Annotated in this window: 197 protein-coding genes, 7 tRNA genes, 1 pseudogene and 1 riboswitch (1 of these 206 cut by a window edge); of the genes and pseudogenes, 87 read left to right on the forward strand and 118 right to left on the reverse strand. The window is 46.8% G+C overall.

Features of this window, described 5'->3' with window-relative positions; all coding sequences use genetic code 11:
- Positions 1-377 (forward strand): hypothetical protein (locus Q1B11_RS04250; protein ID WP_299728102.1); only part of this gene is annotated, 377 nt, incomplete at its 5' end.
- 49 nt (positions 378-426) lie between these two features.
- On the opposite strand, the gene Q1B11_RS04255 is transcribed toward Q1B11_RS04250, so the two are convergent.
- Both Q1B11_RS04255 and lgt read right to left on the reverse strand, forming a co-directional pair.
- Complete coding sequence (locus Q1B11_RS04255; protein WP_299728105.1) at positions 427-1278, reverse strand: thymidylate synthase; 852 nt, start codon at positions 1276-1278, stop codon at positions 427-429.
- The gene (gene lgt / locus Q1B11_RS04260; RefSeq protein WP_299728108.1) at positions 1275-2132 is read right to left on the reverse strand and encodes a prolipoprotein diacylglyceryl transferase; all 858 of its coding nucleotides are present in this window, start codon (positions 2130-2132) and stop codon (positions 1275-1277) included. Before lgt ends, Q1B11_RS04255 begins: the two co-directional genes overlap by 4 nt.
- Before the next feature lie 219 nt (positions 2133-2351).
- Here lgt and Q1B11_RS04265 point away from each other — a divergent pair, with 219 nt between their 5' ends.
- Positions 2352-3722, forward strand: a complete 1371-nt coding sequence (locus Q1B11_RS04265; RefSeq protein WP_299728111.1) for a L,D-transpeptidase family protein — start codon at positions 2352-2354, stop codon at positions 3720-3722.
- A gap of 11 nt (positions 3723-3733) precedes the next feature.
- On the opposite strand, the gene Q1B11_RS04270 is transcribed toward Q1B11_RS04265, so the two are convergent.
- The gene (locus Q1B11_RS04270) at positions 3734-4516 is read right to left on the reverse strand and encodes a sulfite exporter TauE/SafE family protein (RefSeq protein ID WP_299728114.1); all 783 of its coding nucleotides are present in this window, start codon (positions 4514-4516) and stop codon (positions 3734-3736) included.
- Between the two features lie 152 nt (positions 4517-4668).
- Between Q1B11_RS04270 and Q1B11_RS04275 the strand changes: the two genes are divergently transcribed.
- From Q1B11_RS04275 to Q1B11_RS04290, 4 genes are all read left to right on the forward strand, one after another.
- A complete protein-coding gene (locus Q1B11_RS04275) occupies positions 4669-4950 on the forward strand; it encodes a hypothetical protein (protein WP_299728119.1) in 282 nt (93 codons plus the stop codon).
- Positions 4951-5152: 202 nt separating this feature from the next.
- Complete coding sequence (locus Q1B11_RS04280) at positions 5153-7075, forward strand: PrkA family serine protein kinase (protein ID WP_299728122.1); 1923 nt, start codon at positions 5153-5155, stop codon at positions 7073-7075.
- Positions 7076-7264: 189 nt separating this feature from the next.
- Complete coding sequence (locus tag Q1B11_RS04285) at positions 7265-8554, forward strand: YeaH/YhbH family protein (protein ID WP_299728125.1); 1290 nt, start codon at positions 7265-7267, stop codon at positions 8552-8554.
- Positions 8541-10082, forward strand: a complete 1542-nt coding sequence (locus Q1B11_RS04290) for a SpoVR family protein (RefSeq protein ID WP_299728128.1) — start codon at positions 8541-8543, stop codon at positions 10080-10082. The genes Q1B11_RS04285 and Q1B11_RS04290 overlap by 14 nt, the downstream gene beginning before the upstream one ends.
- A 25-nt stretch (positions 10083-10107) precedes the next feature.
- On the opposite strand, the gene Q1B11_RS04295 is transcribed toward Q1B11_RS04290, so the two are convergent.
- Entirely contained in the window at positions 10108-10974 is an 867-nt protein-coding gene (locus Q1B11_RS04295) for a cation diffusion facilitator family transporter (RefSeq protein ID WP_299728131.1), read from the reverse strand.
- A 359-nt stretch (positions 10975-11333) separates the two neighbouring features.
- Between Q1B11_RS04295 and Q1B11_RS04300 the strand changes: the two genes are divergently transcribed.
- Positions 11334-11639, forward strand: a complete 306-nt coding sequence (locus Q1B11_RS04300; RefSeq protein ID WP_299728134.1) for a cold shock domain-containing protein — start codon at positions 11334-11336, stop codon at positions 11637-11639.
- Positions 11640-11933: 294 nt separating this feature from the next.
- The gene (locus Q1B11_RS04305; RefSeq protein ID WP_299728137.1) at positions 11934-12611 is read left to right on the forward strand and encodes a DUF2726 domain-containing protein; all 678 of its coding nucleotides are present in this window, start codon (positions 11934-11936) and stop codon (positions 12609-12611) included.
- Between the two features lie 91 nt (positions 12612-12702).
- Here the strand turns inward: Q1B11_RS04305 and pgm are convergent, their stop codons facing one another.
- The gene (gene pgm, locus Q1B11_RS04310; RefSeq protein ID WP_299728140.1) at positions 12703-14358 is read right to left on the reverse strand and encodes a phosphoglucomutase (alpha-D-glucose-1,6-bisphosphate-dependent); all 1656 of its coding nucleotides are present in this window, start codon (positions 14356-14358) and stop codon (positions 12703-12705) included.
- Positions 14359-15126: 768 nt separating this feature from the next.
- Here pgm and lamB point away from each other — a divergent pair.
- Positions 15127-16665 (forward strand): maltoporin LamB, encoded by a 1539-nt coding sequence (lamB, locus tag Q1B11_RS04315; RefSeq protein ID WP_299728143.1) that lies wholly within the window; start codon positions 15127-15129, stop codon positions 16663-16665.
- Positions 16666-16835: 170 nt separating this feature from the next.
- Here the strand turns inward: lamB and Q1B11_RS04320 are convergent, their stop codons facing one another.
- Entirely contained in the window at positions 16836-17270 is a 435-nt protein-coding gene (locus Q1B11_RS04320; protein ID WP_299728146.1) for a YkgJ family cysteine cluster protein, read from the reverse strand.
- Between the two features lie 121 nt (positions 17271-17391).
- Positions 17392-18498, reverse strand: a complete 1107-nt coding sequence (gene amrS / locus Q1B11_RS04325) for an AmmeMemoRadiSam system radical SAM enzyme (protein WP_299728149.1) — start codon at positions 18496-18498, stop codon at positions 17392-17394.
- A 267-nt stretch (positions 18499-18765) separates the two neighbouring features.
- On the opposite strand from amrS, the gene amrB reads away from it, so the two are divergent.
- Both amrB and amrA read left to right on the forward strand, forming a co-directional pair.
- Positions 18766-19557 (forward strand): AmmeMemoRadiSam system protein B, encoded by a 792-nt coding sequence (gene amrB / locus Q1B11_RS04330; protein ID WP_299728152.1) that lies wholly within the window; start codon positions 18766-18768, stop codon positions 19555-19557.
- An 80-nt stretch (positions 19558-19637) separates the two neighbouring features.
- The gene (gene amrA / locus Q1B11_RS04335) at positions 19638-20210 is read left to right on the forward strand and encodes an AmmeMemoRadiSam system protein A (RefSeq protein WP_299728155.1); all 573 of its coding nucleotides are present in this window, start codon (positions 19638-19640) and stop codon (positions 20208-20210) included.
- A gap of 55 nt (positions 20211-20265) precedes the next feature.
- Here amrA and Q1B11_RS04340 read toward each other — a convergent pair whose 3' ends face one another.
- Positions 20266-20415, reverse strand: a complete 150-nt coding sequence (locus Q1B11_RS04340) for a hypothetical protein (RefSeq protein ID WP_299728158.1) — start codon at positions 20413-20415, stop codon at positions 20266-20268.
- A 117-nt stretch (positions 20416-20532) separates the two neighbouring features.
- Here Q1B11_RS04340 and Q1B11_RS04345 point away from each other — a divergent pair, with 117 nt between their 5' ends.
- The gene (locus tag Q1B11_RS04345) at positions 20533-20814 is read left to right on the forward strand and encodes a hypothetical protein (RefSeq protein WP_299728161.1); all 282 of its coding nucleotides are present in this window, start codon (positions 20533-20535) and stop codon (positions 20812-20814) included.
- Between the two features lie 71 nt (positions 20815-20885).
- Here Q1B11_RS04345 and tyrS read toward each other — a convergent pair whose 3' ends face one another.
- Positions 20886-22193 (reverse strand): tyrosine--tRNA ligase, encoded by a 1308-nt coding sequence (gene tyrS / locus Q1B11_RS04350; protein WP_299728165.1) that lies wholly within the window; start codon positions 22191-22193, stop codon positions 20886-20888.
- A 470-nt stretch (positions 22194-22663) separates the two neighbouring features.
- Between tyrS and Q1B11_RS04355 the strand changes: the two genes are divergently transcribed.
- The 3 genes from Q1B11_RS04355 to Q1B11_RS04365 all read left to right on the forward strand — a co-directional run bounded on the left by Q1B11_RS04355 (position 22664) and on the right by Q1B11_RS04365 (position 26194).
- Positions 22664-24076, forward strand: a complete 1413-nt coding sequence (locus tag Q1B11_RS04355) for a peptidoglycan DD-metalloendopeptidase family protein (RefSeq protein ID WP_299728169.1) — start codon at positions 22664-22666, stop codon at positions 24074-24076.
- A gap of 8 nt (positions 24077-24084) precedes the next feature.
- Complete coding sequence (locus tag Q1B11_RS04360) at positions 24085-25182, forward strand: anhydro-N-acetylmuramic acid kinase (protein ID WP_299728172.1); 1098 nt, start codon at positions 24085-24087, stop codon at positions 25180-25182.
- Positions 25183-25255: 73 nt separating this feature from the next.
- On the forward strand, positions 25256-26194 hold the full coding sequence (locus tag Q1B11_RS04365; protein ID WP_299728175.1) for an L-lactate dehydrogenase: 939 nt from the start codon (positions 25256-25258) through the stop codon (positions 26192-26194).
- A gap of 59 nt (positions 26195-26253) precedes the next feature.
- On the opposite strand, the gene erpA is transcribed toward Q1B11_RS04365, so the two are convergent.
- From erpA to Q1B11_RS04380, 3 genes are all read right to left on the reverse strand, one after another.
- Positions 26254-26607, reverse strand: a complete 354-nt coding sequence (erpA, locus tag Q1B11_RS04370) for an iron-sulfur cluster insertion protein ErpA (RefSeq protein ID WP_095211465.1) — start codon at positions 26605-26607, stop codon at positions 26254-26256.
- Positions 26608-26885: 278 nt separating this feature from the next.
- On the reverse strand, positions 26886-27329 hold the full coding sequence (locus Q1B11_RS04375; protein ID WP_299728182.1) for a polymer-forming cytoskeletal protein: 444 nt from the start codon (positions 27327-27329) through the stop codon (positions 26886-26888).
- Positions 27301-28071 carry a DUF6776 family protein gene (locus Q1B11_RS04380; protein ID WP_299728185.1) on the reverse strand — a complete coding sequence of 257 codons (771 nt, stop codon included), beginning with the start codon at positions 28069-28071 and terminating at the stop codon, positions 27301-27303. Before Q1B11_RS04380 ends, Q1B11_RS04375 begins: the two co-directional genes overlap by 29 nt.
- Before the next feature lie 213 nt (positions 28072-28284).
- Here Q1B11_RS04380 and Q1B11_RS04385 point away from each other — a divergent pair, with 213 nt between their 5' ends.
- Both Q1B11_RS04385 and Q1B11_RS04390 read left to right on the forward strand, forming a co-directional pair.
- Positions 28285-28905: a CDP-alcohol phosphatidyltransferase family protein gene (locus Q1B11_RS04385; RefSeq protein WP_299728188.1), complete on the forward strand. Its 621-nt coding sequence runs from the start codon at positions 28285-28287 to the stop codon at positions 28903-28905.
- Between the two features lie 117 nt (positions 28906-29022).
- On the forward strand, positions 29023-29979 hold the full coding sequence (locus Q1B11_RS04390) for a GNAT family acetyltransferase (RefSeq protein WP_299728191.1): 957 nt from the start codon (positions 29023-29025) through the stop codon (positions 29977-29979).
- A 79-nt stretch (positions 29980-30058) separates the two neighbouring features.
- Here the strand turns inward: Q1B11_RS04390 and Q1B11_RS04395 are convergent, their stop codons facing one another.
- Positions 30059-31432 carry a bZIP transcription factor gene (locus Q1B11_RS04395; RefSeq protein ID WP_299728194.1) on the reverse strand — a complete coding sequence of 458 codons (1374 nt, stop codon included), beginning with the start codon at positions 31430-31432 and terminating at the stop codon, positions 30059-30061.
- Positions 31433-31648: 216 nt separating this feature from the next.
- Here Q1B11_RS04395 and Q1B11_RS04400 point away from each other — a divergent pair, with 216 nt between their 5' ends.
- The 4 genes from Q1B11_RS04400 (at position 31649) to Q1B11_RS04415 (ending at position 34890) form a co-directional block, all read left to right on the forward strand.
- A complete protein-coding gene (locus tag Q1B11_RS04400; RefSeq protein ID WP_299728197.1) occupies positions 31649-32410 on the forward strand; it encodes a tyrosine-protein phosphatase in 762 nt (253 codons plus the stop codon).
- A gap of 235 nt (positions 32411-32645) precedes the next feature.
- A complete protein-coding gene (gene ylqF / locus Q1B11_RS04405; protein ID WP_299728200.1) occupies positions 32646-33533 on the forward strand; it encodes a ribosome biogenesis GTPase YlqF in 888 nt (295 codons plus the stop codon).
- 83 nt (positions 33534-33616) lie between these two features.
- Positions 33617-34255, forward strand: coding sequence for a thioredoxin domain-containing protein (locus Q1B11_RS04410; protein ID WP_299728203.1), 639 nt, complete (start codon positions 33617-33619; stop codon positions 34253-34255).
- A gap of 50 nt (positions 34256-34305) precedes the next feature.
- The gene (locus Q1B11_RS04415; protein WP_299728206.1) at positions 34306-34890 is read left to right on the forward strand and encodes a disulfide bond formation protein B; all 585 of its coding nucleotides are present in this window, start codon (positions 34306-34308) and stop codon (positions 34888-34890) included.
- Between the two features lie 133 nt (positions 34891-35023).
- Here the strand turns inward: Q1B11_RS04415 and Q1B11_RS04420 are convergent, their stop codons facing one another.
- The 9 genes from Q1B11_RS04420 to Q1B11_RS04460 form a co-directional block, all read right to left on the reverse strand.
- Complete coding sequence (locus tag Q1B11_RS04420; protein ID WP_299728209.1) at positions 35024-35416, reverse strand: type IV pilin protein; 393 nt, start codon at positions 35414-35416, stop codon at positions 35024-35026.
- Between the two features lie 54 nt (positions 35417-35470).
- Positions 35471-39382 carry a PilC/PilY family type IV pilus protein gene (locus Q1B11_RS04425; RefSeq protein ID WP_299728212.1) on the reverse strand — a complete coding sequence of 1304 codons (3912 nt, stop codon included), beginning with the start codon at positions 39380-39382 and terminating at the stop codon, positions 35471-35473.
- Entirely contained in the window at positions 39321-39872 is a 552-nt protein-coding gene (locus Q1B11_RS04430; RefSeq protein ID WP_299728215.1) for a hypothetical protein, read from the reverse strand. Before Q1B11_RS04430 ends, Q1B11_RS04425 begins: the two co-directional genes overlap by 62 nt.
- Positions 39869-40867 (reverse strand): PilW family protein, encoded by a 999-nt coding sequence (locus tag Q1B11_RS04435; protein WP_299728218.1) that lies wholly within the window; start codon positions 40865-40867, stop codon positions 39869-39871. The genes Q1B11_RS04430 and Q1B11_RS04435 overlap by 4 nt, the downstream gene beginning before the upstream one ends.
- Before the next feature lie 12 nt (positions 40868-40879).
- Positions 40880-41443: a type IV pilus modification protein PilV gene (gene pilV, locus Q1B11_RS04440; protein WP_299728221.1), complete on the reverse strand. Its 564-nt coding sequence runs from the start codon at positions 41441-41443 to the stop codon at positions 40880-40882.
- A gap of 33 nt (positions 41444-41476) precedes the next feature.
- Positions 41477-41956, reverse strand: coding sequence for a GspH/FimT family pseudopilin (locus Q1B11_RS04445; protein WP_299728224.1), 480 nt, complete (start codon positions 41954-41956; stop codon positions 41477-41479).
- Between the two features lie 242 nt (positions 41957-42198).
- Positions 42199-42762: a hypothetical protein gene (locus tag Q1B11_RS04450; protein ID WP_299728227.1), complete on the reverse strand. Its 564-nt coding sequence runs from the start codon at positions 42760-42762 to the stop codon at positions 42199-42201.
- Between the two features lie 134 nt (positions 42763-42896).
- Complete coding sequence (locus Q1B11_RS04455) at positions 42897-44684, reverse strand: sodium:solute symporter family protein (RefSeq protein ID WP_299728230.1); 1788 nt, start codon at positions 44682-44684, stop codon at positions 42897-42899.
- A 1-nt stretch (position 44685) separates the two neighbouring features.
- The gene (locus tag Q1B11_RS04460; protein WP_299728233.1) at positions 44686-44952 is read right to left on the reverse strand and encodes a DUF4212 domain-containing protein; all 267 of its coding nucleotides are present in this window, start codon (positions 44950-44952) and stop codon (positions 44686-44688) included.
- A gap of 315 nt (positions 44953-45267) precedes the next feature.
- Between Q1B11_RS04460 and Q1B11_RS04465 the strand changes: the two genes are divergently transcribed.
- On the forward strand, positions 45268-45861 hold the full coding sequence (locus tag Q1B11_RS04465; protein ID WP_299728237.1) for a molecular chaperone TorD family protein: 594 nt from the start codon (positions 45268-45270) through the stop codon (positions 45859-45861).
- Between the two features lie 272 nt (positions 45862-46133).
- The gene (locus tag Q1B11_RS04470) at positions 46134-47291 is read left to right on the forward strand and encodes a hypothetical protein (RefSeq protein WP_299728240.1); all 1158 of its coding nucleotides are present in this window, start codon (positions 46134-46136) and stop codon (positions 47289-47291) included.
- Positions 47292-47312: 21 nt separating this feature from the next.
- Here the strand turns inward: Q1B11_RS04470 and Q1B11_RS04475 are convergent, their stop codons facing one another.
- Positions 47313-50366, reverse strand: a complete 3054-nt coding sequence (locus Q1B11_RS04475; RefSeq protein ID WP_299728243.1) for an FAD-binding and (Fe-S)-binding domain-containing protein — start codon at positions 50364-50366, stop codon at positions 47313-47315.
- A 398-nt stretch (positions 50367-50764) separates the two neighbouring features.
- On the opposite strand from Q1B11_RS04475, the gene Q1B11_RS04480 reads away from it, so the two are divergent.
- Positions 50765-51091 (forward strand): DOPA 4,5-dioxygenase family protein, encoded by a 327-nt coding sequence (locus tag Q1B11_RS04480; protein ID WP_299728246.1) that lies wholly within the window; start codon positions 50765-50767, stop codon positions 51089-51091.
- A 15-nt stretch (positions 51092-51106) separates the two neighbouring features.
- On the opposite strand, the gene Q1B11_RS04485 is transcribed toward Q1B11_RS04480, so the two are convergent.
- Both Q1B11_RS04485 and Q1B11_RS04490 read right to left on the reverse strand, forming a co-directional pair.
- The gene (locus tag Q1B11_RS04485; protein WP_299728249.1) at positions 51107-52255 is read right to left on the reverse strand and encodes an ABC transporter substrate-binding protein; all 1149 of its coding nucleotides are present in this window, start codon (positions 52253-52255) and stop codon (positions 51107-51109) included.
- 53 nt (positions 52256-52308) lie between these two features.
- Positions 52309-52409, reverse strand: a riboswitch (guanidine-I (ykkC/yxkD leader).
- 353 nt (positions 52410-52762) lie between these two features.
- A complete protein-coding gene (locus Q1B11_RS04490) occupies positions 52763-53335 on the reverse strand; it encodes a DUF4202 domain-containing protein (RefSeq protein WP_299728252.1) in 573 nt (190 codons plus the stop codon).
- Between the two features lie 102 nt (positions 53336-53437).
- On the opposite strand from Q1B11_RS04490, the gene Q1B11_RS04495 reads away from it, so the two are divergent.
- Positions 53438-54112 carry a hypothetical protein gene (locus Q1B11_RS04495; protein ID WP_299728256.1) on the forward strand — a complete coding sequence of 225 codons (675 nt, stop codon included), beginning with the start codon at positions 53438-53440 and terminating at the stop codon, positions 54110-54112.
- Positions 54113-54162: 50 nt separating this feature from the next.
- On the opposite strand, the gene ettA is transcribed toward Q1B11_RS04495, so the two are convergent.
- A complete protein-coding gene (gene ettA / locus Q1B11_RS04500; protein WP_299728259.1) occupies positions 54163-55830 on the reverse strand; it encodes an energy-dependent translational throttle protein EttA in 1668 nt (555 codons plus the stop codon).
- Positions 55831-56190: 360 nt separating this feature from the next.
- Between ettA and glyA the strand changes: the two genes are divergently transcribed.
- On the forward strand, positions 56191-57456 hold the full coding sequence (glyA, locus tag Q1B11_RS04505) for a serine hydroxymethyltransferase (protein ID WP_299728262.1): 1266 nt from the start codon (positions 56191-56193) through the stop codon (positions 57454-57456).
- A 128-nt stretch (positions 57457-57584) separates the two neighbouring features.
- Entirely contained in the window at positions 57585-58958 is a 1374-nt protein-coding gene (gene radA / locus Q1B11_RS04510; RefSeq protein WP_299728265.1) for a DNA repair protein RadA, read from the forward strand.
- A 68-nt stretch (positions 58959-59026) separates the two neighbouring features.
- On the opposite strand, the gene Q1B11_RS04515 is transcribed toward radA, so the two are convergent.
- Genes Q1B11_RS04515 through aguB form a run of 3 tightly spaced genes read right to left on the reverse strand, consistent with a single transcriptional unit; the run spans position 59027 to position 62455 of the window.
- A complete protein-coding gene (locus Q1B11_RS04515) occupies positions 59027-60454 on the reverse strand; it encodes an NAD-dependent succinate-semialdehyde dehydrogenase (RefSeq protein WP_299728268.1) in 1428 nt (475 codons plus the stop codon).
- 24 nt (positions 60455-60478) lie between these two features.
- The gene (gene aguA, locus Q1B11_RS04520) at positions 60479-61567 is read right to left on the reverse strand and encodes an agmatine deiminase (RefSeq protein WP_299728271.1); all 1089 of its coding nucleotides are present in this window, start codon (positions 61565-61567) and stop codon (positions 60479-60481) included.
- A gap of 18 nt (positions 61568-61585) precedes the next feature.
- Positions 61586-62455, reverse strand: coding sequence for an N-carbamoylputrescine amidase (gene aguB, locus Q1B11_RS04525; RefSeq protein WP_299728274.1), 870 nt, complete (start codon positions 62453-62455; stop codon positions 61586-61588).
- Between the two features lie 765 nt (positions 62456-63220).
- Here aguB and Q1B11_RS04530 point away from each other — a divergent pair.
- The 7 genes from Q1B11_RS04530 (at position 63221) to Q1B11_RS04560 (ending at position 70095) form a co-directional block, all read left to right on the forward strand.
- On the forward strand, positions 63221-64279 hold the full coding sequence (locus tag Q1B11_RS04530; RefSeq protein ID WP_299728277.1) for an alcohol dehydrogenase family protein: 1059 nt from the start codon (positions 63221-63223) through the stop codon (positions 64277-64279).
- A gap of 185 nt (positions 64280-64464) precedes the next feature.
- The gene (locus tag Q1B11_RS04535) at positions 64465-64950 is read left to right on the forward strand and encodes a GNAT family N-acetyltransferase (RefSeq protein ID WP_299728280.1); all 486 of its coding nucleotides are present in this window, start codon (positions 64465-64467) and stop codon (positions 64948-64950) included.
- A 49-nt stretch (positions 64951-64999) separates the two neighbouring features.
- A complete protein-coding gene (locus tag Q1B11_RS04540) occupies positions 65000-65599 on the forward strand; it encodes a LysE/ArgO family amino acid transporter (RefSeq protein WP_299728283.1) in 600 nt (199 codons plus the stop codon).
- A 473-nt stretch (positions 65600-66072) separates the two neighbouring features.
- Positions 66073-67362 carry a dicarboxylate/amino acid:cation symporter gene (locus Q1B11_RS04545; protein ID WP_299728286.1) on the forward strand — a complete coding sequence of 430 codons (1290 nt, stop codon included), beginning with the start codon at positions 66073-66075 and terminating at the stop codon, positions 67360-67362.
- A 57-nt stretch (positions 67363-67419) separates the two neighbouring features.
- Positions 67420-68055: a thiamine phosphate synthase gene (gene thiE / locus Q1B11_RS04550; RefSeq protein WP_067519428.1), complete on the forward strand. Its 636-nt coding sequence runs from the start codon at positions 67420-67422 to the stop codon at positions 68053-68055.
- A gap of 33 nt (positions 68056-68088) precedes the next feature.
- A complete protein-coding gene (hemL, locus tag Q1B11_RS04555; RefSeq protein WP_299728292.1) occupies positions 68089-69372 on the forward strand; it encodes a glutamate-1-semialdehyde 2,1-aminomutase in 1284 nt (427 codons plus the stop codon).
- A gap of 87 nt (positions 69373-69459) precedes the next feature.
- Positions 69460-70095, forward strand: coding sequence for a hypothetical protein (locus tag Q1B11_RS04560; RefSeq protein WP_299728295.1), 636 nt, complete (start codon positions 69460-69462; stop codon positions 70093-70095).
- 27 nt (positions 70096-70122) lie between these two features.
- On the opposite strand, the gene Q1B11_RS04565 is transcribed toward Q1B11_RS04560, so the two are convergent.
- Entirely contained in the window at positions 70123-70449 is a 327-nt protein-coding gene (locus Q1B11_RS04565; protein ID WP_299728298.1) for a DUF1820 family protein, read from the reverse strand.
- 117 nt (positions 70450-70566) lie between these two features.
- Positions 70567-70737, reverse strand: coding sequence for a hypothetical protein (locus Q1B11_RS04570; protein ID WP_299728301.1), 171 nt, complete (start codon positions 70735-70737; stop codon positions 70567-70569).
- Positions 70738-71485: 748 nt separating this feature from the next.
- On the opposite strand from Q1B11_RS04570, the gene Q1B11_RS04575 reads away from it, so the two are divergent.
- Both Q1B11_RS04575 and miaB read left to right on the forward strand, forming a co-directional pair.
- The gene (locus Q1B11_RS04575) at positions 71486-73111 is read left to right on the forward strand and encodes an NEL-type E3 ubiquitin ligase domain-containing protein (protein WP_299728304.1); all 1626 of its coding nucleotides are present in this window, start codon (positions 71486-71488) and stop codon (positions 73109-73111) included.
- 175 nt (positions 73112-73286) lie between these two features.
- A complete protein-coding gene (gene miaB / locus Q1B11_RS04580) occupies positions 73287-74636 on the forward strand; it encodes a tRNA (N6-isopentenyl adenosine(37)-C2)-methylthiotransferase MiaB (protein WP_299728307.1) in 1350 nt (449 codons plus the stop codon).
- A gap of 88 nt (positions 74637-74724) precedes the next feature.
- Here miaB and Q1B11_RS04585 read toward each other — a convergent pair whose 3' ends face one another.
- Entirely contained in the window at positions 74725-77085 is a 2361-nt protein-coding gene (locus tag Q1B11_RS04585; protein ID WP_299728310.1) for a hypothetical protein, read from the reverse strand.
- Between the two features lie 72 nt (positions 77086-77157).
- On the opposite strand from Q1B11_RS04585, the gene Q1B11_RS04590 reads away from it, so the two are divergent.
- The 4 genes from Q1B11_RS04590 to lnt are packed head-to-tail and all read left to right on the forward strand — an operon-like array spanning position 77158 to position 81097.
- Entirely contained in the window at positions 77158-78195 is a 1038-nt protein-coding gene (locus Q1B11_RS04590) for a PhoH family protein (protein WP_299728313.1), read from the forward strand.
- The gene (ybeY, locus tag Q1B11_RS04595; RefSeq protein WP_299728316.1) at positions 78192-78665 is read left to right on the forward strand and encodes an rRNA maturation RNase YbeY; all 474 of its coding nucleotides are present in this window, start codon (positions 78192-78194) and stop codon (positions 78663-78665) included. Before Q1B11_RS04590 ends, ybeY begins: the two co-directional genes overlap by 4 nt.
- Before the next feature lie 48 nt (positions 78666-78713).
- On the forward strand, positions 78714-79556 hold the full coding sequence (locus tag Q1B11_RS04600; protein WP_299728319.1) for a transporter associated domain-containing protein: 843 nt from the start codon (positions 78714-78716) through the stop codon (positions 79554-79556).
- Entirely contained in the window at positions 79556-81097 is a 1542-nt protein-coding gene (gene lnt / locus Q1B11_RS04605) for an apolipoprotein N-acyltransferase (RefSeq protein WP_299728322.1), read from the forward strand. The genes Q1B11_RS04600 and lnt overlap by 1 nt, the downstream gene beginning before the upstream one ends.
- Positions 81098-81127: 30 nt before the next feature.
- Here lnt and Q1B11_RS04610 read toward each other — a convergent pair whose 3' ends face one another.
- From Q1B11_RS04610 to ppc, 11 genes are all read right to left on the reverse strand, one after another.
- Positions 81128-82093: a hypothetical protein gene (locus Q1B11_RS04610; RefSeq protein WP_299728325.1), complete on the reverse strand. Its 966-nt coding sequence runs from the start codon at positions 82091-82093 to the stop codon at positions 81128-81130.
- Positions 82094-82232: 139 nt separating this feature from the next.
- Complete coding sequence (locus tag Q1B11_RS04615; protein WP_299728328.1) at positions 82233-83036, reverse strand: undecaprenyl-diphosphate phosphatase; 804 nt, start codon at positions 83034-83036, stop codon at positions 82233-82235.
- A gap of 16 nt (positions 83037-83052) precedes the next feature.
- On the reverse strand, positions 83053-83724 hold the full coding sequence (gene tsaB / locus Q1B11_RS04620) for a tRNA (adenosine(37)-N6)-threonylcarbamoyltransferase complex dimerization subunit type 1 TsaB (protein ID WP_299728331.1): 672 nt from the start codon (positions 83722-83724) through the stop codon (positions 83053-83055).
- Between the two features lie 255 nt (positions 83725-83979).
- A complete protein-coding gene (gene adk, locus Q1B11_RS04625) occupies positions 83980-84630 on the reverse strand; it encodes an adenylate kinase (RefSeq protein WP_299728334.1) in 651 nt (216 codons plus the stop codon).
- A 161-nt stretch (positions 84631-84791) separates the two neighbouring features.
- Positions 84792-85919, reverse strand: a complete 1128-nt coding sequence (locus tag Q1B11_RS04630; protein ID WP_299728337.1) for a beta-ketoacyl-ACP synthase III — start codon at positions 85917-85919, stop codon at positions 84792-84794.
- A 124-nt stretch (positions 85920-86043) separates the two neighbouring features.
- On the reverse strand, positions 86044-86235 hold the full coding sequence (locus Q1B11_RS04635) for a hypothetical protein (RefSeq protein ID WP_299728340.1): 192 nt from the start codon (positions 86233-86235) through the stop codon (positions 86044-86046).
- Positions 86236-86936: 701 nt separating this feature from the next.
- Positions 86937-87176 carry a tautomerase family protein gene (locus Q1B11_RS04640; RefSeq protein ID WP_299728343.1) on the reverse strand — a complete coding sequence of 80 codons (240 nt, stop codon included), beginning with the start codon at positions 87174-87176 and terminating at the stop codon, positions 86937-86939.
- A gap of 264 nt (positions 87177-87440) precedes the next feature.
- Positions 87441-88895, reverse strand: coding sequence for an oligopeptide:H+ symporter (locus Q1B11_RS04645; RefSeq protein WP_299728346.1), 1455 nt, complete (start codon positions 88893-88895; stop codon positions 87441-87443).
- A 192-nt stretch (positions 88896-89087) separates the two neighbouring features.
- A complete protein-coding gene (locus Q1B11_RS04650; protein ID WP_299728348.1) occupies positions 89088-89366 on the reverse strand; it encodes a hypothetical protein in 279 nt (92 codons plus the stop codon).
- Positions 89367-89455: 89 nt separating this feature from the next.
- A complete protein-coding gene (locus tag Q1B11_RS04655; protein WP_299728351.1) occupies positions 89456-89929 on the reverse strand; it encodes a hypothetical protein in 474 nt (157 codons plus the stop codon).
- A 106-nt stretch (positions 89930-90035) separates the two neighbouring features.
- On the reverse strand, positions 90036-92711 hold the full coding sequence (ppc, locus tag Q1B11_RS04660; RefSeq protein ID WP_299728354.1) for a phosphoenolpyruvate carboxylase: 2676 nt from the start codon (positions 92709-92711) through the stop codon (positions 90036-90038).
- A 331-nt stretch (positions 92712-93042) separates the two neighbouring features.
- Here ppc and Q1B11_RS04665 point away from each other — a divergent pair, with 331 nt between their 5' ends.
- From Q1B11_RS04665 to Q1B11_RS04680, 4 genes are all read left to right on the forward strand, one after another.
- Positions 93043-93738, forward strand: coding sequence for a nucleoside recognition domain-containing protein (locus tag Q1B11_RS04665; RefSeq protein ID WP_299728357.1), 696 nt, complete (start codon positions 93043-93045; stop codon positions 93736-93738).
- A 2-nt stretch (positions 93739-93740) separates the two neighbouring features.
- Positions 93741-94208 carry a YjiG family protein gene (locus Q1B11_RS04670; protein WP_067519466.1) on the forward strand — a complete coding sequence of 156 codons (468 nt, stop codon included), beginning with the start codon at positions 93741-93743 and terminating at the stop codon, positions 94206-94208.
- An 81-nt stretch (positions 94209-94289) separates the two neighbouring features.
- Positions 94290-94565, forward strand: coding sequence for a DUF406 family protein (locus tag Q1B11_RS04675; RefSeq protein ID WP_067587751.1), 276 nt, complete (start codon positions 94290-94292; stop codon positions 94563-94565).
- A 59-nt stretch (positions 94566-94624) separates the two neighbouring features.
- Entirely contained in the window at positions 94625-95251 is a 627-nt protein-coding gene (locus tag Q1B11_RS04680; RefSeq protein ID WP_299728371.1) for a tRNA-uridine aminocarboxypropyltransferase, read from the forward strand.
- Positions 95252-95356: 105 nt separating this feature from the next.
- Here the strand turns inward: Q1B11_RS04680 and Q1B11_RS04685 are convergent, their stop codons facing one another.
- Positions 95357-95899, reverse strand: coding sequence for a thioredoxin family protein (locus Q1B11_RS04685; RefSeq protein WP_299728374.1), 543 nt, complete (start codon positions 95897-95899; stop codon positions 95357-95359).
- A 115-nt stretch (positions 95900-96014) separates the two neighbouring features.
- On the opposite strand from Q1B11_RS04685, the gene Q1B11_RS04690 reads away from it, so the two are divergent.
- The 4 genes from Q1B11_RS04690 to Q1B11_RS04705 all read left to right on the forward strand — a co-directional run bounded on the left by Q1B11_RS04690 (position 96015) and on the right by Q1B11_RS04705 (position 99625).
- Positions 96015-96614, forward strand: coding sequence for a TetR/AcrR family transcriptional regulator (locus Q1B11_RS04690; protein ID WP_299728377.1), 600 nt, complete (start codon positions 96015-96017; stop codon positions 96612-96614).
- Entirely contained in the window at positions 96614-97537 is a 924-nt protein-coding gene (locus Q1B11_RS04695; RefSeq protein ID WP_299728380.1) for a phosphatase PAP2 family protein, read from the forward strand. The genes Q1B11_RS04690 and Q1B11_RS04695 overlap by 1 nt, the downstream gene beginning before the upstream one ends.
- A 69-nt stretch (positions 97538-97606) precedes the next feature.
- Entirely contained in the window at positions 97607-98629 is a 1023-nt protein-coding gene (locus Q1B11_RS04700) for a nucleoid-associated protein (RefSeq protein WP_299728383.1), read from the forward strand.
- Between the two features lie 225 nt (positions 98630-98854).
- Positions 98855-99625 carry a hypothetical protein gene (locus tag Q1B11_RS04705; RefSeq protein ID WP_299728386.1) on the forward strand — a complete coding sequence of 257 codons (771 nt, stop codon included), beginning with the start codon at positions 98855-98857 and terminating at the stop codon, positions 99623-99625.
- Between the two features lie 10 nt (positions 99626-99635).
- Here Q1B11_RS04705 and Q1B11_RS04710 read toward each other — a convergent pair whose 3' ends face one another.
- Complete coding sequence (locus Q1B11_RS04710) at positions 99636-101183, reverse strand: hypothetical protein (protein WP_299728389.1); 1548 nt, start codon at positions 101181-101183, stop codon at positions 99636-99638.
- 74 nt (positions 101184-101257) lie between these two features.
- A complete protein-coding gene (locus tag Q1B11_RS04715) occupies positions 101258-101935 on the reverse strand; it encodes a hypothetical protein (RefSeq protein ID WP_299728392.1) in 678 nt (225 codons plus the stop codon).
- A gap of 106 nt (positions 101936-102041) precedes the next feature.
- On the opposite strand from Q1B11_RS04715, the gene Q1B11_RS04720 reads away from it, so the two are divergent.
- Both Q1B11_RS04720 and Q1B11_RS04725 read left to right on the forward strand, forming a co-directional pair.
- Positions 102042-102257, forward strand: a complete 216-nt coding sequence (locus tag Q1B11_RS04720; protein WP_299728395.1) for a DUF3094 family protein — start codon at positions 102042-102044, stop codon at positions 102255-102257.
- Between the two features lie 45 nt (positions 102258-102302).
- The gene (locus tag Q1B11_RS04725; protein ID WP_299728398.1) at positions 102303-103616 is read left to right on the forward strand and encodes an NAD(P)/FAD-dependent oxidoreductase; all 1314 of its coding nucleotides are present in this window, start codon (positions 102303-102305) and stop codon (positions 103614-103616) included.
- 65 nt (positions 103617-103681) lie between these two features.
- Here Q1B11_RS04725 and Q1B11_RS04730 read toward each other — a convergent pair whose 3' ends face one another.
- From Q1B11_RS04730 to grxD, 11 genes are all read right to left on the reverse strand, one after another.
- Positions 103682-103867, reverse strand: coding sequence for a hypothetical protein (locus tag Q1B11_RS04730; protein WP_299728401.1), 186 nt, complete (start codon positions 103865-103867; stop codon positions 103682-103684).
- A 141-nt stretch (positions 103868-104008) separates the two neighbouring features.
- Positions 104009-104084: transfer RNA gene (locus Q1B11_RS04735), tRNA-Lys, on the reverse strand.
- Positions 104085-104122: 38 nt separating this feature from the next.
- A tRNA-Asn gene (locus tag Q1B11_RS04740) sits at positions 104123-104198 on the reverse strand.
- A gap of 53 nt (positions 104199-104251) precedes the next feature.
- Positions 104252-104327 (reverse strand) — tRNA-Lys (locus tag Q1B11_RS04745).
- Between the two features lie 38 nt (positions 104328-104365).
- Positions 104366-104441 (reverse strand) — tRNA-Asn (locus Q1B11_RS04750).
- A 53-nt stretch (positions 104442-104494) separates the two neighbouring features.
- A tRNA-Lys gene (locus Q1B11_RS04755) sits at positions 104495-104570 on the reverse strand.
- A 174-nt stretch (positions 104571-104744) separates the two neighbouring features.
- Positions 104745-104820 (reverse strand) — tRNA-Lys (locus Q1B11_RS04760).
- 38 nt (positions 104821-104858) lie between these two features.
- Positions 104859-104934: transfer RNA gene (locus Q1B11_RS04765), tRNA-Asn, on the reverse strand.
- 142 nt (positions 104935-105076) lie between these two features.
- Positions 105077-105679 (reverse strand): peroxiredoxin, encoded by a 603-nt coding sequence (locus Q1B11_RS04770; RefSeq protein WP_299728404.1) that lies wholly within the window; start codon positions 105677-105679, stop codon positions 105077-105079.
- A gap of 193 nt (positions 105680-105872) precedes the next feature.
- Entirely contained in the window at positions 105873-106247 is a 375-nt protein-coding gene (locus Q1B11_RS04775) for a hypothetical protein (protein WP_299728407.1), read from the reverse strand.
- Positions 106248-106517: 270 nt separating this feature from the next.
- On the reverse strand, positions 106518-106859 hold the full coding sequence (gene grxD / locus Q1B11_RS04780; RefSeq protein WP_299728410.1) for a Grx4 family monothiol glutaredoxin: 342 nt from the start codon (positions 106857-106859) through the stop codon (positions 106518-106520).
- 259 nt (positions 106860-107118) lie between these two features.
- Here grxD and Q1B11_RS04785 point away from each other — a divergent pair, with 259 nt between their 5' ends.
- The 3 genes from Q1B11_RS04785 (at position 107119) to Q1B11_RS04795 (ending at position 109964) form a co-directional block, all read left to right on the forward strand.
- Positions 107119-107670 (forward strand): carboxymuconolactone decarboxylase family protein, encoded by a 552-nt coding sequence (locus Q1B11_RS04785; RefSeq protein ID WP_299728413.1) that lies wholly within the window; start codon positions 107119-107121, stop codon positions 107668-107670.
- 107 nt (positions 107671-107777) lie between these two features.
- Positions 107778-109142 (forward strand): rhodanese-like domain-containing protein, encoded by a 1365-nt coding sequence (locus tag Q1B11_RS04790; protein ID WP_299728416.1) that lies wholly within the window; start codon positions 107778-107780, stop codon positions 109140-109142.
- 186 nt (positions 109143-109328) lie between these two features.
- Positions 109329-109964: a hypothetical protein gene (locus Q1B11_RS04795; RefSeq protein WP_299728419.1), complete on the forward strand. Its 636-nt coding sequence runs from the start codon at positions 109329-109331 to the stop codon at positions 109962-109964.
- 252 nt (positions 109965-110216) lie between these two features.
- Here Q1B11_RS04795 and Q1B11_RS04800 read toward each other — a convergent pair whose 3' ends face one another.
- The 5 genes from Q1B11_RS04800 to Q1B11_RS04820 all read right to left on the reverse strand — a co-directional run bounded on the left by Q1B11_RS04800 (position 110217) and on the right by Q1B11_RS04820 (position 117634).
- Positions 110217-111038, reverse strand: a complete 822-nt coding sequence (locus tag Q1B11_RS04800; RefSeq protein WP_299728422.1) for a M48 family metallopeptidase — start codon at positions 111036-111038, stop codon at positions 110217-110219.
- A gap of 42 nt (positions 111039-111080) precedes the next feature.
- Entirely contained in the window at positions 111081-112340 is a 1260-nt protein-coding gene (locus Q1B11_RS04805; RefSeq protein WP_299728425.1) for a pyridoxal phosphate-dependent aminotransferase, read from the reverse strand.
- 354 nt (positions 112341-112694) lie between these two features.
- Entirely contained in the window at positions 112695-113261 is a 567-nt protein-coding gene (locus Q1B11_RS04810) for a hypothetical protein (protein ID WP_299728428.1), read from the reverse strand.
- Between the two features lie 240 nt (positions 113262-113501).
- Positions 113502-116558 (reverse strand): efflux RND transporter permease subunit, encoded by a 3057-nt coding sequence (locus Q1B11_RS04815; RefSeq protein ID WP_299728431.1) that lies wholly within the window; start codon positions 116556-116558, stop codon positions 113502-113504.
- Complete coding sequence (locus Q1B11_RS04820) at positions 116555-117634, reverse strand: efflux RND transporter periplasmic adaptor subunit (RefSeq protein WP_299728434.1); 1080 nt, start codon at positions 117632-117634, stop codon at positions 116555-116557. The genes Q1B11_RS04815 and Q1B11_RS04820 overlap by 4 nt, the downstream gene beginning before the upstream one ends.
- A gap of 120 nt (positions 117635-117754) precedes the next feature.
- Here Q1B11_RS04820 and Q1B11_RS20425 point away from each other — a divergent pair, with 120 nt between their 5' ends.
- The 5 genes from Q1B11_RS20425 to Q1B11_RS04840 all read left to right on the forward strand — a co-directional run bounded on the left by Q1B11_RS20425 (position 117755) and on the right by Q1B11_RS04840 (position 121094).
- Entirely contained in the window at positions 117755-117976 is a 222-nt protein-coding gene (locus tag Q1B11_RS20425; RefSeq protein ID WP_366139434.1) for a cysteine-rich CWC family protein, read from the forward strand.
- A gap of 90 nt (positions 117977-118066) precedes the next feature.
- Positions 118067-118822 (forward strand): enoyl-CoA hydratase-related protein, encoded by a 756-nt coding sequence (locus tag Q1B11_RS04825; protein WP_299728437.1) that lies wholly within the window; start codon positions 118067-118069, stop codon positions 118820-118822.
- A gap of 97 nt (positions 118823-118919) precedes the next feature.
- Entirely contained in the window at positions 118920-119696 is a 777-nt protein-coding gene (locus Q1B11_RS04830) for a hypothetical protein (RefSeq protein ID WP_299728440.1), read from the forward strand.
- A 55-nt stretch (positions 119697-119751) separates the two neighbouring features.
- Positions 119752-120060, forward strand: coding sequence for a hypothetical protein (locus Q1B11_RS04835; RefSeq protein WP_067519648.1), 309 nt, complete (start codon positions 119752-119754; stop codon positions 120058-120060).
- A gap of 176 nt (positions 120061-120236) precedes the next feature.
- The gene (locus Q1B11_RS04840) at positions 120237-121094 is read left to right on the forward strand and encodes a hypothetical protein (RefSeq protein WP_299728446.1); all 858 of its coding nucleotides are present in this window, start codon (positions 120237-120239) and stop codon (positions 121092-121094) included.
- On the opposite strand, the gene Q1B11_RS04845 is transcribed toward Q1B11_RS04840, so the two are convergent.
- Both Q1B11_RS04845 and mpl read right to left on the reverse strand, forming a co-directional pair.
- Positions 121036-121668, reverse strand: a complete 633-nt coding sequence (locus Q1B11_RS04845) for a flavin prenyltransferase UbiX (RefSeq protein WP_299728449.1) — start codon at positions 121666-121668, stop codon at positions 121036-121038. The two genes, Q1B11_RS04840 and Q1B11_RS04845, sit on opposite strands and share 59 nt — an antisense overlap.
- The gene (gene mpl / locus Q1B11_RS04850) at positions 121649-123046 is read right to left on the reverse strand and encodes a UDP-N-acetylmuramate:L-alanyl-gamma-D-glutamyl-meso-diaminopimelate ligase (protein WP_299728453.1); all 1398 of its coding nucleotides are present in this window, start codon (positions 123044-123046) and stop codon (positions 121649-121651) included. The genes Q1B11_RS04845 and mpl overlap by 20 nt, the downstream gene beginning before the upstream one ends.
- A gap of 202 nt (positions 123047-123248) precedes the next feature.
- On the opposite strand from mpl, the gene Q1B11_RS04855 reads away from it, so the two are divergent.
- Entirely contained in the window at positions 123249-124526 is a 1278-nt protein-coding gene (locus Q1B11_RS04855) for a 6-phosphofructokinase (protein ID WP_299728456.1), read from the forward strand.
- A gap of 1 nt (position 124527) precedes the next feature.
- Here the strand turns inward: Q1B11_RS04855 and Q1B11_RS04860 are convergent, their stop codons facing one another.
- From Q1B11_RS04860 to Q1B11_RS04905, 10 genes are all read right to left on the reverse strand, one after another.
- Positions 124528-125232: a ParA family protein gene (locus Q1B11_RS04860; RefSeq protein ID WP_299728459.1), complete on the reverse strand. Its 705-nt coding sequence runs from the start codon at positions 125230-125232 to the stop codon at positions 124528-124530.
- 41 nt (positions 125233-125273) lie between these two features.
- Positions 125274-126608 carry a diguanylate cyclase gene (locus Q1B11_RS04865; RefSeq protein ID WP_299728462.1) on the reverse strand — a complete coding sequence of 445 codons (1335 nt, stop codon included), beginning with the start codon at positions 126606-126608 and terminating at the stop codon, positions 125274-125276.
- Positions 126609-126640: 32 nt separating this feature from the next.
- A complete protein-coding gene (locus Q1B11_RS04870; protein WP_299728464.1) occupies positions 126641-127219 on the reverse strand; it encodes a chemotaxis protein CheB in 579 nt (192 codons plus the stop codon).
- On the reverse strand, positions 127216-128055 hold the full coding sequence (locus tag Q1B11_RS04875; RefSeq protein ID WP_299728467.1) for a protein-glutamate O-methyltransferase CheR: 840 nt from the start codon (positions 128053-128055) through the stop codon (positions 127216-127218). Before Q1B11_RS04875 ends, Q1B11_RS04870 begins: the two co-directional genes overlap by 4 nt.
- A complete protein-coding gene (locus tag Q1B11_RS04880) occupies positions 128052-132242 on the reverse strand; it encodes a response regulator (protein ID WP_299728470.1) in 4191 nt (1396 codons plus the stop codon). Before Q1B11_RS04880 ends, Q1B11_RS04875 begins: the two co-directional genes overlap by 4 nt.
- Positions 132243-132591: 349 nt before the next feature.
- The gene (gene lipA, locus Q1B11_RS04885) at positions 132592-133605 is read right to left on the reverse strand and encodes a lipoyl synthase (RefSeq protein WP_299728473.1); all 1014 of its coding nucleotides are present in this window, start codon (positions 133603-133605) and stop codon (positions 132592-132594) included.
- Positions 133602-134171: a lipoyl(octanoyl) transferase LipB gene (gene lipB / locus Q1B11_RS04890; protein ID WP_299728788.1), complete on the reverse strand. Its 570-nt coding sequence runs from the start codon at positions 134169-134171 to the stop codon at positions 133602-133604. The genes lipA and lipB overlap by 4 nt, the downstream gene beginning before the upstream one ends.
- 132 nt (positions 134172-134303) lie before the next feature.
- On the reverse strand, positions 134304-134570 hold the full coding sequence (locus Q1B11_RS04895) for a DUF493 domain-containing protein (protein WP_067517339.1): 267 nt from the start codon (positions 134568-134570) through the stop codon (positions 134304-134306).
- Between the two features lie 23 nt (positions 134571-134593).
- Positions 134594-135799: a D-alanyl-D-alanine carboxypeptidase family protein gene (locus tag Q1B11_RS04900; protein ID WP_299728479.1), complete on the reverse strand. Its 1206-nt coding sequence runs from the start codon at positions 135797-135799 to the stop codon at positions 134594-134596.
- 440 nt (positions 135800-136239) lie between these two features.
- Positions 136240-136512: a hypothetical protein gene (locus tag Q1B11_RS04905; protein ID WP_299728482.1), complete on the reverse strand. Its 273-nt coding sequence runs from the start codon at positions 136510-136512 to the stop codon at positions 136240-136242.
- 260 nt (positions 136513-136772) lie between these two features.
- Between Q1B11_RS04905 and Q1B11_RS04910 the strand changes: the two genes are divergently transcribed.
- Complete coding sequence (locus tag Q1B11_RS04910) at positions 136773-137180, forward strand: hypothetical protein (protein ID WP_067517175.1); 408 nt, start codon at positions 136773-136775, stop codon at positions 137178-137180.
- Positions 137181-137196: 16 nt separating this feature from the next.
- Here Q1B11_RS04910 and Q1B11_RS04915 read toward each other — a convergent pair whose 3' ends face one another.
- The 8 genes from Q1B11_RS04915 to Q1B11_RS04950 all read right to left on the reverse strand — a co-directional run bounded on the left by Q1B11_RS04915 (position 137197) and on the right by Q1B11_RS04950 (position 147030).
- A complete protein-coding gene (locus Q1B11_RS04915; protein WP_299728487.1) occupies positions 137197-138153 on the reverse strand; it encodes a septal ring lytic transglycosylase RlpA family protein in 957 nt (318 codons plus the stop codon).
- A gap of 62 nt (positions 138154-138215) precedes the next feature.
- The gene (mltB, locus tag Q1B11_RS04920) at positions 138216-139271 is read right to left on the reverse strand and encodes a lytic murein transglycosylase B (protein WP_299728490.1); all 1056 of its coding nucleotides are present in this window, start codon (positions 139269-139271) and stop codon (positions 138216-138218) included.
- Positions 139272-139476: 205 nt separating this feature from the next.
- A complete protein-coding gene (rodA, locus tag Q1B11_RS04925) occupies positions 139477-140622 on the reverse strand; it encodes a rod shape-determining protein RodA (RefSeq protein WP_299728493.1) in 1146 nt (381 codons plus the stop codon).
- The gene (gene mrdA, locus Q1B11_RS04930) at positions 140622-142481 is read right to left on the reverse strand and encodes a penicillin-binding protein 2 (protein ID WP_299728496.1); all 1860 of its coding nucleotides are present in this window, start codon (positions 142479-142481) and stop codon (positions 140622-140624) included. Before mrdA ends, rodA begins: the two co-directional genes overlap by 1 nt.
- A gap of 316 nt (positions 142482-142797) precedes the next feature.
- On the reverse strand, positions 142798-143265 hold the full coding sequence (gene rlmH, locus Q1B11_RS04935) for a 23S rRNA (pseudouridine(1915)-N(3))-methyltransferase RlmH (protein WP_299728499.1): 468 nt from the start codon (positions 143263-143265) through the stop codon (positions 142798-142800).
- On the reverse strand, positions 143265-143627 hold the full coding sequence (gene rsfS, locus Q1B11_RS04940; RefSeq protein WP_067517187.1) for a ribosome silencing factor: 363 nt from the start codon (positions 143625-143627) through the stop codon (positions 143265-143267). The genes rlmH and rsfS overlap by 1 nt, the downstream gene beginning before the upstream one ends.
- Before the next feature lie 287 nt (positions 143628-143914).
- A complete protein-coding gene (locus tag Q1B11_RS04945) occupies positions 143915-145153 on the reverse strand; it encodes a glutamate-5-semialdehyde dehydrogenase (RefSeq protein WP_299728795.1) in 1239 nt (412 codons plus the stop codon).
- Between the two features lie 74 nt (positions 145154-145227).
- Positions 145228-147030, reverse strand: a complete 1803-nt coding sequence (locus Q1B11_RS04950) for a response regulator (RefSeq protein ID WP_299728502.1) — start codon at positions 147028-147030, stop codon at positions 145228-145230.
- Here Q1B11_RS04950 and Q1B11_RS04955 point away from each other — a divergent pair.
- Positions 146980-147858: a sugar nucleotide-binding protein gene (locus tag Q1B11_RS04955; protein WP_299728505.1), complete on the forward strand. Its 879-nt coding sequence runs from the start codon at positions 146980-146982 to the stop codon at positions 147856-147858. The two genes, Q1B11_RS04950 and Q1B11_RS04955, sit on opposite strands and share 51 nt — an antisense overlap.
- 32 nt (positions 147859-147890) lie before the next feature.
- A complete protein-coding gene (locus Q1B11_RS04960; RefSeq protein ID WP_299728509.1) occupies positions 147891-148625 on the forward strand; it encodes an FAD-binding oxidoreductase in 735 nt (244 codons plus the stop codon).
- An 8-nt stretch (positions 148626-148633) separates the two neighbouring features.
- Here the strand turns inward: Q1B11_RS04960 and Q1B11_RS04965 are convergent, their stop codons facing one another.
- The 4 genes from Q1B11_RS04965 to Q1B11_RS04980 form a co-directional block, all read right to left on the reverse strand.
- Positions 148634-150286 carry a ShET2/EspL2 family type III secretion system effector toxin gene (locus tag Q1B11_RS04965; protein ID WP_299728512.1) on the reverse strand — a complete coding sequence of 551 codons (1653 nt, stop codon included), beginning with the start codon at positions 150284-150286 and terminating at the stop codon, positions 148634-148636.
- A gap of 271 nt (positions 150287-150557) precedes the next feature.
- A complete protein-coding gene (locus tag Q1B11_RS04970) occupies positions 150558-153812 on the reverse strand; it encodes a ShET2/EspL2 family type III secretion system effector toxin (protein WP_299728515.1) in 3255 nt (1084 codons plus the stop codon).
- A gap of 242 nt (positions 153813-154054) precedes the next feature.
- The gene (locus tag Q1B11_RS04975; RefSeq protein WP_299728518.1) at positions 154055-157957 is read right to left on the reverse strand and encodes a ShET2/EspL2 family type III secretion system effector toxin; all 3903 of its coding nucleotides are present in this window, start codon (positions 157955-157957) and stop codon (positions 154055-154057) included.
- A gap of 121 nt (positions 157958-158078) precedes the next feature.
- Positions 158079-159296 carry a VTT domain-containing protein gene (locus tag Q1B11_RS04980; RefSeq protein WP_299728521.1) on the reverse strand — a complete coding sequence of 406 codons (1218 nt, stop codon included), beginning with the start codon at positions 159294-159296 and terminating at the stop codon, positions 158079-158081.
- A gap of 108 nt (positions 159297-159404) precedes the next feature.
- On the opposite strand from Q1B11_RS04980, the gene trmH reads away from it, so the two are divergent.
- The 5 genes from trmH (at position 159405) to Q1B11_RS05005 (ending at position 163674) form a co-directional block, all read left to right on the forward strand.
- Positions 159405-160091, forward strand: a complete 687-nt coding sequence (gene trmH, locus Q1B11_RS04985; protein ID WP_299728524.1) for a tRNA (guanosine(18)-2'-O)-methyltransferase TrmH — start codon at positions 159405-159407, stop codon at positions 160089-160091.
- Positions 160092-160118: 27 nt separating this feature from the next.
- Complete coding sequence (gene tesB, locus Q1B11_RS04990) at positions 160119-161000, forward strand: acyl-CoA thioesterase II (protein ID WP_299728527.1); 882 nt, start codon at positions 160119-160121, stop codon at positions 160998-161000.
- 323 nt (positions 161001-161323) lie between these two features.
- Positions 161324-162346 carry a polysaccharide deacetylase family protein gene (locus Q1B11_RS04995; protein ID WP_299728530.1) on the forward strand — a complete coding sequence of 341 codons (1023 nt, stop codon included), beginning with the start codon at positions 161324-161326 and terminating at the stop codon, positions 162344-162346.
- Positions 162347-162820: 474 nt separating this feature from the next.
- Entirely contained in the window at positions 162821-163084 is a 264-nt protein-coding gene (locus Q1B11_RS05000; RefSeq protein WP_299728533.1) for a c-type cytochrome, read from the forward strand.
- A gap of 56 nt (positions 163085-163140) precedes the next feature.
- Positions 163141-163674, forward strand: coding sequence for a DUF2878 domain-containing protein (locus tag Q1B11_RS05005; RefSeq protein WP_299728536.1), 534 nt, complete (start codon positions 163141-163143; stop codon positions 163672-163674).
- Positions 163675-163685: 11 nt separating this feature from the next.
- On the opposite strand, the gene Q1B11_RS05010 is transcribed toward Q1B11_RS05005, so the two are convergent.
- Positions 163686-164171, reverse strand: coding sequence for a hypothetical protein (locus Q1B11_RS05010; protein ID WP_299728539.1), 486 nt, complete (start codon positions 164169-164171; stop codon positions 163686-163688).
- Between the two features lie 179 nt (positions 164172-164350).
- On the opposite strand from Q1B11_RS05010, the gene selD reads away from it, so the two are divergent.
- On the forward strand, positions 164351-165385 hold the full coding sequence (gene selD, locus Q1B11_RS05015; RefSeq protein ID WP_299728542.1) for a selenide, water dikinase SelD: 1035 nt from the start codon (positions 164351-164353) through the stop codon (positions 165383-165385).
- A gap of 338 nt (positions 165386-165723) precedes the next feature.
- On the opposite strand, the gene Q1B11_RS05020 is transcribed toward selD, so the two are convergent.
- Positions 165724-165969, reverse strand: coding sequence for a hypothetical protein (locus Q1B11_RS05020; RefSeq protein ID WP_216636469.1), 246 nt, complete (start codon positions 165967-165969; stop codon positions 165724-165726).
- 186 nt (positions 165970-166155) lie between these two features.
- Positions 166156-166545: pseudogene (locus tag Q1B11_RS05025) on the reverse strand (secondary thiamine-phosphate synthase enzyme YjbQ); the annotation flags it as partial.
- Between the two features lie 313 nt (positions 166546-166858).
- Between Q1B11_RS05025 and Q1B11_RS05030 the strand changes: the two are divergent.
- Positions 166859-167323, forward strand: coding sequence for a hypothetical protein (locus tag Q1B11_RS05030; RefSeq protein WP_299728546.1), 465 nt, complete (start codon positions 166859-166861; stop codon positions 167321-167323).
- Between the two features lie 99 nt (positions 167324-167422).
- Positions 167423-167893: a DUF1097 domain-containing protein gene (locus Q1B11_RS05035; RefSeq protein ID WP_299728550.1), complete on the forward strand. Its 471-nt coding sequence runs from the start codon at positions 167423-167425 to the stop codon at positions 167891-167893.
- A 258-nt stretch (positions 167894-168151) separates the two neighbouring features.
- Here the strand turns inward: Q1B11_RS05035 and Q1B11_RS05040 are convergent, their stop codons facing one another.
- Positions 168152-168682 (reverse strand): hypothetical protein, encoded by a 531-nt coding sequence (locus tag Q1B11_RS05040; RefSeq protein ID WP_299728553.1) that lies wholly within the window; start codon positions 168680-168682, stop codon positions 168152-168154.
- Positions 168683-168893: 211 nt separating this feature from the next.
- Between Q1B11_RS05040 and Q1B11_RS05045 the strand changes: the two genes are divergently transcribed.
- Complete coding sequence (locus Q1B11_RS05045; protein ID WP_299728556.1) at positions 168894-169973, forward strand: OmpA family protein; 1080 nt, start codon at positions 168894-168896, stop codon at positions 169971-169973.
- Between the two features lie 244 nt (positions 169974-170217).
- Here Q1B11_RS05045 and Q1B11_RS05050 read toward each other — a convergent pair whose 3' ends face one another.
- The 6 genes from Q1B11_RS05050 to Q1B11_RS05075 form a co-directional block, all read right to left on the reverse strand.
- Positions 170218-171192 carry a glutathione S-transferase family protein gene (locus Q1B11_RS05050; RefSeq protein ID WP_299728559.1) on the reverse strand — a complete coding sequence of 325 codons (975 nt, stop codon included), beginning with the start codon at positions 171190-171192 and terminating at the stop codon, positions 170218-170220.
- A gap of 298 nt (positions 171193-171490) precedes the next feature.
- A complete protein-coding gene (locus Q1B11_RS05055) occupies positions 171491-172270 on the reverse strand; it encodes a siderophore-interacting protein (protein WP_299728562.1) in 780 nt (259 codons plus the stop codon).
- A 16-nt stretch (positions 172271-172286) separates the two neighbouring features.
- Positions 172287-173048 carry an ATP-binding cassette domain-containing protein gene (locus Q1B11_RS05060; protein WP_299728565.1) on the reverse strand — a complete coding sequence of 254 codons (762 nt, stop codon included), beginning with the start codon at positions 173046-173048 and terminating at the stop codon, positions 172287-172289.
- 10 nt (positions 173049-173058) lie between these two features.
- Positions 173059-174009 carry an iron chelate uptake ABC transporter family permease subunit gene (locus tag Q1B11_RS05065; protein ID WP_299728568.1) on the reverse strand — a complete coding sequence of 317 codons (951 nt, stop codon included), beginning with the start codon at positions 174007-174009 and terminating at the stop codon, positions 173059-173061.
- The gene (locus Q1B11_RS05070) at positions 174002-174961 is read right to left on the reverse strand and encodes an iron chelate uptake ABC transporter family permease subunit (protein ID WP_299728571.1); all 960 of its coding nucleotides are present in this window, start codon (positions 174959-174961) and stop codon (positions 174002-174004) included. Before Q1B11_RS05070 ends, Q1B11_RS05065 begins: the two co-directional genes overlap by 8 nt.
- 185 nt (positions 174962-175146) lie before the next feature.
- Positions 175147-176082 (reverse strand): ABC transporter substrate-binding protein, encoded by a 936-nt coding sequence (locus tag Q1B11_RS05075; protein WP_299728574.1) that lies wholly within the window; start codon positions 176080-176082, stop codon positions 175147-175149.
- A 432-nt stretch (positions 176083-176514) separates the two neighbouring features.
- Between Q1B11_RS05075 and Q1B11_RS05080 the strand changes: the two genes are divergently transcribed.
- Genes Q1B11_RS05080 through hsdR form a run of 3 tightly spaced genes read left to right on the forward strand, consistent with a single transcriptional unit; the run spans position 176515 to position 181672 of the window.
- Positions 176515-177981: an N-6 DNA methylase gene (locus Q1B11_RS05080; RefSeq protein ID WP_299728577.1), complete on the forward strand. Its 1467-nt coding sequence runs from the start codon at positions 176515-176517 to the stop codon at positions 177979-177981.
- Entirely contained in the window at positions 177981-179171 is a 1191-nt protein-coding gene (locus Q1B11_RS05085; protein WP_299728580.1) for a restriction endonuclease subunit S, read from the forward strand. Before Q1B11_RS05080 ends, Q1B11_RS05085 begins: the two co-directional genes overlap by 1 nt.
- Positions 179171-181672 (forward strand): EcoAI/FtnUII family type I restriction enzme subunit R, encoded by a 2502-nt coding sequence (hsdR, locus tag Q1B11_RS05090; protein WP_299728583.1) that lies wholly within the window; start codon positions 179171-179173, stop codon positions 181670-181672. Before Q1B11_RS05085 ends, hsdR begins: the two co-directional genes overlap by 1 nt.
- Before the next feature lie 326 nt (positions 181673-181998).
- Here hsdR and Q1B11_RS05095 read toward each other — a convergent pair whose 3' ends face one another.
- A complete protein-coding gene (locus Q1B11_RS05095) occupies positions 181999-183240 on the reverse strand; it encodes an ammonium transporter (protein ID WP_299728586.1) in 1242 nt (413 codons plus the stop codon).
- A gap of 77 nt (positions 183241-183317) precedes the next feature.
- Complete coding sequence (gene glnK, locus Q1B11_RS05100; RefSeq protein ID WP_067517104.1) at positions 183318-183656, reverse strand: P-II family nitrogen regulator; 339 nt, start codon at positions 183654-183656, stop codon at positions 183318-183320.
- A gap of 905 nt (positions 183657-184561) precedes the next feature.
- Here glnK and Q1B11_RS05105 point away from each other — a divergent pair.
- The gene (locus Q1B11_RS05105; protein ID WP_299728593.1) at positions 184562-186172 is read left to right on the forward strand and encodes an alkaline phosphatase; all 1611 of its coding nucleotides are present in this window, start codon (positions 184562-184564) and stop codon (positions 186170-186172) included.
- A 109-nt stretch (positions 186173-186281) separates the two neighbouring features.
- A complete protein-coding gene (locus tag Q1B11_RS05110) occupies positions 186282-186560 on the forward strand; it encodes an accessory factor UbiK family protein (RefSeq protein ID WP_299728596.1) in 279 nt (92 codons plus the stop codon).
- A 246-nt stretch (positions 186561-186806) separates the two neighbouring features.
- On the opposite strand, the gene Q1B11_RS05115 is transcribed toward Q1B11_RS05110, so the two are convergent.
- Positions 186807-189896 (reverse strand): hypothetical protein, encoded by a 3090-nt coding sequence (locus Q1B11_RS05115; RefSeq protein WP_299728600.1) that lies wholly within the window; start codon positions 189894-189896, stop codon positions 186807-186809.
- A gap of 208 nt (positions 189897-190104) precedes the next feature.
- On the opposite strand from Q1B11_RS05115, the gene Q1B11_RS05120 reads away from it, so the two are divergent.
- Entirely contained in the window at positions 190105-191634 is a 1530-nt protein-coding gene (locus Q1B11_RS05120; RefSeq protein WP_299728603.1) for a YifB family Mg chelatase-like AAA ATPase, read from the forward strand.
- Between the two features lie 16 nt (positions 191635-191650).
- Here Q1B11_RS05120 and Q1B11_RS05125 read toward each other — a convergent pair whose 3' ends face one another.
- The 3 genes from Q1B11_RS05125 to Q1B11_RS05135 form a co-directional block, all read right to left on the reverse strand.
- Positions 191651-191995 (reverse strand): hypothetical protein, encoded by a 345-nt coding sequence (locus tag Q1B11_RS05125; RefSeq protein WP_299728608.1) that lies wholly within the window; start codon positions 191993-191995, stop codon positions 191651-191653.
- Between the two features lie 145 nt (positions 191996-192140).
- A complete protein-coding gene (gene ptsG, locus Q1B11_RS05130; protein ID WP_299728611.1) occupies positions 192141-193604 on the reverse strand; it encodes a PTS glucose transporter subunit IIBC in 1464 nt (487 codons plus the stop codon).
- Positions 193605-194159: 555 nt separating this feature from the next.
- Positions 194160-195101: a hypothetical protein gene (locus tag Q1B11_RS05135; protein ID WP_299728614.1), complete on the reverse strand. Its 942-nt coding sequence runs from the start codon at positions 195099-195101 to the stop codon at positions 194160-194162.
- Between the two features lie 503 nt (positions 195102-195604).
- Between Q1B11_RS05135 and Q1B11_RS05140 the strand changes: the two genes are divergently transcribed.
- Positions 195605-196474, forward strand: a complete 870-nt coding sequence (locus Q1B11_RS05140) for a hypothetical protein (RefSeq protein WP_299728617.1) — start codon at positions 195605-195607, stop codon at positions 196472-196474.
- 89 nt (positions 196475-196563) lie between these two features.
- Here the strand turns inward: Q1B11_RS05140 and Q1B11_RS05145 are convergent, their stop codons facing one another.
- From Q1B11_RS05145 to Q1B11_RS05155, 3 genes are all read right to left on the reverse strand, one after another.
- A complete protein-coding gene (locus Q1B11_RS05145) occupies positions 196564-197130 on the reverse strand; it encodes a 5-formyltetrahydrofolate cyclo-ligase (RefSeq protein ID WP_299728620.1) in 567 nt (188 codons plus the stop codon).
- A gap of 106 nt (positions 197131-197236) precedes the next feature.
- Positions 197237-197800 carry a single-stranded DNA-binding protein gene (gene ssb, locus Q1B11_RS05150; RefSeq protein ID WP_299728623.1) on the reverse strand — a complete coding sequence of 188 codons (564 nt, stop codon included), beginning with the start codon at positions 197798-197800 and terminating at the stop codon, positions 197237-197239.
- A 139-nt stretch (positions 197801-197939) separates the two neighbouring features.
- Positions 197940-199283 (reverse strand): MFS transporter, encoded by a 1344-nt coding sequence (locus tag Q1B11_RS05155; RefSeq protein ID WP_299728626.1) that lies wholly within the window; start codon positions 199281-199283, stop codon positions 197940-197942.
- Between the two features lie 201 nt (positions 199284-199484).
- Between Q1B11_RS05155 and Q1B11_RS05160 the strand changes: the two genes are divergently transcribed.
- The 3 genes from Q1B11_RS05160 (at position 199485) to uvrA (ending at position 204617) form a co-directional block, all read left to right on the forward strand.
- Positions 199485-200180, forward strand: coding sequence for a hypothetical protein (locus Q1B11_RS05160; RefSeq protein ID WP_299728629.1), 696 nt, complete (start codon positions 199485-199487; stop codon positions 200178-200180).
- 819 nt (positions 200181-200999) lie between these two features.
- The gene (locus Q1B11_RS05165) at positions 201000-201704 is read left to right on the forward strand and encodes a hypothetical protein (protein ID WP_299728632.1); all 705 of its coding nucleotides are present in this window, start codon (positions 201000-201002) and stop codon (positions 201702-201704) included.
- Between the two features lie 75 nt (positions 201705-201779).
- On the forward strand, positions 201780-204617 hold the full coding sequence (gene uvrA / locus Q1B11_RS05170; RefSeq protein ID WP_299728635.1) for an excinuclease ABC subunit UvrA: 2838 nt from the start codon (positions 201780-201782) through the stop codon (positions 204615-204617).
- Positions 204618-204740: 123 nt separating this feature from the next.
- On the opposite strand, the gene Q1B11_RS05175 is transcribed toward uvrA, so the two are convergent.
- From Q1B11_RS05175 to Q1B11_RS05205, 7 genes are all read right to left on the reverse strand, one after another.
- Entirely contained in the window at positions 204741-205910 is a 1170-nt protein-coding gene (locus tag Q1B11_RS05175) for a hypothetical protein (protein WP_299728638.1), read from the reverse strand.
- 15 nt (positions 205911-205925) lie between these two features.
- Positions 205926-207077 (reverse strand): hypothetical protein, encoded by a 1152-nt coding sequence (locus tag Q1B11_RS05180; protein ID WP_299728641.1) that lies wholly within the window; start codon positions 207075-207077, stop codon positions 205926-205928.
- Positions 207078-207198: 121 nt separating this feature from the next.
- Positions 207199-207675, reverse strand: coding sequence for a transcription elongation factor GreA (greA, locus tag Q1B11_RS05185; protein ID WP_299728644.1), 477 nt, complete (start codon positions 207673-207675; stop codon positions 207199-207201).
- On the reverse strand, positions 207672-210917 hold the full coding sequence (gene carB, locus Q1B11_RS05190) for a carbamoyl-phosphate synthase large subunit (RefSeq protein WP_299728647.1): 3246 nt from the start codon (positions 210915-210917) through the stop codon (positions 207672-207674). Before carB ends, greA begins: the two co-directional genes overlap by 4 nt.
- A gap of 31 nt (positions 210918-210948) precedes the next feature.
- Positions 210949-212079 carry a glutamine-hydrolyzing carbamoyl-phosphate synthase small subunit gene (gene carA, locus Q1B11_RS05195; RefSeq protein WP_299728650.1) on the reverse strand — a complete coding sequence of 377 codons (1131 nt, stop codon included), beginning with the start codon at positions 212077-212079 and terminating at the stop codon, positions 210949-210951.
- 387 nt (positions 212080-212466) lie between these two features.
- The gene (gene dapB / locus Q1B11_RS05200; RefSeq protein ID WP_299728653.1) at positions 212467-213279 is read right to left on the reverse strand and encodes a 4-hydroxy-tetrahydrodipicolinate reductase; all 813 of its coding nucleotides are present in this window, start codon (positions 213277-213279) and stop codon (positions 212467-212469) included.
- 522 nt (positions 213280-213801) lie between these two features.
- Entirely contained in the window at positions 213802-214047 is a 246-nt protein-coding gene (locus Q1B11_RS05205) for a hypothetical protein (RefSeq protein WP_299728656.1), read from the reverse strand.
- A 686-nt stretch (positions 214048-214733) separates the two neighbouring features.
- Between Q1B11_RS05205 and Q1B11_RS05210 the strand changes: the two genes are divergently transcribed.
- Positions 214734-217310, forward strand: a complete 2577-nt coding sequence (locus tag Q1B11_RS05210) for a hypothetical protein (protein WP_299728659.1) — start codon at positions 214734-214736, stop codon at positions 217308-217310.
- 169 nt (positions 217311-217479) lie between these two features.
- Here Q1B11_RS05210 and Q1B11_RS05215 read toward each other — a convergent pair whose 3' ends face one another.
- The 6 genes from Q1B11_RS05215 to Q1B11_RS05240 form a co-directional block, all read right to left on the reverse strand.
- The gene (locus Q1B11_RS05215; protein ID WP_299728661.1) at positions 217480-218196 is read right to left on the reverse strand and encodes a GMP synthase; all 717 of its coding nucleotides are present in this window, start codon (positions 218194-218196) and stop codon (positions 217480-217482) included.
- Positions 218193-219362 (reverse strand): iron-containing alcohol dehydrogenase, encoded by a 1170-nt coding sequence (locus Q1B11_RS05220; RefSeq protein WP_299728663.1) that lies wholly within the window; start codon positions 219360-219362, stop codon positions 218193-218195. The genes Q1B11_RS05215 and Q1B11_RS05220 overlap by 4 nt, the downstream gene beginning before the upstream one ends.
- A 32-nt stretch (positions 219363-219394) precedes the next feature.
- A complete protein-coding gene (locus Q1B11_RS05225) occupies positions 219395-220783 on the reverse strand; it encodes an aldehyde dehydrogenase family protein (protein ID WP_299728665.1) in 1389 nt (462 codons plus the stop codon).
- Positions 220784-220792: 9 nt separating this feature from the next.
- Positions 220793-222166 (reverse strand): glutamine synthetase, encoded by a 1374-nt coding sequence (locus Q1B11_RS05230; RefSeq protein ID WP_299728667.1) that lies wholly within the window; start codon positions 222164-222166, stop codon positions 220793-220795.
- Positions 222167-222394: 228 nt separating this feature from the next.
- Entirely contained in the window at positions 222395-223843 is a 1449-nt protein-coding gene (gene eat / locus Q1B11_RS05235; protein ID WP_299728669.1) for an ethanolamine permease, read from the reverse strand.
- 152 nt (positions 223844-223995) lie between these two features.
- Complete coding sequence (locus tag Q1B11_RS05240; RefSeq protein ID WP_299728671.1) at positions 223996-224958, reverse strand: LysR family transcriptional regulator; 963 nt, start codon at positions 224956-224958, stop codon at positions 223996-223998.
- A 168-nt stretch (positions 224959-225126) separates the two neighbouring features.
- Between Q1B11_RS05240 and Q1B11_RS05245 the strand changes: the two genes are divergently transcribed.
- The 5 genes from Q1B11_RS05245 to sstT form a co-directional block, all read left to right on the forward strand.
- Positions 225127-226197, forward strand: coding sequence for an extracellular solute-binding protein (locus Q1B11_RS05245; protein ID WP_299728673.1), 1071 nt, complete (start codon positions 225127-225129; stop codon positions 226195-226197).
- 80 nt (positions 226198-226277) lie between these two features.
- Positions 226278-227381: an ABC transporter ATP-binding protein gene (locus Q1B11_RS05250; RefSeq protein ID WP_299728675.1), complete on the forward strand. Its 1104-nt coding sequence runs from the start codon at positions 226278-226280 to the stop codon at positions 227379-227381.
- Positions 227382-227383: 2 nt separating this feature from the next.
- A complete protein-coding gene (locus Q1B11_RS05255; RefSeq protein WP_299728677.1) occupies positions 227384-228247 on the forward strand; it encodes an ABC transporter permease in 864 nt (287 codons plus the stop codon).
- Between the two features lie 10 nt (positions 228248-228257).
- Positions 228258-229106: an ABC transporter permease gene (locus Q1B11_RS05260; RefSeq protein ID WP_067514890.1), complete on the forward strand. Its 849-nt coding sequence runs from the start codon at positions 228258-228260 to the stop codon at positions 229104-229106.
- Between the two features lie 474 nt (positions 229107-229580).
- Positions 229581-230686: the 5' portion of a serine/threonine transporter SstT gene (gene sstT / locus Q1B11_RS05265; protein ID WP_299728680.1), read on the forward strand. It continues 154 nt past the right edge of the window; only the first 1106 of its 1260 coding nucleotides appear in the window; it begins with the start codon at positions 229581-229583; its stop codon lies beyond the right edge, outside the window.

Below are 230686 nucleotides of genomic sequence, written 5' to 3' on the forward strand. Positions count from 1 at the left end.
TATCAGAAATTGATCGCTGGTGCTTTTTTTCATTAAATCAGTTCATTTTTTACCCACAGATATCCCTGAAGAGCCAACTTTTAAACACGTTGAAAATCGATATGTTCGATGGCTGTAAAAGCAATAAAGACCGGACATCAATTTTTGAAGTAATGATGCAGACCATGTTAATTCAGGATCATGCCAGCAAAAATGGCTACAACCTTAAACAGAACGAACTGGTCCCAGAAAATTTTATGGTGCAGGCAGGTCACATAAAAATTCAGGAATTAAATACTGCCATACCAGGGTACAGAATTGACAAAACAACAGGAGAATCAATGGACAAAAACATCTATAAAGCATTGATTCGCAATAGTTTAAGCATTGGCTGGTAGCCTCCCATCAAAACAACAAGGAGGCCAAAATAAAGAGGCGATTGATTAACTATACCGAAAATGGATAGGCAATCGGCTCATGATGCTGATAACCTTTAACCTCAAAATCATCCACTGTCACCCAGCTCTCTATGTCTTCCAGAGACTTTATATCAGGATTTATACTGAATTGAGGCGATGGATAAGGCTCCCTTTTCAACTGAACTTCTTTCATTAACATCAGCTGATCTTCATAAATATGCGCATTCACGATTTTATGGTACGCCTTACCAGGCTGGTGCCCGGTAATTTGCGCCATGATGGCAAGTAACGCATACACTTGAACCTGATTAAAGTTCAGCCCTAGAGGCACATCACAGGAGCGCTGATAAGACGTCAAATACAGTGTATCACCCAAAAGAGAGAAGGTATGGGTGTGCATACATGGGCGCAAACACCCAAGGTCAAACTCGCCAGGATTGTAAAACGTCAATATCTCACCACGGTCGTCTATACCCTGACTCAGGTTATTGACGATTTTACGTAACTGATCAACATGACCACCTTCCGGTTTTTGCCAGGCTCTCGCCTGTACTCCGTAAACACGCCCCATATCATCTTCACCTTTACGGTTCGGGTTCGCCAGCCAGCTGTCGTTTTCATTGGCATTAGCATTCCAGGTATTGCAACCGATAGCCCGGAATTGTTCAGCGCTGTCATAGCCCCGTAAATAGCCCAGAAGTTCTGCAATGGCTGCTTTCCAGAAGCTTTTCCTGGTTGTGATCAGAGGAAACTGATTGCCAGCCACATCGTATTCGAGGTCTGCATTCACTACTGTGAGGCAACGCTTACCCGTTCTTTTATTTTCAATCCAGACACCGTCATCCACAATGCGCTGGCATAATTCCAGATACTGTTTCATTTTTTCTTCGATCCAGCCTTTGTCTGTTTTTTCAACCAGAGCGCATCATCGCTGTTCATACCATCCACCAGCGGATATTGTCGAGCGCCCCACACCATAAAGAAAATGCCCAATGCCACCATCGGCAAAGACAACAACTGTCCCATAGTCAGCCAATCAAACGCGATAAAGCCTAACTGCGTATCCGGCTCGCGAACAAATTCAACAAGAATCCGAGCCAATCCATAAATGAGCAGGAAGAGCCCTGAAACAGACATTCTTGGCCTTGGTTTTGCTGAAAACCACCAAAGGATAGAAAAAAGAACAATGCCTTCCAGGAAAAATTGATAAAGCTGAGATGGATGCCTGGCCAACTGAGTCGGATCTGAAGGAAAAACCATAGCCCAGGAAACATCCGTCGCCCTTCCCCACAGCTCACCACCAATAAAGTTCCCAATGCGTCCTAAACCCAAGCCGAGGGGAACCAATGGCGCGATAAAGTCCGTCACCTGAAAGAAAGACTTCCCCTGTGAACGGCCATAAAGCCACATAGCCACTAAAACACCTAAGAGGCCGCCATGGAAAGACATTCCCCCATCCCAGACCTTTAACAGCCAGAGTGGGTCCCTGAGAAAATAATCAAAGTTATAAAACAGCACATAACCAGCGCGCCCACCGAGGACGACACCCACGGCACCATAAAATACCAGGTCACTCACCTGCTCAGGCTTCCACAAGCCATTGGAGGTTTTCGCTCGGTAGCTCCCCAGCCACAAGGCCATGGAAAACCCTGCCAGGTACATCAGACCATACCAGTGAACGCTCAGTGGCCCCAGACTAAAGGCAACAGGATCTATTTCGGGATAGGCAATCACAAACCGGTTCCAGCAATCATTTGAGTAGTGCTCCAGTGTAACAAGGTATCCGCCCGAGGAGCCAGTAAACAGGTGGCACCCTGAATTCAACAGCTGGCACCTGGCCATTTGCCGGAACCGGAATCAACGGCTTAATTGGTGAGGACACAGGAAATAAACCATTAAAAAATAAGCTGTTATTTTGACGTTTATCGGTATTTTGCAGTTACAGAGGATGTTATGCGTCGATTATTTATCGCCTTTATCGCAGTGGTGTATTCACTGCTCAGCCAGGCCAGTCAGGAATCCGAAAGGAAAGAAGCTCTTCAATGGTTATCTGAGCTTCCGGAGCACGGCATTGATGTTCAGCCAAAGCATTGGCAACTGATTGGTAACACCCCTACCAAAGACCAAATTCGTGAAGTGGTGAATCTTTACACTTGGTATATGGATGCCGGTATTCTTAACCGGCATTACTATCAGCCGGGATGGACCATCAAAGACGTGGCTACCACCCCAACATATTCAGGCCTTACTCCACCTCTGGATCGTATCAGCCCGGATATCCCTGAATACAAACATCTGATCAAAGCGCTTAAACAATTACGCAACTGGAAAAGAAACGCCTACAGCCTATTTCCTAACGACTTCATACTGTTCGATGGCGACAGTCACTCAAGCATCAAGTTGCTTAATCAATGGCTGGAAAATCTGGATCTCGCGGATGATTTGCCAGACGACGTTTACACTCAGGTTCATAAAGATGTACTCACGGAAGTTCAGCTAAGGTTCAAATTGGTTCCCGATGGACGTCTGGGCAATATGACCCGGCAGGCACTGTTATCTATTACTAATGAACGCATCAGAACGGTAAAAGCCAATATGGAACGTTTACGCTGGCTACCCAGAACGCTTCCATACCCAAGAGTCTGGGTTGATATTGCCGGCTACACAACCCGCTATCAACGCAACCCTAAAGACAGCACCACTCACAAAATCATTATTGGTGTCCCCCACAAGCAAAGTCCCATTTTGCAAAGTGAGATTGAAAAGATAACCATCAACCCAACCTGGAAAGTCCCTCACAGCATCGCCAAGAGCCTACTTAAGAAAGAAAAGCAAAATCCGGGTTTTTTTCTAAGGGAAAAATTCAAGGTATACAAAAGCTGGGATGACAACAGTCCGGAAATTGCTCCAGACTCAGTAAACTGGAAAGCGGTAACCCCCAAATCTTTCACTTATCGACTTGAGCAACAACCGGGTGAACTTAACCGCCTAGGGCAGTTTAAGCTGGGCTTTAAAAACAGCTTTGGTGTTTATTTACACGACACTGACAAGCCTGAATTATTTGAAAAAGAGCGAAGAGCATTTAGCTCAGGGTGTATCAGAGTTCATCATGTCAAGGCTCTGGTTGAAACCATTGCTAAAGAACAAGGGCTCGCCAGTGAATTGAAGGCAGCCTTAAACGGTAACTATTCCGATACGCTTGAGCTCAAGAAAAAAATACCGGTCTACACCGTGTACTTTACCGCCTGGCCCGATAAGAATGGCCGCGTGCGCTTCCGGGACGATATCTATCAACTGGATAACGCCTTGATCAGCGAATTTTAGCTGGCTATTTTTTAGATAACCAACTGTACTCCAACAACCACCAAAAGAATGGCAAACAGTTTCTGCAGTTTTTCTGCGGGTAAATTATGAGCCAATCGAGCACCTAATCTCGCAAGAAATACACTGGTGACTACAATACCGATAAAAGCTGGCCAATAAACGTACCCTGTCGTCATGTCAGGCAGTTGTTGATTTCCCATTCCCAATATCATGTTTGATGCAGAGCCCATCACGGCAATCGGAAGCCCGCAAGCAGCTGATGTTGCAACGGCTTTTTGCATGGTCAGACCAATCCGACGCAAAAACGGTACGGACAATGTCCCTCCGCCAATTCCGAACATACTGGAAATACCGCCAATCACAACACCTGCAATCACGAGAAGTGGCTTACCGGGAAACCTGCCACCTTCACGAACCTTAAAGCCGAACCACATTTTTGCAGACACACCGATCGCAAAAATACCAAACAGTGTTTGGAGAAAGTGCCCGCTCAGATTTACCGCCGTATAAGCACCTAAAAAAGCACCCATTAAAATACCAACACTGACTATTGAGAATAGCTTCCACTGCACCGCATGTTCTTCCTGATGCGCTTTAATTGAACTCAGTGACGTCACAATCATTGCGGCCAAAGAAGTACCAACCGCCATATGAGTCAGCACTTCGGGTGCAAACCCCTGCAGTTTGAAACTATAAATCAGAGCAGGCACGATAATCAGACCACCACCGACTCCAAACAATCCAGCAGTTAACCCTGCGCTGGCACCCAGCAGGAGATAAAGAAGAATAAGCATGCAAGTGAACCTATCAATAACAATAATTTGTCGTTTTTTTAACCTGTACTATTATGGATGAATAGTATTAATCAACTGAAAAGAAATCACTGGTCATTATTTTAGATAATCTAACCACCAAAGTGCTGTTCTAGCTTTTTTAAGGTGTCGTGATGCAATCAAAGACTCTAGATACAGAAGAGTTAGCAATATACTTCTCCAAATACATCGAGTCCCATATTTCACAAAAAATTCTGGAAGAAGCTACTTATTTGAATATCGACTTGGAGCACATACTTGAAGAGTGCCTAGCCAAGCAAATTAATGAGACAGAAGTGGTTCAGAAAATAACCAACGCCTGTGAGTTGAAGAGACAAATAATTTATAACAACCTGATTGATAACTATCAAATAATACCAGTAGGAATCAGAGACTGCTACAAGAAAAGCATGTAAATTTTGGAAAATAAAATCAATCCAATCCGCCACTTTTCACACCTACATCTTTATCTCTTTTTGTCTATAGACTTTTGCTATCAAAGTGTTCTATAAGTATTTTAAGCATGCATATTTATAGACCGACCGTCGTTCAATAATTCCGCCCTTCAAGGGTGATGTGTATGCCAACTCCGATTTACCGGCTAGGTGGGAGATAAACATGTCAATATTTGCACAATATCAGAAGAGATATGAAGCCGTTCAACAAGAAGAGATGAGCCTCAAGGAGTACCTGGAACTCTGCAAAACCGATCCCGGGGCCTATGCCAATGCCGCAGAACGGATGCTGCAGGCCATCGGTGAACCGGAAGTCGTTGATACAGCGCGCGATCCACGATTAAGTCGGATCTTTTCTAACAAATTGATTAAACAATACCCGACGTTTAAAGACTTCTACGGCATGGAAGAAGCCATCGAACAGATAGTTTCTTATTTTAAACACGCAGCCCAAGGGCTGGAAGAAAAGAAACAGATTCTCTATCTGTTAGGCCCTGTGGGTGGTGGTAAATCTTCACTGGCTGAAAAATTAAAACAATTGATGGAGCGTGTGCCTTTTTATGCCATTAAAGGTTCGCCCGTTTTTGAATCACCCCTTGGGTTATTCAACCCCGATGAAGATGCAGGCATTCTGAAAGAAGAATACGGGATTCCAAGTCGCTATCTGAAATACATCATGTCGCCCTGGGCGGTTAAACGACTCAATGAGTTTGGTGGTGATATTTCGCAATTCCGCGTGGTCAAACTTTACCCTAGCCAATTGAATCAAGTGGCTGTCGCCAAAACAGAACCTGGCGATGAAAACAACCAGGATATTTCCAGTCTGGTAGGTAAAGTCGATATCCGTCAGTTGGAAGAATATTCTCAGGACGACCCAGATGCTTACAGCTTCTCTGGTGCACTCTGTCGTGCAAACCAGGGCATTATGGAATTTGTTGAGATGTTCAAGGCACCTGTAAAAGTGCTGCATCCATTACTGACCGCAACCCAGGAAGGCAACTACAACAGCACCGAAGGCCTGGGCGCAATTCCCTTTGAAGGTGTTCTGCTGGCACACTCTAACGAATCCGAGTGGCAAACCTTCCGTAACAACAAGACCAACGAAGCCTTTATTGACCGGGTAAACATCGTCAAGGTGCCTTACTGCGTTCGTGTCAGTGAAGAGGTGCATATCTATGAGAAGTTGCTGGAACACAGCTCTCTGAAAGATGCGCCTTGTGCACCGGACACGCTGAAGATGCTGGCTCAATTTACGACACTGTCTCGTATCAAAGACCCGGACAATTCTTCCGTCTACTCCAAGATGCGTGTGTACAACGGTGAAAACCTGAAGGACACCGATCCAAACGCTAAGCCTTTGCAGGAATACAGAGACATGGCGGGTGTTGATGAAGGCATGAACGGTCTTTCTACCCGTTTTGCCTTCAAGATTCTGTCCAAGGTCTTCAACTTCGATCCGACCGAAGTGGCTGCCAACCCGGTTCACCTACTTTATGTTTTGGAACAGCAGATTGAACAGCATCAGTTCCCGGAAGAGATCAACGATAGGTATCTGTCGTTTATTAAAGAATACCTGACGCCCAAGTACATTGAGTTCCTGGGCAAAGAGATTCAGACCGCTTATCTGGAGTCTTACTCTGAATACGGCCAGAACATCTTTGACCGTTACATCACCTATGCGGATTTCTGGATTCAGGATCAGGAATACCGTGATCCGGATACCGGCCACATTCTGGATCGTTCTGCACTCAGCGAAGAACTTGAGAAGATTGAGAAGCCTGCGGGCATTGCCAATCCTAAGGACTTCCGAAATGAAGTGGTGAATTTTGTCCTCAGAGCAAGAGCCAACCACGACGGTATGAACCCAAGCTGGCTCAGCTACGAGAAGATGCGTTCTGTCATTGAGAAGAAGATGTTCTCCAATACAGAAGATCTGCTGCCCGTTATCTCCTTCAATGCGAAGGGCTCGCAGGATGACCAGCGCAAACATGCGGACTTTGTCTCCCGAATGGTTGCCCACGGTTATACCGAAAAACAGGTTCGCCTGTTGTCAGAGTGGTATATCCGGGTTCGCAAATCCCAGTAACTATTGATCCCGCCCATTGATTTGGGCGGTGCGATCCATACCCAAAGAGTTTGGAGTTGCTACGCGGCAGCAAACGAACGAAGCCCGGGAGCTTAGATCAACTAAGTGACCGGGGTGAGAGAGAGCAGCTAACAAAGTAGCAGCTTCAAAGACGACGGGTATAAACAATAATTATCGGGAGAGCGTCTTATGAGCATCATAATCGACCGACGCCTCAACGGAAAAAAGAAGAGCACTGTCAACCGACAGCGTTTTCTGAGGCGATATCGCGGTCTGGTAAAAGAAGCAGTACAGGATGCTGTGGATCAGCGCTCCATTACCGACGTTGATAGTGGCAGCAACATTACCATTCCCAAGAAAGACCTTAGTGAGCCTTTCTTCCATCATGGTCAGGGTGGTCACCACGGCCATGTGCATCCGGGAAATAAAGAGTTTAATTCCGGTGATCGTATTCAGCGCCCACCCGGTGGCGGTGGTCAGGGCACCGGTGATGGCGACGCCAGCAACAGCGGCGAAGGTGCCGATGATTTTGCCTTCCAGATCAATCGGGATGAATTCCTTGAATACCTGTTTGATGACCTGGAACTGCCAAACCTGGTTCGTAAAGAGCTGAAAGACAGCACAGATTACAAACTAAAAAGAGCGGGTTTCACTACTGCCGGCTCTCCAGATCGGCTCAATGTTATCCGTTCATTGAAAGCGGCTCATGCTCGCCGTATTGCGCTTTCAGGCAAAGATCGAAAAATCGTACGACAACTGAAGCGTGAACTGCGGGAAATGGAAGTCAATCCTGAGGAACTGGACCAGCAACGGGCCAGAGTGATTCGGGAAGAGATTACGGTTCTCAACAAAAAGTTGAAGCGCACACCTTTTATTGATGATTTCGATCTGCGTTTCAACAACATGGCGAAAGTGCCACAACCTTCCAGTAAAGCCGTGATGTTTTGCGTCATGGATGTTTCCGGCTCCATGACCCGGGACATCAAAGACATGGCCAAGCGCTTCTTTTTGCTGCTTTACCTGTTTCTGGAAAGAAACTACGAAGCCGTGGAAGTGGTGTTTATACGACACCACAGTGAAGCCCGTGAATGCGATGAGCAGGACTTTTTCTACGCCCGGGAAACCGGCGGCACCGTGGTATCTACCGCACTGAAACTGACCGATGAAATCATCCGTGAACGCTTCCCCACCAATGAGTGGAACATCTATATCGCCCAGGCTTCTGATGGCGATAACTGGGAAGCCGACTCCAGCAAATGTCGCGACATTATTCTGGAAAAACTGTTGCCGGTTTGTCAGTACTATTCCTATGTGGAGATCACAGACCGTCACCACCAGAATCTCTGGTATGAGTATAAAGATATAGAGCAGGCAAATTCGGGCCATTTTGCCATGCAGCAGATTCGGGGATACTCGGATATTTACCCAACCTTCCGCCGTCTATTTGAGAAAAAGGAGGGAAGCCATGCTGGAAGCTAAAGCGCCTGAACAAGAAACCAGAAAACGAAAAGAGCCGTTGTCTGTCGGCTCGGATTGGACTTTCGAACTGCTGGAAACCTATGACCGGGAGTTTGCGCGCCTGGCAGACAAGTTCCGACTGGATACTTACCCCAACCAGATTGAAGTCATCAGTTCTGAACAAATGCTGGATGCCTACTCTTCTGTGGGTATGCCATTAATGTACAGTCACTGGAGCTATGGCAAAACATTCCTGAGTAATCAGCAGAATTATCAACAAGGTCGCATGGGGCTTGCCTACGAAATTGTGATCAATTCGGACCCCTGCATTGCCTACCTGATGGAAGAGAACACTATGCCCATGCAGGCATTGGTCATTGCCCACGCTTGTTATGGTCACAATTCTTTCTTCAAAGGCAACTACCTTTTCCGACAGTGGACGGATGCCAGCGCCATTATTGATTACCTGCTGTTCGCCAAAAAATACATCTCTCAATGTGAAGAGAAGCATGGCATCAGCGCGGTAGAAGATATTCTGGATGCCTGTCATGCGCTGATGAATCAGGGTGTAAACCGTTATCAGCGGGCAACACCCATGTCTGCAGAGCAAGAAAAAGCACAGGCAGAGGAACGGGCAGAATACATACAACGGAACCTGAATGATCTCTGGCGAACCATTCCTGTTCGTGAAAGCGAGATTGAAAGGCAGGAGAAGCGTTTCCCAAAAGATCCGGAAGAAAACATTCTCTATTTTATTGAGAAGAATGCACCGTTACTGGAAACCTGGCAGCGGGAAATCATCCGAATTGTTCGCAAGGTAGCTCAGTACTTTTATCCACAGCGCCAGACACAGGTGATGAACGAGGGCTGGGCCAGCTTCTGGCACTACAACCTGATGCATGAGATGTACGATGAAGGGCTGATTACCGAAGGCTTCATTATGGAATTTCTGCATTCTCACTCCAGTGTCGTTTTCCAGCCAGAGTTTGATGACCCACGTTACAGTGGTATCAATCCATACACTCTGGGCTTCAATATCTTCCGGGATATTCGCAGAATCTGTGAAGAGCCGACAGATGAAGACCGTGAATGGTTCCCGGATCTTGCCGGAACCGACTGGTTGGACGCTGTGCATTTCGCCATGCGCAATTTTAAAGATGAAGGGTTTATTCTGCAGTACCTGTCGCCTAAGGTCATGCGGGATATGCGTCTGTTCAGCATTGATGATGACGAGATCAACCCTTACCTGGAGATTGATGCCATCCATGATGACAGCGGCTATCGCCAGCTGAGAGAAAATCTGGCAGCTCAATACAACCTCGGAAACAGGGAACCCAACCTTCAGGTGTACAACGTTGATGTGAGAGGCGATCGCTCACTAAAACTTCGACACTATATGCACCAAGGACGACCGCTGGAGGAGAAAAGCACGAACGAGATCATGAAGCACATACATCGTCTTTGGGGCTTTGATGTGAAGCTTGAGTCTGTGGACACTCAGGATCTTGTGCAATACGAGTTCAGTCTTCCAGACCCTTCTCAATCGTAACGCTCAGCTGCAGGACTGACCGTATTCAGTCCTGCAGAAATCTAGTTTCCAATACCGTATTTTTGATCCCATAACGCTGGCTTAGTAATGCTCTGACATTCTCTTTAATCAATTCCTGATCCTTAGCCCTTAACAGGATTTGGGCATCCAGATAGACATGCCTGTCGTCAAGCTGCCAGATATGCAGCTGCTCTACCTGCTCAATGCCATCTAACGCTCCAATCTTTGATTTGACTCGATCAATATTGATACCTTTTGGAACCCCCTGCATCAGAATACTAATGCAACGCCTGAACAATTTTGTGCCATTGAACAGCACATATATTGAAATGCCCAGCGTCGCAATCACATCAAAAATATGCAGCTGATAATTAATCATTAACACCGCGGCAATAATAACCACGAGAGAAGCTACAGAATCAGAGGCACTGTGAATAAAAACCGCATTAATATTGATACTGCCTCGAGCACCGGTCAGATACGTCAGGACGGCCGTTGCCGTATTGACCAGCAAAGCGACACCGGCAATCCAGAGCACAACCCAGCCATCAACATCCGCAGGAGAAAAGTATTTCTCAGCCGCTTCAACGATCAGATAGACGCCCACTGCCAACAAAATCAAACTGTTTGCCAGACCACCAAGAATATCTGCACGACAATAGCCAAATGTCATGTGTGAATTCGGAGCTTTACGCCCAACCTTTCTGGCGATCAAAGCCAGCAAGATAGAGCCGGAATCACCAAGATTGTGCAACGCATCGGCTATCAAACAAAGACTGCCCGACAAACTGCCACCAAGCATCTGAACGACGCTTAACGCCAATTTTATGATAATAGCGACGCACAATTTGCTGTCATTATCCCCAGCACAATGATGAACGTGTTCTGTCATCAATACTTTCTCTTGGTGAAAGGAGCTAGTAATTCTAGTTCGCCAGTAAAATTTGACACTCGAGATGCAGCAAAAAACCACATAAATAATTAGCGTTCAATCGATTGCTTGGCTTTTTATGAGAAATCAGAACATAAAGCCATACCAACACTGTTAAAAAGGCAATTTATGATGTTATATTGTAAATTCCCTTCGCATGTAGACTGATAGATCAACCCCGACTCAGTCAGAAATGGAGGGATAAAGTGACACGGAAGACACTTTTGAAAAATAACAATGAATAACCAAAAAAAACAACAACAAGGGTTGCAGTTTCTCAGCAGTTCCTTCAATGTAATATTTGAAGGTAAATAAGCTGTATGGAAGCGACCAAGAAGGAAATGGAAGCTATGCTGGTAGGTACAGTCAAATGGTTCAACAACCCAAAGGGTTATGGCTTTATTCAGGCCATGGAAGAGACAGAGAATCAGGATGTTCTGATCCATTATTCTGTCATTGATATGGAAGGCTTCAAGACTCTGAAAGCTGGCCAGGTTGTCAACTTCGAGATTGGACACGGCCCCAAAGGGCTTATTGCTACAAAGGTTGTGCCGGATGGCAGTAGCAACACTGATGAAGCATCTTCAGGCTCACCAGCCACTCAGGAAGAGTCCGTTTCTGCCTGACAGCATAAAAGTGCTCAGACAGTAACTGAAAGGGTATTTCTCCACAATGATCATCCTTAATGAATAGTCATTGTGGAAATATCCCTATTATGAAAAGAGAATAATAGTGACTATTATGTCCTGTCAGATATGCAACAACTGGCAAACCTGACAACAAATAGCCATCAATCGATTTTCTTTTGGCGATTTTCTTTTGGCCATTGTCTCACCGTTTCAGCCTTGCATGTCTTCATACCCGCTTACGCTTTAAAATAAGTGGATTATTGATTCATAAATCCAAAACAAGGTAGTACAGTGCAGCTGGACAACGTATCACTTGCTCTTTCGGGCGTTTTTTTTCTATCCTTTCTTACTGCGCTCTTCTGGCTCTACTCAAGATCCATCACAGCCACCGTTCGCCAACAACTTTTTGATAACGAAAAACGTGCTTTTCTGGGTCAACTGGATATAGCTGTCCATCGTCATCTTTTGATTCTGCCATCCCTTCCTGTGATCGATGTTCTTGAAACCAGCTGGCTAGACAAGTTGTCTCTTACCCTCCGTGCTCAAAGGTATCAGCGCTTTGATTTTACGCTCTACCATCGTAAGAACATGGAAATTGGTTGTGTTATAAACCTGATACCTTACCGTCAAAAGCAAACCGCCAAAAAATACCGGGTCTTGCGCCAACTGTGTAAGTCCGCCGATTTGCCACTACTGGAATATGAAGCAAAACCCTGGAGAGACATAACAGAACTTAGCCGAACTGTTCTTTCCAGTTGTGGCCTTGAAGACAATGATAGTCTCAACTTTGAAATCACCGCCCCCAGAGAAAAAGTGAGAGAAGTAAAAGCAATTATCGATCCAAACTGCCCGAAGTGCAAAAAGTCCATGAAGCTGAAAACGCTGACCTCTGGACCAAAAGCCGGCTTAGAATGCTGGATATGCACCAACTACCCAACCTGCACGGGGGCGAGAAAAGTGCATAGCTAAAGCAACAACGAACAAAGGCCAGTAAGCATTACTGGCCGTAGAGCACCTGTTCAACAGCACCTATTCAAAAACGACCATTCCCGCCCTAAAACTACACGCCGCTGGCCTTAAATACTTCTGCCACCATTGCTTTTGCTTCTTCCTGAAGGCTTGCCAAATGTGCCTCCCCATCAAAGCTCTCGGTATAAATTTTATAAACCGACTCAGTACCTGAAGGCCGAGCTGCAAACCAACCTCTGTCAGTCACCACCTTCAAACCGCCGATGGCTTCCCCATTGCCTGACGCATGGGTCAATCTTGCTGTTATTGGGTCGCCCGCCAACGTGCCCGCCTTAACCTGATCCGGGTGCAATGCAGAGAGCACCGCTTTCTGCTCACTGTTTGCCGGTGCTTCCAATCGCTGATACACCGGCGCACCGTATTTTTGTGTAAGCGCATGATAATGCTCGCCGGGATCGCTTCCGGTCACTGCGGTGATTTCTGCTGCCAGTAGTGCCATGATGAAGCCGTCTTTATCAGTACACCAAGTACCACCATCCTTTCGAAGAAAACTTGCGCCGGCACTTTCCTCGCCACCAAAGGCCATTGAGCCTGTTGATAGCCCGTCCACAAACCACTTAAAACCAACAGGCACTTCAATTACTTGCCTACCCAACCCAGCAGCCACCCGATCGATCATCGCACTGGAAACCAGTGTCTTGCCAATGGCTGCATCAGACGACCATAACGGACGATGTGAGTATAAATATTGAATGGCGACAGACAGATAATGATTCGGGTTTAATAATCCATGGCTGCGGGTGACGATACCGTGACGATCAAAGTCCGGATCATTTCCGAAGGCAATATCAAAGTTATCCTTCAGCTTAATCAAACCGGCCATTGCACATTCAGATGAGCAGTCCATCCGGATCTTGCCGTCTTTATCCAGATGCATAAATGAAAAGGTGGGATCTACCTTTTTACTGACCATGGTCAGATTCAATCCATAACGCTCAGCAATCGGTTCCCAGTAATAAAGCCCTGAACCTCCCAATGGATCAACACCGATGTTCAACCCGGAACCTGCAATGGCTTCCATATCCAACACATTCTCAAGATCCGCAACGTAGGGCGTTACATAATCGTATTGGTGCACTTTTCCACTTTGCAGCGCCTGATTGAACGTCACCCGCTTAATACCGGCCAGCTTATCAGCTATCAAATCGTTGGCACGATGTTCAATCCATTTTGTCGCTTCCGTGCCCGCTGGCCCACCGTGGGGTGGATTGTATTTAAAGCCACCGTCTTCCGGCGGGTTATGGGACGGCGTAATAACGACACCATCCGCCAGTGCTGAATGCTCGCGGTTATAGCAGACAATGGCATGAGAAATAACGGGCGTGGGCGTGTAGCCACGATCTTTATCGATCATGATCTCCAACCCATTGGCGGCAAACACTTCCACCGAACTGATTAACGCCGGCTCAGAAAGCGCATGGGTATCCATGCCCACAAAGATGGGGCCTTCAATCCCTTGAAGGCGTCGGTATTCACAAATAGCCTGGCTAATGGCAAGAATATGAGCTTCATTAAACGAGCCATTAGCTGCGGTGCCCCGATGGCCAGAAGTACCAAAGGCCACTTTCTGCTGACTGATGCCCAGATCCGGAGTGTTCAAGGGAATAACAGTGTAATAGTCACTGATTAACCGTGGAATATTGACCAACTGATCGTCGCTTGCGGGTTGACCGGCAAGTGGATGCATAACCGTTCCTCAATCCATTAAATCAGCCTGCCCACTGCACACAAACACCTGCAAACACACAGGATCGGAGCAGGCTCTTCTTTACTACAAATAAAAGTTACAAAATCAGAGTTACAAAGCAGGTACAAAATAAGCAAACATCATACCCATCCGCGGATACCGCGTCATATGCGACAATTGCTGACTTATTTTTATTTTCCTTGAATGTGATAATTTGCGGTTTTCCCGCTAACCACCACTGACTAAAAAACAGACACCCCAGCTCACAATATACGAAATACCTGGACGCTCTGAGCCGTCTACCTTACAAAGTGCGACGCACAAAAAACATCACCATTTTTTTGCCCTATTCTAGACCCTGAACTAAATTCTTAGGAGTCTCCGCAATTGTACGGAGCATTATAAACAGGATTACCTACAAACTTTCGTCGAAGCTGGTTCAATTATTTCAGTCAGCATTTTTTGTACGACGTTATACCAATGGCGCTTTTAAATTTTGGAGCGAGCAAGTTATTTTGGGCGACTGGGCAAGGCGAAGCGACGAGTCATAGCCTTAGCTATGGCGAGGAACTTCAACGCAGATCCATTCGATCAAAATGGCTGCACAGCCCATAATTTAAAAGCAGAATTGGTATTATATTACTACTTACTGCACGGATGGCAGGCCGCACTTTTACACATTCACACTTGGCTCTCTTTTTTATGTAGCCTTACTCTTTCAACCAGAAGGCGTAAGAGAGAGCCGGAGAACGAAAAGGTAGGCTAAACATGCTCTCCAGGCATTTATCCGAACGCCCTGACAGTACTGAACCACAGTTAAACCCTTTATCCGCTATTGTTTCTTCACTGACTCGGCTGACCTGCCAATGCTGTGGGGTGGTTGCGCTGGCTTCTGCTTCTGCGGGGGCGATGGCTTCCTATAGTGGTGATGATATCGATTTTTCGGCCTATGCACGCTCCGGGATTGGTAGCACTAATAAAGGTGGCGAGCAGCTGTGTTTTAAAGCGGCCGGAGCTCCTTCAAAGTATCGTCTGGGGAATGAGTGTGAAACCTATGCAGAGCTGAAATTTGGTGCCAACCTTTACGACCAGAACGGTATAAAGTTCTATCTGGATACTAATGTCTCCTATGTGACCGCTGGGCAAGCAGATGAAGGGGATACAGATACCACACTCCGTGAGATGAATATTCAAGCGACCAATGTTTTTGGAGATGCATTACCTGGTGCAATGCTTTGGGCTGGTAAACGGTTTTATCAGCGCCATGATGTACATATGATCGATTTTTATTATTGGGATATGTCAGGACCGGGTGCTGGTATTCAGAATATTGATATTGGGATGGGTAATTTGGATGTTGCCTGGGTTAGGAATGATACGCAGTTTGAGGCAACAACATTTTATGAATACACCCCATCGACTGGAGTGATAGATTCTGCGAATCCACTTTATCTTACAACTCAAAAGTCCAAACCAAACAAAAGTGTAACAACGAATATTATTGATATCCGATGGAATGATATCCGCCTGACCGACGCACTCTCTCTCGAACTGGGCTTAGATTATGGTAAAGGCAGCCCTGAAAAAAAATGGGAGGATTCACAAACAGAAAAATATAACAAAGACGGCTGGATGTTTACTGGTGAGCTTACGATGAATATATTGGGCGGAAGCAACAAGCTTGTTGCACAATATGCTAATGATGCGATGACCGCTGCAGGTATAGGTGCATCTGGTTCAGGTTTAGAAACCAACAAAAACTTAGATGGCGATAAATTCTGGCGCATCTTAGATCACGGTGCGATCTCTCTAATGCCAAAGCTTGATGTAATGTATGTCGCTGGCTATACAGAAGTAAAAAATGATAAGTACAATGACCAGCTAGGTGCTGCTCAAAATCAAGATAAAGTAAAGTGGACTACTGCAGGTATACGCCCTTCCTGGAACTGGAATGATGTAACGAGTACGGCTATAGAACTTGGCTATGACCAAGTAAAAACATCTTATTTGACAGTACCAACAACAAATAAGAAAGCTAGCAGTGATACAAAAAGTAAACTTACGAAAGTGACCATTGCCCAGCAGTTCCACCCATCGTTTGGCAATATGGTTAGACCACAGATTCGTGCTTTTGCCACATATGCGAAGTGGGATAAGTTATGCCCAAGCGGTGTTACAGATAAAACAACATGTAGCGTTAAAGGGTTGGAATATGGTGGTTATACCACCGAAAATGAAATCAAGAACACCTTTGGCAGCACTTCAGATGGATGGACATACGGTGCTCAAATGGAGATCTGGTTCTAACATCTAACTACCGAGCCGTAGGTCGGTAACCCAAAGGGTTGCCGACAATCAGCACCTACAAGCCTGCGAGATGTCGGCAATTCCTTCAGAATTACCGAACTACAGGTTTTGCGGCAACCTCGGAGCATGAGAGCTCATACATGGTTGCTTCCAAGAGCATCAAACACAACCTACCAAACCCCCAACCTCACCTGCTCCACTTCAAACTTAGCTTGTCGCTTATCCCAATGCTTGAAACGTTTACGACAATAATCGTCCAACTCATCAAAGGTCTGAAAATACAGTTCACAACCTTCGTCGATGGGGGAATCAAACTCACAGGCTTCATGGCTGTGTTCCCGGCAAATAATAGGCCGGCGTTCATAAATACCACAGCGATTATCCGGCAATAAAAACTGACAACGGGTCTGGCACAGTAGAAACCAGCCATTACTATCTTTAAAAACATGAACACCCTGATGAGCCACTTGCCAAAGCAGCGTATCAAAAGAATAAATCGATCGAGGGGTGTCGATTTCCTGAGTGATATAAGAACAACAAAGGGCAGTGCACTGCTCACATTTGTTGGCTTCGATCACGTCCTTGATGGGGATTCGATTAGCCATAATGGGATTTTTTTTGAGTTCATCCTGAAATCATTATTTTTATAATACGTTTCAGAGTGAATTAAGCAAACCAATCTATGAATGAAGCAGCGTAGACATCAACGCGAGCTGATAGTTCCAATCAGGAAACCATTTTGACCGGAACACGTCGACTGCCCCATGTGCCAGGCTGTGATTCAAACACCCCGGCAACCGCTGCACCACAGTTCTGGCAAGCTCCCTTGCCTTCTGATGCATCAATCCCCCACGCACCCAACACATACCAATCCCGCTCAAGCAGCACGCTGTTGCATTGGTGGCAGTGCGTGCTGCCGCCTTTACTGTCGTGAACATTGCCCGTATAGGCGTATCGTATGCCGCTATTCAGGGCAATCTGCCGTGCTCTGGTGAGCGTAGAAGCCGGTGTTCTGGCATGGTTCATCATCTTCCAGTCCGGATGAAACGCGGTGAAGTGAATGGGTACATCCACACCCAGATTTTCAACAATCCACTGGCACATGGCGTGTAATTCCTGGTCGGAGTCGTTTTCTCCGGGAATTAATAGCGTCGTTAATTCAAACCACACCGAGGTTTCGTGCTTTAAATAGAGCAGGGTTTCTAACGTCGCCTGCAATGATGCGCCGCAGATTTTTTGATAAAAACGTTCCGTGAAGGCTTTTAAATCCACATTGGCGGCATCCATGTATCGAAAGAACGCTTCTCGCGGTTTGTCACACATATAACCCGCCGTTACGGCGACGGATTTCAGATTCCTTTCCGCCGCGGCCTGGGCAACATCAATGGCGTACTCCATAAAGATCACCGGATCGTTATAGGTAAACGCCAATGATCGACAGCCGGTTTTTGCCGCAACGGCTGCCAGTTGTTCCGGTGAAGCTTGATCTGCCAAGGTGTCCATTTGGCGGGATTTACTCATATCCCAGTTCTGACAAAATTTACAGGCAAGGTTGCAGCCAGCAGTTCCAAAGGAAAGCACTGGAGTACCCGGCAGAAAATGGTTCAGTGGTTTCTTTTCAATGGGATCAATACAAAAGCCGCTGGAGCGACCATAACTGGTTAACACAATCTGGTCATCTTCACAGGCTCGAACAAAACAGAGCCCTTGTTGCCCTTCTCTCAGCTTGCACGCTCTTGGGCAAACATCACACTGGATTCTGCCATCATCCAATTTATGCCAGTAGTTAGTGATTACATTACCGGCAGGTGTTGTCTCTCTCTGGGCGATCATTGCCTTTGATCCTCAATCCATAAGACTATGATTATAGGTACTGCTATCGACCGCCGTTATTAGAAGCTGTTTATGATCTTTTGTGAATAGCGAAAACGAGGAGAAAATGTTCCTGTTTTTCAGTTTTTTGAGGCGCATAGTGGCGCTACGCAACGAAGAAAACTGAAAAACAGGGGCGTTTTATCATCGTTTGCAGCTCGCAGAAAGATTGTGAACAGCTTCTTAGAGGATGCACGTTTAATTCTTCCAAAACCGGGGAGTTACATCATGAACATTCGCCAACCCGCCGTTGCCGGGACCTTTTACCCCGGCTCGCCAGATACTCTTCAGGAAATGGTCACCACCTTACTGGCAGAAGCGCAACCGCGAGACCTTTCACCGAAGGTGATGATTGTTCCCCATGCGGGTTTCATCTATTCCGGTCCGGTGGCCGCCAGCGCCTATCGCTTGCTGGAATCTATGAGAGACACAATCTCCAGAGTGGTTTTACTTGGTCCTGCCCATCGGGTTGCGGTTCGAGGAATGGCGGCGCCTTCGGTGGAGGCTTTTGCGACGCCACTGGGCAATATTTCATTAGATACGGAAGCCATTAAAACATTGAGCGCCAATAGCCACGTGCACATGATGGACAAAGCCCATCAGTTTGAGCACAGCCTGGAAGTGCAGTGCCCCTTTCTACAACAATGCCTGAATGATTTTAAATTAATCCCCATCGTGGTCGGTGATGCCTCGCCCCTGGCGGTGGCAGAAGTGATTGATCAACTGTGGGGTGGCGATGAAACTCTGATTCTGATCAGCTCCGATCTCAGCCATTTTCATCATTACGAAGAAGCCTGCATTCGTGATAGCAAAACGGTAAAAGCCATCGAGCAATTAAGCGCCAATCTAACGGGTGGGCAGGCCTGTGGCTGCTATCCTGTGAACGGCATGCTGACGGTTGCTCAGCGCCGGGGAATGGAAGTGATTACGCTGGATGTGCGCAATTCTTATGATACCGCGGGAGACACTGTTGCGGATAAAAATAGGGTAGTGGGATATGGCGCTTTTGTTATTCAGTAGCAACGCCTGATGAACCATCCAGTAAGCAATGGATTTGACGATAAAAAGCACAATCGGCTACCAATACCAGGACTTCCATTTTGCAGATCACACCATCGGAACACGACAAACAAGAATTACTGAGAATTGCCCGCAAAACCATCAGTAAAGGGTGTTCAGGCTTGCCCCCGGAGCTGGAATCACAGGATGATCATCTATCCGATCTGTTTAAAGAGCAGGCTGCCTGTTTTGTCACACTGCAAAAACAGGGAAACCTGCGAGGTTGCATCGGTTCAACTCAAGCCCACAGAGCCTTGTTGGATGATGTGGTTCATAATGCCTTTGCCAGTGCGTTTAGAGACCCAAGATTTCCACCCGTCACAGAAAGTGAGCTGAGCGAGATTTCTGTAGAAATATCCATTCTGACTCCCCAGGAAAAGATGGACGTCAGCGATGAGCAGGATCTGCTGAAGCAGATACGCCCAGGGAAAGATGGCTTGCTCATTCGAAACCCTCAGTATTCAGCCACCTTTCTGCCTCAAGTCTGGCAACAGCTTCCCAACCCGAGACAGTTTCTTGCACACCTGAAAAACAAAGCCGGCATGGCGCCAGGTATCTGGCCCCAGGATATGGAATGCTTCCGCTATCAATGTTTAAAGCTAGAAGAAAACTAACAAGACAAAAGAGCCATTTTTTGAACTTTCCACGTCAAAACCTATCTACTGTCACTTACTCAAGATAATCGCAGTGAACAGGCAGTAGATCACTTTCTCTACATTGTTTTATCAAATATTGAGTTAAAGCCTGAAGCAACGCGCTGATCACCACTTTGAATAGTGTGCGATCGTTGTGTTTGCCATGGTTGGCAAAACGAAGCATCAACAGCCCCTGGCAGATCTTTCATATAAGGACAAAATCTACATGACTAGTGACCACGCTCTTCAATGCTGCCCCCCTTTGCCTCCTTTCCCGCCCCGAAAAGAGGTACTGGAATATATGTTATTGGGGGGAGCTGTCAACGCACTGGGAAATGCCGGGTTATATACCGTTACCACCAACGCCTTTGGTGGTCAGTTTTCAGTGGGGCATCTGGCTAAACCCATGATCGAAGGATTCCTGACAGGTGCAACGTTAACCAACCTTGCCGTGACGTACCCAAAGAGTATTTACTACGCTTATTGCCTTGCAGAAAGTGCAGTTAGAATCATTCCAAGTGAGGAGTGTGGTGGTTATATGATCTATTCGAGCCGTAATACTGCTTCTACGACACCGGTCTGATAACATACTATTGAAATACAAAGGTCACCATTCCCATGGAGAACCATGAGAATGGAGGACAAGTGGAGCAATCAGATTACTTCAAATAGAAAGTGATTTTTCTTACCCAGCTTCACCAGGAAGAAGCGGCCGTACATGGCTTTTTCTGCAGCAAAGCATTCTGGCAGATTCATGTTATCTGCCGCGCCGCGAGCCTGACCATTGAAGAATACTGCATTGTTACCAAGGGCATCCTTCACCTGTTTGCCTGATTTCACCATGCCAACATCGGCGAACAGTTGCGTCATGGCTTTTTCTGCCAAACCTTCTCGCTCGATGGTAGCGCTTGGCAGACCATCCTGCTTCAGCTGTTCCATATCCGCCTCAGACAAGCTAGAGATATCTCCGGAGAATAGCGCTTCGGTTATACGAATTGCGGCTTGTAAACCGTCCTCACCGTGCACCAGACGTGTGGCTTCACGGGCAAGAATCTGCTGGGCTTCAGGGCGTCCCTGACGTTCAGCATCGGCTTTCTCGATCGCATCAATCTCTTCCATGGACAGGAAGGTAAAGAACTTCAGGAAGCGATACACATCGGCATCTGCCGTGTTCATCCAGAACTGGTAGAACGCATATTGGGAAGTTTTGCTCGGATCCAGCCAGATCGCACCACCTTCGGTTTTACCAAACTTGGTGCCATCGGATTTGGTGATCAGCGGTACCGTTAAACCAAAGGTTCGAGCTTTGTTCTGACGACGGGCCAGATCAATACCACCAACAATATTGCCCCACTGATCGCTACCACCGACCTGGAGGGTACAATCGTGACGACGATTCAACTCGGCAAAGTCCATTCCCTGCAGCAACGCGTAGGAGAATTCGGTGAAAGAAATACCGGCACCTTCACGGTTCAGACGCTGCTGAACGGATTCTTTGTTGATCATGGCGTTGACCGAGAAGTGCTTGCCAATGTCCCGGAGGAAATCGAGGACATTCAGTTCTGCCGTCCAATCCAGATTGTTGGCGACAATGGCAGAGTTATCACCACAGTCAAAATCGATAAACTGGCTGACTTGGCCTTTGATTTTCTCGACCCAGCTAGAAACCACGTCTGGCGTATTCAACTGACGCTCAGCGGCTTTAAAACTCGGATCACCAATCAAACCAGTAGCACCACCCACCAGCGCGATAGGCTTGTGACCAGCTTCCTGAAAACGTTTAAGTACCAACAAAGGCACCAGATGACCAAGATGAAGGCTGTCTGCAGTGGGGTCAAAGCCACAATAAAGCACCCGTGGCTGTTCACTGAGATGTGCATCCAGTTCTTCAACCGCAGTGGTCTGCGCGATCAACTGGCGGGCTTGCAAATCATTAAGCAACGGGTTCTGACTATCGGACATGAGCTTTTCCTGCACACAATCAATGGTTCAACGTTCAACCTTTAGCTATCGCTGAACACTTAAAATCAAGCCGCTCAAAATACAACAAAACGCCTCAAGAACAAATGCCTGCTCAGCAATATTGGAAAAGAAGTAAGAAAAAGAAAAGGGAAAGAAGACCCTTTTTGGCAGATAATTCGTGATAAGGCCAGAGTAAACCCAGAGTAAACATAGTGTAATGGTCGTCATCCGTGTTCTCAGATACTTTTATGATGTGACCCACGATGTGAAATTGATCACACCTTCTGGCACTAGATGAAGGAGAATCAGTAACTTTTCAGACATTTAGATCAAAAAATGATCTGGATCAGCATTTAACGAAGCTATTCTGACAGATCTTTATGTATATATGACTTCTGAGTTTTTTTATCGTTATAATTTGAATATGTACCATTAGATTTTGCATATTAAACACAGCGTTAACACCTTTAATGAATAAAGCCATCCTTAGAGGCGCTACTCGAACGAACAAGCGCCTGAAACAGTTTCCCAAGCGACACTTGCTACTGGCAAGTTCCGTCGCAATTGGGGTCATGGGAATGATGGCTCTGCTGCCTTCTTCAGATGTTGAAGCGAAGCGTTCCGAAATTCCGATGACCATCGACGGTGTCGAGCCCTCTGCTGACACTAACCTGCTCACCCCTGGTGATCCATCAAACACCCCGTTCCTGACCAGCAAAGAAGACAACAAGGCTCAGGAAGAAGCGAAAGCGCTGGCACAAGCAGCCTACGATCTGGAAAAACAACTGGGTCAATGGCACAACGTCACGATCAAAAGTGGCGATAGCGTGGCTGCCCTTTTCTCTAAGCAAGGTCTAAGCCCCACTGTTGTTTATCAGGTGGCGAGCACACCAGAATACGGTGACCTGCTGGCACGAATCCGCCCGGGGCAAAGCCTGGACTTTCGTATCAACGATCAGGGCATACTGACCCAACTGAGATATGTGCAATCCAAACTGGACAGCATCTTCTTCACAAAAGGTGATGAGGGTTATCAGGCCGAGTTGGTATCGCTGTCTCCTGAAGTTCGCCCAACTTACGCCAGCGGAACTATCGAAAGCTCTCTATTTATTGCCAGTCAGAAAGCCGGTTTATCCGACAATCTGACCATGGAACTGGCCGGTATTTTTGGCTGGGATATCGATTTTGTACTCGACATCCGCAGTGGCGATTCTTTTAACCTGATTTACGAAGAGAAGTATCTGGATGGAGACAAACTGGGCGACGGTAACATTCTAGTTGCCAGCTTCACTAATCAGGGCACCACCTACACCGCCATTCGCTATACCGACAGCAACGGCGACTCGGGTTACTACACCCCGGATGGCAATAGTATGAGAAAAGCCTTCCTGCGAACGCCGGTTGATTTCACCCGCATCAGTTCCCGGTTCAACCCAAACCGGCTGCACCCGGTCTTCAAAACCAAGAGGCCTCATCGCGGTGTTGATTATGCAGCACCAACCAATACCCCAATCAAAGCTGCAGGCGATGGACGGGTAAAATTCTCCGGCCGTCAGAATGGTTATGGCAACGTCGTCTTTCTGGAACACCCCAACAATATTGTCACAGTCTATGCCCATGCGAATAAGCTGGCGGGATTGAAAAAAGGGCAAAAAGTGCGTCAGGGCCAAATCGTTGCTTATGTCGGTCAAACTGGCTGGGCAACCGGGCCTCACTTACATTATGAGTTCCGGGTCAATGGCGTCCATCGTAACCCCATGACTGTTAAGCTGCCTGATGCAGCGCCGATTGACAGTAAAGAGATGGCCAGCTTCAAGAAAGTGTCTGAGCGCATGGTTGCGCGGCTTGATAAGCAAACCGAAACACTGGTGGCTACCCAATAAGGAAAACCATGCCAGATATTTATGTAGGTCTTATGTCGGGTACCAGCCTCGATGCCATGGATGCCGTTGCTGTTGAATTCGATAAAGACCACCCCAGAGTTCTGGCAACTCACTCCTTGCCATGGCCAACAGAGCTGCGGGCTAAAATCCAACAGCTTTGTCAACCTGGTGATGATGAAATACGCTTGATGGCAGAAGTTGACCCGGCCATTGCCCGGGTCGCTGCTGATGCCGTCAACGCTCTCCTCAATAAAGCCTCGTTAAAACCTGATCAAATCCAAGCCATTGGCAGCCATGGGCAAACCATCCGGCACATGCCAGAACTCGGTTACACCCTGCAAATTGGCGATCCGAACCTGTTAGCAGAACTGACAAACATCACGGTAGTTGGTGATTTTCGTCGTCGAGATATGGCCGCTGGCGGTCAGGGTGCACCTTTAGTGCCCGCTTTTCACCATGCTATTTTCACCAGCGACAGCGATCGGGTGGTGGTTAATATAGGCGGCATCAGTAATGTATCCATTCTTCCTGCCGGCAGCCGTCAGGTAAGCGGTTTTGATACTGGCCCCGGAAATCTGCTAATGGATTATTGGTGCCAAAAGCATTGGCAAACACCTTTTGACGAGGGTGGTCGACATGCAGCAAAAGCAATGTTTAACCCGGAGCTCTTGGCAGCGTTACTGAGCGACCCTTTTTTCCATCAGGCTCCACCTAAAAGCACTGGGCGTGAGCTGTTTAATCCGAACTGGCTTGAATCCCGATTAAACGACTTTAGTCATTTATCCCCGGAAGTGATTCAGGCCACTCTGTGCAGCCTGACAGCAAGCTGCATCGCAGACGCCATTAAACAATACGCGCCAGACACCACAGAACTCTTCACCTGCGGTGGCGGAGCCTTCAACCTTACATTGATGGCTATGCTTCAGGAGCTGCTTCCAAACGTAGTCATAAACTCCACCAATGCCCTGGGCGTTGATCCACAATGGGTTGAAGCCATTGCCTTTGCATGGCTGGCAAAGCAGCGTATTCTTAACTTGCCAGGCAACCTTCCTGAAGTCACTGGAGCCAACAACCTTCGGGTTCTTGGTGGTGTTTATCCTGCCTGACGCTCCATCCCCATTTAACTATACTGGCAATACACGACACCTTTCTAAAGTTTCAGTCTGCAGGTAACCCTCCATGAACATGAATAAAATCGGCGTTATAGGCACAGGCTTTGTGGGTATGGCCGCCGCCTACTCTCTCTTCCAACAAAAACTGGCCAACGAAATTGTTCTTGTGGATAAAAATGAAGGCCGCGCCCGTGGAGAAGCATTGGATCTGATGCACGGTCAGCCTTTGGTCGGGCGCTGCGAAGTCAGTGCTGGCGATTACTCCAGCCTGAAAGGTGCCGGTATTATTGTGATTTGTGCGGGCGTTGGCCAATCAAGCCCGGATGAAAGTCGCTTGGAGCTACTCCAACGAAACATCAAAGTTTTTGAGAGTATCGCAAAAGAGCTGGACCACCATGCGCCAGAGGCCATGCTGCTGATTGCCAGTAATCCGGTGGATATTCTTACCCACGCGATGCAGGACTTAAGTCAGCGGCCAAATAATCTGGTCATTGGTACGGGTACGTTGTTGGACACTTCTCGCTTTCGCACGCTGCTTTCCTCCCACTACCACGTATCGCCTCAGTCGGTGCATGCCTATATTCTTGGCGAACATGGCGATTCAGAAATTCCGGTCTGGAGTTCTGCCCATGTTGCCGGCCTTGGCATCAGAGGCAACACCATCAACGGAGTAGACTATAACCCGCAGGCTCTGGCTGAGATTGCCTCCCAGGTTAAAACCGCCGCCTACGACATCATTGCCAACAAAGGTTACACCAACTGGGCAATTGGCCTTGTGATCGCCAATATCATCCGCACTGTGCGGAACAATCAACGTGCAGTTCTACCGGTAACGGTTCGCCTGAATGGAGAATACGGTATCGAGGACGTCTGCCTGAGCCTGCCAACGATTATCGGCAGCGATGGCGTGGAAAGCACCATCACACCAACGTTGGACGATGATGAATTGGCGGGTATTCAAGAGTCTGCCAGTACATTGAAAGCATCAATGGCGAAGCTGGTTTAATACCCATAAAAAAAAGGCCTGATGAAAAATCAGACCTTTTACATTATTCGCCCCCAAGGCTAGATCGAAAAAGACGACCCACAACCGCAGGTGGCTTTGGCATTCGGGTTTTTCACCATAAATCGGGAACCTTCCAGCCCTTCTTCATAATCCACCTCAGCGCCCACCAGATACTGATAGCTCAACGAGTCAATCACCACCGGAGCGCCATCTCTGAGAATTAAGGTGTCATCATCCGCCATTTGATTATCAAAGGTAAAACCATACTGAAAACCAGAGCAGCCACCGCCGGTGACGTACACCCGCAGCCGCTGGTTTTCATCAGTTTCATCCGCCAGCAGCTCACAAACCCGCTTGGCCGCAGCGGCTGTAACACTGATTGGATCAGGCATCACTGTTTCTACTACGCTCATTGACCCTCCCGCGCCGCCGCAAATTATACCCACCGCCTTTCAAGTTGCTACATTGTTGTCAGCGTTCGCTCACCCCGATCACCTACTACTTGTAGGCTCACGGGACCCGAGGGCCTAAAGGCTTCGCTCTCTTGTCGCCTAGTAGCAACTTGAAATCCAATGGGTATATTAAGTCCAGCAGCCCGTTAATTCCTCATCTGGCGGACATTATCAAAGTAACCGACTATTTTAGTCAACTACCAATCACTACTCATCAACCTTCAGTCTCACTCTCAACGTCAACTATCTGCTTCAAGAGCGATATCCATTTCATGCTCGGAGCTTTGAGTATTTTCCAGCAACTGAGGCCCTGCAAAACCACCATTCGGGTGATACTCAAGGCTACCGTTCACTTGAGAACCCTTGGTCATTTCAATCACACTGTAGAACACATTACCCGTGATCACAGCGCGGGATGCCAGTTCCAGATGCTCCTCAGCAAATACATTGCCGCGGACATGGCCATCAATCACCACACGCTGGGCACGGATATCACCTTCAATCGCTGCACTGTGAGCGATGGTAAGAATACCGTGCTCCGCAGAGATATTACCTTTCACCCGGCCTTCGATATGTACGGTGCCAGAGAAGTTGATATCACCTGTAATAGCGGTTTCAGCAGATATCAGAGTCGTGCTGCCACTTTTTACATTACTAACCGTTTCTTTGCTCTTGCTGAACATCCGCTACCAGCTCCTTATCCCATTGATAAACTTGCTCAAAACTTTGTTTGATGCCGCTTGTTATTTGTACAACAACCTTTATATCGGAAGGCTCAAACCCTTTCGGAAGCGTGAAATCCAAATAATCCCGATCTGCTGGCAATGCCTGGAAATAACGAAAACCCAATCGAGTAGAGACCTCACTGTCGCCGGCCAACTGCTGCAGGGTTAACGTCTGCTTCTTGCCATCCTTTTGACCTATCACGGTTAAAGACAGCGTACCTTTCAGAAAAGGATTACTTCTAGCCACCTGAGACACCACCAGCCGCATTCTAAAACTGCCTGTTACTTCGCCCTGTTGCAGGCTGAAATCGGCAATCCGAACACCGGTAGAAGAATCTTCTGGCGCCAGAATATTTCTAAAGAAGGAGAGCTCTTTATGCAACTGCTCCTTCTCTTCTTCCAGCTTGCGAACCATCAGCCGGACATTATTCACAGCATCCTTGTCCATTTTTCCGGAACTTTCCAGAATGGTCAGACGCTGCTTTAATTCAACATTTTCTTCCTGAAGTGCCTCAGCCTGAAGCACCAACAGGTCATTCTTCGCTTGAACTGCATCCAGAGTCTGATCGGCATCGCTGCCACCGTACCAGTAGGCAATCCCCCCCAGAACGGTAAACAATACCAGCAGCACCAGACGAATCAGTCGGTCGCGTTTAGGGTCGTGTCGTACAACCTTGAGTTTGCTACTGTCGAAGTGCAAGGAAGTCCACCTTTTCAAGCTATCGAATTCTATCCAGCTATCTCGCTGCATCTATTGTTTAGACGAGCATTATTATGAAAACTTTAACCGTGGCAATATACACAAGCTAAAACGACTTAACAAACAAGCTGATAGCAAATTCAATTCAGCGCATTATTCTAACCACCCGGGTTATGATAATGATCACTAAACCCTTAAAGAAATACACTCACAATGTTTGATAAATGGACGGCGCCACTGGTACAAATACCGCTCAAACAGATTGCTCTGAAAGCGGACACATTTGGCATCACTCCCAATCAGGTCACTGTCGCTGGTTTTTGCATGGGCATGCTGGCCATCCCTTTACTGGCAATGAATGCCTACTCATTGGCACTAATAGCCATTGTTATTAACCGTATTTTGGATGGGCTCGACGGCGCTCTTGCCCGGCTCAACCAGCCAACAGATGCCGGCGGGTTTCTGGATATCACCCTGGATTTTATTTTCTATTCCGGAATCGTTGTAGGTTTTGCTCTGGCCGACCCAACGAATAATGCACTGGCAGCTTCCGTCCTGATTTTTTCATTTATGGGTACAGGTTCCAGCTTTCTGGCGTTTGCTATCATGGCTGAAAAACATCAACTTACCGAACCACATTTTAAGCACAAATCACTTTACTATCTCGGTGGTTTGGCTGAAGGCACTGAAACCATACTCTTGTTTGTGCTTTTCTGCCTGTTCCCACATTACTTTTCCATTTTGGCCTACAGCTTTGCGGCCATTTGCTTTTTAACCACTTTTTTACGAATCATAGGTGGCTACAAAAGCATTTCTCTCGCCGAAAACGAATGATTGCTGGTATTAATTGAGCATGGTTTCCTAATATAATGGCGCCCGATAACAATACTCAAAAAGACAGCTGAAGCCAGAGAAGCTGAAGCTCGCAATAAGAAAAATAGAGACAATGTCATGGAAGTAGTAGTAAGACATGCCGAACAATCGGACCTCAAAGCCATTGGTGAATTATTAAGCCATCCGGAGGTCACCCGCAACACCAGTCAAATCCCTTATCGATCGCAGTCCTACTGGGATAACATGTTCGATATAAACGACAAAAACCACATACAGCTGATTGCTCATTCAGGTAACGAAGTGGTTGGTCACCTTGGGTTAATCATTAACCAGAATCCAAGACGTAAGCACTGCGCCAGTTTCGGCATTACCGTTCGCCACAACGCCCAGGGCAAAGGCGTTGGTAAACAGTTAATGACCACGATGGTAGACCTGGCCGATAACTGGTTGAGCCTGACCCGTATAGAGCTGGATGTATATACTGACAATCATCACGCCATCACACTTTACGAACGCTTTGGCTTCGAAGTAGAAGGCGAAAGCCGCTTTGATACCTTTCAGGATGGTAAGCTGGTGAACAGCTTCCGTATGTCCCGGATATCTCCCGATTATAAATCGGAACTATCCCATCCGCTGCCAAGCAGAATTAAAGATCAACACCTCGCCATTCGAAATTTTGACATCGCCGATACAGAGTCAGTTATCAATCTCTGGCAACAGTGCAATCTCACGGTGCCACAAAATAACCCGAAGAAAGACATTAAACGCAAAGTGGCCATAAACGACGGTTTGTTTCTAGTAGGCCTGATCAACGGTGAGATTGTTGCTTCCGTAATGGGTGGCTACGAAGGTCATAGAGGGTGGGTTAATTATCTGGCTGTTTGCCCACAGTGGCAGAGAAACGGTTTTGGCAGAGAACTGATGGCCGATCTGGAAAAACGCCTTATCGCCATGGACTGTCCAAAAATCAACTTGCAGGTACGAACGTCAAATCAGCAAGTGATCGCATTTTATCATTCTCTAGGTTATAAAACCGATCGGGTAACCAGTCTAGGAAAGCGGCTCATTGATTGAGCCGCACCTCATTGTTAGTAATATACCAGCATGCAAAGATCCTTAGCTGGTATATTGTGCTCAAGACTTACGCATCCCCCTACTTTTTTATCCCCAAAATTAAATGAACCACAGCAGAAAGCTTATCTTTTTCTTTTTTTAATATTTCAAGCTCATACAAAAACCCCTTATTTTCTTCCTCTAATTCATGAATTTTCGCTTCTAGTTCTTTTATGTGTTGTATATTTTTCTGCCGCGAACTTCGGGAAGCGGCATTGTTCTTGATTCGATACAGTTTGTATTTTTCTTCTTTCGTCAAACTTGAAGTGGAAGGCACATCCTCTTTATCAATTGTTAAATCTGTCACTGGCCCTCTGGCTAACAGCTTCATACCCTGGGCAGAATGATCACCGGATGTTTTTTCTGGCATAGAGGTTTCGACACTAAATCGTCGCCTTCCCATCTTACTAGCTCCATTGGCATTATTATATTCTTTCACTTCAATACTGTTATATATATTTTTTCCGCCCTCCCTTTCGACAATGATTGTCCTTCTATATTTCCCAGCCTCATATTCTGTTTGAAATGCATCTGAGTCACTGACAAAAAAATCATTTCCAAATAATCCCGGACATTGGTTACTATCAGCTGTATTTTTAACGCTTATTTTTTGATCACCCGGACCATTATCGAACAATAACGACTCCAGAGAATTTATATCACACAAGGAGGCTGATTCCGAACAGTTCAACTCCCCAGGTTTCAAAGGTGATAGTGAAGATTGCAACAAGGGCGATAAACCCAGCGGAGAGCCTCCCCCCCATTCTCCCAGAGGGAAATTAGATCCAAACAGTTCCATTGGTTTTTCTAAATCTGAATAAGCTTCATTGTTACCACCAAAAAGTGAAAAATTTGCGCTATCAAGTCGTGAATAAACAGGGTTTGGATCATAATGACCTACCTTACCACCACGACCTTGAACATCAACGCCTTCCAGTTCACTCGCCGTTCGCTTTCGGTTCACGTCATGAGTCTGTTCCAAAGCTGGCTGAGCTCCATGCCCTATAGCCTGAGAAAAATGATTATACACACCCAATGAATTTTCACATTCAGCCCCTGGATAAGAATTATTCAGAGTAGTTTGTTCCCCAATAGCTTGATTATACGTAGGAAGAACCGGGGCTTTAGCTACTGGAGGCATATTCAAGCTCAGTGAAGGTGCCGATGAAGTATGTTTTTCAGCTACAGGTACGGAAACAGGAAATTGCTGACCAGCCTCTTTGAATGCTCCCATTCCGACAACGTTATATGAGTTGTGCGCCTCAACAGGAACAATATGAACAGTTGAATCATTCCAACGTCCATCACAATAATCACTTGCTTTTTCCACACCACCATCGGCATTCAATCCACTGCCCGAATCTATTTGATAGCGCTTGTCACGCGTACCATGAAGGCTTGAGAATCCATACATAATCAGCACCTCTTTAAATTTCTTAATTATTGATTAGACCACGTACCCCGAAAATTAAAATCTATCACCAATACGGTACGAGGCCATATATAACAGTCAAAGAGTGAAATTTTTCAAATTTAGTTCCAATTAAAGATGAATTAATTCAATACCACATGAAACTACCCAAAATAAAAAGACTCTAACTTTCAATTAATCAAATGAAAAATGGTGATTATGCGTATATTTCAGAGGCTTTCGTTATATCTATTACTGGCGCTATTATCCATTAACGTCTGTGCAAACACCCCGCCAGCAACCGAAGCTTTGGAAAAAGCCCACTTCCATCAGCATGAAGAACACTTCAGCCCAAGAAAGCTAAGGCTGGTTGACATAAACCATCATCACAGCAATTTCCTCTTTCGAGGCAATATGCCCCTTTCCCATAACCACTTTGCTTATGACGAGCTGATGGATTCCATGTCCCATGAGCTTGAGAAAATCCATGGTGCTGAGCTGCCACCCAATCTTTTAATTCTTGATATTTCACTGCTCAATACTGTGGTCGAATCTTCACTTCTCCGCATAGAAGAACATTACGCCAGAACCCACCCAGACCGCTTACTCCTGATCCATCACCCAGTTTACGGCGCCCTTTCCAGCCCTGACCATCATCACCACGCACTGGCACACCATCTGGCACACATCCCTTTTCTAGAGGGGACATACCGACTGGTAGAATCACTGCACGCGCATATGAGCCGCGACTATGGCAGACCTGTTGCTGTTTTTGTGCACTGTAAGGCTGGAAGCGATCGAACAGGAATGGTTATTGGCGCTTACCAGATGTTGTATCTGGGCATGAGTTATCGTGAGGCTATACAGCGGGCCGAAGAAGTGGCTGGCCGTCCTATCAAATATCTACAGCATAACGGTCTGAAGTGGATGGCTCATTATTACCGGGATGTATTAGGCATTCATACCGTTGGAGAGATCTAGGAGCCTGACCGAGAATAGGTTGCCCTACTGCGGTGGTAGTAAATTGGCCTAAAAAATCTGTTTTGTTCAGCAAATAGCACCACTATTCACTTCACAAAACAGATTTTTTATCCTCAATTTTCTACCATCCTCGCTACGGGCGCTATTCTCGGTCAGGCTCCTAGCTTCTTATTTTGTGTACGCCCCAGACATAGTAGAATGGTGGCCTTTCAATCGACCAAAGACTCACTGAACCATGGCAATCAACTGGTACCCCGGCCACATGCACAAGGCCAAAAAAGAGATCCGGGAAGAGATTCCCAAGATGGATCTGATTATTGAGGTACTGGATGCCCGACTGCCCTTCAGCAGTGAAAACCCCATGGTGCCATCACTGCGTGGCGATACACCGTGCATCAAAATACTCAATAAGAGCGACTTGGCAGACCCGACTATTACCCAACAGTGGGTCGAGCATATCAACAACACCTCCGGCATGAAGGCCATCGCGGTCAATCTGAAACAGCCGGATAAAATCCGAAGTATTCTGGACATGGCGCCCTCCATGGTGCCAGATCGCAATCTGGACGTTAGCCAGTTAAAAGCGTTAATCCTCGGGATTCCCAACGTCGGCAAATCCACCACTATTAATATCCTTGCCAACCGAACCGTAGCTAGAACCGGTAATGAGCCAGCTGTGACCAAACAGCAGCAGCGGATAAAACTGCCCAACAACATTATTCTGCTGGATACCCCCGGCTTCCTATGGCCCAAACTGGAACCGGAAGATTGCGGCCTTCGTTTGGCTATCAGTGGTGCCATCAAAAACACCGTGATTGAGTTTGAAGATGTGGCGATGTATCTGGCAGAGTTTATGCTGGAACATTACCCAGAAAATCTCAGCAAGCGTTACCAGATAAAAGACCTGCCGCAAACGGGCATAGAACTGTTCGATATGATTGGACAGCGTCGTGGCTGCATGCGCCGTGGTGGGATTGCGGATACCCACAAAGTGTCGGAAATCCTGATCAATGAATTTCGTGATGGTCAGCTGGGTCGTATCACCCTCGAAACCCCGGCCATGGTGGAAAAAGAGCAAGCACTGCTGGCTGAAACAAGAGCGCTGAAAGCTGCCAAAAAATGATTTACTTGCCCTTGAAATTCACACTTTGAAATAGTGTTAAGATCAAGGGCTGATTTTTACAGGACTAACGGACAATAGAATCAATGAAGAAGTTTTTTTCTGCCCTTTTCTTCCTACTGCCGATGATGGCATTTGCTCAGGCTGCACAAAGCAGTGCGTCACCATTTCAGGAAGGCACTCATTACACTCTGATTGAAGGCCTTCAGGCCAGTTCACAACCAACAGTTACCGAGCTTTTCTCTGTCTATTGTGGTGGCTGTTATAAATGGGAATATGGCCCACTTAACGAACTAAAGAGTTGGTTAAGCAGCCAGAATATCGGGTTTAGCCAGGCACATATGGACTTTATGGGCGGCTACGCCAAACAAGCCAGCACCGCTCTGGCGATTACCCAAAACACGCCACAGTTTGCAGCAGTAAAAAAAGAACTGTTCAACCGCATTCATGTAGAGCGTAAAGGGGATTGGACGAACGATGCCGAGTTTTTCCAGAGTATGGAAAAAGCGGGCTTAAGCGAAGCGGATTTCAACGCTAAGAAAAACAGTTTACCCGTTGGTATGACACTGATGCAGTGGAACCGTTATGGCGAATTTGTGCATTCAGTTCCAAGTTTTATGGTTAACAACCGTTATCTGATTAACATGGGCAGCCTTAAGTCTTATGATGAGCTGAACGGTTTGATCACCTATTTGTCATCACTTCCAGTGAACAGCAAAAAATAAATCGCCAAGGCCTTCTCTTAATGGAGGCCAACCAACCAAGGATCTGACTTTTGGCAGACACAACTACCTCTACACTGTCCAAAGTGCTGCAGGACATAAAAAAAAGCCCCTTGCAGACCGTTCACAACTGGCAGAATTCCCGTATCACCTGGCTGATCATGCTGGGAACCGCACTTTTCCTTGAGCTCTGCGCTCTTTATTTCCAGTACGTGATGAAACTGGACCCCTGTGAGAAATGCGTTTATCAACGACTAGCCGTGATGATACTGGTTATTGCGCCGGCGCTGATGATGATCTCACCAAAACAAATGTCTCTCAGGCTAGCAGGTTACGGTATTTGGATTGCCGGTGCCGTCTATGGTTTGAAAGAAGCCCTTGGCCAACTGGCCGATTACGGCGAATTCAACCCCTTTACATCCAGCTGCAGTTTAAAACCAACCTTCCCATTTGATCTGCCATTATACGACTGGTGGCCAGGTATGTTTATGCCAACCGGGCTTTGCGGTGCAGATGACTGGCGTTTTCTGAGCCTGAATATGGCGGAATGGATGGTGGTGATTTTTTCGATCTATCTAGCGGCAGCGGCAGTTTGTGTGGTGAGTTGGATTTATTGTGCGTTTTTTAAAGAAGCTTGAGGGTTGGATAAAAATTATCGTAGATCGGTAACCCGAAGGGTTGCCGACAACAACTCGATTGAACCGCTTGAAAGGTGATTCCATTGTCGGCAATCCTTTCATGATTACCGACCCACTGCACTGACCAAAACCATCACCAATGGGTAGAAGGGGTTTTCACACCCAGATGGTTAAAAGCAATATCCCCGTCTCCCGCCTGAGCACCCTGAGCCGTAGCCGTTAAAGTAAAGCCCGTCACACAGTTGCTGGATGGACACGTAGCAGCAATAGAATAAAAACCATTCTCCGTAATAAACGGCGATGCACTCATACCCACATCCGTCAACGTGGTGCTATAGGTTTTATTATCCATATAATACTGCTCCTGCAGAGCAGCGATTTTCATCAGTGCGGTTTGGGCTTCTGTACGACGACCTTTCTTTACATATTCCTGATAAGAGGGCAGAGCGATAGCAGCAAGAACACCGATAATAACCACCACGATCATTAATTCAATGAGCGTAAAGCCTTTTTCCCGAACAACCATAATCTATTCCTAATCAAAGCGGCTCGAGTTAAAGAGCCGCTTTATAGACTTGCCTTATTTTTCCTGTAACCAGCTATAGGTGCCTATGCCAATTTCAGATTCAAGATCAACACCACTCGGGATTGCAACAATTTTGTCGCCTATAGGGGCAAACACCTGCCCACCTGAGACACCCTGCAAGGATGATACAACACGGTCACCTTTGACAAGCGTTCCACCGCCTTTAACCGCTGATGCATCCTGAAGACTGACGAAGTAAGCTCTACTCGCGCCAGCACCAGGAGAGCAGGTATAGGATCCAGCTGGCTCCCAAGTAGTAAAGCTGATAACACCGGAAACAATTTCCGCTTTTGAAAAAGTTTTTTCTCCGTGGTGCATCCCACCCGCTGCTTCTTTAATGTCCATAAACCAACCTTTTCTACTATTAAGTAGACTGATTTCAGCAGCACTCGTTGTATTATCACCAGGCTCTTGGATCAGATTATCAGTGGTGTCATAGAGCATCGAGTCACTGGAATCATGGGTGATTGGTGCTGGTTCACACTGACCTCCATCAGTTGGTGATGTCTGGCTGCCTGCACAGGAGCCAAACTTAGTGTAATTTACATTAACATCCTTCAGCATATAGAACCGGTCAATAACTCCGTGTTTCCATGGTTTCGTACCATCCTCGTGATCTGTACCTTTATATACAGGATTTGCCCGATTACCACTTCCAACCACCACAGCATCAAATAACTGATCGCCATTCTTGGTATTGGCAACCGCCGGCTGATAGAAAAAGCGTCGGTCATTTGGATGATCGACACGACGGTAATTTTCACCATTCTTATCCAGCCCCAGCTTTGCCAGCGTTGAAACTGACCATACGGCACTTTCAGTATTATTACTGCCACCCTCAGAGCCGATATCAATCCGGAAAACATTACCGCCAGTATCTGCAACATAAAGCCGGTCATGTAAACCATCTCCATTGCTGTCCAGTGGTGCAGGAGATGCGGCAACACTCCACTCAAATCGACTATCCTGAATTTTGGCGACACCCTGAACATTACTCAGGGACGCATTGGGAGCCGTTATAGACTTAATCAGCGTGCCTTTACCGGCATCAATGACATAAATGCCTCGCCCCCGACTGGATGTAGATCTAGACCCAGTTCGGACATCGTCCTTACCTTGATCGGAAGATACATCGTCAGAGCCATCGTAACCGGCACCAAATGCAAGGGCGTACTTATACGTCGTGGTATTATTGTTTTCAGAACTAGGATCGGTGCGATGCCCAGGTATGACGACCGGCACCATTTTAGACCAGCTCTGTCCTAACTCTTCAAACCCTGGAGTCGAACTATCAATTCGCCACAGCAACTTTGGTGCAGAGTTCGGGTCCGTCACATCCATGCCATAATAGCTGGTACCCCCTCTTCGCATACCAAAGAACATCAGCATCCGATCACCGTCAGCTTTGATAATATTGCCATCGTTATTGGCATCAATTCGGATGGTAGTTATATGACCATCCAAGCCATAGACCCTATCATCCGTTGCTTCATTCTCGATGAGCCTGGGAATATTGCCTAATGACTCTTTGGCAAAGAACGCCCACTCTTCATTCACCTGGCCTGATGTACTGCTCAAGTCGTCTTTTAAAAAGTGGAGGACACCATGATTGGTTCCGAACACAACCCTGATGTTAGGATTATCGTCGCTATAGGTGTTACCGTCCGGGTCTGTATCCCCATAATTCAGTGTTACGGGCCGACTGTGTTGAATATCCCCTAAAACCCAATCTCGTGTTGCACTACCATTTAACGTTTTACCTTTTATCCAATTGACAATCTGATTCTTTGAATAGGTTGAAGGGCTATATCCAGCCACATTGAAAGCACTACCACCTGTTGTCAAATATCCTGAAAGCATAGCGCCCGAATTCAAAGAAACACTCTTAACACCCCAACCACCACTACCTCCATCCGAGGTTTTAAAGCTCGTATTCACAGTACGATTAAGGTTCTCAATAAACGACAACCTCTCTTGTTCCGTCGTCAGTTCAGACCAACCTGGCGTTGTTTTCGAAAATGACATTTTCCCTAACACTTTCACTTTTACAGAGCCATTGCCATTACCCTGTGTTTTCAGCTTCAGTGTTCGAACAGAGCCTGCATCATTAAATGCCCTGTAAACCCAAAAATCGTCACCAACTGAGTAATTACCCGAAAAATTAACCACACCTTGAGTCGTTGGATAACCATCAGCAATAAATGTATAGCCAAAACGGTTAATCAAGCCAGCACTGCCAATATCAAGATTATCAATACTGCCAAGCGCCTCACCGGTACTTGTTGGAAAATTGGTATAAATCGTTCTGCCACCACTGACAGCACCCTTCAACACATGTCCAAAACCACCTTCATGGATTTCATCATCATCGGTGCCACCCCAGAACGTATCCACCGTTTCTACCATGTTTGTCGAGGTAGTTGACATGGCTGAATTACAAAAGCGATCAACCAATGTTCCCGGTGTGAAGTTTTTGCTGGAGTTACGACAGCTATGGCCGGCTGGGTATGCTTCCCAACCTTTAAAAATACCCAGTTTTTTGAGATTACCTTTCCAGTCTGCATTATTTGATGCTTCAAACATGGCCAGATAGGTATAATCAAGAATCTCAGTTCGGCTGCTGGTGTTGACAGACACAGACGGGCTCACAAAACTGTTGGAACCTTCAAGGATTTTCTCAAGGGCTTTTTGCAACGCCTCACCCAGATTCGTCACGGGTTCACAGTCGACCGTGGAGCTTCCAGATGAGCTGGTTGTAAAACACTGGCCTTTACCCATAGAGGCAGTATCAGCAAGTAACTGAGTCGCTTGCCCAAAACCAATAGTGAATGTACGTGCTTCTTGATAACCAGTCGCTACACGACCATCAAGGCCTGCATTTTGGTCAGGTGGGTTAGCCATATATTTTGCCAGTCTCGGCATGCAGCTCTCTTCCATGTCTCCATCTACATACTCATAATCACCACAGGCAGAGCTATCGCCTGTCAGAGTCTTAATCGTATTATTGATGGAATCACCTTCCTCTTCTGGCTTACCACCGGTGATATATATCACATTGATGTTCTGACACTGCTGACGTATCGGGCTATCATACACTTGCCCCGGAGCCACATAGTTATCTGCATTATATATAATGGGTAATCCTGCAAGGTAACGGTATGTCTCATAATAGGCCGTGCAAATCTTGGCATCACCATTACTCTGGAAATTCAAACCTTCAGTTTGGATATTATTCCACCGGTTTTGCAGATCATTTTGACTATTTAGATTAGGGTGCTCTGCAATATAAATATCAGCTCCCGGAGTATTTAGCCTTGGTAGAATTGGCACTTCAACAACCGTTTGAGGAAAACTGGCTAATCCAAACTCCACAGCACTGTTGGCCGGATCGTTGATAAAGTTCATTATTTCTTCTTTGGCTATTTCCTTTCTTTGCCTTGCGCCCCAACGAAAATAGTTTACTGAACACTCCACCTCACCATTAGTCACTTTGCAGTCGTTATCCCTGTAATCCTTTCCAGTTGGGATTGGTACATATGTTTTCTTAGCATCATCACCTTGAAAGTCATCGTATGGGTCATAATGTCGCTCGTTAACGTTATATATATTCTGCGAGTTATAAGCCTGAGACGCTTGTTGCTCTGTAGGATCAAATTCATAAATAGCCAGAGTTTCCGACTCATCCGTTATGACCATCACCTGCAGTGGTAAACTGGAACCACTACCATCCCCAAAAAACATTTCAGTATCATCAGCAACCGACACTAAAGGAGTCAGAAAACACACTGCGACGCAGCATTTAAAAAATGAACGCATCATGCTCATACCGCCTACCATGATTGAATTAGACTCCGTTAGCATCAGAATCAACGGTGACACCCGTGCCTGATCCTTGTCCTGTATCACCACCCATCCAATAGGCTTTGTACATATCCTGAACCAGAGTGGTTGTTATGCCACTCTGAGTTCTAGATGCTCTTGTCTGAAAATAATCGCTACTGATTGAGTTGGCACCACTGGCGTTTTCATGTCGTTGGGAAGCAACGCCCAGTGCTCGCATTTCTATTTCTGGATATTCGCCATTTGCTGATTGAGCACACTCTCGGGCTGGCGCACCCGTGCCTGTCAGGCGTATATAGAAGGGATCAAAATCATCTTTATTCGGGCAATTATTTGGACGGAACAGAGTAGCACTTTCAATTAATCGAATAGTGGTTAAATCACCCTGAACCAGATTAAACGTCAGCGCTTTAGTTTCAGCATTGACCAGCATACGTGGTGACATTGTCGTTTGATTAACACTCACTGCCACAACGGTTGTTAGTAACAACAAAAAGAACAGTGCAGAAATCAACACAATTCCTTGCTCCCTCTGCCCTGAGTATTGACTGATCATTGCGTCTGCCCGTAGCTAAGATTGTAAAGAAATACGGTTTGAGTCAGTAATTTACGGCGTTTGTTTTTAACACTGTCTGCCGCTTTGTAGTTAACATCGCCTAACTGATAGACATTTTCATCGCTGTAACCTGGCTCTGTCCCAGTACTCACCAGTAGGTTAATTTCCAGGCTTCTCACTCGATTCCAATCGGAAGCACCCCAGCCATCTGTTGCGGCATTCAGACCTGTTAACTGGGTGACACCAGAATCACCATCGGGTGCCGTACCGACTCTTACTCTGAGCGCTTCAACATTGTCAGCTATTACCACAGGCGCCTGCAGGGCTCCATTTTTTAACTGAACCAGTGCTAACTGGTTACTGGTATTGATATAAAAAAGACTAAAGCCGTATTCCCGAATAACGCCTCTTTCAAAACCACTGGGTATCGCCAGACTACTCGAGCCCGTTTTAAAAATTTTACCGCTGACTGTGTTCGCTATAAGAAAGTTTCTGTTTTTGTACACATCCACGTTGTCTGCGTCGATCAGATCTGCACTGTCAATTTCAACACCAATGGCGCCCTTGACCAGTACCCAGTCAGCGGGGGTTTGGTAGGTGCCAGTGTATACTCCGGTTTTAGCATTAGCGGCAATACTGCAGTTGGTAATACTGCCATCATCACCTCGCCCTGCCAGTAAACCAACACTCATATTCAACGCAGAAGACAGGTTTGAGCAATCGTTAGTCACCGTTAGCCCTGTGACGGCCACATCACCAAGCGGCGCGCCATTCGCATACCCGGCAGAAGACAGATCACGAATAAGGAGAGTCATTGCGTTACGGGCATCATGCTCAAGAGCCACACTGCGGCTATCTGTCATTTGAATGGAAAAACTATTTATATAAATCGACGCCAGAACCCCCATTAACAACAATGCGAGGACCATGGAAATCATCAATTCAATCAGAGTCAGGCCTGACTGAAAGCACTTGCTACGCGTCCGGATATACACTTCCACTGCCTATTAACTGCCTATTGTCGTTGTTACTTCCAGAAGCCTGCGCAGATCGTTATCTGCGACCTGCGTGAAGTTTGCATTGTCTTTGCCACAGGTTTTTGCTGCTCTGTCCGTTGTTTCGGTTTGGGCTTGTTTACCTCGCCAGGCAATGGACAGAGTTACAGCATTATTAACCACCGTAATACAGCCAACAGGCGACACCAGACCACCAACGTTGACAGCATCATTACCCGAACCCTTCTTAACACTACTGCCTACCAAACTCTCCGCCCATTCTTGCAGATCGTAAGCAGCCATCTCAGCGGCAGTACAAGTACTGTCTGCTTGGCAATTTTTGCCGGCAAGAGTAATCGCGGTAATAGATGTATTGTGATAGTTAGAGAGCCCCTGCGGGTTCGCTGTCATGCGGCCAATCATGTCATTAACGAGACTCAAGGCAATACTGCGCTGTTGCACCTCATGAATTTGCTTGCGCGACTCAAATAAAAGTTTTGCCATGCCCATAAATGCGACGCCAACCAGCACCAAAGCCACCAGCACTTCAATTAAGGTAAAACCGTTTTTTTTCATTGATTCCACTCCCCCAAACCAGAACCCAATGGGCTACTGACGTGAAATACTGCCTCCGGATGCAACACTGACTGAAGATGTACTTGATGTCTTGCTGTGAGCCACCTGAAGAGTGACAGCACTGGTCACCAGCTGACCACGCTCTGTAAAAGTAATATCCGCACCACTACTGATCACTGTGCCACCCTCAAAGGCGGGTAGGCTTTTAATGGTTACTGTACCAATTTTCACCAACGCCCCGGTTGTCCATGTATTCTGAGGAGATACGGTTACAGAAGCTCCTCTGCTGATAGCTTCAGATCGGGCAAAATTCAGAATATTCACGATATCCTGCCCCTGAGAACGTACCCGGTTTGAAGCAATAGAAGACTGCATAGAAGGAAAAGCAATGGCCAGAAGAATGCCCAACACAACAATGGTGACCATCAGCTCAACAAGAGTAAAACCTTGCTGGCAGGAACCACGCCATGGCATCTTGCCAGCAGCTGGCTGCTTTATTACGGGCTTAATCATAACGTGTATACAACTGTGAGAAATTCGAATTCTTTACACGACGAATACTATGTAGATGAACTAGGAAGTACAACGAGTAACAGATAGAGGGTCATAAGAACGTGATGTTTGTCACGTAAACGATCTTGCTCTTATATCGAAAGATGATAAGTATAAGGATTCTTTGCCAGCAGGTACATAACTACTGACAAAGCATTAAAGAAGGGTTAAGGATCTCTACACAAACGACTACATACCAATAACTAATGGATCTGCATTTCCACAATCGTCCTCAATACTGCCATGACTGATATGGCTGACTCCTTGCCATCGACACCTAATGGCACAAACTGTGGCTGGTAAAGGCAGTTTAACGGCAGATCGAGAACTCGCTTCATATTGCTTTCTGTGACCTGATGGTTTTCAAACGTCAGATACAAGGCTTCCAGCCGTAAACCTCTTGCTGGCCCACCAAGTCGACAAAGTACTGCACTTGGCGTTAATCTCTGGATGCCTCCGGACACACTATCATCACTGAAATTTCGTCTTAGCTGTTGCAATCGCCCAAAGGTTTCCGATGATATTGAATCGACCTCCACTCCGTCTACGGTCACTTTAAATTGGCTATTTGACGCTCTATGATTTGGATTCACCTCTGTGCCATACACATTGATCACATGGTCAACCTGCTCATACTCACTCGCCTCATCATAAACATGGTCGTTGGTGATGTATTTCATACTCAGCAACAATGGCATATTCGTATCAAATGCGGTGGCTTGTTGCACAAACAACAACATCACGAAGGCTTGCAGCAGTTTCTTCATTGGTAGCTCTCTGTTTTCAGGGTTTACTGAACCATAGAGTCACTGCCTACTTAAAAGTTTCATTCTGTCAGTACTTCCGTAATAAAAAAGCCGCTCGAATGAGCGGCTTTAGTGCACTTTTGTACTTTTAAGGTTTATACCCGAGCAGTTTCTCCATTCGCCACAGGGTCTGAAGCCTGCCCGTCCTTCCGAGGAATACGGATGTTATCCACCATATCCTGAACTGCTTGAGGTGGTGCTTCAGTCACATGACAAACCACCATGGACACGGTGAAGTTGATCAGCATACCCAGCGTACCGATACCTTCTGGAGACACGCCAAACCACCACTCATCCGCCGTTCCACCGAGGAACTTAAAGTAGATGATGTAAGAAGCCGTGAATACCAGACCAGTCACCATACCAGCAATGGCACCTTCACGGTTCATCCGCTTGTAGAAGATACCCAGCAGGATCGCAGGGAAGAAGGATGATGCCGCCAAACCGAAGGCGAAGGCCACCACCGACGCCACAAACCCAGGCGGATAAATACCCGCCAGCCCTGCAATACCGATCGCAGCCGCCGCCGCCAATCTTGCAGCTAACAGCTCCTGCTTATCGGTGATACCGGGCATCAGGTTCCGCTTCAGCAAATCGTGGGAAATGGATGTAGAGATGACCAGCAACAAACCTGCTGCCGTGGACAATGCTGCAGCAAGGCCACCAGCTGCAACCAATGCAATCACCCAACCTGGCAGGTTAGCAATTTCAGGGTTGGCCAACACCATGATATCCCGGTCAACATAGAGCTCGTTGTTGTTGTCCGTCTGAGAGTTACTCAACAGACGCTCGCCACTTTGACCACGGGCATCAATAAACGACGGCTTACCATCAATAGGTTTACCAGGATGGTATTGAATCTTGCCATCGTCGTTTTTGTCCACCCAGGCCATCAAGCCGGAGTTCTCCCAGTTAGCAAACCAGTCCGGCAGGTTTTCGTATTCCGCTTCGGACACCGTATTCAATAGGTTAATACGGGCAAAGCTGGCAACCGCAGGTGCAGTGGTATACAGCACAGCGATAAACAACAGCGCATAACCGGCAGATTTACGAGCATCACGAACCGTTGGGGTTGTGAAGAAGCGAACAATAACGTGTGGCAAGCCAGCAGTGCCCACCATCAGCGCCATGGTAATAAAGAACACGTCAATGGTGGATTTTGAGCCATCCGTGTACTGGGCAAACCCGAGCTCCGTTGATAAGCCATTGAGTTTCTCCAGCACCGACATATCCGTGCCTTCCACCGTGCTACCAAAGCCCAGCTGTGGAATCGGGTTACCGGTAATCATCATGGAGATAAAGATGGCGGGCACCAAATAGGCAAAGATCATCACACAGTATTGAGCCACCTGCGTGTAAGTAATCCCTTTCATGCCGCCTAACACCGCATAGATGAAGACGATGCCCATGCCGATCATAACGCCGACATTGATATCCACTTCAAGATAACGGGAGAAGACAATACCCACGCCACGCATCTGCCCCGCCACGTAAGTGAAGGAGATAAAGATCACGCAGATAACCGCCACAACCCGAGCCAGCTGGCTGTAGTAACGTTCTGCCACAAAATCCGGCACGGTAAATTGTCCGAACTTACGCAGGTACGGTGCAAGACACATGGCAAGTAATACATAACCGCCCGTCCAGCCCATGAGATACATGGCGCCGTCACGCCCCATAAAGGAGATGATGCCTGCCATGGAAATAAACGACGCTGCCGACATCCAGTCCGCCGCGGTCGCCATTCCGTTAGCCACAGGGTGAACGCCACCACCGGCGACATAGTATTCTTTGGTGGTGCCCGCGCGGGACCAGATGGCAATGCCTATATAAAGCGCAAAGGATAAGCCCACAAAGAGGAAGATCAGTGTTTGAGTTTCCATATTACTCTTCCTCCTGGACGTTATATTTACGATCCAGCTTATTCATCATTCCGATATACACGAAAATCAGAGCAAGGAAGGTGTAGATGGAACCCTGCTGGGCAAACCAGAAACCAAGAGGGAATCCAAAGAAGGTAAACTGATCCAGATAATCCACAAACAAGATGCTGGCTCCGAAGGAGACAGCAAACCAGATGACCAGTAGAGACAACAGTATTCGTATGTTCTCCCGCCAGTAGGCGGCAGCTGCCCTTTTGTTATCGGACATAGGAGGTGCTCCTGACATTATTATTGTTATTAATGGAAGCCAACTTAAGGCTGTACGCCTTACGTACAATAACAAAAGGTCTGATCGGAGCATCTTAGACTTTAGGCTAATACGGTATTATACCCATCGCCTTTCAAGTTGCTACGTTGTTGCCTGCGTTCGCTCACCCCGATCACCTACTAATTGTAGGCTCACGGGGCTTCGCTCTCTTGTCGCCTAGTAGCAACTTGAAATCCAATGGGTACAGTCCATATACTCAATAGTCTGGGTGATGGCTATATTGTGTAGCAACTCCATATATCAGGAAGTACAAACTTGTCCGCTATCGCACTACTCCCCCGTATTTTGGGCACCCTTTTCTATTATTCACCGACATCTGAAGAAGCCAGCGCCTCGATGGAACAGCTGGATCAACTGCCAGAGCTGCTGGATTGGTCTACCCCTGCCATTATTCTGGAAGCCACAGACCACCTCTGCGGATACAGCCCTGAAGAACTATCAATGCCTTTTTCCATCCTTTTTGAAGGCCAGGGGCCAATGGCTGCGCCGCCTTGGGGATCTATTTATCTGGATAAGGAAAATCTACTGCTGGGTGAAACCACGCTGGCTTACAGGCAGTTCCTGACCACCCATAAAGTGGAGCTGGATACCAAGCTGAATGAACCGGAAGACCAGTTTGGCCTGATGATTCTGGCTATGGCGTACTTTATGGAAGCGGAAAATGATGAGGCCGTTGAAGTATTGCTATCGGATCACCTGATTCCCTGGGCGAGCCGTTATCTGGAACTATTGGCTAATGCCGATGAGAGTGGTTTTTATAGTAGTCTGTCCATTATTGCTGGTGAGTTTCTAAGTGAAGCCACCGAGGCCTATGAGGTTGCACCAAAGGCTCGTGATTTATATCGCTGAGCTATCATCCATAAAGGATTAAGGATGCAGTGAAATCAGCGATATAGCTATTTGGAATCTTCGACACAAGGATGTGACTAATGCCAATTCAGCCAGGAAACCGGCAAATTCAATCTTCAGCAAACAAACCTGTAGAGTCAGTTGGAGCCACCAGTGTCAATCAACATTCTCCACTGCAGAAGTTTTCACGATGGCTTGTTTCCAAAATACCATTCTCGAGTTTTCAAAAACAGCCAGAAGGCCCCGGGAAGGCTAAGCCCACCGAGACTCCATTGATTGATCGCGCCAGTATTCCTTTTGCGAGCGAGAGTGATTCTGAAGCGATTAAAATTCTTTACGATTTTGCCCATGAAACAATGAGCACTTCTCAGCTTGTTGAGTGGTGGCAAGAGGAGTCCACGTCCGCAGGAGGTGAGCTCGTTTTATATAACTCACTCCTGAAAACCATAACCAAACTGGAAAATAAACCTGATAACTTATTCGAAGAAGGATCTCCAAAGGAAGCTGAAACGAAGAATGACATCCAGAACCACCGGAAATCCATTTACGCCATCTTCGCCCCTCTGGATAAGGCAGACCTACCTGACCTTGCAGAGTTTAACCCCGACATAGCTATGGCAAGAGAGAACTATATGAAATCAGTCATCTCTACTGCTAAGGAAGTGGTTACTTATTTTAATCATGCTCAGAGTTCATCCAATCAATTGCGAGATGAATTAAATAGCTTAATAAAAGCGTCTAAAAACAGTTTCAAACAATTTTCTGAAATCGCTGATAACGCCAAATTCAAAGAGCTGCTCAACAACACATTGAATGAGCTGTCCTCCAAAATCAAAAAATCAGGCCGAGAACCCTATGTTTACGATGAGTTATCGCTCATGGTAAAGCGTTACTACACCTGCTCTAACTTCAACTTCAATGAAAGTCATATCCACCTTCTGCAACCGCTAAAAGAAGCTGTTGTCTCTCATTTCCGGTTACATGATCTTGCCGCTTATCTGTCGACGCCATATATCAAAGCCAGCTTAGAGGGTACATCTCAGACCAGCGCTTTCGTCAACAGAAATGAAGCTGCCATAAAAGAAGCTTTCAATGCACGACAAGATTGGGTTTTGGAAATAGAAAATGCAAACCATGAAGAGATTAAGCGCATTATCGGGCGAGCTCAAGCATTAAGAGCTGACCTGAAAGATCTGCAGGTAAATGCAAGTATTATTAAGAGCTACCTTAAAAAACCAGTGGAAAGGCAACAATGGAAAAGCATTCTACAAGATATCAAGAAGCTTGATCGTGATAAAAGCAAAAGAATAGACCATCTTCACGTCAGCTTACTAACGCTATCTGTAAAAGAAAGACTCAGTCGTTTGACGCTGCCTGATGAACCATGGATTAAGAACTGGCCCTCTAAATACACAACGTATTTCAAGTAACCAGCTCCTATCCTGACAGCACTATCTCAAAGCCTGAAGAATCACTTGCACAGGATGCAGAATTTTACCATCACCATAGCGCTTCACCTGACTCCGGCAGGAATAGCCGGTTGCCACAACCTTTCCCTGATTTTCAGGGTTTTGCACCACCGCTTTCCAGCTTAAATCGTACAACTTACGGGACACTTCCTGATTACGGCTTTCATGCCCATAAATACCCGCCATGCCGCAACAGCCGGTTGGCTTGTATGTCAGTTTCATACCCAGATCCGTGAACAACTGCTGCCATTGCGCCGGAGCAGCGGGAACATTACTGATTTCGGTGCAATGCCCCAGCAAGGTAAAGCCCGAATCATCGTCAGTGGCAAGGTTCAGATTCAGCTTGCGCAACGGCTCCGATTGACTGGCAAACCACTCCGGCATCAACAACACGTCAGGTGCCGCTTCACCCATCACTTCTTTGTATTCATCTCGATACGTTAGAGTCACGGCGGCATCAATCCCCATCAAGCTGATGCCACTGTCTGCCAGAGCCTTTAACTCCTCGCCATTGGTTTTGGCCACCTTTTCGAAACGACCAAGAAAACCATAGACGTGTAACACCTTGCCATTGGGCTTGTAGGGGGCAACCAATGGACGATAGCCAAGCCGAATCAGCAGCTCCACAAGATCCGTTAACAGTGGCGTATCAAAAAAGCTGGTAAAGGCATCCTGAATAATCACCACGGTTTTGTCCCGTTCACCAGCAGGTATGGCATCCAACAATGAGCGGCTGGCAATGGACGCACCGGCACGACACATATCACGCTCCGGCGATGTGCTGGTAATGGCTGGAATCTCCTGCAAACCCACAGTTTTCGACGCGACGGCATTAGTGAGCGACCAACCCATGATCAGGTTATAAGCCGGTTTCATTTTGGCCAGTATCGGCAGCATGGGTTCCAATAAACCAGCAACGTGATGCTTCAACGGCCTTGGGTAACGCCCATGATAAAGCTCAAAATAACGGGAACGAAGATCCGGTACATTCACCTGAATGGGGCATTGCCCGGCACAGGATTTACAACTCATGCAGTTATCCAGTGCGCCATAAACATCGTGACTGAAGTCGTCTTCGCCGCGCCATTTATTCACCAGATTGATGAGTTTCTGACCACTGTTGTATAACGCGCCGCCATGACGAATGTTTTGGCTTTCAGCAGAAATATCAGCGCCTGCGGCCGTTTGAAGCCTCAACCATTCCCGCACCAAACCCGAACGCCCTTTAGGCGATTGAGTTCGATCCAAGGTCGCCTTCCAGGTCGGGCACATGGCACTGTTTGGGCTGTAGTTAAAACAAGCACCGTTGCCGTTGCAATAAAGGCCGCTGGTAAAGGCTTCAAAGGCATTTCTGCCAATCTCCCGATCCTGCTGGCCACGGGTAGGCACTTCATCAATTTTCAGTAATTCAACGGGTTCAGGCAATGTGGCTGGCGTTGCAATCTTCCCGGGATTCAACTGGTTATGCGGATCAAAGACGCCTTTAATGTCTTGCAACACGGGATAAAGATCCGCAAAAAACGCCGGCGCATACTCCGAACGAACCCCTTTGCCATGTTCGCCCCACAACACACCACCATGGCTTTTCGCCAGAGCCGCGACATCATCGCTGATTAAACGAACCAGTTTCTCCTGATCCGGATCTTTCATATCAATGGCTGGGCGAACATGAAGCACACCGGCATCCACATGGCCGAACATGCCATAGGTGAGATTGTGTTCATCTAACAGCGCTCTAAAAGCGAGAATAAAGTCTGCAAGGTTTTCCGGCGGAACAGCAACGTCTTCTACAAAAGGTATTGGCCGGGCGTCGCCTTCCATATTGCCCAGCAAGCCAACCGCTTGCTTGCGCATATTCCAGATTTTTTTAACATTGCCAGTGCCCATCACCACCTGGCTGCCAACACGACCCGCCTCGACAGGCTTTGCCAACTCGGCATTCAGACGATCAATGCCCTGCTGCACTTCAGCTTCGCTATCGCCGGTAAATTCAACAAAATTGATACCGTCGATCTCGTCACTTTGCTGTGGAAAGAAATCTTTCACGCTTTCCCAAACGCTGTCGGCGCGAGCCAAACCCAGAACCCGCGAATCAATGGTTTCTATGGAACCCGGCTCAGCCGCCATTAATGACTGAGCATCCCGCAGCGAATCCTGAAAGCTTTTATAGAAAACCAGAACCAACGCTGATTGTTTGGGAATAGGCAACAGATTCACTTTCACTTCACTGACTATGGCCAGCGTGCCTTCAGAGCCACAGAGAATGGCATTCATATCCAGCTGGTTATCTTTGTTGCGGATATTGGCAAGATCGTAGCCGGTGAGATTCCGGTTCAAATGGGGAAAGACTTCAGACACCCGCTCTTTATGTTGTTCATGGGTGTTTTTTAGCGTTCTGTAAACCTCACCGATTCGATCGTCACGTTGGCAAAGCTCATTCAACACATCGTCGTTCACTGGCGCAGAATTCCAGACCGTGCCATCCGCCAGAACAGACGTTAATTCGAGAACATGGTGTCGTGTTTTGCCATAAACCACCGAACCCTGACCACTGGCATCGGTGTTTACCATACCGCCGACGGTCGCCCGGTTACTGGTGGAGAGTTCCGGCGCAAAGAACAAACCTTCCTTTGCCGCCAGCTCGTTCAGGTAATCTTTCACCGCGCCGGATTCAACCCGTGCCCAACGCTCTTCCACATTAATTTCCAGCACCCGGTTCATGTAACGACTGGTGTCCACCATAAAACCGGACGTCAGTGACTGACCATTGGTGCCGGTACCGCCACCACGGGGAGAAACAACCACCTGTTGAAAGTCAGTACGATGGGCGAGGGTGAGAATTTTGCTGATATCTTCGGTACTGCGGGGATACAACACACCTTCTGGCAGCACCTGATAAATGGAGTTATCCGTTGCCAGCACCATCCGCTCGGCATAGCCCAGCTCGATATCACCAGAAAAGCCTGAAGAATCAAGCGCTTCGGCAAAGAGACGGTAGTGATTATTAGTTGTTTTCTGGCTCAGCCTGCTGATCACAGCGCACTCCCCATCAGTGTTGGCCCATCTGTCCCGGCAGGTATTGTACGTAAAGCGCTGCCATCAGGGAACAAAGTCACAAAGGATCTCAGGAAATAACTCTACTGCTGACTTTTTTAGTCCGACCATGACTTATACCAATTCTGTTTTTAAATTACGGGCTGCACAGCCATTTTGGTCGACTGGATCTGCGTTGAAGTTCCTCGCCATAGCTACTGCTATGACTCGTCTCTTCGCCTTTATGCCCTGTGGGTATTGCCCAGTCGGCCAAAATAACTTGCTCACTCCACAATTTAAAAACGCCATTGGTATTATGGACGCCCGAACCAAAATGGAACAATATCCGCAACAATAAGTCCAACAACTAGAAAGCACACCAAATCTGAAAGGAACAGCCCATGCCTGCAATTCACGGTTATCATGCTCACATCTACTTCGATGTTAAGGAGGCTGAAAAAGCAGAAACACTGTGTAAAGCAGCGGGAGAAAAGTTTCCGCTTCGGGTAGGAATAATGCACTTACAACCGGTAGGGCCGCACCCAAGAGGAAGCTGCCAACTGGCTTTTAAAAACTCACTCATGGGCGATATGCTTCCCTGGCTGATTGAGAACAGAAATGGGCTGACTATTCTGCTTCACACACTTACCGGCGATGATTATTTGGATCATACCGATAATGCTTTCTGGCTGGGAACAGCCGAACCCTTAAATCTGGACGGCTTATAGCACTAACCAAATTATTTACTGAGCCAGCGCCATCTCATCGTAGCTCCACTGGGCAGACTGCATGGGATAGTTGCCACCAATCAACCCTAAATCCTGATACGCACTCTGAATACGGGCTGTCAGGTTGGGCAGATTGTGCTGGTAATCCTCACTCTGCAAGAACTGGCGGTTAGCAGCTAGATCGACGAACTCAGCATCCAGAATCAGTTCCTCCATAGGTCCCAGCGCAGTTTTATCATCCAGCAAATATTCAGCTGCTTTGGTCAACAGCTGCACCCGTTGCTTGGTGTTCAACTGATCCATAACGGCTAGCATCTGGCGTTGGCCTTCCATTAATGCAGCGACTAACTTTTTAACCTGCCCGCGGTTACTGTCAAAATAATCACTTCTCACCACATAAACATCAGCAATAATGCGTTTGAAGAACATGGTTGAGGTAATCAATCGAGCCCCTTCCACCGAACCATCACTGCCAGAGCCAATGCTGCGATTCGACGTTAACACCAGCGCATCCGGAAGTACCATAAAGGCCGCATCCACATCGGTGTTGAGAAATGAGGCGGCCGGCGCATTATCACTTAAGGTGAGATCTGGCTGCCAATCGAGAGTCACTTCATCCACGCCGATTTTCTGATCCTGCAGCATGGTAGTGAGAAAATCCACATGAGGGCCATAGGCCTGAAGTGAAATGGTTTTCCCGCGAAGGTATTTGGTATGACCAATACCCTTTTTTGCAACAAGACCGTCGCCGCCTTTTGACCAGGTCATCTGATAAATAACGACAGGTTTCGTACGCTCATCTTTCGACAATAACTCAATAGCCTGATTACACATGCCAACGGTGCAACGGAGGAAAGGCGTTTCACCGGAAAGATATTCTCGTAACTGTTGTTTAAAATCATCCTGACGAACCAGATTGACATCCAACCCCGCCTGATCAAAAAGACTGCCCTTTTGAGTTCTGGTGCTCAAACCATTGGTGAAGATCGTAGCGGTATCACCGCCCCAGGTAATCATGGGCAGCTTAATGGTGCTGGACTCTTTCACCGGGCCAACCGGCGTTGTAATGACCTCACTCAAAGGCTCGAAGGCAGCAAACGCCCGAAAGGAAAATCCAAACAGGATCAGAAGAAACAGAAAGGGTTTGTACAGCTTATTATTCATATTTATAGCCAGTCAGGTTGCACGCTACGGGATGGAGTTTGCACACGCAGTCAATCTCCCGGGCTTTTATCCCTCCGTGTAACCTCGCCAGACAGCCAGGTCGATAACTCTCGGACCTGACGCCAATATGACCGGAACCCTAGTTATCTATTTCTGGTGACTACACCACCGCAGCAAATTGTGTCATCAACACATTACCTTAAGTAGTTGACCAAATGAGATCATATTGTCTGACTAAGTAGACAGTCACTCTGCAGCGTTGCAGCTTCGGTCACATAGCTACGGCTATGCTCCCTACGCTACGCCTTGCATAGCAACTATCCACTCAGCCAGAAATATTCGATTTCATTTGCACAACTACTTAACGCGTTTATCTCCCTCTAAACTCGGCAAATGACTTATATCCTTTTCAGCTCGCCATTATTCACAGGAAAAATGTCGATGTAAAGGCGAGAGTCACTGCCTGCAATCGTCGCCTATACCAATAAAAGAGACCTTTACTGTTTTTTACTCCGCTGAAAGAGCTTCCTGCAGCAGGCTCAACTCATGCTCACTAAAAGGCAGTTCCAATGCCATTGCCTGTGCGGCTTCTGACATTTTTTTCCACGTCTTCTGGACAATGGCAATAATCTTTTCCTTATCATGCTTTGCAGCAAAGCTGGAAAAATCCTGAGTCAAAAATACCAGGCAGGCGCAGTCTTCCAGAGCCTGAACTTCCGGGTTTCGTTTAATGCCCTGCTTGCGAATAATCGTCGATGCTGCTTTACAACTGTCTTCTGAATACCCTTGTGCTGCCATAACCTCGAGGGCTTTTTGTGCATGGTATTTTCCCAGCTCCGTGCGCCATTGCAGATAGCCTGTTCTGCCCAGCGGATAATCCGAACGAGGAATATCCCAACGACATAAATGCTGACTGCGCACCGCTATTTGTAATTCCTCTGATGCGTCCGGCACCAACTTCTGCAGCCATTGTGTCATCTGCTGCGCATAGATCAATTCAGCGGCAGCGCCATCCACCTTTTTTGGGTCTTGGTGATGCAACTGGTCAATAGCGGCCAATGTGTCTGTAATTCGTGCCATATAGCAATTTCCGCATAATATTGTCGTTATGCTGAACGTTTTACTTGATTTACACCGCTATTTCGACTGGTATTTAACATCAATTTTGTTGCCGCAGATCCCATGAAAACAACAACAGCCTCTAAAACAGCCATGGTTATTGGAGCCACCGGAGCCACCGGCCAAGCATTGATGAGTCTTTTACTGAACAGTGATAAGTTTAATAATGTCATCGTCGTACATTATCGACCAACGCCATGGCACAACCACCCACAAGTCAACGAAATAGTTATGGACTTTGATCAGCTAGAGACGATGGAAGCAGGTACTGAAGTTGATACTGTTTTCTGTTGCATCGGTACCACCATCAAAAAGGCGGGTTCAAAAAGCGCATTCGTAAAAGTGGATCACGATTACGTTCTGGCTTTGGGACGCTGGGCGGTTAAACATGGCAACATCGCCTTTCACTTAATTAGCGCACAGGGCGCTAACAAGAAATCCATGGCATTCTATATGAAGGTGAAAGGGGACGTTGAGGATAGCCTCAAAACGCTCAACCTTAATTCACTTTGTATTTATCATCCCTCATTGCTTCACGGTAAACGGGATGAATTTCGCTTAATGGAATCCATCAGCTTTCCTATTCTAGAGCTACTGGGCAAAATTCCATTTTCACTGTTTCGTATGCTACGTCCGACAAGAATAGAAGCTCTTGCGAATCTAATGTACCTGCGATCTCTTAAAGAGCCTTCAGGTACAAACTATTTTTTCCCTGATGATATTGCGACTTGCGAATAAAAAAACGGATGGTAAGAGCATTAAAAACACCATCCGTTATTTATCAGGGATTAAGCATCAATGCGCTTGTACTTGATACGATGAGGGCCCGCCGCATCTTCACCCAGACGAGCAACACGGTCCGCTTCATACTCGGTGTAGTTACCTTCAAAGAAAGTCACTTTGGAATCACCTTCGTAAGCCAGAATGTGTGTTGCCACACGATCCAGGAACCAGCGATCGTGAGAGATCACCATGGCACAGCCCGGGAATGCAAGCATGGCTTCCTCCAGAGCACGCAGTGTTTCTACGTCCAGATCGTTGGAAGGTTCGTCCAACAGAAGTACATTACCGCCGTCTTTTAATGTCGCTGCCAGTTGTAAACGACCACGCTCACCACCCGACAGTTCACCAACACGTTTCTGCTGATCACCGCCTTTAAAGTTAAAGCGGCCAATATAAGCACGGGAAGGGACTTCGTAGTTGTTGATCTTCAACATATCCTGACCATCAGAGATAGCTTCCCAAACGGTTTTCTTGTCGTCCAATTCATCACGCAACTGTTGTACGTTGGAAATCTTAACTGTGTCACCTAACTCAACGGTTCCGGAGTCTGGCTGTTCCTGACCGGTGATCATTTTGAACAGCGTGGATTTACCCGCACCGTTACCACCGATAATGCCGACAATGGCGCCTTTTGGCACACTGAAGCTCAGGTCATCAATCAACAGACGATCACCAAACCCTTTAGACAGGTTATTCACTTCGATAACCTTGTCACCTAAACGTGGGCCAGGTGGGATGTAGATTTCGTTGGTTTCGTTACGGGTCTGGAACTCCTGAGACTGCATCTCTTCAAAGCGAGCCAGACGAGCCTTGGATTTGGACTGACGACCTTTGGCATTGGAACGCGCCCACTCCAGCTCGTGCTCCATGGCTTTACGACGAGCGTCTTGTTGCTTCTGTTCTCTCTGAAGACGTTCTTCTTTCTGTTCCAGCCAGGAGCTGTAATTACCCTGATAAGGAATGCCTTCACCACGGTCCAGTTCCAGAATCCAGCCGGCAGCGTTATCGAGGAAGTAACGGTCGTGGGTAATGGCCACTACGGTGCCAGGATATTCAACGAGGAAGCGTTCCAGCCAGGCAACGGATTCAGCATCCAAGTGGTTGGTGGGTTCGTCCAGCAACAGCATTTCAGGGCTGGAGAGCAACAAACGGCAAAGCGCTACACGGCGACGCTCACCACCGGACAGGTTGGAAATTGTGGCGTCCCAATCTGGCAGACGCAACGCATCGGCAGCGACTTCCAACTTACGCTCAAGGTTGTGCGCATCGGCAGCCTGAATAATGTTTTCTAACCGTGCCTGCTCCGTAGCCAATGCATCAAAATCCGCATCTGGATCAGCATAAGCGGCATAGACTTCATCCAACCGTTGTTGAGCAGCTTTCACTTCGCCAAGGGCTTCTTCCACCACTTCACGAACAGTTTTCTCTGGATCAAGCGCCGGTTCCTGGGGCAGGTAACCCACGTTCAGGTTGGGCTGAGGGCGGGCTTCGCCATCAAACTCCTGATCAACACCTGCCATGATACGCAACAGGGTGGATTTACCCGCACCATTAAGACCCAGAACACCAATCTTGGCGCCCGGGAAAAAGGAGAGGGAGATGTCTTTTAGAATCTGACGTTTCGGGGGAACGATCTTGCTCACCCGATTCATGGTATAGACGTACTGTGCCATGGCTCTGGGTCTCTATAAGGTATTAAGGGTAAACCGCGGAAAGATACTGGATCGCCCTGATCATAGCAACGGCTTATTCAAAGAGCCATATCCAGTCCGGCTGCAGGTTCACAATCAAGTCATATTAGGACTAACAACAGAAGTAATAGTTCCATCCGGGACGATCCCATTAACATTCACCGCTATAAGCAGATAAAGTACCTGTCAGAGAAGTCTTTTCCCGCCAGTGTGGCGGTTTAGCCTGACTCACAATACAGATGAAGCATTTTCACTGCCGATTTGCTCTCAGCTGTATTAGAATTGCGCTTCACCACCAGATACTGGCTTTTAATAACAAGCAACCACCGTCAGAGGTAATCAATGTTCACGAAGGACATGACCATCGCTGAGTTCGACCCGGAGCTTAAAGCAGCCATTGATGCAGAAACCCTGCGCCAAGAAGAACACATTGAGCTGATCGCCTCCGAAAACTACGCAAGCCCACGGGTTATGGAAGCCCAGGGTTCTGCACTCACTAACAAATACGCCGAAGGTTACCCCGGCAAGCGCTACTACGGTGGCTGCGAGCATGTGGATGTGACCGAGCAACTGGCCATCGACCGTGCCAAAGCACTGTTCGGTGCCAAGTTTGCCAACGTTCAGCCGCACTCTGGCTCTCAGGCCAATGCCGCAGTCTTTATGGCGCTGATCAAGCCGGGCGATACCATTCTGGGCATGAGCCTGGCGCACGGTGGTCACCTGACCCACGGCGCTGGCGTTAGTTTCTCCGGCCGTATTTATAATGCGGTTCAGTACGGAATCACTCCGGACACCGGTGAGCTTGATTACGAAGAAATCGAGCGCATGGCCCTTGAGTACAAGCCAAAGATGATTATTGGCGGTTTCTCTGCGTATTCACGTGTGGTTGACTGGCAGCGCTTCCGCGATATCGCCGACAAAGTAGGTGCTTACCTGCTGGTTGATATGGCACACATTGCCGGTTTGGTTGCTGCTGGGGTTTATCCTTCGCCAGTGGGTATTGCCGACGTTGTCACCACCACCACTCATAAAACGTTGGGTGGTCCTCGTGGTGGTTTGATTCTCGCCAACGACAACGAAGAGATTAACAAGAAGCTGAACTTCGCTGTGTTCCCGGAATCTCAGGGCGGCCCACTTTGCCACGTGATTGCGGCTAAAGCGGTGTGCTTTAAAGAAGCCATGGCCGATGAGTTCAAAACCTATCAGGCTCAGGTGGTTGAAAACGCACGCGCCATGACCAAAGTCATGATGGATCGCGGTATCAAGATTGTTTCCGGCGGAACGGACGATCACCTGTTCCTGATGGACCTGATCGGCAAAGAGTATTCCGGTAAAGATGCCGAAGCTGCTCTCGGCCGTGCCAACATCACCGTGAACAAAAACTCTGTACCAAACGATCCACGTTCACCATTTGTCACCAGTGGTCTGCGTATTGGCTCTCCAGCCATTACCCGCCGTGGTTTCAATGAGCAGGACTCTGCCGCTCTGGCTGGCTGGATCTGCGACGTTCTGGATGGCATGGGTGACGGTTCCGGCGATCCAAAGGTAGAAGCAGAGGTGAAAGCGAAAGTGCTGGAAATCTGTGGTCGACTGCCTGTTTATAAGTAAGTCGTTTTATAGTGCTTGATAAAAAACCGCCATCGGCTTTAGCTGACAGCGGTTTTTTATTGCCCTTAATTTGTCACAAACAATACAGTCCAGTTAGACTGACTTTTTAATTACCAGTCTGACCATCTATGGCCAAAGCAAAATCCCGAAAAGCATACGTTTGTACCGAGTGCGGCAGTGAAGCCAGTAAATGGCAGGGGCAATGTGCCGATTGCAAAGCCTGGAACACCTATAAAGAAATCAATCTTGGCCCAGCGTCTTCTCCCTCTATTGCCGCCAGCAACAAGGCCGGTTTTGCGGGCTCCCTTTCCAGCCTGAAAACCCTGAATGAAGTAGACGTTGAAGAAGCACCCCGTTTTTCCAGTGGCATGGTGGAGTTTGATCGGGTGCTCGGTGGTGGTTTTGTTAAAGGCAGCGCCGTGTTGATTGGTGGTCATCCGGGCGCGGGAAAAAGTACCATCCTTTTACAGGTGCTTTGCCATGTCGCCCAATCCATGAATGCGCTTTATGTGTCTGGTGAAGAATCCCTTCAACAAATTGCTTCCCGTGCTCAACGCCTTGGTTTGCCAACAGACCGACTGAAAATGTTAGCGGAAGTATCTGCAGAAAATATTGTCGCCGTGGCAGAGCAGGAAAAACCGGGCATTATCGTGATCGACTCCATTCAGGTTATGTATATGAATGGCGTCGACTCTGCTCCCGGTGGGGTGGCGCAGGTAAAAGAGTCCGCCGCTTTTCTGACCCGTTATGCCAAACAGACTGGCTGTGTTTTGCTGATTGTTGGTCATGTTACTAAAGATAATTCTCTCGCTGGCCCTATGACCCTTTCTCACATCATTGATACCCAGATTATGCTGGGGAACACTGATGATTCCCGATTTCGTATGATGCGCGCCACGAAAAACCGTTTTGGTCAGGTAAATGAGTTAGGTATTTTTGCCATGACGGAAACGGGTTTGAAGGAAGTGAAAAATCCATCAGCGATCTTCCTTTCCCGCACTCAGGAGCCAACCTCGGGCAGTATTATCTCGGTTCTTTGGGAAGGTACACGACCACTGCTGGTTGAAATTCAGGCATTAGTGGTGGATTCACAATTAGGCAACCCTCGTCGTGTCACCGTCGGCGTAGAACAAAATCGCCTTGCCATGCTGCTGGCGATTCTTACTCGACATGGTGGAATTTTCACCAGTGATCAGGATGTTTTTCTTAACGTTGTGGGCGGTGTAAAAATCTCCGAGACCAGTGCCGACCTTGCCAGTTTATTAGCCGTCGTTTCCAGCTTGCGTGATTCGCCTTTACCACAAGATTTAATTGCTTTTGGCGAAGTCGGTCTGGCCGGCGAAATTCGCCCAGTCGCCAATGGGCAGGAACGAATTATTGAGGCGGTGAAACACGGTTTCAGTCGTGCAATTGTGCCGGCGGCCAATAAACCTCGCAAGCCGATTCCGGGTTTGACCTTAATACCCGTGAATAAGTTATCTGAGGCGCTGGAAGCCATTTAGATTTTTTGTTTAACTGAAAACCTCTTAACCTTCGCTTGCCGGAGATAAAGAGGTTTTAGCCTCCTTGATTAAACTCCGCCATAACATAAATATTTGGTATCCAGATACTCTTCAATCCCCTCTTTACCACCTTCACGACCAAAGCCGGATTGTTTGACACCACCAAAAGGCGCCACTTCTGTGGAGATAATCCCTTCGTTAATCCCCACCATGCCGTATTCCAACGCTTCAGACACTTTAACAATACGACCAATATCACGACTGTAGAAATAAGCTGCCAATCCATAAACGGTGTCGTTTGCTTTTTGAATCAATTCTTCATCGGTTCTGAAACGAATCACCGGAGCCACTGGCCCAAAAATCTCTTCCTGAACAATGTCCATGCTTTGCTCAACATCAGTCAAAACCGTTGGTTCAACAAACAAGCCCTCCCGGGGTGAGCCACCATAAGCTAACGTCGCGCCCTGCTCTACCGCTTTTGCAATCAGCTTATTAATGCCTTCTTTGGCATTCTGATCAATGACTGGGCCGATATTTACACCTTCATCCAAGCCATTACCTATTTTCAGCTGACTGACCGCTTCAATAAATTGCCCCATAAACTGATCATAAACGTCATCGTGCACATAAAGCCGATTCGCACAGACACAAGTCTGCCCGGCATTGCGAAATTTGGAGGCAATGGCACCGGCCACAGCAGCATCAATATCCGCATCATCAAACACCACAAACGGCGCGTTTCCGCCCAATTCCATAGAGACACGCTTTACGGTTTTAGCGCATTGGGCGATCAGCTGGCTGCCAACAGCCGTTGACCCCGTAAACGACATTTTTCTAATAGTTGTACTGTTACAGAAGATTTCTCCCACCAGCCTTGAGGAATGATTCACAACCAACCGGAGAAGATCCTTGGGAATGCCCGCCTGATAAGCAAGCTCGACCACAGCATAAGCAGATAAAGGCGTCTGATTTGCAGGTTTACCGATAAAACTGCAACCTGCTGCCAGCGCAGGCGCGGCTTTGCGGGTAATCATGGCAATAGGAAAATTCCAGGGCGTAATGGCTGATGCGACGCCCACAGGTTGCTTGATGGTCATCAATCTGCGGTCACCGGTGTGCGCAGGAATTGTATCGCCGTAAATTCGCTTACCTTCTTCTGCAAACCACTCAACAAAGGAAGCACCGTAGGCAACTTCACCTTTGGCTTCTACCAATGGTTTGCCCTGCTCCAGAGTCATAATACGACCAAGATCGTCCTGGTTCTCCATCAACAGCTGATACCAATTATTAAGAATGGTTGAACGATGTTTCGCCGTGGTATTTTTCCATTCCTTCTGAGCCAGAGCAGAGCGTTCAATAATGGTATTAATTTCTTCTTCTGTTTGCGTTGGAATATGACACAACAACTCGCCACTGGCAGGGTTAGTGACCGCCAGAGTGGTTTCAGAGGGCTCACATATAAATGCCAGCAAGGCGGTATTTTTGATCTCTTTCATACTAAAAACCTTTACGTTAAGTCGTCATAACAAAGCGGGGATTTGCTGGGTAATGCAGTGAATATTCCCGCCGCCCAACAGAATTTCACGGCCCGGAACACCGATAACCTGATAATCCGGTAGCGCATTCTTCAGCACATCCATCGCACGCTGATCGGTTGTTTCATCTAGCAGAGGCATAACCACGGTTTTGTTAATCATCAGGAAGTTACTGTAAGACGCCGACAGTCGTTCACCAGCTTCACGCTTCATACCTTTGGAGGGTTCGATACTTGAAGCTTCTTCCTCAGTCAGAAACAAAGGACCAGGCACTGGTAACTTGTGTACTTTGATACCACGGCCTTTGGCATCTTCTGTACTGTTCAGCACATCAAGCGCAGCTCGTGAGATGTCATATTGCGGGTCTTCTGGATCATCACACCAGCTGAGCACCACCTCAGCCGGAGCAATCACATGCATCAGGTTATCCACATGACCGTTCGTTTCATCGTTATAGAGCCCCTGAGGAATCCAGATGACTTTGCTGATATTAAGATAGTCTGACAAACGCGATTCAATCTGTGCTTTGGTCAAACTTGGATTACGGCCAACATTTAGAAGACACTCTTCCGTTGTATACAAGGTCCCTTCGCCATCCGTATGAATTGCGCCACCTTCCATAACAAAAGGTGCTTCATAGTGATCAATACCCATCAAGCCACTGATTTTTTCCGCTACCTGATCGTCCTTGTCCCAAGGAAAATACAAGCCATTGGTCAATCCACCCCAGGCATTGAATTGCCAGCTGATGGCCCGGGCTTCCTGCTGATCATTGATCAAAACCGTCGGGCCAAAATCTCTCATCCAGGCATCATTAGTACTCAGCTCAACCACACGAACATGGTCCGGTAACACATAACGGGCGTATTCGTATTGCCCTGCATTAACAGCTACCGACACATTGACCGATTGAGCAATCACCTCAATCACATCCCGAAAGGCCTGTTGTGCTGGTTTTGCGCCGAGCCGCCAGTTGTCGGCTCTTTCGGGCCAGGCCAACCAGACATGTTGCTGAGGCTGGAACTCTGCTGGCCAGAAAAAACCATCCTGTTTAGGAATACCGATACATTTCATCCCTGCAATCCTACTGGTTTACTGGCCTGTCAGAGAATGAAGACGACTGTATAGATCTGGCCTGCGATCACGGAACAGCCCCCAGCTATGTCGTGCTTTAGCCGTTGCCTCCAGATCAATCTCTGCATAGATGATTGTTTCTTCGTTCCGGCCAGCTTCAGCGATTTTCTGCCCCGTGTGATCAGTGATAAATGAAGAACCGTAGAATGTCGTTTCTATACCGTCGTCTACTTCGATACCGGTGCGATTAGCGGCGATGACTGGCACTAGGTTGGCGGCAGAGTGTCCCTGCATGGTTCGTTGCCAGTGACCTTGCGAATCCAGACTTGGTTCCTGTGGTTCAGAGCCAATAGCGGTTGGATAAAAAATGGCTTCAGCACCAGCCAGTGCCAAGCTTCGCGCTAATTCGGGAAACCATTGATCCCAGCAAATACCTGCACCAAAGCGACCAAACTGTGTGTTCCAGACTTTAAAACCTGTATCACCGGGGCTGAAGTAGAATTTCTCGCTGTAACCCGGGCCATCGGGAATATGGGATTTACGATAATTATCCAGAACCGTGCCATCTGCATCGATCATGACCAGCGAGTTAAAAAAACAGTTACCCGCTTTTTCAAAATAGCTGACTGGCAGCACCACATTGTGTTTTTTTGCCAACTCACTCATGGTGCTGATCAAACGACTACTGACTTTTTCTTCAGCCAGTTCAAAGTACGAAGCGACCTGTTCTTTACAGAAATAAGGTGTGGCAAACAGCTCCTGAAGCAAAACGACATTAGCACCCTGAGCCGCAGCTTCTGCAACAGCACTGGACGCTTTTCTTATGTTGTCTTCGAGATCCCAGCTGATGGACAACTGAACAGAGGCAAATGTTATTTTTTTAGCCATATCCGGATTCTCCTTTCTTCTTATTTTCATGGTTAGAGTGAAGGCTCAAAAAGGCAGTCTAAGCCTTCATTTATTGGGCTACTGCCTCTTAAGAAGGTGTCACGAACCCCGTAGGTCAGTAATTCTGTAAGAATTGCCGACATCTCGCAGGCTTCTAGGTGCTGATTGTCGGCAACCCTCTGGGTTACCGACCTACGACTGAGCACCACCAAAATGAGGTATAGCGATAACCTGCTGTCGTTTATTCATTTGAATAACCGCAAATTCTTATTAGTTAGATCATAGAGTCTCTATAGGATCGAATAAACACCACTCTGTTCAATTTATAGAACAACAGCAATTCAAGGCAAGGGATTTCAATCAAATACGTCTTATTAACACTTGAAAAACACAGGAGCTGTAATTTATTTCGAACGGACCATTAAGTACCCGATCATATGAAATCGAATATTTCTGGCTTAGTGGTTAGTTACTATGCAAGGCACATCGGAGTGAGCATAGCCATAGCTATGTAATCGCAGATGTAACGCCGTACGACTGCATGGATGCAGGAGATAGAGCAACGCAGGAGCAAGTTGCCGAGAGTGGCTGCCCACTAAGCCAGAAAATATGGTTTCATATGGTTGGGTACTTAAAGACAAAGAAAAGAAATAACGTCTACTGCAAAAGCATCCTGACACGCTAACAGCCATCTAAAACTGGTGTTTTTATAAACCTTTGAGATTACTATCGTTTTCAGAATAATCCATGGGAAGTTAGATTAAGATGTATAAGATCCCCAAAAAAATGTCTGGCATTCTGCTCAATGGTCATGGCGGGTTTGAGAGCCAAGCATTCAACGACAATATTCCTGTACCAACACCCGGTCACCATGAAGTGCTGATTCGTGTTCATGCCGCGGGTGTGAACAACACCGATATCAATACTCGAATCGGCTGGTATTCAAAGTCCGATGGCAGCAGTGAAGATGCCGGCTGGTCTGGAAACGCACTCAAATTCCCGCGTATTCAAGGTGCGGATATCTGTGGCGTTATTGTTGCTGTCGGAGAAGGCGTTGATGAAAGCCGCATCGGCGAGCGAGTACTTGTGGAACCGTGCTTTCGCGAAAAAGAAGGCAAGGCTCTGGATCATTTTTGGTACATAGGCTCAGAGTGTGATGGCGGTTTTGCCGACTACACCGTTGCGCCATCAAATCATACCTATTCAATTAACTCACCACTGTCTGATATTCAACTGGCTTCTTTTCCCTGTTCATACTCCACAGCAGAAAACCTGCTCACCAAACCGAATGTTAAGTCCAGCGACACGGTTCTGATAACCGGTGCTTCTGGCGGTGTGGGCTCCGCTGCCATTCAGCTGGCGAAAGCCAGAGGGGCAAAAGTGATCGCAGTGACCAGCCCGGCAAAATCAGAAGAGCTGATGAAGCTGGGAGCAGACCAAACGGTTTCCCGTTCAGAAAACATGATTGAAGCCTTGGGCAAAGACAGCGTTGATGTCGTTATTGATCTGGTTGCCGGGGAACACTGGGGAGATCTGCTGGAAGTCATGAAACCCGGCGGCCGATATGCGGTGGCGGGCGCTATTGGTGGCCCAATGGTGCAACTGGATATCCGCACACTGTACCTGAAGGATTTGAGCTTTTTCGGTTGCACACAACTGGCGCCAGAGGTTTTTGCCAATCTTGTACACCATATCGAAGCCGGCAATATCAAACCGCTGGTCGCGCATTCATTCCCTTTAAAAGAAATTGATACTGCTCAAACACTGTTTCTTGAGAAAAAGCACACCGGTAAAATCGTACTCTCGGTAAAAGATAGCCATTAGAACAATCACCTCTGCCAGAATCTGGCAGAGGGTTTCTCATACCAGAATGCCAACAACATTCGATAACGGTCAGTTTATGCTGGGATAGCCCCGTGGTTATTCCCTATCAGCAGAGAGTGATACCAACTCTGTACCTATAGACAGGTAAATAGTAGGGTATTTTAAAAATATAACGGGTTAACAACATGCCGTACTTTATTCGCCCTTCGCGCCCAGAAGACACCGAACAACTTTGGTGGATCTATCAAAGCGCCATCCAAACATTGGGCAAACCTTATTACCGGAACGATCAACTTCAAGCCTGGTCTGGCAGCTTTTCCACTCAATCTGATTTTAATGACTGGCTCGCAAAATCCTCAATTTTTGTTGTGGAAAATGCTGGAATTCCTTTTGGCTTTGCTGGATTTGAAGGCGCTAATGAAGAGAATGGCCGAATTTCTTCACTGTTTGTTCACCCTGAGTACGGCAGGAAAGGTATTGCATCCATGTTACTAGAGCATTTGATGAATCAATTGAAAGATACAGGAAAAACGCTTCTCACCACTGCAGCCTCAGAGCTCTCAAAGCCTCTATTTGAGAAATTCGGTTTTACGGTTAGAGAGATAGAAACCAATACCCTTAGCGGTATAGAGATATCCCGTTACGCGATGGAGTGTCGTCTGATAAGATGACCCACAGATATCTCTGAAGAGCCTAAAAACAAAATAATCAGGTTGTACTGTGTCGGCTTATTTATCCGGTTTCTCTCTAGGCCTTTCCCTTATTCTTGCGATCGGATCTCAAAATGCTTTCGTTATAAAGCAGGGGATAAAAAAACACTATGTATTGTTAATCTGCCTGCTGTGTGCGACTTCTGACGCATTATTAATTGCATTGGGCGTTGCTGGCTTTGGCGCAGTTGTGCAGGAATTCCCACAAATCGAAACCTTCGCTCGATACGGTGGTGCTGCTTTTCTGCTGTTTTATGGTTTGCTTAGTTTTCACTCTGCTTTTACCAAATCCCATTCTTTAGAAGACAGCACCGTCTCTGCAGGATCTGTATGGAAGACAGCTGCCGCTTGCTTGGCATTCACTTGGCTAAACCCACATGTTTACTTGGATACTGTCGTATTGCTGGGTTCTATCTCAACCCAATTCGAAGGTGAACAGCTTCAATTTGGTCTGGGTGCTATGACCGCTTCATTCTGCTTTTTCTTCAGTCTTGGGTATGGCGCACGATTACTGTCTCCTTTATTCAAGAAACCAATTGCATGGAAGATATTGGAAGTTTTTGTTGGGCTTACTATGCTCACCATTGCCGCTTCGCTGGCTATATTTTAAGCTTGAATCGACAACAGATTAACTCCTAACTTCTTCCGAGATTATCGCAAAACCCCAAACATCTCGTTCCCATGCTTCGAGGGTGTCGCAAAACTCCAGAAACCTCGTTCCCATGCTTCGCGTGGGAATGCATATCATCAAATATTCAAAGAAATAGATGTATGTGGTTTTGCGACAAACCAGAAGCTTAATCAACATTTCTTGTATTGATGGGCAACATAGGAAAAATAACCAAAGGTCCGGTCTCGCCAAATCGCTGTCTTCCCCACCACCAGCTCAATATCTTATCGTTTCTTCCATATAAGTGATTTCCGAAATCGAACAAATATACCAGAAAATCCCATCTAAAATAGTGCCTTACCATAAAATTACACCAATTATTAATAATTGCTTGGAACTTGTTTCTGAAAAATGTTTCTAAGGAGTAAGGGAACAGGATATGCGAATCGGTTTTAACTGACTTTGGAGAGCGTATGCATCAGAAGAATCTAGCCCCGCAGATAGTAATAGCTCTGACACTGGGAGTTCTGTCAGGCTGTTTCATACAGCTGTTTACCTCTCCAGAAGGGGTAGCACAAACTTATTTAGTCCACGGCCTGTTTCATGCGGTCGGAAGTATGTTCGTGGCCATGATCAAAATGCTGGTTGTGCCTTTGATCTTTATTTCCATTGTTCATGCCGTCTGCAGTTTGAATGACATCGCTCAGGTCGGGAAGCTCGGTGCCAAGACCTTTGGTATTTATATCACCAATACCATACTGGCGATTATTTCAACTATTGTTATTGCCTTGATCATTGCCCCAGGCTCCAGCGCCAATCTCGGTTATATTGCAAACGCCGCACAAACAAGCGACGCCGAGCTACCTTCAATATTAAATATGATCATCAACATTGTACCTGTAAACCCGTTTCAGGCGGTGGTTGAAGGTAATATTCTCCAGATTCTCTTCATCGCCATCATGACTGGTATTGCTATCAAAAAGCTGGAGAATCACGAGACACACAGCGTCAGCAATGCATTTTCACTGGCTAACAGCGTCATGATGAAGCTGATTGGCATGGTCATGAGCCTTGCTCCGATAGGTGTATTCTTCCTCACTGCAAAACTAGCAGCCACTCTTAATGGTGCCAGTATTCTTAGTGTTCTTTCCTATGTGGCAACAGGCATTGCCGTCATGTGTCTTTGGTTGTATGTGATTTATCCAGTAGTGGTTGGTCTGGTTCTGAAAAAATCGCCTACATTCTTTATTCAGAATACCAAAGAACAGGTCATGTTTGCCGTCTCCACTGCCAGCTCTAATGCCTCAATCCCAATCACCTACCAGACACTGACCAACAAATTCAAAATCTCTGAAGCCATTGCCAGCTTCACCGTCCCTCTTGGCGCCACCATCAATATGTCTGGCTCTGCTATTTACATGAGTGTGGCCGCTATTTTTGTTGCCAATGCCTGGAATGTAGATCTGACAATCGTTGAGCTGGTCACTATGGGTTTCACAATACTGCTGCTGGCGATTGCTACCGGCGGTGTTCCTGCCGGTGCCGCTGTGTCTACTGGTGTATTACTGCAGACCATGGGTTTGCCTATGGAAGCCATGGCCATCATTCTCGCCACAGACCGTATTATGGATGCAGGGTGCACCGTGGTGAATGTAGTGGGTAACACGGTAGCAGGCATTTTCTGTTCAATGGGAGAGCCTGAAATCGTGGAAGAAACATCCGGTAACGAAGCCGAAATACAAAGCAGGCCGGATTTTTGCTAAAAAGACACCGGGAAAGCTGGTATATTCTGCCAGTTATTTCGCGATTGGGTATAGACCATGCATAGATTTCACGGCCTGTACGGTGTCACCGACAGTCAGCTTCAGCCCGATGACAGAATTCTGATCGAAACGGTGGAACAGGCCTTAGCCGGCGGAATGAAGGTACTTCAGTACCGCGATAAAAGCCTGGATGCCGGTAAGCGGCTTCGTCAGGCTGGCGCCCTGAAAGTGCTCTGCCACCAGCATCAAGCCCTTCTGATCATTAATGATGATATTGAGCTGGCATTGGACGTTGAAGCAGACGGCGTTCACCTTGGCCAACAAGATGAAAGCATTGCTCTGGCCAGAGAAAAGCTGGGCGACTACGCCATCATAGGTGTCAGCTGCGAGAACTCTCTGGATAAAGCCAGAATCGCTACTGAACAAGGCGCAAGCTATATTGCCTTCGGAAAATTCTTCCCTTCCCGTACCAAGCCTGATGCTAAAAGTGCAGAGCTTTCCATCATTACCGAAGCAAAAACACAGTTTGATATTCCCGTTGTTGCCATTGGTGGAATCACTGTTGACAATGCCCCCCAAGTTATTGCTGCTGGCACAGACATGGTAGCCGTGGTCAATAACCTGTTTGCAGCCCAGAACATCAGAGAACGTTCAGAGCAATTTATCAGACTGTTTAATAAACAACCTGCTTAAGCGATTCCACTAACAGAATAAAGGATGATCCAGATGTCTCGCTCAGAAGACCTGTTTGCAGACGCCCAGACTGTAATTCCCGGAGGTGTAAACTCTCCGGTAAGAGCCTTCAAAGGTGTTGGGGGCAAGCCCATCTTCTTTAAAAAAGCCCGGGGCGCTCATCTCCACGATGTGGATGGCAAAGAGTACATCGACTACATCGGTTCCTGGGGCCCGATGATTCTTGGCCATAACCACCCTGATGTGATTGCCGCCGTCCGTGATCAGGCGTTGGCAGGGCTGAGCTTTGGCGCACCCACTGAGCTGGAAACGCGGCTGGCCAAAATGGTTCGTGACATGGTGCCGTCCATGGAGCTGCTGCGTATGGTCAACTCGGGTACTGAAGCCACCATGAGTGCCATCCGTCTGGCTCGTGGCTTTACTGGCCGGGATCGCATTGTCAAGTTTGAAGGCTGTTATCACGGTCACTCCGACTCCCTGCTGGTGAAAGCCGGTTCTGGCGCACTGACTCTTGGTGTTCCTAACTCACCCGGTGTGCCCGCAGTACTGGCAGAAAAAACCATTACGCTGTCTTATAACGACCTTTCTGAAGTGGAAGACACGTTCCGCCAGATGGGCGACGAGATTGCCTGCATTATCATCGAGCCTGTTGCTGGCAACATGAACTGCATCCCACCAGCCCCAGGGTTTCTGGAAGGCTTGAGAAAAATCTGCGATGAGTACGAAACGGTTCTGATTTTCGATGAAGTGATGACCGGCTTTCGTGTGGCATTAGGTGGCGCTCAAGAGTACTACGGTGTGAAACCCGATTTGACCACTCTGGGTAAAATCATCGGTGGTGGTTTACCCGTTGGCGCGTTTGGCGGCCGTAAAGAGATCATGGAACACTTGGCGCCTCTGGGTCCGGTTTATCAGGCGGGTACGCTTTCCGGTAATCCGCTGGCCATGGCTGCAGGCCTGGCCACGCTTGAAAACCTGTCCACCCACGGCTTCCATGAAACCCTGACTGAAAAAGCCGCCATCCTGCTGGCAGGGCTGAAAGAAAAAGCACAGGCAGCAGGCATTCCATTTACCACATCTCAGGTGGGTGGCATGTTTGGGCTGTTCTTCACAGAGCAGGAAACTGTCGACTGCTTTGCCAAAGTCATGGCTTGCGACGCTGATCGCTACGCCAAATTTTTCCATGCCATGCTGGATAATGGTGTTTACCTTGCGCCTTCTGCTTTCGAAGCCGGGTTTATTTCCATTGCCCATGGTCAGGCAGAGTTAGATGCCACTATCAATGCTGCAGAAAAGGCTTTTGCTAAACTCGCTTGACGCTTGATCATATAAACCCTTCGTCGCATTTTGTATAACATACGACGAAGGTAATTTAACAGTTAATGAACGTGTGGTTGTACCAACTTGCTAACAATGAGTTCTCTGGCGTTATCGGATGCTATTCTGGCTCTGGCCTGCCTGTTTGCCGTTTTTATGATGGCTCAGCAAAAAGCGTTTGCCGACCTTCATAAAGGTTCTGCAACCGCCGCACTGATTGGCTTTATATTAATGGGTCTTGCTTCCATTGTTGGCAGTTTGCGCTATGGTTTTTCCAATATCTGGGCATCACCCCATGAAATGCTGTCCAACGCTGCGATGTACATGGCACCCCCACTTATCGGCATTGCTACCATCTTGGGTGTTTCCACTAAAGCATGGAACAAACCCATCTGGGGAAAGCTGATCATCGGAATTTGTCTGATGTATGAAGTCTCCCGCTGGTATGGCATGGATATCATTTACCGCGACCTTCAGAACACCGTTTTACTGCTGATTATTGTGTATTCGGTGTTCCGCAACGCCATCGATAACAATGCGCGCTGGCTGGTGCTCACTGGTGTATCCAGCTATTTCATTGGTGCTCTGATTATTGGTACGGAAGGCACTCTGGCGGGGTATTTAAGGCTGGATTTATTCCGTTACCTGATCGGCCTTGGCAACTTGTTAATGGGCACAGGGCTTTATTTTGTGTTTAAGGATCGCACTAAACAAACGCTGTAAACCCCGCTAAAATGCGGGGTATTGTCATCAATCCCTTGCCGGCAGATGAGGCATCACAGGAAAAGGTCGAACATTATCGCCCTTTGCTTCAGACACCTTACCGGCGCCCTCTTTCTCCACTTCATCGATCCGAATAATGGTATTCAGTGGAATATAGCTGCGCTTAACGCCTTCAAAAGCAGCCTTCAGTTTTTCTTCGCCCGGATCAACCAACAGCTGGCTGCGCTCACCAAAGACAAACTCTTCTACTTCAATAAAACCCCACAGCTCACTTTGAAAAATCTGCCGTGCATAAATCTCAAACACTTCGCCCTGGTTTTGGAAGATTACTTTGAATATTGGGGTTTTCAACATATATCGCTATTACCAGTCAAGCCCTGCCATAACAGAACAGAAAAAGGGGAATAATAATAACACAAAGGACAAACTCCAGAAGCGAATAAAAAAGTAGGTATTTAATGACCTTTCTACTCAGTAATAACGTGCCTTACTGCTATGCATAGCAGCCCTGCCCATTATGTTAGCTGCACTTACCTGGTTGTTAGCGATTTCTACAACAAATTCCTCTATCTTTTTACCTAAATTCAGCAGTTGGATGCGGTTTTTCTGGAAAATTTCAGCGTTCTTAGCAAGGCGCGTCATGCGACCAATGGCCGTAGTCCTTGGCAAATGACGCAACGCAACGCAGCGGAGGGCGCTGAAATTTTTCAGAAAACCGCAGAGCGTTATCTCAGGTCACCCAAAAGGTGAACAGCCAATTCTGCGTAGAGCTTTTATTCCTGAAGCCTACAGAGAATTTCAAGCGGCCAACTGCTGAATTTAGGTTTAAACAGGCAAAAGAAATAATCACAAACGGCTCTGCTCGCAGCAATAGTGGAAGGCTCGATTTTTACCATTATCCCGAGGTGCGGATAGGCATCTGAGTTATTTCAATGATTTTTCCACTACATTCTGAAACAGTGCCATCAGAAACGCTTACGGAGAAAGGAGAACCCCAATGCATCCCATTAACACATCATCAACAGCGAATGAAACCAATCAGACCAATTTACCAGCCCCCGACCTTCAGGCTAATACAACTCAGGAGAGATATACGCCAGAGCCGGCACCTGGATCAGGTCCGGAGATAAGAAATCTCTCCGATCGGGACGCTGCCGGTTGTACCCGCACCACGCCTTCTAGCTCGGGTGCCCTGGATCAAAGCGTCAAGCTTACAGCTGACGATTTCAAGAAAATGATGCGCGAGAATACCTTTTCTACTGGGGTTATTTATGAGGTAGACGGAAAAATTACTATAGCGTCTGAAAAGGATTCCATTGTATTCCCGGAAAAACTGTCATGTTCCAAACTCAAAGTGAACAGAGCATCAAATGTTCAGAAACTACCAAAAGTGCTCAAAGCCAACTCCCAGCTTGATATCTTGAACTGTCCAACCATTAATTTTACTGGCACAGAAGAACTGTTGAGTAGTGACATTCATATTGCTTGCTGTGAAGCTGTAACGACCCTTCCGGACTCGCTCAACTCCCATAATGTGACGCTGCGCCAATGCAAAAATCTGAAACAATTTCCCAAAAAGCGATTATGCATCTACGACCGTCTCGAGATTTCAGGATGCCATGAAATTAAAAGCTTGCCTTATAACCACTACAAGTATTTACAAGACAATAATGTTCAAAACCCTGAAGGCACGGCCTCGTATAACATGAGGCACAATGAAACACATGAAGGTAATTTTATTTCAGGGGAAATAGAATTGAATAACTGTTCTGGTTTAACACACCTGCCAGATGGTTTTTCTACCCCGGACGATTTAATGATTAAATCTTGCAGAAACCTTGATTCATTGCCGGACGATTTGGATGTGGATGGCCAGCTTTTTCTTTCAGACATTCCCCTTCAAACCTTGCCTCGCCACCTAAAACTCGGAAGGAATCTCATACTTCGTAATGTGCCCAACCTCACAGCCTTACCCAATAATATCTTTGATCTGGGCCCTGGGAAATATGGGGAACGAACCATCAGCCTGGAGAACACCGGGCTTTCAACCGAGATCCTGGAAAATCTGCAAACTATTGATGCGCCGGGTATCCGATTTCAGATTTCCATGCCACACAGCAAACCTGTTGAAACCTTTGATAATCTGCATACCGCCTGGAAATTCTGGGCAGCTCACGCCGATGTAAAGACTGACTGCCCTCTGCTAGAACTCAAGCAAGATGAAATAAAGAGTCTGCGCGACTACCTTAGTCAGCTGACCTCTACCCGGGAATTTACCAACGTAAAAACTAAAAACCCGCTTGCAGTGCGAGTGATCAACCTCATAGAAGCACTGGCCAAGGGTGGCGAAAAGTTTAAAAATGCTGTCATTTATCAAGTCTTTAGTGCTCAGGCTTCATGTACTGACCGGGCGATTCTGGGCATGGATGAAATCGAAACGTTTATACAGGAAACCAAAGCTGAACAAGACGCTCTGAATAATGATAATCCAATCTCACTTCGCACATTTGCGCGCCAGAAGATGCTATTAACTCATGTAAACCAGCTTGCACGGGAGCATATGAAAACGCTGAAGGCCGTCGATGAGGTCGAAGTGGAACTCGCATTTCAAATTGGCCTGCGCGAGAAGCTTGGCCTTCCCGGCAATACCAGTCAGATGAAATACAGGCGTCTTTCGGGTGTATCCGACGAAGATATCGAAAAAGCCTACACCACCGTTACTCAGCATTGTGATGAGAAAGCCTTCGAAGCCTTCCTCAAAACCTACACACCCTGGCAAAAATATCAGCGAATGAAATCAACGCCTGGTTTTTCGTCACTGGTCGCGCTTAAAACTGAAAATATCGGAAGTTGCCAACTGACACATGTTAACAGTGACCAGATGGTGCTTCTCGGTGGAAAACAGCTAAGTTATGAATGCCTTCAAAGTCAGTACATGAATACTGGTCGCAACCCATACACAAACCAGCCTCTGGACTGGACAACAGTGAAACGCCTGGAAAAAACTGTGGAATAGACCGCAGTCTTTTTCCTGTTTCCGAGGGACACTGTGACTATCATACTGTCAGTCTGACGGCTATAATGCTCGGTTTATTAACAGCAGGCTTAACCTCAACGGTAGGTTTGAGCCTGATCGGAGTTCTGCGTCTTAGTTTATTCAGGCTCCCGAGCACAGGCCAGTAAAGTGTGACATGAGCAAAAAACTGTATATCAAAACCCACGGTTGTCAGATGAACGAGTACGATTCAGCCCGTATGGCAGATCTGCTCGGCGAAACCCATACTCTGGAGCTGACAGACAATCCTGAAGAGGCCGATGTACTGCTGGTCAACACCTGCTCTGTGCGGGAAAAAGCCCAGGAGAAACTCTTTCACCAGCTGGGCCGCTGGCGCAAACTGAAAGAAAAGAATCCGGACCTGATCATTGGTGTGGGCGGCTGCGTTGCCAGTCAGGAAGGGGAAGAAATTCGCAAGCGCGCACCCCAGGTAGACGTGGTCTTTGGTCCACAAACCCTGCATCGCCTGCCGGATATGATTGATGCAACACAATCCAATCAAATCCCCGTGGTAGACGTCACCTTCCCGGAAATCGAGAAGTTTGACCGCCTGCCAGAGCCCAGTGTGGACGGCCCAAGCGCCTTCGTATCCATTATGGAAGGCTGCGACAAATACTGCACTTACTGCATCGTTCCCTACACCCGCGGTGCCGAAATCAGCCGCCCTATGGATGATGTCATCGCTGAATGTTTTGGCCTGGCGGAAAAAGGCGTTCGGGAAATCAACCTGCTGGGGCAGAACGTTAATGCCTTCCGTGGTGAAAAGCACGACGGCTCTTTTTGCGATCTGGCGGAACTGATCACCGTCGTTGCTGCCATTGATGGCATCGATCGAATCCGCTTCACCACCTCACACCCTCTTGAGTTCTCCGACAGCCTGGTCAACGTCTATGCCGAAGTCCCTGAACTGGTGAGTCATCTGCACCTGCCAGTGCAAAGTGGTTCTAATCGTATTCTGCAGTTGATGAAGCGGGAACACACTTCTGATGATTACCTGAGAAAAATCCGCCAGCTGCTGACCATTCGTCCAGACTTGCGTATTTCTTCCGACTTTATCGTCGGCTTCCCCGGCGAAACCGATCAGGACTTCGAAGACACCATGAACCTCATTGCCGAAGTGGGCTTCGACGCTTCCTTCAGTTTTATCTACAGCAAGCGTCCGGGCACTCCCGCTTCTGATATGCCTGATGATGTATCTGAACAAACCAAAAAGCAGCGTCTGGCGATTCTGCAGGATCGAATCAATCAGCAGGTAGCTCAGATCAGCCGCCGACTGGTTGGTAGCACCCAGAAGATTCTGGTGACGGGTTACTCTAAAAAAGACCCGGGCCAACTCTCTGGTCGCACAGAGTGCAACCGAGTGGTGAACTTCCAGTGCACCGATCCGCGCCTGATTGGTCGTTTTGCCGATGTGGAAGTTGTTGAAGCACTGCCACACTCCCTGCGTGGAACTTTGATTCGCTCCGAATTGGAAAGTGCTGCGTAACAAAAGCCTAAACAGGTGTTTTTATCGATTTGATATTCGACCAAATCGATAAAAACACCTGACTCAAGCCCTTTCTTCGTGCACTTACCTATTTGGACAAAATTCTATCAAAGACCACCAAATCATTAACCCCGGCAGCTTTACCTTCTCGATTTGGCTTAACGGTAAACCCGAAGCACCTTCTATTTGAACTCAACTTGAACTCCCAAATTTTCCAATTTTTGTGCATAAAGCATTTATAGCCAGTGGCACCGGTTTCATGGGAAGCATATCGTCCTGACTCATGAATTTCTCCTATTTTCTTAATATCCGCATCTGATATTTTACTTTTCCCATTAGCCAAGTTGTTTAGATCACAATAAGCATGGGCCAAAATATGCTTGTTTTTACTATAAATTGGCTTGATACATTGGTGTCCCCAGGGAATCTCTTCATTCCATGGGTAATCTGGAATACTGTTTTTGCTTAACAAAACCTGCTTGGCCTTGTCCAAAAATGAACCTGCTTCAGATGCCTTATTCCCATTCTCCTCTCGCTTTTTTGCTCTTCTTTCATTTTTTGACAACTTCGGATATCGATAATACCTTTTACTAAAGTCATTCTCATTGTGCTCATGCCAACCACTTGGGAAAGTCTGAAAGGAATGATTCTCCTCCGGCAAATCGAATTTTTTATGAGAGAGTCTTGATATTACTGCAGCTTTTTCACACTGTATCATCTGCTCTTTGAGATTGTGTAAAGCCAGCGCTCTCTGCTTTGCGATTTTTTGAATAATCTGCCCGGTGTTAATTTCAACTCTTCGCCTTCGGTAACTCTGATACTTCTTCGGCGTTGTGGCCGCAACGGCTAAAGTCACGCCCAAAGCCGCCAATGCTCCAATATATACAGTTGACGCAGTTTTAAGCGCTTTCATGCCAAATGAATTGCGATTCGCCTCCACCTCTTTCTGACGGGCTTCCACCTGATCTCTGATCACTCTAGCTCGATCTATTTTTTCCTGTTTCTTACAATGCTGCTCAGACTCTTTATTCTGAGCCGCCTCTCGGGCAAGGCAAGCACGCTGCAGGTCGCCAAAATGTTTTTCAAACTCATCCTCAAAAGCTTGCAGCTTCTTCCATTGTTGTTTCAACAGTTTTTTTGGTTCTTTGTGTTTAGATAAATCAACCACCCCGGTAGAGTCCTTGGGTAACACTATCTTTTTATCCCCTTCAATCGGAGCTCCAACGTCGTCTGATTGAATGTTATGATTTAAATCATTATCAAAATTTACGCCAAAGATCTTTCCTGCAACGCGAAGGCGTTCTTTCGCCGTTAGCAAATCCGGATACATCGTGCCTGCAATCGCCCTCAAGGACTCAATGAAACCAGCCTCAGAAGCCTCAAACTGCTTTGCAAACTCATCATAGTTTCCCGTAGTTTTTTGATATACCAATATCGACTTTAGAGCGCCCCACTGCGCTTCTGCTTCATCAATCAGCCCTTGGAAGCAGGGGGTTTGTGAACGCCAATAATTATAATGTGGCTGCATAGTCAGTTTGCCGGTGCCCTGGTCATATTCCAGGCGGCCAAATAGTTTACCACCTCCGTCATTGTCGCTATCAATGGACTTCTGCACCGAGCTTATCCAATGATACAACTGCTTTAGTGCCTTTTCCTTTTCGGAAAAAGACTTATAAGCCAGGGGAACAGAAACTGTTGAGGTTTGTCGTAAACCAAATGACACTTCCACTTCATCGGATTTCTTGAAAGCCCTTTTTACATTTTGTTCAGGGCCAATCTGCTCAAGCAATGTAGGAAGCGGACAGGCTCTATTCTTACCTTTAACTGACTGATGCCGGCTCATTTTCTCTGGTAAAGACCCTATGGCCTTTGCGTTACTCTGAACTCGCTCTGGCAATGCCATAGGATATGTCATGTTATTCAGGCCACAGATTCCACTATCAAAACGATTGCTCTGAGGGAAACTGTTTGAATATCGTTGTAAAGTCGTTTGTGAGGATGCACTGCTGGCTCCACCTTGAGAAAGGTTCGGCATTACGCTGAGAACACAAACAAACTTTTGCAATAACGTCATTTCTGAGAATGCCCGGAATCGACCAACGTCAGAATTTACTGCTTTGATAAACGATGGAGTCGGTTGACTAGCTGTCTTAGCCACACTTCGTCCATTTAGGCTTGTCTCAGATTTTCTGGCTTTTTTGGCCCGCTTTTTATTCGAGACTCTTGTACTTGCATTCGGACAATCATGACTGGACTCATTATAGGGTTTATAATCCAAACCCATCTCATAGCTGCCTCTATGTCCATTTACTCCCGGCACTGAAAACCTCCCTAATGTAGCAATAGAGCCAACAGTAATTGGCGAAATATCTACAGTTAATGATTGTTTTCCGGTAATAAAGTTCCATTTTTTATATTTATCTTTTCCTCTCAGGAAAATCTTTGTCACACTCCTTCTTATTTACCCGCCAAAAGCGACCCTGTAACATAGCCATATTGACGTAGAGGCCAGACACAGACTTTGAATACAGACACTCACCAGGAACCCTCCCAACATATCTGCCGTTTCTCTCTTGAACCCGACGAACCATTGCGTTTTGCCGAGCTCTGTGGGCAATTCAATCAGCACCTTAAGCAAATCGAAGAACGTCTGGGGGTTTCTATACGCCACCGGGGTAATAGTTTTGCCGTGCACGGTGAAAACGCCGAGGTTGCCGGAGAAATTCTCAAGCGCCTGTTCAGAGAAACCGGCAAAGATGAACCTTTGAGCCCTAACACCGTTCACCTGTTTTTGCAGGAATCCGCTGTTGAATGGATTCACGAAGAACCCGAAGACAAACTGATTTCCCTGCGTACCCGCAAAGGTTTGATCACCCCTCGTGGTCCCAACCAGCAGAACTACGTTAAATCCATTCTGCAGCACGATATCAATTTTGGTATTGGTCCTGCCGGTACGGGTAAAACCTATCTGGCCGTTGCCGCGGCAGTACAGGCGTTAGAAGAAGAACAGATTCGCCGTATTCTGTTGGTTCGCCCAGCGGTGGAAGCCGGCGAAAAACTGGGTTTCCTACCGGGTGATCTGTCCCAGAAAATCGACCCTTACCTGCGACCTCTTTACGATGCATTGTATGAAATGCTTGGCTTTGAACGGGTTGACCGGCTTATTGAAAAGAACGTGATTGAAGTTGCGCCATTGGCCTATATGCGCGGGCGCACTCTGAACAACTCGTTTATTATTCTGGATGAATCCCAGAACACCACGCAGGAACAAATGAAAATGTTTCTGACCCGAATAGGTTTTGGCTCCACCGCGGTGATTACCGGTGACATTACCCAGATCGACCTGCCTAAATCGACCCAGTCCGGCCTGAAAAGTGCCATTGAGGTTCTGAAAGGCGTCGAGGGTATTGGCTTTACCTGGTTCTCGGCAAAAGACGTCGTCCGTCACCCAATCGTACAACGCATTGTGCAAGCCTATGATCGTTACGATCAGAAAGTTCATGCAGAAAAAAACAAAACGCCGTTCCGTAAACCCGTTAATAAAGGCACTGAAGAATGACAACAGTGCACGTCGATATCATGATCAACAGTGCTTCCCAGCGCTTGCCGGATCAAAATCATCTGGAAAAATGGGCAGCAGCCGCAGTCACAGGCTGCCCAAAAAGCAGCCAGCGTGAAGAAGCTGAAATCAGCCTTTTAATTGTTGATGCTGAAGAAGGCGCAGAGCTGAATCGTCAGTGGCGAGGCAAAGAAGGGCCGACCAATGTATTGTCTTTTCCTTCTGACCTACCGCCAGAGCTTGAGCTGCCACTGTTAGGCGATCTTATTGTTTGTGCTCCGGTGGTCGAAAAAGAAGCCATGGAGCAGAAAAAAAGTCTCGATGCCCACTGGGCGCACATGATGGTTCATGGCACACTTCACCTGCTTGGCTATGATCATATAGTGGATCAGGAAGCAGAAGCGATGGAATCTCTCGAGACAGACATTCTGCGACAGCTTGGCTATCCTGATCCGTATCAGGATCATTAACTCAATCACTGCCAGACGACAATGGCACTTTTATGAAGAACGAGGGCAATGAGCGACGACCATTCGACGGATGACCATTCGTCAACCTCCTGGGTTGAAAAAATCACCGGGATGTTCAACCACGATCCCAAAGACCGCAGTGCACTGCTCACTATTTTGCGCGATGCCGGAACCCGGGGCATGCTGGATGATGAAGCACTGAGCATCATCGAAGGCGCCGTTCAGGTAGCAGACATGCAGGTTCGGGAAATCATGATTCCCCGTTCCCAGATGGTCTGCGTTGATGAGGATCAGAACCCTGCCGAATTTCTGCCACAGGTGATTGAGTCAGCTCACTCTCGTTTTCCCGTGATTGGCGACACCAAAGACGAAGTCATTGGCATTCTACTCGCCAAAGATCTGCTGCCGCTGATTCTTAACACTACCAGCAAGTTCAACATCAAGAACCACTTACGTCCGGCGACGTTTATTCCGGAAAGCAAGCGACTCAATGTTTTGCTGCGGGAATTCAGAACCAACCGCAACCATATGGCCATTGTCATTGATGAATTCGGTGGTGTGGCCGGTCTGGTGACCATTGAAGACGTTCTGGAGCAGATCGTCGGTGACATTGAAGATGAAACGGATGTGGATGAAGATTCTTACATCAAACCGGCGGATGATCTTGAACACTCCTTCATTGTAAAAGCCCTGACGCCCATTGAAGACTTCAATGAGCAGTTCATCACCAAGTTTCCGGATGACGAGTTTGACACTATCGGTGGCATCGTTATGCAAGAGTTTGGCCATATGCCAACCCGCAGTGAATCGGTAGAAATCTCCGGTTTCCGCTTTGATGTTTTAAACGCTGATGGTCGTCGTATTCGACTGCTGAGAGTCACGCCCTGCTAATGCCTCGCACCTTCTCTTCAATAAATGCTGTTCGTTACCTGCTGTCTCTGGCAGCAGGTGCTCTTATTCCCCTTGGCTTCAGCCCGTTTGATTACTGGCCGATTTCCATGCTGGCTGTGGGCGCTATTTTTCTACTCAGTAGAAACCTTCCCGTAAAAGTCACTGCACTGTGCGGTTTTGTTTTTGGGCTTGGCATGTTTGGCGCGGGAACATCCTGGGTATACGTCAGTATTCATGAATTTGGTGCTGCATCGCCTCTGCTGGCAGGGCTTTTAACCTCACTGTTTGTCGCCGGTGTTTCGGCGGCAATGATTCTACCGCTGTTCTGGATTTATGGTTGGTTAAACCAACGAAAAACCAATGCCGGCAATAAATTGCAACCCTGGCAGCAAGCACTTCTTTTTGCCGGACTGTGGGTACTGTTTGAATGGGTTCGCAGCTGGTTGTTTACCGGGTTCCCATGGCTATTGCTTGGCTACACCTTAATTGATACACCCTTTTCCGGGTTAGCACCTGTAACCGGAACTTACGGCCTCAGCCTGTTAATCACCGCTACGATTTGCCTGCTTGTTACGTTGCTGATTCCTAGCTCGCAGAAGAAACAGAACCTTTTGGCACTATTGCCATTTATGGCGTGTTGGGCTTTGGCCTGGTCACTATCATCTGTTCAGTGGACAGAGAAAACCGGCACTTTGTCGTTTAGTGCTGTGCAGGGAAATATTCCCCAGAGTTTAAAGTGGGATCCGCGTTATGTGCAATCCACTCTGAACACCTATATGGATTTGAGTGAGGACCACTGGGATCAGGATTTGGTGATTTGGCCCGAAAATGCCATTCCGCTTTTCTACAACCGTGCCAAAGGGTTAATGAACCAGCTGGACAGGCACGCCAAACAGAACAACAGCGCTCTGATTCTCGGCATGCCCGTAGATGACAACTCCGGTGATAGAACCCGCTATTACAACGGTATTCTGTCTATGGGCGCAGGTGAAGGTATGTACTTCAAACAACAGTTGGTGCCCTTTGGTGAATATGTACCGATGGAGTTTGCACTTCGCGGCTTGATTGATTTCTTCAATCTGCCCATGTCTGATTTCTCTAAGGGAAGCCCTGAACAGGAATTACTAAAAGCCGGAAACGCACAGATCGCACCTTACATTTGTTATGAAGTGGTTTATCCAGACTTTGCCGCCCAATTAGCAAACGACAGTGATCTTTTGATCACCATCAGCAATGACACTTGGTTTGGTCAATCCATTGGCCCGGTTCAGCATTTTCAGATTGCTCGCATGCGGGCGTTGGAAACCGGGCGATATATGATTCGTGCGACCAATGATGGTATTACGGCACTGATTAACGAGAAAGGTAAAGTGCTTGAAACCATTCCTCGATTTACCCAAGGCGTTCTGAGCTCAGAAGCTGAAACCCGATCAGGCAACACCTTGTTTATGGTCACAGGCTCATTACCAACATTACTTCTATGCTTATGCATGATCGGGTTAGCTCTGTTTATTAGAAGTATGCACCGTCAGGTAATATGACAAACGCATCACGATATCAAGAATGTGACCTCAAGGATGAATATTTGAACCCTGTACACGTGCTGACAGTTGCTTCTTGTTGTCCTTGTAGGTCTTATAAGCCTCATCAAGTGTTGAAAAAACTTCTTTCTTTTTGGCATCCTTTACATCAGTAGCTAAATCCATTTGATCAATACAATCACTGACCGCTGTTTGCACTTTTTCATACTCAGCATCAGTTTCCAGCGCTAAGCAATCCAAGGGTGTCATATCGTCATGATTAATCGCAGCCAGACTTTTACTTGCACCCTCTACCAACAATTTCGCAAATACTTGAAGCTTGTCATCTTTACCACTCCTTGCCACCTGATGAAGAGGTGTTTGTGCTTGGTCGGTCTGATGATTAAGAAGTACCTCATACCCTTCCCGACCACGGAACGTTTCACACAAATAGTTCAGAATATCGATTTGTTGGCTTGCCGCTAAGTTGAAGTAATTATTTCCAGTATTATTTACCCCACAGCCGATCATTCCTGTTGCATTCTCCTCAAAACCAAGCAGTGTTTTCAAAACACCCAATGAACCAGTAAAAATGGCTCCGTGCGCTGGCAAATCATTATTAGCCAACGGCATTTTTTTGCTTCCAACTTCAAAATGCAGCTCACTCTCATCAAGTTTATCAGTGCAATGACTGATAAACTTTTCAGGCTCTAGAATTGAGTACAACTTATTGATTAAATCAATCCGGGCATCCTCACTGACACCACAGGATATTGCTGCGAAAAACAGCGGTGTAAATCCATTTGGCGCTTTAAAATCCTTAAGCTCTTGATCAGTCCTCTCAGGATTCGCCAAATACTCCACAATATTCTTAGCTGCAGCTAATTTTTCAGCTAAAGGTCCGGATTCACTAAATTGTTTCAGATCCTCACTGCAGGCATGCATTTGATCCTCTGCCAGTGAGTCTAATCTGGATGTCGATGGTGGCGTCATTGGGGGAGTAATTGGGGGAGCCATATAAGAAAAGCCTCAGGTCAATATTAATGCACTACAAACAACCTGAGACTCTTTTAAAAATGGTTTAGTTCCTCAAAAAACGAAGATCGAATCTATAAGTTGGACAATCCAACAGTCAGTAAAGCTATCGATGTCAGATTCAAAGAAAAACAAAACCTAATAAAACCACCCCAAGTATCATTCGATAAACGACAAATGGCATCAAACCAATACGGTTAATAAATGATAAAAAACAAAAAACACAAACCCAGGCACTAATGGCTGAAACCACTGTTCCCATAGCGAGCGTATTCCAATCCACCGGCACCGTGCTTTTTACCAGATCCAATAAAAGCAAACTGCCTGCACCTACAATGACTGGAATGGATAACAGAAAAGAAAAACGGGCAGCAGCGTCACGAGTAAAGCCCATCATCAATGCCGCAGTCATGGTAATACCAGAACGCGAGGTACCGGGAATCAGCGCCAGCGCCTGGGCAAAACCAATAAACATGGCTTGTTTAAATGACATTTTATCCAGCGGTTGAACATGAGTACCCTTCACATCCGCCCAACCCAGCAGTGCACCAAAGATCAGTGTAGTACCGGCGATGACAGCTACCGTCCGCATGGCATCGTCCAGCCCCATGCTTTTGAGTGCAAGACCAAAAACTACTGCAGGTAATGTGGCAAAAATCAGGTACCAACCCAAACGGCTGTTAAAGGTTGAGCCTTTGCCCACCAGTGATCCCAGCCAGTCCTTGGCGATGGCAAACAGGTCTTTCCAAAAATAAACAACGACTGCCGTTAGCGTACCCATATGAACGGCGACATCAAACGCCAGCCCCTGATCTGTCCAGCCAAAGAGTTGTGCCGGTAGAATCAGATGGCCAGAGCTTGAAATTGGCAAAAACTCGGTAATGCCCTGAATCAGGGCAAGAATGATCGTCTGAAATGCATCCATTATGTTGTCCTCTGCCTTAACGTTCCGACTTTTTCAGAGCCACTTTATCCCGAAGGTACACAGGCATGGCCTGCTCGGCGGGAAGTAATTTACCCATAGTAAAGTCGGCGATAGCCAGCAGGGCTATATCGTAGGCTCTTGGCCAGGTTTCCGTCAGGCAATCAAACACCGTTACCGGCATTTGCTCCCGAAAAGCCCAGCCGGTGCCAATGCCATACCATTGGGTATCAATTACCGGCGCAGAAACCAGCTCAGGAGCAATCACCTGCTCATCAAGCATAGGCATCATCAGGCCATTCTCTGCCTTATATGCGCCCCAGTAGACTTCGTTCATGCGGGCATCAATGGCGCTAAGTACGTGGGATGTTTTTTGTTCACGGTACGCCTGCTGTGCCAGAGCGGCCAGCGTGGACACCGGGATTACCGGCAAGTCGACGGCATAAGCCAGCCCTTGAGTCATGGCGGTAGCCACACGTAAACCAGTAAATGCACCAGGGCCGCGGCCAAAGGCAATGGCATCAAGCTGTTTCAGTGTAACCCCGGCTTTGGCCAGCAGTGACTCAACCATCGGCAACAGGTCACGACTGTGGCGACGGGGGGATAGCTCGAAGTGTTCAATCACTTCACCATCCAGATTCAGGGCAACAGAACAAGCTTCTGTGGCGGTATCCAGTGCAAGGATTTTCATGATGGTTTTTAAGTCTATCTGTTTAAAACAATCAAAAAAGCCGGCAGTGTATAAGCACCCAACCATATGAAATCATATTTTCTGACTTAGTGGTCAGCCACTCTGCGGCGTTACATCTACAATCACATAGCTACGGCTATGCTCACTCCGATGTGCCTTGCACAGTAACTAACCACTAAGCCAGAAATATGCGATTTCATATGATCGGGTACTTAACACTCCGGCTTTTCTTATTTAATCAAGAACCACTGGTTCTCAGGCAATTACCGGCTTCAGGGCATTCAGCACCTGCTGCTTGATATCAGTAACAGAACCTACACCTTCAATACGGCTGTAGCGGGTTTCACCGCCCATTTCCTGATAGAAAGCCACCAATGGTGCCGTCTGATCATGGTAAACACCCAGGCGCTTGCGAACGGTTGCTTCTTCATCATCCGCACGTTGAACCAGCGCTTCGCCGGTGACGTCGTCCTTACCTTCTTCTTTAGGTGGATTGAATACCACGTGGTAAGTACGGCCGCTTTCAGGATGCACGCGACGACCACTCATCCGCTTGACAATTTCTTCATCGGCAACAGCGATTTCAACCACGTGATCAATGGCAACACCCGCATCACGCAGGGCTTCAGCCTGAGGAATCGTGCGAGGGAAACCATCGAACAGAAAGCCATGTGCACAATCATTTTCAGTGATACGTTCTTTCACCAGCGCAATGATGATGTCGTCAGAAACCAAAGCTCCAGAGTCCATCACTGCCTTCACCTTTTTACCTAGCTCAGTACCATTCTTGATAGCAGAACGGAGCATATCGCCAGTAGATATCTGGGGAATCCCATACTGTTCCATGATAAATTGAGCCTGAGTCCCTTTACCGGCGCCCGGCGCACCCAGCAGAATTACGCGCATGAAAATCTCCTGTTGCCAGCCATCGAAGCCAATGCTTATGCCTGTTTTATGCTATAGGCATTTAGACAGCGTCTGGCCTGGATAATTCGCAAACTTCTAAAAAGCCGACAAGGATATACAGCCTGACGCCCGGTGACAAGCTTGGACTGTCTTACCTAAGACTACCCTTGCTGCCTTTCAACCACCACGCTTCCGATGGAGTAACCTGCACCAAAGGAGCAAATCACGCCTTTATCACCGGCATTTAGGTCCAGTGAATGCTTATGGAAAGCGATGATGGAGCCTGCAGAACTGGTATTAGCGTACTCATTTAGAATAACCGGTGCATCCTGTGCCGTAGGCTCACGCCCCAGTAGCTTGCGGGCGACCAGCTGGTTCATGTTCAGATTGGCCTGGTGAAGCCATAACCGGCTCATATCACTGGCAGTCAATTCCAAAGACTCAAGATGACCTGCGATGTGCTTCGCCACTTGCGGGCAGACTTCTTTAAACACCCTTCTACCGTTTTGGATAAACAGTTTGTCCAGCTTACCAACACCCTCTTCATCACCACGATTCAGGAAACCGAAGTTGTTGCGGATATTGTTGGAGAATTGAGTCCAAAGATGACAACCAACCACTTTGTAGCCGTCTTTACGACGAACCAGATCTTCACGCTCCAACAATACGGCTGTGCAAGCATCGCCGAAGATGAAGTGACTGTCCCGATCACGGAAATTCAGGTGACCAGAACAGATCTCCGGGTTCACCATCAACACCCGTTTTGCGGAACCGCTTTGAATGGCATCGGCTGCCGCTTTAATACCAAAGGTCGCCGATGAACAAGCCACATTCATATCGTAGCCATAACCATCGCAGCCCAGATAATGCTGAATCTCTACCGCAATGGCGGGATAAGCACGCTGAAGATTGGAGCAGGCAACGATAACCATATCGACTTCAGTGGCATCCACCTGCGCTTGCGCCAAGGCACCCCGAGCGGCATGAATGGCCATTTCACATTGAATGGACATCTGATCATTTGATCGATCAGGAATCCGGGGGATCATTCGCTGAGGATCAAGAACCCCATCCCGGTTGACAACATAGCGGCTGACAATGCCGGAAGCCTTTTCTATAAATTCACTGCTACTCTTTGCCAACGGCTCAACTTCACCAGCAGCAATGGCTTCACGGTTCAGATCGTTTTCCTGATCCACCCAGTTGTTGAATGCTTCAACCAACTCATCATTGCTGATTGACTCTGACGGGGTATAGAGCCCGGTACCACTAATCACTACGTCTGGCACAATAATTCCTTCCCATGCTTTATAGCTTTTATATTCCAGCATCTTATAGCAGGGCAAAAAGCAAGGGAACTTAATGCTGTCAAATAGTGTTCATATTTTTGCAACAATTTATTGCCCACTGTTACTACTTATTATTACCACTCAATGCTACCAAAGGCTCAGGCATATCCACCATCCAGTAGGCATAAAGTTCTTCCAGAAAGCCTTCTTTAGCCAGTGTCTCCATGCGGGCATCGAAAATCGCCACCAATGGTTTGTTGGCAGGGCTGTCATTGAACGACATGTAGTAATAGTCGCCGGTTTCAAACTCAGTCACTTCAAACCATACTTAAAGTGATCATTCACATCCCCACGAACTTTTATCGCCATGAAATCCATTATTTCAGCAACATGTCTGGGGTAAGTAGTTGGCCATTTGGAATCGAATATTTCTGGCTTGTTGACCAGGTTCTCTGCAAGGCGCAACGGCGGGAGCATAGCGAGCTATGTGACCAGAGTTGCAACGCAGTCAGAGGGCCTGATCAATGAGTCAGAAAATATGATTTCAGGTGGTTAACTACTTATGTTTGATTTTCTTTCACAAAACAAGTCAGCACCTGCAAAGTACATTCTTTAGGGAATTCCAACGCCCTTAAATCCAATAACATAGTGATAACTGATGTTACGCACTTTTAACGAAGGAATAAGGGCTGCAGAGCAATCGTCTCGTATGGAAACCTTTATGATTCGTAGGGGGTGCTTAACTCCGGCTGATAATACTTTTAAGCAGTTGGCCAAATGGAATCAAATATTTCTGGCTTGTTGATCAGGTTCTCTGCAAGGTGTAACGGCGGGAGCATAGCGAGCTATGTGACCAGAGTTGCAACGCAGTCAGAAGGTCTGATCAATGAGTCCGAAAATAGGTTTTCATATGATTGGGTACTTATGATCGGGCACTTAGAGTATCCATTCCACTGAATTGCTTGGTGACATAGATACTCAAAAATGAGAAAAATTCAGACACACGCTGACATTAAATTACCGTCCCCGACGCTTCCTTGAAGCATCTAACTCAATGCTCTCACCTCCCTGATTCCAATTCCCCGGCTCCTGCTCCTCAATCACTACCCAGACAGCATCCTGAAAACCGTCTTTGCCCACATCGGCTACCTTGACCAACAGTTCTGAAATACCATCCATCACTTCCTGCTTTTGAATCTCGTTAAACACGCCCTTAACCGTTTTTACAGAAACAAATGGCATATCAATAGACCTCATAGTATTAAGCCTCATACAGGGTAGTCTACTTAAAAAGGATCTGTGCTTTTCATTCCTTTAAGTACCCGATCATATGAAATCGAATATTTCTGGCTTAGTGGTTAGTTACTATGCAAGGCACATCGGAGTGAGCATAGCCGTAGCTATGTGATCGCAGATGTAACGCCGCACGACTGCATGGATGCAGGAGATAGCACCCAAGGGCATAAAAGCAACGCAGACAGAGGACCTGATAAATGAGTCAGAAAATATGATTTCAGGTGGTTAACTACTTACAATCATGCGGTGCAGTTTACGGGCAAACAGCATCATCAGAATGGCAACGCCAAGGGATATAACGCCCATGCGAGTGAAAAAATCACTGTAAATGGGCAAGGTATCAAGGGCGGTTAACACCTCATCGTCGTCCAATACCGTCATCCCCGCGACATGACCAGCAATGACCGAAGCTGCAGAACTGGTGAGAAACCAGATACCCATAATAAAGCCGTGAAGGCGTGAGGGTACAAGCTGGGCAATCATTGCCAACCCGAGACCACTGATCAATAACTCACCCATCGCTTGAAACAGATAACTCAGAACCAGCCAGGATGATGAAACAACACCCAGGTCATCCGCAAACTTTGCCGCAATGGGTAAAATGAGGAAGCTGAGCGAAGTACATAACATTCCAAGCGCAAATTTACCCGGCATACTCAAGCCGTGGCCATCCTGCTCAGTGCGATTATAAAGCCAGGCGAATATGGGGCTGACAACCATAATCCAGAATGGGTTTAAGGATTGAAAAGTGACTGGATTGATCGTAATGCCCAGCAACACTGGCTGCACATTTTGGATAGCAAAGAAATTCAGAGTGGTTGGCATCTGCATATACATGACATAAAACACCACGGCCTCCAGCATAAGCACCAGAACAACAATCATCTTTCGTCGATCATGCTCTTTTGCCACCAGAATTTCTTTTATGAATTTTATCAATGCGCCAGTGCCCACAACAGCGAGCAGGATATTTGCCATCATTAAATAATTCAGCACGAGAGCACTGCACGCACAGGCAATGATAATTGCAGCGTATAGCAATACATGTATTTTTAACGACACTGGGCTGAAATCGGGTTTAGACCCGTAATCAGACACACAGTGACGCATAAGGAAATAATTGCTGACAGCAATAAATAGTCCAATAGCACTGGCCAGAAAGCCCATACCCCAACCAAAATAGTCTGCTATGTAGGGAACCATGGTCATTGAAATAAAGGAACCAATGTTAATGGACATGTAATAAAGGGTAAAAGCGCCATCCAGACGACTGTCGCCTTCTGCATAACATTTAGCCAGTAAACTTGCAGGGTTGGCCTTGAATAACCCATTACCAACAGCAATAACACCAAGCGCCAGATAGACAATGGATTGATCATTCTTAGAGAACGCCATCATCAAGTAGCCAGCCATCATCACCAGCGCGCCAAGAACCATCGTTCTCTTGGCGCCAAACAGGTTGTCACCAATAAACCCGCCAACCGAGACAAAACCGAAAACCAGGGCGCTGAATGCACCAAACGTGATAAAGGCGTCGTCTTCATCAAGCCCAAGACTCTGTACCAGATACAGCGATAACAGCGCCTGCAGGCCGTAGTAGCCAAAGCGCTCCCACAGCTCGATAAAAAAGATTAAATAGAAAGGTTTGGGTTGTTTCAGGATATTAAACGACTGCGACATATTGGCTCCGGATAATGCTCGGGAAGCACTTTCGCTAATAAAAAGTTGGGCTAAGAGAGAGGAAGTGGCGTGTTGCTCAATAGAACGGATGATATGCAGTATAGTTCGATTGTCTAAACCGCATCTGACTAACAAGTAAAATGAACCGGTAACCAGTGAACAGCGGTTCATTCAGCCGTTTTTTTCACAATGTTATTTCTTTCCTATTGGCTCCCAATAAAGCGTGCCCAACAGAAAATCAAATACCGGCAACGTAATATTAAAGTTTGCCTCAGTCATTTTGTGGCGCTTGTGATGGAGAATATGAGTTTGACGCAGCTGCCGCCATCCAGGCACCAACAGAAAGCACTTCTCAGCTCGATCGCCACTGGGAATGTGGTAACTGAAGTGCATAACCTCATAGAACAGGTAGCCAGAAATAGCCGCTGCAGCGTACAAAAACGCAACGTTATCGTTGAGCAACCATGACAACAAAAATACCAATTCTGTTTTTAAATTATGGGCTGCGCAGCTATTTTGACCGACTGGATCTGCGTTGAAGTTCCTCGCCATAGCTACGGCTATGACTCATCTCTTCGCCTTTCCCAGTCGCCCAAAATAAATTGCTCGCTCCATAATTTAAAAACGCCATTGGTATAACCGCCAGGCAGGATCAAGCCAATAATAAATGCAAAAATCAGATAGACCGGAAACAATACAACCCGCCAGTCACGGACGCTTTGATAGTCCATGGCATCTTCCAGAAAGAAGGAGTGATGATCACCGGTATGGCGTTGATAAAACAACTTACCAATATTCGTTTTTTGATGACCAAGCCAGCGGTGAGCACAATACTCGGCGAAGTTAACAGCCAACATCGTGACAGGAAAAACGAACCACTCCAAAGTGGAAACAGACTGCAATTGAAAAAGGGAGAATATAATCACCAATAGACCAACGGCGACAACCGAAAACATATGCAGCCAGCCATTGTATCCGGGGGTGATTGCCAAACGGTAATTGGAACGAAATGCTTCCATTGCGGAATGGTTCATAAGATACCCTGACTTGTGTTCTTTTTATTGTCAGGCCATCTTATCTCGAAACGGTCGTGTATTTGAACCCAGTGGCCAGATAGCCGGCCACTGAGAACATAAACCATCAGCCGGTATTGCGCATACCTGCAGCAATACCTGCCATGGTCACCATTAATGCCTGCTCAAGGGCTTCACTCAGCTTTTCATCTTCATCAGAGCTCTCAGCACGAACTCGCTGCAGCAATTCTGCCTGCAAGAAGTTAAGAGGGTCGGTATAAGGATTTCGCAGAGCAATGGCCTCCCGGGTCTGAGGGTTGCCAGACATCAGTTCATCGCCACCTTTTAAATCCAAAAGAATACCAATGGCATCAGACAACATGTGACGTAAACGTTCGCCAAGGTAACGAAGGTTTTCTGGCACCAGTTGATCTTCATAGTATTTCGCCAGCTGGGCATCGGTTTTCATAAACACCATTTCCAGCATATCCAGACGAGCCTTGAAGAATGGCCAGTTGGTCATCATATCTTCGATGACGCCCCGGTTATCTTTTTCGATGGCGGTCGCCAGCGCCTGACCACAGCCTAACCAGGTAGGCAACATCAGTCGTATCTGCGTCCAGGCGAAAATCCATGGAATAGCCCGCAGACTTTCCACACCACCGTTGGGTTTACGTTTTGCCGGGCGAGAACCCAGCGGTAACTTACCCAATTCCAGTTCAGGGGTAACGGCTCGGAAATAAGGCACAAAATCCGGCTCTTCCCGCACAATGCCACGGTAAACCTTCACGGAATCTTCAGAGAGCTGATCCATCACATCCCGCCATTCCTGCTTAGGCGTTGGTGGTGGTAATAGCGTGGCTTCCAATGTCGCACTGGCATAAAGCATCAAGCTTTGAACGGCGACCTGAGGGAAGCCAAACTTGAAGCGAATCATTTCTCCCTGTTCAGTGACTCGCAGGCGATTATTCACAGAACCCGGAGGCTGAGAAAGAATCGCCGCATGTGCAGGGCCGCCACCACGGCCAATGGTACCGCCACGGCCGTGGAACAGTGTCAAACGAACACCCGCTTCCGTACACTCTTTGGTGACCGCCTCCATGGCGCGATATTGCGCCCAGGCTGCCGCCATCCAGCCGGCATCTTTTGCCGAGTCGGAATAACCAATCATCACCATCTGGCCGCCGTGGCAATAGCCGCGGTACCACGGTAAAGACAACAGGTGACGGATACATTCCTGGGCGTTATCCAAGTCATCCAGCGTTTCAAACAGGGGTGCGATGGGTATATCAAAATCCACACCACACTCTTTTAATAACAGCGCCACTGCCAGCACATCCGATGGCTTTTTCGCCATGGATATCACGTAACAGTTCAGTGCTTTCGCACCTTCGGCGGCAACCACACGACAGGTATCCAGCACTTCCTGCACATCGGCACTGGGCTTCCAGTTGTGGGGTAACAGTGGTCTTGGATTTTGCAGTTCTTTCAACAGGAAGCTCTGGCGCTCCAGCTCTTCCCAGTGTTCATAGTCACCCAGGCCGAGTGATTTAGTCAGCTCACTAAACACCTGCGTATGACGGCTGGACTCCTGACGGATATCCAGCTTAATCAACGTTAAGCCAAAGCAATGAGCTCTGCGCAACACATCCAACAGTGGGCCATCAGCGATAATACCAAGGCCACAACTGTGCAGCGATTCATAGCAAAGGCGCAAAGGCTTGATCAGATCGTCGTTATCAAACAGCACGCCAGCCGTTGGTAACTCATTGGCACTGCCATGACGAGCCAGCGCCCGTTCGCACCACTGCCGGGTGTGTTTCAGTTTTTCCCGCAGGTCTTTCAAAACCTCCCAATACGGTTCCAGAGAATCCCCTGCCAACTCACGCAGCTCATCGCTGCAATCGTTCATGGAGAGTTCGCTGATCAGCGGTTTTAAATCACGGAGATATAAGTCAGCGGCCATCCAACGGCTGAGCAACAATACTTCCCGGGTCACTTCTGACGTGACAAATGGGTTGCCGTCACGATCACCACCCATCCAGGAAGAAAAGTGCACCGGCACTGCATCAATTGGCAGGCGCTCACCAGTAAACGACTGAAGCTGTTCATCCATTTTGCGGACAAACTGTGGCACTGCAGACCAGAGCGAGTGTTCTATAGTAGCAAAGCCGCCCTTCGCTTCGTCTACTGGTGTTGGGCGCTTACTGCGGAATTCCCATGTGTGCCACGCTTGTGTGATCAGCTGGCGAATACGACCTTCCACCCGTTGCTGTTCACGTTCTGCCAGAGAAGGGTTGTCCAACTCATCCAGACATTGAAAAATCTGTTCGTATTTTTGAATCAGTGTACGACGGGTTACTTCTGTCGGGTGTGCCGTCAGCACCACCTCGATATCCAGTTCTGCGGCCTTATCGGCAATTTGCTGATCAGAAAAGCCTTTTTGCTTGAGGGCTTTCAGGAGTTCCTGAAAATGATCCGGCACGCAATAACTGTCTTCACACTCCCGGGACACCAGGTTGTACTGTTCAGCAATGTTGGTGAGATTCAGAAAGTGGCTGAAAGAACGTACGACGGGGGTCAGTTCGTTATCGGGCAGTTCGTGGAGCAGCTCCAGCAGTGCCTGCTGATCGGCGTTTTCAGAAGCATCGTGGCCTTCATCACTTCTGGCCGCTTTTGATAGTTGACGAATCGCTTCGATCTTATTGAAAAAAGCATCGCCTTTATGATCCCGGATAACATCCCCGAGCAGGGTACCCAGCATATTGACGTTTCGGCGTAGCGATGACGGACTCTCTGACATAGTTACTCGCCTATAAGTAGTTTTTCTTAGACCGCAGCCTATAACAGAAATTCAACAGAAAAAAGCAAAATCGCCGCACCACGAAAAACACCAGATTTCAACAGAAAAGAAAGGACAAAAGTCTCAAAACCCATCACCGAACCTCCGATAACAACAGTCTTTTTCTACAATCGTCTGTGCTCACCTGCACTCACGCTATTTACCGAAACGATAGTGCGAAATACTACGACTAACCCTGATTCTAACTTCCCTCCCTCCTCTATAAGCTTTTGAATATTGTGGATAAAACCCTTATCTGCTGGTTTTAGAGTGAACATCCCAGGGGGGAATGATGAAAACTGATGACCAGGAAAAGGTTTCGATTGGAGCCTATATTGCGCTGGCATTTGCTGTCGTGTTTTTTTCCGGACTGCTTAAGTCCACAGAGTGGTATGGCGTCTTTGACTTCACCACCCTTAACGGTGGCTTTGGTAAAGTATTGAAAGATGCCACCGGCGGCTTAACGACATTCCGTGGTGCTGGCGGTAGCGGCGCAGCCGACGGCTTCATGTTTGCCCTGGGTCTGGTGCCAACTGCCATGTTCGCACTGGGCATGATCAGCGTTCTGGAACACTTTGGCGCTCTGAAAGCAGCACGTAAAATGCTGACACCGCTTCTGCGCCCTCTGATGGGTATTCCTGGCTCTACTGGCCTGGCCATCATTGGCAGCCTTCAGTCTACTGACGTTGGCGCCGGCATCACCAAGTCGCTGTCCGACGAAGGTGAACTGAACGACACCGAAAAAGACATTTTTACCGCATTCCAGTTCTCTGGTGGTGCACTGATTGTGAACTTCTTTGGCTCCGGTGCGATCCTGTTCACCCTGTCCGACACCACAGGCGCCGCGGTGCCTGGCTCTATCGGCTTGGCTCTGATCGTTATGTTCATCTTCAAAATCGTTGGTGCCAACGTCATGCGCTTCTACCTGAAGACCATCGACAAGAAAGCCACTAAAGAAGTTACAGCTCAAGCTGCGGAGGCGAAATAATCATGAGCGCTGCACCAGAAAGTAAGAAAATGATTACTGACGTCTTCGTTGAAGGCGCTCGTAAAGGCTGGGGCATTGGGATTGGCAGTATCATCCCTAACATCATGATGGCTTTTATTATCATCAAGATTCTGTCCCTGACCGGCGCTCTGAACCTGCTGGCTGTGGTTTTTGGCCCGGTGATGGCAGTCTTCGGTGTTCCTGGTGAAGGCGCTGCGGTTCTGATGGCTGCGGTTATGTCCATGGGCGGCGCTGTGGGTGTTGCGGTTGGCCTGCTGAACGAAGGTGCTCTACACGCTCGTGATATCGCTATTCTGGCACCTGCTATTTACCTGATGGGTTCTACCATTCAATACGCTGGCCGTATTCTGGGTGTTGTTGGTACTGATGGTCGTCGTTATCCGATCATGTTCGGCATCTGTATTATGAACGCCCTGATGGCGATGTTTGTGATGAATATTCTGGTGTAATTTTTTATACCTCGTTATCATCCAATCAATAATAAAAGCCGGGCTCACTGCCCGGCTTTGTTGTTTTTAAAGGTTAACATCATGCAAGATACTGACGAATTCGAAAGCATTGCCTGCAACTGTGTAGAAGTGGGCACCGTCATTCGCGAAGACGACACTGTACTGACCATCAACCTCTCCGGCGTGAATGCGCACTTTGAGCTGGAAGGCTTGAAAGTAGAAGCCGCTAAAATTGGTTCCGGAAACTGCAAAGTCACGTCTGAGACCATTGACGAAAGTGGTCAAACGATCATTCGCGCCATGTTTGATTTTGACTGCACCGCTGAAAAGCTGATTTTTCAAATGAAGCATGCTTGAATTGCAGCTTCTATCTGAGCAGTCATTTTTGACTGCTCACAGAAATAAAAAATACTATTATGCCCAGACCTACCTGCCCGCGCTGTACCCGACCGCTCAACCAGTGCTTCTGCCAATCACTTAGGGAAGAAACGGCCTGCATGGATCTGGTGATTCTCCAGCACCCAACAGAAACTCGACACCCACTGAATACCGCCCGCATTCTTGAATTGGGTATTAAGAATTGCTCCATTTTCATCGGAGAGAATTTCGAGGACAACGCTGAGCTGCAGGCCGCATTGAAAGGACGAAAAACATATCTGTTATTTCCGGGTGACGACGCAATCACCAGTGAAGAAGCCCTTGAGCAGGGGAAACCTGAGGTACTTATTGTTTTAGACGGTACGTGGCGCAAAGCCAGGAAAATCTATTTTACCAATCTCTGGCTACAGGCATTACCCTGCATAGCGTTGAAGGATTTACCCGCGTCTAACTATCGAATTCGTAAAGCACCGGGCAAGGAATCACTGTCGACGCTAGAAGCAACGGTGGCACTGCTGCGAGAAGCGGGTAATGATTCACAGGCTCATGAACCATTACTCAATGCGTTCGATCAAATGATCAATCAGCAAATCAGTGCCATGGGGCAAAGCACTTATCAGAAGAACTACTCGAAAAGCGACCCAACTAAGGGAAGTCGCATTTAAGAAAATACCAGCACCCTGTCATTCTCGCGAAGGCGGGAATCCACAGCGCCAGTGGATCTCCGCCTTCGCGGAGATGACGATGGCAGGATCTTCCCTTCCACTTCCCTAACGCCACTTGATATTACAGCCCATACTCGGTTGCTGATTCTGGTTGATCGGCTTACCTTTTAGCAACGCTGTCATGGCTTCTCTCAAATCACTGCCACTCACCGGTTTACCATTACCCGGCTTTGAATCATCAAAGCGACCTCGGTAAACACACTTTAGATCACCATCAAAAAGGAAAAAATCCGGCGTGCATTCCGCTTTATAGGCTTTTGCCACTTCCTGAGATTCATCATAGAGATAAGGGAAACCATACGGTTTTTCCGCCATCAGCTCTGGTCGATCCTGTGGATAGTTCTCAGCATCGTTGGCACTGATGGCAACAATGCCCAGCTCTGTACCATAAAACTCTTTACCAAGCGCCACCAGCGCTTGCTCAAGATGAATTACAAAAGGGCAGTGGTTGCAGATAAACATCACCAGAAGCCCTTTTTCTCCAGCCACATCCTGCAATTTTGTCGGTAAGCCTGATAACACATCGGTAAGCTCAAATGCTGGTGCAGAAAAACCCAGCTCAACCATGGAAGAGGGTGTTAGTGACATATTTGGCTCCTGCGTGCGGTATTTAGAAACTCTGCTATTTTATATCTGCATCTAAAAATAACACTGTAAACAACTTGCGGGTATCTCAGTGCCCAGCACCTGAGGAAAAGCAAGAATGGGCAGAACCTGCTGTATTGATCCTCCAACAGCCATCAATGCGGCACTGGATCAATTCTGGCTAATGGGGTTCTCTGCCTGCTCTCTCAAACAGTTAGAAGAAGCAACCGGGATGAACCCGGGCAGCCTTTATTATCACTTTAAAAATAAGGAACAACTGTATTTGAGTGCCCTGTCTTATTACATTGATGAGCACCTTCAACCGCGAGTGAGCAAGTATCTGCACGACGCCGTGTCTTTGATTCAGCTTCGTCGTTTTTTCACCTCTGGCTACCGCCATAAAACCGAATTCAATTACCGTAACTGCTGTTTTCTGGTCTCTGCCAGCCATGAGAAACACTTACTGCCTGATGAGTCTGAAGATTTGATGCATAAGGGCGTAACAGTACTCACTGATGGTTTTACCGCCGTGTTAAGTAAGCCCATGTTTTCTGACGCCCTTCCAAAGAATAGTATTGAACCCTATGCCCACCAGCTTTTAGGGCTTTATTTAAGCATTCAAGTGCTTGCAAGGTTTGATATTAACCAGCAATCCCTTGACCGTCAGGTCTGCCGATGTCTCCACTCACTTTTTCCAACGCATTTCCCGGAAAAATAATGTCTGATTCAAGCCAACTCATTGCCTTTCTGCAGGCTCACCTCAAACCCTTTGACGACGCACTTCGCATTATTTCTGAATGCGCCTATATCGAGTTCTATCTGCTCTTCTGCGCCATTCTTTTCTGGTGTGGGTGTACTGTGCTGGCAGCACGGCTGTCTTGTCTGACATTATTTAGTACTGCCATATTAACTGGTTTGAAGCAGTTTATTTTCTCATCCCGCCCTTATATGGACTATCCGGAGCTGTTCAATGGCTGGCGGGAAAATCAGTGGGGAATGCCTTCCGGGCACAGCCAAAATGCCATGGTGTTTTGGGGGGCTGCGGCGGTATCCATATCATCCAGACTTTTCCGGTTCGTTGCCATCTTACTTATTTTTACGATCGGTCTATCCAGGCTTTACCTGGGCGTCCACTATCTGTCACAGGTTCTTGTTGGTTTTTTGCTGGGGATGGTCATTATCGTTTTCAGTTACCGTTTTGAAACCCGGTTTTGTCGATGGATAACCCGGTTGTCATCATCCCGACAGCTCACACTGCTTTTTGCCCTGGTTCATCTACCATGTCTACTCACATTTTTAGTGCATGTTTTTTTAAATATTCAACCTGACGAATCACCCTCCTACCAACGCCTTTCCTTTTTTTCTGGTCTATTATTTGGCATTGTCATATCCCTGTTACCCATGCTCAGCAATAAGCTCTCACATCATCATGGAACCATTAAAAAACGACTGGCGACCAAAGTCTTTCCTGGCGTAATTTCTCTGTATGTCATCTGGCAATCGAAAAACTATCTTTCACCATTTATTCAGGATTTACCTCACTCTTTTCTTCAATATCTATTGTTCTGGTTATTAGGATTCTTCATTAGCCTGTGGGCATGTTGGATATGGCCAAAAATTCATCAGCGGCTCTTTAAATAATTGCCTTTAGTTGGGTAATTCGCTGTACCATAATGACAATAAACTATCTGAATAGCTTATCTGTAACCCATGAGTATTAAACAAATTATTGTTCACAAGCTGGATCACGGCCAAAGCGGCGACCAGCTTGAAGCCTTTCCGGCAACACAAAGCCTCAACGCATCACCCTCTCTCGAGCTGGTGCTAGATGACCTGCTACAAACCTACAACAAAAAGCAGGACAAGTGTTACGGCCAGTTTTCGGATCTCTCTGAAGAAGGCTTTCCAGCCACACTGAAGACCTATATCAGCCAATCTCCGGAAGCCAACACTGAAGAGCAGGCGACTGCATTTGCCACGCTCACATCATCTACGTTGACCCGTCTTTGTGAAGGTTTAAATGAAGCCGGCGCCATCAGTGGTGGCTATGTACTCTTTGCGGATTATCAGCAAGGGCTGACCCGTTACCTCATGCTCTGCATGCTCAGCAGCCAAAACAGCATTACGATTACTGACGACCTGACCATTCAGGACACCTCCTATCTGGACACCGCCCGCATGTCTCTGGCCTGCCGCCTGAACATAACAGACTGGGAGAAAAAGCCGGAAGCAGGGCGATACCTTTCCTTCCTTCGCCCGAAAGGCGGCAAACGGTTAAGCAATGTGTTTCAAGAAGTGATTGGCTGCAGCGAAACCAGCAGCAGTAAAGACGAAGCCAATACACTGATCAAAGCGGTGGAAGAGTACTGCCAGGAAGAGCCAGTCGCCGAAAATCGTACCGTGGTTAAACGTCAGGTTTATGATTATTGTCAGAATCGTCTGGATGAAGGGGAAAGCCTTTCCATGCAGGAGCTTACCGGCTATTTAAGCGAAGCCGGGCCGGATGAATTCGCCAAATTTGTGAATACCCGGGATTATGACATGGATAGCCCTATGTCACCCGAACGGCGTAAACTCACCCAACTGGTGCGATACACAGGAAGAAGTAAGGGGCTCAGCCTTTCCTTTGATGGTGAATTACTGGGCGGACAGATTCGCTACGATGAAGCCAATGACCAACTTATCATTACTGGCGTACCGGATAAGTTAAAAGAACAGTTAAAACAGTCGTAACAGTTAGTTAGACGATTACTTCCACGGTTTAGGGAAGTGGCATTTAAGAAAACACCAGCACCCCGTCATTCTCGCGAAGGCGGGAATCCACAACGACAGTGGATCTCCGCCTTCGCGGAGATGACGATGGTATGATCTTCCCTTCCACTTCCCTTAGTACAAAACTCAGCTGTAACCATGGACGGTTACAGTCAGTACAAAAGCCGATGACGACACGGACTTCACATGACCTTCAAATCCACTCACTTTTTTGCTGTGCTTTTCTTGCTGTTTAGCGTCAATGTGAAATCCGATAACGCCTCAATTACACTCTCGGCACAACAGCTGCTTCACCGGGAAATAGAGCTGAGCGAAGTAATCTCTCACGTTTATCTATTGCAGCTGAATTTTCTGGATCAAGATATCAAAGAGGCACTTCAACAAGCTCAGCAGACTCTGGATAATGGCATACGCGCACTCCCCCAAGAGATAGAGAATCAAAGTCTTAACGCACAACTGAAAAACATTAAATCTCTGTGGCTGGCAGCCAGTAATCACCTGGACTGGTTAAGCACTTTACCATCTGGATCAAACTCACCGAACATGAATACATTGATGAGCTTTCTGGTCAGGATGAATCATCAATTTTTGATCATGCGACAGCGGCTCACCGGAGGGCAGCCAAGCTACCCTTTTCTTGAACAGGCATTATTGATTCAACAACTCACCCGAGATTATCTGGCGATGCTGGTTGCTGAGAAAAAAGGTGAGAATATTGATAACAATCAACTTAGAATTAATGCCATGGTTAGGCGTTTTGATCAAAAGCTCAATAGCTTTGAATTGGCTCTAGCTCAACACACCCATGCTGGGAAACCAATTCAGGAAGCTATATATACTTGGCAATACATTCGCAAGCAGTTTGATGGTGTTCGCCGCACTCCATTACCTGAGTTGATGATTCGTTACACAAATAGTGTTACCAACAAACTCCATTCATTGCACAGGATGTTTTAACCCGGAAATATCAAACACTGGTAGTTACTCTTTGCTTCGTTGACCTGGGTTCAAGTAACAATCCTCCCTCGCCGCCATCGTTAAGGGTATCATTCTTCGGAATTTTAAGAACAACCTGATTCTTATTATTTCTGCCAAGGGTAAAATTTTTCTCATCCACATGAATAAGACTTTGAATAACATTCTGCAACTCTTCTTTTTTGATTTCCGACAAATCTACTGTATTAATCACGATCTGATAGCCACGCTTATTTTCACGGCACTTGCTTGGACAAAAGCTTTTAACCATATAAGTCGCAGTACACAGTGAGAGTGCACCTACAATGCTATAAATAAGAATCCTTAAGTCACTAAAAAGTTGCTTTACTTCTTGATCGATAATACTCTTCATTCCTTTTTTTAGATCATTAACTATTGTCTCAATAGTTAATGATCCATTTTTAATTGCCTGTCGAGCATCTCCTATTAACCCCTCTACTTCAGGCGTTAAATCAGCGATTTTACCCTGTAACAATATTATTGAATCTTCCAGATTTTCAGTCTTATTCATAAGAGATTTCGTGGAATTAAACAGATGATTCGCATGTTCCAATGTCCCCTGCAATTCATCCATCGTCTCGACAACTTCTGGCGTGGCTGCAGCCAGAGACTTCAGCATAGCCGTGGTTGCGCTTGCCACACCACTGTACTCTTCCAATGTCTGTTCTATTTTTGGTGCCATCTTTTGAAAGATAACAGTCACGTTAACAAAAGAGTCAACCACCTTATTTATATTGGGACCTAATCGGGTAATAACAGCATCAAGAGTATTTGTCACCTCATTCATGAGCTTAGTTTCATCAATACTTAAAAAGCCTCTTTTAGCTCGCCTGAGCGGCTCTTCACTTCCTGTTGGACCATCAGAATTTGACTGACTCCCCAAGCCCATACAACTCTCATTTAAAGACGCTATATTCTGGCTGCACACTTCTAACTGCATCGCAAGGTCCGAAGCTGTCCTTTGGTCCTCTTTCCCCAATAAATCCTGCGTACCATTGTTATGACCCAACGCATCAAAACATTTTCTCAACTGTCTCAAATCCTCAACGTACAGGTGCTTTCCAGCAACCTCCGAGACAGACGAACTATTCACCTTATTACTCAGCATTTTCTGGCAGGCCTGAGGAAGTAAAGATAGTGATGGCTGGCCTGCCTTTGGAGATATTACTGTTTCAGCTTTTGATGATCTGTGCATCGGCGTTGCTGACTTTGACAAATGTTGTTTCGTGCCATTTTCCTTATTTTGAGTGGGATCAACACGTTCACGAACCTTAACCCTGCGCTGTGCAACCAGCGATTTGCTGTGTTTCACTGATTCACCGGCTCCTTTACGCATTGCATCGTGAGTCTTGGCACCTTCAGTAACAATCACTCCTCGCCCTGCGCTATTTCTCTTCGCTGTTCTTGTATTATGCGTAACGTTTGTCAGTACCGTTACTACAAGCATAGTTGAATGAGCTGAGGTTCCGTTTGAAGTTCCGTTTGAAGTTCCGTTTGAAGTCCTGTTTGAGAACTGCATCTGTCGACACCATTACTACCACAAACACACAATATAGTAGCTACACCAGACCCCCACATGATTAAGCATTGGTATTATACCCGCTCCTGAATAAACACCTCTGCTTCCCCCCACTCGAACTGAGCAGAAAACTGATCGGTTACCACAAACGTTTCCTGCTCTGCGAAGTCAGTGAGCGGATAGCTGATAGTGATTAATCGAACACCCTGAGGAAGTTCAGCCAAACGCTCAGCCAATTCAGTGATGACAGCATCCTCAAGATTTGAGCCGTATAGATAGACAACAGTCGCCTCTGATAGCGATGTTTGAAGATAATTCTCACAGCGTACGCTGACAGCACTTAACCCCATACGCTTCACAGTTCTAAGCAAGCGCCAGCAAAACAAAGGGACCTGCTCCACAGCGGTGACACGACATTTTTTAACGCCATGCAACCAAATAGCCGTAAAACCACTGCCAGCACCGAGTTCAAAGACATGATCTGCAGCCTTCACAGATGAACGTTCAGCTATCTGCTCCAGCGTTTCCAGTGGTGTTTCACCATAGACGTATAAGTCAGCTGCTTGTTGTTGCCGCTGGTAGCGGCGGCTCACTGCGTAGGGGCTGTCCAGAAGGTAACTCAGTTTCAGCCAGAGCCAGGGCAGTAAAAATCGGAGATGAATTCCATAACGCGCAAATTCGCCAGCCCCTCGATACCATTGATAAAACCATTGCTTAATTGCAAGGCTAATCACATCCCTGTTGAGCTTCACATTTAATTCCACAATTTTGAGGCGTATTATTTTTATACCGGAGCACACCTCTTTCCGCCAGCCATAGAATATACTATGTTGGTTGTGCCACAAGGGAGTTATCAGTATGTGTTCAGATACAGCAAAGCCTTTGACTAACAATAATAATGGCCGACTCTACCCTGAAGATCAGGCCGTAGTGGATGAATATTTGCAGACCGGCATTAATGAAGTGGAGCGACCACCGTTCAAACCGTTGCGCCTCATGTTTTGGTTGACCGTCATTATCCTGCTGCTTGGCGGGTTGAGTCAGTTTATTGGTTACCTGATTATTCCATCCTGATTCGACGTAGACCTATCAAAAACAAAAATAATTGCTGGAGCAACGGTGAAACAGAAGAAGCATAAAATCGTGATCGTAGGTGGCGGTGCCGGTGGCCTTGAACTGGCTACTCGGCTTGGTAATAAGCTGGGCAAGAAAGGCCTGGCGGATATCACGTTGGTGGATGCACAGAACACTCATTTCTGGAAACCTCTCCTCCACGAAGTGGCGGCCGGATCGCTCAACGCCTTCGAAGATGAACTCAGTTATCTGGCCCAAGCCAAATGGAATCATTTCCGTTTTATTCCCGGGCGAATGGCGAGTTTAAACCGGGGCGATAAGTCCATCAGTCTCAGCCCTATTGTTGATGAACAAAACCGTCAGGTCGTGCCTGCCAGAACGCTGGAATACGACCAACTGGTTATATCTGTTGGCAGTACGGCCAACGATTTCAATACAGCGGGTGCAAAAGAACACTGCCTTTTCCTTGATAACCGGAAACAGGCTGAGCGAATTCATACGACGCTTATCAATCATTATCAGCACGCCCAGGCCTGTGGAGATAATGTATCAAAACTTCGTATTGCCATTATCGGTGCAGGCGCCACGGGTGTAGAACTCGCGGCTGAACTGCACTATGCCGCCATTGAACTGGCTCATTACGGCCTTGATGCTATTAAGCCGGAAAACCTGGAAGTGACCATTATTGAGGGTGGGGAAAGAATTCTGCCTGCGCTGCCGGAGCGCATCAGCAGCAGTGTTCACAAGCAGCTGCTGAAGATGGGCATTCGGGTAATGACCGGGCAGCTGGTCAGCGAGATTAAATCTAATGGCCTGCTTACTCGAGATGAAGAGTTCATTGAGTCCGATATTCGCATCTGGGCAGCGGGCATCAAAGCACCGGAATTCCTTAACCAGATCGCGGGGCTTGAGAGTAATCGCATCAACCAGCTAATCGTCAAGCCAACTCTACAGACCACGCAGGATGACCAGATTTACGCCATGGGCGATTGTGCAAGCTGCACACTGACCAATAACGGCGAAAGCGTTACCATTCCACCCAGAGCGCAGGCTGCCCATCAGCAAGCCTCTCTTTTGGCTAAAAGCCTGATCAGCCAAGTGAAGGATGGCAACCAACCTCTGGAGTTTAACTATAAGGATTACGGTTCACTGATTTCCCTGAGTCGTTTTAGTGCCGTGGGCAACCTTATGGGCGCCATTACCGGTGATATGATGATTGAGGGAACGCTGGCCAAGTGGTTTTACATCAGCCTTTACCGAATGCACCAGATGACACTGTTTGGCAAATTTAGAACGGGGACGTTAATCTTGAAAGATCTGATTATTAGAACCACCAGACCTCAGCTGAAACTGCACTAAAGAACTGTCTCGAAATAAGATCCACATTTACTGCGGCCTTGAAACCTCGTTGAAACCGTTGCCCGTTATCCGTATTCCGCAAAAGCTCGAGTGACTCCAGCTTTTCGGACAACGGACAACGTTAATTGAAATGTGGAGTTAGGGTTGGAGTAGTTAGAAAAATACCAGACAATCCGCTCATCCTGAGCCTGTCGAAGGATGATAGCACTGCACTTCGACAAGCTCAGTGCGAACGGTGGTATGTTTTTCAATGCCACTTCCCTTATTTCAGGACTAATTCTAATTATAAAAACTGCTGATAAAAAAAGCCGCTGACAAAAAAGGTTGTCAACGGCTATATAAACAAAACACACGCTCAATTCTTTGCCAGATCGTTTTCGATAAGGCGAAAATGGTGGGTCGTGAAGGATTCGAACCTTCGACCAATTGGTTAAAAGCCAACTGCTCTACCAACTGAGCTAACGACCCGTTTCTTCAAACCTTTCGCAAAGGCTTAAAGAGTAAAATGGCTCCCCGAGCTGGACTCGAACCAGCGACCCAATGATTAACAGTCATTTGCTCTACCAACTGAGCTATCAGGGAACTACACGACAGTTTTAATGCACCGCCAAGCATTTTGAACTCGTATCTTAAAATGGTGGGTCGTGAAGGATTCGAACCTTCGACCAATTGGTTAAAAGCCAACTGCTCTACCAACTGAGCTAACGACCCGTTTCTTCAAACCTTTCGCAAAGGCTTAAAGAGTAAAATGGCTCCCCGAGCTGGACTCGAACCAGCGACCCAATGATTAACAGTCATTTGCTCTACCAACTGAGCTATCAGGGAACTACGCGACAGTTTTAATGCACCGTCTAGCATTTTGAACACACATCTAAAAATGGTGGGTCGTGAAGGATTCGAACCTTCGACCAATTGGTTAAAAGCCAACTGCTCTACCAACTGAGCTAACGACCCTTGAAACTGTTTTAATCTTCACGCATTCAACGTGAATCAACTCGTTTTATCACCAACACTTCTGTCAGGATAAAAAAACCGCCGATGCTCTGGCGGTTTATTTTGTAGCCACTGCTACACTCTACTATTACTGGCTACTTTCTATTACTTGCCTGTAACTTTCTTTAACGAAAGTGGTGGGTCGTGAAGGATTCGAACCTTCGACCAATTGGTTAAAAGCCAACTGCTCTACCAACTGAGCTAACGACCCATATCTTCAAATCTTACGCAAAGAATCAAAGAAAATATTGGCTCCCCGAGCTGGACTCGAACCAGCGACCCAATGATTAACAGTCATTTGCTCTACCAACTGAGCTATCAGGGAACAGCGTTTGGAAGCGATGTTTCGTCGCCAACCAACGGCAGCGAATATTAAGGTTATTTCGCTGAGAGTCAAGCCTTCTTCAACAAAAAATTCATAAAGAAAAAAGCTGCCAACACAGCTTTTTTCTCAATACGCCAGTTACTTACAGGTTATCAGCGCTGTCTGACAGGTATTTTGCCACACCATCAGGAGACGCTGTCATGCCTTTGTCGCCTTTGTTCCAGCCTGCTGGGCAAACTTCACCGTGCTCTTCATGGAACTGCAGGGCATCCACCAGACGAATCAATTCATCCATGTTACGACCCAGAGGCAAATCATTCACAATCTGAGAGCGAACAACACCTTCTTTGTCGATCAGGAATGCACCACGGAATGCAACACCGCCATCAGACTCAACATCGTATGACTTACAGATGTCGTGTGTCATATCAGCAGCCAGCGTGTATTTCACTGGACCAATACCGCCGGCATTAACCGGTGTGTTACGCCAGGCGTTATGAGTAAAGTGAGAATCAATGGAGACGCCAATCACTTCCACACCGCGCTCTTTGAAAGCATCCATACGATGATCAAGGGCGATCAGTTCCGAAGGGCAGACAAAGGTGAAATCCAGAGGATAGAAAAAAATCAGTCCATACTTACCGCGAATCGTTTCAGACAGAGAAAACGCATCAACGATAGAGCCATCGCCCAGAACGGCTGGAACCGTGAAGTCAGGTGCTTTTTTACCGACTAGAACGCCCATATTTTTATCTCCAGATAGGGTGCAAAGATATGCGCTTCATACGGCAGTACTATCTAACCTTCCATGCAGAGCGCACTATGAAAAACTACGTACACAATAATACACAGGGTTGCGAGATTCGCCTACTACAGACTGGAAAATACATACCCAATGAAATGCACTAATGTTTCAACTGTAAGCTATCCCAGGAAAGTTAAACGGTGGTTGCATCTCGAACGGAAAGCTTCTGTTTGGTGATTCTGCTCTCAAGCACTTTGAGTTCGCTTTTACCAAGATCCATTTCCTTTTCCAGTACTTTAATCTGCTCGATCTGCTGGACGCATGAACGAGCACCAATGGAAGAGTAGATGGTAAAGGCATAGGCAATCACTGCGCCACTCAAGCCGGCAATGACATTCATCTCTTTTCCAAGCACGATATTGGACAACAATAGTCCGGTACCGGCCAAACAACTAAGACAGGCAACGGCGTAATGGTATTTTCTGGATTTACTGATAAACGCGGAGATTTGCTGCAGCGATGAAATATTTTTGCCAATAGAGTTGATGGCAATCTGGGTATGATTCATGAAGTGCTTCCTGCTAATGTTTCTTGGATAGTCCTAGATTAATGATAACACTGACTAGCATTTAAATAGAAGACGGGTGTCTGTAGATGTAGCGCTAAAAACGGACATAGGCCACAGTTACTAAAAACGGTCAGCATCGGGAAGAGATAATTATAGAGGCAACGAAAAGAGTTCTTTTGATGTAGATCAGAAGACAGTTCAGAAAGGTTATCAGATATAACAGGTTGAGTGATCAGCGAACAAAGCCATTATTGCTCGCTGTTCAAACGCTCAGCCTTCGTTTTGCTCAGCCTTATCAGCACCAGCCGCTTCATCAATCAGTGTCTGAAGTTCACCGCTGTTGTACATATCAATTAAGATATCACTACCACCAATCAGCTCACCTTTAACCCACAGCTGCGGGAAAGTCGGCCAGTTCGCGTATTTTGGCAAGTTTGCACGAATTTCAGGATTCGCCAGAATATCCACAAAAGCAAACTGCTGGCCACAAGCCATCAGGATCTGAACGGCTTTGGAGGAAAAACCACACTGTGGCAGTTTTGGAGATCCTTTCATATACAGCAGAATCGCATGGGATTCGATCTGCTCTTTTATTTGCTCCATTACGTCCATGAGACGACCTCTATTTAAAAAATTGGAATGTTTAGGTCGGCATTCTAAAGAAAATACCTGACTGCTACCATATGTTATTTTATGAATCCGGGTAGTGATTCCTTCTGCCCACCATGCCAAAAGTCCCGATCAATCCCTTATGAAGCTCCTTATGAAGCTCCTTATTAAACACACGTTCAATGCTTGTCTGGGCAACGTTGAACTGAGACTATCAACAGCACTGCCCACTCAACTGTCTATATAAAAAAGCCAATCAGCCATGTACGTATTTGAAAAACCTCTAAAAAATTACCCTTGGTGGCTCAAGCCGTTCTTCTGGAGCCAAAAGCGTCGCTATGGAAAAGTCCTGAAACCGGGTCTGTTATGGGCAAGAGTACCCAAATTGTTTGCAGCTGTTGCGGCACTGTATGGCGTATTGGATCGCAAAAGCTCTCCTCTCTCTCCGGAACTGCGTTCTCTGATCACGGTTCGGGTTTCTCAAGTGAATTGGTGCGCCTTCTGCATTGATGTGAACGGCATGACCTTGGCTCAACGCAGTGGCAGCATGGATAAACTCAACGCCCTCGATCAATGGCAAACTTCTGCGCTGTTCGATAAGAAAGAAAAGATTGCATTGGAATACGCCGAAGCCATCACCTATAGCGATCAACACGTCACTCCGGAGCTGATGACCCGGGTAAAAACCTTTTTCGATGAAGATGGCGTTATCGAACTGACCGGGCTTATTGCCTTTCAGAACCTGTCCAGTAAGTTCAATGCGGCGCTGGATGTTCCAGCCGAGGGCTTCTGCAAGCTCCCTGAGAAGCCATAATCAGGGAATCTACGGCCTTACATTTAAGGCCGAGTCCTTTACTCTGTGCATCACAACCATCTCTTTCACTGATCTGTTGCTATTGAACCAACAGGAGAGATTTCTCAATGCCCTTCAAAAAGCCTGCGACCCGAACGGTTTTCACGCTAGCCCTGTGTGTTTCCATTCTGGTTGGCGTTACTATTTATCAACGCCACCATCAACACCAACAAAAAGACACACCTGCGCCAGTGGATTACCCCATAGCTGAAATTTCTGCACAGCAACTGCAACGCTGGAAGCAGCAAAATCTTCCTCATCAGCTGATTGATGCGCGCCCGGATCATTTCTATAACGGATGGCCTGCAGGCGAAGGCATCAAGCAAGGCCATATCAATGGTGCCATCAACTTTCAGCCCAGCTGGCTCGATCTACTGGATTCACCCGAAAAACAAGGTCAGCTGCTGAAAGATAAAAGCATTACTCAAGACAGCCCTGTGGTGATTTATGGCAACGACCACACTGTTCAGCCATTTTATCAATATTTGAAACAGCAGGGTTTCGCCAAGGTCTTTTTGCTCTCCGGTGGAATGAAAGCCTGGAGCGAGTCAGGTTATGAAACCCGTCAATTGCCACTGTATGAAAAGCTGGTTCATCCCCAATGGCTTTTTGAACAAACGGCAGCCAACACAGGCGTTAAACCCATCATTCTTGAAGTGGGTTACGATGAGCAGTCAGCCTACAAAGACGGACATATTCCCGGCGCCGTTTATCTGGATACACAGAAAATAGAATGGGACCAAGGTGGCTCACCCAGTTGGAATTATATGCCTGATGCAAAGCTGCTTCAGGTTCTAACCAACTACGGCATTGCCAAAGACGCAACAGTCGTCGTTTATGCCGACAAACTGGCCATGGCCGCCTATCGTGCGGCGATTGCGTTAATGTACGCCGGCGTTACCGATGTTCGGGTATTGAATGGTGGTAAAAAGGCGTGGAACTCCCGAGGCTTTGATCTTCAGACCGAAGTTAATAAGCCCGAGCTTCTCAGCAGGCCATCATTAATCAGCCCCACCAATAAGAAGCTGGTTATCAATATTCCTGAAGCGAAAACGCTTCTTGAGAAAAACGATAGCGTATTAGCCAGTATCATGACCAGGGCAGAGTTTGATGGTGAGAAGTCCGGTTACCTGTATTACCAGAAAACCGGCCATATTCCCGGCTCAACGCTACTGGAAAGCGGCAATACGGCCTACGATATGGACAACTATCAGGATATTGATGGCACCATGCGTTCATGGACTGAAATAGAAACCATTTGGGCAAACAAAGCCATCACTCCCGATAAAGACATCAGTTTCTACTGCGGCACAGGCTGGCGAGCCAGCGAAGCATTATTTGCCGCGTATCTGATGGGCTGGGAGAAAATCAGCCTTTTCGATGATGGCTGGACTGGCTGGAGCATGGACTCCAACAACCCTGTATCTGAATAACTATTCACGCTCCCTAATCAGGGTTCAGCATACCCTCGTATTTTGTCAGCCCTGCTTACCCACTTGTCAGTACTGCTGTACAGACAAAATCCGAATCCTTCCTATAATTGCACAATCGTTTCGTACCTCTCGCTTTTCAATTTTTTGAAGACCGCCCTTCTCAGCAGATACAAATAAGGATAAAAAATGGAAGCCTTAAACTATTTCTTGAAAAACCCACTCCTGAATAATCCAGATGCCACTGGCGCCACGCACTCCAACACAAGAGCCTTCAGCTCTGCTGCCCAATGCTTTGGTAGAACTGTTACACAAATTGCAATTTCCACGGTCAAGCTTACCTATAACGTCGTCAAGCTCGCTCTCGAGGGTATAGGTGCAGGCCTTGGGGCTGCAGCGGGCTTCGCTGAAGGCGGTGCTCGCATTGCTGGTTCCTATATCGGGGAACATTTTGGCTGGTGCAAACGGGAGACGAAATCGCTGTCGGAATTCACCATCAGCGGCCTTCGCACCGGCGCTATCGTCGGTGAAATAGCAGGATGCCTGGTTGGTTTTCCTGCAGCCGTTGCAGCGACAGCGTATGCTGCTCCGATTTACCTATTCGCCTCCGGAGCCCATGGGGTGGTCGCTGGCGTTGAAGTAAAAACGAAAGGCAGTTCACGCGAAGGTGACAAGATAATGAATGAAGAAATACTTGAATTTAATCGACGCATGGACGACTGCTTTCAAAAAGCGCATTCTTTATTACAAGGTCAGGAAGTAAGCCCACTGGACGCATTCCTGAAAGGGCTAAGAAGCGAACCCTGTGCGGCAAGTAACAATTAATAGGAATACAACAATGCCAATGCCGTTTAAACCTCGTTCCCACGCGGAGCGAGGTTGTCGCAAAACCACGTAGGTCGGTAATTCTGTAAGAATTGCCGACATCTCGCCGCGCTGTAGAGGCTGATTGTCGGCAACCCTGCGTGTTACCGAGAGATCTGTTTTTAAACACCTATTGCGGCAGCCTCAAAGCATAGGAGCGAGATATTTGGAGTTTTTCGACAGCCTCTCGAAAGAGAAGAATCTCAGCTCCACCTATTTTCCAATAGCCTTCCTATATAGCGGGTCAACTTTAACAATATTGGCTCGTAATCCATTAATCCGGGTATCGTGTGCCGGATGAGTACTCATAAATTCCGGCACTTTCTGCCCACTCTCCGCAGACATTTTTTGCCAGAGGGACACGGCAGCTCTCGGGTTATAACCCGCCCTTGCCATCAACTCCAGTCCGATCAAATCCGCCTCTGCCTCATTGGTGCGACTGTTTGGCAACGTCAACGCATAATTCACGACTGTGCTGCCAATATTCATAACATCCGGGCTGATGCCCAGTAAGATCCCCAGAGCATCCTGACCAAGCTGAATACCATAAGCCTGTGACATCGCTTCACGGCCATGCTCCCTAAGGGCGTGCGCCATTTCATGGCCCATGATCGCGGCGATCTCATCGTCGTTCAGCTTCAGTTTATTAATGATGCCGGTGTAGAACATAATCTTACCGCCCGGCATACAGTAGGCGTTTAGCTGTTCATCGGTGGTCAAATTCACTTCCCAGTTCCAACGACGGGCATCCTCTCGAAAAACACCTACATGGGACACCAACCGCTCACCAATGCCTCTCAGACGTTTAACTTCTGCAGCGTTCTGATTCAAATTCCCTTTCTTGCTGGCTTTGCTCAGTTCTTCTTTATAGGCCTGCACCGACATGGCGTTCACCTGCTCTTCAGACAACAGGGAAACCATGGTCTGTTCACGGTCAACACCGATGACGCCGGAATTAGTGGTCGATACCGTCTGACATCCGACCAGAAATACCGACAGGCTGATTCCAAGCGCTTTAAGCCACATCTTTACCATGAACAACCTTCTCCGTTTTTCTTTTGCTTATGGAGCATTCTATTAAAGCCAGTGGGCAAGACGCTGATAGGCTTCGACAAGTCTTGGACAATTGTCTTCAACAAACCGTTGAGAATCAACTGGCTGATTTTGCACGTTTTGCAAGGCACTGGCGCCATCAAAATCCACAAACGCCAACCTGACAAACAGCTCATCTGCGCTCAATCCAAAATCACTGCCCGGCAACATGGCAACCCCCGCTTCCGACAACAACGCATCGCATAAGGCTTCAGAGGTAAGAATATCGCGTTTTTTTAATTCGTCACGGTGCCCGGCAAAACTGACAAAGAGATAAAAGCCACCAACAGGATCAACCATTTTCAGTCCCATAGCCCGTAACTGACTGACCATATACTCAGCAATATTTTTCAGAATGGATCTACTATTTTGCACATAGCTCTGAATATCGTCATGCTCTTCAAACGCACAGCAGGCCGCATGCTGAATAGGCGCGCTGACCGAGGTGAAGGTTTCACTGGCAATCACTGCCATGGCATTCTGAAGCTCACGCAATTCTTCTGGAAACACCATCGCCCCAAGACGCCAGCCGCCGGCACCACACCATTTACTGAGCCCGCCACTGATGATTGTGCCTTCTGGATACCACTTGGCAAAACTATGGTGCTCTCCACTAAACCGGGTTTCTCCATAAATCTCATCGGAAACGATAATGATGTTTTTATCTCTCGCCACGGAAACCAACGCCTGAATATGATCCGGCTCATAACTGGCTCCAGTTGGATTGGACGGGTAGTTCAACAGCAACAACCTGGGTGAGCCCGAATCCGGAAGTTGTTTCAGCTGTTCCGGTTCAATACGCCAGTTGTCTTCCATGATGGTGGGCAGATAACGCACTGATCGCCCAAGCATTTCAGCCTGCGGCGCATAAGATACCCAGCAAGGTGCCGGTAGAATAAGTTCAGCATTGGTGGCAAGTTGCAGGTTAAACAGCAACTCTTTGGAGCCAGGGCCAATCAACACCGAATCACTGTTGAAACCCAAACCTGTTCGACGCTGGTAATAATCCGCAATGGTCCCTCTCAACTGAAGCAGACCACGCACAGGCAGGTAGTCTTTTTCTCCCGCATGATCTTTCAGGCTCTGAACCACTCGATCTGGTACTGGAAATGGTGACTGCCCTAATCCCAGCCTGATGATATCTTTACCGTCACGAATAAGCTGTTGGCTTAGTTCGTTGATATGCAGAGTGGCGGATGGTTTTAACGCCGTTACTTTTGGGTTTAGCTGAATATCATGATTCATAGCCATCACTTCCCTGATGATTATCTTGTACCCACTTAGGGTAGGGGCAGTTAGAAAAATACCAAGTAACCCGTTCACCCTGAGCCTGTCGAAGGATGGTTGCACCGCACTTCGACAAGCTCAGTGCGAACGGTGGTATGTTTTTCAATGCCACTTCCCTTAGACGTTATCTCACAGATACAGGAAAAATTCGATTCAGTTCAACATATTTGCAACTAAAAATATCAAAGACCATTTTATCATGAATTTTAGCTCGTCAACCGGCGTCTATGATGATTAAACCACAGATCACCGATTGTAATTTCACAATTGCACATCTAACTTACGCGTAAACACTATTGCCTTGGAGGCAATCTAAGAAATAATACACTCTGGCGCACTTTTCTCACGCATTGGATGTGGAACATTTTTGCGTTCCTCAAGCTCCAAACTTTTGAGTTCATCCTTTATTTTAACACTAGCCTCATAGTTTAATTCCTCTCCATCTGAACATGGATTGTGCCGATCTATTAACTTACACTTAATACGAGGCATCTCATGATTATCAAAAATATAGATTTCATCCATCGTAGCTCTATTAGAAAGGTTTTCGTAATACTTCCACCCTTCTTTTAAGTCCGGGTAATAGCGAGGAACGTCAGAAGTTACTTCTTCCTGATCAATTACATCGATTAGTTGCTTAACATATTCTTTTGACGCCTGATCAAAATCTCCATTAGCTGGCGCTATAGAAATATCAGTCATTGGTTTAGGAGATAAAGCGTTACTTTCCTCCCCACACGTAAGATTAGTTTCACCTTCTGGACTTTTCACCGCACACGTACGTGAACCAACACTCGCCACCTCTCCATCTGTCCTAGCGACTACTCCACTCGAATCACCCTGAAAACCCAAAGTTGATGGCTGAATAATCGGTTCCATAATTAACTCCTATAGAGATTTACATAATAAGGTATCTATACCCAACAAGATTGACCATTTGATTTATATACAGTTCAATTTTTCTTCTAACTCCGCAATAGAACTTACCGCCTGAAGAAGCAATCTCAAACACCTTCAGGAACCACCAACAAACGTGATAAATTTGAATAGGTGAGAAAATATTATTTTTCAACCTACAGAAACCGGCAATTGCTCACCGGCTAATAGAAGGAGAAAAAATCAGTACCTGATTCTATAAAACAATGAGTAAAGCAAAGGCACCAACCCCAGCGTCAACAACGTGGAGAACAACAACCCCGCAATAATCGTTACTGCCATAGGCTCCCACATTTCTCCGCCGCCAAGATAGAGAGGAATCATACCCAGCACCGTGGTTGCTGTCGTCAGCAATATTGGGCGAAGTCGGCGTTGTGCAGCTATCACGATGGCTTCTTGAGGCGGTAATCCATTGTCGTCGATTTCATATTTGATACGCTCAAGCAGAACAATGGCATTATTGATCACAATCCCTGCCAGAGAGATCACACCCAACAAGGTGAAAAAGCCAAAGAAACTCTGGGCGGTTAACAAACCAATAATAACCCCAATCAACCCAAGAGGAATGGTGGCCAGAATAATCACCGGCTTTCGTAGAGAGTTAAACTGCGCCACCAGCAGAATCATGATGATAAAACCGGCAATTGGCAGTTTATCGCCAATAGCCTGATTTGCGTTACCAGACGTTTCCGCCTCACCACCCAGTTCATAGCGATATCCTGAAGGCCAGTTGGCAGAGTGCTCGTCCAACCACGGCTGCAGCTCGGCAAAACCTTCTGCTGCCGTCATACCACCCGCCAACTGCCCACCTACAGAAACCGTTTTAAGCCCATCGCGCCGAAGTATCTTTGCGGGCTCCCAAACCACTTCAATATCCGCTACCTGCGTCAAAGTGACTGTTTGACCCGTGGACTGAATGTAAACAGACAAGGTTTCCAGTTGATCAATATCCTGCCGATTTCCTTCCCGGGAACGCATCACTACGGGGATAACATCTTCACCTTCCCGATACTGGGTTAACTCAAGACCGCTCAAGCCGCTTTGCAATGACAGGGCAATGTCCTGACTGGTGGCGCCAACTCGCAACGCATTGGTCTGATTAACGACAACGGTAAATTTTTTGATCCACTGCCCCCAGTCATCGTTAATATTTTTCAAACCCGCCATCTGGTGCATTTCCGCCTTTAACTGATCAACCAGTACAAATAACTGATCAGCATCTCGACCATACAGCCGAACTTCAACCGGGTTCTTCACCGACACACCGCTTTCTATACGACGACTGTTGGTTTGCAGATCTGGAAAATGATCAAAGGCATAGCGATCCAGCTTCTGCATCATGTCATCAATAATTTCAGACGACGTGGTATTGATCACCATCAACGCATAATTCGGGCTGGCAGACTCCGGGCTGTGTTGAAGGACAAACCGAGGGCCACCATTACCGATATAACTGCTCCAGCTCGTCACGCCTTCACTACGTTCACCATTCACCTGAAGCTCTGCCGCAATATAAGCTTCCAGATCTTTTACAATGGCTTCTGTTCGCTCAATGGAGGTGCCCAGAGGCAGCTCGACTTCTGTTTTAAAATAGAGCCGATCCGAAGGGGGAAAGAAAATCTTGGGTACAAATTGAAAGCCACTCATCACCACAAAAAAGGTGACAACAATGGCTGATAACGTCATCGCCCGATGCTTTAAGACCCACGTTAATAGTATTCGGTATTTCAGATAGAACCCGCTCTGGTAATCCGTAGTGTCTGTGCTGGGTTTTAGAAACTGAACACACAACAATGGAATCACCGTCATGGAAAGAACCCATGAACACAACAAGGTAATCGTCACTACAAGAAAGAGAGAAGCAGTGAACTCACCCACTGCGGACTCGGCCAGATAAATCGGTAAAAAAGCGGCGGCCGTCGTTAGAGATGAGGTCAGCAACGGTATTTTTAACTCACCAGCTGAATCAACAGCGGCCTCTACCGGCTTTTTGCCACTGTTCATCTGCACCATAATGCTTTCCGCCATCACAATGCCATTGTCCACCAGCATGCCGAGGGCAATAATCAGTGCCGCAAGGGAGATTTGATCTAGCCCGATCTCTAAAAACGACATGACTAACATGGCGGCAATCATGCTCATTGGAATCAATGACGCAACAATCAATCCGGTGCGTGGCCCAAGGGCAAACAGCATAACGGCCGCCACCACCAGCACCGCCTGAAGCAGGTTACTGACAAAGTCATTAACCTTATCTTCCACCTCTTTGGGCGAGAAACTCAGCACATCGAAATTAATGCCAATGGGGTAAGTCTGGTCCAGATCCTTCAGAACCGTCGTTACCTCCTGGCCCATACGGATATTATTGCCACCTTCACGCATAGCAAGGCCGATGCCCAAAGCACGTTTGCCTGAGGAGTGCACCATAGAAGACGCAGGATCTATATAGCCTCGTTTTACTGTTGCTATGTCTTCCAGATAAACCACATTATTGCTGCCAGGAATGGTAATAATGGTTTTGCGGATATCTTCTACCGATTCGAAATTACCCGTCGGCTCAAGCTCGATGCGCTCCATATCAATCGTGATCGAACCACCGGGGTTCACAATATTGCGGCTGCTCAACATCTGCATAAGCTGTGTGGGCGACAAACCAAACTCTGCAAGACGAGCATTGTCGTACTCTACAAAGATACGTTCTTCCTGTGCGCCATAGATTTCAACTTTGGCTACTTCCGGTAATCGAAGAAACTCATCTTTGGCCTGATCTGCGATCTCCTTTAACTCTACATAGCTGAATTCAGAACCTGTTAACGTGACAACAACCCCGAACACATCACCAAACTCATCATTCACCTCAGGGCCAATCACACCATCAGGCAGCGTTTTTTGCGCACTCTCTATTTTTCGCCGAAGACTGTCCCAGATAGGCCGCATATCGGAGTAACTTTCCTTTATGCTGACGGTAATGATGGAAACACCGGTTCTGGAGACACTCTGCACAAAGTCCAGTTCCGGAATTTCCTGAACAACCTTTTCCAGTGGATCTGTTATAAGCTGCTCAACACGCTCCGGACTGGCACCGGGAAAATAGGTGATCACCTGAGCCGCCCGAATTATAAAACCAGGGTCGTATGCTCGTGGTAAGTTCTGATAGGCCTGAATGCCTGCAATAATCAAAACAATAATCAACACCAGTGCCGTGCGATTATTCTGGAGGGTAGCCCGGGTGATATTCATCGTGCCGCCCCTTCTTGCAGGCGGACTTTCATACCTTCAGTCATCTGACTCATACCGGCAGTCACAACACGGTCCCCCATGGTCAAACCGCTAGTGATGACAAGACCCTCTTTTGATAATTCCCCCGTACTCACCTCACGACGGGAAATCACCCCGACGCCATTACCCTGATCACTGACGACATAAACAAAACGACCATTATTGTCTTCCAAAACTGCATAAGCCGGGATGCGAACAAGGTCACTGATGGGTATATTCTGCTCAGCCCGAACCACGGCAGACATACCCGGCAATATGAGACGATCATTAACTGCTGCCATATCAAAGGTAACGGTATACGTCTGATTGCTTTCATCAATCTGCGTGGAGACTTCTTTCAACGTCAGTGGATATTGCTGGCCCGGAATGGCATTGAAGCGCGCATAAAAGAGACCGTTTTTCATATCCGCACGGGCGCGAACCAATACACTTTCTGGTAACTCCATCTTTACTAACAGAGTTGAAGTATCCTGCAAGGACACTATTTCCTGCTTAGCCGATACCTCTTCGTAGTTATCAACATATCGTCGGGCAATTCGGCCTGAAAAGGGCGCTGTCAGGATGGTGTATTCAAGTTCTTTTTGTGCGGACTCTAACTGCGAGCCAGCGGTGCTGACTTTGGCCTTCAAAGCCTCCACTTCGGCCCTGGCAATAGCGCCTTTATCCACCAGTTTTCGGGCTCGCTCATAATCTGAATGGGCAACATCATAAGAGGCTTGACGATCTTTCAGGCGAATTTCAAAATCTGTAGGGTCCAGCTGGGCAACACTCTCACCCTTTTCAATCAATTCGCCTTCTTTCACCAGCAGCGATTGCAATTTTCCCGATACCCGAAAGCTCAGATTGGCTTTCTGAGCCGCGTCAATGACCGCAGGAAACTCTTTGACCTCAACCGATTCCATAGAGCTAATCATTATTGAGCGCACCGGCCTCAATAATTCTTCTTCAATCTCGGCTTCTTGACTGCATCCAGCAAATAGACTTGTCGCGACGAAAACCAGCGCGATTTGTTGAAATGATCGGGAGGGCTGTTTCATTTCTTCTCCAGTAACGCTGTTCTGTTTATTATTGGCATTCGTTATTTGGGCAATATGCTAACAAATATTTGTTAATCCATGTTCTGATAATTATCAGCATGAACGTTGAAGTTACTTTTCATGACAGAAGTCAATCTTTGCCCTGGATGTTCACAACCCAATCAATGCGCTTTTTCACTGGGGCAACCAGCAGACACTTGTTGGTGTATGCAAGGTGCACCAGATCAGCCTTCAACGGAGAAGCTGCCATTACCAATAAAGGCTGCCAGCTGTTATTGCTCAAGGTGCCTGAAAAAGCTTAAGGATGAAAAAAAGAGACTGGAAGGCCAGATTGATCAATAAGTCAGCACTGATAGGTTCCCCTGCCAATTACAGAGCAGCTGTAATAAAGTATGCCCGAAATAACGACAATAACAGTTTAGGAGCCGGATCATGTCAGACCAGCCTAACCACATCCTTATAGAGCAACTGGATGCCGTACTGACCATTCGTTTTAATCGCGTGGAAAAGAAAAATGCACTCACAGCGGCCATGTACGACTCTATTCGTACGGCACTGGTCTCTGCGGATCAGGATGACAGCATACGTGTGGTTTTGTTCTGTGCTCAGCCTGAAGTATTTACTGCAGGAAACGATCTGCAGGATTTCCTGGCCCAGGATACTTCCGAAGAACCGGCTGCAATGAAACTGCTGCGGCAACTGGCTGTTCAGAAGAAACCGCTTGTTGCGGCAGCCAGCGGTATTGCTGTCGGTATCGGTGTCACCTTACTGCTGCATTGTGATCTGGTGTATCTCGGTGAAGATACCCGAATGCGCCTGCCGTTTGTGAATCTCGCCGTTGTTCCAGAGGCCGCCTCCAGCCTATTGCTACCTAACCTGATGGGCCGTCAACGGGCATCAGAACTGTTGATGCTGGGTGACTTTTTTGACAGTAAGACAGCAAAAGGGCTCGGCATTGCCAACGGTGTTGTTTCCAATAATGAGGTTTTCGATCTGGCACTCCAGAAAGCTCAGGCATTAGCTTCCAAACCTCAAGAAGCGCTGGTGCTAACCAAGCAGCTGATTACCGGCACCCACCGGCAGGATGTTCTGGATCGTATTGATGAAGAGGGCAAGCTGTTTGGGGAAAGGTTGGTGTCTGAGGAAGCCCGGCAGGTGATGGCAGCGTTTTTTGCTGGGAAATCATAGCTGTACCCAAGAATGAACTCTTTCTAAGAATAAGCCTCTAATAAATGTATGACGCCGTGGCTTGCTTAGGCCGCAGCCTTTGTTTATTGGAGGAAATATGCTTGGATGTAATACTAAACCAGACACCCCCTTATTACCCGCACAATTAGTGCTGTATACCAAAGGTGAAGTGAAGGCCAAAAGTTGCTGGGGGGTTGTGAAGCAAGTTGTTCCAACAGCGCTCCTTACTTTAACTTTTGGTGCTCAAAGCTTGCCAGGCTGGTGTATTGCCAGCCTCAGTTCCTACCATATTGTCAAAGCTCTTAGAACCGTCAATGCCGCTATAAACATAGAGTCCTATGACCGTGCTTTTGCTACCGACCTTACTCAGGCTATTAAGACAGCAGCGAACAGCGTTGCAAGGGTTGATGGCACTGTTTCTCATTCTTCAAAATTGAATTCTCAGGGAGTTATACTCACCTCTTATATACAAGAAAACAAAGCCAATATGCACTTGGATTTTGCCAACGGCCAAAGTATTCCAAATGAATTAGGCGAGGTCATTGATCAATTTATAGAGACATCTGCTATGGTGCAGGGCAAATTAAAACCCAGCCCCACACATATGCTTCTACTGTCTATTTTGGACAACTCTCACAAAGAACCAAGAACAACTATTGCCTGTACTATCCAGAAGAATGCCTTTTGTTTTATCCACAAAGATGAAGTAACCACCTTTAAAAGTGATACCCCTGATACGCTCTTAAGAGAAACAATTTCCTCATTCTATGAGAAAGCCAGAAGTGTCTCGCACAATCACGATCGACTGGCTTCACTCCGTTTAGATTTAGTACCAATTGAAAAAAACAAATCTCAACTTGATTCCAGCGGTTGAACAACTAGTTTTAATTAGTAATGCAAGCATTAAATCAACGAACACGGAGCGTTCCATGGAAGACCAAAACATCAAAAAACTGGCACTTATTGTCTCTGCCAACTGCACTCGTCAATCTACTATTGAAGAGTGTCAGAAAATGGGACAGATTAATGATCAACAATACAGTCAGATTAACAAGGAAATGTCAGATCGCATTTATACCTTCCTGACTTACCTACTGCAAAAACCTGCTGATGAGTACACTGTTATGCTCGAAGCCATGGCCAAGCACTTTCCTGAAAATCAGGATATGCCCGAACTCAGCCAGTTTATACTACAGCAGAGTCAAAACAGCGGATCTGCCGCATCCCAGCAGCACTAATTTTTAAATCGTCTATGCTTGTCCCTGATTTATCAGGGACTAAATCAATGAAATTAACTTGGAAAATACCCACTTATCAATGGTCTTATGGGCTTATCGTTTTGATATTTTCTAGCATACAAGCTTTCAGCGATGTACCAAGCGCCGTCTCAAATAATAAACATCTGCTTGAACCATTGAGCCAACTTTTAAATGAATTTGATATCCCTCACGATGGCTGCCTGAGCTCAATGATTGAAGCCAGTCAGCAGTGGCGAAGAAAGCCAGCACAGGAGCGCTGGGAATTACCGGACATCAATCTGTCCGCAGAAAAAACACACCGAGTATTCCAATTACTGAAACAGCTCCGAATGACAGGGTCTATTGAGCCACCGTCAAACCAATACGATTATCTCCTTCTGCTGGGCTCAACAGCACCGGGCATGCTTCATCGGCTGCAACATCTGACGGAGCTTTGGGATAAGGGGCTGAGGTTTAAACACCTTATCTTTCTGGTCAGTGAACGGCCATTGCACGCCACTATGGATCAGTCCGATGTATTAGCCAAATGGGCACAGGCTTATGAACTGAAGCCAGCAAAAACAGAAACCGATGCAGCCATTCTTTTACATAAATTGGCAGACTTGCCAATCGCTTTGAAAGCCGTACCGACAGAGTTTATCGATACTCCGGGGCACGTCCGCCAAGGTTACTGGTATCGGCCCAATACCCGGGATACGCTGAAGCACTGGTTAAAACAGAAGCCGGTACCCGGTTCCACTCTGGTGATCACCGACCAACCCCACGGCAACTATCAGGAAACCGTGGTCAGGCAGGAGCTTCCAGAAACATTTACGGTGGATCTTTCTACCGGTTCAGCAAAACCATCAACCAGAATGGTCATTTATCTCGATTCTCTAGCACTATGGCTCCATAACTTAGGGCTTCACAATTTGAGCCAACAAAACCAGATGTCTGACCTGTGTGAGACAAATGCTAAGAAGCAACACCCCACTGGGGCATCAACGTCTGCTCAATCCCAAGCTGATCCATAATTCGAGCAACAATGAAATCAATCAGGTCGTTTACAGACTGAGGTTGATTATAAAAACCAGGGGACGCCGGAAGAATCACACTACCCATTCGGGTTAACTTCAGCATATTTTCCAGATGAATTTCCGAATAAGGGGATTCTCTGGGAACCACGATCAACTTACCCCGTTCTTTCAATACAACAGAGGCGGCTCGTTGCGCCAGATTGTTGCTCAAGCCACAGGCTACCGCAGAGAGTGTTCCCATGCTGCAGGGGCAAAGTACCATCTGTTTTGGTGCACCGCTGCCAGATGCCACCGGCGACATCCAGTCGTCTTCGCCAAAGACTCGTATTTGCCCCGGTTTTGCACGATAACGATCGGTTAGAAATTGTTCAGTTTCTTCTTCAGTGTTGCCAATATGAAGATTCATCTCTTCAGCCAGCACCACTTTTACTGCCTTTGAAGCCAGAAAGTAAACCTCGCGGTTAGTGGCTAACAGGCATTCCAGCAACCTTAAACCGTACTGGGCGCCAGAAGCCCCCGTCATGGCCAGAGTTATTTTTTCGGAAGGTGTTTCAACAGGTAATGGTGTCATTATTAATATCTAAGCTGCTTCGGTCTTTTAAGCGTTGCGCTATTCTGCCATGGATTCCTTCAAAACCACCATTACTCATTATCAGCAGATGATCACCTGCTTCTACCGATTCCGTTATATAGCGAACAATGGCTTCCGTGGAATCGAGCACTTTGGATAACACCGGACTTTTTGCTGCCAGCGCTTCCAACGGCCAATCCAGACCTTCCGGCTTAAACCAGATCACTTCCGAAGCTTGCGCGGTTGAATCAATTAATGACTGTTGGTGAATGCCCATTTTCATGGTGTTGGAACGGGGCTCAATAATCACCCGGATATTGGCATCTTCACCCAGTAATGCTCTCTGCCCCGCAAGCGTTGTCGCAATAGCGGTGGGATGATGGGCAAAATCATCATAAATTCGAATGCCATCAATTTCATCAATCAACTCCATCCGCCGCTTCACCCCCTGGAAGACAGAAAGAGCTTCACAGGCGATCTCCGGAATCACACCCACATGATGAGCCGCAGCAATGGCAGCCAATGCGTTCTCTAAATTGTGCTGCCCTTCCTGCTGCCAATTCACTTTGCCAGCAAAGGCGCCTTTGTAAAACACATCAAATTGATTACCGGAAGCACTGGCATTGCGTACCTGCCAAAGGCTGTTTTCGCCACCAAGGCTTTCCTGCTCAGACCAGCACCCCATATCCATCACTTCATCAATGGCTGTGACGCTGGCAGGGAAAAGAATACGACCAGAGCCCGGAATGGTTCTTACTAAATGGTGAAACTGTCGCTGAATCGATGAGAGATCGTCAAAGATATCCGCATGATCAAATTCAAGGTTATTAATGATCAACGTGCGCGGGTGGTAATGGACAAACTTGGAACGCTTATCAAAAAACGCCGTATCGTATTCATCCGCCTCAATCACAAAAAATGGCGTGTCACCAAGCCTTGCAGAAATACCAAAATCCGCAGGAATGCCACCAATCAAAAAGCCCGGCGACATGCCTGCATGTTCCAGAATCCAGGCCAGCATACTGCTGGTTGTGGTTTTTCCGTGAGTGCCGGAAGCCGCCAACACCCAGCGTTCCGGTGCAATGTAGCGGGAAAAGAACTCAGGACCGGAGACATAAGGCAAACCTTTCTCCAGCACATACTCCACTGCAGGAATGCCACGCTTCATGGCATTACCAATCACCACCAGATCGGGAGACGGGTTCAGATGATCCGCACTGTATCCCTGAAACAGGCTGATGCCCTGCTCCTCCAGCTGAGTACTCATGGGCGGGTAAACATTCTGATCTGAACCGGATACCTGAAAACCCAGCTCTCTGGCCAGAATGGCCAGACTTCCCATAAACGTCCCACAAATACCAAGAATATGTATGTGCATCCGCATTAGCTCCAATCCGGCGGGCGTGCTCTGAGTAACTAAGAGCACTCTAATCCTCTGATTTTGACATTGTTTCAGGCTAATGCGCAAAAGAAGCCAGAAAAGTACTTACTCAGTCGCTGCCATTCCCTTCGAGATCAGGTATCATCTGCAACCAGTCAGAATCACAAAATAACACAGAGTACCGTTCGGAAATTAACCGATGTCCCAAAAGCATGCTTTTTACGCTCAATCCGGTGGTGTTACCGCTGTCATCAATGCCAGCGCCTGTGCCGTTATCGAAACCGCCCGCCGCTATCCGGATAAAATTGGCAAAGTTTATGCGGGCCATAACGGGATTCTTGGCGCCCTGCGTGAAGAGTTGATTGACACCTCTTTTGAATCCGACGAAACCATTGGCGCTCTGCTTAGAACACCGGGCGGTGCTTTTGGTTCCTGCCGTTACAAACTGAAATCCTTCGAAGAAAGTGAAGCTGAATATCGTCGTTTGATTGATGTGTTCAAAGCCCACAATATTGGTTATTTCTTTTACAACGGCGGTAACGATTCCATGGATACCGCCTGGAAAGTCTCCCAGCTCAGTGAAAAAATGGGCTATCCCATCACCTGTATCGGTGTCCCCAAAACCATCGATAATGATCTTGCAGCCACCGATAACTGCCCCGGCTTTGGCTCTGCTGCAAAATATCTGGCGGTGTCGACCAAAGAAGCCAGCCACGATATTGCCTCCATGTGCGACACCTCAACAAAAGTGTTTGTGATGGAAGTGATGGGGCGGCACGCTGGCTGGCTGGCCGCAGCAACCGGGTTGGCAGCTCGCCAGTCTGGCGATGCGCCTCACGTGATCGTTTTCCCTGAACTGCCTTTGGACAGAAAGAAGTTTCTCGCAAAGGTTCAGGAAACCGTTAACAACGAAGGGTATTGCGTCATCGTCGCCTCTGAAGGTGCTAAATACGACGATGGCGACTTCATCTCTGCCTCAACCACCGTCGTGGATTCCTTTGGTCACCAACAGCTCGGTGGCGTTGCACCTGCTCTATGTAACCTGATCAAACAGGAACTCGGTTATAAGTATCATTATGCCGTGGCTGACTATCTTCAGCGTTCTGCACGACACATTGCTTCCAGAGTGGATGTTGAGCAGGCCTATGCGGTGGGAAAAGCGGCAGTTGAACTGGCTGTCACAGGCCATAATGCGGTGATGCCTGCTATTGTTCGCGAATCAGACATGCCTTATCGCTGGGCGATTAAAGAGGTGCCTTTAGAGCAGGTGGCTAACTTCGAACGAAAGATGCCATTGGAATTTATCAGCCCGGATGGTTTTAACATCACCCGAACCTGCAGAGAATACCTGGAGCCTTTGATTGAAGGTGAAGAATATCCAGCCTACCTGAATGGTCTACCTCGGTTTGCAAGACTTAGAAAAGTCTTTGTGGATAAAAAAATTGAAACATCATTTACTGGTGATATTGAGAGCTGATTCAGACCATTTCTTTTTCACAGGGGCTAACTTCTCTGACAGAATAGCTCCTGTCCTTTATTACATCGAGCCACTGGGTAATTGCCTGCCAACGATAGGACTCCTTTATCAATGATTTCTGAACCTTGCCAAGATCAAAAAAACCAAGCCCCTCCTCAGAAGCACCGACGTAAAACTGAGCATCTTTAATTATCCCTATAAAGGGAATGTTTAGAGCTTCAAGAAACAAGCGGAGTTTTTTAAATGACTGTGTATTTTCTCGACATCGATTCGCAATAACCGCCACCTGCGTATGGGAACGATTCGGTTTTACCTTTATCAGCAAGTCTGCAATAAACCGGGTTATCACTTGAATATCGAAAACAGAGGGTGTAACTGGTATCAAAATAACATCGTTATTCCTGATTTGACTAATATTGCCAACTAAATCCATCCCAGCCGGAGTATCAGTGACCGTAACCTCTGTTCCTCGTTCCGGTGTTAACTGAAATACTTTAGTCATCCCAGCTTTTAGGTTATGAGGCTCAATTAATTGCAATGGTGCTTTGAATATCGGACGTTTTCGAACCCAGTAGGTACTGGAACCTTGAGGATCGAGATCGATTAATGCTGTTTTACACCCTTTGCCCAAATAGTAACTGACAAGGTTAGTCGCTATGGTTGTTTTACCGACGCCCCCCTTAGGATTCATCACAATTATTCTCACAGGAGCTCTCCTTTTCCTATTGTCACTTTGGTCGCCTGAAGCTATTTCAGGTCCGAATAAAACCGAAAATCATTTCTCCCCTGCCGTTTGGCTTCGTACATCGCTTCATCCGCCGCCTTGATAAGACTGTCAGCATCTCCACTGTTATCGGGATAAAGTGCAATTCCAATACTCGTACCCACTTTTTTCTCTGTGCCTTCCAGCTGATGAGGCTCTGCCATCACGTGAAGGATCTTATCAGCGACTACTCTGGCATCATCTTCGTTATGCACGTCATCCAGCACAACAGCAAACTCATCACCTCCTAAACGGGCAATCAAATCAACCTGTCGTATACAACCTTCCAGCCTCTGCGCAACATTGCTTAATAGTTTGTCGCCTGCTTCGTGACCCAGCTCATCATTCACCGGCTTGAAATGATCAAGGTCGAGAAACATCACCGCCGTATGCGCTTGATGACGATCACTTCTGGCAATAGACGATTGCAGAAACTCTTTGAACAGTGCCCGGTTGGCTAAGCCTGTCAGATTGTCATATTTAGCCATTTGCGTCAGCTGATCTTCCATGGCCTTTCTTTCGGTAATGTCCTGGAATACCAGCACCGCTCCCTGAACTTTGTTCTGTCCGTTGACAATGGCTGCCGCATTGAACTCTGCAGGAAAATGACCTTTGCTCGAGTGAATCAGATCACTGCTTTGTTTAATATGCCCGCCTTCTTGAAAACAGGATTTATAGATTTCAGAACTTTCCCACTGTTTTAGAATTTCAGCATCATCACCCTCAAAAAACAGATGGCTGACATGCCTGTCCTGTAACGTTTGTTCATTTTCTCCAAGCAATTCACAGGCGGTAGGGTTAATAAACGTCACGCTTCCCTGATCATCCAAACCAACAATGCCTTCGGCCGCACAATCCAGTAACAGTTTGTTTTTCCGGCTGATCCAACGCAGCTCTTTCGTTACCTGCTCCAGCTCCATCCTTTGCTCTTCAAGCTGCAGAAACACTTTTACTTTGCCAAGCAGAATTTCAGGCACGATGGGTTTTGGCAGGTAATCCACAGCCCCGGCCTCATAACCTTTGGCGACATAATTGTGATCTTTGTTGATCGCAGTGACGAAAATAATGGGAATATTGGCTGTTTGCTTATTGCTATGAAGTAATGTGGCTGTTTCAAACCCGTCCATACCCGGCATTTGTACGTCCAGCAGAATCACAGCAAACTGATGGGCTAGCACTTCTGACAGGGCTTTTTCGCCGGAATCCACCTTGTGAACTTCAGCGCCCAGAGGTTTGAGAAGTTTATCCATCGCCAAGAGGTTTTCCGATCGATCATCCACCACCAGTATTTTGACTTTGTCTTTTTCTTTGTCTTCCATAACCAACAATCCTTGTTAGTAACCGTGAAAATCTACAACTGATCGAGAAAAGCCGGTATCTCTTCCAATGGCAACTGATAATCCACGCAACCCGTTCCCAGAGATGCCTGTGGCATCGTGCTGATCATGGAACTATCAGGACACTGAACCACCGTCGTACCACCAAAATCTTTTACCGCCCGAATACCATCTGCGCCATCGCTGTTAGCTCCGGTCAGTACAATGGCAACCAACGCGTGTTCATAGACTCTGGCAGCCGATTGAAACAACACATCGATGGATGGCCGGACAAACGCAACCGGTGGCTCCATATTCAGGCTGATCACACCACTCTCCTCAACCTGCATGTGGTACCCAGCCGGAGCAAGTAAAATAGTGCCTGCCATTATCGCGTCTTTATCTCTGGCTAACCGCACCGGAAGAGAACTCTGCCTTGCTAACACTCGCAAAGCACCGCCGTCGTCTTTAGCGCCAACATGTTTGGTCACCAATAGAGGAAAAGGGAAGTCTTCCTCAAGTTCACTGAAGAGAAAACCCAAAGCATTGATTCCTCCCGCAGAGGCACCAATCACAATGGCTTTACCCCCATTACCTGAATACTTTCCTCTCACGCCCCCTTCTTCCTATAAATTCTCAGCTTGTTATTTACATCCTCCAGTGACTTTCTAATTTCACTGAAGGTCAAATTTTCCCTCCGCCCAATACAAAGGAAACCACGGGGGCAGAGGCTTTCATTAATTAAATTCAGAGCTCTGTCCTGCAGCTGTTCATTAAAGTAAATCAATACGTTGCGACACATCACCAGATTCATTTCACCAAAGGCACCATCCGTCACCAGATTATGGCTGGCAAAGGTAATCCGTTCGGCAAAACGGCTATTGATTTTGATGGCGTTATATTGGCTTACCCAATTATCACTGAGCGTCTTACGTCCACCAGAGTCCCTATAATTCTTCTCGTAAAGTTCCACATCATCGGACGGATAAATTCCTTTCTTGGCCATCCTCAGTGCTTCGTCGTTAAAATCGGTGGCATAGATCTGACAGCGATCCAATAGCCCTTCTTCTTCAAGCATAATGGCAATGGAGTAAACCTCCTGACCGGAAGCACAGCCCGCATGCCAGATTTTAATAAATGGATAGGTTTTCAAAACCGGAATCACTTCTTCTCGAAGTACTTTAAACACATCCGGGTCACGAAACATTTCTGTCACCACCACTGACATGCTTTCAACAAATGTCTGAAAAGCCTGACCGTCGTGAAGAAAAAGCGGTATCAGTGCACTAATGCGATTAACGTTTACTGACTCCATGTATTTCTTAATCCGGCGAACCATAGAGGCACGGGCATAATCACTGAAGTCGTAACCGTAATGCTGGCTAATTGCCTCCAGCAATAGTTTCAGCTCCAGATGCTCCAATTGAGCAAGAGAGTCTGTTTTCGTCATCTTGATAGCCAGACCTTAAGCATTTCGGTCAACTTGGCCATATCCACAGGCTTGGTCATGTAGTCATTCGCTCCCGCCTCAAGACACTTTGCCCGATCATCGGCCATCGCCTTGGCTGTAAGGGCAATCACCGGCAAATCCTTAAAATAAGGCATCTGACGTATAGCTCGGGTTGCTTCATAACCATCCATCACTGGCATCATGATATCCATCAGCACTAACTCAACCCCTTCCTCTTCTTCGAGTTTCGTGAGCGCATTTTTGCCGTTATCTGCCAGAACCACTTCCATTCCCAAGCCTTGTAATGCCTTGGAAAGGGCAAATGTATTACGGAGATCATCATCCACCAGCATAATTTTTCGCCCATCGAGGCTCTTTTCTCCGCCTGCTGGCATGGGCTTTTCTTCCGTAACCGAGTTGTCTTTATTCACCGTGTGTAAAAATAAACTGACTTCATCAGTCACTCTTTCCATTGCCCGATCACCCTTCATGACCATCGCACTGGTGTATTCCTGCAGCTGAGCATGTTCCGATGCACTGGGTGGCTGGGCTGTATGAATCACCACCGAGGGCATTTTCTCCCCCAGTTGTTCTTTAACGGTCTGGAGAAAATCGAGCCCCGATGTTTCGCCAAGGTTTAAATCCATAATCATGCATTGCCAATGACTATCCGACAGCATCTTTTGCGCTTCGTCAGCGGTGGCCGCGTAACCTACATGGAGCTGTTTCTTTTCCAGCATCACCCCGATCTTTTTTCGCTCGCCATCGTCTAAATCCAGAATCAAAACATCACTGATATCCTGATGGATCGCATCTTCCAAAGTGGAAAAGACACTATCAATATCTGAAATACTCACCGGCTTCATCAAATATCCAGCCACCGATGCGTCTTTAAACAAATGCGGATCCCGGCCAGAAATGATGTGAACGGGAATGTTTCGTGTGGCATTACCGCTCTTCAATTTCTCAAGCACTTCCTGACCATCCATATCCGGTAACCCAAGATCCAGAATAATGGCAGATGGTCGTGTGTTCTCAGCGAGCTCCAAACCCTGACTGCCAGTCTCGGCATGTTGACAGTTGAATTGATATTTGCCGGCAAGCTGGTTCAAGGTATTAAAGAAATTAGGGTCATCTTCAATCACCAGAAGGCTATTACCTTTTATAGAAATCGATGTTTCGGTGACACTACTTTTAGTGGAGGTAATGGGAATTTCTTCAGTGGTGATAGCTTCTGGTATTGAAATATCTGGTTTGGATGCTTCTGGTTTTAAAAGCCTGGCGGAGACAGACACAGGAGAATTACTGTAGTTATCCGCTGTCACATTCTGTGAACCAATCGCACAGACTGGATTATCGGGCAAAAACAAAGTGAACGTTGTGCCCTTGCCTTCTTCGCTGGCCAACTCGATAAAACCACCCAGCAGTGCTGCCATCTCTCTGGATATAGCCAGACCAAGGCCGGTGCCACCGTATTTTCTGCTGGTTGAGCCATCAGCCTGTTGAAATGATTCAAAGATGGTGGCCTGTTTATCTTTCGGAATGCCAATACCACTGTCTTTTACGGCAAAGGCCAGCCAGTTTTCATCGGCATGACGCCCCTTACGGGCTTCGTTGAATACCTCAACCGTTACACTGCCCTGCTCAGTAAACTTGAAGGCATTGGAAAGAAAGTTTTTAATAATCTGCAGCAGCCTTTGGCTATCCGTAAACAGAGAGTCATTCACACCGGATGCCATGTTGACCGCAAATTCCAGGCCTTTATTATCCGCCAGTGGTTTAAACATGGTTTCAATACTGCTTTTAACATCCTGAACAGAAATCGTATCCAGATTCACCGACATTTTCCCGGCTTCCACCTTGGATAAATCCAGAATATCGTTGATTAACTCCAGCAACTCCTTACCGCCGTTGTAGATCACCGTTGCCGATTCCACCTGATCTTCCGTTAAATTGCCTTCGTCGTTATCTGCCAGCATTTGCGACAGCAGTAACAAAGAATTAAGCGGCGTACGCAATTCATGGGACATGTTCGCCAGAAATTCAGATTTGTATTTACTGGCTCTTGCCAGCTCTTCTGCTTTCTCCGTGATGTCTTTGCTGGTTTTCTCTATCTCTCTATTCTTACGTTCAATGTCATTTTTTTGTGCTGTTAGCTTTTCACTAAGTTCTTCCAGCTCCGCATTGGATTTTTGTAACTCATCGCTTTGTGCTTTCAGCTCTTCTTCCGACTCTTCAAGGATTCTTGCTTTCTTTTCCAGCTCATCATTATTGGAGCGCAACTCTTCCTGCTGCTCTTTCATGGTTTCCGCTTGCTGGGTGGTGGTTTCCAGCAGTTGACTTACACGGGTTCGGTACTGGGCAGAGTTAATAGCGATAGCAATATTTTCGACGCTGTGATCGAGGAACTGTTTCTGTTCTTCCGTCATTGGCCCCAGGCGAGAGAACTCAAAAACACCCTTGAGGTTATTTTCATAAGACAGGGGAATAATAAGAACATGAACCGGGCTGGATACACCAAGCCCAGACTCAATGGCCAGATAACCATCGGGTACATTGGTCAATTCAATAAGCTGCTTTTCCAAGGCTGCCTGCCCGATCAGTCCTTCACCTAAATCAAAACGTGTGGCATGTTGATTACGTTTGCTCCAGGCGTATGTCCCCAACAATTCCAGCTGACTGGTGTCGTTCAAAACGTACATGGCACCAGAATGCATATCGAGATAATGAGCAATATAGGCAACAATGTTATGACACAAATCTGCCATGGACTGCTCACCACGAATACTGTCGTTTAATCCGGCCATGCCATCCTGAAGCCAGTTTCTGCGCTGGTTTTCATTACTGATCGTTCGCAGTTTTCTGGTCATTTCTCCGAAGCTGTGGCTCAACTCACTGATTTCATTGCTGCCTTTCAACTCCACCACTTCGATATAGTCACCGGAAGCAACTCGGTTCACCCATTTAATAATCTCTCTGAGCGGTTTCACCAGCTTACGGGTAACAAAGAAGGCGGCAATAACCACAAGAACAAAGACAATGGAAATTAATAGAATTAAGCGATTCTGGAACTTTTTAACAGAAGCAAACGCTTCGCGATGGGTCACTTCAGACAGCATAATCAAGGAAGAACCAGCAATATTAACGGGAAGATACGTTCCAAGCACTTCTTCACCATGTTCATAGCTACGGATATGTCGATCACTGGCTTTGACCGCCTGGGTAAGAACTTCTTCATCCTGCATAACGTCAGACAGGTCACCCAAGGCATCCATATCGAACTCATGGGCATGATCACTGTGTTCTTCCAACTCTCCCAGATGATCATCGCCTTCTATATACAGACCATCTTCATTGACATGTTCAAGCCAAAGGTTGATCAACGGGTTGTCATCACTGAAGATCAGGTCTTTTCTATTGGTCACAAGACTGCCAAAACGTATCTTACGGTCTGCGCCCACCAGAAATGAAGAAAGCCCTGCGATGCCAGAGTCACCACTGTCAAACATCAACTGAATATTATTGGGATGAATCTGAACGGCTATAAAGCCTGTGGATGATTGCTCATCATCCGCCAGTGGCAAGATAAAGAAGACTACCTGCTCATTTCCCAAAGGAGGATAACTTCCAAGATCAGCATATTGAGGCTGCTGTTCTTGAAGACTAGTTTGAACGGCACGGGAAAAATTGGTGTAGGCGAGGCTTCCAGAAAATAGGTTTTGGCCAAGATCATCATAGCGGTTGACGGTGTAGAGAATATTCCCCTGCGCATCACCGACGATGATGTCGGAATAGTCATAGAACTTCAGAAAGTCTTGATAAGTTGCAGAGTGTTGCGCCTGTATTTCATCATAAGTCGTTGAAGCGATGTAGCTGTTCCATGAACCACTATCCAGATCATGGCTTTCTTGCAAATCGTCAATGAATGCACTGGAGGGTGAAGACAAAATATACAGGTTGGTCAGTACCGTATCGAAGTAATGATTCAGACGCTGCGTAAGCTGGTAATTAATCGTGGTTAGCTGGTCATATCGCTCTTTGACGATTTCATCTTTCCCCTTCTCATACTCATTAAAGCCAACGAATATGACCGGCCCAATGGACAGGCAGACAAACCAGAGGAACAGCGTAAGCGACAGGCTGCGAGACCTCTTGTGTATATGCTTTGAGGGCTGATCCTGACTCATACTCTAACCTCGGTCACAGACAATGATGGGAAGAAAGCAGTGGCTATCTTCTAAGTAGTTGACCATTTGGAATCGAATATTTCTGGCTGAGCGGGCAGTTGCTATGCAAGGCACAACGCAGGGAGCATAGCCGTAGCTATGTGACCGGAGTTGTAACGCCGGAGAGTGACTGTCCACTTAGTCAGAAAATATGATTTCACGTGGTCAACTACTTATGAGTCGTAACTGGGTTTGAAAGGTTTAGTCGCTTGATAAAAGCGGATAATGAAGTGACGTTTTGGGAAAAATCAGGTGAGAAAATAAGTGAGGCGTCAGAAACTGTTTGAGCTTCTGACGCTGTTTTTCTGTGCTAGCCAAGCCCTACATTATTCTTCTGCAGAACCTGCTCAGCACGGTAGCTTGAGCGAACCAGCGCACCGGAAACCACCTCAAGGAAGCCTTTATCCAGCCCCCATTGACGATAGGTCTCGAACTGTTCCGGAGTGACATAGCGATCAATTGGTAGATGATTCACCGTTGGCTGCAGATATTGACCGAAAGTGACAATATCGACGTTGATCGCACGAAGATCGTCCAGAGTTTCCAAAATTTCTTCGTCGGTCTCGCCTAACCCCAACATGACACTGGTTTTGGTTAACACGTCTGGACGGTATTTCTTGGCGTGCTCCAGAACTGCCATGGTTTGCTCGTAGCTGGATCGTGGATCCCGCACCGGATGTGTCAGCCGCTTAACGGTTTCCACATTCTGGGCAAACACTGCGATACCACTGTCTACCACTGTTTCAACGTGCTCGAACACGCCCTGAAAATCCGGCGTTAATACTTCCACATTGGTTTCAGGATTCACTTCTATAACCTTGCGAACTACATTGGCGTAGTGTTCAGCTCCGCCGTCCGGCAGATCATCACGGTTCACAGACGTCAGCACCAGATACTTCAGGTTCATCAGCTTAACGGAGTTTGCTGTGTGCTCCGGCTCTTCCAGATCCAACCAGCCTTTTGGGTTGCCCGTGTTCACTGCACAGAATCGACAGGCACGGGTACAGGTATCCCCCATCAACATGATGGTTGCGGTACCAGAGCTCCAGCACTCATTTATGTTCGGGCACATGGCCTCTTCACACACGGTGCTGAGTTTGTGTTCGTGAACCGTGCCTTTCACTTCTTTGTAGCGAGTGCCGTGAGTGGCCTTGATTCGCAACCAGGAAGGTTTGCGTTTTACTTCAATCTGAGGGTCTCTGGCGGACGCCTTAATGCCATTTTTTATGGCCGTGATGCCTTTGTCGTTAACAAACTTGGTACCACTGGTTACCTTTACCGCTTCATCGACCTGAACGGTTGGAATAATCTGGTCTGAACTCATGAAATGATTGTCCCCCGGTAATTCAGAGCCTTCTGGAGGCTGGTAAGCAAACGCTGACTGACGTCATCCATATCCACCGTGCCCAGCAGTGATGCCATATCAACAACATCAAGACCGGCATAACCACAAGGGTTAATTCGGCTGAAAGGTTCCAGATCCATATCCACATTCAAGCTTAAGCCGTGATAGGAACACATTTTACGGAACCGCAATCCCAGGGCAGAAATCTTGGCGCCATTGACATAAACGCCGGGGGCTTCAGGATCATTCTGTGCTTCAATGCCGTAGCTGGCCAACACCTCAATAACGGCATTTTCCAGTGCAGAAACCACGGCTCTCGGGCCAGAGTGCTTGCGTTTTACATCTAATAGAAAATAGCAAACCAGCTGCCCGGGGCCGTGATAGGTCACCTGACCACCACGATCCACCGGAATCACTGGAATATCGCCAGGCATCAACACATGCTCCGGCTTACCAGCCTGCCCTTGGGTGAATACCGGATCGTGTTCGACAAACCAACACTCATCCGGCGTTTGTTCATCCCGCTGGTTGGTAAATGCTTTCATGGCCAGCCAGACCGGTTCATACTCCCGCCTGCCCAGCCAACGAACCACTATTTTTTCTTCGACCTTCACTGGCGCTTTCTCTTTACAAACAGCCGGCTCTAAACCAACAGCCGGTAGCTTTTAATCCAATGATTACAACACCATTTGAATCCGACCACTGGCCTTCAGCTCTTCAAACAATGCCTGTAGCTGAGGTTCACCGGTGGCGGTAATGACGACCGTGGCAGAAAGGTACTTACCGTTCTTACTGGTTTTCATTTTGGCATCCCCCTTAAAAGAAGGATCATGGTTCGCCACCACCCGAAGAACAAAGTCCTTATAGTCCGGCGCAGCATGGCCAACGATTCGGATCGGGTAATCGCAGGGGAACTCAATTTTAGGCGCTTTAGGTTCTTTCATAACCGTTTCTACATCAAACAAAATTAGGCCAGAAGACCAGTAAAGAACAGCACAATGCTGTCCCAGAGGCGCTTGAAGAAGCCACCTTTTTCCACAGACTGCTGAGCAATCAGCGGCACTTCGGTTACCAGTTCATCGTCCAGCATCACTTTTACGGAGCCAACAGCCTGCTCCTGCTCAATCGGCGCTTCTAACGTTGGATTGATGGTGAGGGTGGCTGCCAGATCTTTGCTACTGCCTCTTGGTACAGTAACAATCAGATCTTCAGCAATACCAACGCTGATTTCACTGATGTCACCTTTCCAGACTTCAACTGTCTGTAGAGGCTGACCACCTTTTTTCACATCCACATTTTCGAAAAAGCGGAAGCCATAAGTCAGCAGTTTCTGAGCATCATCCGCACGTTGCTTCTCACTTTTGGCACCCAATAGAACAGCAATCAAACGGCGTCCATCACGAGCCGACGTCACAGCAAGGTGATAGCCCGTGGCTTCAATATGGCCTGTTTTTAAACCATCAACGGAAGGGTTGGTCCACAACAGACGGTTGCGATTGGCTTGGCGACGTAACGGTTTGCCCGTCTTTTTATCCACACCGTACTGGTAATACTTTTCAGAGTGGATGTCATAATATTCAGGGAAGTCTTGAACAATGTGCTTACTCAACGTCGCCAGATCACGGGCGGTGGAGTAATGATCTTCTGCTGGCCAGCCAGAGGCATTCTGGAACTTACTGTTGTTCATGCCAATCTGCTGAGCAGTGCTGTTCATTAACTGAGCAAAAGCACTTTCACTACCGGCAATGTGTTCCGCCAGAGCCACGCTGGCATCGTTACCGGAAACAATAATCACACCTTTCAGCAGTTCACCCACCGGCACACGCTCACCCACTTCGATGAACATCGTTGATCCACCGAGGCTCCAGGCCTTTTCGCTGATCAATACCTTATCATCACGGCTGATATTACCAGCGTGTAACTCGGCTTCCGTCAGGTAGGTGGTCATCATTTTGGTCAGGCTGGCAGGGTGCAGCGTTTCATCCGGATTCTTTTCCGCCAGCACTTCACCACTGGTGGCATCAATCAGAATGTAACTGGTCAGGCTCAACTCCGGCGGAGATGGAATCTGCCGAAACACCTGCGCCTGGGCAGTCGTCGCCATGATGGGCATGATCGTGGCCATAGCCAACACACCAAGCCAGCGACGGGTAGAAAATAATCGTTTGCTCATGCAGATCTTTGCTCTGAGAATATGAATGTTCAACATTATAATGTTCAAATCTTTTGAGGTTAACTGTGACTTACAACAATCACTGTTTTTCGACCTCTACTCTTAATCAAATTATCTTATCAAATTATCAAAAATCATTGGTCAGAAATCATTGCTCAGAAATCATTGCTCAGAAATCATTGCTCAGAAATCATTGCTCAGAAATTATTGATCAAAAGTCATTCAGAGAGATAGTAACATAGCTGCCCTGTAATACCGGTCAGTAATTTGTAAGTTTAAAAACCATCAAAAACCATGATAACTATCTGTTTTTATTGATAATTAACCACATCTACAATATTCCACCCCATCTTTTCATAAGTACCCGGCCATTTGGAATCGAATATTTCTGGCTTGTTGATCAAGTTCTCTGCAAGGCGCAACGCCGGGAGCATAGCGAGCTATGTGACCAGAGTTGCAACGCAGTCAGAGAGCCTGATCAATGAGTCAGAAAATATGATTTCATATGGTTGGGTACTTAGTAACGCTGATGGTCTGAAGTATAAAGATAACAGCTTTTTTGACCGGGCAAAGTCCACAGCCTCTTCAATCAACAACTTTCCAGAACAACTTTCCACAACAATAGCCACGGATAACGCTTGCCACTGCTCTTGATGCCAACGAGCGACAGTCTCAATACCCTGGGGGCAATCTTTCAAATTAATCACTTTCATAATGATTCATAACAAAGAAATCTATGGTCGGAAACGGCTGAAAATACAGAGGGCTCAGACACCCTGTCGATTTGACATTTCTCTGTACCCTGCCCCGCAATGTCTTGAAGATTTATCCATTAAACTTGGCAGTGCGTCCAATCCAATTCTATCTTTAACGTACAATATACGACGATGACACTGAAAAAATAATCAGTACGTTGGTAAATTGGGGAGTTTGTGAATCGGGGGAGCTTGTACGACCATTCCGGAGTAACACCATGCTGAACGAAGACCTCTATGAATGCCTGGTTGAACTGGGCATCAATGAGCATAAGGCACGAAAGGCGGCGAAGGAAAATGCTGAGCTGCTGGAAATGAGTGCGGACATTGTCACGGTAAGACAAACCCTATTTGAGCTTACCCGGCAAAGCTGCGGTATGAATGAGCGGCTGATCAACGTAGAAGCACTGATCAAAGCACTGGTGCAAAGAATTAATGCCATGGAGCAATGGCAAACCCAGACCAGTCAGCACCTTTCTGGCTTGGATCAAACCTTGGGTGGTGTTGAGGGCAAACTATCCACGGCTATGGGTAAGCTGTCCTCCGTAGAAGAACGACTTACCCATGTAGAGATTGAACTGACCGACATTAAAAGCATGCTGACATTATTGGTTGAAAAACAATGACAGCATGCTTTTTTAATCAGGGTGCCTGAACCATGGATTCGACGCTTTCTTCCTCACTTTCTTCCAGTGCTTCTTCTATGGTTGGCTTTTCGGTAAGCGGTAAGTCATAAGCAGCTTTTTCATATACTGCTTTTTCATATGGAGCTTGTTCAAAAACAGGCTTTTCGTAGACAAGATAGGGCGCCTCAAACTCTGCCACATTGATACTTTCCAGCATTGATTCCAAGTGCTCAGGGCTTTCTACCGGGCCAATCCTGACCCGATACAACGGCTCAACTTCTTCGCCCTTAACCACTTTTGCCTTCAGTCCTACTTTATTGAAAATGTTTCGACGCAACACTTGCGCACTGTGATGGTTTTTCAGCGCCGCCAGCTGCAGATAAAGCAGTTGACCATTTTCAGGATGCACCGGAGATTTAGCAAACGTCTCTGGATCAATGCCTTCAATGGCGACATCTGCAAGGCCTGAGTTTGAAAAACCCAGCTTTTTCGCAGCAACATAGGACAAATCAATCAATCGGTTACCGTGAAATGGACCACGGTCATTAACCCTGACCACCACGGACTTGCCATTCTCCACATTGGTCACTTTGACATAGGACGGCAATGGCAACGTTTTATGAGCGGCTGTCATTTTGAACATGTCATAAATTTCACCGTTCGCTGTCTGCTTACCGTGAAATTTAGTGCCATACCAGGAAGCCTCACCACTTTCAGAATAACCATTTGCCGATCCCATCGGGGTATAGGTAACTCCAGCCAGCGTATAAGGGGTATTCTTCAAAGGCACCTGAATGGGTGTTGGAACAGCATCCGGAATCGTACTGACATCTACGGTTTCTGAAGGTGGTCCATCCTGTACTTGCGTAGAGCTACAGCCTGCCAGTGTCAGCAATATCACAAACAGAGACGGGATTTTCAATGTAGATCGCAAGGAAAAACCTTCATTTTCATGAGTAAAAGCGCTTTGCAAATTGCCTCCAAGCGACTTTGAGAGCGTGGGAATGCATTCAATCCACAGGCTCGATATTCATTTTACAATTTGCCTTCAGGGGCTTTGCTCTTCAGAGCAACAGAACTGTTATAGCCTGCCCGCACTTCCTTCGCCAGCTGATAGACCGCCAGTGCATACATCTGACTGCGGTTGTAACGGGTGATCACATAAAAGTTGTGCATGCCCAACCAGTATTCAGCACCCGCACTGCCTTCGTGTTTCATAGGCAGAACCTTTAAGGCGTCGGAGCCAGTACTGGTAATCTGCCAGCCGGAATCCTGAACCTCGGCCAGTGTTTGATCCGGCTTTAATCCGTCGGATAACACATCATCAACCCCTACACCTGAAACGCGGGTTTGAACTGCAACGCCCTTACCATATTTCCAGCCATGCTTTTTCAGATAGTTCGCGACACTGCCAATAGCGTCCTCTTCACTAAACCAAATGTTCGCCTGTTCATCACCGGTATAATCCACCGCATAAGCACGATAGCTGGATGGCATAAACTGTGGGATACCCATTGCACCGGCATAAGACCCGGTCAACTCTTCCACATCCAGCTTCTGGTCGCGAGCAAGGATCAGGAAATTCTCCAGTTCTTTACGGAAAAAGGTTTGTCTGGGCGGATAATCAAAGCCCAGCGTCGTCAATGTATCCAGCACTCTGAAGCCGCCGGTCTGGCGTCCATAGTAGGTCTCGACACCAATAATCGCCACAATGATATGGGCTGGTACACCCCATTTTTTCTCAGCAGCAGCTAGCGACTCGGAATTCTCTTCCCAGAATCGGACACCTTTGGTGATGCGTTCGGGCGTCAGGAAAATCTTCCGATAATCCTTCCATTCCATTGTCCCTTCAGCCGGACGGCTGATCAGTTCAATCGCACGCTGTGATCGTTCTGCTTTACCAATGACCGCTTCCAACTTGGATCGGTCGAAATGGTGCTCGGTCACCATATCATCAATAAACTTATTAACATCCTGCCTGCCAAGATAGCTTCCTCCAGAAGAAGCCAACGCCACAGATGAAAAAACAGCGGTCGTTACCAGCAGACCATCACGAACTATACGACGGAATATCCCTGGAATAGTTTTCATGCTTCCGTACCTTTTATGCAAAAACAAGATCAGGGCTCCCCAACACTGCAACGTGTTGAAATAACAACATCAGGAAACCCTACATTAATCGACAGTTAAGTTAATTTCTATCGTCATTGAGTAAAAATCCCGCACAATGTGCGGGATTCCATAAAAGACAGTTAACGGATATTAAAGATAAAGAAAGTTATTTTAAATCAAATATCTACCGTTCGCCTGCCATGAAGGACTTATGGGTATGGATAGACATTAAAAAACCAAAACCAGCCAGCAGTGTTAACAGAGAAGTTCCTCCGCGACTCACCATGGGTAAAGGCACACCCACCACTGGCATTATGCCACTGACCATACCGATATTGACAAAGATATAAACAAAGAAAGTCAGGGTAATACTCCCTGCCAGAAGTCGTCCAAACAGTGTCTGAGCATTGAAGGTAATAAACAACCCTCGCCCGATAATCAGTGCGTAGAGTGCAAACAATACCAGACAGCCCATTAAGCCAAACTCTTCCGCAAGAACGGCAATAATAAAGTCCGTATGACTTTCCGGAAGAAAATCCAGATGCGACTGAGTCCCCTGCAACCAGCCTTTGCCGTACAAACCACCAGAGCCAATAGCAATGGTGGACTGAATGATATTCCAGCCGGATCCCCAGGGATCACTTTCCGGATTCAAAAACGTCAACACCCGCCGTTTTTGGTAGTCGTACATGAAAAAGTGCCAGAGCACGTAAATTGAAGGTACCGCCAGGCAAACGGCTGAAGCAATAATCCGTTTACGTAGCCCGGCCAGAAAGATAACGAAGGCACCGGAGGCACCAATCAGAATTGAAGTTCCCAAATCCGGTTGTTTGGCAATCAGCACCACGGGAACGGCTATCAACACCAGGGCAATAACAATATCTTTAAAAGAAGGCGGCAGTCGTCGCTTGGCAAAAAAAGCAGCCATGGTGATCGGCATGATCAACTTGATGACTTCAGAAGGCTGAAATCGAAAACCGGGCAGCTGTATCCACCGCTGAGCGCCTTTAGAGCTGACACCCATAAACAGGACAGCGACCAACAGAAGAACGCCAGCCAGATAAAACCATTTAGCCCACTGCATAAAAAAGCGTGGCGGTATCTGAGCTATGATCAACATACCCGTGAAGCTGACGCCAAGATACATCGCCTGACGGGTCACGACATCCAGATCCCGCCCCGTAGCGCTGTAAAGAAGAAACAGTCCCGCACCGCAAAGCAGTAACAAAAAAAACAGCAGCACAAAATCCACATGCCAGCGCATGGAAAGCGCCGGACCACGACCAAAACCGTGCAGGTCAATCTGACGGACAAAATCCTGGTTAGCCATTACTTATCCTTCTGATTCTTTGCTGCTGCCAATCGTGGCAGCAGATAAGCATCCATCACCTTTCTGGCAACATTGGACGCACCATTGCTGTTCTCCAGAATCACAGAAACAGCAATCTGAGGATCATCTGCAGGGGCAAAGCCAATAAACAAACTGTGGTCACGCTCGAACTCTTTCAACTTTTCAGCGTCATACTCTTCGCCCTGAGCAATACTAACCACCTGAGCGGTACCGGTTTTTCCGGCCATCCGGTACTTCAAGCCACGGCCTATTCGCCAATTCGCGGTACCTCGTGGAGAATGTATCACCTCTTCCATAGCACCGATAATCAGCTCCCAGTTGAAAGCATCTGCTTCATCGGTCAGGCCGGTGGAAATATCATCTCCCCAGAACTCACCCTGAACTTCCGGAATGTTCTCCCGCACCAGTCGTGGTTGAACATAATGCCCTCGGTTAGCGATCAGGGAAGTGGATTCCGCCAGCTGCAAAGGGGTTGCCAGCATATAACCCTGCCCGATAATGGCAATTACTGTTTCACCAGGATACCAGGGCTGTTCATAAGCTCCCCGCTTCCACTCTCTCGACGGCAACAATCCAGGACGTTCTTCTCGAATATCAATACCGGTGCGATGACCAAAGCCAAACTGACTGGCAAAATCGTGTAAGTTATCAATGCCCAGCTTACCGGCCTGGTTATAAAAATAGGTATCGTTAGAAACAGTAATCGCCTGCTTTAAATCCACCCACCCATGGCCCGAGCGCTTCCAGTTCCGGAATCGGTGCTCACTGCCAGGTAACTGAAACCAGCCCTTATCAAACACACGGTCTTCCGGTTTCACAACACCATTAGCCAATAACGCCAACCCCATTACCGGCTTCACAGTAGAGGCCGGTGGATATTCACCAAGGGATGCCCGGTTATACAAAGGTCGTTCAATATTCGTATTCAGGCCATTAAACGTCTTCGTATCAATACCGGTAACAAACAGGTTGGGATCAAACGACGGCGTACTGGCCATCGTTAATACACCACCGGTTTTCGGATCCATCGCGACAACCGCACCCCGGCGACCATTGATGGCCTCAATAGCAATTTTCTGCAGTTTACTGTCAAGATAGAGATTGATATCACGCCCCGGCACTGGCGGCTCTTTCTTCAGAACCCTGAGCACACGACCACGGGCGTTAGTTTCGACTTCCTGAAACCCCGGCTTGCCCAGCAAAATGGACTCATAAGAACGCTCCACACCGATCTTACCGGTGGTGTGAGTCCCTGAATAAAGTGCTGGATCCAGCGTTTGTAAATCACGATCATTAATTCGCCCTACATAACCAATACTGTGGGCGAAAGCTTCTTTTTCTGGGTAATAGCGAACCAGCTCGGCATTGATATCAACGCCGGGGAGACGGAATTGGTTGACGGTAATTCGGGCAATTTCTTCCGAGGTCAGATCAAACTTCAGCGGTACAGCTTCAAATGGACGGCGGCGGCGAATTCGCTGATCAAAGCGCTTCAACTCGCCTTCCGTAAGGTTGACCAGCTTAGCGATATCCGCCAACAACACATCCAGATCTTTGGCTTGTTCACGAACAATGGACAAAATATGGCTAGGCTTATTCATCGCCAGCAACACACCATTTTTGTCGTATATTAATCCGCGAGTAGGAGGGATAGGCTGAACCAGTACCCGGTTCTCATCAGACTGAGTAGAAAGCTCAACATGGCGAACCACCTGAAGATAGAAAAGCCGAGAGATTAACCCCAGACAGAGGAGAGTCATAAAGCCAACGACGACCCAAAGCCGGATATTTACCAGTTTTTTTTCTGCCCCATGGTCCTTTAAGGTGTCCTGCGGCATGTTATATCTCGATCATCGGTCGCTTGGCCAAAAACAAAAAATCAATCAGAAACGATTTTACTTAAACCGATTTTACTTAAGTAGTTGTGCAAATGAAATCGGATTTTCCTGGCTGAGTGGATAGTTGCTATACAATACCCACAGGGCATAAAGGCGTAGCGCAGGGAGCATAGCCTTAGCTATGTGACCGAAGCTACAACGCAGCACGACTGCATGGATGCAGAAGGTAGCACCCAAGGGCATAAAAGCAACGCAGGAGCAAGCTGCCGAGAGTGACTGTCTACTTAGTCAGAAAATATGGTTCTCATTTGGTCAACTACTTATGATACGGGTGATTATGGAGAATACTCCAGCCCCGATAAACCTGCTCTGCAACCACTACTCTGACCAGCGGATGCGGCAGTGTCAATGGCGACAGAGACCAGCGAAGATCGGATCGGGCAAGGCAGGACCCATGAAGCCCTTCAGGCCCGCCCACCAACAGGCTGACATTGCGCCCACTGTGCAGCCAACCATCCATATTCTCTGCCAGCTTTTCCGTACTCCAGGGTTTACCCAGCACTTCCAGAGTGACCACATGATCACCGGAGCCAATGGCTGCCAGCATCTGCCCGGCTTCTTTTTCCTGAAGCCGACTGATGTCAGAGCCTTTACTCCGTTTACCCAGAGGAATTTCAACCAGCTCAAGACGAACATCACCGCCCAGACGGCGGCTGTATTCCCGATAGCCTTCTTCCACCCAACCGGGCATTTTCGAGCCAACTGTGATCAGCCGAACCCGCATTAAGGCTGCTCGGCAGAAGTCAGGTCTTCAGCGACCAGATCAGCGCTATCCCAGAGACGTTCAAGATCATAGAACTGGCGAGTTGCCGGCAGCATCAGGTGAACAACCACGTCACCCAGATCAACCAGAACCCATTCAGACTTGTCTTGACCTTCCATACCTAACGGTCGGATACCCTTTTTCTTACACTCGTCAATGACATTGTCTGCCAGAGACTTCACATGACGGTTAGACGTACCGCAGGCGATAACCATGTAATCAGTGACACTGGTCTGAGTCGAAACGTCCAGACAGGTGATTTCGTTACCCTTCACATTTTCAATAGCTTCAATAACAAGCTGCTTTAATTCATCAGAATGCATAGACTGCAAAATTAACCTCTGTAAGTACCTACCCAAATAAACTCAAATTTTCTGGTTCATTGCGCAGGCACTCTGCTGCGTTACAACTCTGGTCACATAGCCCGAGCTATGCTCCCGCCGTTGTGCCTTGCATAGTACCCACGCACTAAACCAGAATTCTTTGATTTCATTTGCGTAGATACTTACCTTACCTGAACAATTATCGAGCTCAGGCCATTAGAACCGGGCAGGCTCGCAGGATTAACCGCTGATGTCAACGCTCAAACGGAAATCACTTAGAGCCTCGTTCACTGCCGAATATGGCCATCACCAAATACGACGTATTTCTGTGATGTCAGCCCTTCCAGCCCCACCGGCCCACGGGCATGAATCTTATCCGTGGAAATCCCAATTTCCGCACCCAGGCCATATTCAAAGCCGTCCGCAAAGCGGGTGGACGCATTGATCATCACTGAACTGGAATCCACTTCCCTAAGGAAGCGGCGAGCCCGGGAAAAATCTTCTGTTACGATGGCGTCGGTGTGATGAGAACCGAAACGGTTGATATGGGCAATGGCTTCATCCATATCTTTCACGACCTTTACTGACAACACTGGCGCCAGATATTCAGTAGACCAATCTTCTTCCGTTGCCGCAGTAATACCAGACAAAATCTTGCGCGTTTCAGGGCAACCCCGCAGCTCAACATCCTTTGCTGCATAAATATCCGCTAGCGGTTTTAGCATGGCTTCAGCGACCGCTTCGTGAACCAGCAATGTTTCCATGGCATTGCAAACCCCGTAACGGTGGGTTTTGGCGTTATCTGCAATGGGGATGGCCTTATCAACATCAGCCTTGTCATCCAGGTACACATGGCAAATGCCATCAAGATGCTTGATCACTGGCACACGGGCATCTTTACTGATGCGCTCAATAAGCCCTTTGCCGCCGCGGGGCACGATCACATCCACATAGTCCGGCATGCCGATCAATACACCAACAGCCGCACGATCGGTGGTTTCCACCACTTGAACTGCATCCACCGGCAAACCAGTTGCCTTCAAACCCGCCTGAATGCAACGGGCAATCGCTTGATTTGAGTGAATAGATTCGCTGCCACCCCGGAGAATCACGGCATTACCCGACTTTAAACACAAGCTGGCGGCTTCAACGGTCACATTGGGGCGAGACTCATAAATAATCCCGATAACCCCAAGTGGCACTCTCATTCTTCCCAGCTGAATACCGCTGGGAATGTATTTCATATCATCAATTGTGCCTACCGGATCCGGCAGGGCTGCCACCTGTCGCAAGCCCTCAATCATGGCATCAATGCGCGCATCCGTAAGCTCAAGGCGATCCAGCATAGCCGCATCCAAGCCACGAGCACGACCGGCTTCAAGGTCCTGAGTATTCAGTTGCTTGAGTTGTGGGCGATCATTTTCCAGCGCCTCGGCAATCGCCAACAGTGCGCTGTTCTTCTCGGCGGTTTCTGCAGCCGCCATGGCGGTACTTGCCTGACGGGCTTTCTGCCCCAGACCATGCATGTATTCCGTCACTTGATCAGTCAATGTTCTCTCCGCTTGGTAAGTAACCATATGCCCGGCTACTTACGATCTTATTAATCAGCAACAGGCATGGTGAATTCAAAAATAGTGCCACCATCAGGGTTTCTCTGGAAGGATAACCTTCCCCCGTGGGACTGAATAATGGAATGACACACCGTCAGACCAATGCCCATACCGTCCACTTTTGTTGTATAAAAAGGTGTAAACAGTTTTTCTTCTGCATCATCCGCCAGACCATAGCCCCGGTCAATCACCGAGACTTTGACGAAGTTCTCATCTGCCCGCTCTGTGCGCACATACACACCGACTGAACGAGTGTCCATATCCCGCATGGATTCCATGCCGTTACGAATCAGATTCAATGCCACCTGTTGGATCTGCACTGGATCAACCTTCACATTGGGCAGGTTATCTTCCTGATCCAGATGGATTTCCATATGGTTATTGCGGGCATCCACCTCAGCCAGTTTGTAAGTATCCTGAATCAGCCGGTTCGGGTCTACACTGCCCAAAATATGATCGGGCTTTTTCACAAAGGAGCGAATCCTGGCGATGATATCGCCGGCACGATTGGCCTGAACGTGAATTTTCTCCAGCGCTTCTGATAACCCAAGATCGTCTTCCGGTTCCAGACGTGCCAGCATTCTTCTGCCCACCTGGGCATAGTTTGAGATAGCGGTGAGCGGTTGATTCACTTCGTGGGCAAATCCTGCCGCCATTTCCCCCATAATGCTTAGACGGGAAACATGGGTCAGCTGTTCCTTCTGGCTTTCCAGCTCATCCAGTGCTTTTTGCAACGCTTCTTGCTGCTTCTTTTTCTCGGTAATGTCTCGAAAAACAACCACGGCACCATTAGGTTTGCCACTTTCCATTATGCCAGTAAATGAATAATTCACTGGAAACGGCGTGCCATCGCTGCGAAAGAACACGCCATTTTCAATGTGCCGGCTAACACCTTTCGCCAAAGCGGCCTCAATTGCACTCAACGAACGACTATCCGCGGCCACTGCTTCGGCATCACCAATATTCCCTGAGCCACTGCCCTGCATCAACTGCACCAGATTGCAGCCTTTCAACTGGGTAATAGACCAACCCGTCATATTCATCGCTGCAGGGTTTACAAAGGTTATACGACCATTTGCGTCCAACCCAAAAATCCCTTCATTCATATTTTCCAGAATGCGGGCTTTATCCGCTTCCAGTTGACGATTTCTCGCGGAGAGCGCTTGCTCCAATCGATGAATTTTCAGTTGTGTTTGAACCCGGGCAATCACCTCTTCTGCCTGAAATGGCTTTGAGATGAAATCCACCGCACCCATTTCCAAGCCTCGCACTTTATCTTTGGTGTCGTCCAATGCCGACAAGAAGATCACAGTGATATCCTGAGTTTCCGGGTTTTCTTTTAGATGGCGACACACTTCATAACCATCCATTCCCGGCATCATAATATCCAGCAACACCAGAGCAGGCTTGGCCTTGCTGGCAATCCGCAGGGCACTATCGCCATTATTGGCAATCAGCAGCTTGTAGCTTCGACCACTCAAAGTTTGCAGCAGAACCTGCAAGTTGGTCGGATTGTCGTCGACCAACAGGATACGTTCTTCTTGCTGCTGTTCATTATTTAGCTCAGCGGTATTTAGCTCAGCGGTGGCTTCAGCCTGATACATCGTTGGAAGATCCAGAAACTCAGTCAGAGTAAAAATAGACGGTAATAAGCAGATTATCTTACTATAACCCGTACTGTTATCAGAGCGCTGCTTAACCAGCTCCCCATTTATGAAAATACCCTTTATGAAAACACCCTTATGAAAATACTGCTGATTGGCGGCACCGGACTTATCGGTCAGGAAGTACACACTTTACTGCAAGAGAAAAGCATCACCTGCTTCGCTCCCACCAGAGAAGAGTTGGACCTTGAATCCCCTGAAACCATTGATGCCTGCCTGCAAAAGTATGAGCCCGATCTAGTCATCAGCAATGCGGGCTACCATAATCCGGCCAGCGCTGAGAATGAGCCTTCCCGTTGTTTTCGTATTAACCGTGATGCCATGGCACACCTGGCTCAAAGCTGCAATGATCGAAACATCATCATGTTTTACATCTCAACCTACCGGGTGTTTGATGGCGAGAAAAAAGACCCTTACACCGAAAAGGACATTCCAAACCCCACCGGCGTGCTAGCCACCAGCCGCTGGCAGGCGGAGCAGCAAATCAGTGAACGCTGCCCAAGACATATCATTCTTCGTTTCTCCTGGATCATCAGCCAGCGCCGAACCAACCTCCTCAAATACCTGCTCGATCAAATCAGTGAAGAGCGTGACGTGGCCGTTGTGTCTGATCAACAGGGTTGCCCAACACCTGCAGATGATGCAGCCAGAGTGATCGTTGCTATTGTGCAACAATTGGATTGCGGTGCCGAAACCTGGGGAACCTATCATTACGCCGGTGCAGAGCCGGTATCGGAAAATCGATTTGCCGAAGTGGTGATTGCCGAAGCTTCTCAGTACCATCCGTTAAAAATCCGAAAACTGCATATGAATAAACTCAACGACCGAAACGGCATACAAGCCCCTGCGAATGCCACGCTGGCTTGCCGAAAGATTCTCAGCACCTTCGGTGTGCACAATAAATCCTGGCGAAGCCCATTAGCTCGGATGATCAAAAGCTATTATGAAGATATCTAAAACTAGACAGTAATGATCCAGGAGCGTTCTCAATGATTCCACAATACCCGGCAACATTGAGCAGTAAAATCATGTTGAGCACCAACACCATTCAGTTGGGTTTTACTTTTGAGCGCTCTGACCTTCCTGCGTTTACCTTCACTTCTGGCCAGTTTATCCAGCTGATCTTTGAAAAAGACGGTGACACATTCAAGCGCAGTTACAGCATTGCAAATTCACCAGATGACTTCCAACAAACAGGGGAGCTGGAAGTTGCTTTGAGTTTTGTTGAGGGCGGAGTCGCTTCTGAATTTTTCAAAGCCACGAATGAAGGTCTTCAATTACATATTGCCGGACCGTTTGGCGCACTGACATTGCCTAAAGATATTGCTGGTCAGCTGGTGCTTGCTGGCACCGGAACCGGTCTTGCGCCTTATCGCAGTATGATTCCAGAATTGGAAACACTCATAGCAGCAGGGGTTTCAATAAATGTTCTGATGGGTTTCAGGACAAAGGATGAAGCCATTTATATTGAGGATTTTAAGACACTGAACGGCATTAACTACAGAATATGCCTGACTCGTGAAAAGATATTAAAAGAAGAGGATCATGAGCACTCTGGCCGAATTCAGGAACAGTTCGATTCATTAAGCCTTAATCCTGACTCTGACGTTGCTTATCTTTGTGGCAATCCCGATATGATAGATAACTGCGTTACCCTATTACGTGACCTGGGTTTTCCACCGAGACAGATCAAACGGGAGAAGTATAACTTCTCAGGTCATTAGGCTGACTCCTAAAAAGCTTTGACCCTAGCCCATTTTTCAACCATTTTCATGGATCTTCTTTTGCTTAGTGATGTAAGCTTGCTTGACAGTATTGTTTTATAATAGATATCCAGTGTCTTTTTATCCATTTTATCCAAAACACTTTGGTGTATTAACAACTCACTCAACAGCTCTCTTTCATTTTTCACACAATCAAGACGATCTTTAAGATAAGCTTGAACAGCGTCGTGCTTCCGGTGAAAGACAGCAAACTCTAAACCACCAAAGTGATCCTTCTGTGGTTTATTTGCTTGGACACCTTGATTTCTAACCATCGATAATGAGTCATGTCCGTAATGACCATACTTCAACATTTGGTCGATAATCTCACTATTTAACTCTCCAAAGTGACTAACTTGGCAATCACTTTGATTTACTACAATCTCATTACTCATCAAGACTACGCTATTGTCCTTAACAAACTCTTTCTGCGACAGCCTAGGTAAAATCTGCTTAGCTGTCAGCTTCGATACACATGATTTATGTGGTAACAACAACTTCCAGTGGCGATTTGTTGAGTTTGGATTATATAAATTCACAATTACTCCACCATGAGCCCTTTTCAAAATGATACTCATTGCATGGTGTGAACTGAAAAAAGAAAACTTTTTTTCTGATCCTTCTGGTTGATCCCATAGGTCTTCAGATGCTGAATTAAGAGCCTTGGGCAAATCATTTACTTGAAAATAGTAAGCTTCTTTGCAGTAATTGGCATCATACTTAACATCCAAATCTGCATCAGTTGGTATATTCTGATTACCGGTCAGAGCCTCTTCTGTGCTAAAAGGCTCGAACTTATTTTTTCCTTTGTCCACACCACCATTCATATAGCTTTCTGCCAAATGGCGACATTTAATCAAACTAGAGTCTGCAGAATAAACTTCGCAATTTAGATTCAGGGGATTATCACTAGAGTAATAAGCAAGTATTGAATGATTATTATCAACTCTTATCAGCTCAAACTTTCGCCCCTCTGCAGATAAATCATTCATCTTGCTTTTTTGATAAATTTTCATATCATCATTTGCAGACTTCGCATCAGTATTGCCCCTATGGGATAATCCCGGAATATGGCTCATGGTATTTTTTATTGGAAGATTTGAAATCTTACAATGAGGATTACCAGTTATTCTTTGAACATTAGATTTAGGTTTAAATAAAAACTCTGGCATTTTATCCTTTGCATCAGCTGCCTGCCTGCTTTTTAAACTCGCATCAATAACTTCAGACTGATTCTGCAAAGTTCTATTCATCATATCAGCCAAACTAAAACCTAAAGGCTTTTTCTCTTTAAGCTGAGGCTGTTGTTGTACTAGCTGGCTAGCTGCAGCTTTAATATTGCGTCTAAGATTATCGGCATGAGAAGACACGGGAGCAATCGATACATTTCGGTTGACCAAAGCAGTACCATAGAACCTTGATCCAAAGACAGATTGCTGATTTGGACGATCAAGGTTCGAAGACGAAGCATGAAGGCCATGCTTACTGACCAGTGGGATTTTCTTATTTACGTTAACTGGGCGAAAGTTAGACGCTGAAGGCAGCGATCTATTTTCAAAGAATTTCACTTTATCCAGTACCGAGGGTCCCCTCCCCGAAAAACCAACCATCCTTGGAATCATACTCCCTCCCAAAACTACCGCAGAGCAAAAACTATCGATGACATTCTAAAAAAAGAAACATAATTAGTCTCTTCGACATTGGAACTAATTCAAAAGTCGAAAACAATGCAAGCCAGCAATTAACGAGTATTATTCAATCAAAAACCATAACTCTCTTATACAGAAAACAGATTCAATGATTTTCAGGTAAGCCCACCCAGCCTCTTACCATCGAACAAAAAGTCGATAGTAAAGTGCAGAGTGAGCATAAAGTATTATGTGTATGCTCCCTTTAATACCTGCGACGATGGCTGTGATATTTATTAGACCAATATCTAACCGTATTTAAGAGTCTCTCTTTAACACTTCGATCTTGATAACTGTTTTTGATTTCCCTGGTTATAACTTCAACTGCTCTCTGATCAATATATTGAATTGTGTCATAACTCAGCGATGTCAATTCATCATGCAGGGTTTGCCCTTTATGCCTACCTGAAAGCAGATCTCTCACATACGCAGCAATAGCATCATACTTCTTATAAAACAGTGCATACTCCAACCCTGAGCAACCACGCCCTGAATTCCTGGTGGCCGAATAGCCAGTATTCGTAATCGTTGGCAAGTTAGCATGTCCATAGTGGCCATACTTAACCATAAAGTAGAATGTTTCATCACTCACTTTCCCAAACACTGCTGCCTTTGCCGCCCTTTGTGAACTGGTATGCTCTAAACTCTGAAGCATTCCAGAACGGCATTTTTCAAATTTTTCCATTGCTGTCGGGGTCAGTAAGTCATAAACGGACAATTTTGAAATAGCGCCTTGCTCTCCAACCAGTATTTTCTGATGAACATTGGTCTCATTCGGATCATAAAAATAAATGATCACCCCATTATGATGCCGCTTTAAATGAAAATTCATCACGTGCGAGTCACTAAGAAACTTAAAGCGCTTTTCTGCGCCCTCAGGCTGATTCCATAAATCTTTTGCTGCAGCTGATAACGCTTCCGGTAGCGTTTGTATGGTAAAGTAATAAGCTTCCTTCGCGTAGTTTTTGCTGTATTTTCTGTCCATTTCAGCATCATTCAGCAGGCCACTCATTCTTTCGATACTGGACTTGGATCTGACTTTGTCAAACTTACCCGGCCCCTTGCCAAAGACGCCGGTTCCATAGGCCTCGGCAAAGTGTCTGCACCAGACATAAGATTCTTTGCCGTAACCCCACTCCCTTTTATGAACATTACCATTCAGCATCAGCGGGTTACCTTTGGACTTATAGATCAGCACTGACTGATTCTCTCCCACAGGGACTTCTCGAAAATCCCTTCTCTGACGCCGAAGCTTTCTTATTTTCTCCTGTTGATACAACCCCATCGACTGACTTTGATTGACACTTTTACCCTGATTCACAGGCATTTTCGGGACACGCCTGTCAGCGCTTGATACTTTTGGATCATCCACACTCTTTTTGACGACATGAGCAGAGTCAATATTTCTGTTTTGCCTGTCTCCTCTGACAACATCACGATAGGATTTAACATTTCCCTGATGGTCGCTGGTTAATAGCCCATGTCCAAAGGGGATTTTTGCTCCAAAATTACGTCGGCCAACTGGACTTACAATTTCATTTTTCCCATTGCCGGACTTTAACAGCCTCAGCCGGTTTTCCAGGCTCAGATCTGAGTTATTATTCGTTGAATCGATTTCATCCAAATCACCAGTTAGCTTATCCAGTTCTCGCCAGTGTTTGGCTAGCCCTGGATCCCCTTTCTCTTTTTTTCTAAGCTGTGCTTTGACCTTTTTCATTCGGTCATCTTCCTGCTTAAAGACTTTTCTCATATCCGCTAGTGATTTCTCTGCGACTTTCAGAAAAGTTCCAAAATCTTCCAAAGCCGAAGCCTTATTACGAAAACCTCCTGTTGCCAGTAGCTCACTCACCTCTTCAAGATCTGCAAGATTCCTTCTTATGTCATTAGCAATGAAAGGAGTCTCTGTAACCAGAGGATTTTTGCGATGCATTCCGACATCAACATCCGTCAGCAGTAACATTGCTTTCTGAAAATCGGTCTCGTTGATAGGCACAGTCTTATCTGGCACTCCCTGCGGGGCTGGTAGCCTTTCAAGCTCCTGTAACACACCACCAAATTCACCTAGAGGACCATGAGCATTTACATCAGGCAAATCCAGTGGGTTACTCGATGTTTTTTTAGGGTTGGTTTTGCCAGTTGCAAGCTGCCATTGAAAGTTACCCAACTTTTCAGCCAGCCTGGCTCTTGATTCAAGCTCCTGAGTCTGTGCTGATACGAGCGCATCACGCTTTTCTCTGGACATCAGGCAAATTTCAGCGAGGCTCTTTGCCAGCTGTTGCCGTAACTCCGCATTATCCCGTCTGGAGTCTGACAAGCTTTTACCATGCTGCACCAGAAAATCATTAGCAATTTGATGGCCCTTGGATAGTTTGGTCAGCACCTGTTTAAGATCACTCAGCTTCAGTAATTTGGATGTCATCAGCGTTGTCAGTGAGTCTTCAAAATTACCGGCACCCACTTTTACGCTTGATGGAATTTCGGCATTCCTCTGATGCAGCTCAGATCTCAGTATTCCATGAAAGAAAACAGCTCTTGGGTGTAATACCCTTCCATCTGGTAACTCCTCAGCGATGGTTTCTGAGTTCACTTTCTTGAAAGGCACTTCTGCGTCATAGGAAGAGCTATCATCTGGTGGAGTCACAACACTCTGTTGCACAGGTTTCTTTTCTTCCTTTTTTACAACCTTTGGGGTGGTTTTGTTGCTTTCAGACTCAACGTCTTTTTTCTTTGCCAAATTAGCTTTTATCGATTCAGTTTCAGGCAAAGCGGGGACTTTACTTTCAGTAATACTGTTTCTTCTACTGACTGGCTCTCCACCGCTCAAAACATATTCTGCAGCTTTAACTAGGTAAGCCTTCCTGACTTTATCATCGCTTTTTTTTGCCAGATCGTATTTGCTCAGCCTGTCCAGAACAGCCTTACATTGGGGGTCCCATTTTTTTCTATCATTGAGAATAGCCATAATATCGTCAGACGATATTTTACGGGAACAAAATGCAGTGAGTATTTGATCCTGTAGATTGTCTTTAGAAACATGCCTTGGTGTTCTGATTCTTGAATCTTTCTTCGATAGTCTCAAACATATCATGAACAGAAACATCTTCGCCTGTATCATCTGATCTTTTTCAGAGGGATGTTGATCATTAACCTTAGTGTTTTTGCTAACGCCTGACTTCTTCTCTGTAGTGATTGGGATAGCAATACCTGAGTTACTGTGCACTGTCTGACTGGGGATTTCCTTTTTAATAAAAGAGTTATTACCCTGCACAGGACTACGCTCAGACAGATTTTTACCAGCCGTTGAATCTGGTTCAGCCATTGCTTTTGCTACCACAGGTATAGCTTTTACTTTGGGAGTTGATTGGATTGGACCACTATCACTTTTGATATTATTAGCGTTCTGCTCCAACTTTTTCCAGAATTGAAATGGGTCAGCGGGGCTATCTATATCTAATTGCATCTTTACCTCCTAATATTATTTATTCCTGTTGAGGTAGAGTTCCCCTAAACTCACCAACAGTATTCAACACTGCGAATAATAAAGGATTCATATCGAAAACATATTCGAAAAAAGTCATGTTTTTCTCGTTTCAGGGATAAGGAGTTAGATGAAGCATTCCAGAAAGAAATACTTTTATTACAGATAAAAAACCTGCGGCATCATAGAAAATGCCGTAGATTCTTCACATTCACTGTTCAAACTTAATTAAACATATAGCCGTTGAGCTTTTTCTGAGCACTGCCGCTAAGATACTGTTCAATTATGCCCTGGCACTCTCTCCAAAGTTTCCTTCTGTTTGCAATAGTGATTGCAGACCATTTACTAAACAGACTATTTCTATCGAGGGACAGAATATCCAGTTTTTCATTTTCTGAAAGCGCTTTAGAGGACAATATCGACTCCATATAGACTTTGCCAACGTTAAAGTGCCCCTTAATTAATGCTCTAACCAATGCAAAGCGTCCTCGTTTCCTCTCTGCCAGATGGAGCAGATTCTTTTTAGTTCTGTAAGATAGTGAGCTTGATAACACTGAGTCGAGATAAATTTTAACCACTCCACTTTCACCCTCAACATAGGCAAGGTATGGAGCTGGAATTACGGCCTTTATCGGTGAAATCACTTCAACAATGTCTTTTTCAGAAATCCCACTGTTCATAAGATCGCTCAGGTATTTCTTAATGGCATCACCTTTTTCATTAGCAAAAGCGGTCTCAAGTGCATAAATCCCGTCCGTAATACCACGATAGGTTTGCCGGTTGATTTTATAACCCGGTATATTTGAATGGCCGTAATGCCCGTTCATCATCAGTAGCTGAAGAAGATCCTCACTCTTACCTCCGAAAACCTTTACAGAGCACTCATTTTGAGTCTTCACGGTATCGGTACTGATGATACAAGCCGACTGAGAGTTCAGTGAGTGGAAATAGTCGTTAATCTGATCTTCAGACAAAATGTCTTTGATGGAAATGTATTTCAAATCCTCTGGCTTCTGTACCACAATTCTCTTGTGAGTGTTGGTACAGTTCGGATCATAAAAACAAATCACAAGACTCCCCTGTTTTTTGACCACCCTGAGCGCCATGGCGTGCTGACTGGTCGCCAATGTAAAACTTTTCTCGTCACCAGTATTCATACTCCATAAAGGCTTTATTGATGCCTCAATAGCCTGAGCACTGTTATTCAGGTCAAAATAATAACCCTGACGAGTGTATTGATGGTTGTATTTCTGCCTCAGCCCTTCTTCACTCGGTATACCTGCATGTTGAGCCAGCTTCCGCCTGGAGTCTATTGCTCCAAACTTATCCTTGCCACGACCAAATACGCCAGTGGCATAGCCTTCAGCTAGATGTCGGCACCAGATCAATTCTTTTTTATTGTTATGCCTTCTTTCTACTTCACCATTGATATTGATAGGTGTTGATTTGTAGAAATACGACAGAGCAATACTGCCATTAGCCAATTGATGGACGTGAAGATCACGATCCTGTTTTTTAAGCTTTAGTCTCTTTTCTTTTAGATAGTTGCCATGTGATGGTTCTGTTTTTTCTAGAGGTTTTCTTTCAGGCAGGATATTTGGTGGTACATCACCTTTAATGTTTTTCTTATATAAATAGTCATATTGTTTATTTTCTCGCACTTTTGGTTTGTCAGTAGCAAGAGCTGCTACAAACTGCGAATGGTTTTGCGCGTTATTATCAATGCGCCCTGTCCTTTTTTCTTTATTGACGACGATCTGATTCAGGCTTTCTATTGTGGTTTTCCCAGTTGTCTTTCCAGATATAATGTTCCTGATTTCCATAGCCAGTTGTTTATCCTGAATTTTATTCAGGCTACCAGCACTGGCATCGAGTAGTTTTTGCCTGGTATTGCTATCCAACAGACTCCAGGTATTCACATAGCGTTTAACCTGCTGCGCTATCAGTGAGAGCTTTTGATCCTTCGTTATGCCATTCGCATTGATCACAGCATCCAGATAAGCGACACCAATCTCAATAAAGCCTCTCTTCAATACTAACCCCAGCAAAGTGGTTGCATCACCATTAAGGTAAAGGTGAATCAGCCTTCTTTTGTGGTGATAATCCATATTGCTGGAGACAACGGCCTTCAGATAGAGCTTTACAATATCCAGTTTGTTTTCAGTAAAGGCATATTCTATCAGCGGCTTCTTGGCACCTTTAGGCCACAGCAGATTCATCTTTTGTTCCGAAGAGCATTTCAGATTCATCATATCCTGCAAGTAGGATTGGATAGCTGCCTTTTGATCACATAAAACGGCTTTTTGAAGAGCATAAGTACCATCAACCAGTCCATAGAGGCTGGCATTTTTACGGTTTACCGTTGGCGAACCGGGATGACCATAATGACCGTTTCTCAGCAACATGTAGATCAACTGACTGTTTACATGACCAAAGACGTTTACCTTACTTTGATCTCTGCCAGCAACAACATCTGTACTGAGCAGACATCCCATATCTCCCCGTGAAGTAAATTCGCCATAAAGTGTGTACTCTGAAACAAGATCACGTACTTTGATATCTTTGAGATCTGAAAAGCTCGTTAGAACCAATTTTCTATGGCGATTGGTCTGATTTGGGTTATAGAAGTAAAGTGTCGCACCATCACCTCTTTTCTTAATACGAATCGCCATTGAATGATGAGTGGTATTGAGCAGATAACTTTTCTCTGCCCCATCCGGTGCATTGACCATAGACTTGGACGCTTCAACCAACGCTTTCGAAAAATTATCCGTGGAGAAATAATAGGCTTCGCGGGAACACTTGCCATTGTATTTTCTTTCTAAATCCAGATCATCCGGAATATCCTGACTTCTGGATAAACGATCCACATGATTGACTGTATTAAATTTATTTTTCCCTCTGCCAATAATGCCGTTTGCATAAGCCTCTGATAGATGACGACACCATATTAATTCGTCCCGACCATGCTTCAGCCGTTTTACGATGCCATTGTTATTGACTGGAAACTCTCGTGAATAATACGCCAGAGCTTTTTGACCGGAAGTGGTTTTAATGTCATCAAGCTCCCTCTTATCACGTCGTAAAGCCATCCTCTTTTTTTCAACATATTGTGACTGTGAAACTGCTTTTTCAGCTCTAGCGGTGGAAATCACTGGTACTTTAAAGGGCCTTATTTCAGACTGATCTTTTTTGTTTGAAATAGTTGCATATCTTGAGCTATTCAATGCCTCTCGTTTTGGTGTGATAACCACATTTGGTACAACAACTGGTTGCTCTTTCTTTAAAACCTGTACAGGCTCTTTTACATCGTTTTTGATCTTTGCAGGCTTTACAGGTTGCTTTTCAATGTTTACGACCTGTTTAGCAGGAGAATATTTTAACCCAATAGACTCGCTGATCACCTGCATGATCATGTTTTTCTTCTGCCTTTCTCCAGGTAGTCTTTCATACCCACTTTTCTCAAGGTTACTCAGAATCATTGCGGCAATGGGGTCGTAAGATCTACTCTTAATGACGTTTAACAAATCACTAGAGTCCACAAGTTCAGACGCGAATACACACAGCATTTTATTCGTATCCTGTGAATTAATGTGGCCTGCGGACTTTGCTACTCTTGTGTTTGAGTTTTTAACTCGATGATACGTTAGAAAAACAAATGACTTGGCTGCGGCAAGTCCTTTTCGTGATTGATCAGTCTCTAAGGGCGGTGCGACTTTTACCGGGGAAGGAGTATCGGAGTTCAACTTCTTTGGTGGCAGTATACTGGCCCGGTCAGGAGTTACTTTGCCAGTTTTACCTTCTTTAGGACTATTTGCCAAAGCAGAATTGTTTTTCGGCCTGGATATTTTCTCAGCTGGCTTGGCAATAGCAGTAGGTATAATCTCTTTTGTTACTACAGCCTGCTTGATTGTTTTTTCAGAGACAACCTCGGTCTTTCTTGTGGTTAGCTCTATTTTCTCTTTTGGCTTAACAAGCTTTGTATCATCCGATTTCGACACAGGAGATCTTTTAGGTATCCATGGTCTTTTTGCTAGTGGTTTCTGGGCGCCTTCAGCGAATGCCTGACTTTCTTTTTCTCGCCAGAAGTCAAATGCCGTTTTCACCGGACGGGACACAATGTTCATACCTACTCCCTGTGTAGTATACACCGAGGCAGAGCATCCCCATGAGCTCTCCCTGATTATTAATGGGGAGATCATAAGCCTATCAGGCAAAAACGACCATACGACATAAGTCAAAAGATGCTTAGGCGTTTTCTTTCATTTTTTGCCACAGAATGGTTGTTAAAGCCCAGAACAACCCGATTAAAACCCCGGCAATAACATCGCCAACCCAATGGACATGAAGAAACAGTCTCGATAGACCTTCCATGAACATAATGAACAGTCCTAAAGACGATATTATCCATTGCCACTTCATAGGTTTATGAATTGCCAGAGTCCCCACTATCCAGGTAACCACAAAAGTAGTGGCCGTAGTGTGTCCTGATGGGAAAGAGTATGGATCCAACCCCATAGCCATAACAGGCCGAGAGCTATCTACCAGATATTTAATGCCCCATACGGATACAGCCATCAATACGCTACCTGCAATAACAGGCACTACCTGAACGGTTCTTTCAAATCGGTACTGCCACAACCAGGTACCAATAATCAAAGCGGCCAGAAACGGGATACTCCCCATCAATGTCACCCACTCCATCGTCTTAACAACCCAGGGCTGATAGAGCGGAGCAAGCCATACAAAGAACAGTCTGTTTAATAGATCAAAATAACCTGCAACATTGGACGAAATGATAAAAGTACACAGCACAAGACTGAGTATCAGATAAAAAGATAACGATAGCCGTAACCACTTACCCAGATAATGAGCAATGACTGGTAGCAGTACCGATACAGCAATCACTGTGACAAAAATCTTAATCAACTGGTCTGGTATTTGATCATGCATTTGCAGTGCCGCACCGGTAAAGTAACCTGGCAAGAGATAAACCGGAGCCCAGCCAATGGCTGAAAGAAAGTTAACCGGAAAAAAATACACCGGTCGCATATTCATCATGCCCGCCACTGCAGGAATAATAGGGCGAATCGGCCCGACAAAACGCCCAATCACAACGCTCATCACACCATAACGTTCAAAAAAAAGTTCACCTCGTTCTATCCACTGAGGATGACTTTTAAAAGGCCATATACGACGAAGGTTTTCGTGAAAGTGATAACCCAGGAGAAAGCTCAACCCATCACCTATCACAGCCCCGGCAAATGCCCATGCGAGAATAGGAAAAATGCTCAATTCAGCTGCGCCTGCAATAGCGCCAAGAGCAAACAACATGGCAACACCCGGCAGAACAATGCCAACAACTGCCAAAGATTCCAGGCAAGCCACCAGCGCGATGACAGGTCCAACCCAAATGATATTGCTCTGCAGCCAGAGGTGCAGGGTGTCCAGATAGCTGTGATCCAATGTATTACTTCCTCCGGAGAGCTGTTATTCTGAATATTCTCAGAAAATTCTAATAAAAACACAGCGCCCATTTTTGAAATCAAGCGCCATAGCCTACCTGAAAAAAACATGACACCGGAACGTTATCGTAAATTTTGCGAAGTACTGGATAAACGACAGCCCGACTTGACCGTATTGATGGATCAGGTTCACAAGCCTCATAACATCTCAGCCATTATCCGCACCTGCGATGCTGTGGGCATTCACGAGATTCATACGACACAGCCCAAACGCAGCAATCGTTTGTATCGAAGAAAATCCATGGGCAGCCATCGCTGGGTAAACCTGCAGGATCATCGCTCTTTTGAAGAGAGTGCTACCGCTTTAAAAAATCGAGGTTTCAAACTCTTCACCGCGCATTTTTCCCCTGACAGCATACCTTATTACGACATTGATTTTACTCAACCCTGCGCCATTGTTCTTGGTGCAGAAAAAGACGGCGTAAGCCCTGAGGCAGCAGCACTGGCCGATCAACACATGATTATTCCTATGGTGGGTCATGTGTCCTCCTTTAATGTGTCTGTCGCTGCTGCCATTATTCTTGTAGAAGCCCAGCGGCAACGAATGGAGAAAGGGCTGTATAACACCCGAAGGTTGGATGATGATACTTGCCGTAAAACACTGTTCCGCTGGGGCTATCCGGAGCTGACCCGGTATTGCGATGAACGAGGTCTCAACTATCCTGAAATTGACGACAAAGGACAGTTAATTGAACCTTCTCTGTGGTACAGTCAGATTCGCCATTCACACACGTAAAAACCCTTACCGTTTGAGAGAAACAGGATGAACGAAGTACTGGAAGAACTGATCAACCAGTTATCACTTGAGCCCATCGAAAACAATATTTTCCGCGGGCAAAGTCAGGATCCAGGCTGGGGACGGGTGTTTGGTGGGCAGGTTATTGGTCAGGCACTGTCTGCAGCACGTCAAACCGTTGATCCGGCTCGTCATGTTCACTCCTTTCACAGTTACTTCCTGCGGGAAGGCGACAGTAGTAAGCCCATTGTTTATACCGTCGACTGCATTCGGGATGGCAGAAGTTTCACCACCCGCCGGGTTGTTGCGGTGCAAAATGGCAAGCCCATTTTCAACCTCTCCGCCTCTTTCCATATTGACGAACCTGGCTACGAGCATCAGGACAAAATGCCGGACGTTATCGCTCCCGAAGAAGCGATGAGCGAAACCGAGCTTGGCGAAAAATACATCGATCTGATTCCGGCAGGCATGAAAAAACATCTGAGCACTGCCAAGCCTATCGAGATAAGATTTGCCGATCCGTTAGATCCAATGGCGGATAATGGTCGTCCACCCAACCATAAAATCTGGATTCGTGCTAACGGACAGCTACCGGATAACTCCGGTCTCCACAAATACCTTCTGGCCTACGCTTCCGATTTTCAGTTTCTCTCTGCCAGCCTTTACCCACACGGCGGTGCAGGATTCCAAAAGCCGATTCAAATCGCCAGCTTGGATCATGCCATGTGGTTCCACCGCCCCTTCCGCATGGATGAGTGGTTGTTGCATTGTGTCGAGAGCACCACGGCTCATGGCGCCAGAGCACTGGTGAGAGGACAGATTTTTAATCAAGCCGGAGAACTGGTGGCATCCACCACTCAAGAAGGGCTGATTCGGGAACTGAAGAACTCGGAGAAACAAACTTTTTAACGCACTAAAACTGGCCAAAACATTGATAAAAAGGGTTTTTACCCGCCTTAAACTATTGTCTAAAGGCGAATCATCAATCGCCTTTTATAATTGAATATGTTCGCTATTGAAATTTAACCGCCGCCATTCGACATTCGTCCTTCAAAATGGCGGCTTTTTTTTGCCAATTTCACACGTAGTTGGCACGATAGAAGATAATCTCTAGATAACGATAAAATCCAGACAAACGATCCTAAGGACATCCTGTGAATTTGAGTTCGCTATCACGTCAGGCACTCCGTCCGTGCCGCCAGTTTCTTTTATCTCTTACCAGCTTTTTGATCATGGCTGCATCAAGTGCCATGGCATCAGAATCTATTGTGATTCTGCAATACCATCACGTCAGTGATAAAACCCCGAAAGTGACCAGTGTTACTCCTGAGACATTCAGAAAGCACATGAGCTACCTGCACGACAATGGTTTCAATGTGATCTCGCTGTCGGAAGCCGTAACTGCTTTGCGTAACAAGCAGGACATTCCGGAAAAAACGGTGACCATCACATTTGATGATGCTTACCTGAACATCTATGAGAATGCCTTCCCAATCCTGAAGAAGTACAACTATCCCTTCACGCTGTTTACCGCCACCGTGCCAGTGGATAAACGTTATAAAAAGTTTCTGAGCTGGGGTCAGATCAATGAGATGGCCAGTTCTGGCGCCACCATTGCCAACCACACTCTGGAGCATGGCCACAGTGTTGAGAAACTGCCCGGTGAAACCAAGCAACAATGGCTGACAAGGTTCCAGAAAGATTTGGAAGCCAACGAAACTCGAATCAAAGAAAAAACCGGTCAGAGCGTTAAGATGTTCGCGTGGACGTTCGGAGAAACCACGCCTGAGCTGCGCGGTTTGTTAGACGACCTTGGTTATGTTGGTTTTGGCCAACAATCCGGTGCTGCCAGTATTTATTCCGATTTCACTCGCTTGCCACGTTTTCCCATGGCTGGCATTTATGGCGTGAATGATTTCGGGATCAAGGTTAAAAGTAAGGCGCTACCCGTGAGCGTTCAAACGCCAGAGTCCTCCATCATTACAAAGGAGAATCTTAAGCCTGAACTCAAGCTCACACTTGCTGCTGGTGATTATCAGAAAAAACAGGTGAAGTGTTATGCCACTGGGCAGGGTGAGCTGGAAGTAGTTTGGCTTGATGACGAGAAAACCCAATTTAAAACACAGGCGAAATCACCACTGCCCGTTGGCCGCTCTCGCTACAACTGCACTGCTCCCTCTAACAGCGGCAAAGTGTATTACTGGCATTCCCACGCCTGGTTAAGGCTTACTGATGACGGAAAAGCATTAAACTGATTGTTGCTATATGCTGTATGGAAATCCATAAGTAGTTGACCAAATGGAATCGAATATTTCTGGGTGAGTGGACAGTTACTATGCAAGGCACAATGCAGGGAACATAGCCGTAGCTATGTGACCGGAATTGTAACGCAGTAGAGTGGCTGACCACTTGCTCAGAAAATATGATTTCATTTGGTTAACTACTTACAGCATCTGCCACGAATAACCATAAGCAGGCAACACATCATGACGTTTTTATACCAATGGCGCTTTAAAATTATGGAGCGAGCAAGTTATTTTGGCCGAATGGACAAGGCGACGAGACGAGTCATAGCTGTAGCTATGGCGAGGAGCTTCAACGCAGATCCAATCGTCCAAAATGGCTGCGCAGCCCATAATTTAAAAGCAGAATTGGTATTATACCCCAGAGTAGGGCTGGCCGTATTGCTATCCTTGCTCATCTCAGCATGTTCTGATCAGGCACCGACCATGGCAACACCATCCCACCTGACCGCAGCAAAAGCAAAAGCCATGCAACTCTGTGCTGGCTGCCATGGCCCACAAGGTATAGGCACAGCTCCGTTTAATCCAAATCTGGCATGCCAGAAAAAGGTGTACATGGTCAAACAACTGAATGACTATCGGAATGGCTCCCGCACCAGCCACCTACCTATGGCAAACATAGCTAAAATGCTCTCGGAGAATGAGGTGGATAGCATCAGTGAATGGTACTCCATCACCGGCTGCCCCTAATCCAAAACCAAAGCTTTTACGTACTAAATGAAAATTGTCGAATAATTATCTCAAAAATGCAGAATGATAACGTTAAATTATTGATCAACTTCCTGCTGTTCCAGTTCGGATGGTTTGCTTGTGTTCTCGGAGGCAACCAAATTGCATGGATAGTCACTATCATCATTCTGATTATCCACTTTCGATGGGTAGGCAACTGGCAAAATGAAAAACAATTATTGGCAGTCACTTTCCTGCTCGGCTGTGCTGTGGATAGTTTTTTAGGCAACCTGAATATTCTGCAATTTCAAAATCTATCAAATGACACAAGCCGTATACTTCCGCTCTGGCTTGCCTGCCTCTGGATACTCTTTAGCACAACCCTTAGGCACAGCCTTGATTGGTCACGTACTCATCGATGGATAGGTGCCTTACTGGGCTTTGTTGGAGGGCCACTCAGTTATCTGGCAGGTTCAAAACTCACAGATGTTTCACTTGCCCAACCGGCTTGGCAGACTTTGTTAGTGCTAGCTGTTATCTGGGCCATTGTATTGCCAGTCCTGCAAACCTTCTCGCAGGTGTTACTGGAAAAACAAAAGCTCAGCTTATGACCATAGCTCTTCTAGTCTATTTCTGCTTCGTACTCTTTGTAAGCAAAAATTCGGTTGATGCATGGGCTTTTAAATAATCGCGAAAACCAATAGAGGCAGAACTGCTCTGCAGGCATTGCCTGATCCGGCTGAAGTTGGCTGGTAGCAAAATGATCAATCACAACTCTGTCACCATTGTCGTCCAGAACAGCAAACTGCAGGCCTGGACCCGCGTTAGAGCCATCTTCCTTTGTATAAGAATCACAATAGAAAATCAGATCCAGTTGAATGCGCCAGATATCACGTTTACTCACCACCATCAGGTGGAAACGTGCGCTATCGAATGCTTGGTCATGGTTAGCTGAGACAAACTCAACCGGCTCTAACCAACACTCCGATTTTCGAATAAGTAGGCCGTTAACCTGTTGTGGCTCATGAGAAAACCACTGCTGAAGTACTGCCGACTGATTATTAAGTACATCAACGACAGAAGAACAAGGTAAAGTAAGCGCTCCCATCTAACTCTCCTAACTCATCAATTCTTTTTATTATTATGTTGTTGTCAAAATCAACTTCCTGTTGACCTAACTTTTATCACAGCGTTATCACATTAGAAACCTTTGTTGTCTATTTTTATGGATGAATATTTTTTCTTCGATGGTAGAGTGGCTCCACCAACTCATTATGGGTATTGCAGATGAACGATGTAAAACTTACTGAGTACAGCCATGGCGCTGGCTGTGGGTGTAAAATTTCTCCACAGGTACTGGACAGCATCCTTAAAACCAACCTGACACTTCCAGAATTTCCAGCCCTGGTTGTCGGCAATTCAAGTAAAGATGATGCTGCCGTCATGGATATTGGCAACGGTGAAGGCATCATCAGCACAACCGATTTCTTTATGCCCATTGTTGATGACCCTTTCGACTTTGGCCGTATCGCTGCAACCAATGCCATTAGTGATATTTACGCAATGGGCGGCAACCCCATTATGGCGATTGCTATTCTCGGCTGGCCTATCAATACCCTGTCCCCGGAAGTTGCTGCAAAAGTTGTCGATGGGGGACGTCAGGCTTGCGCCGATGCCGGTATTCCTCTTGCAGGAGGCCACAGTATTGATGCCCCAGAGCCCATGTTTGGTTTAGCGGTAACTGGTCGTGTACTTCTAGAGCACCTGAAAAGAAATGACCAAGCTGTGGCAGGTCATAAGCTCTTTCTTACCAAACCTCTCGGCGTGGGTATTCTCACAACAGCGCAAAAGAAAAAACGGCTGAAAGAAGAACATCAACACATAGCAACGGAAGCCATGTGCACGCTGAATAAAATTGGTGCAGACTTGGCACTGCTGAATGGTGTGAGTGCGGTCACCGATGTGACCGGCTTTGGTTTGCTCGGGCACCTTCTTGAGGTGTGTGAAGGAAGTAAAGTTAAGGCAACGATCTTTAGCGACAAACTCCCATTATTGCCACACGCGGAGGAATATCGTTTACAAGGGTGCATTCCGGGTGGCACTGAGAGAAACTTTGCCAGCTATGGCCATAAGGCCGCTGAAATATCAGAAGCTCAGAAACAAATTTTGTGTGATCCACAGACCAGCGGCGGTCTTCTGGTTGCAGTCGATCCATCCATTGAAGAGGCATTTCACAACATTACTAAACGCTATGGCTTATCTCTGGAAGCGATTGGTGAACTCTCAGCGCACGACGATGGCTCATGGGTAGAAGTCGTTTGATTGATTAAGCCAAGGCTGTAAGACTTTTTCAGGATACCGTCCATCCCTGGCATACCCTGAAAATTGCTCCTCGGTAACTGCTCCTGCGTTACTCTACCTCCTGCATCCATGCAGTCGTGCATTTTCAGGATACCGTCCATCCCTGGCATACCCTGAAAATTGCTCTCGGCATTTTCAGGATACCGTCCATCCCTGGACATAACCCTGAAAATTGCTCCTGCATTTTCAGGATACCGTCCATCCCTGGACATAACCCTGAAAATTGCTCCTGCATTTTCAGGATACCGTCCATCCCTGGACATAAAAAAGCCCGGATAAACCGGGCTTCAATTGTTGGATTAAATAGGCCTGTTTCCATAATCTCCGGAGGGTTTTTGGGGTGGATCTGCCGTGATATTCGATGGAACAGATTCGATTTCTCCGCCTTTTTTCAAGAACTCTTCAATTTGTGAGTCCAAGCTTTCCCGAAGCACTTTTCGAGACTCGACGGTTCGTTCGTCAGCCGGTTCATCCCGACTTCCCAGAAAACCAATATCAGCGCCATTAAAACCAGCAGCAGCTTTTGTAGGCTTTTTCCTTGCCATAGCTATATCCTCTAGGTACTGGTAATCAGAATTATTATTCCAAAAAACAATCTACACCCTATTTTTTTGAATAACTCTTCTGACGTTGCAATGTTGACTTCTTGTCCAATTTTTATAGTTATAGACTAGCATCATCCATATGCCAGTTTTTTCCCCTCCTTTCGTCGTTTACATCTGAAATTATCATTACGTATAAGGAGCGCCTTGTAAAGTGACGAGTACGTTACGACATCCTCCATTATCTCTATGCTCTCCAAGCCATACGCCTTGCCAGGTTCCCAATGCAAACCGACCATCCACAATGGGAATTATTACATCGGCACCGAAAAGACTGGTTTTAATATGCGCTGGCATATCATCACTGCCCTCTAATGTATGCAGGTAATAGGCTTCATTTTCAGGCATATATCGATTACAGAAGGCTTCCATATCATTCCGTACATCCGGGTCTGCATTCTCATTTATGGTTGGTGATGCGGATGTATGCTGAATGAATACATGACAAAGGCCGGTTTTACATTGCGGCAATTCTGACAGGTTGCGCTCAATGTGATGGGTAATCAAATAAAACCCTCTCTTAGAAGCTGTTCATGATCTTTTGCGAATAACGAAAACGAGGAGAAAATGTTCCTGTTTTTCAGTTTTTTGAGGCGCATAGTGGCGCTAAGTAACGAAGAAAACTGAAAAACAGGGGCGTTTTATCATCATTTGCAGCTCGCAGAAAGATTGTGAACAGCTTCTTATAGGCAGGCAGTTGAATTTGTTTCTGTAGCCACATGCTTAAGTCCTTCATCAATACAGCCGATTGGTATTGGTTAGCCCATTCAATCAAGCACGAATTAAACCATCATTTTTCTGACACTCTTTTGGGAAAGTTATAACGCATCTGATGAAACTTGACACTTTATGGAACCAACAAATCGTCAAAGCGTCACTTCTGCTCATCTTGCTAAGCTGCTTTTCTACTTCAACCAGTGCCGTATTTGATGGACCAATGAACCCTTCCGGCTGTACATTCAATGATCTGCAAAACTTCTATCTTAAAGAGCTTGGTATTGAAGGCGTAAAACTGAAATATAAACGTCAGCGTATGAAAAATCCCTATATGCGTGGCTTTACACGTCCATTGAATAATGGTGCTTTCCTGATAGCCCTTGCCGATGGGCTGGAACCCAGCGAGATACGCATTACTATGGCGCACGAACTGGTTCATGTACGTCAACTGTTGAACGATAAAATTAAACGCGCAGAATTTGAAAAGCACTATATGATCAGAAGTTTTGAAGATGAGGCCTTCCGCCTCAGCCTGCCATTAGCCATCAAATTCTATACGAAGCATACGTGTAACCACTGACAACAACCGATTATTCTAACGGATCTCCTCGTAACAACCCCCATTGGATCATCACATTAACCCGTCATACTGGGTGCTCAGCAATGGGGATCACCATCCATGCCACAACTTTTTTGTATCGCTTTGACCACCGGCCTTTTATCTGGCCTATGGGCCTGGATAGCAGACAGCTTTCACCTATTGACCTGGGCAGGGTTTCTTGGCTGCACCAGTTTCTTTGCAACTCAAGGTGACCTGAGGTCATTAATGGGTAGCATCGCCAGTAATATTTCCGGTGTCGTTTGGGCAATGGTGATGATTTACGCCTCCACCATCATTGAAAGCAGCGTAATTAATTATGTCATCATTGCAGTCGTTTCGTTCTTAATGTGCGCTCAAGCTCATAAAAAATGGCTTGCCTATATTCCGGGAACCTTTATTGGAGCCTGCACTACTTTTGCCGCAGATGGTAACTGGAAGGTCGTAGCGATTTCCTTATTTGTTGGTGCGCTAATGGGGTATGCCATGAAACATTCAGGACTTTACTTGCACCTTTTTCTAAAAAAAAAGAGCAGACCTCTGATAACTTAACTGAAAGCACGCAGTAAACTATTAAGGTTGCTTTTCCAGCTCTCAGATCCAGCCCTCCTGCAAGTCGGTCATCCACCACAAGTCTCCTGGTAGCTGACTCTTTACTGCGTACAGCTCATCGGACTCCGTCTTGCCCGTTCCCGGCCTCACCAGTAATGAACCCCCCTCCTTCTTCATTGAGCAACTGAGGCAAGACCTTTTCGCAACAACGGCTGATCATCAATCAACCAAATTTAAATACACAATTTGTCTACCTATTCAAGCCTTCACTGCCACAATCAAATTCTGCATGGCAGCAGGGATTGGTGGTGGCGGTGGCGGCTCCTCAACAACCGACATATCCCCATCCCGAAAACAGTGACTGCAGGTCGCATAAAGATCGCAGTGATTTCTTGACGATAGATCCACAATTGAGGCACTGCCATCTTCAGACTGATTTGAGACACTTTCATTAGCCTGACTATTTTCTGTGGAACCGCATTTTTTGCAATCAGGTATATAGGTGTGCCTGGAGTCCGCTCCATCCCTCATTGAGAAAAAGCCAAGCAGCATTATTATCTGTACTGAAGAAGCGACGGACTCCAGTGTTTTACAAGCACTGTAGCCATTAGTCAGGCTGGCAGTGAACTTGCCAAGGCTCTCCATCACTCTTACGGTTCTTCCGAAATCGGTACTTCCAACCTGCATGTTTGCAGTAATATTGTGTTGCGCTTTCTGGTCAGCACAAATGACAGGCCCTTCAAGAATCATTTCCTTATTGCCTTTAAAAATAACAATTACTTCTGACATAGCTATGAGCGAAAGGTTCCTAAACATATGTCCAGAAAATGCTCATATTCTGTAAACTGGCCTAAATACGTACCATCGAACCATCTAATAACCAACACAGAGGATTTACCACCAGACCGATAGGTAAAAAACACACCCACAAAGTGTTCATTAGTTCACATTTCTTGTTTAGTATCGCCGCTCCCCCCTTTGGGAATCCCTATTCCCAAATATGACACAACACATAGAGATTAAAGTACGTATGAAAGTGCAAGGTTTCGCACGCTCTGTAATGGCGATGGCTATTGGTATGGCTGTTTGTGGTACTGCTGTTGCGCAGGGCGCTGTAGCCCAGAAAGTGGTTGAGAAAGGATTCACCATCTCTGCTGGTGCTTCTTACAACAACATGGACACACACCGTGATACCGACAACACGGTTTCCCCAGGAATCGGTGTTGGCTATCGTTACAACAACCGCATCAGCGTTGAAGGTGTTTACTCCAAGGGTTCTTCCGACATTAAAGACAATGGTGGCGATGTTGATTTGAAAGAATTCCGTCTGGATGCGTTCTACGACCTGACACCATGGGATGGCAGCTTCACCCCTTACGTGGTTGCTGGTGCCAGCCACTTTGAAATGGACGCAGACAATCACGGTGCGCACGACGACACTCGTGTAAATGCCGGTTTCGGTGTTCGCAAAGCCCTGACTGAGAACCTGTCCCTGCGCGGTGATCTGCGTGCAGTTCGCTCCATGGATTACGCCCAGACTGAAAGCATGGCCAACGTTGCCCTGACCTGGACTTTTGGCGCCGTTGCTCCAGTTGCTGCGCCAGTGGTTGCAGAAGAAGTGATCGTTGCACCCGTGGTTGTGGTGCTCGATAGTGACAACGATGGTGTGATTGATCAAGATGACCAGTGCCCAAGCACACTGCCAGGCGCGACAGTAGACGCCACTGGCTGTGAAGTGTCTGAGCAAGCTGAGCTGATGGTTAACTTTGGCAATGACTCCGCCAATGTCAATGCAGCGGATATGCCGATCATTACTGAAATGGCCGAATTCCTGAAGCGTAACCAGAATGTTCGCATCAGCATCATTGGCTACACCGATAACACTGGCCCTGCTGCCTATAACCAGAAACTGTCTGAAAAGCGCGCAAGTGCTATCCGTCTGATTCTGGTGGATCAACACGGTATCGATGCCGCACGTATTGACGCGGCTGGCATGGGCGAAGAAAGCCCAATCGCCAACAACGATACTGCTGAAGGCCGTGAACAGAACCGTCGTGTAATGGTTGCTGCAGCCAAGTAATACCAATTCTGTTTTTAAATTATGGGCTGCGCAGCTATTTTGACCGACTGGATCTGCGTTGAAGTTCCTCGCCATAGCTACTACCCGAGGGCATAAAGGCTATGACTCGTCTCTTCGCCTTGCCCAGTCGCCCAAAATAACTTGCTCGTTCCAAAATTTAAAAACGCCATTGGTATAATCAAACAACAGATGTAAAAAAGGCCGGTAAGTTATTTCCGGCCTTTTTTTATCTTTTCAGAAAGTATTATTTCTTACGGTTGTGAGGCCGACTGTAGTCTATCAAAGGGCCTTTAGGCACTACTTGAGTTGGGTTAATCATAGTATGACTGATGTAGTAGTGTTCTTTGATGTGTTTGAAGTCCACCGTTTCTGCAATACCCGGGTATTGATACAGCGCACGTACATAGTTTGAAATGGCCGGATAATCCTCCAGTCGTTTCAGGTTGGTTTTGAAGTGACCGTGATACACCGCATCAAACCGAATCAGAGTGGTAAACAGTCGCCAATCAGCTTCTGTCAGAGAATCCCCTACCAGATAATCCTGTTTACTCAGAATCGTTTCTACATGATCCAGGGCTGCAAAAAGTTTGTCGTAAGACGCTTCATAGGCGGCCTGGCTGGTAGCAAAACCACACCGATACACGCCATTATTGATGGTGTCGTATATTAGTGCATTAATCTCATCAATCTCGCTGGCGAGTGTATCTGGGTAGAAGTTCAGTTCATTGCCCGTTATTGAATTAAAGGCACTATTAAACATCCGAATAATTTCAGCCGATTCGTTGGATACAATGCGCCCGGTTTTCTTATCCCAGAGTACTGGCACTGTTACACGCCCGGTGTAGTCTGATTTATTAACCGTATAAATCTGGTGCATAAACTGACGACTGTTCAAGCGATCACCGGTACTGCCTTCGCTCTGCTCGAAGGTCCAGCCGTTATCCAGCATAATCGGGCTAACCACATCCACGCTGATGTGTGCTTCCAATCCTTTCAGGGTTCTGAATATCAAGGTTCGATGAGCCCATGGGCAAGCTAACGACACATAGAGATGATAACGACCACTTTCCGCTTTGAAGCCTCCTTCACCAGACGATCCGGCGGCACCATCTACGGTGATCCAGTTTCTCAGTTGCGCCGCTTCCCGCTTAAAATCCCCGTTGTTTTTACCCGTTTCATACCAGGTATCCTGCCATTGACCGTTAACTAATAAACCCATGACCATCCATCCTCTTCCTTAAACCGATTCAAATGAGCGTTCGCCGTAACCATTTGACCGGAGCTTAGGGTAGATTCCCACCTTCGAGAGTGCTGCAAAAGATATTTAAAAGCAGATTTCGTAGATCGGTAATCCCGATGGGTTGCCGACAACAAGCCCTGCAGGGCGGTAGAATATCGGCACCCTCAGAGTTACCGACCTTGTTGTTTGGCAACAACCACCTGAGGGGGAATGACGAATTAATGGAAAATTGCTTACTACCGCTACTATTACAACCAGCAGCCATGATTTTCAGTTTTCAGTCTGCCGTATGTACTGCATCCTTCTGCTTCAACACCTTATGCTCTTCCTCAGAAATCCCCTGTTTCCAGTAGCTACTAATATAAAGCTTTTCCTTGGAAATGCATTTCTCCATCTTGAAGAACTGACGAGCCTCTCGCATCACAGAAAATTCACAGGCACACCAGACTGACACATTAGTATACGACCATGACTGATTATGAATAGCGGACAAAAACTCATCACGTCCCTTCACCCAAATAACCTCAATGCCTTCCGGTGCAATTAATGGCTGTTGATCACTGTCGTTGAGAATATCAATGATCGCAACGCCACGGGCATTAGCTGGAAGCTGTTCCAGGTTACAACTGATCGCCGGCAGTGCTGTCATATCACCCGCAAAAAGCAACCACTGGGCATCCTGATTGATCAGTTTGATATCACCGGGACCTGCTATACAAATAGTGTCGCCCGCCTTGCAATGCTCTGCCCAATTCGCCGCAGGGCCGGTATGACCATCGTGACCATGAAGAACAAAATCCACCGTCATTTCCAGCGTTTCTGCGTTGAACTGGCGAATGGTGTAGGTTCTCATCACCGGCTTCCCGTTCAGGCTTTCCAGGCAAGCTGTATCAGTAACCGGAGCACCATCAGGCATAAACAACAGCTTGATGTAACCACTGTCACAGTTTACCGGGAATCGGGATAAGGATTCTCCGGACAGAACCAGCCGTTGCATATTGGTTGTCAGTCGTTCAGCGCTTTTCACCGTTACCTGGCAGGGTTCTCGTTTTGACATAAAGCACCTGTTTTCATTAACTGTTGTAATAGAGACAGATCCTCTGCCCCTCGATTTCCTGAATATAAAATGGAATCTCGTAGATGGATTCCATTACCTCTTTGCACACCACTTCTTGAACGGTGCCCGCTTTCACCACCTCGCCCTTTTTCATGGCTACGATATGGTCGGAGTAACAAGACGCAAAGTTGATATCATGAATCACAATTACCACGGCCTTGTTCATCTTATGGGCCAGCTGTCGCAGGATCTGCATGATCTCTACGGAGTGTTTGATATCCAGATTATTCAGGGGTTCATCCAGAAATACGTAATCCGTGTCCTGCGCCACCACCATGGCAATAAACGCCATTTGTCGCTGACCACCACTGAGCTCATCGATGTAACGATGTTGAATCTCAGTAATGCCAAGATGGCCGATGGCCTCGTTGATGATGCGCTGATCTTCATCATTCAGCCGTCCCTGTGAATGAGGGAAACGCCCAAACGACACCAACTCACGAACCGTAAAGCGCATATTGATACTGTTCGATTGCCGCAGAACGGCAAGCTGCCGTGCTAACTCCCGGCTATCCCATTCAGCCAACAGTTTATTGCCAATAAGGATTTCGCCGGCATCGCTTTCTGTCAGGCGACAGGCCATGGACAACAATGTACTTTTACCCGCTCCGTTCGGCCCGATCACGGACGTCACTTCGCCCAACGGAAACAGAGCGCTGGCATCGTTAACCACCAGGGTTTTGCCGTATTTTTTACTCAATCCGGTTAACTTGATCACACAGGCAACCTTAGTTAATGCGATTTCGCATCAGCAGATATAAGAAATAGGAGCCACCGGCCAGATTAATCAAAACGCTGATGGTCGTTTGAAAAGACAACACTTTCTCAACAAACCACTGGCCAGTTATCAATAGAAATATCGCCAGCAGACTACCCGCTAGAATCAATACCCAATGCTGGTAACTCTTAAACAGTTCACGGGTTAAACTCACCGTGATCAGTCCGAAGAACAACACCGGGCCCACCAATGCCGTGGCGATGGAGATCATAATCGTCACCAGCACCATAATGCGCCGGGTGATTTTCACAGGGTCCAACCCCAGACTGATGGCGTTATCCGTCCCCAGCCAAAGCACATCCAACTGACGGGAATAAAAGAGTAAACCGCCAAAGCAAAGCATCAGCGGCCCAGCGCTCCAATAAACCAGCTCACCATTGATGTTATTAAAACTGGCAAACATGGTGTCTTGAATATTGGTGAATTCATTGGGATCAATCACCATGGTGAGAAAGCCGGTAATACTGCTGAACACACTGCCGCAAATGATGCCGATCAGTATCAGGGTAAATATACTTCGCCCCTGTCGTTTAAAGTAGAAATAGAACAGCAACAGCGAAAAGCCGATCATCACCACGCAGGACAGAATAAAATTAATCACCGGGTTGACTACCCAATGGTGAGCACTGCCCAGAAACACCACCAGCAGGACCTGAATCAGCACGTAGAGATTATCAAAACCCAGAATCGACGGTGTTAGAATTCGATTATTGGTGATGGTCTGGAACACCAGAGACGATGCTGAAATCGCCACCGCGGCAAGAATAATGGCCAGCACTTTGGGAAAGCGCAGCGATAAAAAGAACTGGTAGTTATCCGCATTCAAACCCTGACCAATAAACCAGCCGGTGATCAGCAGACACGCCACCGCCAGTAACGCCATCTTGGCAGAATCACCCATTGGCCTTATCCCTCAGCACCAAATAAATAAACACACCGCCACCAAAAATACTGATGATCAACGAAATTGGCATTTCATAAGGGAAGATCACCAGCCGCCCAATCACATCACAAATAAGCACCAGTACCATGCCCCAGTAAGCAGTCCATGGCAGGATAGTTTTCATGTTGTCGCCCATAAACAAGGAAACGATATTGGGAACAATCAATCCAAGAAAAGGAATCACACCGACAATCATCACCACCGATGCGGAGCTCACCGCCACCAGCGCGACACCAATAAAGACAATTTTCTCAAAGTTTAAGCCGATGTTTTTTGCAAAGCTTTCGCCAATGCTGGCAGCGCTGAATTGGCTGGCATAAAAGTAAGCCAGTACACACACCGGTATTGCCAGGTAGAGCACTTCATAGCTGCCCTGCAACACACTGGCAAAGTTGGCCGTGGTCCAGGCCGACATGGATTGCGTCAAATCAAATCGGTAGGCGAGAAATGTCGTTAAAGCGGATACCACATTGCCGTACATAATCCCGATCAGAGGCACTAAAACCGCATTTTTGAATTGAAGGCGCTGAAGGAATTTCACAAACAGCATGGTGCCACCCACCGCAAAGGCGAAGATCACCCCAAGCAGCGTCCACTGACCCGCATCACTGAACAACACCAGCCCAATAATGTAACCAAGTAGTGCGCAATCAATGGTGCCCACCGTGGAAGGGGAAGCAAAACGATTCTGAGTCACCTGTTGCATAATCAGGCCAGCAACACTGAGCCCGGCACCGGCAAGCACAATCGCCAGCAACCTCGGGATACGACTGATCAGAGTAATGGACCAGGTGTCTTGGTCACCACTGAGCAAACTGGCCAAAGAAACGTCAGCCACACCAATAAATAACGATGTCGCCGCCATGACAAGCAAAAGCAATAGAGCCAGAATGCGTGAGTAAAAAATCATCAGGTGTCAGCTGCACAAAAGGCATGCCCTATGGCACGCCTGAGAGATATACCCGTCGCCTTTCAAGTCGCTACTTTGTTGGCCGCGCTCGCTCACCCCGATCACCTACTAATTGTAGGCTCACGGGGCTTCGCTTACTTGCCGCCGCGTAGCAACTTAAAATCCTTTGGGTATAGGTTAAAGGATCAGTTCAATGCCTGTTGGATATCCGTAATGATATTGGCCGTACCTGTCACACCACCGCTGGTGATGTACCAGGCGTTCGGATTTACAAACACTAATCTGTCGTCTTTCGCGGCCGGTGTACCACTGACCAGTGGATTGTTAAATGCCGCCAGTGCTTTACCCGTCGCATTGCCAATGGCCTGATCACGATCCAACACAAACATGACTTCGGGAGCCGCTGTAGCAATGTATTCAAAAGAAATCAGATTACCGTGGGCGCCTTTTGCGGCATTCATACCTTTAATTTCTTCTTCACTCAGCGCAGCACTATCAAAACCAAACTCTTTGAACACCAAAGAGAAACGGCTTTCCTCATCGTACATGGCGATATTACCGCCATTATTGATCAGCATCAGGGCATCCAGATCCGCGGCCTGAACCTGATTACGAATGGCTTCAATGTCGCCGGAGGTTTTCTTGATCAGGCTTTCCACCTGAGTTTCTTTATTGAACAGCTTGCCAAGCATACGCCAGTTGTCTTGTGTGTCTTCCCAGTATTGTCCATCCATTGGATGAAACATAACGGTGGGCGCGATTTTGCTCAGATCGTCATACAGCGTCAGCATACGTGGTTCTGCAATGATGATATCTGGCTTCAAGGTATAGATTGCTTCGTAATCTGGCTCTTTTACAGTGCCAACGTTACGGGTGCTGGTGAGATACTTTTCCAGATACGCGGGCATAAGTTCATGGGGCGCACCCACCGGTTGAATATTTAGACTATCGAGAATATCCAGACTGCTCAGACCAAGCACAACCACTCGCTGAGGTGCAGCATCCAGAGAAACCGTTCCCTTGTAATGCTCAACTTCAATAACACCAGCCTGAACTGAAAAAGCCAGAGTGGCTGCAATAACGACAACTGCCTTTTTTACGAACCCTAAAACTGATGCCATGATTTCTCTCTGATTCCACATTACACGGTAAGGTTAAGACTTGAGAATGCAAGAAATCTTAACGGTACTGAAAACGATTCGTATTAGACGTTTATTTTCCAGTAGGTGCAATAGTGTGCATTACTTTCTTTGATCGACATCATGGTAGCCAAATCATTCTCACTGCAGAGAAGTCCGCAGTATATTGACTATCTCTGCAATTAAGAATATTTGACTTTTTGTTCAGGTTCTCTCGGCAACTGCTCCTGCGTTGCCGAGAGAACCTGAGCAACAAGTCAGAAAATATGATTTTATATTGTTGTGTACTTAGTAAAGGCAATAGTGATTTCTGAAAACCCTACTGAGACAAACTTTCCGCAATCAGGCAAACTATCCGCATTCAGTATTGCGTGCCATCATCATCCGCGCACGCCACCAACACGGTTGCCCTGTATGTTTGAAACAACGTTCAAAAACATAGACGACATTCTTCACAAAGATGCCGGTTGTTCCAGTGAGCTGGATTACACCGAACAAACCTCATGGATGCTGTTCCTGAAATATCTGGACGATTTCGAATACCAGCGCGCGCAGGAATCGGAGATGCTGGGCGAAGAGTATCGTTACATCATCAACAGACAACACCGCTGGAGCGAGTGGGCAGCGCCTAAAGACGACAAAGGTCATTTTGATCATAACGAAGCCATGACCGGCGACGATTTGATGGATTACGTCGATGGTGAGTTGTTCCCGTATTTAAAAGGGTTTAAAGCCCGCGCCGCCAGCCCCAACACCATCGAGTACAAAATTGGTGAAATCTTCAGTGAGATCAAAAACAAAATCCAGAGCGGCTACTCACTGCGGGACTGTTTAGAAAAGGTGGATGAACTGCGCTTCCGCTCGCAAGAAGAAAAGCACGAACTCTCTCACCTGTACGAAACCAAAATCAAAAACATGGGCAATGCTGGGCGCAACGGTGGCGAATATTACACGCCACGCCCACTGATTCGCGCCATGATTGATGTGGTGCAACCCAAAATAGGCGACACCATATACGACGGTGCCGCCGGTTCAGCGGGCTTTTTGTGTGAAGCTTACGACTATTTACGTAACGGCGGCGCTGCTAAAAAAGAGTTGTCCGTTAATGATCTGAACACCCTGCAAAAGCACACCTTTTACGCTAAAGAGAAAAAATCCCTCGCCTATGTGATTGCCATCATGAATATGATTCTTCACGGCATTGAAGCGCCCAATGTGCTGCACACCAACACCCTTGGGGAAAACCTGAAAGACATTCAGCCCAGCCACCAGCACGATGTAATTTTAGCCAACCCACCCTTTGGCGGCAAAGAGCGCAAAGAGGTGCAGCAGAACTTTCCCATTAAAACCGGCGAAACCGCGTTTCTGTTTTTGCAGCACTTTATCAAAATCCTGAAACCCGGCGGTCGGGCGGCAGTGGTGATTAAAAACACCTTTCTATCAAACACCGATAACGCCGCCATTGCCCTGCGTAAAGAACTGCTGGAAAACTGCAACCTGCATACGGTGCTGGATTGCCCCGCCAAAACCTTTTTGGGCGCGGGTGTGAAAACCGTCGTGTTGTTTTTTACCAAAGGGGAAGCCACGCAAAACATCTGGTTTTATCAGCTTGATCCGGGGCGCAGTTTGGGCAAAACCAATCCGTTGAATGACAAGGATCTGCAAGCGTTTGTCACGCTGCAGAAGGCCTTTGCAGGCTCGGAGAAATCCTGGTCACTGGCGGTGGATACGCTTGATGCAAAAACATGGGATTTGTCGGTGAAAAATCCCAATGTGGAGGATGAAGTGGAGCTGCGTTCACCTGCCGAGATTATTGAAGAGATTATTGCGCTGGATAAAGAGAGTAAAGCGATTCTGGCTAGTATTCGGGAGTTGCTGTGATGGAATGGCCATGTGTTGCTCTTGGAGAAGTATGTTCCTTCGAAAATGGAGATAGAGGCAAGAACTACCCATCCAGAGCAAAGTTTGTTCAAGCTGGGATTCCATTTGTAAATGCAGGCCATTTGGATAATGGCCAAGTCCAAATGGAGGATATGAATTACATATCAAGGGACAACTATGATCTATTAAGCAGAGGAAAATTTTCTGCAGGAGATATTCTTTTTTGCTTGCGGGGGTCTTTGGGCAAACACGCTTTAGTCAAAAAATTGGATGAAGGGGCAATAGCCTCGTCTCTTGTCATCATAAGAACGTCTGAAAAGTTGGATGCAGGGTACTTCCAACTTTATTTACAAAGTGCACTTTGTGCAGAGATGATTAAAAAATATGAGGGTGGTGCAGCGCAACCTAATTTAGGGGCTAAGGATCTAGCAAAATTTTCAATCCCTCTGCCCGAGTTGGAAGAGCAAAAACGTATCGTCACCCTTCTGGATAAAGCCTTTGCCGAGATTGAGCAAGCCCGTGCCCTTGCCGAGAAAAACCTCAACAACACCCGTGAGCTGTTTGAAAGCTACTTACAGCAGGTGTTTAGCCCGCGTGGTGAGGGGTGGATTGAATCCACTATTGGAGATTTGGGTAAAGTCTCTATGTGTAAAAGGATTTTAAAGAAGCAAACAGCTTCCTCTGGAGATATCCCCTTTTACAAAATTGGCACTTTTGGTAAAGAGCCAAATTCGTATATTGACAAAAATATTTATCGAGAATTCAAGAAAAAGTACTCGTTTCCTAAGAAGGGGGATGTCCTAATTTCGGCTTCAGGGACTATTGGTCGTAGAGTGATTTATGACGGGAAGCCTGCTTACTTCCAAGACTCGAATATTGTCTGGATAGCAAATAATGAGGAATTAGCCCTCAACAAATACTTGTACCATTTTTACGGCTTTTGTGACTGGAATCCATCGAAGGGCGCAACAATTTCTAGGCTATATAACGATGACTTAAGAAAAATAAAGATTGCTTTCCCAAGTACCCGAACACAAAAAATAATAGTTGAGAATATTGAAAACTTGGAAACCCAAGTAAGATATCTCAAAGAAAAGTATGAACAAAAGCTGATTCGCCTTTCAGAGCTAAAAAAATCCATCCTACAAAAAGCCTTCACCGGCCAGTTAACCAGCAAGGAAGTCGCCTGATGAGTACTGCCAGGACGCGCAACGAAGCAGATACCCGTGCCGAACTGATCGACCCGCAACTGAAAGCCGCTGGCTGGAGTGTGGTGGAACAAAGTTTTATTCGGCGTGAGGTGATTTGTCCTGGCATGATTTTAACCGGCGGCAAGCGCGGCACGAAGGTCGATAGTGATTATGTGTTGGTCTTCCGTGGTCGTAAACTGGCGGCGGTGGAAGCGAAAAAAGAAAGCCTGAGTTACACCGAAGGCGTACGACAGGCGAAGGATTACGCCAAACGGCTCCAGTGTCGTATGGCCTATGCCACCAACGGCCATGAAATTTACCAGATGGATATGGTAACGGGGGAAGAGAAACAGGTTGATCGCTACCTTTCCCCCGATGAACTCTGGGCGCTCACCTTTGCAGAGAAAGACAAAGCCGCGCCGGATTATCAAACCGTCTGGCGAGATCGGTTCAGCGCCATTCCCTTTGAAACCAAAGGCGACTGGCAGCCAAGGTACTATCAGGAAAACGCCATTAATAATGCACTGGACGCCATTGCCGCCGGTGAATCCCGCATTCTGTTAACCCTGGCCACCGGCACCGGCAAAACTTGCATCGCTTTTCAAACCGCATGGAAACTGTTTCAAAGCCGCTGGAGCCTGAGCACACAGAAAGCACCGGATGCATCACAACGTCGCCCACGGATTCTGTTTCTGGCGGATCGGAATGTGCTGGCGAACCAGGCGTTTAACGATTTCTCCGCCTTTGGCGACGATGCCATTGTCCGCATTGCGCCGGACGCCATTAAAAAGAACGGACGCGTGCCCAAAAATGGCAGTGTGTTCTTCACCATCTTCCAGACCTTTATGAGTGGCAAGGATGAAGAAGGCAATGACACTCCGTACTTTGGTGACTATCCGGCGGACTTTTTCGATCTGATTGTGATTGATGAATGTCACCGGGGCGGCGCTAATGATGAAAGCAGCTGGCGGGAGATTCTTAACTACTTCAGCCCCGCCGTGCAGTTGGGTTTAACCGCCACACCGAAGCGCACCGAGAATGCCGACACCTACGGTTATTTCGGCGAACCGGTGTACGTTTACACCTTGAAAGAAGGCATCAACGACGGCTTTTTAACACCGTTCAAAGTGTATCCCATTGTCGGCACCATGGATGAGTATGTGTACACCCCCGGCGACGGCGTGGTGATTCAGGGTGAGCCGGAGCCGGGCAAGCTGTATAAAGAAGGCGACTTTAACCGAACCATCACCATTCCCGCCCGTGAAGAAAAGCGGGTGCATTACTGGATGGATCGGATCAATCCGCAACACAAGACCATCGTCTTCTGTGCCACGCAAAAGCATGCGGGCATGGTGCGTGATTATATTAATCAGTACGCCGTAAAAAAGGGTTGGACGACCAATACCAGCTATTGTGTGCGGGTGACGGCCAATGACGGCACCGCCGGTGAAAATGACCTGAATACGTTTTCTGATAATGAGAAAACCATTCCCACCATTCTCACCACATCGCGGAAACTCTCCACCGGCGTCGATGCCCGCAATGTGCGCAACATTGTGTTGATGCGCCCCTGCAATAATATGATCGAGTTTAAGCAGATCATCGGGCGCGGCACACGGGTGTACGAGGGCAAAGAGTTTTTCACTATTTATGATTTTGTGAAAGCCCACCATAACTTTTCTGACCCGGCATGGGATGGCGAACCCTTGCCACCTGAACCCTGTAAAACCTGTGAAGCAAGCCCCTGCATTTGTGAAACAGAACCCTGTGCCGAATGCGGTTTCTCTCCCTGCGCCTGCCCTAAACCTGCGTGCCCGCAATGTGATCAGCAGCCCTGTGTTTGCCTTCCTGAGCCTTGTGCTGTTTGTGGCAGTTCTCCCTGCCTTTGTGATTCGGAACCACCGCCTGAAAAAATCACCATCAAACTCCACGATGGTAAAGCCCGGCAAATACAGCATATTTCGTCAGTAATGTATTGGGGGCCAGATGGCAAGCCCATTACCGCGAAAGCATTTATTGAAAAAATGTTTGATGACCTGCCCCGCTTTTTTACGGATGAAGATCAGTTGCGGAATATCTGGGGCGATCCGGATACCCGGGAAAAACTGCGCGCCGATCTTGCCGAAGCCGGTTACGACGATGAAAAACTCGACAGCATGAAAGCACTGATTGATGCAAAAGACAGCGATGTGTATGACCTTCTGGCCTATGTCGCCTATGCCACCGATCCCTGTACTCGTAAAGAACGGGTCGAAAAAGCCAAGCCGCTGATCTATGGCGCGTTCACCGATGAGAAGCAGCAGGAGTTTATCGATTTTGTGCTGGATAAATATGTGCAGGACGATGTGGATGAACTGTCTAAAGCCAAGTTGCGCGGTATGGTTGAGTTGAAATACAACACCATCAGCGATGCGGCGCAAGTGCTTGGCTCACCGGCTGCGATTGGGCAAACGTTTAAGGGGTTTCAGAAGTATTTGTATCAGGCGGGTGTGGCTAATTGATGACGACTGGTTCCCATGCTTTGAGGTTGTCGCGAAAACCTCCAACCCTGATGTTTGGGGTATGCATTCCCATGCTGTGAGGCTGTCGCAAAACTCCAGAAACCTCGTTCCCATGCTCCGCGTGGGAATGCATACGCTTTAATTTTCAATGGGTTAGAAGTATGGATTCCCACGCAAAGCATGGGAACCAGGGCTTTTGCGATGCCCTCGCTGTGCGTGGGAATCCATACCTCTTAATTTTCAAAGAGATAGATATATGGGTTCCCATGCAGCACAAAAAAGCCCTCCAAAAAGGAGGGCTAATATTTCAATGAAACCGCTTAAGATTATGGCTTGCTGGTAAACTCAGGATACGCTTCCATGCCACATTCAGTCAGGTCAGCACCTTCATACTCTTCTTCTTCAGAGATACGCAGACCCATGATCGCTTTGATCACGCCCCATACGATCAGGGAAGCACCGAATACCCAGGCGAAGATCACACCAGCACCCAGCAGCTGAGCACCGAAGGTTGCATCACTGTTGGTCAGTGGTACGGCCAGCAGACCCCAGATACCCACAACACCGTGTACCGAGATGGCACCTACCGGATCATCAATCTTCAGTTTATCCAGAGCCAGGATAGAGAAGACGACGATGGAGCCACCAACAGCACCGATCAGCGTTGAACCCAGAGCAGAAGGCGTCAGAGGCTCAGCAGTGATAGCAACCAGACCAGCCAGAGCGCCGTTCAGAGCCATGGTCAGATCCGCTTTACCAAACAGTAGTCGTGCAACAATCAGGGCAGCGATCACACCACCGGCAGCAGCGGCATTAGTGTTTACGAAGATTTGTGCAACAGCGTTAGCATTTTCAACACCGGTGATCTGCAGCTGAGAACCACCGTTGAAACCGAACCAGCCGAGCCACAGGATAAAGGTACCCAGTGTCGCCATTGGCAGGTTAGCACCTGGCATCGCGTTGATTTCACCGTTGGAACCGTATTTACCTTTACGAGCACCCAGCAGCAGAACACCAGCCAGAGCAGCAGAGGCACCCGCCATGTGTACCACACCGGAGCCGGCGAAGTCCTGGAAACCGGCAGCGTTCAGGAAACCACTTCCCCATTTCCAGAACCCTTGTACTGGATAGATGAAGCCAGTCATGAAGACAGCAAACACCAGGAAGGCCCAGAGCTTCATACGCTCAGCAACCGCACCGGATACGATGGACATGGCCGTTGCAACGAAGACAACCTGGAAGAAGAAGTCAGACAACAGAGAGTAATAAGCATCACCGGAAGTGACATCATCAACAGTGTTGTCAGTACCAATCAGTGTACCGAACAGTGGCATGATGCCACCTTCGTTCGCGCCAGGATACATGATCTGATAACCACAGAGCAGGTACATGGTGCAGGCAATGGCGAACAAGGCAATGTTCTTAGTAAGAATTTCTACGGTGTTCTTGGAGCGAACAAGACCGGCTTCCAGCATGGCGAAGCCGGCAGCCATCCACATGACCAACGCACCGCAAATCAGGAAATAAAATGTGTCGAGCGCATACGACAACTGAGCTATATCTTCCACGGGACCCCTCCCAGTAAATTCACAATTTTTTTATCTGTTTTATATCGCTATTACTGCTGAGCGATGTTCAATATCTGTTAGATAGCGTCGGTGCCAGTCTCGCCAGTCCGGATACGGATGGCCTGCTCCAGAGCTGTGACGAAGATCTTTCCATCACCAATCTTGCCCGTGTTAGCAGCGTTAGAGACCGCTTCAATAACCTGATCCAGCAGATCATCTGAAATGGCAACTTCGATTTTGACTTTAGGCAGGAAGTCCACCACATACTCGGCACCACGATAGAGCTCAGTGTGACCTTTCTGACGACCAAAGCCTTTTACTTCAGTCACGGTGATGCCCTGAACACCGATGTCGGACAGTGCTTCCCGCACGTCATCAAGCTTGAATGGCTTGATAATGGCTGATACTAACTTCATCTATTGTTCTCCTGCTTCAGTTCCAAGCGAGTCTTCTGATTTGAAAGCCATCCGGGAGGGGTAAATCGGTAGGCCTGTGGCACAAAGTCTACCCCTTTCCAGTTCGGTAACAAAATCTCTGTATAAAAGACTTGGTTACCTGAACTGTAAGCAGGCAGTGTGCCAGTTTTGAAAAGTACTGAAATTCAAATGAAATGTGCACTATAAATGCCTTTACCGAGGCACTGGTCGCATTAAGCGCACCAAAAAACAACGTGACAAATATCGACGCACCAAATTGGCGCAACAATGCATCCCTGCCCTATTATGGGCTTACCTCTGCTTTTTCAGTGCTTATCCGTTGGGGAGTAATCGACGATTGAATTGAGTGAGGAAAGCGCCTATCAACCTGCACCAACTATCAGCAGACAGATGACCTATAGCTAACGCCTCATCAACAAAAGAGCCTTAACAAGTCTGATCAATAGCCTCCGCGTTCCCATGCTCGAGGTTATTGCAAAAGCCCAAACATCTCGTTCCCATGCTCCGAGGTTGTCGCAAAAGCTCTGGTTCCCATGCTGTGCGTGGGAACCCATACTTCTAACCCTTTGAAAATTCGAGGGTATGCATTCCCACGCACAGCATGGGAACGAGATGTTTGGGCTTTGCGACAGCCTCGGAACGAGTTGGAATTGCCGGCATCTCGCAGGCCTGCAGGTGCTGATTGTCGGCAACCCTTTGGGTTACCGACCTACGACATTCCCCTAAACAATTTGATGATTGCTCGCAAAATAGCGACATAATTCAGCATTTGTCGCAAATGTGTCGTGAATTATCATAACTCTGTCGTAAAAATGAAACAAAACGGTCATAATTTAGCCATAGGATCGTACCTTTCTATTCATACAACAACAAAGAGTTGACCTATGGACATAAGTTTCAACAAAAAGGCGATTGCCAGCACGTTGTGTGCTGCCGCTTTACTGACAGGTTGTCAGTCAATGGATCGTCAGGTGGCCGGTTCTGATACGCCAGAGGTCAAGAACATCATTATGATGATTGGCGATGGCATGGGGCCACAGCAGTTGGGCCTGCTGCAGGAATACGCCACTAATGCACCGTCGTCTATCTATCAGGGGCAACCAACTGGTATTGCCCAGTTTATGGATGTCGGCGTCGTTGGGTTATCCCAACACAACCCTGCTTACAACATCGTTGTAGATTCAGCCAGCTCCGCTTCTCAGCTGGCAACCGGTGAACCATCACCATCGGAATCTCTGGGTCTAAATGCTTTGGGCAGCCCGACTGAAACAGTACTTGAGCGTGCCCAGAAAGCCGGCAAAGCTACTGGCCTGGTATCCGACACTCGCGCCACTCATGCGACACCCGCCGCTTTTGCTGCTCACCAGCCACACCGTTCTTTGGAAAACAAAATTGCCGAAGAAATGCTGGCAAACAATGTAGACGTTATGTTTTCCGGCGGCCTTCGCCACTGGATTCCAAAAAGTGTCAACGATAAAGATGCGCTTTATCAGCAACTCACCCAACGTACCGATGGCAGCGTCAGAATTAAATCCAAGCGCAAAGACAACAAAAACCTGCTGGAGACTGCCGAGAATGCAGGCTACCAAGTCGCACTGACTAAAACAGAGCTGGATGCCGCCAAGGGTGACAAAGTGCTCGGCCTGTTTGCCTATTCTGGTATGGCCGATGGTATCAAACACACCAGCCATAAAGACGACTTATCCCGTACAGAACCGACTCTGAAAGAGATGACCGCAAAAGCACTGGATATTCTGTCTCAAGATCCAGACGGTTTCTTCCTGATGGTTGAAGGTGGTCGTATAGACTGGGCTGGTCACGATAACGACGCCGGCACCATGCTACACGAACTGTTGAAGTTTGATGAAGCCATCGGCTATGTGTATGACTGGGTGAAAGATCGTAACGATACACTGGTCGTCATTACCGCTGACCATGAAACCGGTGGTTTTGGTTTCTCCTACAGCCGTGCGGACATTCCTGTACCATCTGCGCTGACGGGTGAGGCCTTTGAAGATTGGAGCTACAAGCCAAACTTTAACTTCGGTACTTTCGATATTCTGGACAAGCTTTACAGCCAGAAGATGAGCTTCCCATCCATGTTTTCGGCATTCTCTGAAACCGACAAAACACCGGAAGATTTGGCAGCCATCGTGAATGCCAACAGCGAGTTTGATATCACCGTCGCCCAGGCTCGGGAGATTCTGGCCAATGAACAGAATCGTTATCAAGTGGCTGGTCACAAGTACCTGAGCAGCGAAATCTTCCCGAAAGTAAAAGACTTTGGTGCTTTCTATGTTTACGGTGAAGAGATTCGTCACGACTTGCTGGGTCGTGCAGTTGCGGAAGATCAAAACGTCGTCTGGGGCACCGGTACTCACACAAGCACACCGGTTCCTGTGATTGCCTTTGGTCCTGCAGCGGCAACGGCGCCATTCGGCAAAATGATTCACCACACGGATATTGGTCGAATCAGCCTGGCACTGGCGGAGTAATTATCACGCCATTCCGAATAGAGCCGGGTTCACGCCCGGCTTTTTCTTTTATGAAAAATAGAATGTGGTAAGCTCTCGGATCTTAATAATTCTTAGATTCAGCCATTCCATGATCGATAAAGACACCCTGATCAACCAAATTGCCGGCAAAGCCAGCCAGCTATTCAATAGCGACAAAAGCCAGACCCGGGAAGATTTCGAGAAAAATATCAAAGCGTTGGTGGGCAGCGCGCTCTCGAAACTTGAGCTGGTGACCCGTGATGAGTTTGATACGCAAGTTGCCGTGTTGAGGCACACTCGTGAGCGCCTTGAGGCATTGGAAAAAGAAGTAGAGCGCATTAAATCAGAATCATCTGCATTACACTCGGACGATAAGCCTGCCAGTTAAAGCATTTTATTCAGGTTCCATTAATCCCCCCCCAAAAAATCATCGAGAGTGATTGGTGGAACTCTATACCTCTCATTATTCAGAGAGCTCCCTGCAAAATCTCACAGCTGCTAGGGGGGCGTTATAAGACATACATCCCCGTTCATCCTGAGCGGAGTCGAAGGATCAAAGCACCACACTTCGACTCCGCTCAGTGCGAACGGTATGGGTATTAACGCTTCCTTGCACTAGCATGCCCAATATTCTTTACACCAAGTTGTGAGGCACTCTATTAAAATTTTTGAGCTCATTATCAAATTCAGTTGATAACAAACGCGCACAAGCCAGTGTGTAGCCTTGCATTAATGCCACAAAAGGAAACGTTCCATTATTCACCCCAAGATTCAGCTTCTTGTTACAGTTAAGGAAACTTTCAGGATAAATTGGAGGGCGACCATAACCATACATTTTCAGACAGTCAGCTGGATAAAGTTCCATGCTAAATCTACCACGCTGATCATTACAGTGGGTCGAATAACAATCTTCAAGATCAAACTGCGATGCTGAATTCAACTGATCAAAGCCTTCTTCATCAGGTTGTAGTGCTGTCCAGTACACAACTTCGATGGCAGCACGTTGAAGCCATTTCTGATATTGAACGTCATCAAGACCTAACAAGTATTGAGGCTTGAGCAGGTTATGATCAGAATAGTCACTACCACTGTAAAGCCCAAGTACTGCCTGATGGAGATAGTTTTGAATAAACTCCTCCATGTCTTTTAAAGATTCAGGGTTTGTATAGTGGTAGTCGGGACATTGCTGACAAAAGCGGGCGAATAGTAAAATGGCCGCAATATTGCTGTCACAAAAAACCTCACTCCACGCTATTTTTTGATTTACATGTTTTGAATGAAACTTACCCTTGGCATCCTTGTACTGGAAAAAACTCGTAATGTTTCCGAACTGCTCTGTATCCCCAATGTCCCTAAATCCGGTGATGCCGAAGTCGGGGCGTGCTGTAGCGTCCGTATTCCAGGCTCCAAATGTCCCAGCAACCCCATCTCTCCATCGGCTATTACTCCCCAGCAAGCTAGACAGCGCCGCCCAACGACGTCCTGACTCAGTATCATGGAAAGCCGGTACGACAGAAGTTGGCATCAATCCAAAAGACGATAATACGCCAATATCCCGGCCAGCCTTGAGTAATCCCTTTATACAACGCTCTTTACTGTCTTGCATATTGTTCGGATCGATTGGTTTATAAACATAGTGACAGTAATCCGGGTGCCCACGATAGCAGTAAACATTTACCGTTGGCTCACCATCTTGGTTATTGATTTTGAGCGTATCTGTGAACTTATCGGCAGTAAATGGTAATGAACTGACGGGCACCTGAAAGAAGCCAACAAACTCCGGAATATCACTTTCCAAATTGAGCTTGAATTCCCGTCGCTCACATACCTGATGCATTAGCCCTTCTCTGGCTAGGGTCGCCAGGGGTTCTCCCTCCCGTTGAATTTTATAATAATACGTTTTACCGTCATGCTCTCCTTTAAAGGCTCTGCCACCACAGGTAGATTTGTTTGTAAGCTCTTCCATGCGCCTTTGATATTCGGCACGGATCATACCAAACGAAGAAGGCGTATTTTTCGTAATAAACTGTTCAATCTTGTCACCGAATGAATGGGAAACCGGATGTGTGTTGCAATCTTGATAAAGGCTTTTTTGCAACAACGGAAGAAAATGGTTTTTGTTGTAACCATCTTTCAGATCACAAGGCGCATACAGCCCATTGAAATCAATATCAGGATCAGGCGCTAAATCACCATTACGCAATCGATCAATCAGTGCAATCTTCTCCTCTATTGGTAATTTAGGAGTTAACATCAACTTAATTAATTCAGGATACCCTCGAGTAGCTAACTCATCTAACAAGGGCCTAAGCAAAGCCTTACCCTGATCATATTTAGCCAGCAAGTTGACCAAATGAATACAGTGTTTTTTTGATTTTTTATTATGCAACTCATTAACACAATACTGGTATATTTTTTCAGAACCTAATTTCCATATAATGCTTTCATCAAATCTTCTTTCGTTAAAGGTCTGACCCAATCTAAGAAAATACAGCTGTTCAAGATCAATTTTTTCTCTATCCTTATATTTCTCAGCCTCAGAGATATACCGATAATTAATACCAATCAATTCTTTAAAAACACGCTGAGGATCATCAAATTCAACCTCATAAAACCTTATGTAGGAATGAGTCGTTCTAATATAGTCCATCATTTTTTGTAGATGTCTCTGCTTGGCGGTATCAGGTAGAATTTTAAGAAAGGATTCATTGTGCAAAATTAGCCGATCACAAAGATCCACGCCGCACAAATCTTCTTCTATTTCGTCACAATCAATGTATATACCTGTTTTCTCCATCAATTCATATGTGATCAATTCCTCAGGCACAAACACTAAATAGGCTTCTGGAATATACGTCATGCCTTTTAACAGTTCAGGTGTAATATAACGCTTTGGCACATACTTAATTGCATGTACTGCTTTTTTACACACTTGAGAATAGAGGCTCTCGCTCTTATACTCATCAGGAACAGAATTTAGATTAGAAAATCCTTTAAGACAAACCTCTTTCCACATCGGTTCAGATACGTATTTCTTTGGTATTTTATATATATTTCTCCATGATGATTCTAAATAAATTTCTGCAATTTCTTTTGTGACTATTTGCTCAGGAAAGGAGCCAAGATCAGGTAGGTTCCAATCATATAGCTTGCCATTATTTTTTTTCCTAAGGATCCTTATGTGATCTAAAACCTGAGTCAGGAATCCTTCTGTTTTCAGCCTATCCGGAATAAAACTGAGATACGTAGCTACGTTATCTGAAATCTTTGAAAGCAGATCTTCAGCCTGCTTCTGGGAAAGCGCATCATCTTCAGGGATTAGATTAGTATAATCCGGAAGATTATCCTGAATATATTCCGACAACTTTTTTTTATGCGTATTTTTATCCGCATCATTAATACAGTTTTTTTGCAACCCATAATAACTCTGATCATCAAAAGAAAGTTCATCAAGTAGCTCTTGTACATTCAAGCCAAGATCCGATAACTCATACAAGACCGTATCATTGAATTGGCTGTTCGCCATTTCAAGCAGTAGACCAACAAAACGATCATTCAAAAATGCATTATTATTTATGCTGCGAACTTGTCTTTTCTTAGTTGCACTGGGGACTGAATTTATGCCAATAGGTAGATGCCGAGTACATTCCACACTCTTTTCCCTATTTCTTTTTAGTTCACCTTCCCCACTTTTCGTCCTTGATACGGCTAAAGAGATATCCATCCACCTTCTCCATCAAAATTTAAATTTCATAAACATGACTATTTGCGAGAATAAGCTTACTGAAGGTAAACGTTATTATCACTAACTAAGCTGTAAGAAACGCTAACCACCCTGTCACTTGACATGCGATGAAAACAACATAGCAGGCAATGCTTCCGAGACCTGCTATCTTTGATCTTTTGTGTTGTTCTATCGGTCAATAATAAAAATGTCTTCTCAACTGGCTCAAGTGCACACTCGTGCTAACCAAGGGGTTCGTGCGCCTTTGGTTATCGTCGAAGTTCACCTCTCTCAAGGTTTACCCGGGCTGAATATTGTCGGGCTGCCGGAAGCGGGGGTGCGAGAAAGCAAAGACCGGGTGCGAAGTGCACTGATAAACAGTGGCTATGATTTCCCTGATGGCAGAATCACCGTCAACCTCGCCCCTGCCGATTTACCCAAAGAAGGTGGCCGCTTCGATCTGCCCATTGCTTTGGGCATTTTAATCGCTTCTGGTCAGTTGCCTGCAGACGTTACGAATGATCGAGAATTTCTTGGGGAGCTGGCACTGTCTGGCGAGTTACGACCAGTTCGTGCTGCTTTACCCGCATCACTGGCCTGTAAAGAATCCCGGAGCGCATTATTACTTCCCAAAGATAATGCGGAAGTAGCCGCCATGGTCAGCGAAACTACCGTGATTGCCGCAAACCATTTGAACGAAGTATGTGCTTACCTGCAGCAAAAAATCACTATTGAACCCACAAAGCCTACTGCTGGTTTTCAAGGTCATCAATATCCGGATCTGTCTGATGTCCAAGGTCAGGAGCAAGCCAAAAGAGCATTGTTGATTGCCGCGACCGGCGGACACCATCTGCTTCTTTTTGGTCCACCAGGCAGTGGTAAAAGTATGTTGGCCAGCCGGCTACCCGGTTTATTACCGCCGCTGACGGAAGAGGAATCTCTGGAAGTGGCAACGATTCACTCCTTAACCTCCTGTTCACCGGAAAACCTTGGTCAACGGCCGTTCAGAACACCACACCATTCATCATCATCGGTCTCTTTAGTTGGAGGCGGCAGTATTCCGAAACCGGGAGAAATCTCCTATGCCCATCACGGTGTATTGTTTCTGGATGAAATGCCGGAGTTTTCCCGGCAGGCTCTGGAGATTCTCAGAGAGCCACTAGAAAACGGCGAAGTGGTCATTACTCGATCAAAAGGGCAGGAACGCTTCCCTTCCCGGTTTCAGCTCATGGCCGCTATGAATCCCTGCCCTTGTGGTTATCTGGGGGATTCTCAAAGGCGTTGTCATTGTTCACCGGATCAGGTTCGGCGTTATCGAAACAAACTGTCCGGCCCGTTGCTGGACCGGATTGATCTTCAGGTAGAAGTGCCCTCTCAAAGTATTCAGAGTGTGATGGAACACTCGTCTTCCATGACTGATAAATCGACTCAATGTTCAGATGGTTTTCGAAACCGCGTGGTGGAACTTCGTAACCAACAGCTGATACGCCAGGGCAAAATCAATAGTCAGCTGTCAGCAAAGGCGTTATTTGATGCCTGCGCTCTGGGTGATAAAGAGAAAAAGTTCATTTCTGCCGTATCGGAAAAGTTTCATATTTCCATGCGCGGACTGCATCGCGTTTTGCGAGTATCCAGAACGATTGCGGATTTGGAGGGGAGTAACACGGTTCAAACTGCTCATTTATCAGAAGCCGTTCAGTACAGGCAGTTTGACCGAACAAGTGGCAAAGCTAAGTAGCTGATTAAATGAACATTCAAAGAAACTCATAAGCACCGTCAAAGCCGTCATTTAAATAACTTGAATTGTTTTTAGCTGCTACTCTTTCGTGTTCGCTGGTCTGGCCACTGACAGTTGATATTCGACATTCAGGCTGATTGTTTATCATTACATTTCTCTGAGACAACCTACCCTGCGTTGGATATTCACCACTTGAATCGGAAAACAGACAACAACCAACATTTAAAATACATTGACACAACCAAGAGCCAAACGATATTGACTGAGACTCTTTTTCACCTGCTTGATTACATTCTGCATTAACGCCTACTGCCGGGTAATAATAAAATTCATGAAAACCGGTGATACCGTCAGACCTCATAACCATACTCTTTTTTAATAAGTTACAATTTCAAGCCCTTTCTTAGACCGTTAATATTCCAAAATGTTTACTTTCCATACAAAAAAACCGTGACTGCCTAAGCAACCACGGTTTTGAAATAACAATAAGTTATTGCTTTATTGTATCAGGCAATCGCCAGATCACCCATTTCAGGTGCCTGACCGCTTTTCAGCAGCTCATTCATTTCAGTCTTAATCTGATCAGACTTAGGACCAAAAATAGCCTGCATGTTCTGACCAACCACCAATACCGCAGTAGCGCCCAGTGCTTTGATGCCTTCAACGTCTACATTTTCAGGCTGTTTCACCGTTACACGCAAACGAGTGATACAGGCATCAATGCTGTCGATGTTGCTCTGACCACCGAAAGCAATGAACAGCTTTCTGGCCAGCTCACTGCCAACTTCATTGTTGTTTGCTTCTTCAGTTGTCTCTTCACGACCTGGGGTTTTCAGGTTGAACATATTGATGACAAAGCGGAATACCGTGTAGTAAATCGCCGCGTAAGCCAAACCCCACACCAGAATCATGGCCGGTTTAGTGCCGATGCTGAAAGACAGAGCATAATCGATAAGACCATGGGAGAAAGAACCGCCCATTTTGATCTCAAAGAAGTTGGTGATCATGAATGCAAAACCTGCCAGCAGGGCGTGAATTCCGTAAAGAATCGGTGCAACAAACAGGAAAGAGAACTCGATCGGTTCGGTAATGCCGGTCAGGAAAGACGTCAGCGCAGCAGATACCATGATACCGCCAACCACTTTCTGGTTTTCAGTTTTGGCACTGTGCCACATGGCCAGAGCTGCAGCCGGAAGACCGAACATTTTGAACAGGAAACCACCCGCCAGGAAGCCAGCAGTCGGATCGCCAGCGAAGAAACGTGGAATGTCGCCGTTCACAACTACGCCAGACGCCGTTACAAACTCTCCCATTTGAGACTGGAAAGGTACGTTCCAGATGTGGTGCAGACCAAACGGAATCAGTAGACGCTCAACCAGACCGTACACAAAGCCCATGGTCGTTGGGTTGCCCGATACGGCGTAGTTACCGAACACATCAATAGCATTACCGATCGGTGGCCAGATGAAGCTCAGAATCACACCCATGATGATGGCTGCAAAGGCAGTAATGATTGGCACAAAACGCTTACCAGCAAAGAAGCCCAGATATTCTGGCAGCTGTATTTTGTAGAAGCGATTGAACATGACAGACGCAAGGATACCCACCAGGATACCACCAAACACACCGGTATCGATGGAAGCGATACCCATGATGGATTTGGTTTCGATGCCTAAAGTGCCCGCCATAACGCCCATAGTGGCCAGCATGACAACATAGCCAACAATCGCGGCCAGAGAAGACACGCCGTCGTTATCAGTCAGACTGAGTACCACACCGATAGCAAACAACAGTGGCAGGTTACCGAACACCGCACCACCGGCCTGAGCCATGATCTGGTTAAGAAGTTCCGGAAAAATAGAAAAACCGGCGCTGCCAACACCCAGCAGAATACCTGCTGCTGGCAGAATCGCCACGGGCAGCATGAGAGACCGCCCTATTTTTTGAAGAAGAGAAAATGCTTTTTGCACCAGCAAAAACCTCGAGTAGCTGTACGTTACGCAAACCGATCTCGCCCTTCTGCCGTAACCGACATAAAGGTTAGAAAACAGGATTGGTGATATACCCGTCGCCTTTCAAGTTGCTACTTTGTTGGCTTCACTCGGTTGCCGCCGCGTAGCAACTTGAAATCCTTTGGGTATGGTTATAAAAGACGGAGTCCCTGCTAACCGCTGTCAGAATGATCAACGATCGTTCAATTCACGAATCTGTCACCGGGACTTTTCTGGTATTTTTTTGCGGGCATGATTTTCATACAATTTCATAAAATTAAAAATTGATGCAGATCAATAGATCATATTTTGATCAAAGCATAACATTTATGATCGGAATAGCTCAGGCTGTGATTATGCAATCCGCACACTTAAGATTTGCCCTGAATTAACTTCCACATTTCAATTTTCGTTATCCGTACCCCGTTGTCCGTATTCCGAAAAAGCTTGAGCCACTCGCGCTTTTGCGGACTACGGGTAACGAATAGCGGGCAACGGTCTCTACGATGCTTCAGGCCTCAGTATATGTAGAGCTTATTTCAGCACAGTTCCTGACATCATCCGAATATGATAGAGGTCTCCTTTCATGAGGCGATCAGACACCCCAAGAAAGTCTGAATAGGTTATAGCTACTTTTCTCCCTAAAACCGCCGCCGCTTCAGCATAACGACACAGTATTTCATTCCCCGTTGAGAGCTCCGCAATATCTGGCAGTTGCACGCGTCTCTTAAACGTCTCATCATCAGTACGGTCGGTCATTTCTGCTGCCTTAAGCCCACTTTGCTCTATGGAGTTTTCCTGACCATAGTAAACATCGATGGCTTTATAATTCCCTTGATGCAAACCGATAAGACACTGGTTGTTGAACACCCAACGATTAATGCGTTGAATGTAAACAATGTACCCGGAAGTGACTTCAGGCGAAAAAAACAAACTGTCAAAAAAACCCATCGCCTCTCCCACACCTTCAGGATATAAAGATTGAGCAGTCTCAACATGATGCTGCATACCCAGAGGTTCGACGGCCGTTAGAAGGTACTCGCTACTGGTACTGTAGGGATTACTAAAAAAAGGTTTACTTCTAAAGTGGTAAACACGCCTATCGACTTCCCGGGTGTTGGATAAAGCGACAAGCTCCTCCCAGGTAGCACGATCCTTTTCTTGTACCGACAGCGCATACTCTACGGATGGGTATTGTCCATACCCCGACAAGGCCGGACTTTCTATCTTAATCTCCCCGCCTTTTCGTATAAAACCATCAACCCATTGTGTTCGGTTGATATGCCCCACCACCAAACCGGTCAACCAGTCACCATCGGGCTGAACACGCACTGGTTGCGAACTCACGCCATGTTGCTCACTGGCCTTATAGTCCCATACATCAACATTCTTTCTGATATGGCTATCATAGGCATTCGCCTCAAATGCAAAGCCCGCAACAATCAACAAGACAGCCGAGGCAACAAAAACAGTCATAACAATCCTTGTTATTTAATCCATATCTGAGTTTTACTTACTTCACAATAACCACACTTTTCAAAACACTTTTCAAAATATTGTTCAAAACAACGCCCCTATTACGTTAAAACTATCCAGATAAAATTGGTAGCAATATCACGGCTATTTTCGCTTAAATACCAAACAAGCCATACGTACCATGACCATTAATTAAACGTCGATGTATTTATAAATATCTTTTATATGCATTACTAATTTAAAAAGCTTTATATATTTCCACTGTATTTATTAGTACTGGTATTTTTACCCTAAAATCTTCTTAGTTGGAACATGGAATATTCGAATCCAGAGCATCTCCCTTTGATCTTAATAAGCAATGAAAAAACCTATTACAAAAGAATATATTCATGTTTGGAAACATATTGCCTTTCCATTGTCCAATCGTTCGATTCCGATTCTCGCAGGGGTATCGGATCAGTTGTACTTGAATAGAACAGCCATCCAAAATTAAAGGGGTTAGCATGTTGTTCAGAGAAAAATGTTTATCTGCAGTCTTATTGCTGTCGTTAGTTTCATCGAGCTGGGCGCTTGAATCATCTGAGGGAGATTCAAACGTACGGCGCTCTAGCAGTACCATTGCCAATGTCGGTCATGTCATTGGAACCTCCGCTGAAGCGGCTGTTCATGCTTTTCTGACTCTCGGTTCTATGTTGGCAAATAACCAAGCCGCCAAAGCCGCAGTTGAAACTGCGCGAGCAGCTGAAAACGTAGTTAATGATGTTCCAAACCCACACCCGGTTATACAATGGTCTGGCGACATACTTCAAGACCTTCCTGGTATGGGTAAGTTCTTCAAACAAGCAGACAACAACCACCTTCTTCAGAAAAACGTTTTACTCAGCCAGCTCACTCGATTATTGCCTATTGCCAACGACTACGCCTGCGGCATGTTAACCGTTGCGCTGGAAGATGGCTGGTATGTTGACAGTGTTGTTGTTAATCAGGGTTCTATTCAAAATGATCACCAGTTCGAACACATTGGTGATAACATTTTTGTTCCAAAAAATAGAGGTCTGACCAATCTGCTGATGATCAAGCAAATCACAGGTTGGAGTACTGCTGCGAACAGTTACATCCTTGAGAACCCGGTTGATTTCTACCTGACAGTTTCTGATGGCAGAGAAGTATCAACGCTGAATGTTCAGAAAAACTCATGCACACCTTACAGCTACGGCAAAGCGTATGTATCTGTTGTCAAAGGATCCGAGGTTCCCGTTTGTGTGACTAACGCCAGCACTGATGGCAAAGTCTCAACTCTCACAGCAATTACTTCTGCTTATGGTAAGCCAGCACAAGTTCGAATCCCTGGTGAAGCCTGTGAAAGCTATTAAGTAAGCCGATTTGGCATTCGAACTGATTAGATAAACAGCTCAGTTACCACTCTCGTAGTAATACTTGAGTGGTTCCTTTTTCACCTCCCTCAAAATGCGTGATAAGCACGATCAGTTGCGACGCCAGTGAGAGGAACATCCCACTCTTCTATTGGTATTTTCTCCACCATCTGACATTCATGAGCCAGTCCAATGAGTCGAGTTCTTTCTCCTGTTTGCTCAAATGTTCTGTCATAAAACCCGCCCCCCATACCAAGCCGTGCGCCTGAAAGATCAAAACCGGTTAATGGCATAAACACCACATCCAGATTTGCTGGTGCGATAAATTCATCACGCTCGACTAAGGGCTCTGGAATACCAAAACGATTGATGACCAATTTGGTGGATTGAGTATATGGAGCAAACAGCATGACCTTGTTTTTCACCACTGGCAGATAGCACGATTTACCCAGCTGCCACAAATACTGCTGAAGCATGACAGGGTTAATCTCCCCATCAGAAGCAAGATACAGTGCAAAGTATTCTGCATTGAAAAGATCATGTTGTTGTTTTAAACAATCAACCAGCCTGTTACTAGCGGCTAGCTGGTGCTCTTTGGTGAGGTTACGCCTGCGCTCTCTGAGCATACGCCTCAATTCAGAACGTGATTCCTCCATAAATTGATTACCTCTATAAGCAGTTACCATTTAGCAAAAAGCCCTCTGTATAAGAGGGCTAAGAAATATTATCTATTACTGCTGTTTCATCAGCCTGAAATCAGCGTCAGAAGGGAATATCATCATCAAAATCATCAAAGCCGCCAGCAGGTGCTGTTTGTGGTTGTTGTTGAGGTGCTGATTGCTGCTGATTCTGTTGCTGAGCCGGTGCACTGTATTGCTGAGACTGAGCAGGTTGGTTATAAGACTGCTGTTGTTGCGGTGCTTGCTGCTGTTGCTGATAGCCACCACCCATTGGAGCAGCGCCCATACCGCCATCGGATCGGCCGTCCAGTATTTGCATCTGGCCACCATAACCTGAAACAATCACTTCTGTTGTATAACGGTCCTGTCCATTTTGGTCCTGCCATTTGTTGGTTCTCAGGCTACCTTCGATGTAAACCTTGGAACCCTTACGGACATACTGCTGAGCAATTTCTGCCAGCTTGCCAAACAGAACAACCCGGTGCCACTCTGTCTTTTCTTGCTGCTGACCAGTATTTCTATCTTTCCAGGCTTCACTGGTGGCCACACTCAGTGTAGCGATTGAACTGCCATTAGCTGTTGACCTGAACTCTGGATCATTCCCCAGATTTCCAACCAGAATTACCTTATTAACGCCTCGTGCCATCAGTTTCTCCAGATATCCTGTAATTTCAATTGAAAACCTGAATGAACGTTATATCCATCCAGACTCCGTTATTCCATATTTAGAACTGCCGAACTAAGGGAAGTTCCCACCGACTTATTATTTGTAGCAGGCAATTTGTCTAACAATGCCCGAATTCCCTGAGACTCGACAAGTCCAGAAGCTGCTTATCTACTTTAAGATACGCGGTTTTCTCTGCGGGTAAAACCGTTACTTCCTGAACGCCTGCAATGCAGGCAAGCCGTTCACTGACCGTGCTCATTTCATCAAGCTCGGAATGCAGTGCGACGACCATTGTACTCACATAAGGGGGTTGTTTCATGGTAACAGACAACCACCACCACAAGGCAGTAGGAATTGTACAAACAACCAGCGCACCAATCAGGCCACCGGCTTCCAGTGATAGACCGCCAACACTGCCTCCCAAAGCAGCTCCTAGAAACTGGCTGGTAGAATAAACACCCATTACGGTGCCACGGGTTCCCGCCGGAGAAATTTTACTGACCAGCGAAGGCAGCGTCGCTTCCAGAAAGTTAAACCCAAAGAAGAAGAGAAACAACCCGACCAGTAACCATATTGAGTTCAGTTCACCTTGGGAAATAAGTGCAAACGCCATAAACAACATAACAATACTAAGGCTGTAACACTGCTTTATCCGCCGTTGCTTTTCACTGAAGATAATCATGGGAACCATCAATACAAATGATCCACCAATCACCGCCAGGTAAATAGAACCATGGGTTGACTGTGCATAGTCATGACTCAACAGCCCGGGAATAAATACAAACAATGCCATCAATACAAAGTGAAGCGTAAAGATACCCGACACATGCCGGAGTAATTGCCGATCCGTAAAGACCTGACGTAAGCCTGAGCAATCAACAGAGCTATTAAGATCTCTGCGTTTAACAACCGGCGTGGGCACCACAAACAGGACAATGAGCATCGCGACAACCGACATCATGCCATTGGAAATAAACAACCCAGACAAACCCCAGGCATTACTCACCATCGGGCCAACCACCATAGCAATACCAAATGCCACACCAATGCCCATACCGATCATTGCCATCGCTTTCGTACGATTTTGCTCTCGAGTCAGGTCTGCCATTAATGCGGTCACAGCGCCAGAAATGGCACCACAGCCCTGTAATATTCGCCCGATAATAATATCCGTCATGGAGGTTGCCTCAGCCGCGACCAAGCTGCCTACCAGAAAAATAAAGAGCCCCATTAATATGACAGGCTTTCTACCCCAGCGATCCGACATCCAGCCGAAGGGAATTTGTAACAATGCCTGACTGAATCCATAAGCACCGATGGCCAGACCAACGGTTGCTGGCGAGGCACCTTGCAGGTCTTCAGTAAACAATGCCAGAACAGGCAGCACCATAAAGAGACCGAGCATGCGGAAGACAAAGACCAGAGTCAGGGATATAGCAGCTTTTAATTCAACAAATGACATGGGGTAACAACGACATCCTTTGCGCTATCAATAATTGATAGATTTATTTCATCAATTCTATCAGGGTTCACAGCGAGCAAGCTATCAAATCACAGTGCACTTTCCAGAAATTCATCCACCAAAAGCCGAATCCTCGACTAGTATTGCTATCGTTGTACGTCTCCTGAATGGTTATCAAGGCACCCGTAAAGAGCCACCATCATGATAAATATAAAATCACTTATTAATGACTTGCCTTCACCGGCCCAACACTTATTGTGCATTGTTTTCCTCTTGCTCAGCTTTCAAGCCAAAGCCTCTGACAAACCAGAAATCACCGCGACGTATTATCATATTAACAGTCATGGCAACGAAATCCGGTGTTATACCTCTGGCAATGAACACAGCATGGAACAACGGGAAATATTGCTGCAAAAAGGTTGTACGCTGGAAACACTGTCTGCTCAGGAAGATATTAATGTCAAAGTCACCGTTGAAAGCAACGGTGTTAGCAAAACACTATTAATGTCGTCTAAATATTATCTGATGTGGCTTGGGGCGGGTATTCACGCAATCAACCTGGGGCGTAACGTTCCCCTGATTATCACCAATCTTCTTTCGGCACAGCCAGTCCCGGCTATTGGCCATGCCATTGCCTCCTACTTCTACTATATAGGCTTCAGCGCATATGCAAAGGATACACTGTCCCCATTCCTGCATAACAATTACCCATCCACTTTTGGTGAAAATGAGATAGACTGCCCCATTGAAGCTTGGACAGCAGGTGAACATGGTTGGCTTCTCTTCTCTGATTTAATCATGTGGTGGAATGATCAATTTTATCTGGGTACATTCGACGTAAATCGACTTATGGTCGGTGTGGATTTATTAAACTTTTTAATTGACCGCTTCTTATAAACTCTAAGTACCCGGCCATATGGAATCGAATATTTCTGGCTTGTTGATCAGGTTCTCTGCAAGGCGCAACGGCGGGAGCATAGCGAGCTATGTGACCAGAGTTGCAACGCAGTCAGAGGGGCTGATCAACAAGTCAGAAAATATGATTTCATATGGTTGGGTACTTACTTATACCAAAACAAAGATGCTATCGAGTGCGCTGGAATGCAACCTGACGCGTGCCTCTCACTCATCGGCAAACCAATGCTTTCAGATATAACGGTGAACCGAATATCGCACTGGAACGACCAGACGTATGAATGCGCAAGCCAATAGGCTCACCTTATAGCCGCAGAGTCGGATAACCATACAGCCCTCATCTTTTAACATTTAAAAAGGACGTTTTAACCAACTAAGTACTCGATCATATGAAATCGAATATTTCTGGCTTAGTGGGTAGTTACTGTGCAAGGCACATCGAAGTGAGCATAGCCGTAGCTATGTGATCGTAGATGTAACGCCGCACGACTGCATGGATGCAGGAGATAGAGCAACGCAGGAGCCAGTTGCCGAGAGTGGCTGACCACTGAGCCAGAAAATATGGTTTCGTATGGTTGGGTACTTATATTCCTATAAAATCCAATTTATTGTTCTATCTTATATTAGGTAATGCCTGCTACCAGAGGATAGGAAGTAGCAAACACCTTTTTTATATAGAGCTCTAAAAGCCTTATGAGAAAAAGCACAATTCAGAAAACAACCATAAAAACAACGGCAACCCTAAGGGGACTCACTTTTTGGGCTTGGTCTATTGTCGCACTATTCTATAGTACAACTTCCTTGGCCTTTCTTCCTGATATTAAAAACCCTTTAAACCAGACAAAGTCGATAACGGCCATTTACTCACCTATCGGGGAAGGTGATAGCACCCACTGCATAATCTCCAGTAATGATCGCCCGGAAGCGTTACAGCAGCTGAAAGAATCTCAATGCAATCTGTCTGACTCTGCATCCAATAACCATTATGTTCTACTGACAGTTCGTGATGATCGTGAGGAACTGCGCACATTTCTGATTCAAACCCGACAAATCTTAAACTGGGCTTATATGGCCATTCACATTTGGAAGTTTGCAGATTCCGGCTATAAGTTGCTTAACCCACCTATCTGCCCCTGTTCGGATATGCCAAAAAGCAGAACAACAACCAGCACCTTTTTCTTTTCATATTACTTTCTTTCACTTGCTCACCACGGCTGGGATTACATTTCTTCTTACTTTTATCCCGACCATGCAGAACAAACACCAGTACAGAATATTGAAAATAACGACGCGACGGAAAATGATGGACTTCATACTCTGAAAGAACAGCTTTCTTCAGGTCACTTGTTAACTCTAGCCCTCGATGCGGCGGCGTTAGGATGGGACTGCCAATGCGGCGGCTACTTCAGTGATGCCCAGGGGAATTTCTATTTCAATGGTCATCTCTGGATGTTAATGCTGAATATGGGGATTTTTGCTACAGACTTGGCGCTTGAGTATTTATAATACTCCGTTTGCTCTCTGAGCCAGACGTTCATTCCCTATGAATGGTGGCTCTACAACTGGCACGGAGAAAAGGCTGTGGAAAAGATCACCGTACAAGGTGCCCGCACACACAATCTGAAAAATATAAATCTTGAAATGCCCCGTGACAGCCTGATTGTGATTACCGGCCTGTCCGGTTCTGGTAAATCGTCACTGGCATTCGATACCCTGTACGCTGAGGGCCAGAGACGTTACGTAGAGTCTCTGTCTGCCTATGCTCGCCAATTTCTGTCCATGATGGAAAAGCCGGATGTGGATCATATCGAGGGATTATCACCGGCCATTTCTATCGAGCAAAAATCCACCAGCCACAACCCTCGCTCCACCGTGGGCACCATCACCGAAATATACGACTACCTTCGATTATTGTTTGCCAGAACCGGCATTCCCCGTTGCCCCACCCATCATCTAACGCTGGAAGCTCAGACTGTCAGCCAAATGGTCGACCAGGTTCTGGCGATGCCCGAGGGCACCAAGCTGATGCTGTTGGCACCGGTGGTTCGTGCCCGTAAAGGTGAACACCTGCATGTATTCAGTGAACTGAAAAGCAATGGTTTTATCCGCGCCCGCATCAATGGCATCGTGACCGATCTGGATTCATTGCCCAAGCTGGACAAGAAAAAGAAACACACCATCGAAGTAGTGGTTGACCGATTTAAAGTGCGTGACGACCTGCAGCTGCGACTGTCAGAATCTTTTGAAACCGCACTGGAGCTCACCGATGGTCTGGCCGCCATCAGCTACATGGATGATGACGATGCCAAAGAGAAGAAAGACGACATTGTCTTTTCTTCCCGCTTTGCCTGCCCTGAGTGTGGTTATAGCTTGAATGAACTGGAGCCAAGGCTCTTTTCCTTCAATAACCCGGCAGGAGCTTGTCCAACCTGTGATGGTCTTGGGGTTAAACAATTTTTTGATCAGGATCGCATTGTTCAACACCCTGAACTAACCCTCGCTGAAGGCGCCATTCGAGGATGGGATCGCCGAAGTGTTTACTACTTCCACCTCCTTAAATCCTTGGCAGCCCATTACGGCTTCAGTATTGATACACCATTTGATGATCTGACTGCTACACAGCAAGAGGTCATTCTTCACGGTTCCGGTGATGACGAAGTTAACTTCAGCTACGTAAATGATCGCGGTGACGTTTATAAAAAACGACACCCGTTTGAAGGTATTATTCCAAACTTTGAGCGTCGTTTTCGGGATACAGACTCCCAGTCCGTTCGGGAAGAGCTCACCAAATACCTGAGCACTCAAAATTGCCCATCCTGTAAAGGTGCACGTTTGAGAACGGAAGCTCGCAATGTCTTTGTTCAGGATGAAACCCTGCCTGAACTGGTGAAGCTTCCTGTGGAAAAAGCGCTGGCGTATTTCCAGACACTGGATCTTCCTGGCCGTCGTGGTGAGATTGCCAAGAAGGTCTTAAAAGAGATTTGCGACCGGCTCAGTTTTCTGGTCAATGTGGGTCTTAATTATCTGACGCTTGATCGCAGTGCCGACACGCTTTCCGGTGGTGAAGCTCAGCGAATCCGTCTGGCCAGCCAGATTGGCGCCGGCCTTGTGGGTGTTATGTACATTCTGGACGAGCCAAGCATCGGGCTTCACCAGCGTGATAACGAACGTCTGTTAAGTACCCTGACTCGCCTGCGGGATCTTGGTAATACGGTCATTGTCGTAGAACACGATGAAGACGCTATTCGCAGTGCTGATTATGTGATCGACATTGGTCCCGGGGCCGGTGTGCACGGCGGCACCATTGTTGCGGAAGGCACACCCGATCAGGTTATGAATAATCCGGCATCGGTAACCGGTCAATACCTGTCCGGTATCCGCAAGATAGAAATCCCGGAAAAGAGAACGCCTGTCGATGCGAAAAAAATGCTGAAGCTTTCAGGTTGCACTGGTAACAACCTGAAAAATGTTTCTCTGGAAATTCCGGTGGGTTTAATGACCTGCATTACCGGTGTTTCGGGTTCCGGCAAATCCACATTGATTAACGGTACTCTTTACCCGCTGGCGGCGACCCACCTGAACAAAGCAACCACACTGACCGCCGCTCCGTATAAAAAGCTCTCCGGTATCAGCAACTTTGATAAATGCATTGATATTGACCAGAGCCCCATTGGTAGAACACCAAGATCAAACCCCGCCACCTACACCGGTATTTTCACCGCCATTCGTGATCTGTTTTCTGGCACTCAGGAAGCACGCTCCCGGGGTTACAAGCCCGGTCGTTTCAGTTTCAATGTAAAAGGTGGACGTTGCGAGGCCTGTCAGGGTGACGGGGTTATCAAGGTAGAAATGCACTTCCTGCCGGATATTTATGTGGCCTGTGACGTCTGTAAGGGCAAGCGCTACAACCGTGAAACTTTGGAAGTAAAATACAAGGGCAAAAGCATTGATGAAGTGCTGGCAATGACCGTTGAAGATGCATTGCAATACTTCGATGCCATTCCTGCGGTTAAACGCAAGCTTCAGACGCTCATGGATGTTGGCCTTTCCTATATCCATCTGGGTCAGAATGCGACAACGCTGTCGGGCGGAGAAGCCCAGCGGGTCAAACTGGCAAAAGAGTTGTCAAAACGAGATACCGGAAAGACGTTGTATATTCTTGATGAACCCACCACCGGCCTGCACTTCTACGATATTGAGCAGTTGCTTGCAGTGCTCCATCGTCTGAGAGACCACGGCAACAGTGTAGTGGTGATTGAACACAATCTGGATGTGATTAAAACAGCAGACTGGATTGTTGATCTAGGCCCTGAAGGTGGCGACGGAGGTGGTCAGATCATTGCAGCAGGTACACCTGAAGAGGTCGCAGCAATAGCCGCATCTCATACAGGTAGATTCTTGAAGCCAATGCTTACCTAGTACAGCCAAGCGTTATAAGACATACACCACTGTTCATCCTGAGCGGAGTCGAAGGATCAAAGCACCACACTTCGACTCCGCTCAGTATTAACGGTATGGGTATTAACGTTTCCATACACTAGATCACTTGGATGAAAAGGCTTCTTCCCGAATATAGAATGACGGGTACATTGGCCAAGAGCCCTTAATATCAATATGCCGAACCCCGGTTGGCCATGTGCCCAACGGGGTTTTCCAACGATAAGTCTGAACCGTTGTACCAGTACGCCAATAGTCCATAGCCAAGTTTACATTGGTTGAATCCAGGGGAATGCTGACCTCCCGTTTTGACAAGGGCATCACCGCTTCTTCTACCCGATGTTTACTCCCCGCGCTGGTATAATCAACATTAATAGAAACATAGTGAAGACCATGATTATTGAATATAAACCAGAAATCAGTGATCGGTTTCACCCAGGACATAATAACCTTTTCACCATCCAGTGAAGCAAAAGTAAAAGCCACTGGCACTAATCCCGCATCACTTTTCAACTCTTCAGCTGGCCAGACAAAGCTCAGCACATTACCTTCGCTTTCAATGGAGTTGTAGGCCGCATCACCAGATGCGTGCGATAACATAGCCCTAATGGAAGAAGCCCCACCACTGATCGAAAATGTGGAACGATCACTTAAAGAAGCAATATTCATCCCGCCTTTCCCCATAATCACGCCAGTAATGACACCAAAACCCTGAGAAATCCCTGTTGAGTAGTCATACATCGACTCACTCTCGGCCAGAGAACGGATCAAATCCAAATTGCCTCGAATCACTCGTCCAGCGTCTTTTAGATGAAGTTTCTCCGTTAAAACCCAACGGGTGACCATGGCTCCTTTTTTCTTCAGTGTCCAGCTGGCCTTTACCTCAGCCTGTCCTACTTCTGCGTTTGAAGCCTGTGCATTCGCTTCAAGCTTGGATTCTTTCACATGCTCAGTAGAGAGTTTCATAACCTCACTTAAAGGCGAGGTGATAACCTCATAGTTCTGCAGATATTCACCACTGAACTGGAAAACGCCACTGCTTCGATCTATCAATCCGATAGCACCAGGCTTAATCAAGGGGTCGAGATTGAAGTTCCCCCAATAGTTAGGATGGCTTCGTCGGATCAGATCATTAAAGGTTCTGGTGATGATACCAGGCTCAAGTTTTTTAAAATAATTATCGGCAACAGACTGAGGAATACACCCCACCCCAAGCAGAACAATCAAAAGCTTCAGCCAGCAAACATTATCTGACCTGGTCAGTATAAAGTTCATCCCAGAACCACCCGTTTACTCTTCTTCATGAATGGTGAAGCTCGGATGCTCTGGCCACCAACCCCAGATATCAATGTGTCGCTTACCGGTCAGCCACGTACCTAATGGAGTATTCCAGCTGTCATATTGAACGGTGTAGGGAATACTACCAACGAATTCCAGTTTAAGCGCCAGACTGGTGGCATCAAGGGGAATATCGCCGATAGCCCCTTTTAAAAATCCAGTTATTTCCGTACTTTTTTCTTCTCTGCCATTGGGCGTGTTATAGGAAACCGTTGCAATCACCGCGTAGCTACCGTTGTTCTGAAACACAAGTTCAAAGTCGTTTATTTTATCAATCCATAAGGGAATAACTGTTTCCCCATGGATCGATGCAAAGGTATAAGCGACAGGTACCAGCTCTTCCGCCACCTCATTCGGTGCTGCAGGCCAGACAACAGAAACCACATTACTACTACTTTCTACACTGGAATAACTCGCTGATCCTTTGGCATTGCCCAGCATTCCTTTCAGGCTTTTCCCTTCACCGCTGATACTCCATTGGGCCGAATCCGATACTGACGCAAGATTAACCCCGCCTTTTGCCAATATAACGCCAGTAATAACACCAAACCCCTGAGTAATCTCTCCTGTCAAAGGGTTCAACATATTCATATCTTGCGCCGCAGATTTCAGTAGATCCATGTTTTTCTGAATGGTATCAACCGTATTTGACATGCTTTGCTGTTCAACAATGCTCCACTGAGCCGACATGGCACCTTTAGCATAAAACTCCCATTTTAACGAGACCTCTCCACTGGCCTCTTCCGATTCCGCTGCCATATTAGTTAATACTACATTCGGCCCGACTACATGCTGTGTTGACACTTTTAATTTTTCCGACATCGGAAGCGTTTTCTTTTTCAGATCACTGAGGTGAAGGCCGGAAGGCTGAAATGAAGAATCACTTCCGATCACCCCTATGGCTCCAACAGCGATATTTTTACTGAGACTCCAGTTTCCCCACCAGCCCGGTTTAGCCTCACGGATCAGATTGGTAAACGTGTCTGATAAGTATTCATCTGGCAGCGTATTAAACTGGATATCAACAGCTCTTGCAGGCAGTGCTCCCAACATTAAAGAGGCAGAAATTAAAAAAAAGAAGGCTCTCAGTGTCGTTATCATCATATGGACTCCGCAGATGTAACAGTAGTGAAATGCAATCAAAGCAAACGAGCCTGTAGTATAGACAACAAAAAAAAAGGCACTGTGAGAGTGCCTTTTTTTAGATGCAATGTGTCGCTGATAACTAGATGTGTTTTACTTCATCAATTTCATATTCAACGCTACCGGAGGGTGTATTGACGATCACGACATCGCCCTCTTCCTTGCCAATTAACGCGCGGGCAATAGGGGAGTTCACAGAGATCTTCTGGATCTTGATTTCCGCCTCATCATCACCAACAATTTTGTATTCCACTTCCTGATCATTCTCAAGATTGATCAAGACGACAGTGGTACCAAAAATCACCTTGCCCGTTTTCGCGATGGTGGTGACATCGATCACCATGGCGTTAGACAGCTTGGCTTCGATATCATTAACCCGACCTTCGGCAAAACTCTGCTGCTCCCGGGCAGCGTGATATTCTGCGTTTTCCTTCAGGTCGCCCAGCTCACGGGCTTCTGCAATGGCTGCAGAAATCCGTGGACGCTCGACCTTTTTCAAATGGTTCAGTTCCTCGCGAAGGGCTTTCTCGCCCTCCACTGTCATAGGAATTCTATTCATCCAACGTTACCTTCGTGTAGATCCTGAAGGCGTCTGACCAGTCTCTCTGATCCAAAAGCGATTGAACGCGCAATCGCTTCCGCCCCCGCCATGGTGGTTGTGTATAGCACCTTATTGGTAAGGGCGGAACGGCGAATCAAGTAAGAATCGGCAATAGCCTGACGCCCCTCAGTGGTGTTAATCATGAAGGCTATATCACCATTAACGATCATGTCCACTAAGTGCGGTCTTCCCTGACTCACCTTGTTAATTACCGTAACGGGCAATCCGGCCTCTTCAATCACCTTGGCCGTACCGGAAGTCGCCAGTAATTCGAAGCCAATATCCATGAGCAGACGAGCAACCATGGGCACTTCAGGTTTGTCAAAGTCGCGCACCGACAAAATAACTTTACCACCCTGAGGCAACATCATGTTTTCTGCCAGCTGAGCTTTGTGAAACGCTTCCGGGAAGGTTGCACCAACGCCCATTACTTCACCGGTGGATTTCATCTCCGGGCCGAGAATCGGGTCAACACCCGGGAATTTATTGAACGGGAAAATCGCCTCTTTCACGCTGAAGTAAGGCGGCACAATTTCCGTGGTGAAGTTCAATTCTTCCAGACTCTTGCCCATCATGACACGAGCAGCGACTTTTGCCAGAGAGTGACCAATGCACTTGGAAACAAACGGCACCGTACGGGAAGCACGAGGATTCACCTCAATCACGTAGATCTCGTCGTCCTGAATCGCCAGCTGCACGTTCATCAAGCCGACAACGCCCAGCTCCAGCGCCATGGCACGCACCTGTTCACGAATTTCATCCTGATGACGACGGCTCAGACTGTAAGGTGGCAAAGAACAGCTGGAATCACCGGAATGAATACCCGCCTGTTCGATGTGCTGCATGATGGCACCGATAACCACACGTTCACCGTCGCATACTGCATCCACATCGACCTCAACCGCACGGTTCAGGAAGTAATCCAGCAGAACTGGACTATCATTGGATACCTGTACAGCGTCTTTCATGTAGCGAATCAGTTCATCTTCACCGGCAACGATCTCCATGGCGCGGCCACCGAGAACGTAAGATGGGCGAACCACCAGGGGATAACCAATTTCTTTTGCTTTCTCAACCGCTTGTTCTTCGCTGCGAACTGTCGCGTTTGCTGGCTGCAACAGATCCAGTTTCTGGATCATCTGCTGGAAGCGTTCGCGATCTTCCGCACGGTCGATGGCTTCCGGGCTGGTGCCAATAATAGGCACGCCTTCCGCCTCAAGGGCACGAGCCAGTTTCAGAGGGGTTTGTCCACCGAACTGAACGATAACGCCTTTTGGTTTTTCAACGTCGATAATGGCCAGCACATCTTCCAGTGTGATTGGCTCAAAATAGAGACGATCCGAGGTGTCGTAGTCCGTAGAAACAGTTTCCGGATTACAGTTCACCATAATGGTTTCGTAACCGTCTTCCCGGGCGGCCAGTGCTGCGTGAACGCAGCAGTAGTCGAACTCGATGCCCTGACCAATTCGGTTCGGGCCACCGCCGATCACCATGATTTTTTCACGGTTGGACGGTTCTGCTTCACACTCTTCATCGTAGGAAGAGTACATGTACGCTGTCGTGGACTGGAATTCTGCCGCGCAAGTATCCACTCTTTTGTAAACTGGCTTGATACCCAGCTGACGACGATGATTTCTTATTTCAGACTCATCAATGTTCAGCACTTGTGCCAGACGTTCATCACTGAAACCTTTCTGCTTCAGACGGAACAGACGCTCTTTGCTGATAGTTGCCAGCGTTTCTGTGGTCAGTACGGTTTCTTCTTTGACCAGATCTTCAATCTGCACCAGGAACCATGGATCAATCTTGCACTCGGCAAACACTTCTTCCAACGTCATGCCCGCACGGAACGCATCAGCAACGTAGTAAATGCGCTCCGCTTTCGGGATAACGAGCTCACGACGGATGACGGATAAAGCATCGGCTTTTTCGTCCGCAGAGCAATCATCCAGTTTGAAATCAAACATGGAGTTAAAACCGGTGGCGCCGGTTTCCAAACCACGCAGTGCTTTCTGCATCGATTCCTGGAATGAACGACCAATGGCCATGACTTCACCCACGGATTTCATCTGAGTGGTCAGACGATCATCAGCCTGTGGGAATTTCTCGAAGGCAAACCGTGGAATTTTGGTAACAACGTAATCAATAGACGGTTCAAACGACGCTGGAACAATACCGCCGGTGATTTCGTTGCTCAGCTCATCCAGCGTATAACCCACGGCCAGCTTGGCAGCAACACGGGCAATGGGGAAACCCGTGGCTTTAGAGGCGAGAGCCGACGAACGAGACACCCGCGGGTTCATTTCGATCACTACCATACGGCCCGTATCCGGGCAGATGCCAAACTGTACGTTAGAGCCGCCGGTCTCCACACCAATCTCACGCAGCACCGCAATGGATGCGTTCCGCATGATCTGGTATTCCTTATCCGTAAGAGTTTGCGCAGGCGCTACGGTGATGGAGTCCCCAGTATGCACGCCCATGGGGTCAAAGTTTTCGATGGCACAAACAATGATGCAGTTATCCTTACGGTCACGCACCACTTCCATCTCATACTCTTTCCAGCCGATCAGCGACTCATCAATCAACAGTTCGCTGGTCGGTGACAGATCCAATCCACGGAAACAAATCTCTTCGAATTCCGCTTTGTTATAGGCAATACCACCACCGGTACCGCCCATAGTAAACGACGGACGAATGATACAAGGGAAGCCCACCTGCTCAAGAACCGCACGGGCTTCTTCCATGGTATGAGCAATGCCGGAATTCGGTGTTTCAAGGCCGATATTCTTCATCGCCGTATCAAACAGTTGGCGATCTTCCGCTTTATCGATGGCTTCCTGATTGGCACCAATCATGGCGACGTTGTATTTGTCCAACACGCCTTTATGGAACAGATCCAGCGCACAGTTCAGTGCCGTCTGACCGCCCATGGTGGGCAAGATCGCATCAGGGCGTTCTTTCTCGATGATTTTTTCCACGGTTTCCCAACGGATCGGCTCAATATAGGTTGAGTCCGCCATGGTCGGGTCGGTCATGATCGTCGCGGGGTTGGAGTTCACCAGAATAACCCGGTAACCCTCTTCCTTCAGGGCTTTACAAGCCTGAGCGCCGGAGTAGTCAAACTCACAGGCCTGGCCAATAATAATCGGTCCAGCCCCGAGGATCAGAATGCTTTCTATGTCAGTACGTTTTGGCATTTTCTTTCAATCTTAATCGTTTCAGGGATGGTTATTTTGCTGCTTTCAGCAAGTCGACAAAGCGATCAAACAGACACGCCACATCGTGCGGCCCCGGGCTTGCTTCCGGATGCCCCTGGAAACTGAAAGCCGGGCGATCGGTTCGCTCAATACCTTGCAAGCTGCCATCGAACAGTGATTTATGGGTCGCCTTTAAGGTGTCTGGCAAAGAATCTTCCGCTACGGCAAAACCATGGTTTTGGCTGGTGATCATCACCTGACTGGTGGCCAAGTCCTGCACCGGATGGTTGGCACCGTGGTGACCAAACTTCATCTTTTCGGTCTTGGCACCACTGGCCAACGCCAATAGTTGGTGCCCAAGGCAAATACCAAAAACAGGCAACGACGTTTCGAGAATTTCTTTGATGGCCGCAATTGCGTAATCGCATGGCTCGGGGTCACCGGGGCCGTTGGACAGGAAAACACCGTCCGGATTCATGGCCAGCACTTCACTGGCGGGGGTTTGCGCCGGCACCACCGTCAGACGACAACCCCGCTGTACTAACATACGCAGAATGTTGCGTTTAACACCGAAGTCGTAAGCCACCACATGGAATGGCAAGTCGGTCACTTCAGCGTGGCTGTCAGTCTCAAGGCTCCAGACGCCTTCCGTCCAGGAATAAGATTCTTTAGCCGTGACCTCTTTCGCCAGGTCCATACCTTTAAGACCCGGAAACGCTTTAGCCTTGGCAAGCGCAACCGCCTCATCAGCAGCATCCCCAGCAATAATGCAGCCATTCTGAGCACCTTTTTCCCGTAGAATGCGAGTCAGCCTGCGGGTATCAATACCGGCGATGGCGACAATGTTGCGGGATTTAAGGTATTCATCGAGGGACATTTTGCTGCGCCAGTTGCTGGCTAACAGGGGAAGGTCTTTAATCACCAGGCCGGCGGCTTGGATTTGGGGGGATTCTTCGTCTTCCGGAGTGATTCCGGTATTACCAATATGAGGATAGGTGAGAGTAACAATCTGGCGGGAATAGGAAGGGTCAGTGAGGATTTCCTGGTATCCGGTCATTGCCGTATTGAATACCACCTCACCACTGGTCTCACCATCCATACCGATGGCAATTCCCTGGAAAATACTACCGTCTTCCAGAGCTAAAACAGCCGTCTTAGTCAAAGGATCCTCCCCGTCTTAACAATGCGTTTCCAATGCCCTGAACGCTACAGGCTGTTGACAATCCAGATTGCAGACCCAAAAAAAACGAGATGTTTTTAAAAAAACCATCTCGCTTTTGTCTCATCATTGGGCGCGCATTTTGCCACCAGCACTATAAATTCAATGCAAATTTTTCTTATTTGACCACAAGAGGGAGTAATTGTCCATATAATAATAACAAAAATTACTTAGAAACCGTCCCAAAATAAGATCCACATTTACTGAGGCCTTTAAGCGTCGTGGGGACGTTATCCGTTTCCGTATTCCGCAAAAGCGCGAGTGGCTCAAGCTTTTTCGGACTACGGGCTACGGGCTACGGACAACGTTAATTCAAATGTGGAAGTTATTTCAGGACAAACCCTTAAGGCCCAGCACATCCTGCATATCAAACAGGCCTGATTGCTTATCAGCAAGAAACTTCACTGCCCTGACAGAGCCTCGAGCATAAATCTCACGACCGCTGGCTTTATGGGTAATTTCAACACGCTCACCTTCACAGGCAAAAAGCACCGTGTGATCACCAATCACATCGCCGGCACGCACCGTAGCAAAACCAATGGTTTCTCGATCTCTTGGCCCGGTATAACCTTCACGGCCATAAACGGCGCATTTTTCGAGATCACGCCCCAAAGTATCAGCGACCACTTCGCCCATTTTCAAAGCAGTGCCGGATGGAGAATCCACTTTGTGACGATGATGAGCTTCAATGACTTCAACATCTGCATCATCTCCCAGCACTTTGGCCGCCATTTCCAGCAGCTTAAAGACCAGGTTCACACCGATGCTCATGTTAGGCGCAAAAACAATGGCCGTTTCTTCCGCCGCTTTCGCCAGCGTATTTTTCTGATCAGCACTTAAACCGGTGGTACCAATCACAATGCCTTTGCCATGCTGACGACACAGTTCAACGTGCTTCATAGTTAATTCAGGGGAAGTAAAGTCGATCAGGACATCGAAGTCGTTCACTGCGGCAGCCAGATCATCAGTGAGTTTGACTCCCTGAGTATCAACACCCACCAGATCACCCGCATCGACACCCAGCAGGTTATCTCCAGGTTTGACGATAGCAGCACCCAGAGCACACTGATCATCGCCGGCAACAGCTTCTACCAGCATTCGCCCCATTCTTCCTGCGGCTCCAACTACGGCAACTCTGGTCACATTCTCTCCTTATTCGATTCCATATAACCAAATGCTGAGATTGACTACAGCACATGTTGAACGCATTTTCTTTCAAATGCCCCATTCTAGCAGAGTTTTCTCCAAACAATACAAATCTACTGTCGCTAATCAACCCAGTTTTTCACCTCACACCAAGTGGTTCCCATCGATCAAGGAATAGGGTGCTCTCCCAGCCTGATAACTGACTAATAAGTCCACTTTCTGCTTACCAGAGAGAATATTCTACCAACGTTACTCCCATCGGCCCTTACTTTGAATCAGTGATCTTGTATTCAGAAGCACTTCTGCTCCGGTTGCTTTCCATCGCATGCCTGAGGAACAGGCCTTTGTTTGACCAATGTCTTACAAGCTGCTTCCATTACTTCTGAACCTATTGGCCGTTGCCGCTTAAGAGCCTGATGATAATTCATCAGCTGATGGTTGTTGGTGAAGTAAGTTACCGCGTTATAACGCTTCTTTATCAGGGCAGTTTTTTTCTTTAGGCAGCTCTGCTGACTCAATCTAATGCGGGATCTTTTTAGCAACACCTGACTTATGTTTTAAGTAGTGAAGCCTGTCTTCAAGCCACAGTTTGCGCTTGGCTTTGCTGGTTGGTAAGAGTGCTTCCGCCAAACCTCCCAGATATCTTGAGCCATGGTAAAGTCGTGTATCTGCCCTGAAGTATGCTGTTTTAAAAAACGCCATGGCTAGATTTCCATGCGAGAGATTTTGCAAACCTGGGTGTTGCTGATCCGATGATTTTTGCATTCATATCTAAAGGCGACAACTTGATACCACCCCTGACTGACGCCCTGATAGACAGAACGCTTGAAGGGAACTTTTCCATACATGGATTCTTAGTGTTTCAGGGCTTTGCCCTTGCAACTCCACTTTTGCTTATTGACGACAACGGGTTATTTATTGGCTGACTCAAAGATTCCGAGCAACTCTTGGGTCCCCAGCCTCTCTGAGTGTTTTTTCAGACTGTTTTCAAGATCAAGCATGCAGCCTTGCTTAATAGGAACCTCTATCTGTAGAACGATCTTCTCACGATTACTGAAAACAATTGAAGAAGGCATGTCGTCTATTATGAAATGCGGCTTTTTATAAAACCCATACAAATAGAGCTCTCTTGCTTCAATTCTTCAGAGAGAGCACCAAAGAAATAAGTATCAAAACCTCTTTGAAGGAAACGTTTTTAGGTATTTATACAGCGCTCAACCTTTTTGAAAATAAACTACTCTGATTACGCTAAAGTAGTTTGAAAAATGGAATTAAATATTTCTGAATGAGTGGATAGTTTCTAGGATGCTGACCACTTAACCAGAAAATATGATGTTATTTGGCTAACTACTTAACTGATGTACGGGACCGATTAGCTCATCAGAAAAGCTGCTAAAGAAATCAATCGACAAACCAATTAATAATTAAGCATCTCATTAATGGAGAATCTTATGCCTTTAGGTTCACTTAGCGATTCCATGCCCATGCTACATCGTCGAACAGTCTACGATGCAGAAACCCCTCCACAAACAAAACCTGAAAACACCTCTAAAAGCTTTGTTAATCGCTGTACAAAGCCGATTTCACTAGAAAAAATGCTTTTAGACTTAGAAACCGGTCTCGTCCACTCGGATTTGGCCAGATTAAATCGATCAGGGAAAGAAATATTTAAGGATGGTACATTATCTCTGGCCAAGGATGTTCTTACTCGTTTCAATATTGCATCGCCAATCTTCGACTTTATAGAATTTTTAAATCAATCTTCCGATAAAACTGAAAGGGCAATAAAAAGCATCATTGCGGATAAAGTTAATATACTGTCTTCTAATGATCCGAAAAAATTGAAGCAATTAAGTGAATTAAAAATTTTAAAATATATTAATAAAACAAATAAATATGCCCTTGGAAATGAAAACCCGTACCCTAAAAACCATAGTCAATTGATCATTCAGATGATGAAAGATACTTGCCGTGGCTTGAATGATGAAGACAACATAAAGTCTCTTAATTCTCATGCACTTTCAATACTTGAATCGTTAAATAACACCCCATTAGCAATTGAAGACGACAACCTTCCTGAAGCGTTCGAATCTGGCATTTATCCCTGCACCCCAGATACGATCATGTACAAGTTTCAATCATTACTTCATACTAAAATGGACTTCGATAAAAATAAGGAAGCGATCATTAAAGCTTTCATCAATGAATGTTCCGTGATGCATAATTTCTATCTCAAGTTAGGAGCATGTATTGTAGACGCTGAATCCAAGATACTTGAAAAAACAATAACAGAAATTACCAATTTTAAATCCAGTCAAACTACAACAGGATCTCTTTCGAGCTTACTTAAAAGCATGGCCGATGGAGCGGACAAATACGGCCCTTTAATTTACCTAATCATTCTGGCTACAGCTCTTCTGGAAAGAGGAGTCGCGACCCCAGTAAAAATGGCTAGGCTAGCTGTTATATTAGGACCTATCATAGCCAATTCATCTGCATCGGCTACGGCTTCACCTACAAACCTGAAAGACTCAATTGGTGATAAGGCATTCGACGATATAGAAAACCTGTTCAGCGCAAATAACGTTGAAGATATAAAAATGAAACCTGCAAACCTGGGGGCATCAGCTTTTGCGGCCATGGTTTATTTTATTGGCACCGCGAAAAATGCCGCCGAGAGGAGCAAAGGTGCAAATCTCGAAAGCCCCTCTGAAAATCTTATTCAAAAATTGTTTATCGAATTAAGAGATGCATTTCAGAAAAAAGAGCTTGATGAAAATCGTAAAGACCTAGGCGGCCCAGATGAATTTGTCAACCTAGTCAAAACAACGACGGATAATTTTGTCAATAAAGCTGGTGTCGCCGCCACATATTTACGTGCATGCTTGAATGTAGCCTTTGAGTTCAAACCTGCACTGCCTAACGTTGCTAGTTTGGATCTTGCTTATTCTATCGCCAATCGGTTATTTGTGCCGGCATTAGTGATAGAATCTGAAGGCATGAAACAAGACACCATTGTAGAAAACGAAAAATATGCAATCAAAATAGCCAAACTTAAAAAATATAGTAATCAGCCCCTTACCAAGGCAGAGAAAGACATGCTAGGCTATGACCAAAAGCAACCAAGTAACTATGCAAATTCAAGATTCAAAACCAACTGCGCTTCATTTGCTTCATGCGGTATAGTCACAACAGTTACTTTTGTTGATTTGGTTGCAACCTTATTCAATACTTCTGATATAATGTCACACAAAGAGATAGATCCGAGCTACCCCAATACTTTGCCTATCTGGTCAAGTGCTATTCCAGGTACCGAGAATTGGACTCAACCGATGAATCTTCTCTTTTTCTTTAAGTCGTTGCCATCTGTTGCCGCAATATTTGCTTTGCTTGAAACGCATCTCTGGTCTGCAGACTATAACGTTCATGATATGAGACTCCTTGGCCACTGCGTTGCCCGGAACGTTTTCGGTTTTATTCCCGCCATATTATGGGAATTCAGCTCCACACTTCTTACTATATGGGCGAATATTATTGACACGCTCATTGTTACTTATAGTCAGGATAAGGGAGCTGCGGACTCAAAACGAAAAGCTGATATTTGTCGTAAGCTGGAACTCCTGAAATATTGCATCCAGACCGTAATTTATACGAGGGAGACTGGAGGTCAATCCAATGCGAGTGAAGCACCAACATCTGTCACCTCTGTGAATGAGCTGCTTCAGACCTCTAAAAACATAAGAGAAGAAAGCCTACCACCATCACATGACCAGTTACCTGAACAAACCACACCACAACAGGCACAAACACCGATCACAACCGCTGAACATAGCCCTCCAACCTCAGTTGCAGAGTTTTATTCTACCTACATTGATAAGATGAAGATAGATTTGTTATCTACTAATGCAGTGAAAAGAGCTGAGTCTGCCATTGTAGGTTTTGACCCTCGAAAAGGCTTAACGCCAGAGGATGAACATCTACTCTTAAAGGAAGAAGCTGCAAAACTTACGATTGAGGACATTGACTAACTTCGAAAAATGCGCAAGGGGGCAATCCGCTATTCAGGAAAAAGAATAGTTCTGCTGAGTGGGCAGCAAGACTGAAGGATGAAAAGCAAAATAAGGAAGACAAAGCCTTACCTACTTTGCATGGTACCTCCCAGGTCATCGCTGAATATTCAGCCATATAGCGCAATAGTTAAAAGTGTGTTGTATTGTTCCTCAGAAATTGCACCATCCATTGTGCTACCAAAGCACCTTCGTGAGCCTTCGACAGAGATTTAAGACCGATCTCTGTCGTTTGCTTGCCAATCAAATCCCGCCGTAAACTCATCAAAGATTTAGAAAACTCCCGAAAAAACTCCGGATGCCCCTGAATACCCAGCAGGCAGTCATCGTACTGAATCATATAAGCAGGGCAAAAAACACTACCAGCAATGATGCGGCCCATCTCAGGAACATCCAGAACCTGATCCTGATGGCTTACCAACAGTTTGAAGTTATCTCTATCCGGCTTCATCCAGAAAGGGTGCTCGTAGATCTGGTTATCGGAAATACCAACACCCCAGCCTTTATCTGAGCGAGCTACTTCACCCCCCAGTGCTTTTGCAATGATTTGATGACCAAAACAGATGCCCACCAATTTCTTTTTTTGTTCAAACACAACCCGGACAAATGCCTCTAATGGTGCTATCCACGGAAGGTCATCATTAGCACCATGTTTACTGCCAGAAATAATCCAGCCATCACACTCATCAACAGACGACGGGAACTCCATATCAATCAACCGCCAAGTGGTCAGTTCAATGGAAGGCTCGACCTGCTGTAACAGAGTCGCAAACATTTCCGGATAGTTTCCGTAAATTTTTTGAAGCTTTGGATGCACATCATCACACAACAGCAGACCAATATTCATAAGCGCCCTCTTACGGCAGCAATAAACAATTGCTGATACTCCTCAACAGAAAATGCAATAGGGTTCCCACCCGCTGAAGGGTCTGCAAATGCCATTTCACCTACCTTTTCAAAATCATCGTCTTGAATGCCTATCTCGGCAAGGGTGTGAGGAATCCCTAGATCAGCGCGAAGCTTCAAAATCCAATTCAGAAACGTATCAAAACCAGGGTTATCCAAACGGAGATAACGACTCAAATCGGTCAGTCGATCTGATACTGCGGATTGATTAGCCTTTAAGACATAAGGCATCAGCACTGCGTTAAGAAGACCGTGGTGCGCATCGAATAATGCCCCCAACGGGTGAGCCAACGCGTGCATGGCACCAAGGCCTTTTTGAAAGGATGTCGCCCCCATAGTCGAGGCCACCAGCATCTGGGTTCGCGCTTCAAGATCATTGCCATCAGCAACAGCCGTTGGAAGATATTCTTTGATTAACCGAATACCTTCCAGCGCAATACCCTGTGCCATTGGGTGATAATGGGGTGAACAAAAAGCTTCCAGATTATGAGACAGTGCATCTATACCAGTAGCCGCCGTTATTTTTGCCGGTAAACCGCAAGTCAGAACCGGATCAAGAATGACAATCTCTGGCAACATTCTGGGGTGAAAGATAATTTTCTTAACCTTCAACCCTTCATGGGTAATGACCGATGACCGCCCCACTTCAGAACCGGTGCCAGCAGTGGTTGGCACCGCTACAACAGGCACCATGCCATCGACATTTACCCGTGTAAAGTAATCGCCAATGTCTTCAAAATCCCATATTGGGCGATCCTGCCCAACCATCAACGCAATGGCTTTTGCTGCATCCAAGGCCGAGCCACCGCCAAAAGCAATAACCCCATCGTGGTCGCCTGCTTTAAAAGCTGAAACACCGGCATCAACATGAGCACCTGTAGGGTTACCCTTAATATCGGAAAACAATCCGCAGCCGTTTAATGTCTTACGACAATGTTCAACTGCCTGCTCCACCATGGGTAAAGAAGCAAGCCCCGGATCAGTCACCAGCAATGGATTGAAAAAGCCAAGCTCCTGACAGCTTTCTGGTAACTCTCTAATACGCCCAGCGCCCACGCGAACATTGGTGGGGTAATTCCAGTTTGCGGTATAGTTTTTGGTCGTCATAACGCCTCTGTTACTTCTTATTCTTTTAACGGTTATGGCTGTTTTATATGAAAAGACTTGGGCCGAGTAAGAGCGTCATACCCCAACACCGACAAAGTGCAACCTCGCCCAGAGTTTTTGATGCCTGTCCAGGCCAGTCCCGGGTCTAAATAATCACACCGATTAATAAAAAATGTGCCGGTTTGAACTCGTTCACCCAATTCGATTCCAGCTTCAACATCCTGCGTAAAAATGGCAGCGGTTAAGCCAAACTCACTGTCGTTCATCAAACCAATGGCCTCGTCATCGGAACGGACTTTTTGCACGCCAACCACAGGACCAAAGCTTTCTTCAGTCATCACCCGCATGGAGTGATCAACATTGGTTAATAGCTGAGGTGCTAAATAAGGTGTGCCTGCTTGATCCATAGGAAACTCCGAAGGATCTATATGAGCTAATGCGCCCTGAGCTATCGCATCATTTATCTGCTGTCGTACAAAATCCGCAGCACCGGCTTTCACCAAGGGCCCTAAAGTGGTTGTCGGGTCATCAGGCCGACCAAGACGATAGGTTTTAACCAGCGCCACCGCTTTTTCTAAAAAATCATCATAAACGGCTTCATGTACATAAATCCGCTCAATACCACAGCACGATTGCCCGGAATTAAAAAAAGCACCATCAATCACCGTGGCAACGGCGGAATCCAAATCAGCATCTTCACGAACATAGGCCGGGTCTTTCCCCCCAAGCTCCAGTCCCATGCCGATAAAACGCCCTGCGGCTGCCTTTTCCACAGAAGCTCCCCCAGGCACTGACCCCGTAAAAGCAACATGGGCGACCTGATCGGCTTTGATCAGGTACTCCGTATCCTGATGAGACATGTGCAAATATTGAAAGACACCTTCAGGCAAACCCGCCTCGGTAAATGCATTTACCAGACGCTCGGCGCATAATGGCGTTTGTGCAGAATGTTTTAGCAGAACCGAATTACCTGCCATTAAAGCGGGCATAATACTGTTAATGGCTGTCAGCAAAGGAAAGTTCCAGGGCGCTATAATTAGCACAATGCCGAGTGCTTCTTTCTTGATGTATCGAGTAAATCCTTCCTTCTCTGGCAAGATAACAGGGCTCAATGCTTCTTCCGCCACCGAAATCATGTGGCGGGCACGCTCTTCAAACCCTGCCACTTCACCACCAGCGTATTGAATAGGCCGCCCCATTTGCCAGGTAATTTCCCAGGCAATGTCGTCTTGTTGGCTAACAAAAATATCAACGGCGTTAGTGCAGATCTCTGCCCGTTGATTCACACTTAATAATTGCCATGCTTTTTGCGCACTGACTGCCTGAGTTAATGCCAAATCAATTTGATTCTGCGTTGCGAGTTTTCGCTCCACATAAACCTGCCCATCCACTGGTGAGATGGTTTGCTGAACATCTGTCATGATGATTTCTCAAATAATTTCGAAATAACGATCCATTTCCCAATCCGTAATGTGCTTACGGAATTCACGCTCTTCCCACTCGCGACTGGCAGCGTAATGATCGACAAAATCATCCCCTAACATAGAGCGCGCAGCACTGGACTGTTTGAATTTCTGAGCCGCATCCCAAAGTGTTGAAGGTAATGCTAACTCTGGTGAATGCTGTTGTTCATAGGCATTGCCTTTTACCTGCACTTCAGGCTCCCATTCATTAATAATGCCCTGCAGGCCAGAAGCCAAAGCAGCGGCCAGAGAAAGGTAAGGGTTGGCATCCGCAGAACCAAGGCGATATTCCACCCGCTGGGATTTATCGGAACCGGGAATCACTCGCAATGCTGTCGTACGATTTTCTACACCCCAGGTGGCATCGGTGGGTGCCCAGAAACCGGGAATCAGTCGTGTATAACTGTTCACCGTTGGGGCAATCATTGGCAGGAATTCAGGCATTAGTCTTTGTTGACCAGCGATGAAATGCCGTTGAATTTTACTGATATTGTTTTGATGATCAGGATCGTAAAAAGCGGACTTACCATCGGATTTATTGCGAAGAGACAAATGAATATGACCGCTCTGTCCCGGATAATCTCCAGACCATTTCGCCATAAACGTCGCCATCAGTTCATTGCGCTGAGCCAGCACTTTGATGAACGTTTTAAACAGTGCCGCCTTATCTGCAGCATTAATCGCTGAATCAACCGTGATGGCTGCTTCGATAACGCCCGGACCTGTTTCGGTATGGATACCTTCAATGGGAAAATCCATTGTCTCACCGAGGTTGAGAATCTGATGATACAGGTCTGAATGAACAGAATTTCTAAGAATGGAATATCCAAACCAATCTGGCGTCAGTGGTTTGAGATTTCTAAACCCTTTTTCCCGGGCTGATTCTGGCGTTTCCTGAAACATAAAGAATTCATATTCCAGAGCACCAAACACATCAAAACCCAACTCATCAGCTTTGTCGATAACCCTTCGTAATGTGCCGCGAGGACAAAGTGCTTCTGCCTGTTCTGAGAATTCCCCCATAAACAGCAACATGCCATCTTCAAAAGGAATTTCACGACAAGTCTCCGGTAAAATTCTGACAGGAGCATCAGGATAGCCGGTATGCCAGCCCGTATAGTTAACATTATCGTAAAGCTGATCCTTACTGTCCCAACCCAGAATCACATCACAGAAGGCAAAACCATTTTCCAGGGCAGAAAAAAACTTGGCTTTGCTCATGTACTTGCCGAGCATGACGCCATCGTTATCGAACAAGCCCACTTTTACATGGCTTAACCCCCGTTCTTCAACGATTCGTTTGGCATCGGCTACAGTTTTCACATCTCTGGGGTTCTGCATACCGCTCACTCCATTGTTTTTATTCTTGTTTTAAAAAGCCGGGTAACGCTTTACCCGGCCTATCCCTTAAGTACCCAACCATATGAAACCATATTTTCTGGCTTAGTGGTCAGCCACTCTACTGCGTTACATCTGCGATTACATAGCTATAGCTATGCTCACTCCGATGTGCCTTGCATAGTAACTAACCACTAAGCCAGAAATATTCGATTTCATATGATCGGGTACTTAACTCAGTTCAGACTCAGCTTTGGCTATCGCCTCAAACTCTTCTTCAGGCGCCTTAGCCACCAAGTGATGACGGCTATAGAAAGCAAAGTACGCAATCATGATGGCGTAGAATACTGCAGACCAAAAGGCGGCTTCTTTACTCACCACAAAGGTTGCAATAAAAGCGACAATGGACAACAAGAAAGCAATGCCAGACGTCAATGTGCCACCAGGTGTTTTATAAGGACGTTCCAGATCAGGTTCCTTCACTCGCAGAATGATGTGCGACAAAGTCATCATGGCATAAGAGATGGTGGCACCAAATACCGCCATGGTAATCAGCAGATCACCTTCACCGGTCAATGAAAGCAGGAACCCAATAATCCCGGGAATAACCAATGCCATGGCTGGCACCTTGCGTTCACCGGTTTTGGACAGAAAACGTGGCAAATAACCGGCACGGGACAAGGCAAACACCTGACGGGAATAGGCATAAATAATGGAGAAGAAAGAAGCAATCAGACCGGCAAGACCAATTAGATTCACAAATGTGGCGGCTGTGGAGTCTTCTCCATACACATGCTGCAGCGCGCCCACTAATGGCGCAGCATGGTCTTTCATAAGATTTGCACCCGCACCACCCGGCGCCAGTACCAACACTGAACCACCAAACACCAACAGAACCAACATGGCGGTGATGATGCCTTTAGGCATATCTTTTTTAGGGTCACCCGCTTCTTCCGCTGCCAGTGGTACACCTTCCACAGCCAGGAATAACCAGATAGCAAAAGGAATCGCAGCCCAGATGCCTATATACCCTTCAGGCAGGAAAGACGATGCGCCTGCAGCCTCTGTATTTACGGCAATATCAAACAGGTTAGTGCTATCAAAGGCAGGAATCATTCCGACAATAAAGACGACAATAGCCAATGAAGCCAACGCCGTAATCACCATCATAATCTTTAATGCTTCGCCGGCACCCCAAAGGTGAATACCCACAAACATGGCATAGAAAGCAAGGTAAACCAGCGGACCATCCAGCCCCACCAGCTCAGACACATAGCCGCCTATAAAGACGGCAATAGCCGCAGGTGCAATAGCGTATTCAAGGAGAATCGCAGTACCCGTCAAGTAGCCACCCCAGGGTCCAAGTGCACGACGGGCATAGGAGTAGCCGCCACCCGCCGTCGGCAATGATGCAGAAAGCTCTGCAAGGGAAAGCACCATGAACATATACATGATGGCCATGGCAATGGTTGCCAGAAGCATTCCGCCAAAGCCACCTTGTTCAAGGCCGAAGTTCCAGCCGGCAAAATCGCCGGAGATCACGTACGACACCCCCAGGCCTGCTAATAATATCCAGCCAGCGGCGCCTTTTTTCAGCTGTCGTTGTTTCAGGTAATCGTCCGAGACTTTTTCGTACCCGACTGAACTGTTATTGACCGGTGGTCTTCCTGTTTCCAGCATCAGTGACTCCGTTTTATTGTTATGGTTTGTGGCCCATACTGCTCGGCACTGATTCAGCGAAATATGCTTAGATCAAAGTGTAAAAGCCCCATCACGAGGCAACAATCATCTTCACAAACTCTGAAGTCGTACTATTAGCAAAACTAATACCACTATTTCTGAATGCTGATTTTTGCATCCAGCCATGGCATCCATTGGATCAACTCAGGCACAATTTTATCTTTCAGAATTGCACGACTGTTGACAGCCATCTCCTCGGGAATAGTCCATAAGTCATAGCTGCGACTAACCAGTGTCAGTTCACGAAAATCATCTGGCGCTGGCAGTGGGTGGACATCTACCAGTCCATTTATCCATTGCCGGCACTGATAGAGACAGAGCGGCGTGGTGATTGCCCAGCACAGCCCGGTAGAAACCATGTTGACTATGGCTGCGGTATTATCCAGCTGCAGTTTTCTTGGTAATTCCAGCTGTAGCCGGGTTAGCTTATGGTTAATTGATTTACCAATGAGCGAGTGAACCGGATAGCGGGCAAAGTCCAGTTGGCTTGCTAACGACATAATCAAGTCATCACCGCCTTTAAAGCCAGCGGGGCACACCATGATCAAAGGCTCTCTGAGAATCGGGTAACGTTTGAGTTCATTGCCATCAAACACCTGATCATCTGAAATAATAATATCCACATCATGTGATAAAAGACTTTGGGCGTGAATGTGTGAAAGCCCTGTGCTGATAAACCATTCAGCAGTTTGATTTTTTAATAATTCCGTCAGCGGCTTACCAATAGCCGTCACCAGAGAGTCCACCATGGCAATTCTTGCTCGATCAATATGCTGAACCTGCCCTGTTTTAACGCTTCTGCTTAATTGGCGAGCATGATCCAGTATTCGGATACTCCGGTCGTAAAAAAAACGACCATCAGGGGTTAGTTGAATAGGCCTGACAGCCCGGTCAATGAGTTGTGCCTCTAGCGTTTCTTCAATATTTGCCAACGTCTGAGATATTGCGGATTGACTGATATCAAGGCGCTGCGCCGCCGCTGTCATGGTGCCGCTTTTCACCACCTCAACAAAGACCTCAAGAGAGCGCAAATCAAAACCAAATGGGTAAGACATAAATCCAGTCACGTATTTTTAAAATTATTTTTATTCGACGTTTACAGTCTATTGAATAGCAATCAATGGATTAAAGCCATTGACCTGAGTGGTAAAGGGTGAAATATTTCTGTAACAAAATTTCATAACAATAGCGAAGAATAACAACAAACCTCAAAGGGGCGCACCATGTTAAAAACAATGAAAGGTCTACTGGCCTTATCGGTATCAGCCGCTGCCATGATATCTGCCAGCGCACAGGCGGAAGAACTTCGCCTTTTAACCTGGGCCGGCTATGCACCTCAGGAAGTGATTGATCAGTTCGAGCAGGAAACCGGTATTACCGTCAAGGTAACCAAATCCAACAATGAAGACATGATTTCCAAACTGCGTGCCACCCGTGGTGCCGGTTATGACCTGGTTCAGCCTAGTCAGGATCGGGTGACCGGCGCTCAAAAAGAGTACCGTATTTATAAGCCTATGGATCTCAGCCAGCTGAACGCTGAACAGTTTATTCCTTCCATGCTTGCTGCCACCAAAACCAACACAACCATTAATGGTGACGTTTATAGTGTGCCACACATTTGGGGAACCAGCGGCCTGATCGCGGGTGTTTCAGAAAGCAAAAACGCTTACAGCTTTAATGATCTTTGCTCCGATGATTATAAGGGCAAGGTCTCCTATCGTCTGAAGCGCCCAACGCTGATTGGCTTTGCTTTTGCCATGGGTGAAGATCCTTTTGCCGCGTATACCGATGAAAAAAAATACGCAGAAATTCTGGGCAAGGTTGAACAAAAGCTCATCGACTGCAAAGACAATGTGAAAGCCTATTGGAGTGGCGGCGATGCCCTGATCAACCTGCTGCGGAGCGGTGAAGTCACTCTGGCCATGGGCTGGGATGCCGGCGGCTGGAAGCTGCACAAAGAAACGGGCAACATCAACTTCGTGCCACCGGAGTCTGGCGCTCTGGGCTGGATCGATACTTTTGCCCTGCCAGCTAAAGGCAAGAATGATGAAGCAGCTTATAAATGGATTAACTTCGTAATGCAGCCAGAAATTGCAGCGAAGATCACCGAAGCTGCAGGTAATTTTACCGCTTCCGCCGGTGCTGAAGAGTTTGTTAACGATGAACTCAGCAACAGTTATAAAATCAGTTATAACCAAAGCAGCCTGGACAACATCAAGTGGTATCCGCCAGTGCCAGCTGGGCTTGAAATCATTGAGGGTAAAACCCTGGATCGAATTAAAGCTGCACAATAAATACACATAACAAATACACATAATGCTGAACCCACCGGCTATTCGTGGCTGGTGGCACCTCTGATTCTGGATGTACCCCCATGACTTTCGACCTTGAATGCCGCAATGTTTCCAAACAGTTTGGTGACTTTCAGGCAGTAAACGACATCTCTCTTGAAATTCCTGCTGGCTCATTTTTTTCCATACTTGGCCCTTCCGGCTGCGGCAAAACAACCCTATTGCGAATGCTTGCGGGTTTCTCTGAGCCTGATCAGGGAGAGATTCTCATCAAAGGGAAAAAGATGGCGGGTATTCCTCCTAATAAACGCCCGGTAAACATGGTTTTCCAGCACCTTGCTTTGTTCCCCATGATGAATATTGGGGAAAACATTGCCTATGGCTTGAAGCGCAACAAAGTGCCAAAGCAGGAAAGAGACAAGAAAGTTGCTGATGTGCTGGAGCGTATCGACTTACCGGGGATTGAAAATAAATCCGTTCATCAACTGTCCGGCGGACAAAAGCAACGAGTAGCCATTGCCCGCTGTCTGGTTCTGGAACCTGATGTGCTGCTATTGGATGAACCTCTGGGCGCTTTGGACCTAAAACTTCGGGAGCAAATGAAAGTAGAGCTTAAAAAACTGCAGCAGGCGTTTGGCACCACTTTTATTTACATCACCCATGATCAATCAGAAGCCATGGTGATGTCTGATCAGGTTGCTGTTATGAACCATGGTCGTTTTGAGCAGGTAGGTTCACCGCAGTCTCTCTACTATCAACCAAATACGGCATTTGTCGCCGGATTTGTCGGCAACAACAATCGCATTGAAGGCGTCGTTGAATCCATCGTGGGTGAAACGGCCATCATTCGTTCGGACGCTGGTCAACAATTCAAAACCACGTTCCCTGAAGCCACATTGCACTCTGGTCAACAAGTTCACCTGTATATCCGGCCAGAAGCCATTCATATTCGCAGAGATCAAAACGTCACCTCGGAGAACCATATCAATGGTCGAGTCGAAAGCATTCTATTTGATGGTGGCAACAGTCAGGTGCTGGTAAAAGATACAGAGTCTTCCCAGGAACTTACCGTCTCTCTTCCTCAGACCCGGGAGTTTAATGACCTGACAGCGGGAGAAATGATTTCTTTATCCTGGGACATACGACAGAGCAATGTTTTTTCAGCCAATAACAAGAGTGAGCCCTGATTATGAATGGGAAAAAGCTCTCTTTTTATCTGTTATTAATGCCATTGCTACTCACTCTGGCGCTGCTGATTCTGCTTCCACAGCTGGATATGTTGGGTATTTCTCTGCGGGAGCGAGTGAGTTACGGCGTTTATGAATTCAGCCTGCTCCATTACCAGGCATTTTTCACAGAGCCGCTCTACTGGAATACGTTTGTTCGTACTGCCGTAATGTCGATTCTAGCCACCGCATTAACATTGTTAATTTCATTTCCAGTTGCCTGGTACATCGCCAAAATCGCCCAGGGGAAAAACAAGAATCTGATGTTTCTGGCCTGCCTGATTCCTTTTTGGGTCAGTGAATTGGTACGCACCTACGGCTGGATGATTTTGCTGCGGGAAAGCGGCGTAATCAGTGGTTTTCTGCAATGGGCAGGGCTTGCGGATGCTCCTGTTGAAATGCTGTACAACGACATCACCGTAATGACCGGCCTCGTCTATACCTCCATGCTCTTTATGGTGGTTCCGCTGGTCAGCACTCTGGAAGGCATGGACGACAGCCTGGTAGAAGCCGCCTACGATTTAGGCGGAAATCACTTTACCGTGTTGCGTACAGTGATTGTGCCTTATGCGGTGCCTGGCATTGTTTCCGGCTGCATTGTCGTCTTTATGTTGACGCTGGGTAATTATCTGACGCCGACGCTTCTGGGCGGAAAGGACAGCCTCTGGTTCACGGAGCAAATCTTCACTCAGTTTATTACTCGTTTTAACTGGGAACAGGGCGCAGCGTTTGGCGTATTGCTTCTTTGCCTCTCGTCGTTGATTGTCTGGCTCGGCCTGAAACTCAGTAAGCAATCCTTTAAACAAGCCATGACCAGCGATGCCTGAGGAGTAAATCATGATACCAAGCATTCCCCAGAGCAGAGCTTTTCAAAAGACGTATGCCGTTTATGTTGGCCTGTTTTTTCTGTTCCTGTTAGCACCACTGGTGGTGGTTGCTGTTTTCTCACTGAACGACAGCTTATTTCCTTCGTTACCCTGGGAAGGCTTTACGCTGGACTGGTATTTTGCCGATGACCGCGAGCGAAGAGGCTTATTCCATGACGGCGCATTACTGGAAAGTATTGTCACCAGTTTGGTTATTGCCGTTTTTGTGGCTTTGCTGGCAGTGGCTCTGGCCATTACCAACGCATTGCTGTTTGAGCGTTATCATTTTAAAGGCAAACAATTTCTTTATAGTTTGATGTTACTGCCGCTGGTGATTCCCGGCGTTATTCTGGGTATATCAATTCTGTCGTTCAGTAGTGGTATTGCCAATACCATAGAAGACAGTTATGGCCTTGATCTCGAGTTTCTTCGCCCGGGCTTGCCATTAATCGTGCTTGGGCAGTTTGCCTTCATCAGCACCATGGCAACGCTGGTGATTTCGGCACGTCTTAGAAAGCTGGATACAGAGATGGAAGAAGCGGCGTTGAATCTTGGCGCAAGCCGTTTGGATGTATTCAGAACCATCACTCTGCCCTGGTTGAAACCCGCAGTGATTGGTTCAGCCGTTGTGGCGTTTTTGATGTCTTTCGAGAATTTTAATACCACACTGATTCTTGCAGGCAGTGATTCGCCCTTAACCATAACGCTGTTTGATCGAATGCGGGAAGGTTCAACACCGGTACTCAATGCTGTTTCAACGCTATTGATGCTGGGGTCCGGCATGCTTGCGCTTATCAGTATTTTTATTCAGCGGAAGTAGCACAGCCATTTGGAATGATTACCCATATTTTTAGTCAGATCTGGGTAATCATCTGAAACCTTTGAGGTTTTTCGCATTCTAATTAGCTGACATCCGCAACAGCACTGATGCCAGCCGAAGATTATTTCCCCATTTATATCAATATATTGGAGCTATCCCCGTTTTTACCTTGTGAAAATATTGAATTTTCCCACCTGAATAGAGTCAACAAGTATTATTACGCTTTCTTATAAATAACGCTGTGATACTATTTTTACGCAATCATTACCCACCGTCCGACACGCTTTCCTTCCTTTGCGTTTCAGGGCGGTTACCTTCAATGTACCAACGTACCGGTCTTGCGAATAAGGACATCCCACCGACAGTAGAGATTGCAGATAACAACTAAACGCGTGGACTCTCAAGTTTACGGAGAAGCTTCTGGCCTCGCCACTTTGACTGATACACACTTGAACGCAGTAAAGCAGGTAACACATGAGTCAAGCCAAACTATTATATCAACGAATGGCAGCAACCAGCCTTGTTCTAAGAATCCTGGTCGGTATTGTTCTGGGCACAACACTTGCCGTGGTCTCTCCTGACACAGCACAGTCTACGGCATTTCTGGGTTCCCTTTTTGTGGGCGCATTAAAAGCAGTCGCTCCGGTTCTGGTTTTTGTTCTGGTAGCGTCGTCTATCGCCAATCAAAAACTGAATCAGCAATCCAATATTCAACCGATTCTATTTCTGTACCTTTTTGGTACTGTGGCAGCCTCTTTTGTTGCGGTTTCCATGAGCTTTCTCTTCCCGGTTGAATTGGTTCTGGCAACCAATAGCGGTGGAGCGACACCTCCGGAAGGCATCATGCAGGTGCTTAACACCCTGCTGTTCCAGATTGTTCAGAACCCGGTAGAAGCCCTGCTGAATGGTAATTTTATTGGCATTTTGGCCTGGGCAATTGCGCTGGGCATGGCGCTTCGACACGGCAAAGATTCTACCCGGGACATCTTTCACGATGTGTCTACGGCTGTGTCGTCTATTGTGCGTGTTGTTATTCAGTTCGCACCGTTTGGTATTTTTGGGTTGGTCGCCAATACCATCGCACAAACCGGCTTCGGCGTTTTACTGGGCTATAGCAAACTGTTGATGGTTCTGATCAGCAGTATGCTAATCGTTGGTTTTGTGATGAATCCTCTGATCGTATTCTTGAAGATTCGCAAGAACCCATACCCACTGGTACTTCGCTGTATGCGTGAAAGTGGGGTAACCGCCTTTTTCACTCGCAGTTCTGCTGCCAACATCCCGGTCAATATGCAGCTTTGCAAAAAGCTTGATCTGCATGAGGATACTTATTCCGTATCTATTCCTTTGGGTGCCACCATTAACATGGCGGGGGCGGCCATTACCATTACGGTTATGACTTTGGCTGCTGCACACACACTGGGTATTTCTGTGGATTTGGGCACGGCCTTGCTTCTGAGTATTGTGGCTGCTGTTTCCGCCTGCGGTGCTTCCGGTGTTGCCGGTGGTTCACTGCTATTGATCCCACTGGCTTGCAGTCTGTTCGGTATCCCTAATGATGTGGCCATGCAGGTAGTCGC

The sequence above is a fragment of the uncultured Endozoicomonas sp. genome (assembly GCF_947495845.1).
In the GTDB taxonomy this organism is placed as follows: domain Bacteria; phylum Pseudomonadota; class Gammaproteobacteria; order Pseudomonadales; family Endozoicomonadaceae; genus Endozoicomonas.

Coding starts and splice junctions, on each gene's coding strand:
- Q1B11_RS04255 (WP_299728105.1), bottom strand. CDS start 1,278: ATGAAACAGTATCTGGAATTATGCCAGCGCATTGTGGATGACGGTGTC.
- Q1B11_RS04265 (WP_299728111.1), top strand. CDS start 2,352: ATGCGTCGATTATTTATCGCCTTTATCGCAGTGGTGTATTCACTGCTC.
- Q1B11_RS04270 (WP_299728114.1), bottom strand. CDS start 4,516: ATGCTTATTCTTCTTTATCTCCTGCTGGGTGCCAGCGCAGGGTTAACT.
- Q1B11_RS04275 (WP_299728119.1), top strand. CDS start 4,669: ATGCAATCAAAGACTCTAGATACAGAAGAGTTAGCAATATACTTCTCC.
- Q1B11_RS04280 (WP_299728122.1), top strand. CDS start 5,153: ATGTCAATATTTGCACAATATCAGAAGAGATATGAAGCCGTTCAACAA.
- Q1B11_RS04285 (WP_299728125.1), top strand. CDS start 7,265: ATGAGCATCATAATCGACCGACGCCTCAACGGAAAAAAGAAGAGCACT.
- Q1B11_RS04290 (WP_299728128.1), top strand. CDS start 8,541: ATGCTGGAAGCTAAAGCGCCTGAACAAGAAACCAGAAAACGAAAAGAG.
- Q1B11_RS04295 (WP_299728131.1), bottom strand. CDS start 10,974: ATGACAGAACACGTTCATCATTGTGCTGGGGATAATGACAGCAAATTG.
- Q1B11_RS04300 (WP_299728134.1), top strand. CDS start 11,334: ATGGAAGCGACCAAGAAGGAAATGGAAGCTATGCTGGTAGGTACAGTC.
- pgm (WP_299728140.1), bottom strand. CDS start 14,358: ATGCATCCACTTGCCGGTCAACCCGCAAGCGACGATCAGTTGGTCAAT.
- lamB (WP_299728143.1), top strand. CDS start 15,127: ATGCTCTCCAGGCATTTATCCGAACGCCCTGACAGTACTGAACCACAG.
- Q1B11_RS04320 (WP_299728146.1), bottom strand. CDS start 17,270: ATGGCTAATCGAATCCCCATCAAGGACGTGATCGAAGCCAACAAATGT.
- amrS (WP_299728149.1), bottom strand. CDS start 18,498: ATGATCGCCCAGAGAGAGACAACACCTGCCGGTAATGTAATCACTAAC.
- amrB (WP_299728152.1), top strand. CDS start 18,766: ATGAACATTCGCCAACCCGCCGTTGCCGGGACCTTTTACCCCGGCTCG.
- Q1B11_RS04340 (WP_299728158.1), bottom strand. CDS start 20,415: ATGCTTCGTTTTGCCAACCATGGCAAACACAACGATCGCACACTATTC.
- Q1B11_RS04345 (WP_299728161.1), top strand. CDS start 20,533: ATGTTATTGGGGGGAGCTGTCAACGCACTGGGAAATGCCGGGTTATAT.
- tyrS (WP_299728165.1), bottom strand. CDS start 22,193: ATGTCCGATAGTCAGAACCCGTTGCTTAATGATTTGCAAGCCCGCCAG.
- Q1B11_RS04355 (WP_299728169.1), top strand. CDS start 22,664: ATGAATAAAGCCATCCTTAGAGGCGCTACTCGAACGAACAAGCGCCTG.
- Q1B11_RS04360 (WP_299728172.1), top strand. CDS start 24,085: ATGCCAGATATTTATGTAGGTCTTATGTCGGGTACCAGCCTCGATGCC.
- Q1B11_RS04365 (WP_299728175.1), top strand. CDS start 25,256: ATGAACATGAATAAAATCGGCGTTATAGGCACAGGCTTTGTGGGTATG.
- erpA (WP_095211465.1), bottom strand. CDS start 26,607: ATGAGCGTAGTAGAAACAGTGATGCCTGATCCAATCAGTGTTACAGCC.
- Q1B11_RS04375 (WP_299728182.1), bottom strand. CDS start 27,329: ATGTTCAGCAAGAGCAAAGAAACGGTTAGTAATGTAAAAAGTGGCAGC.
- Q1B11_RS04385 (WP_299728188.1), top strand. CDS start 28,285: ATGTTTGATAAATGGACGGCGCCACTGGTACAAATACCGCTCAAACAG.
- Q1B11_RS04390 (WP_299728191.1), top strand. CDS start 29,023: ATGGAAGTAGTAGTAAGACATGCCGAACAATCGGACCTCAAAGCCATT.
- Q1B11_RS04395 (WP_299728194.1), bottom strand. CDS start 31,432: ATGTATGGATTCTCAAGCCTTCATGGTACGCGTGACAAGCGCTATCAA.
- Q1B11_RS04400 (WP_299728197.1), top strand. CDS start 31,649: ATGCGTATATTTCAGAGGCTTTCGTTATATCTATTACTGGCGCTATTA.
- ylqF (WP_299728200.1), top strand. CDS start 32,646: ATGGCAATCAACTGGTACCCCGGCCACATGCACAAGGCCAAAAAAGAG.
- Q1B11_RS04410 (WP_299728203.1), top strand. CDS start 33,617: ATGAAGAAGTTTTTTTCTGCCCTTTTCTTCCTACTGCCGATGATGGCA.
- Q1B11_RS04420 (WP_299728209.1), bottom strand. CDS start 35,416: ATGGTTGTTCGGGAAAAAGGCTTTACGCTCATTGAATTAATGATCGTG.
- Q1B11_RS04430 (WP_299728215.1), bottom strand. CDS start 39,872: ATGATCAGTCAATACTCAGGGCAGAGGGAGCAAGGAATTGTGTTGATT.
- pilV (WP_299728221.1), bottom strand. CDS start 41,443: ATGAAAAAAAACGGTTTTACCTTAATTGAAGTGCTGGTGGCTTTGGTG.
- Q1B11_RS04445 (WP_299728224.1), bottom strand. CDS start 41,956: ATGATTAAGCCCGTAATAAAGCAGCCAGCTGCTGGCAAGATGCCATGG.
- Q1B11_RS04450 (WP_299728227.1), bottom strand. CDS start 42,762: ATGAAGAAACTGCTGCAAGCCTTCGTGATGTTGTTGTTTGTGCAACAA.
- Q1B11_RS04455 (WP_299728230.1), bottom strand. CDS start 44,684: ATGGAAACTCAAACACTGATCTTCCTCTTTGTGGGCTTATCCTTTGCG.
- Q1B11_RS04460 (WP_299728233.1), bottom strand. CDS start 44,952: ATGTCCGATAACAAAAGGGCAGCTGCCGCCTACTGGCGGGAGAACATA.
- Q1B11_RS04480 (WP_299728246.1), top strand. CDS start 50,765: ATGCCTGCAATTCACGGTTATCATGCTCACATCTACTTCGATGTTAAG.
- Q1B11_RS04485 (WP_299728249.1), bottom strand. CDS start 52,255: ATGAATAATAAGCTGTACAAACCCTTTCTGTTTCTTCTGATCCTGTTT.
- Q1B11_RS04490 (WP_299728252.1), bottom strand. CDS start 53,335: ATGGCACGAATTACAGACACATTGGCCGCTATTGACCAGTTGCATCAC.
- Q1B11_RS04495 (WP_299728256.1), top strand. CDS start 53,438: ATGAAAACAACAACAGCCTCTAAAACAGCCATGGTTATTGGAGCCACC.
- ettA (WP_299728259.1), bottom strand. CDS start 55,830: ATGGCACAGTACGTCTATACCATGAATCGGGTGAGCAAGATCGTTCCC.
- glyA (WP_299728262.1), top strand. CDS start 56,191: ATGTTCACGAAGGACATGACCATCGCTGAGTTCGACCCGGAGCTTAAA.
- radA (WP_299728265.1), top strand. CDS start 57,585: ATGGCCAAAGCAAAATCCCGAAAAGCATACGTTTGTACCGAGTGCGGC.
- Q1B11_RS04515 (WP_299728268.1), bottom strand. CDS start 60,454: ATGAAAGAGATCAAAAATACCGCCTTGCTGGCATTTATATGTGAGCCC.
- aguA (WP_299728271.1), bottom strand. CDS start 61,567: ATGAAATGTATCGGTATTCCTAAACAGGATGGTTTTTTCTGGCCAGCA.
- aguB (WP_299728274.1), bottom strand. CDS start 62,455: ATGGCTAAAAAAATAACATTTGCCTCTGTTCAGTTGTCCATCAGCTGG.
- Q1B11_RS04530 (WP_299728277.1), top strand. CDS start 63,221: ATGTATAAGATCCCCAAAAAAATGTCTGGCATTCTGCTCAATGGTCAT.
- Q1B11_RS04535 (WP_299728280.1), top strand. CDS start 64,465: ATGCCGTACTTTATTCGCCCTTCGCGCCCAGAAGACACCGAACAACTT.
- Q1B11_RS04545 (WP_299728286.1), top strand. CDS start 66,073: ATGCATCAGAAGAATCTAGCCCCGCAGATAGTAATAGCTCTGACACTG.
- thiE (WP_067519428.1), top strand. CDS start 67,420: ATGCATAGATTTCACGGCCTGTACGGTGTCACCGACAGTCAGCTTCAG.
- hemL (WP_299728292.1), top strand. CDS start 68,089: ATGTCTCGCTCAGAAGACCTGTTTGCAGACGCCCAGACTGTAATTCCC.
- Q1B11_RS04565 (WP_299728298.1), bottom strand. CDS start 70,449: ATGTTGAAAACCCCAATATTCAAAGTAATCTTCCAAAACCAGGGCGAA.
- Q1B11_RS04570 (WP_299728301.1), bottom strand. CDS start 70,737: ATGACGCGCCTTGCTAAGAACGCTGAAATTTTCCAGAAAAACCGCATC.
- miaB (WP_299728307.1), top strand. CDS start 73,287: ATGAGCAAAAAACTGTATATCAAAACCCACGGTTGTCAGATGAACGAG.
- ybeY (WP_299728316.1), top strand. CDS start 78,192: ATGACAACAGTGCACGTCGATATCATGATCAACAGTGCTTCCCAGCGC.
- Q1B11_RS04600 (WP_299728319.1), top strand. CDS start 78,714: ATGAGCGACGACCATTCGACGGATGACCATTCGTCAACCTCCTGGGTT.
- lnt (WP_299728322.1), top strand. CDS start 79,556: ATGCCTCGCACCTTCTCTTCAATAAATGCTGTTCGTTACCTGCTGTCT.
- Q1B11_RS04610 (WP_299728325.1), bottom strand. CDS start 82,093: ATGGCTCCCCCAATTACTCCCCCAATGACGCCACCATCGACATCCAGA.
- Q1B11_RS04615 (WP_299728328.1), bottom strand. CDS start 83,036: ATGGATGCATTTCAGACGATCATTCTTGCCCTGATTCAGGGCATTACC.
- tsaB (WP_299728331.1), bottom strand. CDS start 83,724: ATGAAAATCCTTGCACTGGATACCGCCACAGAAGCTTGTTCTGTTGCC.
- adk (WP_299728334.1), bottom strand. CDS start 84,630: ATGCGCGTAATTCTGCTGGGTGCGCCGGGCGCCGGTAAAGGGACTCAG.
- Q1B11_RS04640 (WP_299728343.1), bottom strand. CDS start 87,176: ATGAGGTCTATTGATATGCCATTTGTTTCTGTAAAAACGGTTAAGGGC.
- Q1B11_RS04645 (WP_299728346.1), bottom strand. CDS start 88,895: ATGTCGCAGTCGTTTAATATCCTGAAACAACCCAAACCTTTCTATTTA.
- Q1B11_RS04655 (WP_299728351.1), bottom strand. CDS start 89,929: ATGAACCATTCCGCAATGGAAGCATTTCGTTCCAATTACCGTTTGGCA.
- ppc (WP_299728354.1), bottom strand. CDS start 92,711: ATGTCAGAGAGTCCGTCATCGCTACGCCGAAACGTCAATATGCTGGGT.
- Q1B11_RS04665 (WP_299728357.1), top strand. CDS start 93,043: ATGAAAACTGATGACCAGGAAAAGGTTTCGATTGGAGCCTATATTGCG.
- Q1B11_RS04670 (WP_067519466.1), top strand. CDS start 93,741: ATGAGCGCTGCACCAGAAAGTAAGAAAATGATTACTGACGTCTTCGTT.
- Q1B11_RS04675 (WP_067587751.1), top strand. CDS start 94,290: ATGCAAGATACTGACGAATTCGAAAGCATTGCCTGCAACTGTGTAGAA.
- Q1B11_RS04680 (WP_299728371.1), top strand. CDS start 94,625: ATGCCCAGACCTACCTGCCCGCGCTGTACCCGACCGCTCAACCAGTGC.
- Q1B11_RS04685 (WP_299728374.1), bottom strand. CDS start 95,899: ATGTCACTAACACCCTCTTCCATGGTTGAGCTGGGTTTTTCTGCACCA.
- Q1B11_RS04690 (WP_299728377.1), top strand. CDS start 96,015: ATGGGCAGAACCTGCTGTATTGATCCTCCAACAGCCATCAATGCGGCA.
- Q1B11_RS04695 (WP_299728380.1), top strand. CDS start 96,614: ATGTCTGATTCAAGCCAACTCATTGCCTTTCTGCAGGCTCACCTCAAA.
- Q1B11_RS04700 (WP_299728383.1), top strand. CDS start 97,607: ATGAGTATTAAACAAATTATTGTTCACAAGCTGGATCACGGCCAAAGC.
- Q1B11_RS04705 (WP_299728386.1), top strand. CDS start 98,855: ATGACCTTCAAATCCACTCACTTTTTTGCTGTGCTTTTCTTGCTGTTT.
- Q1B11_RS04710 (WP_299728389.1), bottom strand. CDS start 101,183: ATGCAGTTCTCAAACAGGACTTCAAACGGAACTTCAAACGGAACTTCA.
- Q1B11_RS04720 (WP_299728395.1), top strand. CDS start 102,042: ATGTGTTCAGATACAGCAAAGCCTTTGACTAACAATAATAATGGCCGA.
- Q1B11_RS04770 (WP_299728404.1), bottom strand. CDS start 105,679: ATGGGCGTTCTAGTCGGTAAAAAAGCACCTGACTTCACGGTTCCAGCC.
- Q1B11_RS04775 (WP_299728407.1), bottom strand. CDS start 106,247: ATGAATCATACCCAGATTGCCATCAACTCTATTGGCAAAAATATTTCA.
- grxD (WP_299728410.1), bottom strand. CDS start 106,859: ATGGACGTAATGGAGCAAATAAAAGAGCAGATCGAATCCCATGCGATT.
- Q1B11_RS04785 (WP_299728413.1), top strand. CDS start 107,119: ATGTACGTATTTGAAAAACCTCTAAAAAATTACCCTTGGTGGCTCAAG.
- Q1B11_RS04790 (WP_299728416.1), top strand. CDS start 107,778: ATGCCCTTCAAAAAGCCTGCGACCCGAACGGTTTTCACGCTAGCCCTG.
- Q1B11_RS04795 (WP_299728419.1), top strand. CDS start 109,329: ATGGAAGCCTTAAACTATTTCTTGAAAAACCCACTCCTGAATAATCCA.
- Q1B11_RS04800 (WP_299728422.1), bottom strand. CDS start 111,038: ATGGTAAAGATGTGGCTTAAAGCGCTTGGAATCAGCCTGTCGGTATTT.
- Q1B11_RS04805 (WP_299728425.1), bottom strand. CDS start 112,340: ATGAATCATGATATTCAGCTAAACCCAAAAGTAACGGCGTTAAAACCA.
- Q1B11_RS04810 (WP_299728428.1), bottom strand. CDS start 113,261: ATGGAACCGATTATTCAGCCATCAACTTTGGGTTTTCAGGGTGATTCG.
- Q1B11_RS04815 (WP_299728431.1), bottom strand. CDS start 116,558: ATGAATATCACCCGGGCTACCCTCCAGAATAATCGCACGGCACTGGTG.
- Q1B11_RS04820 (WP_299728434.1), bottom strand. CDS start 117,634: ATGAAACAGCCCTCCCGATCATTTCAACAAATCGCGCTGGTTTTCGTC.
- Q1B11_RS20425 (WP_366139434.1), top strand. CDS start 117,755: ATGACAGAAGTCAATCTTTGCCCTGGATGTTCACAACCCAATCAATGC.
- Q1B11_RS04825 (WP_299728437.1), top strand. CDS start 118,067: ATGTCAGACCAGCCTAACCACATCCTTATAGAGCAACTGGATGCCGTA.
- Q1B11_RS04830 (WP_299728440.1), top strand. CDS start 118,920: ATGCTTGGATGTAATACTAAACCAGACACCCCCTTATTACCCGCACAA.
- Q1B11_RS04835 (WP_067519648.1), top strand. CDS start 119,752: ATGGAAGACCAAAACATCAAAAAACTGGCACTTATTGTCTCTGCCAAC.
- Q1B11_RS04845 (WP_299728449.1), bottom strand. CDS start 121,668: ATGACACCATTACCTGTTGAAACACCTTCCGAAAAAATAACTCTGGCC.
- mpl (WP_299728453.1), bottom strand. CDS start 123,046: ATGCACATACATATTCTTGGTATTTGTGGGACGTTTATGGGAAGTCTG.
- Q1B11_RS04855 (WP_299728456.1), top strand. CDS start 123,249: ATGTCCCAAAAGCATGCTTTTTACGCTCAATCCGGTGGTGTTACCGCT.
- Q1B11_RS04865 (WP_299728462.1), bottom strand. CDS start 126,608: ATGGAAGACAAAGAAAAAGACAAAGTCAAAATACTGGTGGTGGATGAT.
- Q1B11_RS04875 (WP_299728467.1), bottom strand. CDS start 128,055: ATGACGAAAACAGACTCTCTTGCTCAATTGGAGCATCTGGAGCTGAAA.
- Q1B11_RS04880 (WP_299728470.1), bottom strand. CDS start 132,242: ATGAGTCAGGATCAGCCCTCAAAGCATATACACAAGAGGTCTCGCAGC.
- lipA (WP_299728473.1), bottom strand. CDS start 133,605: ATGAGTTCAGACCAGATTATTCCAACCGTTCAGGTCGATGAAGCGGTA.
- lipB (WP_299728788.1), bottom strand. CDS start 134,171: ATGAAAGCATTTACCAACCAGCGGGATGAACAAACGCCGGATGAGTGT.
- Q1B11_RS04895 (WP_067517339.1), bottom strand. CDS start 134,570: ATGAAAGAACCTAAAGCGCCTAAAATTGAGTTCCCCTGCGATTACCCG.
- Q1B11_RS04900 (WP_299728479.1), bottom strand. CDS start 135,799: ATGAGCAAACGATTATTTTCTACCCGTCGCTGGCTTGGTGTGTTGGCT.
- Q1B11_RS04905 (WP_299728482.1), bottom strand. CDS start 136,512: ATGAAAGTGATTAATTTGAAAGATTGCCCCCAGGGTATTGAGACTGTC.
- Q1B11_RS04910 (WP_067517175.1), top strand. CDS start 136,773: ATGCTGAACGAAGACCTCTATGAATGCCTGGTTGAACTGGGCATCAAT.
- mltB (WP_299728490.1), bottom strand. CDS start 139,271: ATGAAAACTATTCCAGGGATATTCCGTCGTATAGTTCGTGATGGTCTG.
- rodA (WP_299728493.1), bottom strand. CDS start 140,622: ATGGCTAACCAGGATTTTGTCCGTCAGATTGACCTGCACGGTTTTGGT.
- mrdA (WP_299728496.1), bottom strand. CDS start 142,481: ATGCCGCAGGACACCTTAAAGGACCATGGGGCAGAAAAAAAACTGGTA.
- rlmH (WP_299728499.1), bottom strand. CDS start 143,265: ATGCGGGTTCGGCTGATCACAGTTGGCTCGAAAATGCCCGGTTGGGTG.
- rsfS (WP_067517187.1), bottom strand. CDS start 143,627: ATGCATTCTGATGAATTAAAGCAGCTTGTTATTGAAGCTATTGAAAAT.
- Q1B11_RS04945 (WP_299728795.1), bottom strand. CDS start 145,153: ATGCATGGTCTGGGGCAGAAAGCCCGTCAGGCAAGTACCGCCATGGCG.
- Q1B11_RS04955 (WP_299728505.1), top strand. CDS start 146,980: ATGAAAATACTGCTGATTGGCGGCACCGGACTTATCGGTCAGGAAGTA.
- Q1B11_RS04960 (WP_299728509.1), top strand. CDS start 147,891: ATGATTCCACAATACCCGGCAACATTGAGCAGTAAAATCATGTTGAGC.
- Q1B11_RS04965 (WP_299728512.1), bottom strand. CDS start 150,286: ATGATTCCAAGGATGGTTGGTTTTTCGGGGAGGGGACCCTCGGTACTG.
- Q1B11_RS04970 (WP_299728515.1), bottom strand. CDS start 153,812: ATGCAATTAGATATAGATAGCCCCGCTGACCCATTTCAATTCTGGAAA.
- Q1B11_RS04975 (WP_299728518.1), bottom strand. CDS start 157,957: ATGAACATTGTGTCCCGTCCGGTGAAAACGGCATTTGACTTCTGGCGA.
- trmH (WP_299728524.1), top strand. CDS start 159,405: ATGACACCGGAACGTTATCGTAAATTTTGCGAAGTACTGGATAAACGA.
- tesB (WP_299728527.1), top strand. CDS start 160,119: ATGAACGAAGTACTGGAAGAACTGATCAACCAGTTATCACTTGAGCCC.
- Q1B11_RS04995 (WP_299728530.1), top strand. CDS start 161,324: ATGGCTGCATCAAGTGCCATGGCATCAGAATCTATTGTGATTCTGCAA.
- Q1B11_RS05000 (WP_299728533.1), top strand. CDS start 162,821: ATGGCAACACCATCCCACCTGACCGCAGCAAAAGCAAAAGCCATGCAA.
- Q1B11_RS05005 (WP_299728536.1), top strand. CDS start 163,141: ATGCAGAATGATAACGTTAAATTATTGATCAACTTCCTGCTGTTCCAG.
- Q1B11_RS05010 (WP_299728539.1), bottom strand. CDS start 164,171: ATGGGAGCGCTTACTTTACCTTGTTCTTCTGTCGTTGATGTACTTAAT.
- selD (WP_299728542.1), top strand. CDS start 164,351: ATGAACGATGTAAAACTTACTGAGTACAGCCATGGCGCTGGCTGTGGG.
- Q1B11_RS05020 (WP_216636469.1), bottom strand. CDS start 165,969: ATGGCAAGGAAAAAGCCTACAAAAGCTGCTGCTGGTTTTAATGGCGCT.
- Q1B11_RS05030 (WP_299728546.1), top strand. CDS start 166,859: ATGAAACTTGACACTTTATGGAACCAACAAATCGTCAAAGCGTCACTT.
- Q1B11_RS05035 (WP_299728550.1), top strand. CDS start 167,423: ATGCCACAACTTTTTTGTATCGCTTTGACCACCGGCCTTTTATCTGGC.
- Q1B11_RS05040 (WP_299728553.1), bottom strand. CDS start 168,682: ATGTCAGAAGTAATTGTTATTTTTAAAGGCAATAAGGAAATGATTCTT.
- Q1B11_RS05045 (WP_299728556.1), top strand. CDS start 168,894: ATGACACAACACATAGAGATTAAAGTACGTATGAAAGTGCAAGGTTTC.
- Q1B11_RS05050 (WP_299728559.1), bottom strand. CDS start 171,192: ATGGGTTTATTAGTTAACGGTCAATGGCAGGATACCTGGTATGAAACG.
- Q1B11_RS05055 (WP_299728562.1), bottom strand. CDS start 172,270: ATGTCAAAACGAGAACCCTGCCAGGTAACGGTGAAAAGCGCTGAACGA.
- Q1B11_RS05065 (WP_299728568.1), bottom strand. CDS start 174,009: ATGGGTGATTCTGCCAAGATGGCGTTACTGGCGGTGGCGTGTCTGCTG.
- Q1B11_RS05070 (WP_299728571.1), bottom strand. CDS start 174,961: ATGATTTTTTACTCACGCATTCTGGCTCTATTGCTTTTGCTTGTCATG.
- Q1B11_RS05075 (WP_299728574.1), bottom strand. CDS start 176,082: ATGGCATCAGTTTTAGGGTTCGTAAAAAAGGCAGTTGTCGTTATTGCA.
- Q1B11_RS05080 (WP_299728577.1), top strand. CDS start 176,515: ATGTTTGAAACAACGTTCAAAAACATAGACGACATTCTTCACAAAGAT.
- Q1B11_RS05085 (WP_299728580.1), top strand. CDS start 177,981: ATGGAATGGCCATGTGTTGCTCTTGGAGAAGTATGTTCCTTCGAAAAT.
- hsdR (WP_299728583.1), top strand. CDS start 179,171: ATGAGTACTGCCAGGACGCGCAACGAAGCAGATACCCGTGCCGAACTG.
- glnK (WP_067517104.1), bottom strand. CDS start 183,656: ATGAAGTTAGTATCAGCCATTATCAAGCCATTCAAGCTTGATGACGTG.
- Q1B11_RS05105 (WP_299728593.1), top strand. CDS start 184,562: ATGGACATAAGTTTCAACAAAAAGGCGATTGCCAGCACGTTGTGTGCT.
- Q1B11_RS05110 (WP_299728596.1), top strand. CDS start 186,282: ATGATCGATAAAGACACCCTGATCAACCAAATTGCCGGCAAAGCCAGC.
- Q1B11_RS05115 (WP_299728600.1), bottom strand. CDS start 189,896: ATGGATATCTCTTTAGCCGTATCAAGGACGAAAAGTGGGGAAGGTGAA.
- Q1B11_RS05120 (WP_299728603.1), top strand. CDS start 190,105: ATGTCTTCTCAACTGGCTCAAGTGCACACTCGTGCTAACCAAGGGGTT.
- Q1B11_RS05125 (WP_299728608.1), bottom strand. CDS start 191,995: ATGAGGTCTGACGGTATCACCGGTTTTCATGAATTTTATTATTACCCG.
- Q1B11_RS05135 (WP_299728614.1), bottom strand. CDS start 195,101: ATGACTGTTTTTGTTGCCTCGGCTGTCTTGTTGATTGTTGCGGGCTTT.
- Q1B11_RS05140 (WP_299728617.1), top strand. CDS start 195,605: ATGTTGTTCAGAGAAAAATGTTTATCTGCAGTCTTATTGCTGTCGTTA.
- Q1B11_RS05145 (WP_299728620.1), bottom strand. CDS start 197,130: ATGGAGGAATCACGTTCTGAATTGAGGCGTATGCTCAGAGAGCGCAGG.
- ssb (WP_299728623.1), bottom strand. CDS start 197,800: ATGGCACGAGGCGTTAATAAGGTAATTCTGGTTGGAAATCTGGGGAAT.
- Q1B11_RS05155 (WP_299728626.1), bottom strand. CDS start 199,283: ATGTCATTTGTTGAATTAAAAGCTGCTATATCCCTGACTCTGGTCTTT.
- Q1B11_RS05160 (WP_299728629.1), top strand. CDS start 199,485: ATGATAAATATAAAATCACTTATTAATGACTTGCCTTCACCGGCCCAA.
- Q1B11_RS05175 (WP_299728638.1), bottom strand. CDS start 205,910: ATGAACTTTATACTGACCAGGTCAGATAATGTTTGCTGGCTGAAGCTT.
- Q1B11_RS05180 (WP_299728641.1), bottom strand. CDS start 207,077: ATGATGATAACGACACTGAGAGCCTTCTTTTTTTTAATTTCTGCCTCT.
- greA (WP_299728644.1), bottom strand. CDS start 207,675: ATGAATAGAATTCCTATGACAGTGGAGGGCGAGAAAGCCCTTCGCGAG.
- carB (WP_299728647.1), bottom strand. CDS start 210,917: ATGCCAAAACGTACTGACATAGAAAGCATTCTGATCCTCGGGGCTGGA.
- Q1B11_RS05205 (WP_299728656.1), bottom strand. CDS start 214,047: ATGCAAAAATCATCGGATCAGCAACACCCAGGTTTGCAAAATCTCTCG.
- Q1B11_RS05210 (WP_299728659.1), top strand. CDS start 214,734: ATGCCTTTAGGTTCACTTAGCGATTCCATGCCCATGCTACATCGTCGA.
- Q1B11_RS05215 (WP_299728661.1), bottom strand. CDS start 218,196: ATGAATATTGGTCTGCTGTTGTGTGATGATGTGCATCCAAAGCTTCAA.
- Q1B11_RS05220 (WP_299728663.1), bottom strand. CDS start 219,362: ATGACGACCAAAAACTATACCGCAAACTGGAATTACCCCACCAATGTT.
- Q1B11_RS05225 (WP_299728665.1), bottom strand. CDS start 220,783: ATGACAGATGTTCAGCAAACCATCTCACCAGTGGATGGGCAGGTTTAT.
- Q1B11_RS05230 (WP_299728667.1), bottom strand. CDS start 222,166: ATGCAGAACCCCAGAGATGTGAAAACTGTAGCCGATGCCAAACGAATC.
- eat (WP_299728669.1), bottom strand. CDS start 223,843: ATGCTGGAAACAGGAAGACCACCGGTCAATAACAGTTCAGTCGGGTAC.
- Q1B11_RS05240 (WP_299728671.1), bottom strand. CDS start 224,958: ATGTCTTACCCATTTGGTTTTGATTTGCGCTCTCTTGAGGTCTTTGTT.
- Q1B11_RS05245 (WP_299728673.1), top strand. CDS start 225,127: ATGTTAAAAACAATGAAAGGTCTACTGGCCTTATCGGTATCAGCCGCT.
- Q1B11_RS05250 (WP_299728675.1), top strand. CDS start 226,278: ATGACTTTCGACCTTGAATGCCGCAATGTTTCCAAACAGTTTGGTGAC.
- Q1B11_RS05255 (WP_299728677.1), top strand. CDS start 227,384: ATGAATGGGAAAAAGCTCTCTTTTTATCTGTTATTAATGCCATTGCTA.
- Q1B11_RS05260 (WP_067514890.1), top strand. CDS start 228,258: ATGATACCAAGCATTCCCCAGAGCAGAGCTTTTCAAAAGACGTATGCC.